The organism is Enterovibrio sp. QJM3NY_24 (assembly GCF_057786035.1).
This window is the reverse complement of sequence record NZ_CM173519.1, coordinates 2,593,901-2,824,586: the sequence shown is the minus strand read 5'-3', so window position 1 is coordinate 2,824,586 and position 230,686 is coordinate 2,593,901. Positions and strand designations below refer to the sequence as shown.

The following is a 230,686-nucleotide window of genomic DNA, read 5'->3' as shown; positions in this document are numbered from 1 at the left end:
CAAGCCATATTTCTTGTGTGAGTAACGATTTTGGCTACGAATTTGTTTTTTCACGCTACCTAGAAGCTGTTGGTTCGAAGGGTGATGTGCTGTTTGGTCTATCGACGTCTGGTAATTCAGGTAACATCCTGAAAGCGATTGAAGCTGCAAAAACCAAAGGCATGAAAACCATTATGCTAACGGGTAAAGACGGCGGCAAAATGGCGGGTTTGGCGGACATTGAAATCCGCGTCCCTCACTTTGGTTATGCTGATCGTATCCAAGAAGTACATATCAAGATTATTCATATCTTGATCCAGTTAGTTGAAAAAGAAATGGAAAAATAATCCAAGGAAAGCGTGACGGAATATGTGTGAACTTCTTGGTATGAGTGCCAATGTACCTACCGATATATGTTTTAGTTTTACGGGTCTAATTCAGCGAGGGGGCAATACTGGCCCTCATCGTGATGGCTGGGGTATCGTCTTTTATGAAGGCAAAGGCTTTCGTACGTTTAAAGATCCCAACCCAAGCTGTAATTCGAAGATTGCTGAGTTGGTGCAGAGTTATCCGATCAAAAGCTGTGCGGTGATTAGTCATATTCGTCAAGCTAACCGTGGTGATGTGAATTTGGTGAACACTCACCCATTTACTCGCGAAATCTGGGGTAGTTATTGGACCTACGCGCACAATGGGCAGCTGACAGGATATGAAGATTTACCGACAGGCCATTTCAAACCTGTTGGTGAAACGGACAGTGAAAAGGCATTTTGTTGGCTGCTGTGTGAGATCGAAAAGCACTATTCGGACAAGCCTGAAGACATGACGGAAGTGTTTCGCTTTATCGCGAGCCGTTGTGACACACTCCGTGAACTGGGGGTATTCAACATGCTGTTCAGTGATGGTGATTATGTCATGGCGTATTGCACCAATAATCTGCACTCGATAACGCGCCGCGCTCCATTTGGCAAAGCCAGTTTAATTGACGAAGAAGTGACGGTGGATTTTCAGCAAGAAACCACGCCGAATGATGTCGTCACAGTGATCGCCACTCAACCACTGACCAACAATGAAACCTGGCATAAAATGCAGCCGGGTGAATATTGTGTGTTTCATTTGGGTGAGGTGATTACCTGTAATCAGGCAGAAATCGCGCAGAAGATGAGTGCAGTACAAAACGCTTAGGGAACTTTGATAGAAAACCTGAGATATAAAAAAACGCGCCACTGAATGGGCGCGTTTTTTGTTCGCTAATTTTCGCTGAGCACGGCGTTATTGAATAATAAAATAGCTTCAGTTACTCAAACGCATAGCCATGCAGGCCGAGCGTTGCACTGTCTAACACGGCATTACCTTCGGTCATTTCAAGCCTACCTTGGCAGAACCATTCAATGACAAGAGGGTAGATGCGATGCTCTTGCTCTTGAATACGAGCAAAGACATTGTCTGCATTGTCGTCTTCAAAGATAGGTACACGCGCCTGAAGAATAACAGGGCCACCATCTAGTTCTTCGGTAACAAAGTGTACTGACGTGCCATGTTCGGTATCGCCTGCATCAATCGCGCGCTGGTGGGTATTTAACCCCGGGTATTTGGGTAACAGTGAAGGGTGGATGTTTAACATCTTGCCTTCATAGTGACGAACAAACGCCGGTGTCAAAATACGCATAAAGCCCGCAAGTACGATTAAATCAGGCGCGTACTCATCAATGGTCGCCATTAACTGGTTGTCGTATTGACTGCGATCAGTCATGCCTTTACTGGCAACCACGACTGCATCAATACCCGCATCCGTTGCGCGTGTTAGCCCATAGACCTCTTCTTTGTTCGCAATCACCGCCGCGATATGCATGTCATTTCTGTCATGACAGCGATCGATAATTGCTTGAAGGTTAGAACCATTCCCTGAAACCAGAACAACCAGCTTTTTCATGGTTACCCCTTGATCTCTACCTGTTCTTCACCAGCGGCAGCGTTTTCAATGTTGCCTAACAACCACGCGTTTTCGCCTTCTTGATTCAGAATATCGATCGCTTGTTGAGCTTGTTCTGCCGGTAGAGCAACAATCAGGCCTACACCACAGTTGAAGGTGCGGTACATTTCATGATCCGTTACGTTGCCGTTTTCTTGTAGCCACGTGAAGATCGCTGGCCATTCCCAGCTGTTGCCGTCGATAACTGCTTTAGTGCCTTGCGGCAATACGCGAGGGATATTTTCCCAGAAACCACCACCGGTGATGTGAGAAATCGCATGCGCATCGCAGGTTTCCAACATCTTCAAAACAGGCTTCACATAAATGCGGGTAGGCTCTAGCAGATGCTCACCTAGCGTTTTACCGTCCAGTTCTGCATTGACATCGGCGTTAGACACTTCGATGATTTTGCGAACCAAGCTGTAACCGTTTGAGTGAGGGCCTGATGAAGCGATAGCAATGATGGCATCGCCAGCGCTGACTTTCGTCCCATCAATAATGTCTTCTTTTTCCACAACGCCGACGCAGAAACCTGCCACGTCGTAATCTTCACCTTCGTACATACCTGGCATTTCAGCGGTTTCACCACCGATCAGTGCACAGCCTGATTGCAAGCAACCTTCACCAATACCCGTAACAACACTTGCTGCGGTATCAATATCCAGCTTACCTGTTGCGTAATAATCAAGGAAAAATAGCGGTTCTGCACCTTGAACAATCAGGTCGTTGACACACATCGCGACCAGATCAATACCAATAGTGTCGTGTTTTTTCAGATCCATCGCTAGGCGAAGTTTGGTGCCTACACCGTCAGTACCTGATACCAGTACCGGATGTTTGTATTTCGTAGGCAGTTCACAAAGTGCGCCGAAGCCACCGATACCACCCATCACTTCAGGACGACGAGTGCGCTTAACTACGCCTTTGATTCTGTCGACCAGGGCGTTGCCTGCATCGATATCTACACCTGCATCTTTGTAGCTTAGAGAAGACTTATTATCGCTCACTGGGGATCCTTACCGAGTTGTGGACTTAAAAGCCGCGCCATTTTAACAGCGACATTCTAAAAAGGAAAACGTTTGCGTAAGGCAAATTGCAGCAAAAAACCGCAACTGGTTGTATGTAACTATTCCACCCATTTTTCTTGTGTATAATGCGGGGAATTTGTTTTTTTCAGGAGTCTGTCATGAAAGTCGTTGAGGTTAAGCACCCACTGGTTAAGCATAAAATCGGTTTGATGCGTGAAGGTGATATCAGCACCAAGCGTTTCCGTGAATTAGCGACCGAAGTTGGCAGCCTGCTAACGTACGAAGCAACATCAGATTTCGAAACGGAAAAAGTCACTATTGAAGGCTGGAACGGCCCGGTTGAAGTTGACCAGATCAAAGGTAAGAAAGTGACGGTTGTGCCAATCCTGCGTGCAGGTCTGGGCATGATGGACGGCGTATTGGAGCACATTCCAAGTGCACGCATCAGTGTTGTTGGTATTTACCGCGATGAAGAAACGCTAGAGCCTGTGCCTTACTTCCACAAGCTCGCAAGCAACATTGAAGAGCGTATGGCGCTGGTGGTTGACCCAATGTTAGCAACCGGTGGTTCAATGATCGCGACGATCGATCTGCTGAAAGAAAATGGTTGTGACAACATCAAAGTATTGGTTCTGGTTGCGGCACCTGAAGGTCTTGATGCCTTGGAAAAAGCGCACCCAGACGTTGAACTGTACACCGCTGCAATCGATGAAAAGCTGAATGACAAAGGCTACATCGTTCCTGGCTTGGGTGATGCAGGCGACAAGATTTTCGGTACTAAGTAATCGTGCGGTAATCGTGCGAATGTAATCGAAAGCGGAAACGCGATATGTGAAAAAGGCTTCCCGAGGGAAGCCTTTTTTTGTGCTTAGTGAAATGCGCTCAGAGGCTTAGTCTTCCATCTGTGCATTATCAACAACGTGGGTTTCACCCATGTCATGCGGCAGAATAAGGTTCAGCAAGATAGCGACGATACCGCAAAGGCTGATGCCTTGTAGGCTGAATTCACCAATACCAAATGCCATGCCACCGATACCAAATACCAGCGTGACCGCCACAATGGTCAGATTACGGGCTTTGTGCAAATCGACCTGATTTTTGATCAAGGTGTTAAGGCCGACAGTGGCAATTGAGCCAAACAGCAAGATCATGATGCCGCCCATGACAGGAACTGGAATAGTTTGCAGCACTGCGCCCAATTTACCGACAAATGCCAAGATAATGGCGGTAACTGCTGCCCACGTCATGATGGCTGGGTTGAATGCACGTGTCAGCATGACCGCGCCAGTCACTTCACTGTAGGTAGTATTTGGTGGAGCGCCAAACATGGATGCGGCTATAGTTGCCACACCATCGCCCGCCATGGTGCGGTGCAGGCCTGGTTTTTTCAGGTAGTCTTTACCGGTGACATTCGATATTGCCAGCATGTCACCCACATGTTCAACGGCAGGGGCAATGGCAACAGGGATCATGAACAGAATCGCGTTAATGTTAAATGCAGGCGCGGTAAAGGCAGGCATGGCGAGCCAAGCGGCGTTCAGTACCGGTGAAAAGTCGACCACGCCAAAGAATAATGCTGTCACATAGCCTGAAATAATACCGGCCAAAATAGGCACTAGCCTGAAGAAGCCTTTGGCGAATACAGACATCGCGATGGTCGTTGCCAGTGAAATACCTGAAATCCAAAGCGCGACTGACCCATCAACTAACTGAAATGCGCCGTCACCTGATTTCCCCAGTGCCATATTGACGGCTGCTGGGGCTAAACCAAGGCCAATGACCATGATCACGGGGCCAACCACTACAGGTGGAAGTAGTTTGTGGATAAAGCCAACACCTCTGACTTTAATGATGCCACCCATGATGACATAAACCACCCCAGCTACCATTAGGCCGCCCATGGTGGCAGGAATACCCCAAGTTTGAACGCCAAACATGATAGGTGCGATGAAAGCAAAAGAGGACGCGAGGAAAATGGGGACGGAGCGTTTTGTCACGAGTTGGAAAAGCAGAGTGCCGACACCAGCACCAAACAACGCGACGTTAGGGTCTAGTCCGGTGAGTAGCGGAACCAGTACTAACGCGCCGAAGGCTACAAATAACATTTGTGCTCCGAGTAAGAATTGCATCATGACGCTCCTTCCTGAAATAAAAAAATCGGCGGATACTATCATGAAGAGTAAGGGCACTGCAGCATCACTCGTCATCTTGTCGACGAGTTGCACCTCTTGTTGCTAACTTTTTGCTCAGTATGCGGTCAATGAATATGTGCGAGGTATTGAGCCCATCGTCGGTGGTTTGGGTATATCACTCAAATTCGGTGTTTTGCCATTGCTGACAGTGTGGCTTCAATTTATGATCAACGTTTAAAAATCGAGTTATCTGGCAAATATATGTTACGGATCTTCTTTTTCGTTTTAGCGTTAGCGTTTGGGCAAACCAGCGCAATGGCCGCGTCTCTATTCAGTACAGAAGTGGTGCTGGATGATAGCGACAGAGCAACGGAGCAAGCTGCAAAACAAAAAGCGTTTGTTGATGTGCTGGTACGCACGTCGGGCGAATCTGCGTTAGGTGACAATGCTGTTATTCAAAAAGCGCTGTCGTCTGTGAATCAATACATTACTCAGTTGGGTTATGGCGAGTCAGAGGGATTGCGCACATTGGTGCTGGCATTTGATGATGCCAAAATTCGTACCTTACTGACACAGGCGCAGGCTCCTTACTGGGGCTTACCGCGTCCAGAAGTCTTGTTCTGGTTGGTGGAAGACAATGCGTCGCAGCGTAACGTGGTGTGGGAACAGTCGGGCTCTGCGCTTATTGATACCCTAAAAGCGGAAGGTGAGCGCCGTGGTTTACCTGTGCTTATGCCTGTGGGTGACTTTGATGATGTGGTCGCGGTGTCTATTCCAGATCTGTGGGGTGGCTTTGCGGCGCCTATTTCACAAGCCAGTGCGCGTTATAACCCAACTGGCGTAGCTGTGGTGAAAGTGCGCGATAATCGCCTGAGCTGGCAGCTGTTCCCAAATGCTGCAAGCATTGGCAATGATGCGCCGATAGAAGGTCAGGCTGCGGGTGCACCTGCACAGGCTTTTGCAAAAATGATCGACGATATCTCGGATTATTATGCTGATCGTTTGGCGATTAACTTGGGTGTGGCAGATAGCAGTGCCAAAGCGCTGCGAATCTCAGGCTTAAATGATGCTGAAGATTTCTTCGTGGTTGAACGTACCCTCAAAGGGCTTAACTCTGTTGCAGCGCTCCGTTTGGAGTCAATCGAGGAAGGGACGGCAACGTTCCGTATCAGCTTGTTGGCGAATGAAGAGATCTTTCATAATGAGATGATGACAGATCGTCGCTTACGTCGTGTTGAGGTTTTGCCTGAACCGTCAGTGATTCCTGCACCTACACAGCCTGCAAGTATCGAGTCGGGTGAGATGATCGATGGCGTAGTTGTTCCGTCACTGGTTGTTCCTGATGCTGTTGTGCCAGTAACGCCAGCAATCACTTATCAGTGGATTGGCTAGCGGAGTCGTTAAACTAAGCGAAAAAAAAGCAGATGATTAGTCATCTGCTTTTTTTATGTCTATTTGATTGCTAAGCACAATTACTTCTCAAATCGCGCCTTTTCCTCGCGTTCAACTTGAGACAGCTTTTTCAGACCCAATCCTAATTCTTGTCCTTTGCGTTTGGCGAAATAAATGTTGCTGACAAATGAAATAGACGTCAGAAGCAACTCCACCAATGCTAGCCAGCGCTCACCTTGATCGACCCAAAGAATCGTTAATGCGTGGATGAAGTAAAACATCAAAATGAAGTTTGCCCACGCATGGGTGTAGGGTTTACCCGTGAGAATACCTTTCAATGGCAAAAGCAAAGGCAATAGCCACGCAATGGTTACACCATAGGGGTTCACGTGCACATGCGGCGATAACACGCCGTGCCAAAGGGCAACCCAGGCAAACAAACCGAGATAGGAAGAAAGTGCAGTCGCCCTGAGGCGAGAGGTAGAAGAGAACAACGGATAACTCCTTTTATCAATGTTGCAGCTTGGTGGCGATATCGGCTAATCGCTTACCTGCTGCCATGGCGAGTGCTTTTTCATCACTGTCGGGTTGACGACGACCTTCGCCCGTCACGTGAGATGGGCCGTAGGGTGAACCACCGCCTGATGTCGTGTGCAAGGCAGGTTCTGAATGCGGGAGACCCACAATGATCATGCCGTGATGCAGCAATGGCAACATCATTGATTGAAGTGTGGTTTCTTGTCCACCGTGAAGCATTGAACCTGAACTGAACACGATGGCAGGTTTGCCAATCAAGGTGCCTGCTAGCCATGCTTTGCTGGTGCTGTCGATAAAGTACTTCAGTGGCGCAGCCATATTGCCAAAACGCACGGGGCTCCCCAGTGCCAACCCATCACAAGCCGTCAGATCATCAAGGGTGACAAATGGGTCTTCAGGTTCAGTCCGTATCGGATTTTCACCCGCAATAGCTAGCTCTGGCACGGTGCGTAGTCTCGCGACAGCGCCCGTTGACTCGATGCCTCGGGCAATGAGACGCGCAAGCTTTTTTGTTCCGCCATGGCGGCTGTAGTAGAGCACCAATATGTCAGTCATTAGAGGATATCAAGCACGCTTTCAGGTGGACGTCCCATTGCGGCTTTGCCATTAGCAACCACGATTGGGCGCTCAATCAGTTTCGGGTTAGCTGCCATCGCAACGATTAACTGCTCGTCGGTCACGGAAGCATCGCCTAAATGGAGTTCTTTATAGATATCGTCCTTGGTGCGCATCATTTGGCGCGGAGAGTCAAAACCTAGCTGAGACAGCAGAGTTTTGATGGTTTCAATTGAAGGTGGTGTATCCAAATACGCCACAATCTCAGGTTCAATGCCTCGCTCGGTAAGAAGCGCAAGTGTTTGACGGCTCTTTGAGCAGCGAGAGTTGTGATAAATGGTGACTGACATGAAAGCTCCTTTTTACTGCGTTCGTCGTCGCAATGTTTATTGTTATTATCTTAATGTTAGCGCTGAAGTGCAGCATATCGGGCTTCTTCAACCCTAAGCTGGTCAATACGTGCATCGTAGCGAGCTTGATCAAGACTGCCAAGATCGACGAGCTGGCTAGCTTGTGTGTAATTGTTAATGGCTTTGTGCCAGCGTCCTTGTAACGCGTATAACTCGCCTTGCGCAGCTAGAGCGCCATGACGTATTCCTTGATTGTCATACGCTTCTTGAAGCAGCGACCAGCCATTGATGTCATTGGGGTAGCGATGGGTATATTGCATGAGCCCAGACGTGGCTTGTTTATATTTTTCCGCTTTCACCAACACGTAATCCCGATTCAATAACAAAACAGGATTATTGGGTTGGCTTTCCAATGCGGTGTTAAGGCGTTTCAATGCTTGGTCAAAATGTTTCTGGCTAACATCAAGGTCGGTCATTGCATCGAGGAAAAAGCGGTTGTTTGGCTGCGCTTTATAAAGTGGCGTCAGCAGCGCCCCTGCTTTGTCAAATTGGCGGCTATCGATATAGACCAGCGCCTTGCCGTAATTTAATGATTGCGCTTGTGCGGGTGAGGCTTTTTTCAAATCACGATTAAAACCATCTAACGCGGCGCTTGCATCGATACCGGCATACCTTGCAATAACACGCGATCGTGCCAGTTGATATTCCGGCGAATAAGGGACCGTTTTTTGCGGATACTGTTGTGCCCGTTCACGAGAATCCGTGATACGCGCATCTGGCATTGGGTGCGTGAGCAGAAACTGAGGTGGTTTTGACGCAAAGCGATATTGATCAGACAAACGTGTGAAGAATCGCGGCATGGCATTTACGTCGAACCCAGATCGAGAAAGGGTTTCGATACCGACGCGGTCCGCTTCTTTTTCATTGCTTCGCGTGTAATTGATTCGGCTTTGAATGGATGCTGCTGTCGTGGCTTGTGCTGCCGCGATACCCGCTTGCGGTGCCGCGATCGCGAGCATGAGTGATCCAACGAGGGCTGCCATGGTGAGCGGTGTTTGTCTTGCTTGCTCTTCCATCGCGCGAGCAAGGTGGCGTTGGGTTAAGTGTGCGATTTCGTGAGCGACAACCGAGGCTAATTCACTTTCGCTTTGAGCGTGAAGAAACAGACCCGTATGCAAAGCAACATGACCACCAAAGAATGCGAATGCATTAATGTCACGATTGCGAATTAGAATGAATTCAAACGGTGTTTTCACATCATTCGCATTTGCAACTAATGTCGCACCGAGCGATGAAATATACTCCGAAAGAAGAGGGTCGGTAACGATCGGTTGGCTACCACGCAACATGCGCATGTAGGCATTACCGTATTCTATCTCTTTCTCGACCGATAAAGTGCCTGCCGCTACGGTGCCAATATCCGGCAGTTCGCTGTAGCTTGTTGCCATAACAGGTGAAGACAGCGAGAGAGATGCGACAAGCAGGCTAGTCGTCATTTTTTTGAACAGCTGCATAACTGACGTGAGTGCCTCCAGCACGCGGAAAGGTAAGAATGCGATATCTTAGAAGTAGACACCAAACCTATTGAGAGGTTCTGTATTGTTTACCCAAATTACCCCAATATCACTATTACCCAAACTACTTCTCCGCGCCGTTTGAGTATACAATGCGGTCGATAATAGCGATCAGTGAGAAAGAATGGAAATTCAATCCCTTGATTTGCGTGAGCAACGTTGTCCTATGGCGTTGCTTATGGCCAAAAGAGCCTGTGCAACGTTGGGGCAGGGAGAGCAAATAGCGCTATATGTATCGGACAGCGGTGCATTGAAAGACATTCCTCGCTACTTGAACAGTAATGGGTTTGATTTCGAACAGCAGATTGTTCATGGAGTGACGGTGTTTTGCGTCACCAAACTTTAAACGGGAATTTACATGCTAGAAATGCTTAACCGCTGGTACCAAAGACGATTTTCTGACCCCCATGCGGTCAGCCTGATCGCTTTGCTTGTTGTGGGCTTTGTTGTCATTTACTTCTTTGGCAATTTGTTAGCGCCGCTGCTGGTGGCTATTGTATTGGCGTATTTATTGGAATGGCCTGTGTCAAAGATGGTGTCATTTGGCTTGCCTCGTGTTGCCTCTGTCATTCTGGTACTAACAATTTTTGTTGGCTTGATGCTATTGGCCTGTTTCGGTCTGGTGCCTACCATTTGGACGCAGGTGATCAATCTGATTGCCGATATTCCTACCATGTTCAACGATTTACAGAATTACATTTCCCACTTGCCGGAAGCCTACCCAGACGTTATCCAGCCACAGATGGTCAAAGCTTTCATTGATACGTTGCAAAGTCGCGTGCTTGGCTTAGGGGAAACGGCAGTGAAAGGCTCATTGGCATCACTAGTGAGTTTAGCAACGTTGGCGGTATATCTGATTCTGGTGCCATTATTGCTGTTTTTCTTGCTCAAAGACCGAGATCAAATGCTGGCGTCATTCAGCACGGTGCTGCCGCGAAATCGTCGCCTGACCAATCGTGTTGGGACAGAGATGAACGAGCAGATTTCCAATTATATTCGTGGCAAGGTGACAGAAATAATCATTGTTGGCATCGCCAGCTACATTACCTTTTCGCTATTAGATTTGCGTTACGCCGCGTTGCTGAGCGTGGCAACAGGATTGTCAGTGTTGATCCCCTATATCGGTGCTGCAGCGGTTACGCTACCGATTTTCATGGTGGCCTTGTTCCAATGGGGGATCAGCCCCGAACTCGGGTATTTGATGCTTGCCTACGGCATTATTCAAGCCCTTGATGGCAATGTGCTGGTGCCGGTTTTGTTTTCTGAAGCGGTAAACCTGCATCCTGTCGCCATTATTGTGGCTGTTTTGGTGTTCGGTGGTCTTTGGGGGTTCTGGGGGGTGTTTTTTGCGATCCCTCTGGCCACATTGGTTAAGGCTGTATGGAATGCATTGCCATCGAATGATCTTGAAGATGATGCAGTGGAAGAATCTTCCAACTAAAATGATCCATAATGGTTAGAGCAAGGTAACAAGTAGAGACCTTTAAGGGTCTCTTCTTGTTTACGCAGTTAAACATTAATAACAATTAAAATGAGAGTTTCGATCTTGATGGGTAATGAGCGTTCAGGGTTGGCGACGACAAAAGCGCCGTTTAAAGTCGGTATTGTCGGAGGCGGCGTTGCAGGTGCGACTGCGGCACTAAAAATGGCAGGGTTGGGCATTGAAACGCTTTTGATTGAAGCGGGAAAGAGCTTGGTCAGTGGTCCGCCGATTTGCCATTTACATGCCGGCGGTAATCTATATCGTGAGATTTCCGAAGCGCAGTGTATCGCCTTATTGGAGCAATCTATTGCGACAGTACGGGCGTATCCTCACTCTGTGAATCGTCGCCCTACCGTTATTGCTATCCCAACGACAGATGCAGGAGAGCCAGATGCCATTTTGAGCCGTCTTGCACTGCTTACTGAACATTACCGTACGCTTATTGAAAGTGACCCAAACAACGCTGTTTTGGGGAAGCCTGACCAATATTTCACGCTCTACGAGAAAGAGGATCTGGTACGTTTGGCGCAGCGCCCATTGCCAGAAACCCCTCAAACGCCAGATGACTGGTTGATCCCCGTGGCGAAGTTTATGCCACATGACAAATTCAAGTTTCCTTTGGTTGTAGTGCAAGAATATGGACTCAGTGTGTTTCGTATGGCTGCGACTGCTGATCTTGGTTTAGCGCAATCGCCCAATTGCCAAGTACACCTTAACCAAAAAGTGACAGGTCTTGATAAGTCGCAAGACAGTTGGACGATTCGAACGCAGGATGCCGATGGCAATGCATTGGCTCATCAGGTCGATTTTGTGATCAATGCTTGTGGCTTTCGTACTGGTGTATTGGACGACCTAGTATCGCTTCCGCGCCAGCGCTGGGTGGAATACAAAGCTGCCTATGTGGCGCACTGGCCATCGCAGCCGGGTATGTGGCCAGAGGTCATCGTGCACGGCGAACGTGGCACACCGCAGGGTATGGCGCAACTGACACCCTACGCACAAGGGTTTATTCAATTGCACGGCATGAGCCAAGACATCACGTTGTTTGAAGGTGGTTTGGTGTCGAGCACTGCTGAGTCAGCACAGCCCAATTTGCCAGAGCATATGGTGGTGAAAGCCGATGGTGGCTGGGAGTGGGGCGAAATTCGTCAACGAACAGAACGCGCTATTTCCCATTTCAGTCAATGGCTGCCTGATTTTGAACATGCAGAAGTGGGTGGCAAACCGCTTTGTGGCGCTCAGCAGATACCGGGTAACGACCCTAGTTTGCGCGCCGCAGATGCAACATTTGAGGGTGAGCGTTACGCGCGGGTCGAGCTAGTCAAAGCCTCGTCGGCGCTTCAGGCTGCAGACCGTATTCTTGCTCATTGTGAAGCTAAGGGCTGGGTTTCATTGCCCGTCGGTTGGCAAACGCCGTCTTTGATACTCACAGCCTCGCTGCAACAAGATGCGATTGTAGAGAAAGCTAAATTGATTGCGCGAAATCGCGAGTTTCCTGATGCGCTAGCGCTTCCTTTTCCTGCTGAGCAATCAATTTTTCAGCGGTCATGAGAGAGTAAGCGACAAGCTATGATAGAAAAGAGAAAGCCGACGATTGTCGGCTTTCTCTTTTCTATCAGTTGGTAACACAGCGTTTGGTGTTATTCGCCTTTGAGATAACCAATGACGACGTCGTGGTGATCTTTAGTTTTGAATTTGTTGAACACGTGCTCAACGTTACCGTCTTCACCAATCAAGAAACTCAGGCGATGGATGCCATCATATTCACGACCCATGAATTTTTTCGGTCCCCAAACACCAAAGGCATCGGCCACCGCGTGGTCTTCGTCACTGAGTAGCGTAAAGTTAAGCGCTTTCTTATCTTCAAACCCTTTCAGTTTTTTAACGGGATCTGGACTGATTCCCAACACCACCGTGTTGAGTGCCTCTAACTCGCTTTTGCTGTCACGCAGTGAACAGGCCTGAGTAATGCAACCTGGCGTCATCGCTTTTGGGTAGAAATACACCAGTACCTTATTTTTACCTTTGAACTGGCTTAGCGATACGGTGTTTCCATTTTGGTCTTGCAGCGAAAAATCCGGTGCAGCTACACCCGCGGTTAACGTTTGCATGTGTCTTCCTTTTTCATGTTTATCATTCGTGGCTCATTGATCGACAATGCCAGTCAATGCCTGATCGTTACGATGCATATTGGCATGGAAACGCGATGTTTTTTTGCCCCAATCTCTCATGGTGCAGCAATAGCATTGAAGCAAGAAAGTCGTGTTTTCTGCTTCAACTGCACCGAAAATGCGACTATAAGAAAAAACGCATTTAGTCATTTAGAGAAAAGGTATACGTTTCAACGAACAATATCGTTCATTTTCACGGTGATCAACCGCGCAAACACAAGGAATAGGCCTACTCTATACGCTTGTTTTTGCCCTGCGCCAAAAGTACCATGGTCGAAAACGCATTTTTGGAGAAGGAAATGTTTTCAGGAAGTATCGTGGCACTTGCCACGCCGATGGATAGCTCTGGTGAGATTGATTACGCCAGTTTAAAAAATCTCGTTGATTTTCACGTTGATGCTGGAACTGACGCCATTGTTTCTGTGGGAACAACGGGTGAGTCTGCAACTGTCACCGTAGAAGAGCACATCAAGATTGTTCTGAAAACACTGGAGTTTGCAGATGGCCGTATTCCTGTCATTGCAGGAACAGGTGCAAATGCAACGCATGAAGCCATTACTTTTAGCAAAATGTTCGCAGGCTCAGGCATTGCGGGTTGCTTGAGCGTGGTGCCTTATTACAACAAACCTTCACAAGAAGGTTTGTATCAGCATTTTAAAGCCATCTCTGAGTCTAGCGAACTGCCACAGATTCTTTATAACGTGCCAGGTCGTACCGTAGCAGACATGCTGCCTGAAACCGTGGGTCGTCTTTCTGAGTTCAAGAACATCATTGGCATCAAAGATGCGACTGGTGATCTCGATCGTGTGCGTCAACACCGTGAACTTTGTCGTGAAGATTTTCTCTTATTAAGTGGTGATGACTTTACTGGCCTTGATTTCGTCGCAGCGGGCGGCCATGGCGTGATTTCTGTTACGAATAATATTGCTGCCGCGCAAATGGCGAAAATGATGAAGCTAGCGCTGGCAGGTGAAATGGATGAAGCCCGTTCAATCAATGAAAAGCTGATGCCGCTACACAAAGATCTTTTCGTAGAAGCGAACCCAATCCCTGTAAAATGGGCATTGCATGAAATGGGCTTGATTGCTGATGGTACGCTGCGTTTGCCTCTCACTGTTTTGAATGCTGACTTACAGCCTCGAGTGAAACAGGCATTGCTTGATGCAGGCATACTGTAACGCTTCTTTGGAGATTTAATGAAACCTGTTTTTAAACTCGGCTTGAGTGTAGTACTGGTCGCCTCATTGGCGGCTTGTTCAAGTGCCGATAAACGACGCCAAGCGTCGGATGATTTCGAGTATCTCGATACATCTGCATTGTCTCAGTGGGAAACATTGCCAGATCAGCAACCAGAGTTTTCTGGCGCTTATCGTATTCCAGAGCGTGAATTCGATGGCCCAATTGGGCGTGATATTGATATTCGACCACCTCAGCAAATTCTAGAGTTGATCCCTGGCGCACGTTACGAGCAAGATGCTGAAGGTGTCACCGTTTGGATGCCGCGCGCCGAGCAAGCACAGCGCTTGTGGCAAACGATTGAAGAAATGGCTTCGTTAACCCAAATTCCGGTTCGCTCTGCATCTGCGGACAGCATCGAAACCGATTGGATTGTGTGGACCATTGAAGATGATGAGGAAGTGATCGAAAGTCGCTATATCCTCACGCCAATTGAAGAGCGTGCTCGTTACGGTTTCCGCATCGAAATGGTGGAATGGAAACGGAACGGCGAAGCGGAGAATCTGCGTTTGGCTTCCCGCGAGCGTTACAACGTTCAAATGACTAACTTGATCACTGCGCGTTATGACAACGACTTGCGTGAAGAAGCCCGTTTGAAAGCACAGGAGCTGGTGAAGAATATTCCGATCAGCTTAGGTAAAGACCGCAGTGGTCTGCCTGTTATCATCGCACGTGCTCCATACGATGTATTCTGGGAGCGTTTGCCGAATATTCTCAATGAACTTGGCTTTACCATTGAAGATCGTAACCGATCTCAGGGTACCTTGAATGTGGCGCTTAAAGATCAGGATGATGAGTTCTGGCAAGATTTGGGTGTTCAACCGCTTCAGTTAGAGCGTAAGAATTACAGTATTCTGCTCGGTGATTTGGGCAACCGTACGTCAATTAATGTGACAGACAGTGCAGGTAAACCTGTGCCAGAAGAGCAACTGGCAAGCCTTAGCCCTGCACTGGTTGCAGCTGTTGAGCGTTTGAATCGTAACTAGTTTGCTTACTGATTACTGATATGAAAAGAGGACGCCTTGGCGTCCTCTCTTTTTTTGTTATGTCACTCGGCGTAAGTTCAATCAACCAAACCGTAATCCGCTTTCAAGATAGCAACAATTTCTTGCTTAGGATTTTCACTTAAATGGATCGGATGACCGACGATTTTCTCAGCAATACCCATATAGGTGCGAGAAATATCCATCAAGGCTTCTTCAGGCAAGATGTTGTCGCGAGCTAATGCTTCACGCTCAGGCATACGGTTTTTATTCAACAGAATGTCTGGGTCAGGGAAGTACTTGAGCAAGAACTGTCGAAACCCTTCTTTTGAGTTTTCAACAATCTTACCCGCGTTGTATTCCGCCGTGTCCCAGATGCGTGATGAATCAGGCGTGCCTACTTCATCCATATAGATCAGCTTCTCCTGACCTGCAGCATCGGTGACGTAACCAAATTCAAACTTGGTATCGACAAATGTTTGCCCCACTTCTTCCAGCGCCTTGCTGATCACGCCAAAGCCTTCTTTGAGCAACGTCTCATAGCGGGCTATATCATTCACGGACGAGAAATTAAACGCGGCGATATTGTCTTCAATGTTATTGCGGGTGATATTCACGTCATCGGCATCTGGCACGCCCGGAATCCCTTTTAGAATTCCTTTGGTCGATGGCGTGATCAAAAGCTCAGGCAGTTTCTTGTCTCTTGCCAAGCCTTCTGGCAATGCGATACCGCAAAATTCACGTTCGCCTTTTTCATACGCACGCCACATAGAGCCCGTGATGTACTGACGGCAAATGGCTTCCACTTTAATGGGTTTGGCTTTTTGCACGATCCAGACAAAAGGATGGGGAATATCGAGAATATGGCTGTCTGCTAAACCATTTTCTTTAAACAGCTTGAACCAATGATTGGAAATCGCATTGAGTGCTGCGCCTTTGCCTGGCACGCCTTTTAAACCACCTTCACCTTGCCAAATGCAATCGAATGCTGAGATACGGTCGCTGATCACCATGATCGCGAGCGGCGCATCAGGGGCGACATCGTAGCCTTTCTCTTTGATAAGGCGCTGACTGTCTTCTTCAGTCAGCCAGTAAACAGAACGTACTTTTCCGCTGTGAACAGGCTGGTGGGTACGAATGGGAAGATCGTCGTTAACGGCGAGAACTTGATCCGCAAGGCTCATTGAGACATTCCTATCTAGGGTTATACGGCAAAACACAAAGTGATGAGAGAGCTCACATCACCCATTTGTTGGCATCATACCAGAACTCTTTTGTGCTGTTAGTGAAAAAGCAAACGTTTGCCTAAAAAATCCATGTGCGGAATGTACGTAGAGTGGGGATGAAAAAATGAAAGTAAAAAGGCGACCTTAGGTCGCCTCATTGAACGTGATCATCAGGATGAAGACTTGTTATCACGATCATGGTTATCGTCGTCAGTTGGTGCGCTTTTCTTTTGTTGTTCTTTGCCAACCATGACGTCTTTTATCTTGTCTTTCTGTCGCATACCAAATTTGGATTTTGCGGTGTACTTCAACGCCATGATATTGCTGACCACCACCGCGACCACGATAAAAATGATGAAGTAGGGGTTAGTGAGAATGTCCATGTTAGGCCTCGCACACATTGGCAATGTACTTTGAATATATCCCTTTGAGTGACAAAAGGATAGCGTCACGCCCACCGACATCAGACGTTGCGATAATGTCCCGTAAAACCTCTTCCGTTAACGAATCGAGCAATCCAGAGGTGACGACCTGATGGCTGATATGCCATGGCTCAAAGGCAACACCGCCTCTGTCTTCACGATAGGGAAAGAAAAAGCCAAAGCTGGCTAGGTTTGCTTCCAGCCATGCAAAAAAAGGAGCCTGATGACCGGATAGATACTCCCAAGGTTCAAGCTGAATGCTCACGCCTTCTGGTAGCAAGTTTGCCGCATAGATATCCATGTCTGTGCCCCAATGATGACGGCTAGCACCGGGTAGCGCAGACCAGCGTAAAATGGCCTGCACTTTTTCATCATCGGTCAGCGTGCTTGGTTCAAGAGTATTACCGTTATCATCCAAGATCGGGCGTTCGCCTGAAAACTTGCTGTTCCAAATCAGTTTCTGACGGTCAAAATCGCGAAAGCTGCTGGCAATGACAAGTTCAAAGCCGGCGGCTTTTGCGCTTTCTTGTAGGCGAACAAAATCATCCACAATGTCGCGGTGCAGCAAGCGATCATCTAGCTCTACCAGATGATCGCGTGTTTGGCCTGTCAGAGACGAAATGGTCCAACTCATTTGGCGAAAAGTTTCTCCAGCACTTTTTGGTACATATCGGTCAGCTTCTCAAGATCTGCCACTTTTACGCACTCGTTCACTTTGTGAATGGTGGCATTGACGGGGCCAAGTTCAATCACTTGTGTGCCCATTTGTGCAATAAATCGACCATCAGATGTACCGCCAGTGGTCAAAAGCTGTGGTTTTTGATGGTTAACTTCATCAACCGCATCGACAACTGCAACAAGCAAAGAGCCCGTGTCTGTCAAAAAGGGATGACCGCTAAAGGTCCAAGCTAGATCGTAGTCTAAGCCGTGCGCATCCAACACGGAATGAACACGCGCTTTGATATCATCAGCGGTTAATTCTGTGCTGAACCTCAGGTTAAACTGCACCTTGAAGTCACCTGGGATCACATTGCTTGCGCCAGTACCTGATGACAGGTTTGGGATCTGAAAACTGGTGGGCGGAAAGTATTCATTGCCTTCGTCCCACTGAATAGCCGCAAGCTCTGTGAGTGCAGGTAGTGCCTGATGGATAGGGTTTCGTGCCAGCTGCGGGTAAGCAACGTGGCCCTGAATCCCTTTAATGGTGACATCGCCTGTAATAGAGCCACGACGGCCATTTTTTACCACATCACCAACGGCGTGTGTGCTTGATGGCTCACCCACTATGCACATGTCGATAATTTCATTGCGCGCCATTAATGTATCAACCACGCGGGTGGTGCCGTTGATAAACGGGCCTTCTTCATCTGACGTGATCAGAAAAGCAATCGAGCCAGTGTGATCGGGGTTATCAGCAATAAAACGCTCCACAGCAACGACCATGGCGGCCAGTGAGCCTTTCATGTCCGCTGCGCCGCGACCATGCAGGTAGCCATCAATCAAAGTCGGTTCAAAAGGAGGCGTGTGCCATTGCTCCAAAGGACCCGCGGGTACGACATCTGTGTGGCCTGCAAACGCAAACAGCGGCGATGCGGTGCCACGGCGTGCCCATAGGTTGGTGGTGTCTTCAAACACGAGGCGTTCAATGGTGAAACCGAGTGCTTCAAGACGCTGAATCATCAGCTCCTGACAACCTTCATCGATGGGGGTAACGGAGGGGCGGCCGATTAAATCCTTGGCCAAAGACAATACAGCGCTGTCTGTCATGAGTAGAAGTGTCCTTACTTTCGATTATTCGCTAAAAATGGTGGTGTATTCGTCGGGCTTAAAGCCAAGGTAGTAATTGCCATTGTGCGCCAGAAGTGGGCGTTTGATCATCGCAGGATGCACCAACATCAGTGCAACGGCATTGGTCTCGTCGAGGTTGCTTTTCTGCTCTTCAGACAAGGCACGGAAAGTGGTGCCACGTTTGTTCAACATCGCTTCCCAACCTAGCACTTCGACAAACTGTTTCAGCATGTCTTGGTCGATGCCATCTTTACGGTAGTCGTGAAAGGTGAAAGCTTTATCTTCCGCCTCGAGCCACTTCAACGCTTTCTTGATGGTGTCACAATTTTTTATCCCGTAAACCATGGTGGTCATTGACGGCTTCCTCTTACTTGTCGTCTTTTGCCGTAGATTGACATTCCAACGTTTTGAAAGCAAGGCACTCTCAGTTATCGATTCAGAAACAATCCTTTCGTTAAAACAGCAATATCCAAAGTACTACATTAGGTTTGACTAATATAATTAACTTTAGTTAAATCTAATGTAGTGACGTTTTGAGTGAGAAAGAAAATATGGCGCAAGAATTTTTAGATGAAGCAACGGAAGCGGCAAAAGTGCTGCGTATTTTATCGCATCCTGAACGGCTGATGGTGCTTTGCCAATTGCGCGAAGGGGAGCGTAATGTTTCCCACTTATTGCAAAACAGTGCATTGAGCCAGTCAGCATTCTCTCAGCACCTAACCGTGTTACGCCAAGCGGGACTCGTGGCGACGCGTAAATCTTCTCAATCAGTTTTCTACCGCATTGATGACCCAAGAGTAGAGAACTTGATCAATGCCATTCAAGGCGCTTGGTGCGGAGAGCAGGGAGCGGTCACTCAAGGTGGTATGAGCACTCAGGGAGTACAAACAATAGCGGTGTAATTTTGTGAGTCGATAACTATTGGTGCTTGCCCCTTTGCGGGTGGCAGTTTCTGTTTTCTGTTGAGCGGAACGAAGGAGAACGGGTCGGAGTTCTCTAAGTGACGAGTGTGTCCCCGTGAATGCGCATTCATATTGATCAAGCGCAATACGTCAAATGCTATTCATTGAATAATGGGGAAAGTCATATTAGGAGGTCTCAATGGAACTGAATCCGGTTTTTGCAAGAAGACTGTATCTCGCTTTCTTGGTAGAAGAAATGGAACGTCCGAACGTTCCGCGTTTGATAGAAGCGACCGGTTGGCCGCGTCGTACCATTCAAGACGTGATTAAGTCGTTAGCTGGTTTAGGTATCGAGTTGGCATTTATTCAAGACGGACGTCGTCATAACGATGGCTACTATCGTCTGACTGATTGGGGTCCCTTCAAGCGCGAATGGGTAGAAAACCGTAAAAGAGATATTGTTGGCACCCTCGCAGGCTAAAAGAGAAACGCAGTGAACAGACTGCGTTTTTTATGTTTTTAACCGTGATGGCTGTCGTTTTGCCGTAACGCCTTTTGAACGTATTTTGGTAATTTATCAACCACCAAATGCCACGATCGGGTAATGATACTCTCTATCTCCGCATTGGGCAGAGTGCACTCAAGGCCAAACTCAATCCACCCGACTCTCGCTAAATGCGGTGCTGGACGACATCCCGGAATTTCGGCCATCATCAAAAATAAGTCGTCAGGGACTTTGCAGGCCATTTTGTTGCCATCATAAAAGATGCATACCATTTTGGTTTGATGCACGCTGTAAACATCGACGCCGCCCCATTTCACGTCATGGCGGATTCCGACCAACACCTCACAATGGCGACGCAGCGCGATCACGTTCATTTATTGGATGAATCCTTTTTCTTGCAACAAGGTACGAAGCGCTTCCACGCGTTTGCGGTTAACGCCAAAATCGGAATAACCCACACGAGATTCTGAGCGAACGATCAGGTTTTCACCGTCAATTCTTAATTCAACATCATCGACGAATCGCATGATACTGCTGACAAATTCAATACGCGCATAACCCGGTTCTTGGGTACCGACTCGTGCGCCAGGCAAAGTCAGAACTGCGTCGACCAGGCGTGGCATTGAGACCTCATCTGAGACCAGAGCAAACGGCGCGACAGCATATTCTTCACGGGGATCGATACTTGATACGCAATTTGGCTTGTCGCCACATGGCGTTCTTGATTTGTCATTCACTGTTCCATCTCCTTGTGCGCACCCTTGCATGAGCAGCAACGCAGCGCCACTTAATAATGCGATAAGTGATTTGTTCATTGTTTACTCCCAGTTTTTCTATTGCACCATCAATAGGTAGGCAGCAAATCCCACCCAACTTAACACCAGTAACACCCATGGTAGACTATTACGGCCTGACGTAGACTCAGGCGTTGATGACTCTGTCACATCGAGGTCACCCTGGCTTGTATGATGTTCTTTGTGTCGCAGTTGTTTTTTCCTGTCTTTGTCGCGTTCACGGGCTTTTACTTTTTGCTGCTTCTTATAAAGCGCGATACCTTTCTCGATGCCTTGTGCAACCCGCTTAGTTTGTTCTTTTGTTTGATTCGATTTCTGGGTGGCTTTGGCGATTTGCATCGCTTCGTTTTGGGTTTCAGGCGAAGGTGTTGGGTTTGTCATGGTTTATCATTCTTTCGCGATCAGGGCGTTTGGTGCAATTATACCGTTGATAAGGAATTGTCACGAAACCTAAAAGCGGTAAATGTGTCCAAGTTCCAGTAATCCAAATAGGGAGAATAGAAAATGATCTTAACCACGACACCGACAGTACAAGGACGAGACATTACCCACTATCATGGCGTTGTTGTTGGTGAGGCAATACTCGGCGCGAACATCTTCAAGGATATATTCGCCAGTATCCGCGACATCGTTGGTGGCCGTTCTGCCGCGTATGAGCGCGAGTTAGCAAAGCGCGGGAAATTGCGTTTGAAGAATGACGGGAGCAAGCAGTGAAAGCTGGCGGGAATGCCGTTGTCGGTATCGATCTCGATTATGAAGTAGTAGGGCCAAACGGTGGCATGTTCATGGTAAGCGTGAGCGGAACGGCGGTAACATTGGGGTAGCGCATGGTGAGGATAAGTGTGAACTCACTAGAATCTCGTCGCGAAATTTACTGAGCTACTCCGCAATTATTCGTGCTTGGGCTTTGCGCCAGCATCGAATACTGAGACATTTCGGCTATGGGTTGTGAACAATGTTTTATTACTCTCAGCCCCTGACAATGATAGATATAGATGAATACGCACTTGTACCAATCACCTGATTATTTCGATAAGCACGGCAATGCAAAGCCAAACCTCCTTTTCTGGCTGAGCTGCGTCTTTTTAGCAAGAGCTTGGCTGGTGTTTGTGATTGCAGGTGTAAGCAGAGAGCAGGGACAAGATCTCCTTGCCTTGTTCTACCCAAGCCACGATGCCCTTTATATAGGCTTAGGTGTTGGATTTCCCGCAGTGGTGCTGATGCTGCTAGCTGGCAACCTTCACCGCTATCCGGCGTTTTTTGATCGGATATGGTTTTGGGGTAAAGCCTTTTTAATCACGGCGTTTTTTGCTGACTTGATACTGCAAATCAAGCACTTGATGATGTTGCATTGGCGTTTCCATTGGAGCAGTGCCGTGACCTTACTGATTGCGCTTTGGCTGGTTATTTACCTTTTTAAAAGTCGCCGCACTCAGTTTTTATTCAAAGCGCCAATCTTAAGAGAAGAAAAATGAACGAGTGGAAGAAAGGACTTGTCCTGTTTAGCGCCATGCTGAGTCCATTGGCGATGGCGGATTGGCAAGTTGATGTGAATTTTGAAATGGATCGCGCAGGCAAACAGCACCGCGCCCAGACCTCGGTGTCACTCATTCCCGGTGAAGAGACAGTTATATTTGATAACGACACCTCGGGCCGATCTCTTGTCGGCACCGCTCAATTGTTAGAGGTAACGGCAGATGAAGTGAAGATATCATTGGTCGTTCAAGAGCAATGTCCAGATGGCGAATGGCGAACCATTATGGCGCCGACCATATGTGCAGGGCTAAATACACCGGCATCGGTCAATTTAATTAACGAATTTTTGGACGAATCTGCATCACTTCAGGTGGAAGTTACGTCGGTTTAATCATCTCTTGGATATCTTTACAGATCTGAGACAAAGTCTGAGTACAATGTTGGCAGTATGCTTAGACTTTTCTTTCTATCAGACATAACAAGCTGATCGATCTGTATTTATCTGGAGGTAACAATGGCGGTTTCACAGCCAGCAATCGTGGCCGATGCTGGGCCGTTTGCAATTTACACTGTGTTGAAAGTCACAGGCTCAACATCAGCGGTACTGAACAAATGTCGCGTAATCCACTCGCTGGTTGACGAGATTAACGCGAACCAACCCGGTGCTAACCTGAAAGCGGCACTGTCGTTTTCAGCGGCTTTTTGCCAAGAAAATGGCATTGTTACTCCTGAAGACTTCGTTGATTTTCGCGCTCTAGGTCAGGGTGATACTCAAGCGCCTGCTACCGATTGCGATATCCTGCTGCACGCGCACTCTACCCGTCACGATTTGAATTTCTTCCTACTGCGTAAGTTTCTTTCTGACATCTCGTCTGACGTGAGCGTTGTGGACGAAACCTACGGCTATCGTTACCTCGATTCGCGCGATATGACTGGGTTCATAGATGGCACTGAAAACCCTGACGGTGATGACGCACGTCGTGATGTAGCAATCATTGCTGATGGCGACTGTGCTGGTGGCAGTGTGGTGATGATGCAACGTTATGTGCATGATTTGAATGCATGGGAGCCAATGTCTGTTGCTAAGCAAGAGAAAATCATTGGCCGCACCAAACCTGATTCGATTGAGCTGGAAGATGTGCCTGCAACATCACACGTTGGCCGTGTTGATATTAAAGAAGATGGCAAAGGCTTAAAAATGGTGCGACACAGCCTGCCTTATGGCTCAGTTTCGGGCGATCATGGTTTGCTCTTTTTGGCGTACTGCCATACTCAGCATGTCCACAAGACGATGCTAGAAAGCATGTTCGGTGAGCGCGATGGAAAAACAGACATGATGCTGCGTTTCACCACTGCAGTGACAGGGGCTTACTTCTATGCGCCTTCAATGGCTGCGATGGATAATATCATTTAGTTCAATGATTTAATCAGCACTCGTCACATATGTGAATTGTAAAGCACCGCAAGTCGGTGCTTTTTAGTTTGTCAGAATGTGATGAGAGTAATGCTCTGTAATGACTAATTTTTGACCCAGATTTCGGTTTTGAAATTTGGCTTTCTTCTTCTATCCAAACTCGCTCGACGGCACGGTTTTTCTGTGTTTTTCTCTCCGACAGATGATACAAATTGACGGAGTCGCTGAATGCGCGTGTTATCCAATAACGCTAGCAATACCAATCAAAAAGAACCCTACGCACTCTCTATTTTTGCAATAGGAGAGATGCCATGTCGCAAATAACACTCGATGGTGAATGGACGCTTTCATCGCTGTCAGACCTTTCCATTTCAGTGCCTATTAAGATGCCGGGCGATGTACATAGCGCCTTATTAGAGGCAGGCGTGATCCCCGATCCTTATCTCGGTTGCAATGAGACCGACATACAATGGGTTGGCGAGCACGACTGGCTGCTTGAAAAGCAGTTTGAGGTCGAAAGTACACTGCTCGAATCAAAAGAAGTCGATTTAATCCTCAGCATGGTCGATACCGTGGCAACCATCACCCTCAACGATGAAGTGGTGATGCTTTGTAGCAATATGTTCCGAAACTATCGCTGCAATGTACGCCCATTTTTGAATGCTGGTATCAACACACTTCGCATTACGCTAAAACGCGCCGACCTAGAAGCCAAAGCCAGAGCCGAGCGCTTGCCGTTTCCAGTACCATGGGCTGAAGGCAACAACCAAATCCCGCACATGAATACGCTGCGAAAAACGCAATGCCACAGCGGATGGGATTGGGGAATTTGCCTCATGGCAAGCGGGGTGTATGAGAGCATTCGCTTACAGCCCATCTCTAATGTGCGCTTAAACAGCGTGAGAACCTCACAGCAATGGCACAGTGACGGAAGCTGCGAAGTGATTGTTACGCTCGCCTCAGAGCGATTGACGCCTGATTCTGATGCTATCGCTGAGTGTGTGTTGGAAACACCGAACGGTGAGCGGATCAGTCACGCGATCGCACTTGATAGCAACAAGCTTGAATGCCGCTTTACGATTTCTCAACCTGATCGCTGGTGTCCGCAGGTTACGGTGAGCAGCCGCTGTATTCACTCACAGTAATCGTCGACGGACAGCGTGTTGAAAAGCGACTTGGTTTGAGGGAGTTACACCTCGATACGCAAGAAGATAATGCCGGCTCAGCGATGACATTTGTTGTTAATGGCAAACCTATTATGGCAAAGGGCGCAAACTGGATACCGCTTGATGCTATGCCCGGCAAACAAACACCGGAGCGCTACCGCCAATTACTGGAAGATGCGAAAGCCGCGAACATGAACATGATCCGTGTCTGGGGCGGTGGTATGTATGAACGTGGTGTGTTCTATCGCCTCTGTGATGAACTCGGTTTACTGGTATGGCAAGATTTGATGTTTGCTTGCGCGCTATATCCGTCAACGCCAGCGTTTCTAAAAGACGTTTCACAGGAAGTACAAGAGCAAGTCAGGCGTCTCAGCGATCACCCCTCGTTGGCATTATGGTGTGGTGACAATGAAGTTATCGGTGCGATTGGCTGGTATCCCGAATCTCGTGAGAATCGAGAAAAATACGTGGTGAATTATGATCGTTTAAACCGCGTATTGCAGGAAGTGGTAGAGCGAGAAGATCCAACGCGTCGTTTTTGGGCGAGTTCACCGTGTAATGGTGAACTCGACTTTGGCGACGCATGGCATGACGATAACAAAGGCGACATGCATTTTTGGGATGTTTGGCATTCCGGTAAGTCGTTTGATGCTTACCAAAAAGTGAAACCGCGTTTTTGCAGTGAGTTTGGTTACCAGTCATGGCCGTCATTACCTACGGTAAAGACCTTTGCGGCGGAAGAAGAGTGGAACGTCACCTCCCCAACCTTTGAACAACATCAAAAAAATGGGCGAGGAAACAGCATCATCACCGAGATGTTTACCCGCTATTTCCGATTCCCGAAAGACTTCGCGCAAATGCTGTATCTCAGTCAAGTTCAACAGGCACTGGCAATCAAAACTGCCAGTGAATATTGGCGTGCAAATAAACCTTTGTGCCGCGGCATATTGTACTGGCAACTCAACGATTGTTGGCCGGTGAGCTCATGGTCGAGTATTGAATACAATGGTCGATGGAAGCAACTTCACTACCATGCGAAACGCTTTTTTGCACCGCAGCTTGCAGTGTTTGTTGAAGAAGAGAATACGTTAAGTTTACGTTTCATCAATGATGAACACCGACGTGTAGCGGCTACAGGGCAAGTTACATGGTATGACTGGCATGGCGAAGTGATTGATACTTGGCCATTTGAGACCAAACTGTCAGAAGATGATAACCAGCTGGTTTGGCATTGTGATCTGGATATTATCAATGAGCGCAAACATCAGGGTTTTTTCCACGTTGTGATGGATTGTGAGGGGAAAACCGCAACCAATGTTTGGTTTGATGATGCGTACAAACGTCTACCATTGCGCAAGTCAGATATCTGTACAGAAGTGAAAACGCATGCCGATGGGCGAATTGTCGTTACCTTATCGAGCAGTGTACCAGCATTCTTTGTGCATCCAGAGTTTAGTGGGGAAGGGCGGTTTAGCGATGCCAGTTTCACCTTAATGCCTTGTTCTCCGGTCACTGTCGAGTACATTGGCAATGCCACAGCTGATCAGCTAGAAGCGGGATTGACGGTATATCAATTGGCGGGAACCTATTGATAGATAAAGATAGAATGTGACAGAAATAAAAAAGCGCAGCCCAAGGGCTGCGCTTTTTCGACACATCAAAGAGAATTACTTCTTAATGCGCAGTACTGGAGTTTGACCAACAACAACAGAACCAGAAAGCTTGTTCAGCTCCTTGATTTCGTCCATGTTAGAAATAACAACAGGTGTCAGAGTCGACTTCGCTTTTTCTTCTAGCATAGCCAGATCGAATTCGATGATCGTGTCACCCGCTTTAACTTCTTGGCCTTCTTCAGCGATACGCTTGAAGCCTTCACCTTTCAGCTCAACAGTGTCGATACCGAAGTGAACGAACATCTCGATGCCGTCTTCAGATTCGATAGAGAAAGCGTGGTTGGTTTCGAAAATCTTACCAATGGTACCGTTAACTGGTGCAACCATTTTGTCGCCAGTTGGTTTGATTGCGATACCGTCACCAACGATTTTCTCAGCGAAAACAACATCTGGCACATCTTCGATGTTTACGATTTCACCAGAAAGTGGTGCGATGATTTCAATGACACCAGCATCGCTGCTGTCGTCAGAAACCAGCTTCTTCAGTTTGTCAAACAGACCCATAGTGTATGCTCCTAAGCGTTATCAATACTTTGCTGCCGTATTCTAGCAGACAGTTTTCTCAGCAATGAATTTATCTACATGCGCAGTGATTTCATCTGCGGTAGGCATCGCCAGTGCTTCTTCTGCCATCGCTTTAACATCAGCAAAGTTAGCATTGCGGATAATTTTCTTGATGCGTGGAATGGAAATACCACTCATGCTGAATTCATCCAGACCCATACCCATCAGCAGCAGAGTTGCACGCTCGTCACCTGCAAGCTCACCACACATGCCAGTCCATTTGCCTTCTTTGTGAGAAGCGTCAATAACTTGCTTGATAACGGTCAGCACTGCTGGAGACAGTGGGTTGTATAGGTGCGAGATCATCTCATTACCACGGTCAACCGCAAGAGTATACTGGGTTAAGTCGTTTGTACCAATGCTAAAGAATTCGACTTCTTTTGCTAGGTGGTGAGCAATCGCGGCAGCCGCTGGCGTTTCAACCATTACACCGATTTCGATGCTCTCGTCAAACGCTAGGCCTTCAGCACGTAGTTCTGTTTTGTATTCCTCGATGGCTTTTTTCAGCTCACGGATTTCTTCTACTGAGATGATCATTGGGAACATCACACGAAGTTTACCGTGGGCAGAAGCACGCAAAATTGCACGCAGTTGATCGCGTAGAATGTCACGACGATCAAGACTGATGCGAATTGCACGCCAACCCAGGAATGGGTTCATTTCTTTTGGCAGATCCATGTATGGCAGATCTTTGTCACCACCAATATCCATAGTACGGATAATGATTGGGTGACCTTGCATTGCCAATGCAACGTCTTTGTACGCTTTGTACTGCTCTTCTTCAGTAGGCAGTGCGTCACGATCCATGAACAGGAATTCAGTACGGTATAGACCAACACCTTCACCGCCGTTACGGTTGATGCCGTCACAGTCTTTAACAGTACCGATGTTGCCGCAAACTTCTACCTGATGACCATCAAGAGTAATTGCTGGCAAGTCTTTCAGTTTTGCCAGTTCTTCTTTCTCAGCAATAAATTCATCACGGATCGCTTTGAATTTGTTCAGCTCGTCTTCGCTAGGGTTGATGACAACCTTGTTGTTGATTGCATCAAGTACCAGCATATCGCCATTGTTCACACGCTTAGTGATGTCGTTGGTGCCAACGATCGCAGGCAGTTCCAAAGAACGCGCCATGATAGAGGTGTGTGAAGTACGGCCGCCGATGTCGGTAATGAAACCTAGAACGAAGTCGAGATTGATTTGCGCAGTTTCAGAAGGAGTTAGGTCGTTAGCAACCAGAATCACTTCTTCATTGATAGCGCTCAAAGACACGATGTTGATACCTAGTGCGTTCTTGATGAAACGTGAACCAATGTCACGGACGTCAGTAGCACGTTCTTTTAGGTATTCGTCATCCAGAGATTCAAGCGTTGTTGCTTGTTCTTCGATGACGCTGTAAATCGCGTATTCAACAGATGCTTTGTTGTCTTTAATGAAAGCTATGATTTCTTCTTCTAGCTCTTCATCTTCAAGCAGCATGATGTGACCTTCAAAGATCGCTTCTTTCTCTTCACCGAAAGTTACGCGAGCTTTTTCTTTAATCACTTCGAGTTGCTGTTTGGTTTTTTCGCGCGCTTCGAATAGGCGCTCGACTTGCGCGTCTAGCTGGTTAGCTGGAAGCGGATTTTTGTTGATGACGATGTCATCTTCTTGAAGTAGCAGCGCTTTGCCAAAAGCAATACCAGGAGATGCCAGGATACCTGAAATCATAGCCTTACCCTACATTTGATCAATGGAAATAACTAATGGATAGAAAAAGAGCCGGATTATTCCAGCTCGTCCATCAGCTTAACTAGGTGATCAACTGCTTCTTGAGCTTGTGCACCTTCAGCTTTGATAGTAACCACAGTACCCTTGGTCAGACCCAGAGTTTGCAGTTTGAACAGGCTAGTCGCACTAGCTTCTTTACCACTAGATTCCACAGTGATTTTTGCTTCAAAGCTTTTTGCTTCTTTAACAAACTGAGCAGCAGGACGAGTGTGCAGACCGTTTTCAGCAGTGATTTCTACTTGCTTTTGATACATGTTTTACCCCGATACATTATTTATTTAGGTTTATGTATTAAATCTGTGGATAGCTTAAACTGAATGACCAGTTTTGGCTATCGATGGACGTTAAACTAACCAAGATTTGAGTGCCCTAGCTTAATCCAAGTCAATTTTTTGTGACATTTTCCTCCAAATCGACATATGGCTCATCATCGAGGCGGGGATTAATTTCGAGCTGGAAAATAAAGGGCGGGGAATTTTTACTAGAGCAGGCTGGAAAAATCAAATAAAAAAGCCCAAACAGGGCTTTTTTGTTGTCAATCATGCGATTGTATCTGAGCTGAGAAAGCCTGTTATTGCTGGTTTTCTAGCTCAGTGAAGATACCTGCAAACAGTGCAGTACTTAGATAACGCTCACCAGAACTTGGCAGAATAGTAACGATGGTTTTGTCGGCAAATTCAGGCAATGCGGCAATTTTGTTAGCAGCCACAACAGCAGCACCTGATGAAATACCAGCCAGAATGCCTTCTTCTTCCATCAAGCGACGCGCCATTTCAATCGATTCTTCAGAAGTCACCAGTACGGTTTTGTCTACCAGCGACAAATCCAAGTTGCCTGGCACGAAACCCGCGCCGATACCTTGAATCTTGTGCGGGGCAGGTTGCACATCGTCACCGTTAACGGTTTGAGTAATGACGGGTGATTCTGCTGGCTCGACGGCAACGGTAGTAATCGCTTTGCCTTTGGTGTTTTTGATGTAACGGCTAACACCGGTCAGTGTTCCACCCGTACCTACACCTGCAACAAACACATCGATTTCGCCATCAGTATCTTCCCAGATTTCTGGACCTGTGGTTTTCTCGTGGATTTCTGGGTTTGCTGGGTTGTTGAACTGTTGTAGCAACAGATATTTACCTGGGTCTGATGCAACGATTTCTTCTGCTTTTGCAATTGCGCCCTTCATGCCTTTTGCAGCTTCGGTCAAAACAAGGTTTGCACCCAGTGCTTTAAGAAGCTTACGACGCTCAAGGCTCATTGACTCAGGCATGGTTAAGGTTAGCTTGTAACCGCGAGCTGCAGCAACGTATGCCAGCGCGATACCTGTGTTACCACTGGTTGGTTCAACCAATTCAACGCCAGGTTTTAGTTTGCCGGTTTTTTCTGCATCCCAAATCATGTTGGCACCGATACGGCATTTCACGCTGAAGCTAGGGTTACGCGCTTCAATTTTCACCAACACTTTTCCATTCGATACGCGGTTTAGGCGCACAAGAGGGGTGTTGCCAATGGTGGTTGTATTGTCTTCGTAAATCTTACCCATCTTCTTTCGTTCCTTCGGTTTGTAAGGGAGTACGACTAAGAGAATAACTTTCTTTCGAAAATTGCAAAGGAATCGTTAGTTATATCTTATTGTTATCGATTTGGTTTCAGATGAAGTTCTCAAATTTAGCGTGAGCAATAGCGAAAGCTTCTGTTGCCGTCATGCATTCCGCTATCCGGCAACAGCGCTTGTAAAGCAAAGGGTTAGTAGCGGGCGAGATTATTGCGGTACTTATCCACCCACATGGCGGTTGCACCACACACTGCGGCGGGCATGACGAACAAATTCAGAATGGGCGTCATGGTAAAGACCATCACTAATGCGCCAAAGCTCATTGTTGCGCCTTTTTGTTCGCGTAATGTGGCCTTCATGTTGTGGAAAGAAACACGGTGATTATCGAACGGGTAGTCACAATACTGTATGCCCATCATCCATGCGCTAAACAAAAACCACAGCACAGGACCCAATGTTTGACCGATGACAGGGATCCACATCAGCAAAAGTAAACCGAGTGCTTTTGGTAGGTAGTACCAAAGCTTCTGCCATTCGCGTTTAAATACGCGAGGAAGATCTTTAATAATGTCGGCAATACCGTCATCGGGTGGACGTTTTCCGGTGAGTTTTGCTTCTAAATGCTCCGCGAGTAACCCATTAAATGGCGCAGCAATCCAGTTGGCGACCGTGCTAAAAAAGTAGGAGCAGATGACAAGGATGGCGATGGCAAGTAGCGGCCATAGTACATAAGACAGCCAGCTCAACATGTCAGGTAGGAATGCCAGCCAGCCATTGATCCAGTCGCTCAGTTGTGACAATACAACGCCAATCAGTGCACCCATTAGTAGCAGATTTACTATCAACGGAATAACAACGAAGCGACGGATACCTGGCGTAAATGCCAGCGAAAATCCGCGCAGAAAATAACTCGCGCCAGAAGCGGGTTGTTTAGCTAATTGGTTAGGTGTCATAGTCTCTCCTCGATTTTGCTCGCTCAATGTTAACGGTTTCACGATGAGATTGGCAATTTACGAATGAGATGAATTTTTGGGTGAGCTGAGTGTCAAAAGCTCGAAAGAACAGTGACTTTTTTAGTGTTCTCACGGTATGGACGTTAACTTTCATACGCTTTTTGGTACAGTAGTCAGCAAAATGTATGTGCGACATTGCCAAAGGTTGTACCAAGGTGTTAGATAGGTACGCCATTCGTCGTTAATTGGATAGATGCTGAGATTAAATGATGCAGGAATTGCGCCTTGTTTTAATCATTTTGGGAGCTGTAGCTATTGCAGCATTGTTGTTGCATGGACTATGGACCAGTAGAAAAGAAAAACCTGCTAAGTTCGGTGAGAAGCCTATTGGCAAGTTGACCGATCCTGCTGATGCTGGATTTGATCAGGATGGTATTGGTTCCGTTCGCGTTATTAAAGCTGGCAATGAAGAGAAACCAAAAGCTGATCGTAAAGAGCCTGGTTTGAGTTTTGGTGATAAACCTGATGTTGATCCTCTGTTCGCTACTCATTCTGATGTGGGCTCTAATGTTGAGAAAGAACACGAGATCGACTTGCCGACGTTTTCAGCGTCGGACACCGATGAGGCTGACTCTTCGACAGCAGAAATGACTGAACCTGTGAAAAAGTCGTCGCCCGTGGACTTTTATCAATCTGATGCAGATGATGAAGACGATGCCAATATCAACCATAGTGTTGAAGCGCCAAAGGTTGAGTCAAAAGCAGAAGAAAGACCGCCGTCTGATGACGTGATTGAAGCCGTGGATGAAGAGTCTGCTGCTGCGCCAATTGATGAATCGCCAAAAGCGCCCCAACAGCAGGTGCTAATACTTAATGTTCAGGCGGGTACTAACCAAGAGTTTAATGGTGAAGAACTGATCAATTGCCTTGAGCAACATGGGATGATTTTTGGTGAGATGGAGATTTACCATCGCCATGCGGATCTTGCAGGAACGGGCCAAGTGCTGTTCAGTGCTGCCAATATGTTTAACCCGGGTAGTTTCCCGTTGGCAACGATTCACCAGTTTACGACGCCAGGTATTACGTTGTTTATGACGCTACCGTGTTATGGCGAAGCGGAGCAAAACTTCAAGCTGATGCTGCAAACGGCTCAACAAGTGGCTGATCAGCTTGGGGGGCTAGTGACCGATGATAAGCGCTCGATGATGACGCCTCAGCGTTTAGACAGTTACCGCGAGAAAATTAAGCAGTTTCATGCCCACGCTTAAACCTGACACCTAGGTGTAAACACAAAAACGCCCCAACACATCTGGGGCGTTTTGCTATCTACAGTTTGATTTGTCTGACTTAGATTAGTTTACTTCTGCCCAAGGGCCGCCATTGGATGGTAAGTCCCCTTTCGTCCACCACTTGGCTTTATAGCTTTTACCGTTAAACGTCACGATATCACCGCCCGAATAAGCGAGGCTTTTACTCCAGTTTAGGCTTGCACCGCTTTCTGCTATCCAGGCTGATGATGCGCCTGGTTCTTCGCCTTTGTTCCACCATTGTGCTGTGTAGGTGATACCTAGGTGTAAGACACTGTCTCCTGCCACATAGACCTTGGCTAACTCCCAATCACTATCCCCGATAGGGCTTGAGCCTTTTACGTTTATGGTGATAACAGCTTGTGAGGTGGTTGTTCCATCTGAAGCGATCACTGTGATTTGATCCATGATATCAGTGGTGGTTTTTGGCGCTAGATAAGAAATGGTGGCTATATTTCCATTACTTGTGAGCGTACCAGTGCTAGTTGTGAATGAGATCGCGTCATTTTCAGCATCAGTGGCAGATACCGAAACGCTGACTCGCTGTTCGCTATCAACATTGACTGCGCTTGGCGCATTGAGGGTCGGCGCGGTATTGGTGGCTGGTTTCTTCACTTCTAATTGGAAGCTAGCATCTTTGCTTTTCACAAAGACCAAATTGCCATAAAGATCGGCGTTGTCCCACGTGACTGTGCCGTCTTGGTTTTGTTTACCAATTTGCGCAGAGGCTGATGCCGCGTTAACAGCTTCGGCAATTTGCGCGTCCATACTGACTCAGCCGCGTTGCTTGTATCAATCGACAGTTTTTCAAATACCGTTTCTGAGCCATTTCCGTTAAACACTCGGAACCAAACGGTATCTCCTGCTAAGGCGTCGTCCGTGGATTTAATGAAGCTGCCAATGCTGGACCACGTCGGTGCAATGACGTCACCGCCAAAGCTGATGTCGCTGCAGTTGTAGAAACCTTCACCTGCTGCATCATCGCGTTGCCAACGTGAATAAAGAACGGCGTTACCGGCGCGGTCGGTCGGAAGCGTGACTTGCATTTGGTAGTACTTTGTATCGTTTATAACAACGACGGGAACATTGTCGAACTCTGCAATGAGTTCTAAATCTGTCCATGCTAGTGCATCTGCGGCTGGACTATAGCCAGGGTTTGACAGGTAGATTTTCCAAAAACTCGGATTGTGTGGTGTGGAAGCGCGGTAGAGTAGGGTGAGTTTACCGTTAGCTGCTGGATCAATGGGGGTGGTTTGCCATTCCGCTGAGGGAATGTCGATACCGGCTTTTTTAGCGTCAGCTGCTGCACACAATGTACCATCAGGAATAGCGGCTTCGACTGCGCCTTGGCTGTTGAAATTGGATACGAGCTTGGCAAATTCAGGCTTTTGAACAAACGGATACCAGCCAGATTCCTGAAACGCAGTGCGACACGCGGCATTGGGAATCGTGGAGCCGCTTGTTGAATCCCAATAGCCACCATCACGGGCACACACTTCTTGGCGTGCCGGTGGGTAATCCATGTATCCATGCGCAGATACTATCTGTGGAACCATCACTGATGACACCGCGGATGCAACGGCGACATAGGGTAAAAGTCGAGTTCGTGACATCTTATTTCCTCTTGTTGTTGGTTGTTTTTAGTATTTTTATGTTTGTGCACTAGAGGTTTTGTCATTTTTTTGGCGCTGTTCCATTGGTGTATTGCACAAATGGATGGTCACTCGAAAAAGAAAATGCAGATTTTCAAAGGCGTGAAAAAATGTGAAGCGACAAGGAAGCCAAATCACTAAATGTGGAAGGCGGATAAATCAGAGGAATACGCGAAGGTGCTTGAGCAGAAGAGAGATTTTTAACAAAGAAAGGGAAGCATGGCTTCCCTTTCTTTCGATTGTTTTTAGCGCGTGGATGTCAAGGTAACCAAAGGCGCGCTAACAAACCTGGTGGTGTGGTAATCCCCGTCGTGATGGATGTGATTTCCCCATCTTTCACAATGACAATCGTAGGCGTCGATCGGATCCCCCATGCTTGGCCTAAGCGACCTTGCTCATCGTTGACCGTTTCAAAAGAGATATCATGACTGCGTAGGTAGCCAGCAACACGCTCACGGCTGCCTGATGTCATTGCAACGGAGACGACCTTATAAGAATCAGACAGCCAATCTACTGTGGGTGTGACAAACTTGCACGCAGGGCACCACGTCGCCCAGAAATACAACACCACAGGTTCATCTTTGCTGGCAGTGGCAAGATCAAAGGTGTCACCGGATAAGGTTGTCAAAATGGTATGTGGGACATTGCCGTTTGGCATATCTCGGCTTTGCCACCAATCCAACGCAAATGTGATCACGATAAATAGCACGATGATTGTTGCGATTTCTTTTAGCCACCAGACGGGATTACGCCACTTACTTTTGGTCTTGCTGATTTGTAATTCTGTTTTTGGATCTTCTGGCAACGGCGATTGAGAGGGATCACTCATTCGTCTTTCCTTTCGCTAATTCAATCGCGTTTAAAACCACGTCGCTAGATAAAATGACGGGTAGTGGTATTCCTTGCGGTACGCCGGGGCCATAAACAATGTTAAACGGTACGCCAAATCGGCCATATTTTTGTAAATACTGAGTGACAGATGGGCTGGCCACTGTCCAATTGCCTTGCATCGCGATCATGCCATCGCTGTTCAAGGTACTATAGACAGGGTCTTGCAGTAGAACACCGATTTTGTTGGCTTGACAGGTAATACACCAATCCGCAGTGACATCGATAAAAACCGTTTTTCCTTGTGCCACTTCTTTGGCGATTCGAGGTTCAGATAACCTTTCCCATGCGATATCAGCAGGCAATGGCGTTGCCCAGCGTGAAGCGGTTAAACTAGCTGCAATTAACGCCGTCGCCGAGAATAGGATGCCGATAGCGACCATGACGACGGCGATTTTTTTACCGTAGACAGACGACGTTCGCCGTAGCAACAACATGGCGCCTAACAAGACAAGCGAGACAACCCATCCTGACGATAAATGGTTTGCTAGTAGCGATAACAGCCATGCGGCAGTTGCTAGCATCATGAAACCAAAGGCTATTTTTACCACTTTCATCCAGTGGCCGGGTTTGGGTAACCGCTTGGCAACAGAAGGGAATAGGGCAACAAGTAGCCAAGGTAGTGCCATCCCAATAGCCAATGCAGTGAAAATCACAAAAAGCATGAGGGTGTTGGTGGTTAGTGCAAATGCAACGGCAGTACCGAGAAATGGCGCGGAGCATGGTGTTGCTAGAAGTGTGGCGAACATCCCTTGAATGAAATGACCTGCATAGGAATTGTTGCCTTTGCTTGCCATCCATGTGTTTACATTTGGCGGCAAGCGGATTTCAAACAGGCCCAACATGTTGGCAGCAAACAACGCAGTGATAGTGACCATCAAGCCAATAAAGATAGGACTTTGGAATTGAATACCCCAACCGAAGGCATGCCCAGTTAATTTCAGTACGCTAAGAAACGCTGCGATCAGCCAAAAGGAAAACAAAATACCTAATGCCGACGCGATAAATTGGCGTCTAATTTTCGTTTTTTCTAACCCTTGCGCGGTAACAACACCGCTGAGCTTTATGCCTAATACAGGCAACACACAAGGCATGATGTTAAGGATTAACCCGCCGAGCAGCGCGAAAAGAATCGCGGAGGACAATGACAAGGTTGTTGACGCAGTCACTATGCCACTTTTGGGGGCAATACTCTGTTCTGCAAGGAAATTTTTATCAATAAAGGTCACATTGAGAGCGGTATGACTAAGGTTCGGTTTGCCCATCCAACTGCTGGCATCAAACGTTCCCTGAAGCGTATTGCCATTGACGACGATTTGAGGAACCGAGAAAAAAACATCCGCAACAGCCTGTGACTCACCATCAATCAACACGTCTGGCGATGTCCATCCCATCTTTTTTTGCGCAATGACTTCTAACCGCTGTGCGCCTTCATCCCATGTGGTTGATAGGTGCTCAATCAAAGGAGATGGCTGTGGTACTTGGCTCATGCCTTGAGCATAGCGATGTAGGGCTTCAGGATTGATTTCCAGCTCGGAAGGCGTGAAGGTCAAATTTGCTGGGTAGTCGGTCAGTACGCATATCGTTGTGCAAGATGAAAGGGTAAACGTACCGTTGAAAAGCGTGGTTTGGTTGAAATCATCAAGGGTAAAAGTGAGTGGGATCACCACATTATGTTTGTAGCCCAGCGTATCAATGCCTAATAAATCAAAACGTTCCGGCGCAGGCCAATGCCATTCAATGTTTTTGATGTTTTTTGACGCTTGCCAATTGAGACTCGGGGCGACACCGCCTTCACCGGGCGTTCGCCAATATGTTTTCCAATCACCCTCAAGCTGAATCTCTAAAAACCCATTTACCGTGCTGGAAGTGGGATCGGCAGCGCCTGTTATCACAACACGCGATGTCAATGGGGGATGATTAGCGTCAGTTAGCCAGCCCGTTGATGGGCTTTCTGATCTGGCTGGCGTAGCAATGAGCAGTGCGAGACAAAGGCTGCTAACTAGCATGAGTGAAAGTCGGTTAATGATTTTTGTTGGGTGCATCAATGATTCCTTGAGAATAAAACTAATCATCAACACGGTAGGCTAAATAACGCTGTTTGATGTGTTTACGATAGAGACACTTGGTACGACTCAATAGGCAAAGGTGAGCGCTCACTGCGCGTACATTTTATATTCGTCGCTTGTTCAGCTATATGCTGAATGTAACGTACTATGAAGTGAGTTCGAAAGGACAAGTGCAGTTTGGTTCATCTTATTTTTGTAAAAACATCTAAATAGATGAATTCAAAGAGTGATAGAGAGCAGCCGGGTACAAAAATCAGGCCCGAGAGCCGGGCCTGATGAATGAGCAAATTTAGCTAAGTGAAAGGCCTATGGCGCATCAGAGATAACGGCAGGCATATAGTGCTGCGGGTTTAGCTTGGTCATTTCAGGGATGATGGTTGCGATAGTCATGGTTGACCATGTGCCCGCAACGATACCAATGAACATGGTGATTGAGAAACCATACAAAGGCTCACCACCAAGCAGCCACAGAGAGCCGACAGAAATCAAGGTGGTTCCCGAAGTGATTAAGGTGCGAGACAGTGTGGATACGATTGCGCGGTTATTCAGTTCAGCAATGGGCAGAGTCACGTTGGCTTTTAGTAGTTCGCGTATCCTGTCCGAAATAATGATGGAGTCATTGAGCGAATAACCTAAAACTGCCAGCAATGCAGCAAGTACGGTGAGGTTGAACTCCATACCCGTGATGGAGAAGAAGCCTAGTAGCAAAACCACATCGTGGACGAGAGCTAACAGTGCCCCAGATGCCAATCGCCATTCAAAGCGCATGCTCAAGTAACCGAGGATCACGAGCAATGTAATCAGAACGGCCAAGCCACCTTGTTCAGCCAACTCTTGACCAACCTGCGGGCCAACTAAACTCACGTTAATCATTTCAACATGGTTAGAAAAACCCGTGAGTAGGGTTTTGATTTCAGGTTGATCGCTAAGTTTTTCGGGTGCGGCGTAGCGCAGTACCCACTCTCCGGGATCGCCTGCAGCAACCACAGAAACAGGTTGCTTCAGTGCCGCTTCAAGTTTGGATTGAATCTCTGTTGCAGTCAGTGATTGATCGATCTTCACTTCACTTATCATGCCGCCGGTGAAATCTAATCCGAAATTTAGGCCTTTGGTTGAAAGAAAGAAAATGGAAATCAGCATAAATACGCAGGAAAGTAAGCTGCCTGCATGGCGCCATTTGGTCATGTTTTTCATAGTAATCATGGTTAAATCCTCACTCCACGACGAGTATCTTTGCCCCAACATAGGTTAATCACTGCACGAGACGCGAAAATTCCCGTGAACATACTTGTGAGCAAGCCTAAGCCCAGTGTTAATGCAAACCCTTGAATCGGGCCATTACCGATTGCGTACAAAGTGGCGGCTGAAATTAAGGTTGTGATATTGGAGTCGAGAATGGTCCCAAAAGCACTGCTGAAACCTAAATCGATGGATTGAGCCAAGCTTCTTCCTTCGCGCATTTTTTCTTTTATTCGTTCAAAGATAAGCACGTTGGTATCGACGGCCATACCGATGGTGAGCACAAGACCTGCGATACCGGGAAGTGTTAACACTGCCCCTGGTAGTAAGGCGATCAAACCGAGCAACATGACCATATTGATGACCAAAGCAAGGTTTGCAACTAGCCCCAGTTTACGGTACCAAACGGCCATGAATAGCAAAGTTAAACCCATACCGAGTGCGAGTGCCGCAAAGCCGTTTTGGATATTCTCCGCACCTAAAGATGGGCCAATGGTGCGCTCTTCCACGATGGTAACAGGCGCTGTCAGTGAACCTGCACGAAGCAGCAGCGCGAGATCTTGTGCATCCGCCAAAGAGCCAACGCCAGTGATGCGAAAACGATTCCCTAGTTGGGATTGAATGGTCGCTACGCTGATGATAGATGTGGTTTGTTCTGTTTTCCCTTCCGCATTGCGACTGTATTCGCTGTAGGCTGTCGCCATTGGTTCGCCGATAGCATTGGCAGAGAAGTCAGACATTGTTTTACCGCCAGTGGCATCCAACGAAATGTTAACTTCTGGCATGCCCATTTCACCCATGCTACCGCGAGCATCGACTATGTGTTCGCCGGAAAGAACAGGTTTTCGATTGACGTAAACCGATTGCCCGTTGCTGTCTGGGAGTGCTATCGAACCGGGTTTAGCGTCACTCACCACTTCGTAAAATGCGAGGCTTGCGGTTGCACCAATGACATTTTTTGCCGATGCAGGGTCTTGCACACCGGGAAGTTCGATGCGGATACGATGTTCGCCTTGACGCTGTACCGCCGCTTCCGTAATGCCTAGCTCTTCGATTCGACTGCGCATGGTTTGCAGGTTTTGTTGAACCGTTAAGTTAGTCAGTGTTTGCTTCTCAGAGTCTTTTAGGTGCATGACGAGGGCATTATCCCCGCCGCCTTTTACATCCCATTGTGGATACTGTTCTCGAATACATTGACGAATGTCGCCGTCAGCTTTACCTGAAGGTGTGACGATGCGAAGTGAGTCATCTGCCGTGACCTGTACACGAACGCCGCGAATGCGCAGTTCTCGCGCTTCATCTCGCACTGAATCCGCAGCCTGATTGGCGTGAGCATGGAATACTTGATCCATATCCACGTCCAGCAAGAATTGCACCCCACCACGTAAATCCAGTCCAAGTTTTATCGGTTTAAATCCCATATCCAACAACCAGCCTGGGGCGGCTGGTACCATGGCGAGGGCCACTGTGTCGTCAGGGTTTGATGATTTTTCAAGTATGTTTTTGGCCGCATTTTGCTGCGCGACGTTATCCAATACAACCGTGGTTTTATTACCTGCTTGGTCGATGCGTTTAATCTCAATATCTTTGTTTGAGAGCGCCTTTTGGATGACAACTGCAGAAGGCGTTGTTCCTTTGTGAGAAATCAGAACGGCAGCATTTTCACCAAACCAAGAAGGTAAGGCGCTGAATAGCATAATAATGAGTGTGGTGATGAGCACCACATACTTCCATGCTGGGTAATGGTTCAGCATGGTCGTTCGAGACGTTTTTGGTTTCATAGTCAAACTCTTGGCCACAACGATATGTGGCAAACTAGCGTCAATAACGGCGTCTTATTGGACCGCATGACGGTCTAAATTAAGACGTGTTTAATGGCTGAGACTTTGCTCAGATATTTGGCGACGCGTCAGGCGGGAGATTGACTGATGAAGCGATAGAGGAGGTTAGATTCTTTCCAGCCAGCAACACGATACGAGGTGCTAGATGGACTTCTTGTCCAGTCACGCCAATGGGTTAGCGAGACTCGATAATGAGGATGAAATGCAGATGGCAGTGCGCTGGTGAGGTCTATCACCAATTCATATTTGGGCTCAACATTGTTGATGCGATCTGGAAGCCAAGACCCAGTACGAAGTAACTGCGCCAAGTTAGGGGCCAGCGATTTGGCAGGTAAGCGATTTTCGCTATACAGGGACGTTGGCGCGTCTTCGGATTGTGGATTTTCAACATCAAGGCTAACAAAGTGATCTGTTTGCACTGACGTGTAAGTATTGTTCGGAATAGAAAATGAGGACGTTGAAAAAACGACAAGCACCAGCGCAAGCAATACGCCCATGATACTGGATTGTTTCAACGTTGGGTTTCGCATAAGACCACTCATTTTAATGCTTGGCTGCATCATAATCCTGAGCTGCGATTGCAACAAGTGCTAATTGTCAGTCTGAAGTCATCTTGAGATATACTACTGCCCATTCTTATCCATCAACCACTCTGTAATGACAGAGTGGTGACGATTGACTAGGCAGCATTGATGACCACGGATATCCAACAAAAACTGCAGGCGCTTAAAGCGCAGCTGAACTACCACGGCCACCTTTATTACGTTGAAGACAAGCCGGAACTCCCTGATGCGGAATATGACCGCATGATGCAAGAGATATTGGCTATTGAAGCAGAGCACCCTGAATGGATGACGTCTGATTCGCCAAGCCAACGTGTCGGCGGTAAACCCTTGAGTGCGTTTGTTCAGGTGAGTCATGAAATTCCCATGCTGTCACTTGATAATGCCTTTGATGATGACGAACTTATCGCGTTTGAAAAGCGCATGAAAGACAGGCTAAACAACGCGGCCGACTTCACCTTTAGCTGTGAACCAAAATTGGATGGCCTTGCTGTTAGTTTGATGTATGAAAACGGTGTGTTGGTTCAAGCTGCAACACGCGGTGACGGAAATACCGGTGAAAACATTACGCACAATGCACGAACCATCCGCAATGTTCCGCTTCAGTTGCAAGGTTCGGGTTGGCCTGCGCGTTTAGAAGTGCGCGGCGAAGTGTTCATGCTCAAAGATGGCTTCGATAAACTGAACGAGAAAAACCTAAAAAAAGGTGAAAAGGCCTTCGCCAATCCGCGAAACGCTGCAGCGGGCAGCCTTCGACAGCTTGACCCTAAAATCACAGCCACACGTCCACTTCGCTTTTATGCCTACTCCGTGGGTGTCATGTCTGAAGCATTTGGTGATTCACACATTGGCCGTTTAGAGCAGCTTCGCCAATGGGGTATTCCGCTAAGTCCTGAAGTGAAGAAAGTGGATGGACTGAATAATGTGATTGCTTACTATCAAGACATTATGACCCGCCGAAATGAACTGCCTTATGAAATCGACGGTGTGGTGATTAAGGTCGACAAGATTGTGACTCAAGAACAACTGGGATTTGTTGCCCGTGCACCGCGTTGGGCGATTGCTTATAAATTCCCGGCTCAAGAAGAAATTACTACCTTGTTAGATGTGGAATTCCAAGTGGGAAGAACGGGCGCGATTACGCCTGTTGCCAAGCTTGAGCCAGTATTTGTTGGTGGTGTAACCGTATCAAACGCGACGCTCCATAACGCGGATGAAATTGCACGTCTTGGTGTGAGAATTGGCGATACTGTGATTATCCGTCGTGCTGGTGATGTTATCCCGCAAATTGTCAGTGTGGTTGAAAGCCGTCGTCCGGAAGGCGCCAAGGCGGTTGTATTCCCCTCTGAATGCCCTGTTTGCCAATCTCATGTAGAGCGCATCGAAGGCGAAGCCGTTGCCCGTTGCTCGGGTGGATTGATTTGCCGAGCCCAGCGTAAAGAAGCGATTAAACATTTCTCATCGCGAAAGGCGATGGATGTCGATGGGCTGGGTGACAAAATTGTCGAGCAGTTGATAGACAAAGAGTTGATTCAAACACCTGCAGATCTCTTCAAATTGACGGCGGGGCAAGCCACCATGCTTGAACGTATGGGGCCCAAATCGGCTCAAAACCTGGTGGATGCATTAGCGGCTTCTAAAGAAACCACCTTGCCACGCTTTATCTATTCTTTGGGGATCCGCGAAGTGGGCGAAGCCACCGCGGCTAACTTAGCGAATCACTTCTTTAACCTTGAAACGATTCGCACTGCGACAGAAGAGCAGTTGATTCAAGTCCAAGACGTGGGTGCGATAGTCGCTAAGCATGTGGTGTCTTTCTTTACCGAACCGCACAACATCGACGTTATTGATGCCTTGTTGCAATGTGGCATTCATTGGCCTGACATTGAACAGCGCGATGAAAGTGCACCACAACCACTAGAAGGTAAGGTCGTTGTTCTTACAGGCACCTTGTCAAAACTGTCACGGAGTGATGCAAAAGCTGCACTTCAGGCGCTTGGCGCCAAAGTGACGGGCAGTGTGTCAACGAAAACAGACTTGTTGATAGCAGGCGAAGCGGCAGGCTCTAAACTCACCAAAGCGCAAGAGTTGGGTATTGAGGTTTTAGATGAAGAGGGGATGCTGAGACTCTTGTCACGCTAACTAACTTTGCGAACCCCATTTAAAACACCCGCCAAGTACGGGTGTTTTTTTATGCCTCGAATTCAGGCCTTTTGCGAGCGACTTCAGATAATTCTCTTGTCGAATTTATGGTGAGAAAATGCTTCTTTAGCGAAACATTAATAGCATTATTGAGTGTGTGATAACGATCTCATTACACTTAATTCCCTCAATTTAGGAGTAATTATCACCCTGTAACATGATGAAAAATATGAATTTATGTTTTTATTTTTAGTGTTTTATATAAATGCGAGATCTGGATCACGAAGATGCAGGGAACTTTGCACCCAGTCATATTTTTTTAATAACAAATAAAGTTCTCATTGATGTTTTTTTATAGGTGAGTAGTCTGGGACACATCGGTTGAGGGAGAGTTCAATCGGTGGTGTAAATATCTAAATCGATGATAAACGTGTCGTTTTAGTCAATCGAATAAACGGCTCATTGCTTTCGGCGGCCAACCTTTAAAGCAATGAACTGGAATTTTGAAACATCCCTTTAGGAGTTATTTTCCATGGAAAAAATGTTTAAACGTTCAATCGTTGCAACTGCAGTAACTGCGGCAGCATTTGCATCAGCAGCCGCTTTCGCAAAACCTGCTACCGAAACTGTAGATCTGTATGGTCAAGTTGCTGTATCTGTATGGCAATATGGCGAAGATGAAATTGCAGACAATGAGCAGCCGCTTAAATTTGAAAATGAATCTCGTTTTGGTCTTCGTGGCAGCGCTGATTTAGAGCGTGCTCCAAAGTTCATTTGGCAGTTGGAAGGCGGTAACGTCGGTGATGATGGTGCTGGCAGCGGTTTAGGTGTTCGTGACACATTTGCAGGTTTTGAATTCGACGATGGCGGCAAAGTACGCGTAGGTCGTATGCTAACTCCTCTTTATCAAATGATTGACTGGCCATACTCTGGTCAGCGTGCTGGTGCTGTTTTCGATTGGGGCGGTGATGTTTTAGGCGGCGGACGTTATGACCGTCAATCAAACATGATTCGTTACGACTCTGCAAAAATGGGTGGCCTGAACTTCTCTGTGGCAGCTGGTCGTGGTGCTGAAGGTGATGACGGCTCTAACTTCTATGGTCTGAGCGCCTCTTACAACGTGGGTGTTATTACTTTCCATGCGGGTTATGAATTAGGTGCTGATCGTTCAGTTTCTGCTCTAGATAACTTCTACAATACCTATTTGAAGCAACAGCCTGGCTTTAGTGCAAACATTGATTCAGTGAAAGAAATCAAAGGCTCGACTAAGTCTGATACCGACGCTGCATTACTTGGTTTTGAAGCGTACTTCGACAATGGTTTTGGTGTCTATGCAGCTTACAAAATGGAATCAGCTGACTATGACGACGCTGAATTCACTGTAAGTGAAAAAGATACTGATGTTACTCAGGATGTTAACCTAGCTGGCGCATCTATTGAACAAAACAGTGTTTCTATCGGTATTGTATATGGCGGTGTTGAAAACTGGCAGTTCAAAGCAAACTATGCCGCGAACTTTGAGGCTGACGTAACTAACGCCGGTTCTAACTTCAACGCAACTGGTACTGAAGACAGCATCATCTCTCTACAAGCTCTGTACTTCCTTGACCCTGCAGCGATTGTGTATGCACGTCCATACGTAATCTCTAAAAATGATTCTGACCATGAGTTTGGTTACGGTCTAGGTCTTGAATACTACTTCTAATCCAAGTGGTTAGATAATATAAAAAATAGCCCGGTTTTGAACTGACCCCCAATAGTTGGACGACCAATTATTGGGGGTCTTTTTATGTCTAAATACAATCGCGAGTTTAAGTGTCTCGTTGCCAAGCAGTGTCTAAATGGGGTGTCATCTGAGGTGCTTGCTAAACAACATTCAATATCTTCCAGACAAATTCGATACTGGACTCAAGTCTTTGCTATCCATGGAAACCGTTCATTTCTACCTGCAACACAAGCTGCCACCGCTCAATCTAAGCTGGCCGCATTGAGATTAATGTGGACGAATAGCTGGTCTGTCACGCACACTAGCGCAGTATTAAACCTCTCATCCAATGGCATACTCATCACTTGGCTCAAACGCTACAATGAGCAAGGAATTAAGGGGCTTGAACCGCAGCCTAAAGGTAGACCTCCAATGAAACAGCAACCTCAAACGACAACGAAGCCAGATAGTGAAATGACGCTCGAAGAGCTGAGAGAAGAGTTGGCTTATTTACGCGCGGAGAATGCTGTTCTAAAAAAGCAGGAGGAGTTGGAGCAAGAGAAAAACCGTCGAACGAAGAAAAAACAGCAACCGCTCTGACTCTAATGTCACCGATCATGCAAAACTGATCCACTAACGATCATCGAAAACTGATCCACTTGGTACTATCCGTATATTTTTTGTACGGGTAATTTATGTTAACCAAGGAGACATTTGTGGATATACATGTTCGCTCTGCACAAGGACAAAGCATTCGTAAAATTGCCCGAGAATTAGGGATTTCCCGTAACACAGTAAGGCATCATTTGCAGTTGCATCAGATGCCAACTTACGCGCAAAGAAACTCGCTACCGACAAAACTGGCTCCATTTAAACCGTATCTCGTCCAACGTATCGAGCAAGCAAAACCAGATTGGATACCCGCCACCGTCTTGTTTGATGAGGTTGCTCAGCAAGGCTATCTAGGGGGAATTGCACAGCTACGTCGTTTTGTTTGTCAGCTTAAACCCTGTAAGACTCCTGAGCCTGTTGTGCGTTTTGAAACGCTCCCAGGACTGCAGATGCAAATCGACTTTACGACGATTCGACGTGGCAAACGGCCACTTAAAGCCTTTGTCGCCACGTTAGGCTACTCTAGAGCGACGTTCGTAAAATTCTTTGATAACGAACGTGCACAATCGTGGCAACAAGGTTTAAAAGAAGCCTTTGACTATTTTGGTGGAGTGCCACAGCAAGTACTGTGTGACAACGCCAAGGCGCTCATCATTGAGCGTGATGCTTATGCCGAAGGTGAGCATAAATTACAGGCCGAAATGCTGCAGATGTCGAAAGATTACGGCTTTAAATTGAGTGCCTGCAAACCTTATCGCGCAAAAACCAAGGGCAAAGTTGAGCGCTTTAACCACTACCTAAAAAATAGCTTTATTGTGCCACTCAATGCCGAGGTTCGTGCGCAAAACCTCGAACTGGATGTTGAGGTGGCGAACGCAAAGGTAGGGCCATGGTTACAGCGGGTCGCGAATCAAAGAACGCATGGCACTACCTCAGAGATACCCGCAGAGCGCTTGGCCGAAGAAGTCAAACACCTGCTCCCTCTGCCAAGAATGGTTCGCTCCTCAGCCTCGCAGATAAATACGCAAGATATCCGCATCGTACCACCGCTAGAGTCAATCGATTTACAACATCCTATGAGGGTGTACGAAGCCCTATTAGGAGGTGGACATGTTATTGCATGAGCAGATTGAGCACCTCTGTGAATCATTAAAGCTCGGCTCTATTGCTTCACATTGGCCATCATTGGCTGAACAGTGTATTTCCAACGAAAAGAGTTATGGTGAGTTCTTACTTACCGTGTTGGAAAGTGAGCAACAACAGCGAGATGAGCGGACGCGTCACCTGTTCGGTCGGATGGCGGGATTCCCTACTCATAAAGAGTTGGACATGTAGTGGTCAACTCATTCCGGACAGTAAATTAGGCTGATTTTCAGCTTTCGCAGGTGGAAGACCACCGTTATAACTATGCGGTCTCTTCCAGTTGTAATAGCTCATCAGGTAATGGCTGATATCTTTGGATGCCTCAGCAAAAGATGCATAGCCTGTTGCTGGTATCCATTCAGATTTTAGACTTCTAAATAGCCTTTCCATTGGAGCGTTGTCCCAGCAGTTGCCACGGCGACTCATGCTTTGTGTCATCCGATACCGCCACAGGTGTTGTCGAAACTGGCGACTGCTGTATTGGGAGCCTTGATCCGAATGGAACATCACGCCACTTGGTTTTCCTCGTTGCTCATACGCCATCGACAACGCTTTTGTCACCAATGCCGCATCAGGACTGTCAGACATGGCCCAACCGACAACCCGTCTGCGATACAGATCAATGACAACGGCAAGATAGCACCAACGATGACCCGCCCATATATAGGTAATATCGCCGCACCATACTTGATTTGGGGCGTCGACAGTGAACTGACGATCAAGCTGATTGGGAATATCAGGCCGTTCAACCGTAGCTTGCTTATAGTTATGTGAACCGGGTTGCTTGCTGATGAGTTGTGCCTCTTTCATCAATCGGCGAACCTTGAATCGTCCAATCTTATGTCCGATTTCACACATCATGCCGACCAGAGTGCGACTACCCGCAGAGCTTCTGCTCAGCGTAAACAGTCGGTTGATCTCGCTACGAAGATGCAAACGTTCAGCATCAATATCATGGCGTCGTTGGCAGTGCTCATAGTAAGTCGACGTGGCGATATCGAACACAGTACAGACCAATTCTACCGGTTCTTGCTCTCTCAATTGGTCTATCAGCGCGTACGTTCGAGTTCGTCCGACATCAAGAGAGCAGTAGCCTTTTTTAGAATAGATTTTTCTCGTTCAAGTCGATGGATCCTTGCCTCTAACTCTTGGATTTTCTGCTGCTCTGGCGTTAAGGCTTTGGAAACTGGCGTACTACCGCCGCGCTCTTGTTCAAGTTGTGTGACCCAGCGTCTGAGTCCCGTTTCACCGACGTTTAATGAGCGGCTAGCCTCAGCAATTGAATACCCTTGGTCAAGTACCAAACAGGCTGCTTCTAGTTTAAATTCAGCGGAGAATGAACGACGTTGTCTTGTCATGGAACACCTCTTTCTTTAGTGGTGACTTTACCACCTTAAATGGTGTCCGGGATCATTAAACCACTACAACACGTTTGATTTTAAGTTCGCCACAGGTGTACCTAAACCACAGATACAAGAGTTAAGCGCGCTCACGTTCATTGAACGTAATGAAAATGTTGTGCTGTTAGGGCCAAGTGGCGTTGGCAAAACCCACTTAGCAATAGGATTAGGACTGAAAGCCGTTCAAGCAAAAAAGAAAACGCGATTTATCACCGCAGCCGATCTGATGTTGCAGCTACCAACAGCGAAACGGCAAAACAAACTGAAACAATACCTCTCTCGCTCAGTCATGGCACCAAGGTTGTTGATCATTGATGAGATCGGATACCTCCCATTCGGACGTGAGGAAGCCAACCTATTTTTCACTGTGATCGCTAAGCGTTATGAGCAAGGCAGTATCATTTTAACGAGCAACTTATCGTTTGGGTAATGGCCAAGTGCTTTTGCCGATGATGCAACACTGACTGCAGCGATGCTGGATCGACTTCTGCATCATTCACATGTGCTGCAATTAAGTGGTGATAGTTATCGATTGAAAGATAAGCGTCGTTCAGGCGCTATACCTGAGTAAAACAGTGGGTCAATTTTGAGTGATCGTCTTTAGCCTAAAAGTGGGTCAGTTTTCGGTGATCGTTGACATCTAAGAGATAAATACCCGCTTAAACACTTACTTCGAGCCCTGAACCTGGCAAGAAGCGTATTTTATTATCAGGCCAAAGCGAGTCAGCTTCCTGATGACTATGAATGTGAAAAGCGGTTAGTTCAGTCTATTTACCATGAGCACAAAGGACGCTACGGGTATCGTCGAATTTACTTGGAACTGAGAAACCGAGGTGTAACGTTAAATCACAAGACAGTGCAAAAGCTGATGATGCAGTTAGGCTTGAAGTCGACAGTAAGACCCAAGAAGTATCGCTCTTACCGTGGCGAGGCTGGGAAAGCAGCAACTAATGTACTCGAAAGAGACTTCGAGGCGAGTATACCGGATGAGAAATGGGTAACTGATGTTACTGAGTTTAAAGTCAAAGGGCAGAAGGTGTACCTGTCTCCAGTGATTGACCTGTTCACGCGAGAAGTGGTGACTTATAAAGTTGGGCAGCGCGCTGATTTACTACTCGTCACTGGTATGCTTGAAGAGGCTATCTCAACGCTAACCCCGGAATCGAAGCCCATTATACACAGCGACCAAGGTTGGCAGTATCGGCACCGAGCCTATCAAAAGCAGCTTAACGACAATGGACTCGCACAAAGTATGTCGAGAAAAGGAAATTGCCTAGACAACGCAGTGGCAGAGAACTTCTTCGCACTACTAAAAATAGAGATGTACCATAATCAACGCTTTGAAGATGCGGATGATTTGATGAATCAAATCAAAGAATATATCGAGTACTACAATACCAAACGTATTAAAGTGAAACTAAAAGGCCTGACTCCGATAGAGTATCGAAATCAGGCCTTGAAAGCCGCTTAACAGAAATGTCCAACTTTACGGGGTCACTTCATTTTTGCCGGGCTTTCTTTTTTGTCGTCGTCAATCATAAAAAGGTAGACTGCTGCTTAGATAGTGGGCACTAAATGACAGTTATGATTTAGAGATGTGAACATAACTACTCCGATTACAAGAAAGAAAAAGCAGCCATTTACGCTGCTTTTTAACGTTTGATAATCCGAGTTTTATTTAACGTTTTGGATGGCCCAGCTTAGGAAGGCTTTTTGAGACTCTGAGTCAGCTTGTGCGAACCAAAACTTTAGCATTTGTTCAGTATCAACACCTGCATCCGCAGATACTGGGGATGATGTTACTTTTGATACATCAGCGTTCGATGTGCTGCTCACTACCGGAATTGTTGCTGCTACTGTTGCAACTGCGGCTGTGGATTGCCAACTGGCAATGTTGTTTGTGCGATTGTATTTTTCAATTTCTTTTACATAGTCCGGCATAAGATCAAAGCCAATCGATAGCTTGTCTTGCTTGATGTCTATTGGTTTGCCATTTTTACTTAGCGTAAAGCTAGGCTTTTTATCAAACATGCGTCCATCATCGAGCGTATCGATACGTGGCAGTTTCAGTGTCAATGTTGCATCAGCAGCAGTGAATGTCGCAACCAATGGTACTGATTTATACTTGGTTTTCTTACTGCCAGACTCGCGTACGATATGAGACAGCCGGAACAAAATTTGACTTTCACCATTTGGCAATACGACGTTATCTTGATTATCAAAGCCAAGGTTTGAATAGTCAGAATCAATACCATTTTCAACCAAGACTTGAACACCCGATGGAATGTCGATAGTGACATCTGCAAAAGCTACAGAACTTGTAGCTAGTACACCAGCTGCGATTACAGTTCTTTTAAACATCATTAACTCCTTTTTGCCGCTGGCTCCCCAGTCGGTCCTAATATCGTCGATTCGATTCTACGTTTGCGACGTGAAATAAGGTAGGTAATGTCAGTTAAAATGAGGGCTACGGCTAAGAAAATTATTTTTTGTTCCTATCCAAGCTACAATTGTGTGCTTAAACAATGGTGGTACAATGTGCCATTCAAAATTGTAGAATTCCTATTCGGAACGTTGAACTAAATAAGGCAGCAAAATGACGGTCAAAACACGTTTTGCACCAAGCCCAACGGGCTTCTTGCACGTAGGTGGTGCTCGCACCGCACTGTACTCTTGGCTTTACGCTAAACACATGGGTGGTGAGTTTGTGCTTCGTATTGAGGACACGGACATCGAGCGATCTACACAAGAGGCTATTGACGCGATCCTCGAGGGGATGGAGTGGCTTGGTTTAGAGTGGAATGAAGGTCCTTATTATCAAACTAAACGTTTCGACCGTTACAATGACGTGGTTGACCAACTGCTTGCCCAAGATAAAGCTTATAAGTGTTATGCACCCAAAGCGCTTCTTGATGAGATACGTGAAGAGCAGATGGCTGCTGGCGACAAGCCTCGCTACGACGCTAATCATCCAAAGGTTGTCGCTGCTAATACTGAAGCAACAGAAAGTTCGCCTTTCTGTATTCGTTTCCGCAACCCTAAAGAAGGGACGGTGGTTTTTGACGACAAAATCCGTGGCCACATTGAAATCGCAAACAGCGAGCTGGATGATTTGATCATTCGTCGCACAGATGGCAGCCCAACCTACAATTTTTGTGTTGTTATTGACGACTGGGATATGGGGATTACGCAGGTTGTTCGTGGAGAAGACCACATCAATAACACGCCTCGTCAAATTAACATATACGAAGCTATTGGTGCTCCCGTTCCTGAATTTGCACACTGCTCAATGATTTTGGGCGATGACGGTGCAAAGCTGTCTAAACGCCATGGCGCAGTCAGCGTGATGCAATATCGTGATGAAGGTTACTTGCCGCAAGCCTTGTTGAACTATTTGATTCGCCTTGGTTGGTCTCACGGCGACCAAGAGATCTTCTCTATGGATGAGATGATTAAGCTGTTCAGCTTGGAATCAATCAGTAAATCAGCATCTGCATTCAATACAGACAAGCTGCTTTGGTTGAATAATCATTATATTAAGACTGCTGAGCCTGAGTACGTTGCCGAGTATCTTCAGTGGCATCTTGATGCTAAATCGATCGATACCAGCAATGGCCCTTCTATTATAGAGGTGATCAAACTCGTTGGTGAGCGTTGTAACACGCTCATCGAACTTGCAGAGCAAAGCCGATACTTCTACCAAGATTTTGAAGAGTTCGAAGCAGGTGCCGCGAAAAAGCATCTTCGTCCTGTTGCCAAAGAAGCCTTGGAGCTTGCATTGTCTAAAGCTGAATCTTTGCAAGATTGGACAACGGAAAACCTGCATCAATTAATTGCTGATACCTGTTCTGATCTAGAACTTGGTATGGGTAAGGTAGGCATGCCGCTTCGAGTTGCGGTAACCGGTCAAGGTCAATCCCCATCTGTCGATGCAGTGATGGCACTGTTGGGTAAAGACAAAGTGGTGACCAGAATTGCGAAAGCGTTGAATTTTATCTCGGCGAGAGAAGCTAACGCATAGTGATTTGACGGACAAATTAAAAAGGCTGCTCAGAAATGGGCAGCCTTTTTTTTGCCCGACGCGATAATCACGTTAGTCGCCGCGCAACATTTCTTGGCTTTGTACACAAACCCAAAAATTATTAGCACCCGCACAGTATTGCATGATGTCTTTTGGAACGACGACTTGCTTGCCTTCAAGAACGTAAGCTGATGCGCCCATACTTACTGAAAACAACAAAGCGGCTAAAGCAGTGTAAATGAATTTCATTATTGACCTCATGATCATCAAGAAAAATTGAAAGTTAGTAAAGACATACAGATATACCTCCACTCTCATAATGTAGATGAGCATCATATTTTTCGTGAATAAATAAGGACGTTGCATTTTTACTTGGAAGAGAAATCACCTCCATTGGCGCTAAATTACCGCCTGTTTGATCACTCCGATTGCTGTTGCGATTGCATGAATCTTGTGACTCTTCAGCCACTCCCATACTTAATGCCTTTACTCTAAAGGCATGTCCCCCATTTCTTATTTGTGTTGCATTAACTTTGCGTAATTGATGCAGCGTATGTGTGTTGGTGTTTTTATTTTGTTAACGATCTTTCTCGTTGTTTTTTGTTTATTATTTTCTTTGTGCGAACCAGGTCAAATAAACTTGATAACTTAAATAAAAAAAATAAAAAAAGGCGAGTTAGTTTTTAATTCCAATGTGATTCTCATCATCAAAATGGCTGAAAATATAAATTTCACATTATATTATTAATTTTTATTTAGTTTAAGTGGTTGATTTTTATTGTTTAATGTTTTTTTTGTCGTTTACTTTGATCATCTTCAAAGTTCAACTCCAACGATGTTTAATTTGGTCAGAAAAAAATTATCCTTCTCGCCGTTGATAAACATAATCAATCACCGTTCATGTATATCGCAGCTTGGCGGCCAACTTTAAGCAGTGATGACACCATTGAACGAAATAATTTCTATTTAGGAGTTTTCCATGAATAAATTCTTTAAACGTTCTGTAATTGGCTCTGCAGTAGCAGCCGCAGTTTTAGCGTCTTCTGCGGCAAGCGCATATGTGATTGCGCAAACTGACGAAAATTCAGTTGAAATGTATGGTGTTGTTTCTATCTCTGCTGTTGACTACGGCACAACTGATAGCACTTTTGTTCTTGAGAATGAATCACGAATTGGTTTCCGTGCATCCCATGTTATGACTGATTCTGTTGAAGCTTTTGTTCAGATGGAATCTGGTTGGATGTTGGATGATGGTGCTAAAATTGGTAACCGCGATACCTTCGTTGGTATGCGTGGCGATGATTGGGGTCAAGTTCGCTTTGGTCGTATGCTGACACCAATGTATGAATTGGTTGACTGGCCATACAGTGCATCAAACATGGGTACGACTTTTGACCGCGGCTGGCGTGCAGGTGAGCGTTTCCATTTTGACCGTAAGAGCCAGCAAATTCGTTTTGACTCAGCGAAAATCGGTGACATGGCTAAATTCTCTGCGTCAGTAGGTAACGGCAGCGAAAATACAGATGATTCTAAGTTCTACGGTGCGAGCTTCTCTATCAATCCGGTACAAATGTTGACGTTGCACGTAGCGATGGAAAATACGACTGATACCAATTTTGATGATGGCTCAGTGTATGAAATTGACAAAGATTCTGGCGTAAACACCCAAGTTGCCAAGTCTGTTGTTGGTGATACAAACAACTGGTTCGCTGGTTTTGAAGTTCGTCCTATCGACAATGTAATGGTTGCAGCTGCATACAAAGCGGGTGAGTTTGAGCGTAACGCTAGTAGCTTCTCTAAAGGTTACAACACCCGTGACATCGATGCATTCTCGCTACAAGCTAACTACTACATGGGTGCAACAAACTTCCGTCTAGGTTACGCGTCTCAAGATGGTGAAACTGACGGAACGAAAGATGAGTTCCTGAAACGTGAAACAATCACTGGTGAAGTAGGTCATAGCTTCAACTCTGTATACACCTTCTTGCGTATTGCTCAGCAGAGTGACGCAAAAGGCAGCAAGTACGGTGACGACACCATGGTACGTATCGGTACTGAATGGTACTTCTAATCTCCAATTAGTTGTCCTTAAATCTAAACGGGTCTTTATGGCCCGTTTTTTTTCGTTTTGTATTATTGAAAGATTGAAATATTGAAATATTGAAAGATTGAAAGGTAAATAAGAAATGGCGCTCCCACAGGGACTCGAACCCCGATCGATCGCTTAGGAGGCGACTGCTCTATCCTGTTGAGCTATGGGAGCGCAAAGCGCCGCGGAGGAATTGAGCGGCGCTAGGTGGTCAGTATACCTAAAAGAATCTTGAGGTTAAGGTTTTCATGACGCTATAACGTGTGTTTGGTTACCATATCACCAATTTGAATGCTTGGTCCGAGCTCAACCGGGGATACGGCGATTTCTGCTGAGTTGTCATAAACACGTGTCACCGTTAATACCATGTCACTTTTCTTGAGTTGCGTGCGGTTAACGCCATATTGGTCGGTAAACGACGCATTGTGCCAGAGTGACAATTCATCACCGTATTTCACACCATGCACACGACCAGCATTGATCTGCCCAGACTGACCATTGATTGATATCACTTCCGGCGTGGTAGCTCGGCATGAAAGGTTGCTTTCCAAATCCAACAAAATATTGCGACTGACTCGCTGTGCCATCTCCCCGTAAGCGGAAGTCCAAAACCGTGCGGTCTTGGTGTCGACTTTACTTTGTCGCTCAAACGGCCAAGCTGCGATGTCTCGATAGATGTTTTGGTAAATAACGTCTCCCGATTTTCCATCCAGAACGTCGATGGACAGTGCCAGTTGTCGATTAGTTTTGTCATCCCTTAGCACTTTTTGGTCGATGGTTGCCGACATGTCGGTGATCGAACCAATCATGACATATTGCGCGCCAGCGTCTTCGGCAATCATTGTTGCTATATCAGGTTGCGTTGGAGAAACGTTATGCGGCGTGATTCCTTGAACAACAAAACTTTGAGCCTGAGTTTCAAATTGACGCTGCAGAAGCACCGTGAAGTCATCACCAAATTGAAATATGCCACCTAGTGCCGCTTGTTGTGGCGAAACAATATCGAACCGACTTAACAGCAGACCTTTTTTGTATTGGTTCTTGTGGCAAGCTTTTGCCGCGGGGTAGATATCAATACGAGCCGTCAATTTCATGACGCCACCACGGTCTTTGGTCTCAAGCACCTGTATGTGGCGGATTTCATTGCCGCTGAATTGGTAGTCACTGCGCGACTCAGCCAAGTAGGGACGAATGTCTGCCAGGCCAGCAATATCGGCACCTGAATACTTGAGCGCTTGATAAACCGCATCTTCTAATGCGCGCTCTCTTGCTTGGTCTTTACTTTCCAGAATGGTACTGGCACCTGTCACTTCATACCATGCAGCGTTTGCTGTGGCGGTTGCTAGCGCCATACAGGCGATCAACGGAGTAATAATTTTTTTGCGCATGACCCTGACTTCCAATAGTAGGTACAATAATTGCTAGACCAGATAACATCGCGGGAAAAGCGGCAATGCGGTTAACAATGACAGCGAAAATATAACCCCATTGATGCAAATAATGTTCCTAAAAGTTGAAACAATGAATTTGTCTTTGTTTCTTCTCGGTTGAGCCCAATGCCAACCCTAAAATGTGTCCGGAGCCAGACAACGATGAAAAACTGGATAGTGATATTACTGAGCCTTGCTACGGCTTCATGTGCATACAACCCGATTTATAACGGCAAAGAACCGTATGCGGGAAGTGAGTTTCTGTTGCAGCAAACACCAAGGCATACCCTGGATTATTTTCTAGACGGCCTTGCAGAAGAGCTATTGGAAACCAACAACTATCTGACTGCAAGAACACCTTTAGCGATCGTGTCCTTTGTTGATATCGAAGAAATGGATCAAACCAATTGGCTTGGTAATTCAGTCACAGAAGGCATGATTTACCAAATGCAGAGACGTGGCTTTACTCTTATCGACTTTAAGAACACGGGGACAATTCGTGTGACTCAAGATGGTGACTTCTCGCTAAGTCGTGATTGGAAAGAGCTCAATCCTGAACAGCAAATCGATTATGTGTTAACGGGCACTATGCTTCGTCAGGGCGGTGGCGTATTAGTGAACGCACGTATTGTGGGAATGCGATCACGTGTGGTTGTGGCATCAGCGCAAGGTTTTCTGCCTGCAGAACGTATTGGCAGGGATATCGATACATTGCGTAAAGTGCGGATTGAAGATGGCGTGATCATTCGCGGCGATCAACGTAAACATTTACCAGACACCATAATTTTGAAGCCTTAATGGTTCACGGAGACAAGATGAAAACTTGGTTATCTCTGGCAATATTGATGCTGCTCACTGCATGTCAGCCAATTACTCAAATGCGTTCAGACGAACTCCTTTCTGCTGTGGGGACTGCATCTGTCAGTGCACAGCGTGGCGATACGTTAGAAGAAAAACAGTTTCGCGCCATGCGAGCATCAAAGCTAGAAGCTTATAAAGAGCTGTCGGAGCAAGTATATGGGGTTCGTGTTAGTGGCTTGACACAAGTTGATGATCAGCAACTTGGCCACGATCGTACGAGTGGCGCTTCCGATGGGATAATCCGTGCTGCCGAAGTGATAGCCAGTTATCAAGTTGGCGACAGCTACGTGACTGAACTTCAACTTAATCTTCGGAAAATGAACAAAATGAAAGAGTATGGGGAATCCCATCATGTTCCTAGAAACGATGCGATTATCTTCTAACGTAAATTCAACTAACGCTCAATAGTTAGATCCAAGATGAACTTGGGTATCAAAAGCTGCTTATGGCAGCTTTTTTTGGTTTTTAGCAGTTGGCGTTACAAAGAGTGAAACCATTACTGTGACAAAGGCATATTGGTTGGTGCGAGCATGGAGTCTTCGAGAGAGGGGGGATATATGCTTCTTTTGGGAAATGAAAACTGAGGCGGGTTTACTTAAGGTTCAGGCTTTGACGTTAGTGCCTAATGTGCGACTACCTGATGCTTTACCGTCACTGTCGTAAGTCATTTCATTCTTACCAGCGGCTTCTTGGAATAGATTGCGAAGCTTATGAATGCTTAGGTGGGCGCGTTGCAAGGCGATGCCGTTGGCTTCATTTAATTGGTGACATTGTTCCAGAATGGCTTTTATATCAGCAATTTTTTGCGTTGCATCGTTAGACGGAGATGTTGACTCAGGGCATTTGGAAATTTGAGCGTCGCATAATTGAATTCGCTGGATCAGCGTCAGTTTCTGCTTGGCCGTTGCCGCAATGTCGGGGGATTGTCTTGCTGCAATCGCCGACGTTTCTTGTTTCATGACATCAAGAAGCGCACTGACATTATCTGTCTGCGTTTCTAGGAATTGCTCGAAATCGGACGCTTTCTCAGACATCAAGAAACACTAAATCCCACGAAAGTCATCTTCATGTTTTAAAATGTTTGCTGCGAGCTGATCGACATCAACTTTGTAAGAGCCATTCGCAATCGCTGTTTTAATGGCGGCCACTTTAGCACTGTCAAAATGGCTTTCACTGGCCATTTGCTGATTCAGCGCACCAATTGCTTTGCTACCGTCACTCATCGAAAATGCATCGGTGCGTTGAGTTTTTACTTCACTCGCGCCAGATTCCACTGAGTTAGTTTGTGACTTGCCTTGATTGGTTCTGTTCGTATTTATGGGTTGACCAGAACGCAAATGATCGATACTTGCCATAATAAAGCCTTATATATGTCCGAACCTTCTGTTGCTCACAGTATCGGCCGTGCTTATATGAACTTTAGCACTTAATTGCAACAAACTAGAATTTTACAATTACTTGCCCAACAGAGGTAATTGTACCATCCACAATTCGATTCGATTTGCTGTTGCGAATTTTAATTTGTTCACCGAGAGCGCCATCACTTAATGCTGTTCCTTTTGCAATAAGATTCAGTCCGTTACCGCTGGCTGTTATCACGACCACGTCGTTTCGACAGATCATACAAATGTCGTTTCCTTGAATCGGCTCACCCATTCCAACCACACGTTTGATTCTTGAGCCAACGATAGTCGATGCATTCGTATACGTCTGACCTCGTTGAAAACGTGAATCTACCAATTGCACAATCAAATCATCGTGATTAATGATCACACCGCGATCCATAGGTCGTTTCGCGACCACAATCGGTGTGAGCAGTCGAATTTGAACGGGAACATAAACTTGCCAATTGTCTTCTTTGCAGCTGACCATGACCGTCACGCTTTTGTTTAAAGACTGACGACCAGGCACGGTAGCTTGAAGTGATGAAGGGCAATCGGACAAACGGAGTCGAGAATCAATATTTCCGGCGCTTACCTCCAATTTGCCATATTCGGGCACCGCGACAAGCGTTTGAACATGCGCCTCTGCAGCTTCTTTCACTGCTTCAAGTTGACTTGTTGGAGCAGCGGCTATAATTGAGCTAAAGCCGCTGAGAAATGTGCCGATAAAGAGCCAGGCTAATCGTTGATAACACATACGTCTCAAATTGGTTAGTATAAAAATTAAATAGCTGCAGTGTACCTTCAAGTTGCGTGCCAACGTGTACCGTCAACGACGTTGCTTGCTGCAATACGATAACAATAACAGGGCAATATGGAGTTTATCTTATGTCAGGGATTCTTGATACGGTCAATCAGCGCACACAACTTGTGGGTCAAAACCGATTAGAGCTATTGACCTTTCGTTTGATGCGTAAGCAGCGTTACGGCATCAACGTGTTTAAAGTAAAAGAAGTACTCCAGTGCCCCAAGCTGACGCTGATGCCAAACCTTCATCCGCTAGTAAAAGGCGTCGCGCACATTCGAGGACAAACCTTATCAGTCATTGATATGAGTTTGGCGACAGGCGGGATGCCGATTCAAGACCCAGAAAATCGCTTCATTATCATTTCTGAATTTAACCGTTCCACGCAAGCTTTCTTAGTGGGCTCAGTAGAGCGCATTGTGAATATGCATTGGGAATCGATTTTGCCGCCACCTGGAGGTACCGGTAAGTCAAACTACTTGACCGCCGTGACTGAAATTGAAGGTGAGTTAGTTGAAATCCTTGATGTGGAAAAAATCCTGAACGAGATTTCACCGGTAAATGAAGTGATCAGTGATGAAGTATTGGCGCAAAAACCCGTGTTTGAAGAAGGAGGCACGGCGCCTAACATTGTTTTGGTGGCTGATGATTCGAGCGTTGCACGTAGGCAAGTCAAGCGTGCGGTAGAAACCATTGGCTATGAAGTGCTTTTGGCGCATGACGGACGTGATGCATTGAATAAACTTCAAGAAATGGCCAAAGAAGGCAGTGTGTATGAAAAATTGGCGTTGGTTATCTCTGATATAGAAATGCCTGAGATGGATGGGTACACGTTAACAACTGAAATCAAAAAGGATGCGAGTCTAAAAGATCTTCATGTAGTATTGCACTCCTCGCTCAGCGGTGTATTCAATGAGGCCATGGTTAAGCGAGTTGGTGCTGATGCATTTATTCCGAAATTTGATCCTGATGAATTGAGTGCTGCAGTAATAAACGCGGTTAAAGGCCAAGAAATATAATCCATGACGAATATAGCGATCACCGAACAAGAATATCGAGACTTCTGCAAATATCTCGAAGGAAAATGTGGCATCGTTCTCGGTGACAGCAAGCAGTATCTAGTTAGGAGCAGACTTAGCCCTTTAATTAGCCGCTATAAATTGGCTTCAATATCGGAGCTTTTTCAGCTTGTTCTAACAAATAGAAACAGAGATCTTGCTGTTGCAGCCATTGACGCAATGACCACAAATGAGACCTTGTGGTTTCGTGACACCTATCCTTTCGAAGTGCTTGCTAACAAACTTCTTCCTGAAGTGGCTGAAAGCAGGCGCCCGATTAAGATATGGTCAGCGGCAAGTTCGTCAGGTCAAGAACCTTACTCGATTGCGATGACAATCCAAGAAGTGCAGGCAAAAAAGCCTGGCTTGCTGAGTAACGTTTCTATTACAGCGACTGACATATCGTCCACCATGTTAGAAAACTGTCGAGCGGGCGTTTATGACAACTTGGCATTGAGCCGAGGGTTGTCACCAGAGCGTAAGCGTCAGTTTTTTGAAGATGCGGGCGAAGGCCGAATGAAGGTTAAAGATTCCGTTAAACGCATGGTGACCTTCAAACCTCAAAACTTAATGGATAGCTACAGCATGCTGGGTAAGTTCGACATCATTTTTTGTCGAAACGTGCTGATTTATTTTTCGCCGGACATGAAATCGCAAGTGCTTAACCAGATGGCGGGTAGCTTGAACCCTGGTGGTTATTTGTTGCTTGGGGCTTCAGAGTCTCTCACTGGTCTCACCGACCGATTTGAGATGATTCGCTGTAATCCAGGCATTATCTATAAGTTGAAGTAACTACACACCTCACTCAATTCACGACATTGAGCGCGGAAATACATTACTTCACTAGAAAAGCGGCACAGAAGTAACTGCTTCTAGGTTTAATGGTCGTTAATAATCAATGACTTATAACTCAATGTATGACGCGATGTAGGAAGGCGTATAGGCTGCTCACTGTGCTGGTATTTCTGGTGTGGTAGGTGGCCTTTCTTTTGCTCGTCAGAAATAGATAAAAATCAGATTGAGCGAAGCGGCGTAAGCCCTTTGTTCTTTTTCTTTTAAGAGTTCTTTTTTATGCGCCCATTTTGCACGTACCTATATTGAGCATTTTGCACATACTCTTTGTTGATATTGAGCATAGGTTGCGGTAAGGTACGCGCAAATAACTCATACCGTTTTATCGAAAGCTGATGTCATTTACAATAGACCAACTACCAAACACCCAATTCGAGCTAACCACGATGCTATTACGTATACGTCCTTCACTGCTGGGTCTACGCAACTCTGAGCGATTGCTTCTGGCTCAGCTATCGGCGCACATGAACCCAGCGAATGACTGGAAGTGTTGGCCTTCGTTTAAGACCTTAGCCGATGAAATGGAAGTCAGCGTGTCGACCGTAACACGCAACATGAAAGGTGTTGTCGATTCAGGTCTGGTGACCGTCCAACGTGGCAAGAAGAAAGACGGTAGTAACGCAAACAACATCTACCAATTCAATCGTGAGCGTTTCGCAGAGCTGACAGGCTTGAACATAACGACACCTGAGCAGCTTCTAGCTAGCCCAGTGTCAGCAGTGCATGACATGACGTTGCGTGAAGTGTATTCCGCATTCCTGACCAACGAGAAGTTAACACAAGCTCAAGCGTTGATGCTGGTGGAAGGTAAACCAGACTTATCAACCATTGAACGCATGCAGCTCGAACGCTTCTTGTAGTTGCATTAAGTAAACCGCCAGCACTGAACATCAGGCCAGCCTAGCGCTGGTCTTTTTGTATCTGTCTGTAGGTAACCAGTCTTTGTAGTTCAACCAACCTTAACAGGTGGATCTGTAAGTCACCCAGAGAGGCGTTAAGTCATGCTGTGGTATGAGCATTAGGCTTTGCGCATAGCGTGGCTTAGAGAGGCGTACAGAGACGCTATCACGTTTGGATGATTAAGTTGTGGAAGCAGAAAACCCCAAGCATGAGCTTGAGGCAAGGACGTTTGGTTGAGGCATTTTGTCGGCATTAAGTTGGCAGGGTAACGTAGCTATACGCGATGTAACATTTGCGTCACTTATAGCTCCATACCCATTTACAATTGTTGCTTGAGAAGGCCAGCACTAGGCTGACCTACAGTTTACTAAAGTCGAAGACCAAGAATAGCCAGCGTGAATACACCGCTCATGCCAGACAGTGAGATTAGATACATCATGTCAAACAAGGTCATAGGCTAGATGGTGAACTCAAGGCCACGTGAAGCAATTGCGACGGTCAGGGCATCAGTTAGGCTTTCGTCTGTGTTATAGCGAAGTTCATGGGCGATCAATGCCTCAGCATCAGCACGTGTAAATGCTTCAAGGCGGCGCATTGAGCGCTCGTCAGCACGACGTAACTTGTAACGTAGACGCTTTTCAATACGGTCAGCTTCAGTAGCGAACTGATTGACCATGATTACCATGACCTTTTGCTGCACCTCTGGGCTGAACTTCTCCATTCCATGAATGTAACCACCATGCTTACGGATAGACGGCAAGACGGTCTTAGTAACCCACTTTCGAAAGTGCTTAGCTTCAGGTTTGCGTGATCGTATCATTCCAGTGTAGAGGCCATCTTCGCTAATGATAACCATCTTTTGGTCACCGCTGGAGGTGCACAGCGTTGTGTATCCCTTCTCGTCGCCATCTAGCGAGCGCGTTAGCTCAGAAGCATCACGATAACCCATTGCCTTTGCTACGTCTGTCGCAACGAACCACGGTTGGTTCTCTCCGTGCTCATCTGGCTGCATCACAGTTCGTACTGGCACATCATAGAACATGAAGGTTGGTTGCATGTTTGCTTTAGGTTTGGTGTTGTTGGTTGTATTCATTTGATTAAGTCCTCTCAGACAACCGCACACACGAAGTCCTACCTGTACTCACTGGTCTACTGAACGAACTATCTTTCAGTGGTACAGCTTCAGGTATGCGGTTGTTTAAACAGTAGTTGGGTTAAAGGTTGATTAGCCGTAGGTTGGCATCTTGTTGCTTGGCACATATGCTTCTGGCATCTTGTCGCCTTGCTTGTGTTGGTCGAGCAGGATGTCGCGCATCCGACGCACAGTCGCTAATTGCTCGTCTTTCGGTTGTAATGAGTTGGGTGAGCACCAGAAGACCAGTATCACGTCATCGACAGAGTCTTCTTCACGTAGCAATTGGTAACCACCCACCATCCGACCGCTCTCTTTGAGTGACTGAAGTTGTTCATAAGCTTCGCAGCCACCATAATCAGTGGTGTACCTAAACGACGACGCTTTGGTTTTCTCATTGATAAACATGAGCACTGACGGTGCATACGCTAGGCCAGCATGACGATGTCCGGTGCTGAGTCTCACAACATCCCATGCCTTCTCGATGTCAGTTGCTTCGATTGCGTCTGTAAGGTTGAACCGTTTGTCGCTGACGCTGTATACGATTGGCTTTCCGTTGGCATCTAGCTTTCTTGGGCGACCGCGTTTCGTTGCTGCTTTTGGTTTTGCTGCTTTTGGTTTTGCTGCTTTTGGTTTTTCTTGAGTTTCATTTGTCTTGATAGTCATTACCTCCATAAAAAGGGAACGATTAGACGGCGCAGTGCAATGCCCTACGTCATGTCTGCCTACCTGCCGCCATCGCCACCACCACGTGTTAATGTTAAGTACAGGGTTACAGAGTTAGACATAGTGCATTGCACAGCGTCGTCTTGAAGATAAAGGCGTTTTCCAGACGCCTCGCCTACATAGCCACGGTGTGAACCGCAACCATTCCTTTTCGTTTCTTCTTAGAAGTCTTGAAGCAGACCAAGAGAGATAGCAGCACCGACGGTCATTTCTAGACCTTGAAGGCAGACCAAGTCGGTATCACGCGCTTCGCTTGGGTCGACGATTGCACCACACTCGCGGTAAACGTAAGGCGTACCATTGGCATTGCCTGAGTGAACGTTGCCGTTGTAGATGTCGTGCGTCGTAGCCATTTGACCACGGTAACTGGTCACCCACGTGTCAGCAGGTTCGTAATGTGGTTGTGCTAGGTCGTCGATGGTGAAGTGTTCGCGGTTGCTGTGATTGATCATTGTCATAGTTGTTTCTCCTTATGAGAGTTAGTGGGTTGGATTGAGTTTGTGTGATTGAGTTTGATTTGTTCATGATGCTTGAAGGTGACTTCGCGCTGTCTCCTGTGCCATGGTCGAGCAAGACCGACAGGTAACGCGGAGTCACTTTCAAGCGTCATACTTTGATTAGGTTTGTTCTGTTTGTCTTAGATGAAGACCACAGGCTCTAGCGCTTTGATTGCTGCGGTTAGTACGGCAAACCATGCATTCACTAAGGCGTCGCTGGCGTCGTCGTCAAGCTGCTTACGGACGCTCTCAGGCGTGACCGCTGGTAATGCATAAAGCATGCTGAAGATACGGAACGGGTCGACACGATTAGCATCAGCGACGGACTCGATAGCTGCGCGGATATCTGGAGACACCTTGTAGTAGTACTCGCTCGGATACTGGATGCCTTGTGAACGTAGAACGACGAGTATGTATCGTGTCTTATGGTGAGCTGTCTCGCTCTCACGCGCTGCGGCGATAAGCTTTGCGCATTCACGCTGGTGATTATGGTTGGTCATAGGTTTGCCTCTTCTTGGTAGTTTGACCATGCCAAATCGAAGGCTGCTAGATAGACTAAGGATTGAACTCGACGCGCTTGAACGCGACGTTTCTGATTGTTAGCTTGCGTTGTCGCATCAGCCCATCGCGTGTTCGTTGGCGTATAGCTACCAAACGGGTTAATACGATCAATTGAGTGCTCAGGTGATGGCTTGTCGCCCATGTCTGAGACAAATGAATCGAAACTATTAAGCCATCTGTTGCATATAGTTACACCTTGTTCACCATAGCTTTTGTAAGCTTTGTGGTTTGGGTTGTAGCAGCGTTGCCGCATGCTTAACCAAGTAGTGAGCATCGGACTAGCTAAGTACTTTGCACGTAAGGTAATCACGTTGCATGTGTTACAGTAAGACTGGAGTTCATCTTTCTTTTGTCTGGCTTTGCCAAAGGCTTCCCTAGGTTTCAACTCGTCGCACTTACGACAATGCTTGTGAGTGTCTGTATCGACATATCCCTTACGGGGTCGTGGTCTGAACTTTGGGTTGTCTTTGTGCTTTGCTGCGCGTCCCTCGCGCTTGGCGGTCGCTTGGCATGGCTTACATCGAGACTGTAGGCTGTCTTTGCTTCGTTTATCCTTACTAAACATAGAAACAGGCTGCATATCGCTGCACCGTGTGCAACGCTTGGTAGTGTTAATGGTAGTGTTGAATGTGAACATGGTTGTTGTTACCTCATTTGGAATGACCTCTCGCCGCCCCACATCCACCCCATACCCACAGATACAGCGCGATTGAATGCGCCGTTAACAACGATGAGATGGTGACAGAAAGAGGTCTTGCAAATGGTGTCTGTAGGTTTGAAAGCCGTGTGAAGGCGTTGAGTTTGGTCGTTGGTGCAGATGGAGGCGCTATGTTTTTCACATGTATCTCCTAAGCGGTGTCCTAATTCATCCCTGCTTCAAATGTACGGTTTCTCAGTGAATCTGACTGTCTGCTCCTATGATGTGTGCTTAGTTGGTTAATCATCAAAAATGGCTTCCCTGCCTGATGTGAAACACAACGCTCTCATCCTCTAGGCTAGGCTACTGCTACCAGCTTCTGGCGCACATCACGGCTTGGCAACTTGTGGAAGGGATATGCGACTTTGTATAGCTGACCGTTCGCCTTGGCTCGTTCGACAAATAGCGCAATGCTTCTCAACACTTCGGCGTACTGGCGGGCTGTTCTTGGCGTAACACTAATGATGAGCGCGATGTCTTCTGTCGTGAAGGTTGGTTCGTTGTGGTAACTCATGAAACGAAATAGCTTTGCTTTGTTAACGTAAGCTTGGTTGTTCTTGTTGGTCTTCTTCTCGTAGAACGAAGCCAGTACGCCGCTAACGATATCATCCAGCCAATCAGGTACTTCACTTGGGTCGAAGGCTGGCACGTCAAGCAGATGTACTGGAGGCCTCTTGTTACCCTTCTTCTTGGCAGGTGCTGCGTTATCGACAACAATGGATGGTGGCGTGATGTTATACATTGCGTTTAGGAAATGAAGCGCTTGGGCGTGGTCGTGGTCGTCATGTGTGTAGTTTGCTTTTATGGTGGTGGTCTCCTGTGCGAATAGCGAAATGGTGTGATTTGATTTGTGTTGTCCTAGGCGGTGTCCTAAATCGGATTTGAACAAACGTCGTGTCGATGCGTAGTAAATCTATGATGTGTACTTAGTCTGAAATGAACGCTTGGAAGGACTGAAGGTGTGGGTTGAAGGTATCTGGTGGTTTCTATACGGCGTCTTTATAGAGAGAGCTAAAGGCAGTGACTGAAAGGTGTGGACTGAAGGTGTCAAGCAGTTTATGTAATTACTTTCTATACGGCGTCTTTATAGAGAGAGCTGAAGGTATGGCTGAAGGTTTGTTCAAAGCGGCGTCTTTATAGAGAGAGCTGAAGGTATGGCTGAAGGTGGTTTCTATACGGCGTCTTTATAGAGAGAGCTGAAGGTATGGCTGAAGGTGGTTTCTATACGGCGTCTTTATAGAGAGAGCTGAAGGTATGGCTGAGAGTATCTGGTGTTAAGATGATGCTATAAACCATTAACAATTAGTTAACACAAATGTTCGAAATGTCCGTCCTATAAAGAACATGGAGTATCTACGCTAAGTTGGCTGAAAGTAGCTGGTGTTATGGTAATCAACAAAGGATAGGTAACTTCAAGGTAACTGTGTGAAGCGTTAGTTTGCTGCCGTGTTGAACGTTGGTACTGAAGGTGGACACGGCGGTTACTGCTAGGTGTATCGACACACATCTCTGCATTCAGACACCTTCCTTATTGGTTTGATAACTAGAAAAGGAGGGAGCTTTCGGTCAGAACTAAAAGTAAGAACTCCAGTCAAACCGATGAAACTGAGCATTCAGTACCCATTCAGATAGCCTTCAGCCTGTGTCGAGTAGACCTACGCCAAGGTTACAGCTCAAACTGTAAGTACCGACCAGTTAAGGTAGTACACCAATACCAATACGCTATCACAGCCAGCCTCCAGACAGCGAAAAGGCATAACCTAGTGTTAGGCTAAAAGTATGCAGCGTTAGTCAAACCGATGGAACTGAGCATTCAGTACCCATTCAGCTAACCTCCAGCCTGTCACGAGCTAACTTGTGTCGAGGTTGCAGCTCAGACTGTAAGTACCAACCAGTTAAGGTATTAAACCAATGCCAATACGCTCTCACAGCAGCCTCCAGACAGCGCAAAGCCTAACACTGGGTTAGGCCATCAGTTCAGGGCGTTGCGTTCAGGCCATCAGTTCAGGGCGCTGCGTTCAATCGTCACTGCATCTGCAATGTAAGCATCAGCCACCATTAGGCCAGACACCATCGCTTGCAACTGCTCATGGCTCAACGCATGTAATGCCAAACGTCCCGCTTGAACCAAAGACGCTAGGTCAATCGCTTCGTTCATTACTGCAATGTCAGCATCCAACATCGCCTTGCTGCTATCTTCCATCGTAACTGTGTCGGTCATTGTGTTAGCCATGAGGTAGTCTCTCTCTGTCAATTGGTTTTACTTGTTCATGTTAATGATGTTGTAAACGTTGGTTCGACTAATGCCTAAGCGCTTGGCTATCTGTGCCTTTGCTACTCCATCATTAAACAACTCCATCACGGCCTTGTGGTTGTCTTCATCCTTACGGCGTCCCAGATGCTTACCTTCAGCCTTAGCTTGCGCTCGTCCTTCGTTGCAGCGTTGCAGTATGCGCTTACGTTCCATCTCAGCGAATGCGCTAATGGTGGTATAGATGACACGCCCAACATCACTATTGATATCGACATCGCCAAGGTCTAGTAACTTCAGGCCAACACCTTTCGCTTTCAACTTGTCGGCTATGTTTAGCGCATCGATAGTGTTTCGAGCCAAACGGTCAGTCTTTGTAGCAATGATGGTGTCACCTTCTCGCGCATACTCCGTGCAATCGTTGAGTCCTTCGCGCTCTGCTGACTTACCGCTTTCCTTGTCGGTGTATACCTTCTCGCATCCTAGCGCTAGGAGCTGTGTCTTTTGAGTCTCAAGGCACTGGTCAGTTGAAGAAACGCGAGCATATCCGATAAGCATGTTTGGTGTTCTCTGTAAGTGTGCATAAAGTCCAATGTGATTAATGTACATGCCCACTAATTAAATGTAAAGACTTAATGTACACTTTTAGGTGTTGAACTGGAGTGCGCAAGAAGGTGTACCTTTGTGGACAGTAGATGGAAAGAGGCTAGAGCTAGGACAAGGAGAGAAGCAGAAGGCCAACGCGACGCATCACCTATCAGAGCATCAGGCCATGACACCAAGTATGGCGATTGGTCAGAACACCGAGCCAAGCCGCAACGCCTTCATCATGTGAGACGCTTGGTTTCCCTGTCGTCATGCAACGGCCTCTCTTGCGCCATCTATATGAAGGAGAGTTGATGTGGTTATCGTTAATGGATTGGTCGAACTGGGGGGTATGGGGGGAAATCCACTCTGTATTATATATATAACCACTCACGGATTTTTTACAAAAAATAGTCTTGGGGTTTACTGGACTCTGGCGGGATGAATTTGATTAGGCAATTAATCGCACTGAGACGAATCAGCCTTTTGATAGTATTATGTTTTTTTAATTCATGAGACCTTAAAATGCAGCTAGATGAATACATCAAAGAAACTCTGGTTCAAATCACGAAAGGAGTCAAAGAAGCTTCTGACGTGGTCAAACACTTAGGTGGAGAGGTGAATCCAGCAACAATAAATTATGGGGGGAAGCTTCCCCCCGGTGTCAGGATAGTTGTCCAGATCTTAGAACGCCCAAAAATCCAGCAATGGAGGGCTAACGAAGGACACTATGCCGAGATATTCCGAAGAAAGAAAAGCTGCCATCTTGAAGAAGCTACTGCCACCGCATAACAAAACCATTCCAGAAGTTGCTGCGGAGGATCACATCAGCGAAGCAACGTTATACAATTGGCGTAATAAACTCCGCTCCGAAGGTAAACCTGTGCCAGGTAATCAAAAAAATTCTGAACATTGGTCAGCTGAAGCCAAGTTCGCCACCGTCATCGAAACCGCCAGTTTGTCAGAAACTGAGCTTAGCCAGTATTGTCGCCAGAAAGGTTTGTACCCTGAACAAGTTAAAGCGTGGAAACTCGCTTGTATCAGCGGTGCGGGTCAAGCAGAGCAATCTAAGAAAGCAGAGCAGACAGAGCGTAGAGCGGATAAAAAGCGTATCCGAAAATTGGAAGCAGAGCTGCATCGTAAAGACAAAGCCCTGGCAGAAACGGCGGCGCTATTGGTGCTGTCAAAAAAGCTCAAGGCCTTGTACGGGAGCGACAGCGAGGAGGACTGACTCCTCTCGATATGCGCGAGACATTGCTGGCGCTTTTTGATGAAGCGGTTGCTAATGGCGCGCCTCAGTACAAGGCTGCAGACCTCATGCAAGTTCCACAGCGAACGTTGCGCCGCTGGCGTACGTCACAGGGTCATGTGTTGCCCGATCTTCGTCCTCTGGCTATCAGACCAGAGCCGAAAAACAAGCTGTCAGAGCAAGAGCGCCAACATATTCTGAATGTCTGCAATGAGGCTGACTATGCCAATTTACCGCCCAGTCAAATCGTGCCGAAACTGGCCGATCAGGGAGAATATATGGCCAGTGAGTCAAGCATATATCGTGTGCTGAAAGCTAACGACCAACTGCACCATCGAGGACGGGCGAAACCGCCACAGCCTACGACGGAGCCCGCTTCTCATGTGGCGACAAAGCCCAATGAGATCTGGACTTGGGATATCAGTTATCTGCCCGCGAAGGTTCGTGGTCTGTACTGGTATCTTTATATGGTCATTGATATCTACAGTCGCAAAATTGTGGGTTGGGAAGTCCATGACTGCGAATGCGGAACCCTTGCTTCTCAGCTGATTGAGCGAGCCACCTTCAGTGAACGCTGCTTCGTGAAGCCTCATTATTTACATTCTGACAACGGGGCCCCAATGAGGTCACTCACCTTGCGTGCAAAGCTTGATGAAATGGGCATCCGAACATCCTTCAATCGTCCGGGCGTTAGTAATGACAATGCCTATTCAGAGTCATTGTTCCGTACAGCCAAGTACCGGCCTAACTATCCGGAGCATGGCTTCGAAACGCTGGCAGAGGCACGTGAATGGATGCTGAATTTTGTAAACTGGTACAACAACGAGCATCACCACAGTGCGATTAAGTTCGTCACTCCAGCAGAAAGACACAGAAACTTAGATACAACAGTGCTGGCGAAGCGGCATGCCGTGTATCAGCAGGCGAAAGCCAAGCATCCTGAACGTTGGGCAAGGGAGACTCGCGACTGGTCACCCGTTGGTTCGGTAACACTCAACCCCAAAAGCACAGACAATAACGAACATGGCGGTCAAAAAAGAGCCGCTTAATTAGAAAATCTGGTCAACTACCTTGAAATCTACCGTGAGCGTTAAATCATCTGACATTGAAAATGGTGAACTCGCCATTTTTGAAAAGAATGCGAGAACTGCAGTGGCAAGGTTCGGTGAAGCGAAGTCTGTTTTTAAACTCCGATTTTTCCGACTACAGACTTCTCTGACTCAGTCAGAGAAGTTAGCTTTTAAACCAGTAAGTAGCGAAGGCTATATTGATACGTTTCTCATCGAGATAATGGATGACGATTTCCAGCATGTGTTTGAAAGGGACACACAAAGAATCGGGTGGGAAATAAGAGACTTTAGCCAAGATATTGGAGTTAATAAAGTGTTTCTCCATTTTAATGAGCTACTCGATAATCTAATACACAATGACATATAAACAGGCGACGCTACGTGAAATCTGAGAGCCAGCGTGATGTCTGACCTTGCCGGATTTTACGTAGCGTCGCCTATTAAGTGACCGGATGGTGGCTATAGCTGTTGCTCAATGTAGCGGCATAACTTCTCTTGAGCTTCCTTAAGCTGAGCCAGCGTATAGCCTTTCGAGTAGTAACCATATGACATCGTATCGCCCTTACGTGAATGCCCAAGCAGATAGGCGGCTTCGTGCTCTGTCACGCCTGCTTGCTGCATGTATGTAGCTGCCATGACACGGAACGAGTGAAAACCCTTCGCTGTGTCTGTGGTGATATGCTCTTGCTTGAATCGACCAAACTCGACAGTGATGCGATAAGCTAAGCGTCCATCCCTGCGAACTGACACAAGCTGACTGAATAGCCACTCTGAACCCTTGTCGATGCTATCTTGTCGTACTGCTTCGAACAACTTCAAGCATTGTTCAGGTACTGGTATCGTTCTGGTTGCGGCATTTGTTTTACCACCTTCACTAGCCAGCGTCACAGTCAACATACCGTCTTCTGCCTTGATGTCGTTCAGCCTGATACCGACAACCTCACTAATCCTAGCGCCCGTATACAGACCAAAGTGGACGAGCAGCTTGAACTGATCGCCTTTACTATTGGCAAGTACTAACAGCCTCTTGAGTTCATCCAATGTAAATGGTTTCTTCTTATCGGTTCTTGCCGTCTTAGCCACCTTTAGCCCGTCAAACGGATTAGACGCAGTCGTCAAGCCTCGGTCAATCGCAAAGCTCCAAAGCATCTTGAGACGCGACTGTTGGCCTTTTACCGTTGCTGGTGCTGCATCACTGCTCATGACCTCAAGAAAACCACGGGCGACTGAGCGCTCAACCTGATTTAACTGAACATCCCGCTTTTCCAGATACTGAAGAAACAATGACACAGTACTTGTGAACCGCTTCAGCGTTGCTGGTGTTGGCGTCTTGGCAATCTCTGCGCTGACTATGAACTGGCGCAATGCTTCCTTAAGTGTTGGTGTGTATTTGTCTGACGTTGTTTTACCGCTCATGGTCAAGCGATAAGCCTCCACATACGCAGCATCATTTGTCTTGCCTACGGTTTCGGGATGCAGTGCATACGACCAACTAGCATCGGCTAACTCTTCTTCGTCGGCAATAGGTTGCCTAACTGCCTGCTGAGCAATGGCGTTAAGCTGGTTCTGGTAGACACGGAATCGGTAGTTATCATCATTGTTATCAGCCTCTTCAAGCTCCATCTCTCGCATCTTCCCTAGCAATACGTCACGCTTGGCACGGGCAATGCGAAGGTCACCAGTGTTTAGGCTTTCCTCGATCATCACCTGTGCTGGATAGAAGCGCTCCAATGCCTTTGGTACTCTGCGTTGGAAGTACCACATGTTGTGACGCTGCTTCAGATACTTGGTGTCGCGGCTCATGGAAAATGGCTCTGTATGACGTAATGTAGGAAGGATTGTAGGCTTGCAGCCCTTGTCCCGCAAGGCGTCTGGGCTGAGCGGCAATTAAACATGGCACAGAAGTTGCCGCTTTTTTGTATCTATTGATCCCTGTTGCTCTCGTGGTTGTTAAGCAGTAAAGGCCTAAGAGACTGAAAAAAATAAATATTATATCGACAGGAAGAGTTTGCGAGAAAGTTGGCATCACTATTGCTTTTATTCAAGTAGGAAAGTTTAGGAGGTTGCCTCATGGCGATATCGTTCGACAAAGCGCTGGGTATACATCAACACACTGTCGGTGTGCGTGGTCAAAGGGCTGAAACCTTGGCAAGTAACCTGGCCAACGCTAATACACCGGGTTATAAAGCGCAGGATGTAGACTTCGAACGCGCCCTGAAAGCTGCAACCTCTGGGGCAAACATTGGCCTAAGTCGAACGGATGGGCGGCATATTACTGCCTCTACGCAAGTGAGCGGCCAGAAAATGTATCGTATTCCAAACCAGCCTGATACGGGTGATGGCAATACAGTTGATTCGCAAGTAGAGCGAAACCTGTTTATGCAAAACGCATTAGAGTATCAAGCGTCGTTGGATTTCCTTGGGTCAAAGTTTAAAAACATGTCCAAGGCATTGAAAGGGGAATAATGGATGAGTCTATTTAATGTGTTTAATGTAACGGGTTCTGCCATGAGTGCAGAGTCTGTGAGACTTAACACCACATCCAGTAATTTGGCGAACGCGAATTCAGTCAGCAGTTCGGCGGCTGAGACGTATAAAGCCCGCCACCCTGTTTTTGCTGCTGAATTGAACCGATTCAATGGTCAACAAGGCGCGAGTGTTCCTGTTAGTGTCGCTGGCATTGTAGAAAGCCAAAAACCACTTCGCGCGGAATATAACCCCGATCACCCGATGGCGAATGCGGAAGGTTATATTTTTAAACCGAACGTCAACGTAATGGAAGAGATGGCCAATATGATTTCGGCATCCCGTTCTTATCAAACCAATGTAGAAGTCGCAGAAGCCAGCAAACAAATGCTGATGCGTACACTACAGATGGGCAAGTAAGGTAGGAGGACGGCACTATGAATCCGATTGATGGCGCAGGTGGAGCAGGTGGCGGAAGCTACATTGACCAACTCAAAGCGCTTCAGGAAAAACAACGTGCGGAACGTGGCGACTCAGGTGAAAAAGTCACCGGTCAGACCGATCTGAAACAAGAAGACTTTCTTTCTCTGTTGACGAAGCAGCTTGCGAACCAAGACCCTTTTAAACCCGTAGATAACGAGCAAATGATCGCCCAGATGGCATCGTTTGCGACGGTAGATGGCATCGGCAAGATGAATGAACAGTTTGGTTCATTGAATGCTGCGATGACATCAAGCCAAGCCCTTCAGGCGTCGTCATTGGTCGGCCAAGATGTATTGGTCCCTGGCAATGATGGCTTTAAAACTGCCGAAGGTGGCATTGCTGCGATGGTGAAACTGCCGCAAGCATTGAACGACGTCATTGTTCGAATTCAGAATGACCGAGGCGAATTGCTAAGAAGCTTTAGTTTGGGTGCAAAATCTCCAGGCGACCATCGCGTTGAATGGGATGGAAAAGATGATACAGGCAACCCATTGCCGGAAGGCAATTACAGCATGAACGTAAGCGGCAACATTGATGGCAAATCACAAGATCTTGAGCTCTCAACGTATGCCAACGTTAACAGTGTCCTACTGGGCAATGGTGACGGCAATGTGATGTTAAACATCGCGGGTTATGCATCTCCGGTCAAACTCACCGAAGTGCTTGAAGTAGGTAAAGCTGGCGTCAGCGGCGCGAGTAAGAGCTAAAAGGACAGAGGAGTTCCAGCAATGGCATTGAACATCGCACTGAGTGGCCTAGCGGCAGCTCAAAAAGACATGAACACCACCAGTAACAACATTGCGAATGCCAACACTTTTGGTTTTAAAGAATCGCGCGCTGAATTTGGTGATGTTTACTCTGCTTCGATTTTCTCGAATGCGAAAACAACGACAGGTAGTGGTGTGCAAACCTCTATCGTGGCGCAACAGTTCCATGAAGGGTCAAGCATCTACACCAATAACCCGCTTGATTTACGTATCAGCGGCAACGGTTACTTCGCCGTGGCGAATGACAACCTCGCGACGCAGAACAATCAGTTGACGCGTAACGGTGCGTTCCACCTCGACAAAAACAACAACATTGTTAACTCTGAAGGCCAGTTTCTTCTGGGCTACAACGTGGACAACGAAACACTGCAAGTGGGATCGTTTGAGCCTAAAGCGTTGAGTGTTCCTGATCAATTTGGACAGCCTCGTGCGTCTGAGAATGTTGATATTGGTCTAAACCTGCCTGCGGGCGGCGCAGAAAAAGATCCTGCTTTGTTTAATCCAGAAGATCCGGATACGTATAACAAAGCAACATCAGCGACTATCTTTGACTCCCTTGGTCAGCCATATAAATTGACCACCTATTACGTTAAAGACAACGTCACGCCGAACAAGTGGGCGGTGTACTACACGGCGACAGATCCAACGGGTGAAAAACCAGTCAGCCTTACTGCCGGTGAATTTACCAATGCTGCAGGACATGTCGGCCATTCGCTCGAATTTAACAGTGATGGTTCGGTAAATAACGTCAATGGCGGTCAACCTATCCAAACTGTTGAGCTTGGTGCTAACGGTGCAGGCCTTGAAATGAACGGTGCTGATGGTGCGCAAGCACTGACCATCAATTTTGAAGACCCGACTCAGTACGCCTCTCCGTTTGAAATGCGTAAGTTTAGTGAAGATGGCGCAACCACGGGTTATCTTGCAAAAGTCGATATCGACCCTAAAGGCACCATTATGGCGACCTACAGTAACGGTGAAAACGTCGCACTTGGTCGTGTAGCCATGGTTCGCGTATCTAACCAGCAAGGTCTTTCTCAAGCGGGCAACACTCAATGGAAGGTAACGCAGCAATCTGGTGAGGCAGTCTGGGGCGAAGCCATGCAAGGTGCCTTTGGTAAAGTGAAAAGCGGTACCATTGAGCAATCAAACATTGATATGACCCAAGAGCTGGTGGACTTAATTACCGCACAGCGAAACTTCCAAGCGAACTCGCGTTCACTCGAAGTGGGCAATTCGATGCAACAAACGATTCTGCAAATTCGATAATTTAGCGTCTTTGTTATTGTTGCTTGATTGCAGTTTTTTTGCCGCTCGACATTCGAGCGGCAATTGTCTTCCTAATATTCTTCTCAATACACCCACCCACCTAGAGCTCCACTGAACACTTCTTACGCTAACCTCTTGTAAAACATTCTAATTACATATTGGCACTCTTCTTGCTTTATACAAGTCATAAGCGACAGGAGAACGTCTAAATGGATCGCGCATTATTCCTTGCCATGAGTGGCGCCAAACAAGATATGCAAGCCTTGCAACTGCGTGCCAATAACTTGGCAAACGTCAGCACCACAGGCTTTCGAGCAGACTTAGAGCAAGCCCGTGCCATGCAAGCTTATGGCGAAGGTTTACCGACGCGTGTGTTCAACATGACGGAGCGCCCTGGGCATAGCTTTGCACAAGGCTCGACCATCACGACTGGTCGTGAACTTGACGTTGCTGTTAAAGGCGACGGTTGGCTGGCGGTACTCGATGGCACTGGTCAAGAAGGCTATACCCGTGTGGGTAACCTGAAAGTTGACCAAACTGGCTTACTTCAGAATGGTCATGGGCACTTGATCCTTGGCGAAGGGGGGGCACCGATTTTCTTGCCACTGCCTGTTTCCAAAATCGAAATTGGCACTGACGGTACTGTCTCTGTTTTACCGCAAGGTGCACCACCAGAAGCAATGGAAGAAGTTGACCGCATTAAGCTCGTTCGCCCAGATAACGCAGACATGTTCAAAGACCGGAATGGTGTGTTTAAGCCTGTAAACCCTGGCACAGTGTATAACGCTGATGCTGGCGTTACGCTACTCACTGGTGCGCTGGAAGGCAGTAACGTGAACGCCGTCAGCGAAATGACAGGGCTTATTGACCTTCAGCGTCACTTTGAAATGCAAGTAAAACTAATGAAGACTGCAGAAGAAATGGATCAAGCATCTAATTCTCTGCTGCGCATGGGTTAATTAAGAGGGAATTATCATGCATCCAGCTTTATGGGTAAGTAAAACCGGCCTAGACGCACAACAGACGAATATTTCGACCATTTCCAACAACTTGGCGAATGCTTCAACCGTGGGTTTCAAAAAATCCCGTGCGGTATTTGAAGATTTGTTTTATCAAAACATCAACCAACCAGGTGGTCAGTCTTCGCAAAATACAGAGCTGCCAAGTGGCTTGATGCTGGGTGCGGGCTCAAAAGTGGTCGCGACACAACGTGTCCACACCAATGGTAACGCTCAAACCACGAATAACGCACTCGATCTAATGATCGAAGGCGACGGTTTTTTCCAAGTGCTACTGCCAGACGGCAACATTGGCTACCAGCGCAATGGTCAATTCACACTGAATGACGAAGGCGTCCTAGTTACAACGGGAGCTGGCTACTCCATTGAGCCAGAAATTGTTGTTCCACCGGATGCGATTCAAGTGACCATCGGCACCGACGGTGAAGTCTCTGCAAGGCTGCGAGGCCAAACGGCGAATGCAGTACTCGGTCAGATCACGACCGTGGATTTCATCAACCCTGGTGGCCTTGAGCCGATTGGTCAAAACCTCTACTTACCGACAGGCGCGAGTGGTGACCCACAAGAAGGTGTACCAGGCATAGATGGCCTAGGCAGCATTCGACAATCCATGCTGGAAACGTCCAACGTGAATGTGACAGAAGAACTGGTCAACATGATCGAAGCGCAGCGTGTTTATGAAATGAACTCGAAAGTGATTTCATCGGTCGACCAAATGCTGAGTTACGTTACCCAGCAGCTATAAGCGATAGCTAAGACAGGAGTAAAGCCCGGATGAAGAAGTTACTGATCATAAGCTTGGTGTTAGCCAGCGTGTCAGGCTGCGGCTTGATAAACGAACAAGCCTTGTTGGCGCAAAGCGACATTGTGCAAGGCACGACAGACACTGATGCGGTTGAAGGTAACACTGAGCCGAGTGGCGATGGTTTGATTGGTTTACTGCGCGATCGTGAAGATGCGATTGCCGGCGACCCAAACTGGGTGCCACTTCATCCGACACGCCAACCGGAGCACTATGCAACGGCGACTGGCTCTTTATTTAGCTCGGTAAAAGCGCAAGATCTTTACGATGACACTAAACCACGTGGCGTCGGCGATATTGTCACTGTTTTGCTGGAAGAAAAAACACAGGCGAAAAAAAGCGCCAGTAGCGATGCGGCAAAATCGAGTGATTTGAGCATGGATCCGTTAGAGATGGGCGGGCAGGAAGTCACTATTGGTGAATCCAATCTGTCTTACGCAGCCAGTCATGACAATTCAACCAGTGGCTCGACAAGTGCCGATCAGAGTAACAGCATTAGCGGCTCTATATCAGTCGAAGTGGTTGATGTGCTGTCGAACGGCAATCTCATCATTCGTGGTGAAAAATGGCTTACCTTGAACACGGGTGATGAATACATTCGCTTGAGTGGCACTATTCGTCCTGATGATATCAGCCAAGAAAACACCATTGCCTCGACCCGTATTTCTAACGCACGTATTCAGTATTCAGGAACGGGTGACAGACAAGATACGCAAGATCAGGGATGGTTGGCACGATTCTTTAATGTCGTTCTTTAACACGTATACGCTGCCGGAGATTTGACGTGAAGTATTGGTTAAAGCTGTTCTTGATTGCCATCTTGGCAAGCCCCGTCGCACAAGCTGCCCGAATTAAAGATGTGTCAGAAGTCGCGGGTGTGCGTAGTAACCAATTAGTGGGTTACGGACTTGTGGTCGGCCTTGCGGGGACGGGCGAGAGCACGCCCTTTACCGATCAAAGCTTTAACGCCATGCTGAAAAACTTCGGCATCCAATTGCCGCCCGGTACTAAACCAAAAACCAAGAATGTCGCAGCCGTAGCGGTAAGTGCCGAGTTACCTCCGTTTTCTAAGCAAGGTCAAAAAATTGACATTACGGTGTCATCTATTGGTTCTGCGAAAAGCCTGCGTGGCGGCACATTGGTCCAAACCTTCCTCAAAGGCCTTGATGGAAAAACGTATGCGGTTGCCCAAGGTAATTTGATTGTGGGTGGATTTAGCGCCGAAGGCGCTGATGGTTCATCGATTGTGGGAAATACCCCTACGGTAGGACGAATTACCAACGGTGCCTCGGTTGAACAAGAAGTGCCGAGCCCATTTGGTCGTGGTGACCATATTACCTTCAACTTGTTTGAATCTGATTTTACGACCGCTCAGCGTATGTCTGATTCCATTAATAGCTTTTTAGGGCCAAACACGGCCTTTGCGATGGATGCGATGTCTGTGCGCGTGCGCGCCCCTCGGGATTTGTCTCAACGTGTTGCTTTTCTCTCTACCGTTGAAAATCTCGAGTTTCAGCCAGCTGATGCGGCAGCAAAAATCATTGTTAACAGTCGCACCGGTACGATTGTGGTGGGCCAAAATGTTCGCTTACGCCCTGCGGCCATTACGCATGGTGGAATGACCGTGACCATCAAGGAAAACCTACAAGTCAGTCAGCCTGGCGCGTTCTCAGGCGGTGAAACGGTGGTAGTGCCGGATTCTGGCCTAGAGGTAACAGAAGAAGATGGACGAATGTTCCACTTCAAGCCAGGTGTGACACTTGACGATCTCGTACGCGCAGTGAACGGTGTGGGCGCAGCCCCTTCCGATCTTATGGCCATCTTGCAGGCATTAAAGCAGGCTGGCGCCATTGACGGTCAACTAATAGTGATTTAAGCCATGAAAACACCATTAGATACGGGATTTATCCACGATATTAGCCGGCTGGACATACTGCGTCAGAAAGCCGCAAGCGGTGAGCAATCAGACGATGCTATGCGTGCAGCGGCAGAACAATTCGAAGCTTTGTTTACGCAAATGCTATTTAAATCGATGCGTCAGGCGAACGAAGCGTTTGAATCTGATCTTGTCGACGACCGCACTTCCAAGTTCTATCAGCAAATGGCAGATGAACAACTTTCCAGTGCCTTGTCGCGAGAAGGCTCGCTTGGTCTGGCTGATTTGATTGTCCAGCAGTTTAAAGGGTCACAAAGTAGTGAACCAATGGAGACGGGTAGCAATACTGCCAGTGATCGCATTCAGCTTGCGCCTATCTCGCCACTTCCTCCAGCATTGGCAGATGAAGAGCAAAAAGCGGCGCAAGAGGGACTGGAAAGGAAAGCTTTCTCATCCCAAGATATGTTTGTGCCAAGTCCACACATGTTGGCGCAAAGAAACACGCTACCTAAAGCAACACAGCCTAAGCCATTTGAAACACCGGATGAATTTGTTTCACGCTTAACGCCTTATGCACAAAAAGCCGCTCGAACTTTGGGCACTGACCCTGCGATTTTGATTGCACAAGCAGCACTTGAAACAGGCTGGGGTAAAAAAGTGATTGCTAATGCGCGAGGCAGTAGCCACAACCTTTTCAATATCAAAGCGGATCCACGTTGGGAAGGGAATAAAGTCGCGACACAAACCCTTGAGTTTCATGATGATATCCCCGTACAGGAAATGGCGTCATTTCGTGCCTATGCTTCCTATGAAGACAGTTTTAATGACTATGTGCGGTTTTTAAATAAAAACCCACGTTATTCGACAGCACTGCAAAGCACAGAAGAGCCTGAAACGTTTATTCGAGGATTGCATCAGGCTGGGTATGCCACTGATCCGCAATATTCGGACAAGGTACTTAGCGTTTTTGATCGCGTGAAAGGATTGATGGATCAATAAATGATCCAGGTAATTGGATTGTAATGTTTAACGACGTATTTCAGACAAGGTATCCCGATGGCGGAACAATCAGGCAAGCAATCCGATACAGAGCACTTAGGTACCGATCTGACCGGCACTGAAAAGATAGAACCAAAACAATCGCTTAATCAGGCTGGCTCTATCCATCGTGACCCTTTCATTCGTGCTTTCCTCGATAAAATCCCCAAAGATGTTGCTTCCACATTCACTGATTCTCAGTTACTGCAACTTAAGATGATGTTTGGTACGCGAGGAAAAGCGAGCCATGCTGTTGATATTCGAACCGTGATGGGGGGATTTGGCTGGAACTATTATTTAGTGTTCCTTTTTGGTCGAAACCGTCGAGATCTTTCACGTACAGAGCAAAAAGTGGCGAATGCATGGCGCGTCGTTTTGTTGCTGGTGGGCAGCTTTGCGCTGTTTTCTATGGTGATTATTTCCTTATATCTGCTTAAATCTTTCGCTGGCATTGATTTGCTCCCTCGATTTTCCTTTGGCTTCTGGACATGGCTTTCCTCCTAACGGCAAGCTCTTGCCTGCTTGTACATCCCCCTTACTTAATGTACTGATAGATTCTGTTATCCCATTGAAATAAAGCAATATAATTTCATGGCATGATTCTTGAATTAAAAGTCTAATACACACTTTTGTAGGCTATGCATTTCCGCATACGGGGGCAGAATGGGGTTTGATCTGCTGACGCTTGGTTCTCAGGGCGTTTTGACAGCACAACGGCAACTGAATACAACGGGTCACAACATCTCGAATGTGAATACTGAAGGCTATAGCCGTCAGTCCGTTGAACAGCATGCCAACGATTCTGCCTATTGGTCTGCAAACCAATGGGGCACAGGGGTTCATGCCGCTGCGGTTAGGCGTAACTATGACAAGTTTGCCGTTAACGAATTTAATATCACCACATCCTCGCTAGCTCACGCGGCCACTCGAAATGGCCAGCTCACCATGCTCGACGACATGATGTCGCACTCAGCCAAGAAAATTCCGGAAAACATGAATGAATTTTACGGCGCGGTAAAAGGCTTAACAGATAGCCCGAGTGACATGGGGGCTCGAAAAGTGGTGTTAGAAAAATCGCGTCTTGTTGCTGCAGGCCTTAATGATATCAACAACGCACTTCAGTCCCAAGAGATGGATACCTCGGTAGAGATTGATGCCACGTTGACGCGTATGAATGACATTGGCCGAGAGATTGTGGATATCCACAAAGCCATAGTGAAAAGCCAGACTGTCGACAACGATTTACTGGACCGTCACCAACGATTGATTAACGAGTTGTCGGAATTCACTCAGGTGAGCGTCAACCAGCGTGACGATGGGTTGTATAACGTTATTATCGGCAGCGGACACACCTTGGTGTCGGGTCTGCATTCCAGTGAACTTCAAACGGTACCAGGCGTGCCGGATCATCAAAAACGTCGTTTGGCCTTGGTGGAAGGTAAGGCGCTGAAGCCGATCGATAACGGCGACATCCGCGGCAAGCTTGGCGCGATGTTCGAGTACCGTGATAAGACACTGGGGCAGGCGCGTGATGAACTTGGACGGCTTGCTGCTGGTTTTGCGATGTCTATTAATGATCTTCAAAGTCAGGGCTATGATCTGAGTGGCGCTGTTGGCGAAAATATCTTTGTTGATTTTAACAGTGACAACATTGCACGTGATCGCGTGATAAAAAGTCCAGAATCGACAGCTGATATGAAAGTGTACATCGATGATTTAACGAAACTGAAAATCGGTGATTATCAGTTGAAGTATGATGGCAGCCAATACACTGTGGTCGATCCCGAAAAGAATATGATGTCTGTTACCCCAACAGGCACGCCGCCATCGATTAGCGTAGATGGCCTGAAAATTCAGCTCGATGTTGGCTTAAGTGCCGGTGAGCGGGTGGTGATCCGCCCAGTACGCCAGGCTGCGGGTCAAATTGGTGTGACAATGGAAGACCCCGCCAAAATTGCCGCGCAGAGCTATGTCAGCTCCAAATCTGTGATCACCGGGCAGGGGGATTTGACGGTACTGCAATCGGGCGCTCAACAAGAATTTCAGGTGGCTATTTCTCCTGATGCGTCCCAGTTTGCGGTGCTGGACATGAAAGGCAATATCTTGCTTGCACCTCAAGCGTATCCGCCAGCGTCTCCGATCAATGTGAATGGCACTGTGTTTGAATTGTCTGAAGGGGCAGCGCCAGAAGATGTGTTCTCGGTAAGTTTGATTGCTGCTGATGGCGAAAACGGCAACCTGATCCGCATGCAAAAATTGCAGACTCAAAAAGTCATGGATGGTGGTCGCTCAAGCTTGATCGACGTCTACGAAGGCCTAAATACCGATCTGGGTGTGCAGAAAGCGTCATTTGCGCGCCTTGAAGATATTAGTCGTGTAGAGCACGACGCAGCGGCAGGACGTGTGGCTGAAATATCAGGGGTTAACCTTGATGAAGAAGCAGCCAACATGATGAAGTTCCAGCACGCATACATGGCGTCGTCCCGAATTATGACGGCGGCAAATGAAACCTTTGAAACCCTGCTAAATGCAACCCGATAAGGATGTGAGTGATGATTAGCCGCATTGCCAGTTTTCACAATTATCAATCAGTGTCGAATGACCTGATGCGCCAGCAGGTAAAATTGCAGGATAACCAAGATCAACTTGCGACTGGCAAACGTGTTCTCACGTCGGGTGATGACCCTGTTGCTTCTATTTATATTCAAAATTTCCGTCAGCAAGACAAGCAGCTTGATCAGTATGTTGATTCCATTACGCTGGCGCGAAATCGTCAAACTCGTGCTGAAATTGCCATTGATGACGCAGAGCAATTGACCGACAGCGCAAAACGAAAAACCATGGAAATGATTAACGGTTCTTTGTCTGACGATGATCGAACCGCACACCGTCAAGATTTGAAAAATGCCTGTACGACAACTTCATGAACTTGGTGAACGCAAAAGATGAGTCCGGCAACTTTTTGTTTGCTGGCACTCAATCTAGTAAACAGCCGTTTTATCGAGATAGCTCAGGTGATGTTCGTTACGCGGGCGATAGTTATCATCGCACCGCACAAGTTGCCCCTGCGGTAGAAGTTCAAACCAGCGATCCGGGTGATCAGGTCTTCATGGAAATTAAAAATCCATTTGGTGATTATCAGCCTGAATATGAATTGGAAAGCGGTTCTTTACTGCTGTTGGCCAGCGCAACGAACACCAATAATGCCGATATTTCTGAGTATGCCGTGAGTTTCAACGTTGACGCTAATGGGCAAACGCAATATGAACTGATGCAAAATGGCAACGTGGTCAGCACGGGTATGTATGATCCTCAAACTGGTGTTGAGTTTGGCACGCTGACCATGCGTTTTGAAGGTGAGATGTTAGATGGCGACACGATAGCGCTAGAACGTCAGGACACGTTCAATGTGTTTGATGCGTTTAAAAAAGGCATCGATTTGTCTCGTGAAAGCATTTTTGATGCGTCTGCGACCGCCGAACTGCATCAGGTCACAGAGCAATTTTCTGCTGCTTTTAAGCATTTGAACAAAGCCCGCTCCGAAGTAGGTACGCGCCTGACGACGCTTGATCGTCAGGAAAGCATGCACCAAGATTTCAAATTGGTACTCAACCGCTCGCTGGGTACGATGGAAGATTTGGATTATTCCACGGCAGTGATCGACATGAATGAAAACCTGCTTGCACTGAAAGCATCGCAGCAAGCGTTTTCCAAAACGAAAGATTTGTCGCTGTTTAACTATATCTAATGTGTTTTGAGTTGAGATAAGCGAGGGTTGTGTCGCGAGAAAATGCTTCTTCCCCCCATCAATCACCTAAATAAGCGCCGAAACTCTGTCGGCGTCATATTTTTTGCCGTTTTGAACTGACGATTGAAATTCGATAAGTTAGAAAACCCCACGCGTTCTGCGACCACAGATACCGATGTATTCGACCGCACTAACCATTCACAGGCCTTACCGAGACGGTAGTTCTTCAGGTGATCCGAAAAGCTTTCCGCAAAGTGTTTTTCAAACATTCGATAGAGCGAACTTTCACTCATATGGAGATGTCTACATATGTCTTCAACAGAAATTTGCGCACTGTAGCGGTCGGCGATAAACTGCTGCGCTTTTTCCAGCTTGTCGATAACGGGCGTTTCTTTTGCGACGTAAAAACACAGCGGACGAGAAGTCACCGCTTGCGCCATTTTATCTTCACTAAGCAGCAGAAGGATTTCGACCACTCGCAAAAATTGTGCGGAGGGTTTGAGCTGCGGCGTGCCATTCATCAAAGGAAATAATGCGTCTGCACAAGCAGCAGACAGTTTTATTCCCTTGTGTGCGCGTACCAATAGATCACTCACGGACGACAGCTCCGGCACCGTTGTTACCAAGGATTGAAGCCAAGCTTGATCAAGCCATAGCACATGGGAGCTACTGGCTCGTTCGGGCGTGGCCGTTGAAGATCGTGTGACCATGTGCGGTAAACCAGGGCCGATAAGGTAGGCGCAACCATGAGTCGCATCGCCCACATAGTCATCCAGAACGGTTTTTCCGGGAGAGACCTTGTGAGGGTCGTGATAAAGCACGAGTTCAATTTCGCTGTGATAGTGCCAACCGCAATGCGTGCCTGTGATCGCATGATCGCACAGGTAATCGACAAAATGCCAAGAAGGGCTCACGGCTTTATTGATACGCTCGATGGTTGGTCGCACTTCGCCTCTCCACTCTCTGTTATTGAAAAGCCACTTGAGTATATCAGCGCTAGTTCTAGCTAACTTGTCAGCTAGTTGGAAGATTATGAATGAATAGTATCAGTGGTTGCTTGATAGCTATCACATGAAGTGCATATTTATCCTTAAACTTGCTCCAATTGCTTCATAAACAAATCAAGAGCCGTAATATTTTATTGCGAGAGACATAAATGAAAAACTATGGTCGTTTTTTAACGCAAAAAGCTCCGCTTAGTTACTTGCTGGTAAGCCTGTTCTCAGGCCTAAGCGGTGGCTTTTTCTATCCGTTATCAGGGATTTATGTCGTAGATGGACTTAACGCGTCGCCATTACAAATGGGGATATTCCTTGCTGTATCAATTTTAAGCGGTGTGTTGGTGTCACAACGCATTGCCAAATTGTCAGATCAGGGCTGGGATCGACGCAAAATCATTATGTGGTCGCAAGTGGCATTCATCATTGTGATGGCGCTGTTTGTGTTTATCCGAAATTACTATTTGGCGCTCTTGGTGATGGTCTTAATTGCTAGCTTTACCGCTGCGGCCATGCCACAAAACTTCACCATGGGGCGCCAATATGCTGATGAGCATCTTGGTGATAATGGCACGTTATTTTTATCATTGATGCGCGCCATGATGTCGCTGTCGTGGGTTATTGGCCCGCCGCTCGCGTTCATCATCAAAGACGCATATGGCTTTAATGGCGCGTTCTTGTTTGCGGGATCAATGATGGTGATATCCGTGCTGATTGTTTGGTTCATGTATCCGACGGTCAAAATTGAAAAACAAGATGCTATCGTTGAGTCGCAGCAGAAGTGGCGCAAAATAGACGGGGTTCCTCTCTATCTAGGTGCCGTGTTTATGCTGTTCTGGGCGAATAATATGTATGTGACCACGATTCCGCTTTATGTGACAAAAGAGCTGGAAATGGCAGGTTCTATTGCGGGTCAGTTGCTTGGTCTTGCCGCGTTTGTCGAAATTCCCGTGATGGTGTTGGCCGGACTTTGGGCGGCAAAGGTTGCGCCACAACGACTGATGGTGTTTGGCGCGGCAGCAGCATGTATTTTCTACACCTTGTTGTTTGGTACACAAGTGTTGTGGCAAATGTATGCTCTTCAGATTCTCAATGGTATCGCAGTGGGTATCAGTGCTGGTCTGGGCATGGTAGTCATTCAGAATAAAATGCCGCGTCAGTTGGGGCTCGCTACCACGCTATTTAACAACGGCATATTATTGGCCAGCCTGATGTCGAGCGTGACTGTGGGTGTTATTGCCGAGTGGCAAGATTATCAATCAGTAATGATTGCGATGATGCTAGCAGGTGTCGCGGCATTAACCTTGCTGTTGTTGTCGGTGCGAGAGAAACGACCATCTTGTCCTGCCAATATTGCATTGGAAGGGCAATAGGCGACGAGTAGTTAACTCATCAACATGACAATCAAAAAGAGGCCAGCATTGCTGGCCTCTTTTGTTGGTCTATATCCAGCACATTGAGGTTGCTAGGGTATAGACACGATGGATTTTTAAACTCGCTTAAAAACGGGCTTTAATATGCGCCGCCATCGCTTCAATGAGCGGATATTTGTTTTCCATCATCGGTGGATAGAAGTAGCCAAATTCATTGTCACAATACAGTGTTTGTGGCGCTGAAAAGTCTGAGTCTTCTTTGCCTGCGAAGAAAACATGACAAGGTGTGCCGACGGCGGTGGTCATTCGATGTACTGCTGTACCTGCGGTGATGACCGTGTCTAACCCTTGGATGACGGCTGCAGTCCCTTCGAAATCGTCGCGTAAGTCCAAACCGTTTAACTGAACAACACGAACGCCCGAGAGCTTTTCAATCTTATTCAGTTCTTTGGTGCAGTCTCCGTATTGAAGGTTGATAAAGAGAGCATCAGGGAATTGTTTAACCAGATGTGCCACTTCATCGGCAATCAGATAATGCATGTTCCGTGTGGCGGCAGCGAGACCGCTTCGCCAGCAAAGCCCGATCAATGGCTTCTTTGGGTTTTCAGTGCGAATAGCATCAAGGCAATTTTGCCAGGTGATTTTTACGTCCGCATTCACACTTACATAACCCGCTTGATAAACATGACGGCCAAATTGTTGGTAACACATCGCCGCCAAACTGCCGCCCGCCACCCAGCTGGTGATGTTATCCATCACCTCTTTGGGTACATCGATATCTTGGTGATCGATACGCTTAATCGGCACGATGAACGCTTCTGGAAAAGCACGACTTAGGATTGGCTCAAGGCGAGGGTCGCATGCCACATAGACTTTTTTGCAGTTATCCAGCACCAGCCTGAGATTGTGAAAGTAGAGAATTTCATCACCCACGCCTTGTTCTGGCATAACTAACACGATGTCATCTTTTGGTCGATCAAGACTCCATTGCGGCAAAGCACCTTGGTAACGTAAACGACGACCGCAGACCAAGCCCAACTCATTGGTGCGGTAATAGTTATCCCACTCTTCTAAGGTGCGATAGACAAAACAGGCGTTAAAGCCCGCTTCAATATCATCAGGGAAGCGGCTCATGTGTGCTTCCAGTAATTGCTTTGATGCTAACGCCTCGCCTTTGTACCAAAAGATTTCCGCAAGATAGAGTGAAAGTCGCTGCTTATTCTCGTCACTGGCAATGGCTGCTGCCTGTTCGATATGTTTTTGGCAATCAAGAATGGCGGTTGCGGTGAAGTTATGGCGCGAACGTAATAAATTGAAGCTCGCTGTGGCTAAACGGTATCGCAAGTCAGCATCTTGTGAATGCAGGCGAATACTCTCAAGCGCAACGCGATTAGCCTCTAGCCAATTGCTTTCTTTTTCGTAGCTTTGAACCAACAAACGGCAAAGCAACGCATTATCTGGCCAGTGTTTGAGACCTTGGCGACAAACATCACGCGCGGCTTTGTATTCCCCCAGTTTTATTTCACTGTGGCTGAGTAAGATGAAAAATTCGGTATCAGACTGTTCCGCATCAAATGCACGGCGTAGGGTTTGCCTTGCCAAGGCGAAATTTTCTTCGCCAAGTTGAAGCTTTGCTAACCCTAGTAGCGCCTTTGGCTGCTCGCCAGCGACGCTGACTACGGCTTGATAAAGTTGTTTGGCTTGTTCTTTATTGCCCGACGCGAGCATTTGCTCGGCAAGGGTTAATGTTTCGCCGACTTCGGCATCGATGGCATTTGCCGTTTGTGACCGCACATTGGCGTGATATTTTGCCGTGCGTCGGCTCTCTCCTACATTGCCGATCGCGGCGGTAAGCTGTTGCCGCATGGCTAGCAGTTCTTGATGCTCGGGGGCAACCGCCAATAAACTGTCGACGATTTCAAGCGCGTCTTTATTCATGCCTTGTTGCGCTAATACCTGTGCTTTATCAAAAAGCAGAGAGCCCTCTTGCGGTTCTATGTCGAGTGCGGCATCGAGTTTTCGCAGTGCTTCTTGCCAACAGCCTTGTTCGACATCAAGCACAGCAAGCACTTGCAGCACAGGAACGGCATTCGGCGCTTTCTGCAAAATCTGCTCAAACACCTCTCTGGCTTCCTCTTTTTTCTGATGTTGGTACAAGTTAACGCCATGCTCAAAAGCTTGTTCAAGCGTTAATGTATTACCTTGAGGTTGGGAGGTGTTTGTCATAATGGATCCATTTAGAGTAGGTGCATTTGGTCGCATCAGGCGATTGCAGGAAATGCAGCAAATACCGTGCCTATTGCCTATAACTATAAGTGTGTTTGTTTCATTTTTGAGCGGTTGATTGTTTTTGATTGATGACACTCATGAGTGAGGCGAGGTCTATTGCTAATCAATCAACAACATGATCGTTGGATGAGATTAAACAGACAGTGTTTTGGAGGCGGCGAATTGCCGTTCTTCAATTGATGAAAGATAAAAATGTTGCCGCCCAAGCAAGGATTTTATCAGTGTATTGATTTAGTTTATTGAAAATAAAGACTTTTTAATATTGGCACAGTATTTGTATTAGGTTGAGCAAGAAAGTATCACATTGGTTGATGCGTCCCTAATAACGAACTGAAGGCTGGTCCCGCTTAGCAATCGGATATATTTGTCGCGGGTAGGCTGTTTCGCAAAATACGCGAAAGTCAAAGGAGAGCAAAATGGGTGTAACAGTTAACACCAACGTGTCTGCGATGACTGCGCAGCGTTACCTGAACAAATCGACAAATGATCTCAATACGTCGATGGAACGCTTGTCGTCTGGTAGTCGAATCAACAGCGCAAAAGATGATGCTGCTGGTCTGCAGATCTCAAACCGACTCATTGCCCAAACCCGTGGCTTAGATGTCGCTATGCGAAACGCTAACGATGGTATATCTATCGCGCAAACGGCGGAAGGCGCAATGCAGGAATCGACCAATATTCTGCAACGTATGCGTGATTTGTCACTGCAATCCGCTAACGGCGCAAACGGTAGTTCAGAACGTGTGGCGATTCAAGAAGAAGTCGCAGCCCTGCAAGACGAACTTAATCGTATTGCTGAAACCACAGCATTTGGTGGCCGTCGCCTTCTTAATGGCTCGTTCGGCGAAGCGTCATTCCAGATTGGTTCAGATTCTGGTGAAGCGATCATCATGGGGCTGTCCAGTATCCGTGCTGATGATTATCGCATGGGTGGCACTGAGTTTGAGGGTACTTCCGGTAAATCAGCGGGTTGGGAAGTTTCTGCTGCTGCGGCAACCCTCACCATGGCCTTTACCACGAAATCGGGTAACACCATTAACCTGTCGATTGATACTAAAGCGGGTGATGACATCGAAGAAGTCGCTACCTTTATTAACGGTCAATCCGATGAAATGGTCACTGCGTCTGTCGATGACGATGGTCAGTTGCAAATCTTTGTTGCGGAAGAGAAGCTGCAAGGCAATGTCACCTTTGGTGGTGCGCTAGCGACATCGTTAGGCCTTCTGACAGGACCTGGCGCTGCTATTACCGCGCAAGACATTGACGTCAGTGATGTCGGTGGCGCTCAGATGTCTGTGGGGATTATCGATTCTGCGATGCAGTATATAGACAGCCAGCGTGCTGATTTGGGTGCGAAGCAGAACCGTTTGAGCCACACCATTAGTAACTTGTCGAATATCCAAGAAAACGTGTCTGCGTCTAACAGCCGTATTCGTGATACCGACTTTGCTAAGGAAACCACTGAGCTCACGAAAGGCCAAATCCTGCAGCAAGCAAGTACATCTATCCTTGCTCAGGCGAAGCAATTGCCGCAAGCGGCACTCAATCTGCTTCAATAGTCGGTTCAAATTTATCGAAAAAGCGGCAATGAATTGCCGCTTTTTTTGTGCGTGTTACTTTATATCTCGCCGTATTCCTTCGTTTTAAATATTCGCAAATATCCTCTGTATCGCTTTGCCTGTCTGCGTTTGTCTGATGTGAGACTTTTGTCATAACGAAAATTTTCAAATCATCACTAAAGTTTTTCTCTGTGAGGGCGAAAACACTCATAGCACTATGATTCAACGGAAAATCCCAAGCAGTACCAAGAAACATAGGGTGTAAAAATATTAGGAAAAAAGATGTAAAGGTTTTTCTTAATGTGCCGTTACATAGGGTGTGAGAGATTTAGAACTGGTTTTCCCTGGATTGCTGGGCGGAAGCCGGACTTAGTACCGAAGGAGAATAGTTATGGCTATTACAGTAAACACTAACGTGCCCGCAATGACCGCTCAGCGCTACTTGAATAATTCAACTGACTCGCTGAATGCTTCAATGGAACGCCTGTCTTCAGGTTTCCGTATCAACAGTGCGAAAGACGATGCAGCAGGTCTGCAAATCTCTAACCGCCTGATTTCACAAAGCCGTGGCCTTGATGTTGCTGTTCGCAACGCCAACGATGGCATTTCAATGTCACAAACTGCTGAAGGTGCGATGGAAGAAACCACCAACATCCTGCAGCGTATGCGTGATCTATCACTGCAATCAGCGAATGGTGCCAACGGCACTGAAGAGCGTAAAGCGATTCAAGAAGAAGTTGTTGCACTGCAAGATGAAATCAACCGTATCGCAGAAACAACCTCTTTTGGTGGTGCGAAACTGTTGAATGGCACATTCGGCACAAAAGCATTCCAAGTGGGTGCAGATGCTGGTGAAGCTGTCATGATGGAGTTCAAAAACACCCGCGCTGATGAAGCGATGATGGGGGGTAGCACCTTCAAAGCAACCGTAGCAGCAAGTGCTGATATGGCGGCTTGGACTGCGACTGGTGGTACAACGCTAAACATGGCTATCACTAATACAGATGGCACAACATCAACGATTAGCGTCTCTGCAAAAGCAGGCGATGATGTAGAAGAGATCGCCACTTACATTAACGGTCAATCAGACAGCAAAATTTCTGCTTCTGTTACCGAAAATGGTGAGTTGCAAGTGGTTGCCGCTTCTGGCGCTGACATTGCCTTTACCGGTGCTCTGGGTGCGTCCTTGGGTATGAACGCAGCAACGAAAGTCGCTGAAACTGTTCAAGATGTTGATGTAAGTAGTGTTGGTGGCGCACAGAAAGCCGTCGGTCTGGTTGATAATGCCATGCAGTATATCGACTCACACCGTGCAGAACTGGGTGCGAAACAGAACCGATTGAGCCACACCATTGCCAACTTGGACAATGTTAACGAAAACGTGAGCGCCTCTAACAGCCGTATCCGTGACGTTGACTTCGCAAAAGAGACGACGCAGTTTACGAAATCTCAGATCCTGCAGCAGTCTGGTACGTCTATACTTGCACAAGCGAAGCAGGCTCCATCAGCTGCTTTGAGCCTGCTAGGATAATAGAGATGTAGCAGAAATGACGGTGAGTGTGCTACTCGCCGTCTATAGCTAACAGGAGGTGAATTAAGATGGACATATCATCCGTTTCGACATCATCCCTGTCTCATGTGACTCCACAGTCCGGCACAAAAGTTGCTAGCAGTAAAGAATCTGTGGGGGGGACTAAACCCGAAATCACAAACCAGCAGCAAATGGCAGAAAGTGCAGAAAAACTGTCCAAGCGTCGTGCAGAACAAATTAACAAATTTGAAAGCACACGTGAGGTACAGCAAGCACAGCTTGAAACGCTGGTTGAGCGACTAGATGAGTTTGTGTCTACCTTTAACAAAGGCTTATCATTCCGACTCGATGACGATTCTGGCAAGAGTATTATCACTGTTTATGAAATGAGTAGTGGTGATATTATTCGACAGATTCCGGAGAAGGAAATGCTAGAGCTAGCACAGCAACTGTCTCTTCATGCGAGGGGACTGGTTGCAGAAAAGGTATAACTGAGGTGAGTAAATAATGGGTTTAAGCGCAACAAACGTTTGGTAGTGGAATGGACATTGGTTCCATGGTCAGCAAAATTGTTGATGCCGAGCGCGCGCCCAAACAAGAGCGTATCGTTAAGAACATGAATGATGTTGAAACTAACATCAGTGCTTACGGTAGGCTCAAAACTTCCCTCGATACGATGAAAGATCTGATGTTTGATTTTCGTCGTGATAATACCTTTGCGGCGCGGAGTACGGTTTCAGATAACGCCGAAACCGTCTCCGCTACCGCTGACCACCAAGCCGTGACTGGCGTCTACTCTATCGACGTACAGCAATTAGCCCAATCACACAAACTGGTATCCGATGGATTGGATCCCAAAGCGGATTTTGGCGCTGGAAAACTGACATTAAATCTCGGTGGTCGCGCGACGACCATCGATATTGCGGAAGACAACAGCTCTCTGTTGGATATCGTTCGAACTATCAATAGTCACCCTTCCAATCCAGGTATTAAAGCCTCAGTCATTAATGATGATAGCGGGGCACGTTTGATTCTTGGTGGAGATAAAGCAGGTGCTGACAATCAACTCGCATTGTCAGTTAATGCACCGATAACCAGCCCACTTCAAGCATTCGCGTTTAATCCTGCCAGTCAAAGCAATGCGATGAATGAGATGCAAGCGGCGAAAGATGCGCGCATTTTAATTGATGGGTTGGCGTCGGTCTCCAGTGACACGAATACCTTTTCTGACGCAATTCGAGGCGTCGACATTGAGGTATCTAAGCTGACAATGCCAGAAGATGGCCCTGTTACCATTACCGTTGATGAAGATCGTGACAAAGTAAAAGCATCATTGGCTGAGTTTGTTGATGCGTATAACGCCTTCTATCAAGTCACGAAAGCTTTATCTAAGTACGACCCTGAAACGCAGCAAGGCGGTCCGCTGGTTGGCGACAGTGTTATTCGCTCTGCGGTCAATCAAATGCGCTCACTTTTTTCAACGCCGATCGAAGGCGCGCCGGATTCTCTTAAAACGTTGAGTGAGTTAGGGATTTCAACCACCATGGACGGCCGACTAGAGGTGAATAACGCTATGTTGGACAAGCAGCTGAATCGGAATTTTTCTGCGCTTGAAGGCTTTTTTGGTGGTAACAATGGCTTTGCTCGAAAAGTGGAAGAGACGGTTCAGTCATTTACTGGCTTCACCGGAACGATACGCAACCGAGAGAGCAGCCTTGGTGATCAAAGGATACGTTTGCAAGATGAGCAAGAAACGTTAGATCGTCGTATGCAAGGTCTAGAAGATCGCACGTTGCGACAATTTTCCACCATGGACAATGCCATGGGTGAGATGCAATCGCAGCTATCGGCCATGATGAATATCATGCCGTCAGGGTAAGAAAAGTGACCATGTCCACGATATTGATGCAATTAGAAACAATAGACGGTTGCCTATTGGCTGCGCTTACAGAAGGGAATGTTGACCCTGATGAAATGGCACGGTTATTGAATGAAAGAAAACAATGTCTGGCAGAGATCACTATATTGCCGGATCCACCAGAAAAAGAAGCTTGGTCGGTAGCGATTTCCCGAACCGAGCATATTTACAGTTTGATAAAAAGACATCGCGACAGTGCTGCAGCCGACGCCAGTCGTTATTTAAAAGGGCGTAAGTCAGTACAACTTTATAAAAAATTCGAGTAGGTGAGGGTTGTTATGAGAGGGTCACTTCAGGCCTATAAAAAGGTGTCCGTGGACAGCCAGTTGAGCGCTGCATCGCCGCACAAGGTGATTCAGATGCTAATGGCCGGTGCGATTGAACGCCTGATCCAAGGCAAAGCGGCCATGTTACAAGGCGATATTGCCGTTAAGGGTGAGCGCTTAGGCAAAGCATTGGATATCGTTATTAGTTTAAGAACGTGCCTATCTATGGATGAAGGTGGGGAAATTGCCTCCAATCTTGATGCGCTCTATGACTTTATGATCCGTCAAATCTCTGAAGCAAACAGGGACAATCACGATGCCCCGATCGACGACGTGATCGATATTTTGCGCGAAATTAAGTCAGCGTGGGATCAAATACCCGCTGAATATCACAATATCACTCAAGCAGACGCATAAAACCGCCTCATTTTCACTACAATCTAATCTGTCTTGGCACAAGAGTCACAGCTTTGTGTGGTCTCTTGTTGCCTTATACCAAGCAATAACTACAATAGCTGGATTATTCTGTCGTGGGCGGTATTATGCCCGTCGACGACATTGATGGTTTTGGGGCAGATATATCTCACACATGCAAGGTTTAACGAAGATTCTTGTAATCGAAGATGATGAAAAGTTTCGTCACGATGTAGGCGTTATCTTGGAGTTTATTGGTGAGCAATACCTGCTATGTTCAACCACTGAACTAAATGATTCGCACTGGAAGCAAGCGGGAGGCGTTTGTTTTCTGGGTAATATTCACTCACCTCAGCGTTTATCCCAGGTGCTAGATAACCTGGTCATTAATAACCACATACCGGTTATTGCGCTTGCTAAACACAAAACAGAATTATCTGGTTTACCGAATTTTGTGGGTGAACTGGAATTGCCATTGAATTATCCGCAATTGGCGGATGCGCTTAGACATTGTCAGGAATTTTCAGGCAAGCACGCATTTAATATCCCGCAACTTAGTCGAAAAAATACACTATTTCGCAGCATGGTTGGGCGCAGTGCGTCTATCAGTGATGTACGCCATTTGATTGAGCAAGTCGCCAGCACTGATGCCAGTGTTTTGATTCTTGGCGAGTCAGGCACGGGCAAAGAAGTGGTTGCGCGTAATATTCACTACCATTCTCCGCGTGGTAAAGGGCCATTTGTCCCTGTGAACTGTGGTGCCATACCGCCAGAGTTGCTTGAGAGCGAACTGTTCGGTCATGAAAAAGGCGCGTTTACTGGTGCTATCTCTGCGCGTAAAGGACGTTTTGAAATGGCAGAAGGTGGGACCCTGTTTCTCGATGAAATCGGTGACATGCCACAGCCTATGCAAGTGAAACTGCTACGTGTTTTGCAAGAGCGTTGTTTCGAACGTGTCGGTGGCAACAAAACCATTCAATCAAATGTGCGTGTAGTCGCGGCGACTCACCGCAATCTCGATGCCATGATTGAAGAAGGCTCATTCCGCGAAGATCTGTTCTATCGCTTGAATGTGTTTCCTATCGAAATGCCTGCGCTGAGAGAGCGAATTGAAGATATTCCTCTTTTGATTCAAGAGTTAATGACGCGACTTGAGGCTGAAGGCGGAAACCAGGTTCATCTAACACCTCGTGCGGTTTCATCATTGGTTGAACATGATTGGCCGGGCAATGTTCGTGAATTGGCGAATCTGATCGAACGCATGGTTATTCTTTATCCTGGCCAGATGGTCGATGTTAATCGTCTACCGAAGAAATATCGTTACAGCGATATTCCAGAGTTTCAGCCCGAGCAATTTGTTCATGTTGAGGACTGTGAAGTGCTGGAACGCGAAGCGCTGCACGCTGTTTTTGCTATGGATGAACATGAAGAAGACATGCCAGGCTTTGCAAGTTCGCCAGTTTCAGGTCTTCCACCTGAAGGTGTTGATTTAAAAGCGATGCTTGCAGATCTTGAAGTCGATATGATTCGACAGGCGTTGGAAGCCCAAATGGGTATCGTTGCACGAGCTGCAGATATGCTAGGCATGCGCCGAACGACCTTAGTTGAGAAAATGCGCAAGTACAGCCTTAACAAAGAAGACATTGCCATCTAAAACAGCCGTTTAGATGCTTTGAAAAAGCGAAGTCAAAAAAATGACTTCGCTTTTTTGTTTCTCATTCAAATAAACTGTTGATTTAAATCATTTAATTATTGGCACATTATCTGCTTAATGCTATTCAGCGTCAGAAATAAAGAGCTGAAAGTATAAGACAATGGAAGCCAAAAACTCACCATTAGGGACCGTCGATCAGCAGGTTCTTCGATACAAACAAGTTTTAGATGTGATGCCTGCTGGCGTTATTTTACTCGATCCCTTTGGTCGTGTAGCGGAGGCTAATCCCGAAGCACATCGCCTGCTAGGCGCGCCACTTGAACAAGAACGTTGGGTTGATGTGATTAATCGCGCCTTTTCGCCGCGAGAAGATGATGGCCATGAAGTCTCGCTCCGAGACGGTCGTCGCGTAAAGTTGGCGATATCTGCTTCGGCATCTGGTCAACTGATACTCATCACTGACATGACAGAAACGCGATTGTTACAGTCTCGTTTTAGTGATCTTCAACGTTTGTCGTCACTGGGTAAAATGGTGGCATCTTTGGCTCACCAAGTCAGAACTCCCTTGTCGAGCGCATTACTTTATGCTGCCAATCTCGGCGCGAATAATCTCAATGAGCCTACTCGAAAACGCTTTCAAATGAAGCTGGTGGACAGGCTTCATGATCTTGAAAAGCAGGTTAACGACATGCTGTTATTCGCCAAAGGTGGTGACAACAAGGTGGTTGACAATTTTTCACTCGAACAGCTGCTCAATGAATTCGAACCCATGGTCGAAGCGCTGGTAAACAACCAGAACGTTGACTTTGAAATCAACTGCGATGACGAATCGCTTCAGTTGCTTGGCAACGTGAATGCGCTGGCAAGTGCTCTCTCAAACCTGGTGGTTAATGCCATTCAAGTGGCAGGAAAGAGCTGCAAGGTTGTTGTCGATGCTCGAGAGATGAACGGGCAAGTATTCCTCTCCGTTGCCGATAACGGCCCCGGTATAGAGAAAGCACTGCAAAGTAAAATACTCGAACCGTTTTTCACCACGCGACAGCAGGGCACAGGTCTTGGTCTCGCCGTTGTACAAATGGTCTGCCATGCCCACAAAGGTAGGCTGACGTTGCAATCTCAACCAGGTCAGGGTGCCTGTTTCACACTCTGTCTGCCCATGGCAGAACACTGCGATATCGAGCAGCAAAAGGTATCAGGAGAAGCACAATGAATCAGAGCAAAGTACTTATCGTAGAAGATGATGAAGGATTGCGTGAAGCCTTGGTCGATACGCTGGCGCTCGCGGGCTACCAGTGGCTGGAAGCGGACAGTGCTGAGCAAGCATTGCTTCTGTTAAAGCATGAATCCGTTGATATCGTGGTGTCTGATGTGCAAATGGCGGGCATGGATGGGTTGGGATTGCTCAGAAACCTCAAGCTGCATCATCCTAAGTTACCTGTTTTACTGATGACGGCATATGCCAATATTCAAGACGCGGTTGCTGCGATGAAAGAGGGTGCTATTGATTACATGGCAAAACCCTTTGCACCTGAAGTGCTCCTCAACATGGTGAGTCGCTATGCGCCAGTGAAAACGGATAATACGGATGCGGTGGTGGCAGACCCAAAAAGTTTGGCGCTCATTGCGTTGGCCGACAAAGTCGCTAAGACAGATGCAAATGTCATGATTTTGGGTCCAAGTGGTTCAGGCAAAGAGGTCATGGCGCGTCATATCCATCGCCAATCATTACGTCCTGATGGTCCTTTTGTTGCTATTAATTGTGCCGCCATTCCAGAGAATATGCTGGAAGCGACGCTGTTTGGTTACGAAAAAGGCGCATTTACGGGTGCAGTTCAAGCTTGTCCTGGGAAATTTGAACAAGCACAAGGCGGGACTATTTTACTTGATGAAATCAGTGAGATGGACTTGTCATTGCAAGCCAAATTACTGCGTGTGCTGCAAGAGCGAGAAGTTGAACGCTTAGGGAGCCGCAAGAGTATCAAGCTTGATGTTCGCGTATTGGCGACAAGTAACCGAGACCTTCGTCAGTACGTCGAAGAAGGGAATTTTCGCGAAGATTTGTACTATCGCCTCAATGTTTTCCCAATTTCATGGCTGCCACTTTGCGAACGCACTGGAGACATTCTGCCACTGGCTAAACACTTACTTCTGCGTCACTGCAGTAAATTGGGTGAGCCAGCACCAAATCTTGAGCCTTGTGCGATTAAAAAACTGGGGGTTTATCGTTGGCCGGGCAATGTTCGCGAGCTAGATAATGTTATGCAACGCGCGTTGATTTTATGTCAGAAAGACAGAATCGAAGCGAATGACATTTTACTTGAAGGCATTGATTGGCAAGATGCCAGCAGTTTCCAATCGCTGGTTTCAGGCAAAGATATTGCGCAACCTAGCATTCAACCTCAAGCGATACCGACCAAAATAGAGGACATTTCGAGCGCGGCGAATGAAGGTCTAGGCGGTGAACTGAGAGAACAAGAGTTCGCGATTATTCTGGAAACCATCCGCGCGTGTGAAGGGCGTCGGAAAGACGTCGCGGAACGTCTAGGGATAAGCCCTCGAACCTTACGTTATAAGTTAGCAAAAATGCGAGATGCGGGGATCGACATTCCTCAGTAAAGCACTGCTTTTTAGTGAGTTAATACGTTATAATTTCTGGCTCGATAGTTGCATAAATATTAGTCAGATTAGCCGTTAACACATATACGGCGCGGATTGCCAAAGTTTTGACAGTGAGGATGGACCATGAAAATCAACCCGATGCAGCACGAAATGCAAACCATGGCATTGGATGCAAAAAACGTGGGTCGTGTCGCCACTGGTCAGCAAGTCTCACAAGACTTTGGCGAGCTTTTATCTACTGCAATCAATCATGTGAACACATTACAAAAATCGTCAGGAGAGCTGGCAACGCGTTTTGACCAAGGTGATCGAAGTGTCAGTTTGGCTGATGTAATGTTAGCGCGAAACAAGTCCAGTGTGGCGTTTGATGCGACGGTTCAAACACGTAATAAACTCGTCGAAGTTTATAAAGAACTGATGAACATGCCTGTTTAAAGTAGGAAGTAACCCGTGGCGGATGATAGTGACAACACGCAACTAGCCGTATCAGGTGGCGCAGCACTGCCAATGGCATCTGATGGTGGCTCGTTAAACGATCCAGATTTAATGGAACGCGATGTTTCGTCGTCCAGTGGTCCACTGGGAGGCATCGACATTGCGCGTCAATTGATCCTGATCGCCTCGGTGGTGATCTGCCTTTCCTTACTTGTGCTTCTGTTTATCTGGGTGCAAGAGCCAGAAATGCGCCCACTAGGTTCATATGAAACTGAAGAGTTGATCCCTATTCTGGATCATCTCGACACTCAAAAAACCGACTACCAACTGGAAGGCAATACCATTCGCGTTCCGGTCAAAGAATATTCCTCTATCAAGCTCAACCTCAGTCGTGCCGGTCTTAACTCCGCCCGTGAAGAGGGTGACGATATTTTGATGCAAGACATGGGCTTTGGTGTTTCTCAACAGCTTGAGCGAGAGCGTCTTAAACTCAGTCGTGAACGTCAACTTGCCGCTGCCATCGAAAAAATTCGGACCGTCAGTAAAGCGCGTGTTTTGTTGGCCATGCCTAAGCAAAGTGTATTTGTTCGTCACAACCAAGATGCGTCTGCGACCGTCTTTTTGACCGTACGCGGAACCACGCAGTTGGGGCAAGAAGAGGTGGATTCGATTGTCGATATGGTGGCGTCTGCGGTTCCAAGCCTCAAACCTACTCGTGTCACGGTGACCGATCAACATGGTCGACTACTGAGTTCGGGCAATGAGAGTTCGATGGCGTCACAGCGCCGTAAAGAATACGAACTTGAGCGTAAACAAGAACAAGCTCTGCGGGGGAAAATTGACTCGATTTTGATCCCTGTGCTTGGGCTGGGTAATTATACGTCTCAGGTCGACGTAACTATGGATTTCAGCGCCGTTGAAGAAACGCGTAAGCGCTTTGACCCTGCTACCTCGTCTACGCGAAGCGAATACACCCGTGAGAATTACAATAACAGTGATTACGTCGCTGGTATCCCCGGGGCTTTGAGTAATCAGCCTCCTGCAGATGCAGCGATCCCTGAAGATGTGAATGATCTGAAAAACGGTGGTGCAGGCGATAAAGGCTCGCTCAGTCGTGAAGCAACGCGTAATTATGAACTGGATACCACCATTAGCCATCGCCGCGCACAAACAGGCACTGTCGCAAGGCAAACCGTGTCCGTTGCGGTGGACTATATCTCAAGCACCAACCCCGAAACCGGTGAAATCACGCGGACTCCGGTGGGCGAACCAGAACTTGAAAAAATTCGCCGCTTATTGATTGGTGGGGTTGGTTACTCAGAATTACGTGGTGATGTGTTAGACGTCATTGCTATGCCGTTTGCAATACCAGAAGTGGAAGCCCTTGGCGAAGTGCCAATCTGGGAGCACCCGAATTTCAACGATTGGGTTCGTTGGTTGGCTGCAGCGTTGGTTGTTATCGTCGTGGTCTTGGTGCTGGTGCGTCCTGCACTGTCGAAGCTTATCAACCCAGCGAGAGACGACGATTCCATGCTCGGGCCTAATGGAGAAATGTTGGGGCCAGATGGCTTGCCATTGAGTCCAGACGACGACATTGGCCTTATTGGTGCAGATTTAGATGGCTCCGGCAGCTTTGCAATGAGTTCATCGAATTTGAATTTACCAGATCTGCATAAAGACGAAGACCTGCTCAAAGCGATTCGAGCATTGGTTGCCAATGAACCAGATCTTGCTGCGCAGGTCGTGAAAAGTTGGGTGAGTGAAGATGCCTCCTAAAGATGATGAAAATGGTTCGGGTAAGGAATTTGATGTTACCCAACTGTCAGGAATAGATAAGGCTGCGATTTTATTGCTGAGTCTCACTGAGCAAGATGCAGCGAGCATTATTCGCCACTTAGAGCCTAAGCAGGTTCAAAAAGTGGGCGGTGCCATGACCCAGATGAAAGATCTGAGTCAGGAAATGGTCGCGGCGGTGCACCGAAACTTCCTTGAAGATATTCAACGTTTTACCTCTATAGGTATGGGCAGTGAAGACTTTGTTCGTAACGCACTGATTGCCGCACTGGGTGAAGACAAAGCCAATAACTTGGTTGATCAAATCCTATTAGGTAGTGGCTCTAAAGGTCTGGATTCGCTCAAGTGGATGGATCCCCGTCAGGTGGCCACCATCATTTTGAACGAGCACCCTCAAATACAAACCATCGTACTTTCGTACCTTGAGCCAGAACAGTCTGCGGAAATCCTTACTCAATTTGCAGAACGTGATGCTCTTGACCTTGTGATGCGTATTGCCAACCTTGAAGAAGTTCAGCCAGCCGCATTGCATGAACTGAATGAAATCATGGAGAAACAGTTTGCTGGTCAAGCGGGTGCGCAAGCAGCCAAAATTGGTGGCTTGAAAGCAGCTGCAGACATCATGAACTACATGGACAATGCGCTCGAATCCGCATTGATGGAGCAAATCGGACAAAACGACGAAGAAATGGCATCGCAGATCCAGGATCTTATGTTTGTGTTCGACAACCTGTCAGACGTCGACGACCGTGGTATCCAAGCCATACTCAAAGACGTTCCTCAAGAAGCGCTTCAAAAAGCGCTCAAAGGTGCAGAAGAAGGGCTACGCGAAAAAATCTTTGCCAATATGTCCAAGCGTGCTGCCGAAATGCTGCAAGACGACTTGGAAGCCATGGGCCCGATTCGTGTTTCCGATGTGGAAGCGGCGCAGAAAGAAATTCTCTCTGTGGCACGTAGACTGTCTGATGCTGGCGAAATCATGCTAAGTGGCGGCGGTGCGGACGAGTTCCTCTAACCATGCAGAAGCAGGTAGAGAAATGGCATACGCAAGTTGAAACACAGATGAAAAGTAAAGGTGTAGCATGAGCTTAGATCGTCGTCGTGGGTACATTCGTGCCACTGAGGAGCAAGATAACGCCTTAGAACGTTGGTCGATTCCTAGCTATGGAAGCGCGGTTGCTGCGCCGAAAGATACTGCGCTTAACTATGATCCAAGTTGGGAGCCACCAGAGCCCGTTGATGAAGATCAAGAGCCTGAGATTGAACTCACCATGCTCACTGCGGATGCGTTGGAAGGTATCCGACAGTCTGCAGTTGATGAAGGCATGGAGGAGGGGCGATCGGCTGGATTTGAAGAAGGCCGAGAAGCTGGCTTCGATGAAGGTAAAACAGCAGGATTCGAGCAAGGCAAAGAAGAAGGTTATCAGCAAGGGCTGACAGAAGGGCAGGTACTGATAGAAGAGCGTTGTCAGCATCTTGACGCCATGCTCGAAAAACTGGCATTTCCTCTGGTACAAATTGACCACCAAGTGCAGCAACAAGTCGTGGATATGGTCATGCACCTTGCAAAAGCCGTTATTCAAACGGAAGTGCTGACCAATCCCCAAATGATTTTAAACACCTTACGTGAAGCGGTGAACGCGTTGCCAATGACTGGACGTCAAATCACCATTTATTTGCATCCAGACGATATGGATGTGGTGACCGCCGCGCACAGCGAAGCGTCTTTGCGCGATCGCGAATGGCGATTGATTGCTGAGCCTGCGTTAAATCGTGGAGATATTCAGGTCGCGTGCGGAGACTCCGTCGTGGATTACCGCATAGAAGATCGTATCAAACAAATTTTGGCGCGTTTTGTTGGCCAAAACCTCTCCCGCGAACCGAATACGCCGGAAGACTATGTTGATGTCATGCTCGGTGCGGATAAAGTTGTGCCACCAGAGTCTGAACAAGCCGTTTCCGCCGAACATGATGACGTGACTGAAACAAGCCATGTTGAGCAGAGCAGTGCTGACCAGCTAGACGTTGATCCAAATAGTGCTGATGATTCAGCGCATGAATCACAAGCCTCAGAAGAACAAGAAACCACGTTAGACCAAACTACCCCAACAGGTGATGCCGGAGAACATGATGGTCAGCCTGTCTGAAAAGCTCGAAGCCTTAACGCTTGATAACCTGTCTATGCGCCCCGTTGCCTCAGGCAAGTTGGTGCGTGTTGTCGGGTTGACGCTTGAAGCTATTGGTTGCCGCGCGCCAGTCGGCAGTTTGTGCAAAGTGGAAACCCTCAATGGCAACATTGAAGCGGAAGTGGTTGGTTTTTCGGGTGATACACTCTACTTGATGCCCAGTGAACAAATCTTTGGGGTGATGCCGGGAGCACGCGTCACGCCGATGTCAGAAGAGCAGGGCATCCCCGTAGGTTTTGAGCTGCTGGGACGTGTCATTGATGGTGTCGGCAACCCGCTTGACAGTCTGGGTGACATTTTTACCGGACAAACTGCATCGTTTACGCCAGCAACGATAAACCCTCTTGCCAGAAAACCTATCGATACACCTCTAGATGTGGGTATTAAAGCCATTAACGGTCTGTTGACCGTGGGTAAAGGTCAGCGTATCGGCTTGTTTGCCGGTTCTGGTGTAGGTAAATCTGTGACGTTGGGCATGATGACCCGAGGCACGACGGCACAAGTTGTCGTGGTTGGCTTGATTGGCGAACGTGGCCGAGAAGTTAAAGAATTTATTGATGAAATCCTTGGCGTTGAAGGGCGTGCACGTTCTGTCGTGATTGCCGCCCCTGCGGATGCATCCCCACTCATGCGTTTAAAGGGCTGCCAAACTGCACTGACTATCGCTGAATATTTCCGTGATCAAGGGTTAGATGTGTTACTGCTAATGGACTCCTTGACCCGTTTTGCGCAGGCGCAGCGTGAGATTGCGCTGTCTGTCGGTGAGCCACCGGCCACCAAAGGTTATCCGCCATCTGTGTTTGCTAAATTGCCCGCGCTGGTAGAACGCGCCGGTAATGGTGATGAAGGGCAAGGCTCTATTACCGCATTTTTTACCGTGCTAACCGAAGGTGATGATTTGCAGGACCCCATCGCCGATGCGGCGCGCGCGATTTTGGATGGTCACATCGTGTTGTCGCGAGAAATGGCGGATGCGGGGCATTATCCGGCAATTGATGTCGAACGTTCTGTCAGCCGTGTTATGCCCAATATTGTTAACGACGAACACATGCTAATGGCTCGTGCCGTGCGGCAAATTCTCTCCGTTTGTCGTAAAAATCAGGATTTGGTTTCTATTGGCGCGTATAAGCCGGGTACTGATCAAGGTATTGATCAGGCCTTCACATTGAAACCAAGGCTTGATGGCTACCTACAACAAGGCATGAAAGAAGTGGTGCCCTATGACATGTGCGTCAACATGTTACGTTCTTCTTTGCAGTAGGTGATATATGTCTTCTAACGCCATGAATTTGTTACTTGAACAGGCCAAAAATACGGAGCATCAAGCGCATTTGATTTTGGTTGCCGCTCAACAAGAATTGCAGGGATATTACGTGCAAGTTGAGCAGATTGAACATTACCGCCTAGAATATTTTCGTCAGATGTCCGATCGTGGTCGGCAAGGGCTAAGTGCTAGCAGTTATGGTCACCTCAACCGCTTTATCGTTCAGCTTGATGAGACATTGGCAAAACAACGCCAGGCGGCAAGTGAGTTTGAAGACAATGTTGAGCGCTGTCGTGAACATTGGCAGCAATGTCGACAGAAAACGCGCTCGATAGAATGGTTGATTGAAAAACGCCTCAAGGAAGAAAAAATGCGGGCTGAACGTCTGGATCAAAAACAGATGGATGAGTTTGCTACCCTCGCTTTTTCCCGTCAAAAAAGCCGTTTCTAGTCACTTGGCCTGATAATTGCTTCAAATCCTGTAACGAATGGTCAGCCTACACAGACTGCCCTTTAACGACAAAGTTTCTGAAGCGGGATCACTATGAGCCAAACCAGTTTCTTACTCTCAGGCGTTTCTAACAATAAAGCAGCCCTAGTCGAAGGCAAGGGCGTTTTGTCTCCCGAAGTCTCTGAAAGTGAAGGTGAAGGATTTTTCGCTCAACTTGCTCAGTTGGTTTCCGGTGACGGCGACGCAACAACTGAACTAGCCAGCGACGCTGCTTTAACTGAAGGTGATGCCGCAAGCGAAGAAGCCATCAGTGATGCCTTGCTAAAATCCATGACGCTTGCCGACGGTGAAGATGCCGAAAACTTGGCGCATAAGGGAGAAAACCTTGACGCTGAAGGCCTATCAGCCAGTGAAGGAAAGCCTTCTCTGACGACGAACAAAGACAGTGAAGATGCCGCATTGGCACTTAAAAGTGATGCCAAAAATGCAGAGGGTGGAAAATCCGCCCCGCAACAGCTAGCCAAGCAAGACGGTGAGGCCTTGTTGCAGCGTCTTAACGAATCCAGTCAAGCGCTACAAAGTGAAGCCATAGTGACCGATGATGGCGTAGCCGTTCCGGTCGATGAGCTCGATAAATTAGCGTCTGGCAAAAAGTTGCCGTCTGAGAGTGATACTGAACTTGCCGTCGATTCTGCGTTGCTGGCAAAGCAAAGCGTAGTGTTGGCAAAAAATGAAAAACTATCTGTTGAAGAAAACCCAGCCTTGTTATCTCAGCAAGCTAGGATGAGCGAGGCAGGACAGCCTGTTTTAACCAACGCTTTGCTGTCAGATGCTGAAAAATCTGCTTTGACTGATAAAACCATCACCGAGAATGATGCCTCAGACGCGCTTCTTGGTGAGCAACAAGCAGCCCTCGTTTCTGGATTGGGTGGCATGAGCGAGTCAGCAGAAACAGTGGCTCCTGCAATATTAGCCGCGGCAAGTGCTGAAACGTTATCGGACGCTGAACGCGCTGCGTTACTTTCAGCAGAAATGGCGCAGGTGCAATCGCCATTAACGCAGACACAGATTAGTGGCACAGCGACACAGGCTGTAGTAGCCGATGCCGAGGGTGAAATCACCCCTGAAATGTTGGCAAAAGCCGGTGTTGCGTTTGAGTCACTGCCTAAAAGTCAGCTAGACGCGATGCTTCGCGCTCAAGCCTTGGCTTCGCAATCTGGACTGGCTTCTCCGCTGGCAGCCGATGGCGAACCCAGTGCTTTGATGAATGAGTTAAACGCCCGAGGCTTGTCCACCCAAGCACAAGCGAACATGACCCAAACTGCGTCAGCGGTGCATGCAGCAGTGAATCCTCCAGCTGCGCAAGCTACTGCAATGTCAGCGTTCGCTGCGATTCCGTGGACACCTGCTGCGGCTAGTGATGGTCAACCGAAATTGAACGCAAGCAGCGCAGCGTTAGAAGCGGCATCGGCAAAAGCGCTGACAGAAACAACCCGACCGGGCACTGATGTAAAAACCGAACAATTGGCCCAGCAGTTAGCATCAAGCTTTGGAAATCAAAGTTCGACCACGGCAGCGCGATTGGACACCACCGTTGCACAGAGCCCATTGCAGATGAGCCAGAATCAAGGTGATGCAGCCAACGCTTTGTCAGAACGTGTCAACGTCATGTTGTCGAAAAACCTGAAACATGTTGATATTCGTTTAGATCCGCCGGAACTTGGCCGGATGCAGATTAAATTATCAATGAATCAAGATCAGGCATCCGTACAGTTTACGGTTGCCAACCAAGCCGCAAGGGAATTGGTAGAGCAATCCATGCCACGTCTTCGTGAAATGATGCAACAGCAAGGTTTGCAACTTTCGCAGTCTTCGGTGCAGCAGCAAGATACAGGCGGGCGTCAGTCCTTTGCTGGAAGCCAATCCCAACAAGGTGATGGCCAAGGTGGGCAGGGTAGACAAAGTGAATCATCGGGTTTTGGTCGCGGCGATGGCGATCATGAACTTGACCGCTCCAGTACCAACCATGAGCTGTACGTCAACTCATCAAAAGACAGCATTGACTATTATGCTTAATGTAGCATTTATGATTTGCATGTATTGAGATTGAAATTCGATTAAACCGAAAAATGAGGTGAGTCATGGCAGACGAAGATATCGAAGCAGGCGGTGGTGGTGGTAAAAAGAAACTGATTATTATTATCGTCGCGGTATTGGTGTTGTTAGGCGGTGGTGCTGGTGCTTTTTTATTCCTCATGGGAGGAGATAATAGCGCGGCACAAGAAGATATCGTGATTGAAGAAGCCGAACCGGTGAATCTTCAGGCAATTTATGTCACCTTGCAGCAGCCGTTTGTGTTCAACGTGACAGGAGACATGCAACAGAGATTGGTGCAAGTGAATGTCCAGCTGATGGTGCGTGGCGATAGAAATGAAACTATGGCGAAACAGAATTTGCCTCTGGTTGAGCACAGTCTCCTGACGACATTTGGGGCTGCAACCGTGGAACAACTTCGTACGCCGCAAGGACAAGTGGAAGTCCGAAAACAAGCAGTCGACACTGTTCAGGCTGCAATGGAAAAAGTCACCGGCAAAACTGTGGTTGAGCGGGTGTTGTTTACTGGCTTTGTAATGCAATAGGTGCAATGTGACCGATCTACTCAGTCAAGACGAAATTGATGCGCTTCTCCATGGTGTGGACGATGTAGAAGACGATGAACCCGAAGCGGGTGGTGGAGGCGATATTGCTTCTGCTTCCAACTTCGACTTCTCATCGCAAGACCGCATTGTCCGTGGGCGAATGCCCACACTGGAGCTGATTAACGAGCGTTTCGCGCGACATATGCGGATCAGCTTGTTCAACATGCTGCGTAAAAGTGCTGAAGTGTCGATTAACGGCGTTCAGATGGTGAAGTTTGGCGAATACCAAAACACCTTGTTTGTCCCCACCAGTTTGAACATGGTGCGCTTCCGTCCGCTTAAAGGCACGTCGTTAGTGACTATGGAAGCGAGACTGGTGTTTATCTTGGTGGAGAATTTCTTCGGCGGTGATGGTCGATTCCACGCCCGTATCGAAGGCCGTGAGTTTACACCCACGGAGCGTCGAGTGATTCAAATGCTATTGAAGCTGGTATTTGAAGATTACAAAGACGCGTGGGCGCCAGTGATGAAAGTCGAGTTTGAGTATCTCGACTCCGAAGTAAACCCGGCAATGGCGAACATTGTGAGCCCAACAGAAGTGATTGTTGTAAGCTCCTTCCACATTGAATTGGATGGTGGCGGTGGTGATTTCCACGTGGTGATGCCGTATTCCATGGTGGAGCCGATACGTGAATTACTTGATGCGGGTATCCAAAGTGACAAGATGGATACGGACCTTCGTTGGTCAAAAGCATTGCAAGATGAAGTGATGGATGTGGAAGTGGAGTTAACAGCGAAGCTGCTGGAAACCCAACTCTCTTTACGTGATTTGATGGAATTGGAAGTCGGGGATGTCATTCCGGTGAAAATGCCTGATGCCTGCACCGTTTTCGTTGAAGATTTGCCGACGTTCCGCGGGAAAATGGGACAAGCTAACGACAATCTTGCCATCAAAATCAGCGAAAAATTGAAACGCCCTGAAGTGGCGAAAAGCGACATCGTGCTGTTGGAAGAAGACATGTCAGATTTTGAGCATGCTGAAAACGGCAGAATTAACCACGATGAATAACACTGACAAACACGATGTGGTAGATAATCATGAGTGATGTAGAAGACGATTGGGCTGCGGCGCTTGCCGAACAGGCAGAAGTCGAAGGTGGGGATGACGTTCAAACGGCACCACTGGATGAATTGGTAGATGAAGCTCCGCCAATTAATGCCGATGAAGCCCGTAAGCTTGACGCTATTCTCGACATACCTGTCACCATTTCTATGGAAGTGGGGCGCACCAATATCAATATTCGTAACTTGCTGCAATTGAACCAAGGTTCGGTGGTGGAGTTGGATCGCCTCGCCGGTGAATCGCTGGATGTATTGGTGAATGGCACCTTGATTGCCCACGGCGAAGTGGTTGTGGTCAATGATAAGTTTGGTATTCGATTAACGGATGTGATCAGCCAGACAGAGCGTATCAAGAAACTGCGCTAACCGTTTTTTATTCGAACGGGTAATCGATCGCGATCGTACTGGCACGACCCCTGAATGCCATAAAAGATGCATAGAAAAAGCACGCCCCTAGTGGCGTGCTTTTTTTTCGGCCTGAATTTTGCTTAAACAAATAAATTGCTCAAAAAACGAATGTGAAGAAGAGAGAAAATGGCACACCTGCGACTGACTATATTGGGTTTACTTTTTACGCCAAGCGCGTTTGCAGCAACCTCAAACGGCCAAAATCTAGCCACAACCTTTGTTGCTCTGCTGGTGGTGATCGGTGTGATTTTTGGTTTGGCATGGGTGCTTAAGCGTATGCAAGTTCCTTCTTTGATGGGTGCTAAGTCAGGGCTCAAGGTCGTTAGCCAAATACCACTTGGACAAAAAGAGCGTGTTGTTGTGCTCGATGTTAACGGTGAACAAGTCTTGGTGGGGGTCACGCCGCATCAAATCACTTTATTGAAAACGTTGGATACGCCCATTGCTGCGCCAGAGCAAGGTCCGTCCTTTTCTTCTCAACTTAATCAAATTCTGAGAAAAAATGATGCGTCTTAAATCTGTCAGTGCCATTTTTCTGGCGCTTTGTTGTTTTATTGTCACACCGTATGCGTTCGCGCAAGAAGAGCCAGCCCCCGCGACTGAAACGGTGACAGAAACCCTGATCAGTGAGGCCGGTGAAGCCTCAATGATGCAAGCCACCAATGGAGGCGGTGGTATTCCAGCGCTGACCATGACGGTCAATCCCGATGGGGGAGAAGACTATTCGGTGACGCTGCAAATTCTGGCGCTCATGACCGCGCTTGGATTCTTACCAGCGATTGTGATTTTGATGACCTCATTTACCCGTATTGTGGTGGTGATGTCGATATTGCGTCAGGCCATGGGCTTGCAACAAACACCGTCGAATCAGGTCATCATTGGCATCGCCATGTTCCTCACCTTTTTTGTGATGTCACCTGTTATCGACCGAATGAATGTCACTGCCGTTCAGCCATACCTCAATGAAGAAATTAGTTCCCGCGAAGCATTTGACCTTGTGCAGATCCCGCTGAGAGAGTTCATGCTCAAGCAAACGCGAGTGAAAGACTTAGAAACCTTTGTGAGTATGTCCGGCTCGGATGCCACAGAGACTGAGCAAGTCCCAATGACAGTGTTGATCCCTGCGTTCATCACGTCAGAGCTGAAAACCGCATTCCAGATCGGGTTTATGTTATTCCTTCCTTTTTTGATCATCGATCTGGTTGTGGCATCTGTGTTGATGGCGATGGGTATGATGATGCTATCACCCATGATTGTGTCCTTGCCGTTTAAGCTCATGCTGTTTGTGCTGGTGGATGGGTGGAACCTCATCTTGTCCACATTAGCCGGCAGTTTTGGGTAGGAGTTCGTTATGGCACCAGAAGCGTTTGTTGAGCTGTTTCAAGATGCGTTGTACCTGATACTTGTCATGGTCTGCGCCATCATTATTCCGGGTCTTATCGTGGGTTTAATCGTGGCTGTGTTCCAAGCCGCCACCTCAATCAATGAGCAAACCTTGAGTTTCCTGCCGCGTCTGATTGCGACGCTGGTTGCTATGATGGTGTTTGGTCACTGGATGACACGAATGCTGATGGAGTATTTCATCCGTTTGGTGGAAGAAATCCCCACGCTGCTGTATTGACTGAGCATTCAGCATGGAATATCCCGCGCACATTATTCTTGAGTGGATGGCCCAGTTCTTTTGGCCGTTGACACGCATCTCCGCCATGATGATGACCATGACGTTCTTTGGTGCGCGTTTTGTTCCGGTGCGCGTACGTTTGTATCTATCACTTGCGATTACTTTTGCTGTGATGCCTGCCATTCCCCGTATTCCAGACACCGTAGAGCTAGTCTCTTTTGGTGGTTTTTTGGTGTTGGCTCAACAACTACTGATTGGCATCGCGATGGGTACGATTACCCAATATGTGATGCAAACCTTTGTGTTGCTTGGTCAGATAATCGGTATGCAGTCGAGCCTTGGCTTCGCTTCAATGGTTGATCCCGCTAACGGCCAAAACACGCCCTTACTGGGGCAGTTTTACCTGTTTATCGCAACCATGCTTTTCCTTTCTACCGATGGGCATTTACAAATGCTGAGTCTGGTGGTGATGAGTTTCAAAAGCTTACCCATTGGCGAAACGTTGCAATCTGCAGATTATCGGGCGCTGACTGATTGGTTTGGCATCATGTTCAGCGTGGCATTGGGCATGGCATTGGCGGGCATTATTGCCCTGCTGACGGTCAACATTTCCTTTGGTGTGATGACCCGTGCCGCGCCTCAGTTAAACATTTTCTCGCTCGGCTTTTCCTTTGCCTTGCTGGTTGGTTTGATGATTTGCATGTATTTGCTCAGCGGGATCTTACCGCATTATCTGAACCACTGGGATACGGGTGTGAATGCCATCTGTGACTTGATTCGTCTCGACTGTAATGTGAGTGGAGGTGCCTAATGGCAGAAAACGAAGGCCAAGAACGCACAGAAGACGCCACGCCCCGAAGGCGTGAGCAGGCGCGAGAAAAAGGTCAAGTACCGCGCTCAAGAGAACTGGCATCAGTCGCCGTATTGGTGATAGGTGCCATCGCACTCATGTGGTTTGGCGAAAGCGTAGGTGAAGCGCTGATGGAAACCATGCGTAAGTTTTTTACGCTGTCGCGAGAGGAAATCTTTGACGTCACCCAGTTAGGGAGGATTATTTACGGTGCGATATTTCACGTCACTTGGCCATTGGCTCAGGTGTTGCTGATGTTGTTCGTTGCCGGTTTAATTGGCGCATCCGCACTGGGTGGGGTGTCGTTCTCTTGGGAAGCCGCAAGGCCTAAACTCTCGAAAATGAGCCCACTTCAGGGGATCAAACGCATGTTTGGCATGCAGAGTATGGTGGAGTTACTCAAATCGATTTTGAAAGTAGCACTGGTAGCAGGTGTGGCGTTTTACCTGATGTGGTCCAGTATTGGTGATTTTTATCAGCTAAACGTTGAAATGTTCCCCACCAATTTGTATCACGCCCTAGATATCTTGCTGAATTTTGTGCTTCTCATTTGCTGTTCTTTACTGGTCGTTGTCGCGATTGATGTGCCGTTCCAGATTTGGCAGCACAACGATCAGCTAAAAATGACGAAACAAGAAATTAAAGATGAATACAAAGATACCGAAGGTAAACCTGAGGTTAAAGGGCGTATTCGTATGCTCCAACGTGAAATGGCACAGCGCCGCATGATGGCGGAAGTCCCGTCTGCTGACGTGGTGATCACCAACCCAGAGCACTATTCGGTCGCTCTTCGCTATGACAGTAAAATAGACCGTGCCCCAGTCGTGGTCGCCAAAGGTTCGGATTTTATGGCGATTAAAATTCGAGAAGTTGCCGCACAGCATGACATTAGCATTGTCCCTGCACCTCCGTTGGCCCGTGCTGTGTATTACAGCACGGAACTGGAAGACCAAATTCCTGACGGTTTGTTCGCGGCGGTGGCACAATTGCTGGCTTACGTGTTCCAGCTAAAGCAGTATCAAAAGGGGCGTGGACGTAAACCGACGTCGTTGGCGGACCAACAACTCCCTATACCGACAGAATTACGTCGCTAGTTGGTTGAAATACGCACAATTTTTAGCAATATGTTGATATTAAAGCCTAAAAAAGATGGTTCGTTTTTTGCTTAGTAGTAAATAGTGATTTAGCCTGAGACAACAAACGACCCATGAAGCTTTCGTTGCCGTACATCAATAAGGTGCAAGAAAAACTCCCGTTCAAGCTTGGCGTCATGCCTGCAGTGGGTGCGCCGATATTGGTGCTCTCAGCGCTGGCGATGGTGATTTTACCCGTACCCGCTTTCTTGCTCGACATGTTCTTCTCTTTCAATATCGCCTTGTCGCTTGTTGTCCTGCTGGTGACCATTTACACCCGTAGACCTCTCGATTTCGCTGCGTTTCCAACCGTACTTCTTATCGCCACATTGCTGCGCTTGGCGCTGAACGTTGCGTCAACGCGAGTGGTCTTGTTGCACGGTCATGAAGGACCGGGTGCTGCGGGTCAGGTTATTGACGCTTTTGGTTCGGTGGTGATTGGTGGTAACTACGCTGTTGGCCTCGTTGTCTTCCTGATTTTGATGATTATCAACTTCATGGTTGTTACCAAAGGTGCTGGCCGTATTTCCGAAGTGAGCGCGCGCTTTACCTTGGACGCATTGCCAGGTAAACAAATGGCGATTGATGCCGACTTGAATGCTGGATTGATCAACCAAGACCAAGCACGTACGCGTCGTTCGGAAGTCACAAAAGAAGCTGACTTCTACGGTTCGATGGACGGTGCGTCGAAATTCGTAAAAGGCGATGCTATCGCAGGTATTTTGATTCTGGCGATCAATATCATCGGCGGCTTGTCGATTGGTATGGTTCAGCATAACGTCAGCTTCTCCGATGCCATTGAAATCTATACGCTGCTTACCATCGGTGATGGTCTCGTCGCACAAATCCCATCGCTTTTGCTCTCTATTGGCGCCGCTATCATGGTGACGCGTCAAAACACAGACGAAGACATGGGACAACAAGTGGTGTTCCAGCTTGTTGAAAACCCTAAAGCACTGATCATCGCGACGGGAATTTTGACCGTGATGGGCGTGGTGCCAGGTATGCCACATTTTCCTTTCCTGTCGTTGGCACTTGTTTGCGGTGGTTTTGCGTATTGGAAAACGCAACAGCGTGACAATGCTAAGAAGGCGGCAGAAGAAACGCCTAAACAAGATTTGGTCAAACCTAAACCGAAAGAGTTGTCGTGGGATGACGTACAACCCGTTGATGTTATTGGCTTAGAAGTAGGCTATCGCTTAATTCCTATGGTTGACCGAGACCAAGGTGGTGAGCTACTCGACCGTGTGAAAGGCGTGCGTAAAAAGCTGTCGCAGGATTTTGGTTTTCTCATCCCCCCTGTACATATTCGCGATAATCTCGAACTGCCACCTAACAGTTACCGCATTACCTTGATGGGCGTGGCTGTCGGTGAAGCCGATATTCGACCTGACAAAGAGTTGGCGATTAACCCAGGGCAAGTGTTTGGCCCGATTGAAGGCGAACCTACTGTTGACCCTGCATTCAACCTTGAAGCGGTTTGGATTGATAAATCTCAGCGTGAGCATGCGCAAGCGCTGGGTTATACCGTGGTTGATTCCGCCACGGTACTCGCGACACACTTAAGTCAGATGCTGACTAACAACGCAGAGCGTTTGTTGGGTCACGAAGAAGCACAAAATCTTATCGACATGCTGGCCAAGCAGGCGCCTCGTTTGGTTGAAGGGTTGATCCCCGACCTTGTGTCGCTGGGTGCGGTCGTGAAAGTGATGCAGAACTTGCTTAATGAAGCCATTCCTATTCGTGACGTTAGAACCATCATTCAGACACTCTCTGAGTACGCGCCGAAGAGTCAAGATCCTGACATTTTGACGGCCGCAGTGCGCATTTCGCTCAAGCGATTAATCGTACAAGAAATCAATGGTATAGAGCCTGAGTTGCCAGTGATTACGTTGGTTCCTGAGTTGGAACAGATATTGCATAAAACTATGCAGGCATCAGGTGGCGAGTCCACAGGTATAGAACCAGGGCTTGCTGAGCGATTGCAGCAAAGCTTGTCAGAGGCAACGCAGCAGCAGGAACTTCAGGGTGAACCCGCAGTATTGCTAACCTCAGGCGTTCTTCGCTCCACCTTAGCCAAGTTTGTTAAGAACACGATTCCGTCATTGCGCGTTCTGTCTTATCAGGAAGTGCCAGACGAAAAACAAATAAGAATTGTAAGAGCGGTTGGCAACTGATGCCGTGCATCAGTAAATCAGGACAACGATTTTGAAAATTAAACGATTTTTTGCCAAAGACATGCGTACAGCATTAGCCGAAGTGAAAGAAGCACTCGGCGCGGATGCGGTCATCATGTCGAACAAGAAAGTGACCGGCGGTGTCGAAATCGTGGCGGCTGTTGATACTGAAACGCCAACTCGTGATGTACGCAAGGAAGCCGCAAAAACACAAATGGCACAGAGTATGGATCGCGCTCAACAGCCTCGTCGCGTTGCTGATGACAAAGTCCATCTCCGACGTGACATCAACAAAGAAGCGGCCAGAAAACCATTAGGTGGTGCTCTTGGTAGCAAGTTTTCAAGCTTGCTGGATCGTTACCAGTCACAATTGCCAGACAATGAGCGTCTTGAAGAGCCTGAACCGGAAGTTGATTCACTCAGTGCTTTGCTTGCTCGTCAGAGTGACGTACGTCGTCGTGAAACAGAAGCAGCTTACGGCGCAGCGCAGCAGTCACTTCGTCGCCCCAATGGTGTTCAAGGCAACAATGCTCAAAAAGGCAATGCTCAAAATGGCAATGCGAAGGGCGGCAATGCAGGTGGTCAAGGCTACAGCTCAACAACGGCTCGAAGCAACCAGCAAGCCAAAGGTCAGGAACTCGATCGCCTATATCGTCAAAAACGTGACGACATGGAGCGCCGTGACCCAAGAACCGGTGCGCGTCAGGAAAATCGTCTTGACGACACTCGCAAAGAATTACGTAAGCCAGCGCCTCGACAACCGGACGAAATGGAATCGATGCGTAAAGAAATGGCAACAATTCGGAGCCTGTTGGAGCACCAATTATCAGGCTTAATGTGGCAAGAAGTTGAGCGTAAAGAGCCGCTTCGCGCCATGTTAATTAAACGACTCGAAAAAATGGGGATTTCACCCGTGCTGGCTGACCAGTTAGCAGGGTATATTCCGGAAGATACCGCACCGAATGAAGCTTGGTCAGAGTTGCTAGAACTTGTGGCAGATCAAGTGATTACTTCAAGCGAAAACCTATTGGAAACCGGTGGCGTCATTGCTCTTTTAGGGCCTACAGGCGTAGGGAAAACCACCACGATCGCGAAACTTGCGGCAAGGGCGGCAATGGACTTGGACCCAGAAGAAATAGCACTGGTGACAACAGATACATTTCGTATCGGCGCACACGAGCAACTTGCGACTTACGGCAGAATTTTAGGCTGTCCTGTAAAAGTTGCTAAAGATGCAGACACACTGGCCGATATTCTGTATCAGTTACGTCATCGTCGACTGATCCTCTTGGATACCGCAGGCATGGGCCAGCGTGATCTGAGGCTCTCAGAACAACTTGATACTCTGATCCAAAGTAGTGGTTCCCATATCCGAAGCTTACTTGTCTTACCCGCCACCTCACAGCGTCGCGTGTTACAAGAGACCATTGACCATTTTCGACGCATTCCCCTATCAGGGTGTGTGCTGACAAAATTGGATGAATCTCTCAGCCTAGGGGAGTTACTGAGCGTGACCATCGAAAATGCGCTTCCAGTGACTTATCTTGCTGACGGGCAACGAGTGCCAGAAGACATTCGTCATGCCAGTGGAAGATACCTGGTCAACAGGGCAAGTGAACTGATGGATCAAGATTCAGAGCAGCAAAACCATTTCTGGAGTCATGATGTACCAGAGTCGAATGCGGCGGACTTTTATGATTGAGACAACCATGCATGATCAAGCAAGCGGCCTCCGCCGTATGACAAACCCGACTCGCACCAAAGTGATCACCGTAACGGGTGGCAAAGGTGGCGTGGGCAAAACCAATATTACCTTGGGTATCGGCATGGCAATGGCGAAGCAAGGTAAAAAAGTCATGGTGTTGGATGCTGACTTGGGTTTGGCGAATATTGACGTGCTCTTGGGAATACGTGTAGGAAAAAACCTAAGCCATGTTATGCAAGGTGTCTGTGACCTTAAAGACATTATTGTAGAAGGGCCTCATGGCTTAAAGATTATTCCTGCGTCATCGGGAATGCGAGGCATGACAGAACTGTCAACGGCGCAACACGCGGGCCTTATTCGTGCGTTTGGTACCTTAGACGAAGAGGTGGATGTACTGCTTGTCGATACGGCAGCGGGTATTTCTGACATGGTGCTTAGCTTTTCACGAGCGGCGCAAGATGTACTGATTGTGGTGTGTGATGAGCCAACATCCATCACTGATGCCTACGCATTAATCAAGCTGCTAAGCCGTGAACATGGCGTTACTCGCTTCAAAATTGTGGCCAATATGGTGCGCAGTTATCGAGAAGGTCGCGATTTATTTACAAAATTAACGCGTGTAACAGAAAGATTTTTAAATGCTAATCTAGAATTAGTAGCATGTGTTCCATTAGATGAACGGGTGCGACAGTCTGTGAAGAAGCAAAAAGTGGTTGTGGATGCGTTTCCTCAATCGCCTGCAGCCCTCGCTTTGAATGCACTTGCGAACAAAGCGCTGACCTGGCCAGTACCTCGAAACCCAGGTGGGCATTTGGAGTTTTTTGTCGAGAGACTTCTTGTACGCGATGAAGCGGCAGGAGACTATCTCGGTGAATAGAGCGCTCACCTACAGCAGGACAGGAGCCTCAACGGAAACAGTGTTTGAGCAATATTCAACGCTAGTAAAGCGTATTGCTCATCATCTGGTTTCTCGTTTGCCCCCTAATGTGCAGGTTGATGATTTGATTCAGGCGGGCATGATTGGCCTGTTAGAAGCGCAACAAAACTATGACGCCTCAAAAGGGGCGAGTTTTGAAACCTATGCCGGGATCCGAATTCGTGGTGCCATGTTAGATGACATCCGAAAAGGTGACTGGGTTCCACGCTCTGTGCACAGAAACAACCGCCAGATCAGCGAAGTCATTTCGCAACTGGAAGGCGAGTTAGGACGAGATCCTAACGACAAAGAAATTGCGAAACGTTTGGGTATGAGCCTTGACCAGTATTATCAGATCCAAAATGATATCAATGCTGGGCGACTAATTGGTATCGAAGATCTAGGCGTTTCAGAAGATGCTTTCGTGACAGAAAAGCATCGCGAAGAGAACCTTCCCTTTGAGGAAGTCGCAGAAGATAGCTTTAAGGCGCACCTAGCTAAAGCCATCAAAGGACTCCCTGAAAGAGAAGCTTTGGTACTCTCTCTCTATTACGACGAGGAACTTAACCTCAAGGAGATTGGTGCCATTATCGGGGTCAGTGAATCCCGAGTTTGCCAGATTCAAAATCAGGCAATGCAGCGGTTACGGACCAAGCTAACTGCTTGGTCAAAGTAAGTTTTTATAATTATAAGGGACCTCACCGGAGGCAACTTTGGATACAAATATGAAAATCCTCATTGTTGATGACTTCTCAACAATGCGACGTATAGTTAAAAACCTCCTTCGTGATCTGGGTTTCAACAACACCGTTGAAGCAGATGACGGCTTAACAGCACTGCCTATTCTCAAGAAAGGTGGTATTGAATTTGTCGTCACTGACTGGAACATGCCGGGAATGCAGGGCATTGATCTGCTCAAAAATATTCGTGCTGATGCTGATCTTAAGCATTTGCCAGTATTGATGATCACAGCAGAAGCCAAGCGTGAACAAATCGTAGAAGCGGCTCAAGCGGGCGTTAATGGCTATATTGTTAAGCCATTCACTGCAGCAACGCTGAAAGAGAAGCTGGACAAGATTTTCGAACGCATGTGATTTGCTTCTTCGCGCAGTGAAGGATTATTAAAATAATGATAACACTCGACCAAGCTAAAGAATTGGTCAGTTTGCTAGAAGAAGGGAATCAGGAAGGCGCGAACGAGTTGTTGGCCAAATTGACCGGCGACCCGCGTAATCCGCTCTTCAATGAGGTTGGGAAACTGACACGGCAACTGCACGATTCGCTCTCTAATTTTCGCTTGGATCCGCGCGTCAATGATCTCGCTACTAGCGAGATTCCTGATGCAAAAGATCGCCTTAACTTTGTTATGGAAAAAACGGAAATCGCTGCAAACCGAACCATGGATGCAGTGGAAGCGACGTTACCTATCGCCGATAACCTTCAAGATTGTCTCTCTCAGGTTAGACCTCAGTGGAACAATCTCATGGGAGGGCGGATTGACCTCTTAAATTTCAAAGAGTTGTGTCATCAAATCGATGGTTTGCTGACACAGGTCGAAGGTGATACCACCAAATTACACAGTCAACTGACTGAGATTTTGATGGCGCAAGATTTCCAAGATATTACGGGGCAAGTTATTCGTCGCGTTATAGATTTGGTTCAAGAAGTCGAAAAACAACTGGTCGAAATCCTGACAGCATTTGGGTTGGATGATGAACAGGAACAATTAGAACCAGAAACAGTACAACAATCTGGCATCGAGGCTGAAGGTCCCGTCGTCACTGAGGAACAGCGTCAAGAGAAAAATGTGATGCAGAGTCAGGATGATGTGGACGATTTACTTTCAAGTCTTGGCTTTTAGGGGGGCGTTATGAGCTTTGAAATGGATGAAGAAATCCTGCAGGACTTTTTGATCGAAGCAGGGGAAATTCTGGAACTATTGTCTGAACAGCTTGTGGATCTGGAAAAAACGCCAGAAGACCGCAATTTGTTGAACGCAATTTTCCGTGGGTTTCACACGGTTAAAGGTGGTGCAGGCTTTTTGTCACTCACTGAGCTGGTAGATACCTGCCACGGTGCCGAAAACATCTTTGATAACCTTCGTAATGGTGGCCGTGAAATAAACGCAGAAGTGATGGATATCATCCTTCAAGCGCTTGATACTGTTAATGAACAGTTTGCTTGTGTTCAACAAAGTGAGCCAGCACCAGCGGCTAATCCAGAATTGTTGGCTGCATTGCACAAATACAGCAGACCAGCTTCTGAAGACGAAGCGACTGAAGCTGTTGCACCCGAGCCCGAACCAGAACCTGAACCTGAACCTGAAATCGTCGAAACGCCATCTGGCGGCGATGCGATTGCGGGCGACTCTGTTGACGAAATAACAGACGATGAGTTTGACCGTTTACTCGATCAACTTCATGGTAAAGGCCAATCGCCAACGGCGGGTGATTCTGAAGCAGCCGCCCCCGCTGGCCCCGCTGCCCCTGCTGCCTCGTCTGGCAGTGGCGACATGACCGACGATGAATTCGATAAATTATTGGATGATTTACACGGTTCAGGTAAAGGCCCAGCCCTTGATGATGACACTGCACAAGCCTCTCCTCCGCCTCAAAATTCAGCGGTAGAAAGTCCAAGCAGTGATGAAATCAGTGATGATGAATTCGAAAAATTATTAGACGACTTACACGGTAAAGGCAAAAGCCCTATCGAAAATGACGTGTCTAATGATAAGCCCGCACCGGCTGCGGCAGCACCAAAAGCGGCACCGGCTCCACCTCCTGCACCAAAAGCAGAAGCGCCAGCGGCGAAGCCGCCAGCACCAGTAGCGAAGCCGCCAGCTAAAGCTGAAGAGAAAAAAACACCGGTTCCACAGCCAGAGCAAACCGTTCGTGTTAACACGTCAACGCTCGACACCATTATGAACATGGTGGGTGAGCTGGTACTGGTGCGAAACCGCTTGGTCAGCCTAGGTGCAAACAGCGAAGATGAACACATGGCGAAAGCTGTGACAAATCTCGACGTTGTGACGGCTGATTTGCAGGGTGCAGTGATGCAAACCCGCATGCAACCGATCAAAAAGGTGTTTGGTCGTTTCCCACGCGTTGTTCGCGATTTAGCTCGTACTCTCAAAAAAGACATCGTGCTGGAAATGCGTGGTGAGGAAACCGACCTTGATAAAAACTTGGTTGAAGCACTGGCTGACCCAATGGTCCACTTGGTGCGTAACTCGGTTGACCATGGTATTGAAATGCCAGATATCCGTGAACAAAACGGCAAGTCTCGCGTTGGTACTATCACGTTAGCGGCATCGCAAGAAGGTGACCATATTTTGCTAACCATCGAAGATGATGGTGGCGGTATGGATGCAGAGAAACTTCGCGGTATCGCTGTGAACCGTGGTGTGATGGATGCTGACGCGGCAGCGCGTTTGACGGACGTCGAAGCGTTCAACCTAATTTTTGCGCCAGGCTTCTCAACCAAAACCGAGATTTCAGATATCTCCGGTCGTGGTGTGGGCATGGACGTGGTGAAAACAGCGATCACCCAACTTAATGGTACGATCTCTATTGATTCGGCCTTAGGTCGCGGGACAGTTATCTCGATCAAAGTGCCATTGACGCTGGCTATCCTGCCTACCTTGATGGTTGGTATTGGCAACAATCCGTTTGCATTCCCACTTTCTAATGTTAATGAAATCATTGGCTTGGATTTGTCGAGAACCAATACGATTGACGGTCAGTTAACCATCATTGTTCGTGAAAAAGCCATTCCATTGTTTTATCTCCAAGATTGGCTATGTAAGACGCGCGCAGAGGTCAGAGACAGCGGTCATGTTGTTGTTGTTCAGATGGGGCATCAGTCGGTTGCATTCGTTGTCGACTCCTTGATTGGACAAGAAGAAGTGGTTATCAAACCGTTGGATGAATTGTTGCAAGGAACGCCAGGAATGGCAGGTGCAACGATTACCAGTGATGGTCACATTGCATTGATTCTTGATGTGCCTAATCTGCTCAAGCGCTACGCTAGCCGATAATAATTTAAAGGAATAACATGGCAGTGAAAGTACTGGTGGTGGATGACTCGAGCTTTTTCCGCCGCCGAGTGAGTGAAATTATTAACGGGGATCCTCGTCTTGAGGTTATTGACTGTGCAGTCAATGGTAAAGAGGCTGTTGAAAAAGCCGCTAAGCTAAAACCCGATGTAATTACGATGGACATCGAAATGCCCGTGATGGACGGGATTACCGCAGTTCGTGAGATCATGCGGACCAATCCAACGCCAATTTTGATGTTCTCGTCACTGACGCATGATGGCGCCAAGGCAACGCTTGATGCACTGGATGCGGGTGCACTCGACTTCCTGCCGAAAAAATTTGAAGACATCGCGCGCAATAGAGATGAAGCGGTGGGTTTGTTGCAGCAACGTGTGAGCGAAATAGCGCGTAAGCGAACGTTCATGCGTCGTCCAGCGGTAACTTCAACCACGGTGACATCTTCGACAAGCACGGCCACTTCGCCCAGCTCAATTGCTAGGCCTGCTTCGGCTAGACCCTTAGCGGGCTCGACGCCTAACACTGCACCCGTTGCGCGCTCAGCGTCAACGGGGGGGCGATTCAAAGCCACTGGTAAGCGGTATCAGCTTACAGCGATTGGCACGTCGACGGGGGGCCCTGTAGCTCTGCAAAAAGTGCTCAGTGCTTTACCCGCGAATTTCCCAATGCCAATTCTTTTGATTCAGCATATGCCATCCACGTTTACTGCGGCCTTTGCGCAGCGTCTAAATGGCCTGTGTGAAATTTCAGTGAAAGAAGCGCAAGATGGCGAGCCGCTTAAAGCCGGTACGGCTTATCTTGCCCCCGGCGGCATGCAGATGATGATTGATGGACGTCCAGGTTCAACGCGTGTCAAAATCATCGATGGTGGCGATCGTATGAATTACAAACCGTGTGTCGATGTGACATTCGGTTCAGCTGCAAACGTGTACGGCGATAAAGTGCTGTCTATGGTACTCACCGGAATGGGTGCTGATGGTCGAGACGGTGCTAGAATGCTGAAACAACAAGGTTCAACCGTTTGGGCACAAGACGAAGACAGCTGTGTTGTCTATGGTATGCCGCAAGCCGTCGCGAAAGCAGGGATTTCAACAGAAGACCTGCCTCTAGATCGCATTGCCGAGCGTATCCTTGTTGAGCTCAATCTGGTTTAAGGAGCGGCTGTGATAGTCTGGAGCATTGCAAACCAGAAGGGTGGCGTAGGAAAAACAACCTCAACCATCACCCTTGCTGGGCTTCTCAGTGAAAGAAACAAACGTGTGTTGTTGATCGACACCGACCCACATGCGTCCCTGACAACGTATCTGAATTACGATTCGGATAAATTGCCACGTACGCTGTTTGATCTATTCCAATTACAGACTATCAATCGAGATACGGTCAAACCGCTCATTCTTAACACCGAATATAAAAACCTAGATCTGTTGCCCTCCCACATGTCTTTGGCGACATTGGACAGAGCAATGGGTAATCGAGGTGGCATGGGGTTGATGCTTAAAAAGACCTTAGCTTGCCTCGAAGAAGATTACGATTACGCACTGATCGATTGCCCGCCTATTTTGGGTGTGATGATGGTTAATGCCTTGGCTGCAAGCAATCGTATTCTAATACCAGTACAGACTGAGTTCTTGGCTATGAAAGGCTTGGAACGCATGATCCGTACCTTGCAGATCATGCAGAAATCTCGAAGCTCAGCCTTCAAAGTGTGCATTGTGCCTACCATGTACGACAAACGTACACGTGCTTCGCTGGAAACGTTGCAAGAGCTTAAAGTGCGTTATCCCGATCAAGTTTGGTCGTCAGCGGTGCCGATTGATACTAAATTCCGTGATGCCAGCTTAAAGCACATGCCGCCATCGTATTATGCGAAAAACTGTCGCGGCGTTTTTGCTTACAAAACGCTGCTCTCTTATTTGGAGCGACTGGAACAGGATGAAAGATAGCCGTGCCTTGTCCAGTGTTCAGGCGCTGGACGATTATTTTGATGCGCTGTTGGAAGACGATGTTCTGCCACAGTCGCAAGACACGGATGCGACCTCTCAGGTCGTTGACGCCGTAGCTTTGGTGCCTCAGCCTGCGGCGGTAGCGCCAACAGACACATTCAGTGGCGCGACACTCACGAAAGAAGAGCGTGATTTGTCGTCAGTGGAAAAACTCCTTAGTCAGCTTCAGCTTGAAGAAGACATGGAAGTTGAAGTCGAATTAGACGCAGACGGAGACGTCGATACACTGCTCGACGTTGATGCTGAAATTAGCACTGATACCGAGGTATTGGCTGACACTGACGTTAAGGCTGCAACTGACAACGATGTCGTTACTGACATAGATGTATTGACTAACGCCGACACAGTGCAAGATGTTGACGTGATGACCGATGTTGATGTCGCTATTGATATCTCAATTGAGGTTGAGAGCGTCGTCGAGGCTGATTTTGACGTAGAGATATCAACAGATGTGGCACTCGACACGGCCACGGTCAGTGTAGAACCCGATGTGGACATTGTCGTTGAAGACATCGTGATGGCACACGTCGAAGAGGTTGTTGCAGACGACATTGCGATTGAAGAGACTGTTGATGTTGAAACCAACGTTGACGTCGAACCGGAAGCGCAAGAAGACGAAGATATTGCGCCGCCTTGGCAAAACATTGCGTCTGAGTCTGCTTTCCAGGTTTTATTCTTTGAATCTTTTGGTGTTACCTATGCTGTGCCATTGGCCGAGCTGGGGGGGATTCATCGACTGGAAGACTGCAATCACCTTATCGGTCGACCTGACTGGTATTTGGGCTTGCAAACAGAGCGAGATCAGCAGCTCGACGTTGTGGATACGGCCATGTGGGTAATGCCGGAAAAAATAACAGATAACAACCATCGCGAAGGCTATAGTTATATTGTGATCTTGGGTGACAGCAAGTGGGGATTAGCTTGCAATACCCTACTAGGTACAGAGTCACTTAAGGGCGAACAAGTGCGATGGCGTGAACAAGCTGGCAAACGGCCTTGGTTGGCCGGGTTAGTCAAACAAAAGATGTGCGCATTGATTCACGTCGAAGCGCTGATTGCCATGCTAAATCAAGGTATAGATGCCAACGCGTTGGCGTAATTGACGCAGCACAGCACGTAAAGAGGAAAATAAATGGGTCAGGTAGCTGAAGTTCAAAAAGATAACGTGAATGACGAGGTCCTACAGTGGGTGACCTTCCAGCTGGAAGACGAAACCTACGGCATTAACGTCATGCAGGTTCGAGAAGTTTTACGCTATACCGAAATCGCGCCGGTACCGGGTGCACCAGACTATGTGCTGGGCATCATCAACCTTCGTGGTAACGTGGTTACGGTTATCGACACGCGTTCTCGCTTTGGTTTGATGCAAGGTGATGTCTCTGACAACACTCGCGTCATCGTGATTGAAGCTGAGTCGCAAGTGATTGGTATCATGGTCGATAGCGTGGCTGAGGTGGTTTACCTCAGAACTTCAGAAATCGATACCACGCCAAGCGTGGGTACCGATGAAAGTGCCAAGTTTATCCAAGGTGTTAGCAACCGCAATGGTAGCTTGCTGATCCTAGTTGACTTGAACAAACTGCTCTCTGACGATGAGTGGTCAGACATGGCCATGCTGTAATGCTTGACGTCGTGTTGCATTGGCTACCGCTCGGTGTGTCCATCACCGTAGCGGTGGTTGCATTCTTGCTACTACGTCGAGAGAAAAAAGCCCGATTGAATCTGGATGCCAAATTCCAGGCAATGGAGCTGCTATATAAAAACTCTCGCCAGCAGCATGAGAGCCTTTCAAAGCAATTCAATGAATTGCGTGCAGGTTCGATTGGCATGAGCCAGAAACTCGCCGAACTGTCCCAACGATTCGATGACTTGGTTGATAAGCAAAACGAGTTGGAAATGCACGATCCGGATGGTCGACTCTACAGTCGAGCAAGCAAGATGGTGGAGCTAGGTGCCGATATCCATGAGTTGATGGAAGAATGTGATCTTCCAAAAGCTGAGGCGGAACTTTTGCTTAGCATCAGAAAGCAACGGATGGTGAGGTAGTGCAGATGTCCTCTCTAGAATAGCAAACTACGGTCACACTGATTTGTTGACGACAGACCCTTCCCATCCGGGCGGGGTTTTTCCGTCTAAATACCACGCAAACGCGATCAGTTCTGCGATCACCAAGTACAATTGCTCTGGTATTTCATCGCCTACTTCCAATGCAGATAGCCAGTTCATCAAGGTTTCGTCGCTGTGCACCAAACCGCCGTTTTTCTCCATTTCCTCGATCAATTTTTCTGCCAACGCTTCATAGCCTTTCGCGCTAATTTGCGGTGCATTAATGCCATCATATCGAAGCGCCACCGCGCTTTTTGGTTTCTTCATACTTGAATGTTAACTCCGGCTTCTAGCGCGACAGGTTCGCAGTATTCGCTCATTTCTATTTTGCATTCAGACATACAAATTTGATGTTTATTCAGTTGTTTCTCTAAAGTCGGCAGGGCATGCTCGAGTTTCTTATGTAACGCTGGGGAATCCGTGGTTAGCGTGAGCGACAACGATTTTTCTTCTAACTCTGCGGTGGCGGTGAGGTGACGGTTTTTTGACAATGTGAGGTTAACTGTCACGCTCCAACGAGATTTTTTCCGTTTACCCAAGGTCTTCTTTTTGGCGGTGATGCGAACCGGTGTTGGTGTTAAATGGCTAAGAGGAAATAACCAGTGGTGCTCATTGGCTTTATTGCCGTCTTGCAAACGTTGCTCGGTTACCAGCATAAGTAGTGCTTTAAGCTTGCCACTGCCTTCGTCGTCCGCTCCCGACGTGATGAGTCGCAATGCATCAAGAAGCGCTTTGTCCGATTGCCGTTCAGCCAACCATTTTGCTGCAAGCTCTGGTGTGCTTGGCATGACGAGTGCTTTTAATAGAGTACTCACAGCGTGCGCTCTTGGCGTATTTCCTGGCAAAGAGGAGGTTGGCGAGGAAAGTAAAAGAGGGAATAAATTGATCAGTCTTAGAACTTGAGCAAGTTGCGAAGATAGTGGTTGAGGGGGGGAACTCATGCCCGTTTTGTCTTGTCCCACCTGCAACAGTTTTCCCTGAAGTTTACTTTGGATATTCTCAAGCGTTAATACGTTGATGTTACTGGCGTTATCTATTTTCATATTTACTCACAATTATTAACGCATGGCGGACAAGAGCGGGATCGCGCCGCTAACGGTATTAAAAACCTCTATGTTATTATCGGGCAAATTTTTGAATACTTTATCGGGAACATTGATTTCTCATGTTGGAAGTACGTCAACTCAACAGTATTCGTGATGAACGAGTATTGTTCGAAGACCTTTGCTTTACAGTGTCGCCTGGCGAACTTGTACAGATAGAAGGCCCAAATGGTGCGGGCAAAACCACCTTACTGCGAATTATTGCAGGGTTGGGATTGGCTGAATCAGGCGATGTGCTTTGGCAAGGAAAATCAGTGACCAAAGCACGTGAAGCGTTTTACAGCAATCTATTGTTTTTGGGGCACAGCACAGGCGTAAAGCGTGAACTGACTGCTTTTGAAAATCTGGCGTTTTATCAAAAGATGCATGGTGAAACCGATGAAGCAGCGCTTTGGGATGCGTTAGCCCGTGTGGGTTTGGCCGGTCGAGAAGATGTCACTGCTGCGCAGCTCTCCGCGGGACAAAACCGAAGAGTTGCATTGGCAAGACTGTGGATTAGCAAATCTCCGTTGTGGATACTGGATGAGCCGCTTACCGCGATCGATAAACAAGGCGTAAAAGTGCTGGAAAGTCTCTTTCAAAAGCATGTAGATGGCGGAGGGATGGTGTTGTTCACCACCCACCAAGATATGTTTGATGGAAATCCGTTACTGCGTCGCATTAAGTTGGGTGCGTAATGGGGGCGGCGATGTACCAAATTATTCGACGTGAACTGCTGATTGCCTATCGACGCCAGTCAGACATGTTAAATCCGTTATGGTTTTTCATCATTGTCATCACGCTTTTTCCATTAGGTATTGGACCTGGGCCAAACCTATTGGCAGAAATCGCGCCCGGCATTATCTGGGTGGCCGCGTTACTTGCTGCTGTGTTGTCACTTGAGCGTTTGTTTCGTGATGACTTTATTGATGGCTCACTAGAGCAAATGTTATTGATGCCAGAACCTTTGTCTGTATTGGCATTTGCTAAAATTGTTGCCCATTGGCTGCTAACAGGCTTGCCTTTGTTGATCATAAGTCCGCTATTGGCAGTATTACTTTCTTTAGATTGGGCGACTTACAAAGCGGTAGTGCTTACATTGTTATTAGGCACACCCACCTTGAGTTTTTTAGGGGCAATTGGTGTCGCGCTAACGGTAGGACTTCGTAAAGGAGGCGTGCTGTTAAGTCTTCTGGTGCTGCCTTTGTTTATACCAGTTTTGATCTTTGCAACGTCAGCGATTGAGATGGCTTCGAATGGATTTCCGATCAACGGTCAGCTTGCGATTCTAGGCGCAATGCTGGTGGGTTCGGCAACACTGATGCCATTTGCTGTGTCTGCAGCATTGCGTGTGAGCGTTCAATAATCCCATTTTTATGATTAATTAAGAGCGATAAAGTAATGTGGAAATGGCTTCATCCTTATGCCAAGCCTGAGGCAACCTACAAATTGTGTAATACGCTTTTTCCGTGGTTTGCAGTGTTGGCATTGTTGTCTTTGATGGCGGGTACTGTTTGGGGTTTGGCATTCGCTCCGGCTGATTATCAGCAAGGCGATAGCTTCCGAATTATTTACATTCATGTGCCTGCGGCCATATGGTCGATGGGTGCCTATATGTCGATGGCCATTGCTGCGTTTATTGGCATGGTGTGGCAAATCAAAACGTCTGATTGGGCTGCGGCGGCTATGGCACCTGTGGGCGCAGTGTTCACCTTTATTGCACTGGTCACAGGCGCAATATGGGGCAAACCGATGTGGGGGGCCTGGTGGGTATGGGATGCACGTCTAACGTCTGAACTCATTCTGTTGTTCTTGTATCTGGGTGTTATCGCGCTCTATAACGCGTTCGATGATGACCGCACCGCTGCTCGTGCCGCGGGTATTTTGGCGATGGTTGGCGTGATTAATCTGCCGATTATTCACTTCTCAGTAGAGTGGTGGAATACCCTGCATCAAGGCGCGACAATCACCAAGTTTGCCAAACCATCGATAGCCTCTGAGATGTTGTGGCCGTTGCTGCTTAACATACTTGGCTTTGCATTGTTCTTTGGTGCAGCGACCTTGATGGCGCTGAAAAACCAAATTTTACAACGAGAATCGCACCGTCCATGGGTCCGTGAATTGGTAGAGAGAGCATGACCATGCATTTTAGTTCCTTCTCCGCATTTTTAGACATGGGTGGCTATGCCGCTTATGTTTGGAGTTCATTCGCGATTACGTTTTTCGCCATGTTTTGGGTGGTGTTTTCGTCCCACCTCACACGACGTAAATTGTATCGTGAAATAAAGAACAAAGTTGCCCGAGAGCAACGCATTGAGAAAGCCCAAAAGATGGAGAACACATTATGAACCCGAGACGTAAAAAACGACTAGGGCTAGCTCTCGCTCTGGTACTGGGTGTTGGCTCAACCGTTGGTTTGATGGTCTATGCACTGAATCAGAACATGGATCTCTTCTACACGCCATCAGAGATCGTGCAAGGCAAACCTGACGGCTCTAAACCCTATGTTGGTCAACGGTTACGCATTGGCGGTATGGTGGTTGAAAACTCAGTGAGTCGTGACCCTGAATCGCTAAAAGTAACATTCAAAGTGGCGGACATTGGCCCTGAAGTCACTGTTGTGTTTGAAGGTATTCTTCCGGATTTATTCCGTGAAGGGCAAGGTATCGTTGCGCAGGGTGAACTCATGGATGCAACGACTGTGTATGCGAGCGAAGTGCTTGCAAAGCATGACGAAGAATATATGCCACCGGAAATTGCGGAAGCAATGAACAAGAGCCATACGCCGCTTGAATATACTGAGCAACAACAAGGTAGCTACTAATGATTGCTGAACTGGGCAATTTTGCCCTAATGATTTCACTGGGTTTTTCGGTGTTGCTGAGCATTTACCCGCTATGGGGTGCGCAGATCGGAAACCAAGCCATGATGCGCTCGGCGCGCCCGTTGGCTATCGGCATGTTCCTCATGCTACTCATGTCATTTTTTGCGCTGAGCTGGGCATTTTATGTTAATGACTTTACGGTTACCTATGTAGCCAGTAATTCCAACAGTGCGTTGCCGTGGTACTACCGTCTAACGGCGGTGTGGGGGGCACATGAAGGCTCATTGCTGCTTTGGGTATTGATCCAAGCGGGATGGACACTCGCTGTAGCCATATTTAGCCGCGGTATGCCGCAAGAATCTGTCGCGCGAGTCTTGGCTGTTATGGGCATGATCGGTGTTGGCTTCTTACTGTTTATTATTGTCACGTCGAATCCGTTTGAACGCACATTGCCTTACTTCCCTGTTGACGGCCGAGATCTCAATCCACTGCTGCAAGATCCGGGTTTGATTATTCACCCGCCAATGCTTTATATGGGTTATGTCGGCTTCTCAGTCGCGTTTGCTTTCGCCATTGCATCATTAATGGCCGGACGCCTTGATACCGCATGGGCGCGTTGGTCTCGCCCTTGGACGACGGCCGCGTGGGTTTTCCTAACCATGGGTATCGCACTGGGTTCATGGTGGGCTTATTACGAGCTTGGCTGGGGTGGTTGGTGGTTCTGGGATCCTGTCGAAAACGCATCATTCATGCCTTGGCTTGCGGGTACGGCATTGATGCACTCGTTGGCGGTCACAGAAAAGCGTGGCACGTTTAAGGCTTGGACAGTACTTCTGGCAATTTCAGCGTTTTCTCTCAGCTTATTAGGAACCTTCTTAGTACGTTCTGGTGTTCTGGTTTCCGTTCATGCTTTTGCTTCTGATCCTGCGCGTGGCTTGTTTATTTTGGCATTCCTTGTTGCAGTTATCGGTGGTTCATTATTGCTCTATGCACTGCGCGCGTCAGAAGTGCGCTCACGAGGCAACTTCGAACTGGTATCGCGTGAGAACGTGCTGCTCGCAAACAATATTTTCCTGATTGCCGCGCTGGTGGTTGTGCTTCTTGGTACGTTGTTGCCGTTGGTACACAAACAGATTGGTTTGGGTTCAGTCTCCATCGGAGAACCTTTCTTTAATCTGCTGTTTACGTGGCTCTCTGTTCCTTTTGTTTTCCTTCTCGGTATTGGACCGCTAATTCGTTGGAAACGTGACAACCTAAAAAACGTGAAAAAGGAAGTCCTTTTCAGCGGTGTGGCATCTGTTGTTATTGGTGTTGGTCTGGTTTGGATTTTTGCTGATACCTTTAAACCATTAGCGGCGCTAGGCGCAGTGATGGGGCTTTGGATTGCTATTCTACTCTCGGTAGAACTGTACCAACGCGCTACGCACCGTCACGATTTGATGACCGGGTTAGGCAAGTTAGGTCGCAGTCACTGGGCGATGGTGTTTGGGCATCTTGGTCTTGCGATTTCAATCTTGGGTATTGCGATGGTGCAAAACTACGACATTGAACGAGATGTAAAGATGGCGCCAGGTGAGCGCGTTCAGATGCAAGGCTATGAATTCCACTTTGCGGGTTTGCGAGACAAAGATGGCCCTAACTACGATGGCTATGTTGCAGATTTCGACATTTACCTTGGTGACAAGCGCATCAATACATTGCATGCGGAAAAGCGTTTCTACACCGTGCAGCGTTCAATGATGACCGAAGCAGACATCGATCGCGGTATTACTCGTGATTTGTATATTGCGATGGGAGAGCGTTTGGATGATGGTGCTTGGGCCATTCGTATCTACTACAAGCCGTTCGTACGCTGGATTTGGTTCGGTGCATTGGTCATGTCCATTGGTGGATTACTGGCCATGTCTGACAAGCGTTACCGTTTCCGTAAGAAATCAGATGAAGCAGTCTCTGTCGAATCTGTGAAGGAGGTTTAAGCGTGAAACGTCCTGTACTCTTTATCCCGCTGGGCTTGTTTTTTGTGGTTGTTGTTTTTCTTCTTGGGCAGCTTTTAAATAATGCACAAGGGGATGACCCCACGAAATTGGAGTCTGTGTTGGTTGGTAAACCTGTGCCAGAGTTTCGTCTCGAAGATCTCACCGAAGCGGGCAAGCTTTATGATCAAGACATCTTCAAAGGCCAGCCGTTATTACTGAATGTTTGGGCAACATGGTGTCCAACCTGTTATGCCGAACATACGTATCTCAATGAGTTGGCGGCAAATGGCGTAAAAATCATTGGCCTTAACTACAAAGACGATCGTGTTAAAGCCATCGGTTGGTTGAATCAATTGGGCAACCCTTACTTGGTGAGCCTGTTTGATGGTAACGGCATGCTAGGTCTCGATCTGGGCGTTTATGGCGCACCAGAAACATTCCTCATAGATGCTAACGGTGTGATTCGTTATCGCCATGTCGGTGACGTTAACGAACGTAACTGGCAGGACAAGCTTGGCCCTATGTATGAGAAAATGCTGGCGGAGGCCAAAGGATGATCAAGCGCTTTTGGCTCGTGCTGCTATTGGCAAGCAGTGCTGTATTTTCGGTGTCTGCCGCGATTGAGGTGTATGAATTCGATACGCCGCAACAAGAAGATGCCTTCCATAAACTCGGCAAAGAGCTTCGTTGCCCTAAGTGCCAGAACAACAATATCGCAGATTCGAATGCAGGGCTGGCTCAAGACCTTCGTTTGAAAGTCTATGAAATGCTCAAACAAGGCAAGAATGAAGATGAGATTGTGGAATACATGGTGGCGCGTTATGGCAACTTTGTTACCTATAGTCCACCGGTAACGGCTTCTACGTTGATTTTGTGGGCGGGACCAGCACTGTTTGTGCTTATCGGATTTACTGTGTTGGTCATGCGTAGCCGCAAACCAAAAGCACAGGCAGAGAAAGCACAACTAGACACTGACGAACAAGCGCGTCTCGCCGCGCTGTTGGGTGGAGACACCGCAAATAACCAATCCGCAAATAAAGATAACAAGGATACAAACGGATGACCGAATTGTGGTTCTGGCTGATCACAGCCTTGATGGTACTTGTCTCTGTTGGACTCTTTGTCGTGCCGGTCTATCTGGGTAAAGATCAAGATGAAGCGGCCAGTCGTGATGAATTGAATAAAGCGTTCTTCCGTGACCGCATGGATGAATTGGAAGAAGAAACAGAAGAAGGTTTAGTAGACAACCAAAGCGAGTTGGCATTGGAGCTTCAACAATCGCTGCTAGATGATATTCCTGAAGGGGATAAAGCAAAGACACAAAATAAAGTGTCAATGCTGATGCTTTTACCGGGCGTACTTATCCTGGTTGGCTTGAGTTATTCCCTGTACTTTCTCGAAGGCAATCAGCAGCAGGTGGTCGCATGGCAGGAAACTGCAGAACGATTACCTGAGTTATCGCGTCGTCTGATGTCTGACAGCGAAGAGCCAATGACCGATCAAGAAATGGCTGATCTCACTTTGTCGCTTCGCACTAAGCTTGCGCAAACGCCAGACGATGCCATGGGCTGGTTGTTGTTAGGTCGTATTGGTTTAGCGAATCGTGATATTCAAACCGCGGAAGGCGCGATGGGTAAAGCGTATCGACTCATGCCAAATGACAACGACGTGAAGCTTGGTTACGCACAGTCGTTGATGTTGAGTGGTGACGAGACAAACATTGAAACAGCGCGAAACTTGCTGCGTCAGGTTATTAAGAAAGATCATGGCAACCTGCAAGCCTTGTCTCTACTTGCATTCGAAGCGTTCGAGCGCAATGCATATGATGAAGCCATAGCAGCATGGTCAACCATGAAGCAGCTTCTGCCTGAAAACGACCCTCGTATCTCAATGCTGGATCGCAGTATTGCACGCGCACAAGCACAAGTTGGCGCAGGTAACGGGCAATCTGTTTCTGTGACTATTTCATTGGGTGAGGAAGTCGGTACTCCTAATGAAGGCGTGCTTATTGTATCCGTTCACTCCGCTGACGGTGCGCCTATGCCAGTGGCAGCTAAGCGATTGCCATTAAGTAGCTTTCCGCTCAATGTGGAACTTACCGATGCAGATAGCATGATTCCAGAGCGTCTCATGTCGTCATTGCCAAACGTGTTGGTGAAAGCACGTATTGATCGCGATGGCAATGTGATGACCAAAGGCGGTGATTGGTTTGGTGAGAGTCAACCCTTTGAACTGGGCGGTTCATCGCAGATAGTGATTAACCAAAAGAATTAAGTGTTTTATACTGTTAAAAAATTGATAAGGCTGGTTAATAGACCAGCCTGTTTTTTAGGATAAATATTAACAATGTGGAAACGTCTGGTATTGGCAGTTGGCGTTATTGTTGGATTGAGTGGTTGTGCGCAGGCGCCTGATGAGAGCGCCGTGGATGCGGAAACAAATACTAAATTTGATGTCTCGCACCCGAATGACCCTTTTGAAGGATTCAACCGCACCATGTGGGCTTTCAACTACGACATTCTGGATCCGTACGTAGCCCGTCCGGTTTCCCTCGCTTATGTCAACTACGTACCTAGCTTTGCCAGAACAGGGGTTTCAAATTTTATTGATAACCTTGGCGAGCCCGCGAGCATGGTGAACAGTATTGTTATGCTGGAAGGCGAGGCGGCGGTCACTCATTTTAATCGTTTTTGGATTAATACCGTTTTTGGACTGGCAGGCTTGATAGATATCGCCTCGGCAGCAAATATTCAAAAACTGGACGACCGTCAGTTTGGTGATGCCATGGGATACTACGATATCGGACAAGGCCCTTACTTTATGGTGCCAATATATGGTCCGATAACTTTGCGTGAAGGTGCAGGTGACATGGTCGACGATCTCTATCCTCCGCTGTCGTTGTTGACGCTACCACAATCAATCATCAAGTGGGCGTTGGACGGAATGGAAAGTCGCGCGGCAGTCGTGCCTCAAGAGCCATTGCTAGAGAATTCTCCTGATCCGTATGCATTTGCCCGCGATGCTTATTTGCAGCACAAAGCATTTAAAGCGCGTGGTGGCAAAGCGATTGAAGAGCCTGAACCGGATGACGAGTACCTTGACGAAGACTTGTTAGACGAAATAGATGATTACTAAAACCAAAAATGGCCACTCAATGAGTGGCCATTTTTTATATCTGCTTACTTAGAAGCGATAGGTCGCTTGAACACCCGCTAACCATACGCTGCCGGTTGTTTGGCCTTCAAACTTACCGCCGAATAGCGCACCTGATGCATCAGAGGCGATACCTGGACGAGGTTCAACCACGTTCGCATCTTTTGCGAAGATGTAGGTAAAGCCTGCATCCAACGTTAAGTCTTTAGACCACGCATAACCTGCACCTAGGCTCAGCCACAAACGGTCTGTTTCTGGAATAGTGATAGTGCGGTTAGCGTCATCCACAGCAGCCATATCGTATGCAACGCCCGAACGCAATTGCGTTTTATCATTGAGTTGGTAAGTCGCACCCACGGCAAAGCGGTAGTTATCTTTCCAGTTCTCTTGCTTCACGATTTGTGAAGGAACAGACAATGAAGGAATGTTCGCTTCTAGCTTCTCAAACGTGCTCCAGTCAGTCCAGTTCACGCTAGCGTGTACCGCGACGTTGTCAGTCAGTTGGTGGAAGCTAGCAAGCTCTGCGGTTGCAGGCAAAGTCAGTGCCATGCTTCCAGCATATTGTTCATTACTCATCCAGTTCATTGGATTAGAGTATTTTTCTTTATTGAACGCAAAACCATTCGCATGACCTTCAAGGTTCAAATCAACTTCTGATCGGTAGTTAAAGCCGATACGGTTTGCATCGTTGATCTGCCAAGCAGCGCCTGCCTGCCAACCCCAAGATGTGTCGTCACCTTCCATGTATTTTAGTGTGGTGCCCGAAGGAACTAGACCGCCCATAAAGTCAGCGGAGCTCTTCGCCCCAATGCTGCCTTCACCCATTACAAAGCGAACGCCACCACCAATGGAGAATTGGTCGTTGATGCGGTAAGCAACGTTAGGGTTAATTTCCATGGTCATCACAGAGGCTTCATTGCCAAACTGCGTGCCTTTGAAGTTGTCGTCTAGCTTGGTGTGCATACCGAAGTTAGAACTTAGAGCAAGACCAAGGAAAACCTGATCGTTCACTTGGTGTGACACATAGAAGTTCGGCACGACGGCAGCATCAGCAAAATCATGTGATGACGTCGCAGTTTCTTTGCCAGTCAGGCTAGTGGTAGTGCCATCTACATCAACGTTTGGGTCAACGTAGATCATACCAGTGGATACTTGTGTACCAGGCAGGTACGTCAGCATCGCTGGGTTACGGAATTGCGCAGAGGCATTGTCAGCCATTGCTGCTTCGCCTGCGTACGCACGACCAAGACCGGTTGCAGAATACTCTGCAAGCTGGAAACCAGCAGCCATTGCTGAGGTGGAAGAAAGAGAGCCAAGTGCTGCGGCAATTGCCAACGGAAGAAGTTTGTTCTTGTTCATTATATATTTCTTGTTTTTGAAGGTCGCTATAGGGTACTGACCAACGCTTTGGATGCAATTTTAATGAACTAGGTTGAATATTTTTAGACGGAAATTTTGTCATGTATTCCATCTTCCGATAGATCGTCTATATGAAGTGGTGTTTGGCACAGGTGTACACTGAAACTCAGCGAACACTTGTATCGATAAATGCGGACTTGAGCGAACTAATGTACGCTGAAAAATACTGCCAATAGAGTGATGTGGCGGGTGCAGAAGGAAATGAGGCAAAGAAAAAGGGAGCGAATGCTCCCCTTGGTGTTCGCTGTTCTTGATTAGAACTGGTAGCTGTACTGAACGCCATACAACCATGCGTTGGCGCGGGTTGTTGCATTGACTTCAGACAGTTGAAGTTCACCGCCACCAGGCAGGTCTGTCACCAACTTGTCATTCACTTCCACATCTTGACCCATTAGGTAAGTCAGACCGAAATCAATGGTCGAGTTTTTGGTTGCCTGATAGGTGAAACCTGCAGATACCCATTGGCGATCTGAATCGGGTACAGAAATTGATTTCTTCTGATCTTGTGCACTGGTGTCATACATGTAACCGGCACGAAGTGTCCAGTCGTTGTTCAGGTAGTAAGTACCACCAATCGAGTAGTGCATGCCATCCTGCCAATTGTACTCATTCAGAACAACGCCATCTGTCGTCGCAAGCTGGTCAAAAGTGCTCCACTCAATCCACTGAACAGAGTAGTGCATAGCAAACTTGTTGGTCAGCAAGTGGTAACCAGAGAACTCAGCGATGTCTGGCAGAGGAAGAACGAGGTCTCCTGTTAGCTGTTCGCCTTTGTAGATCATGGTGTCGCCGTCTGCTTTGATATCTGGACTATGGCGGTAGCTTAGACCAAAGCGGTGCTTCTCATTGACTTCATAAACGGTACCTAGGTTCCAGCCAATGCCAGTACCTTCTGCATCAATGTTAAGCATGTTATCACCAACACTGTCTGCAAACGATGGAATAGCTTGGCCGACGTACTCTAGGCCAGAGCGCTTGAGCTTACCTGTACCTTGGATGAAGTCGATACCAGCACCAAAGCTCAATTGCTCATTAACTCGGAATGAACCACTCAATGCAAAGTTGACGCTTTTAACGTCAGTCAGGCCGCCTAACTCATTGGCTGCATAATCAGTGTCGAATTCAGTTTTTGTGCCGAAGTTTGAGTAAATACCTGCACCAACAGCAAATTTTTCATTGATCGGGTGTACATAGAAGATGTTTGGTACATACGAAATGTCACCAGCTTGTGCATCGTCCAAAGAACGTTCACCAAGCATGATAGGTGAGTAGGTTGTACCTTTCACTACCACATCGGTATCAATTGCAATCAGACCCACAGACAGTTCAGGCGCATCGAACAATGCCATTGCTGCAGGGTTACGTGCCATGACCGATGCATTATCAGCGATAACAGCGTCACCAGCGAAAGCACGGCCTAGGCCGGTAGCAGATTGACCATTTAATTGGAAACCAGCCGCGAGAGCTGATGTAGAACTTGCCGCAACAGCAATTGCCACTGCTGAACGGATAAACAGACGCTTCTTATTCATGGTGTGAATTAATCCAATGAAATTTATAATAGTTTTATAATTTTATGTGCTTTTTAAATAAGCTGGGCGGATTCTATTGTGAAGCTCATTATTAGGAAATCTGACCAGTTACGGGACGCTGTTTTGAAACAGAAGCAGAGAAGGTGCAGGTGACTGTTCTTTAAAGGAAACAAAAAGGGAGCCAAAGGCTCCCTTTTTAAATGTAATAGATTGTGTGTTTACGCTTTTTGGTTCAAATGAAGCTGAAGCTGCTCTGCAATAGGCAATACATCTGAGCCTTCTTTACCGACTACAATCACACTGCTGTTATTGGCCGGGAGCGAAATGGCTTCCATGTTGCCATCACTGAATTTTTCCATGGCTGGAGAATTCTGAGGCACTACAAATACCGTAAAGTCTTCACCATTGTCTGCTTTCAATACCATGTGCACCGCATGCTTTTTATCAAAGCTGCAATGATTGAGGTAAGAAACTTGGCCTGGCAGAGACCCACTGAAGGCTTCGCCAATTGGGGAAAGCTTAGCGTTTACTTGGTGAAGGCTTGCGCCCTCATTAATATCTCGAGTGAAATCTGTCTCATCGTAATAATGCTGAAGCGCAATTTGACCCAAGTTCTGTTGATTGGGTGAAAGCGGAATGGTCTGCCAGTTAAATTGACCCAACATCACACCAAACACAAAAGCGATCGAGGCTGCGATAGCCAAATGAAATTTTGGTTTTCTTTTTTCACGGATCACATGGCTGCTTTGTTTAAACAACACTTTGTCGACCAAATCATCGGGCACATCAACACGCAAAGCTTGATCAATTAATGCATCCAAACTGTCTAGCTCAGAGGCCAATTTTTGATTGGCAGGTGAAGACAACCTTGCGGCTGACAACTCGGGATCGTTATCTTGAGGGTCAGCCAAAAGGCGGCGACGAAATTCAAGCTCGTCCATTCTTCGCTCCTCGTTGAGTTTCGTTTTGACTGTCCATGAACTCTTTCAATTGGTTTCTCGCTCTGAACAAACGCGTCATCACCGTATTCTTGTTGAGATCCATGATTTCAGCGATTTCTTCACCACTGAATCCGGCCATAACTTGCAAAACAAGCGGTTCGCGATATTCCGGTGACAAGCGCATTATCTGCTTGTGAAGCCATTGCTGTTCTACCGAGGCTTCTTCACTAGGCTGCGTATTATCTGCCACCTGATGGTCATCAATGTCTACTAATTCGAGTTGTTTACGCTCAAATCGGCGTGCGTTTTCTCGGCGAAGAATGGTGATCAGCCATGCTTTCGCTGCGTTATCATCTTGAAGGCTATCGAGCGATCGCCAAGCACGAAGACATGTCTCCTGTACAAGATCTTCTGCTACATGCTGGTCTTTCGTCAACCAGTAAGCGTAGCGATAAAGATCTCTGTGCCAAGCTCTCACGAGCGCTTCATATCGTCTTTGTTTTTCCATATCAGTAGAGACCTTGGAAGTTGACGATTTCTTTCCAAATATTTTCAAAACCATGGGCTTTCTTCCTGAAAGTTTTGATTTTACAAGTGGGTAGCATTAAAAATAATTGCCTTGAGGACCATGTTACCTCGGTAAATGCGTCTAATCATAGGCAGAAAAACGATACGCATGCGAGTCGCACTAATAAGACAATTGCTCTTACGATATCATTATGGATTGAGTTGCTTATATTTGTGGGGAATTTCGGTGCAACACTCATGGCGAGAAGTGGTGGGGGATAATCAGGCGAAAAATTGATCTGGTTCAAAAAGTCGCCGTTTTCTATGGGTATAGTAGGCACTGTCATCTGGGAGCGCGCTGCAGGTTTCGCTGGTTTACCGGACCTTGGCTGTGCGTGACTGAGTTGAGCAAGATGACAACTTCCTTTTTTTGAAGGCTGACTTTACTTTCTCCTCAGGTCTTAGACCTGACTTGCAATTGGCTTTACGTTAATTGAATTTGATACACAATTGCTTTCCAAAAATTTTACCACACCTATTGGGTGTGGTTTTTTTTGCTCAAAATTCAGTTATTTTCTTTTTTGCCAATCTCCGACCGTATCTCGTCGCTGACAGCTGAGATAAGGTGGCCGCTACGACGGCTAGCCCGATGTTTATCGCAAATTTGCTGTCCCTGTCTATATTTGACATTCCAATTCAATTAAACGCTCGTTTTAATCTGATAACAAATTGGTTACACTCTTCTGGTCTGACCTCTAATGCTTGCAAGGAGCGGCAATGAACTCTCCCCAGAACCTGACTACGCGTCAGGGAGAACGTATCGCAGTTGTGGCGGGTTTACGTACCCCGTTTGCACGACAATCTACCGCATATGCTGATGTGCCTGCTGTCGATCTCGGCAAAATGGTTGTTAGTGAAATGCTAAACCGTACCGCGATTGACCCTAAGCTGATTGAACAGCTTGTGTTTGGTCAGGTGGTTCAAATGCCAGAAGCGCCAAACATTGCACGTGAGATCGTGCTTGGTACAGGCATGAATATTCATACGGATGCCTACAGTGTCAGCCGAGCGTGTGCCACTAGCTTTCAGTCTGTTGTTAATGTGACAGAAAGTATTATGTCGGGAACCATTGATATTGGTATCGCCGGTGGTGCGGATTCTTCTTCTGTTCTTCCTATCGGTGTATCAAAAAAACTTGCGGCAACCTTGCTTGCCCTGAGCAAAGCCAAAACGTTTAGTAAGCGCATGAGCCTATTAAGCAAGCTCTCTTTGAAAGACCTCGCGCCTGTTCCTCCTGCTGTTGCTGAGTATTCAACGGGCTTGAGCATGGGCCAGACTGCAGAGCAAATGGCCAAGAGTCATCATATTAGCCGAGCAGATCAGGATGCCTTAGCGCACCGTTCTCATTCACTTGCTGCAAAAGCATGGGCTGATGGTCTCGTGCGTGATGAAGTGATGACCGCTTTCCCTGAACCTTATCGCGCGTGGATTGATAAAGACAACAACATTCGCGAAGATTCCAGCGTTGAAAGCTACGCCAAGTTGCGTCCCGCGTTTGATCGAAAACATGGCTCTGTGACTGCCGCTAACAGCACACCTCTGACAGATGGCGCTGCCGCGGTGATGCTGATGCGTGAAGGTCGCGCCAAAGAACTGGGTTTGAAGCCTTTGGGCTACATCCGTTCTTATGCGTTTGCCGCTATTCAAGTTGAGCACGACATGCTGATGGGACCATCATACGCCACGCCGATTGCACTTGATCGTGCGGGCATCACCCTTGCAGATTTAACCTTGATTGATATGCATGAGGCATTTGCAGCTCAAGCATTGTCGAATGTGAAGATGTTTGGCTCTAAGACATTCGCACAGCAAAAACTCGGGCGAAGCCAAGCTATCGGTGAGATCGACATGGACAAATTTAACGTGCTGGGCGGGTCTTTGGCTTACGGTCACCCGTTTGCTGCAACAGGCGCTCGCATGATCACTCAAACATTGAACGAACTACGTCGTCGCGGTGGCGGTTTGGCCTTGAATACCGCGTGTGCTGCGGGTGGCTTAGGTGCTGCAATGATCTTGGAGGCCGAATAATGAATGAACCAATGACCCCAAATGCATTTTCATTGCGTCATGGTGAAGAGGGTATTGCATGGCTGAGCATCGATGTTCCCGGCGAAAGCATGAACACATTGCAAGCGAGCTTTGTTGATGAAATCAGCGGTATCTTAAGCGAGCTTGAAAGTAAAACCGACATCAAAGGCTTGGTACTGTATTCCGCTAAACCGGATAATTTTGTCGCTGGCGCAGACGTTCGTATGTTGGATGCCTGTGAAACAGCAGAAGACGCACAAGCCATTGCAGAACAAGGACAGAAGCTGTTTTCTCGTATTGAGAAACTGCCGTTTCATGTCGTCGCGGCGATTCACGGACCATGCTTGGGTGGCGGTCTTGAATTGGCGCTAGCATGCCACAGCCGTGTTGCTACAGATGATGATAAAACGCGTGTTGGATTGCCAGAAGTGCAGCTCGGTTTGCTGCCAGGTTCGGGCGGTACACAACGTTTGCCACGTTTGATTGGCGTTGCTGGCGCACTGGATATGATCCTGACAGGCAAACAACTGCGCGCCAAAAAAGCAAAAAAAATGGGTGTCGTCGATGATGTCGTTCCGCATTCAGTGCTGCTTCGGGTTGCTGAAGAGTTAGCACTAAAAGGAAAGCCTAAACGTCAGAACAGCTGGCAAAGCTGGGCCATGGGCGGCAATGCACTAGGCCGCTCAGTGGTGTTCGATCAAGCCGCCAAGAAAACCCGCGCAAAAACCCGTGGCAATTATCCCGCCACCGAAGCCATTCTTGACGTGATCAAACATGGCTTGGACAAAGGGGTTGAGAAAGGGCTAGCGCTCGAAGCGAAATGCTTTGGCGAGCTGGTGATGACGAATGAATCCGCATCACTTCGTAGCATTTTCTTCGCCACGACAGCAATGAAAAAAGAAACTGGCGCTGATGCTGAGCCAGATATGGTAACGGGTGTTGCCGTACTGGGCGGCGGATTGATGGGAGCGGGTATTGCGAATGTGTCAGCGACCAAAGCAAACCTTCCTGTGCGGATCAAAGATGTCAGTAATGATGGCTTGTTGAACGCTATGAACTACAGCTACAAGTTACTGGATAAGAAACGCAAACGTCGCATTATCTCCAAGTCGGAATTGCAATCGCAGATGGCTAGGATCAGTGGCGCAACAGACTACAGCGGCATGGATCGTTGTAATGTGGTGATTGAAGCGGTGTTTGAAGATCTTGATTTGAAACACAAGATGATTGCGGAAGTGGAAGAAGCGTTAAATGAAAATACGCTATTCGCGACCAATACCTCTTCGTTGCCTATCCACCAAATTGCAGCAGGGGCAAAGCGGCCTGAAAACATTGTCGGCCTGCATTACTTCAGCCCTGTTGATAAAATGCCGCTGGTGGAAGTGATCCCTCATGCGGGAACGTCTGAGAAGGCGATAGCAACTGTCGTTAAGCTTGCGAAAAAGCAAGGCAAGACCCCGATTGTGGTTGCCGATAAAGCGGGCTTCTACGTTAATCGTATCCTAGCGCCATATATGAATGAAGCGGCGATGACGTTGTTAGAGGGCGAATCTGTCGAGCACATCGACAATGCCTTGTTGGATTTTGGATTCCCTGTTGGCCCAGTCACACTGCTGGATGAAGTGGGTATTGATATTGGCGCGAAGATCAGCCCAATTCTGCTCAATGAGCTCGGCGAGCGTTTCCGTGCACCAGATGTGTTCGATGTCATGCTTAGCGATGGCCGTAAAGGACGCAAGACGGGCAAAGGCTTTTTCGTCTACAACGGCAAGAAGAAAGAAGTCGATAAGCGTGTTTACGGATTGCTAGGTGTAGAACTGAAGAGTCAGCTTTCTGGCCATGAACTGGCGATGCGCTGCGTATTGATGATGCTAAATGAAGCGGCACGTTGTTTGGACGAAGGCGTGGTGAAATCGGCGCGTGATGGCGACATTGGTGCCGTGTTCGGTATTGGCTTTCCACCATTTCTTGGCGGCCCGTTCCGTTACATGGATCATATCGGCATTAAGCGCCTTGTTGAAATGCTTGAACAGCATGAAGCGAAATATGGCGAGCGATTTGCACCGTGTGAAATGCTCAAAGCCATGGCTGCGGAAGAAAAGCGTTTCTTTGATTAATCAAAGCAAACACGCAAAAAAATCCCCGACCTCTGAGTCGGGGATTTTTTTTAATCTCTTTCTAAACGATGCTGACGAAATGCGGCAATAGAGTCAATTTCGTTAGTGTCTTCCGGTATGCACTGATCGGGATGCGCACCGCCGCAGCTATGCATAATTAACCGATCCGCCGTGCGAGGTTTAAGCTGCTCGACAACAAATTTCACCATGTCAGATCGCGCCATGTTTTTGATAGATTTTGCGACATTCTGACGTTGTTCAAATTTCTCATCTTTATTGCCAATACTCACCCAAAGTCGCTGACCGCGCGCACGTAGGTTTGCATCAGGCTCATCTATTTGTGCGATTAAGCCCTCTTTGCTTGCTTGCCACTGTGCTTCATTAAGCTCAAGTAGCACTAAGAAGAAAGCATTCAGAAAGTCATCAATGGCTTCTATCAGTTTCGTTGGGCCTGCTTGGGGCGATTGCACGTAGAAAATCAAACCCGGATGGCGGTTGAGCGGCATATTGCCGGAACCCACCATATATCCCAGTTGTTGCTTTGTGCGCAATTCGTTGAAAAATATGGCAGATATTAAATGTTGGGCGAAAGTGAACAGCGCCACATCTTGCGCCGTTGTGCCATGGCTTTGATAGTAAACCAGTACCGCGGAGTCTTGATTACTGCAATCTAAATGGTATGCCGCGTTGCCGGCACCTTTGAGCATCACCAATGGGCGAATGGATTCCTGATAACGCTGATCATGAACACGAAGGGCATCTTTGACTGATTCAGCCAATGCCAGCGTTTGATGCTTCTGCCAGTTGCCGTAAACGAACATCTCGACGTGTAACTCAGACATGACTCGATTTACAAAATTGGGAAGGGTAGACACGTCTAACGGTTCCAGTGCTTCGATAAGCGCCTCGTATGGCGGGTTGTTTGGCTGCAATATGCCTGTCATGGCATTATACAATCGGCTGATGGGTTTGTTCTGAGTCGCGTTCTTCCAGCTTCTTAACAGTTGTGTTTTGATGATCTCAAAACGCTCTGGGTTAAAGTCACGATTGGCAAATTTATCCAAGACCAAATCAAGCAGTATCGGCAGCTTTTCATTGAACCCACTGAGTTTTAACGTCACGCCGCCTTGGTGAGCGTAGAGGTTATAACTCAAGCCTGCGACCTCGGCGGGGTAAGCCGCTTCGTTGATAGCCTCAAGCAGCATTTCGACACTGACGCGGGTTTTAACGATGTTCTCAACCGATTTCACCGCATAAGGACTATCGATAGCGACATACACAACGCCTTTAGGCACGCGAAAATCGGTGTCTTGCAAATGCCAAAGGCAAAATCCTGGTAACTCTTGGATTTTCTCTGGCAAGGTCGTGTTTGGCGATGCCAATTGCGCGGGATCGAGTTCGTAACTGATAAATGGATTGGGCTCGGGTAAGGCAAGGTCTGGCGAAACATCCGTGATTTGCCATTTTGCACGTTGCGCGTCGGTAAAGGGGATCACACTGTACGGCGTGTCGTACCACTTGGCTTGCTTATCATAGTTGCCGCCTTTGGCAATCAAAGTCAGACGAAGGTGCTCCGGTGTTAAATAACTGAGCATCTGGCGGATCAATTCTTCGTCATATTTCGCCATGATGTAATCACCATAAAGCACATCTTCTTCTTCATAGTGCTGAATATTGAGGACCATATGGCTGACAGTATCAATTGGGCGAGAAGGTTCTTGGTAGCGAAATGCCTTTTCTTGTACCGCGCGTTTTTCTTTGTAACGCCATTCGTTCAAACCTTGCTCACGAATAAGGTGAATCGCTTGAAACAGATAGGCGACAATATCGTCAATGTGGTTCAGGCCAACTTCCGTCAGGCTGACACTGACGGTAAATTCACGAAAGTTCGAGCCGCTGATGCCCCCGCCAGCGGAGAGGTTATTGATGTAGCCTTTGTTTTTTAGCATTGACATAACACTGCCAATGCCTTCATAGCCAAGCAGACTCGCAATGTAAGACAATGGTTTGATGCGATAGTGTTCATCGGTGGCAGGCATTGAGAATGCCAGCGTCAGTTTGCGCACGTCTTTTAATGGCTCGATGCGAATAAACTGTTGCCGCTGAGGGATATCAACAAAAGGCACCTCGGGAATGAAAAGCGGCAAATCGTGGTTTGGGATCAGTTCAAAGGTTTCTTCGGCTAGCTCTTCAAGGGAATCGAGAGTAAATGGCCCAGTAACGGATGCCGCCATCAGATTGGCGCTGTAGTGGCTGCGATAGAAGGCGATCAACTCATCTCGAATCGAACTGTTTTCGCGATCTGCCAAGGTTTCAGCGCTGCCAACGGAAAACTTTGAAAAGGGATGTTCGGGATTGATGGTTTCTTTTTGTACCTGATAGATACGGCGAACATCGTCTTGAATTTTGAGGCGATACTCTGAATCAACCGCGTTGCGCTCTTTGTCTACGGCGTCAGCATTAAACAGTGGCGCAGAAAAAAACTGCCCAAAACGCTCTAACGCTTCTTCAAAGTAATCGTGTTGAATATCAAAGAAATACGTCGTATTTTCGGTGCCGGTCCAGGCGTTGTTGCTGCCGCCGTGACGGCTGGTGAAAGATTGAAATTCGCCGACCTTTGGGTACAGTTCTGTGCCCAGAAATAGCATGTGCTCGAGGAAGTGGGCTAAACCTTCACGATCAGCAGGGTCACAAAAGTGGCCAACATTCACCGTCAGTGCTGCAGCACTGCGCGGCGCTTGTGCGTCTTCGATCAATAAAACACGTAACCCGTTATCGAGTGTAATCTGGCGATAGCCACGGTGATCATTCGGACTGATTTGCACAAAGCACCTTCACTGGTTGAGGCAAGGTCTTAATTATGACCACCTAAGCAAATTGAGGCAAACATCTGTGCGCTTTATCGTTCCAGAAACAACAATTGACTGGTAGCATAATCAGGAATCTAAGAAATCAACAGTAGTGATATGCGAATTTATATTATGCGCCACGGTGAGGCGCAGACATTTGCAGCCAGTGATGAAGAACGACCATTAACTGAACGCGGAGAGCAACAGTCAGTAGAAATGGCTCGTTGGCTTGCAAATGAATTACCAGAAGGGAAGCTAGATTTGGTGCTTGTTAGCCCGTATTTGCGCGCCCAACAAACGTGGAATGCCTGTCAGACCGTGTTGCCAACGGCGCAAAAAGTGCTGACAGAAGATGGTATTACGCCCTATGGTGACAGCGAGCACGTTGCATCGTATCTGCGCGCGTTAGTGGCTGTTGATCATCCAGCAAGCATTTTGCTGGTGTCGCATTTGCCGCTGGTGGGTTATCTCACCGCCGAATTCGCCGTCGACATGCAGGCACCTATGTTTCCAACGTCGTCGATTGCTTGTATTGAGCTTGATGCTGTGAGCGAGAAAAGTGATGTACGGTGGTTGAAAAGCCCTTCTCAGTTGATGGGCTACGCATAGCACTGAATGATCAAGAAACGACTAACGACGAAAACGCCTAGTGGGGCGCTTTTTATTGTCTGTTGTTCTTGGTTATCGTTCTGGGATCTCGATAAGCACCAATAACGCGCCAGCACCGCCAAATTCAAGTGGCGCTTGATGAAATGCCAGAACATCTGGGTGCTGTGCCAGCCACAATGGCGTTTTCTGCTTCAATATATGTTTGCCGATGCCATGCATCACGCAGGCACAGCTAATCCCTTCTTTTATGCACTCGGCAATCAACGCACCCATCTCACGCTTCGCTTCTTGTTGTGTCATGCCATGAAGGTCGAGAAACATATCAGGCACGTAAATGCCGCGTCGTAAACGCTTCACTTCATACTTAGACACACCAGTACGCGCATATTGCGTTGGGCCATCCTCTTTCAGCAAGGGTTCAAACTCGTCTGAAAAATAAAAGGTGTGGTCACGTGCTGTCGAGTCAGAGAACTTTTTTCTCGATTGTTCCACTGTCTGGCGTCTTGGCGGGTTTATGGTATCCTGCTGCAGTTTTTTAACGCCTTTTACCGCATCGCGGAACAATGAAAAGTCATCGTCTGAGATCGGGGTTTTCTTACTCATAAGTCAATTCCAAATGCCGATAGGCGCATTGTACCCAAAATAGAAGCAATGTCTCGCTGTCGAATTTGTAATTGTCCAAATCAATAGAGATGAACGCGGTGCGTTGGGGTGAATCAGGCTAGTGGAGGCCATTTTGGATAAAATTATTGTTGATGAAGTTGTCAACGAGTTGCGTACGCTGCAGGACATGCTACGTTGGACGGTAAGCCGCTTTAATGCAGCAGGTTTGTTTTACGGTCACGGAACGGATAACGCATGGGATGAAGCTGTACAACTGGTGTTGCCAACCTTGTATCTGCCACTTGATGTGCCAGCAGATACTCGTCACTCCCGCCTGACGACCAGTGAGCGCCATCGTATTGTAGAGCGTGTTATTCGCCGCATTAACGATCGCACGCCAGTGTCCTATTTGACCAACAAAGCCTATTTTTGTGGTCTTGAGTTTTTTGTTGATGAACGTGTATTGGTGCCTCGCTCACCAATTGGTGAGTTGATTGAAAACCGTTTCAGCCCAATGTTGCCTGTTGAACCGACTCGAATCATGGATTTGTGCACGGGTAGCGGCTGCATTGGTATTGCGTGTGCTTACGCCTTCCCTGACGCAGAAGTGGATCTGGTGGATATTTCTACCGATGCGCTAGCAGTGGCTGAGATGAACGTGCAAGATCACGGCATGGAGCAACAAGTGTTCCCAATCCGTTCGGATTTGTTCCGCGATCTGCCACAAGACAAATACGACCTGATTGTTTCTAATCCACCGTATGTGGATGAAGAAGACATGAACAGCCTACCCGATGAATTCCGCCACGAGCCTGAACTGGGTCTGGCTGCGGGCTCTGATGGCTTGAAACTGATGCGCCGCATTATCGCCAATGCGCCCAATTATCTAAGCGAGCAGGGTGTTTTGATCTGTGAAGTGGGTAATTCTATGGTGCATGTGGAAGAACAATATCCAGAGCTTCCGCTCACGTGGCTTGAGTTTGAAAACGGCGGTCACGGCGTATTCATGATGACGTATCAAGATCTGGTGAGCGTGGCGGACGAGTTCTCTATCTACAAAGACTAACCATCATCTATAAAGCTTAATCGCGTGAACCGCGGTTAATTCGCTATTAAAAAGGCTGAAAACATCTGTTTCAGCCTTTTTTTGTTTTCACATCCTGCATTTTGTCGTGTTTCTTGAAATGAGCCCCGTTCTACAGCGGGTTGACTGTTTTGCAGGCAAAAAGCTTTTGCTTCTCGTGCGCGGTTATGTTTCATTAACAAGCATGCAGTTATGCCTTAATAAAGGCAGCCAGTTAAAAGACAGAGGAAGTAATGGCAGGCAATTCTATTGGTCAGGTGTTTCGCGTCACCACCTTTGGTGAAAGTCATGGATTGGCATTGGGGTGTATCGTTGATGGTTGCCCGCCGGGACTCGAAATTTCAGAAGCGGATTTACAGATTGATCTGGACCGTCGTCGTCCGGGTACGTCGAAATACACCACGCAACGTCGTGAAGCAGACGAGGTGAAATTCTTGTCTGGGGTGTTTGAAGGCAAAACAACGGGCACGTCTATTGGTCTGTTGATCGAGAACACCGATCAACGTTCACAAGATTATTCCAAAATCTCAGACCGTTTTCGCCCTGGTCATGCCGATTACACGTATCACCAGAAATATGGCATTCGCGATTATCGTGGCGGCGGTCGTTCGTCTGCGCGTGAAACGGCTATGCGTGTTGCGGCAGGTGCGATTGCCAAGAAATTCCTGAAACAGGAATATGGCATTGAAGTGCGTTGCTACATGTCTGAAATGGGCGATGTGACCATCGACAAGGTGGATTGGGATCAGGTTGAGCAAAACCCCTTTTTCTGCCCAGATGAAACCAAACTTGACGCTTTGGACGAATTGATCCGTCAATTGAAAAAAGACGGTGACTCCATCGGCGCTAAACTGACCGTCGTGGCAAACAATGTCCCTGTCGGTCTTGGCGAACCTGTGTTTGACCGTTTAGATGCTGACATTGCGTTTGCACTGATGGGCATCAATGCGGTGAAAGGCGTTGAAATCGGCGACGGTTTTGATGTGGTGAATCAGCGCGGCAGCCAACATCGTGATGAATTAACGCCGACTGGTTTTAAAACCAATCATGCTGGCGGCATTCTTGGTGGGATTTCGTCAGGGCAAGATATCGTTGCACACTTAGCGCTGAAACCGACATCAAGCATTACCGTGCCTGGGGAAACCATTAATGTTGATGGTGAAACGGTTGATGTGATAACACGCGGTCGTCATGACCCTTGTGTGGGTATTCGCGCAGTGCCCATCGCGGAAGCCATGGTGGCTATCGTGCTGATGGATCACTTGCTGCGTCATCGTGCGCAGAATGCGGGTGTCACAACGACGACGCCGAAGATTTAACGTCTGGTCCTAGGTCTTAGGTCTTAGGATCTAGGACCTCGCTCTTAGCCTCCGTTCAACTCACCTTCACTTCTGCGTTATCTTCTGTTTTCTCTTCTTCGGCAAGGCTAAAAACAGGCAAGCGCCAATGAAACTTCACTGCGCACATACGGAATGTGAAGCCCAGAATCAGCGTGGAGAGTGTCGCGTAGTTTTCGTTGACGCCAAATTGTCCGCCATAAGTCATCAGTCCCCAGTACATCCAGCCCGAGAAAAACGCGATCGACGCGTATAACTCTTTGTGTAATACCATGGGTTGGCGACGACACAGTAAATCACGTAGCAAGCCGCCAAACACACCAGTAACCACGGCAGAGACTACTGCGATGAGCGGTGACAAGCCCATATCCATGCCAACGCGACAACCGATAATACTAAAGGCAATCAAGCCGAGAGAATCTAGCCAGATAAACAGTTTATGGTTTCGCGCCACCCATGAGGCCATCCATGTGGTCACGATACCCGCAAGACAGACAATCACCAGATAATGCGGATTGGCGACCCAGCCTAAGGGGTAATGGCCGAGCAAAATGTCTCGAACTGTACCACCACCAATGGCGGTGCAGCTTGCCACCAGCATGACGCCAAACCAATCCATGTTTCTTCGACCGGCGGCGAGCGCGCCTGTCATGGCTTCGGCAGTAATGCCAACAATGTACAAAGTAGACAACAACATTATTATTCAGTCGGTTGCATTTAATCAGAGAAGATGGTCGCGATTGTAAATGTGATGCCAGTCACAAGCCAATGAAAATAGACGACGTCACCCATGAATCAATTTCATGCTTATCGCGGATAAAATCGTCAAAATGGGCAATTATCACGGCGACAATAGGGCATGTGCTAGGTAAAATGCCGCCTGACTGATTTTGGCTGTAACCAGACATTTACATATAACGCATGCATCACGATTACAACGACCTTATTTCTGTATTCAATCAGACATTTATTGAATCATTTAACACTGAGTTATTGCTCGGTGGTGATGAACCTATTTATTTCCCAGCCGATGAAACTCACGCGAAGCATCGTATTATCTTTGCTCGTGGCTTTTTTGCATCCGCGATGCATGAAGTGGCGCACTGGTGTATCGCCGGTCCTGAGCGTCGATTGCTGGAGGATTATGGCTACTGGTATCACCCAGATGGACGCGATGAAAAAACGCAGGCGGAATTTGAGAAAGTGGAGATAAAGCCACAAGCGGTAGAGTGGATTCTTTCTGCCAGCTGTGGTTTTCGCTTTCAAGTGAGCTGTGACAATTTGAGTGGCGTCGAGTCTGATCGCGCGGGCTTTACCGCCAAAGTGCGTGAGCAAGTGCTGATTTATCTCGATGAAGGTATGCCAGCGCGCGCAAAAACCTATTCAGATGCCCTCCGCGCGTTTTATCATCGTCCGACGTTAACGGCCGCAGATTTTACCTATTGATAACCATCCCGAATGCGTTTGGTATGAGAGAGATTATGATCCAAGACTACGAAGAACAGATCCTTGATTTGATAGACGCCATGGTAGAGACCGCGTCAGACGACGAATTGTTTGCCAGTGGGTATTTGCGTGGCCATATCTCATTGGCTGCCGCTGATTGTGAGCAAGATGGGATTGATGATATCGAAGCACTAAAAGTCTTTGTGGACGGTAGCTTGAAAAACAATGCCAACGAGTTAAGCCCTGCAGATCAAGTGCTGGTGGCAAATTTGTGGTCCTCTTTGCAAGCGAAAGCGAGCTAAAAGCCATCGCAATAGACATCAACATCAACAAATACAAAGAAGGCGCTCAATGAAGCGCCTTCTTTATGCTCGGAATATATCAGTTCAGAATGTTCACGTTTAACCGCCTAAAATCACAGCGCTTTGCCTTTCAGTAACTTTCTTACCCACATGCGTCCCGGATGCAATGCATTGAGTACATCCACTGGTAACGGCAAAGGATCACCACACAGCTGCGAAGCCATCAACTCACCCAGCAATGGCGCCGAAGTTAAGCCGCGCGAACCCAGCCCCAGAAGGCTGTAAAGGTTGGGGTAAACCGGCACATCTTGTGCGGTTTCTTGCGTATCACGTAGGTTGCTATAGCTCGCAACCAGCTCGCTGTAATCACAGACATCACCAACAAATGGCAGGTGATCTCTACTGGCACAACGCACGCCGACACGTCCAGCGCCATGATCTGTGCTGACTGCTTGTGACCATTTGGTCGGAATGCATTTCACCAGACGTTGTTTATTATCAACCTGGTCATCCATGCTAAATGCCAACGAACTGTCATTGCGACTGTAGCTCGCCCCGATACAGTGCGTATCATTTTTTGGATTAACTGGGGTCAGATAGCCATCGTAACAAAGCACGGTTTTGAGCTTTTTCAGCGCTGGTGTGGTGTTGATATGAGTCACTTGCCCGCGTACTGAAAAGGCAGGGATCGGCGCGGTTTGTTCAAACTGAGAGAATTCATGGCCATTGGCAACCACGACCGTCTGATGAGTAAACGTCGTGTCGTCGGCTTGAAGCGTCCACTTGCTGTCGTGAAGCGTCAACGATGTTATTTTGGTGTTGTAGAGACAGGTCAATAAACCTGTGGCCTCCGCTTGTGCGATCAAACCTTGTGTCAGTTGCTGAGGGCATAACCAGCCGCCAAGCGGGTAGCTGATACCACTATGTAATGTGTCAATGTCAGTCATGGCTGCCGCTTCGTCAGCAGTGACGGCATGAACCAGTGCCTTGGGATACCCACCCTTGAGTAGTTTCCCTAATTTGTCAGCACTTTTTTCATCCCAGCCTAATTGCGTCACGCCGCACCAGTCATGATCAAAGTTGATGGTTTCAGCCGCTTGCTCAACAAACTGACGGGAGAACAAAAACGCGGGTGCAAAAAAGCGAGAAAGCACATCATCACTGCCATTAAGCAGCGGATACACTGCGCCTTGGCGATTGCCCGATGCGCCAAGTCCCGGCTTGTCATGCTCACAATAGAGTGTCGCGGGTTTTCCGCGACGAACCAAAGACAGCGCGAGTGTGGCACTGGCGACACCGCCGCCAATAATCGCAATGTCATTTGAGGCCTTTGGAGGTAAGCGCTTGTACCAAGGCGCTTGTTGTCGAGGCTGGTTACGTTGATTGATCGTGCCGACAATCATGTCGCGCTTCGTGCCAAAGCCTTGCGTTTTTTTCATGTCAAAGCCAGCGTCGATCAAACCACGGCGAACAAAGCCAGCGGCGGTAAACGTCGCGACGGTGCAGTTTTCTCTCGCCAGACGTGCCATGCCATCGAACAACGATTGGCTCCACATCTCGGGGTTTTTGCTAGGTGCAAAGCCATCAAGGAACCAGCAATCCACAATACCATCATCAGATGTCCACACTTGAGGCATGCAGTCTTTAATGTCACCAAACCACAAATCCAACGTCACCCGGCCATCAGCAAGGATAAGACGATGACAGCCAGATACGGCAGCGGGGTAGTGCTGACGCAGTGCTTTTGCGTAGTCGGCCAGTTCAGGCCAAGACGCATGGGCTTTTTCAAGGTCGATTTGTGTAACGGGGAACTTCTCAAAACTGATAAAATGCAGCTGCTGCGTTTTCGCCTGCGGGTTGTCTGCACGAAACGCATCAAACCACTGCCACGCTGCGAGAAAGTTTAGGCCAGTTCCAAAGCCAGTTTCTGCAATAACAAAGCGATTTCGCTCGAATTGTTGCCAGCGCGCTGGAAGATGATTTTGATGTAGGAACACATAGCGCGTTTCTTCTAAGCCGTTTGCGTTAGAAAAGTACACGTCGTCGAAATTATCAGAAACCGGCGTTCCGGCGTCATTCCAGTGAATTTGGGCATGTTCGATACGGGGTTGGGTCACAAGCCTTGCCTTAATTAAAAGTGTATTTGCACTCAGATCGCGGATTCTAACGTCAATCCAGCGGAATTTACAGATTCTAAGGGGCGTCTGTGCGAGTATGGACAAGAATTTCAGCTTACACGCGTACTCTAGGAAAGCTGACCACTTTAGATGAGCAAAAACGCTATCATCGGTGCGAACTCGAATTGTAGGAACAAAAGATGAAACGAGCCGTAATTACAGGTATGGGAATTGTTTCCAGCATCGGTAACAACGTTAAAGAAGTGCTGGAGTCGTTGAAGACGGGGAAATCCGGGATCAGTTTTTCCCAGCAGTTCGCAGACATGAAACTACGCAGTAATGTTTGGGGTGATTTAAAGCTTATTCCCGCAGAACATATTGATCGTAAGAAATACCGTTTTATGGGCGATGCCGCTGGCTTCGCTTATCTGTCAATGGAACAAGCGATTGAAGATTCAGGTCTGACTGAAGACATGGTATCTAACGACCGTACTGGCCTGGTTGCTGGTTCAGGTGGCGCATCTTCTATTAACCAAGTGCTTGCGACAGACACATTGCGCGAGAAAGGCGTAAAACGTGTTGGACCTTACATGGTGCCTCGTACCATGTCGTCAACCGTTTCAGCGTGCTTGGCTACACCATTTAAAATTCGCGGTGTGAACTACACCATGAGTTCAGCGTGTGCAACATCAGCACACTGCATAGGCCACGCGGTAGAGCTTATCCAATTGGGTAAACAAGACGTGGTATTTGCAGGCGGTGGTGAAGAGCTGGATTGGTCATTGACCATGATGTTTGACGCCATGGGCGCATTGTCGACCAAATATAACGATTCACCAGAAAAAGCCTCACGCACCTATGACGCAGACCGCGACGGTTTCGTTATTTCTGGTGGCGGCGGCATGATGGTGATCGAAGAGCTTGAGCATGCGCTTGCGCGTGGTGCGAAAATCTACGGCGAAGTCGTCGGTTATGGCGCAACGTCGGATGGCTATGACATGGTTGCTCCTTCTGGTGAAGGCGCGATCCGTTGTATGAAGATGGCGATGCAAGATGTCGACAGCATTGATTACATCAACACGCACGGCACTTCAACGCCAGTGGGTGATGTGAAAGAACTGGGCGCGATTCAGGAAGTGTTTGGCCACAACAGCCCAGCCATTTCTGCTACTAAAGCAATGACAGGTCACGCATTGGGCGCTGCAGGTGTACACGAAGCGATTTATTCAACACTGATGTTGGAAAATAACTTTGTTGCGCCGAGTATCAATATCGACAACCTTGATCCTGTTGCTGAAGGCCTTGATATCGTGACTGAAATGCGCGAGCAAACGCTGACAACAGTGATGTCGAATAGCTTCGGTTTTGGCGGTACTAACGCCACACTGGTCATTAAAAAATACGAAGGATAAGCGAAACCGCTGTCTCTCGGTATGACGAGCCTGTCACTGGCTTGTTGTTTAAGATTTTCCGGGAAGTTGGCATTATGCCTACAACAGACGCAGGTATTGACCGTTGAGAGCCGGTCTCTATCTTTCAGATCCTGGATTTTACCCGGCCATTGGTCGGGTTTTTTCGTTTTAAGTCGCAAGGAAAAGCGTCACAATAGCGTCAGTGAGTTTGATTGAAGAGAGCATTGCGTGAATATCCTGATTGATGAAAATATGCCGTACGCCGCAGCACTATTCAGTAAGCTGGGAACGGTGACAGCCAAAGCGGGTCGAACACTGACGGCAGACGACTTGGTTGATGTGGATGCCTTGATGATCCGCTCTGTGACCAAAGTGGATGAAGATTTACTAGCGAAAGCTAATCGCCTTAAGTTTGTTGGAACGGCAACCGCCGGGACTGATCACGTCGATGCAGCGTTGCTGGCTTCGCGTGGCATTCATTTCACTGCCGCGCCGGGTTGTAACAAAGTTGGAGTCGCGGAATATGTCATCAGCGCGCTTCTTGTTCTCAGTCAGCAGCATGGCTTTACGCTGACTGATCGCAAAGTCGGCATCATTGGGGCAGGGCAAGTTGGGAGCTATCTTTCAAAATGTCTCAGCGCACTGAATATTGAACATCTGCTTTGTGACCCAATAAAAAAAGCCGAAGGAGATGAGCGCGCGTTTCATTCGCTACAAACCCTGCTTGCGGAGTGCGATGTGATCACGACGCACACACCCATCACTCGGGCAGGCAAATACCCAACACATCATTTGATTGGGGAAAAAGAATTGGCTGCATTGAAGCCAAACAGTATTTTGATCAATGCCGCTCGTGGACCGGTTGTGGACAATGATGCGCTCAAAGCCGCATTGAAAGCTGAAAAATTGACGGCAGTGTTGGATGTGTTCGAATTCGAGCCCGAAGTGGATCTAGAACTCCTGCCGCTATTGGCCTTTGCAACGCCACATATCGCAGGATATGGCCTAGAAGGCAAAGCCCGTGGCACCACCATGATTTACAACGCCTACTGTGATTTTCTCGGAAATAGCGAAGAGCACGTAGCGGCGAGTTCACTGCTACCCGTCGCGCCAATTCCGCATGTTGCATTAAGCCAACCTTGGAATAGCGCAGATCTTATGGCGCTCTGTCAGCTGATATACGACATTCGCCGAGACGATGCCGAGTTTCGCCGCGAGATGGCCGATGTTGCTCAGCAGCGCATAAGCTTTGACCGCTTACGCAAGAATTACTGGGACAGACGTGAGTACAGTGCGATTACAGTAGCGGGCAAGGCCGAGTTTGGGTTAGAGTCGCTCGCTAAATTAGGTTTTACCGTAGAGGAATAAACATGACACAAGAATTCGATGTGGCTTTTGATATCGCTGTATTAGGTGCAACGGGCGCTGTTGGCCGCACCATTATCGAGGTATTGGAGCAGCGTAAATTCCCTGTGCGCAATCTTTACTTGCTGGCAAGTGAGCGCAGTGCCGGTGAAACCATTCGTTTCAATGGCAAAAGCATTCTGGTAAAAGACGTTGAAGACTTCGATTGGAGCCAAGTGCAACTTGCTCTGTTCTCAGCGGGTGCAGAATTGTCAGACCGTTGGGCGCCGATTGCCGCTGACGAAGGTGTGGTGGTTATCGACAATACCTCGCGCTTCCGCTATGAGCATGATGTTCCATTGGTCGTGCCAGAAGTTAACCCAGAAGCGATTGCTGATTTTCGTAACCGCAACATCATTGCCAACCCAAATTGTTCAACCATCCAAATGCTGGTGGCACTGAAGCCAATTTATGATGTGGCAGGCATTGAGCGCATCAACGTGGCAACGTATCAGTCAGTGTCAGGTTCGGGCAAGAAAGGCGTTGATGAACTGGCAGGGCAAACCGTAAGACTGCTGAACAGCCAAGAGGCTGAGCCGAGCCTGTACAAAACACAGATCGCGTTCAACTGCTTGCCGCATATCGATGAGTTCATGGACAACGGCTACACCAAAGAAGAAATGAAAATGGTGTGGGAAACGCAGAAAATTTTGGGCGATGACACGGTTGCCGTGAACCCAACGTGCGTGCGTGTTCCTGTGTTCTATGGTCACGCAGAAGCCGTGCACATTGAATGCCGTCAACCTATTGACGCTACCGAAGCGATGGATTTGCTTTCTCGCGCTGAAAGCGTTCAAGTTTTCATGGGTGAAGATTATCCAACGCAAGTCAAAGAAGGCACGGGTCAAGACCACGTTATGGTCGGTCGTGTCCGCAATGACATCAGCCATCCAAATGGTTTGAATATGTGGATAGTGGCAGATAATGTCCGCAAAGGGGCGGCAACTAACTCGGTTCAAATCGCAGAAGTCCTCATTCGCGATTACCTGTAATCCCTGAAAACAACCGGCTACGAGTGATCTCGAGCCGGTTGTTTGATCACAAAACACAGTTTTATCTTCTCACACTACAGTTTTCACCCTGGCTTCCGATATAGTTAGGGAAATAACGTAATGCCAACCACAGTAAGTACTTAACCATACGTTGCGACGCAAAATTCATGATTTACTTTGCGCGGATACCGCTATATCGCAGGGCAGATTTCTCATGAGCAGTGATGCTGTTATGCGTTTCCCCGGCAAGGCTGGTTCGATATTTGCAGTGTTTTGGAATAAGCCTATTATTCTGCCATAGGGGAATGCGGGCAGTGTCCGACGCAGATTTATATAACGCCATGAAGCGAACGCTTTCTTTATCAAATGCAAGCCGTCGACTCGGCAAAATTCTTGCAGCCTCAACATTGGTGCTGAGCCTTGCTGCGACCTTTTCTGTGCATTCGGCCATTCGAATTCTTGGGCCTATTGATGAGTCGCCACCACCTAGCGCCGTCACGCCTTTATCCCAAACCACTCAAGCGCCCTCGACCGTTAATCGCCGCCAATCCTTTGGCCCAACGCGAGACAACGATACCCTTTGGTCTATCGCCACACGTTACCAGCCAAGCAATGCGGTGACGGTGTATCAAACCTTAGGTGCGGTTTTCCGCTTAAACCCTAATGCGTTTGAAGACCAAAATATTCACGGGTTAGTGCCGGGTAGTACGCTATTGATGCCGACGCTGACTGAGATCCGTCGTGAGAGCACGGATGATGTCGCCCAGCGTCTGCAAATTGACCAAGCGCGAAAAGACGCTCAGCGCGGCGTGAATCGTCAGCCTCTAAGTCAGCAGGTCGCTGCACCTGTGGCTAAACCAAAACCCACTTCACCGCCTGTTGTTGCGGCTGAAAGCGCACCCGTACCCGTGACTAAGACCTCTGAGTCAGAGATGGCAGAAACTGACACACCATCCAAGCCAGAAATGAAGGCGCAAGAAGGCATGGGTGCGGATATGATTCCGCCTAAGCCAGACATGGGGATGGTGCAAAATCAGATCGACCAATCTGATCTGCAAATGGGCAAGTTGGTTGAAAGTAACCACATACTCAAAATTCGTCTTGCCGAAGTGCAAAACGAGCTAGTCGCGCTGAAAGATCAGATGAATGCCGACGAAGAGCTTACTGAGGAAATCAAATCTTTCTTAGAAGCGCAACGTATGCGACAGGCTCAGATGGAAATGAAAGAGCCATCTTTTGTCGAGTCGCTCATGGCAAGCCCGCTCATGTTGGCGACGGTTGCGATTATTCCTGCACTGTTAGTGATTGGTGTTGCCGCCTTTATTATCATGCGTCGACGTAAAGACGATGATGATGTCGAAGAGCCGGAAGGGCTAGACAGCGCCGACCCAGACATGAATGTCATCATGGTGCCAGACGTCGATGAAGACGACGATGAGCTCGTGCTGGAAGATGATGAACTTGAGGTGACAGACGACACCGATGCTGACGATCTGTTTGGCGACGAAGGCATCTTTGATTCTGAGCTGGACGACATTAATTTGTCTGACACGTTGGAGCTGTCGGATGAGCCTTCGGAGTCAGGGTTAGATATTGATAACGACACGGACTTTGGCGGCGAAACGGATCTGAGTTCATCGATGGACTCAGATTTGGATTCCATGTTGGGTGATGACTTCGACACAGGCTCCGAAATGGGTGTCGAAGCGAGCACAGAAGGTGCCATTGGTTTAGAAGACATGGAGCGCGCCCTTGATGAAATGGCGTCCCAGCCTGAAGAAACCGAGCTTAGTCCAGATGAAGCGCTGGCGGCCATGTGGGAGCAATCACTCAGCGAAGGTAATGACAGCGATGTTGATGACATTGATGCCTTGCTAAACGCAACACAGACGACGGACGAACCAGAAGCTTCAGAATCAGAAGTATTGGCGCCTGAACCAGAGGCTGGCGATCTTAATGATGCGCTTGATGATTTAGGCGATGAGACGACCAATGAAGCACTGTTTGATAAGGTGCTTGATGACGAACCAGAAGTGGACTTGTCGCAAGATATCAACCTTTCTGATGATGATTTAGACGATATTTTCAATCAAACGGCGACTGCGTCAGCCACGGATGAAAACGCTGATTTAGACAGCGATCTGAGCGAAGACAGCACGGCATTGCTCGATGAATTTTTAGGCGATGATATCGATCTTATTAGCGATTCCTCTCTTGAAGAAACTGACGAAGCTGATTTACAGCTCGACAGTACTGATGCGTTGCTTGATGAGCTTTTCGATGAAGAACTGCTGGATGAAGACGGTAACCCGCTGGCACCACAGGACAGCGATGACACGGAATCTCTATCACTGGATAAAGCGTTAGACAACGACGATATTTCTGACAGTGATATTTTACTGGATGAGCTTGTTGATGATGAAGATGTTGATCCGTTAGACGAAAGCGCATTGCTTGATGAAGCCATTGATGACGACGATATGCTGTCAGAATTGATTGGTGAAACAACCGATGATGAAGACCTCGATCTGGGTGACACTGATGTATTGTTGGATGAGTTGGTCAGCGAAGATGATGAACTCGACGGTGACAGTGCGCTATTAGGTGACGACGCCGAAGACGATGATCTGCTTGGTGAAGATCTGATCTCTATTGATGACGATGAGTTCAATCTCGATGACATTGATAATTCAGTAACAGATGATGCTGCATTAGACGATATTCAAGAGGCACAACCCGAGCAAACGAAAGAGCCTGAAAGCTTAGATACTGATAGCGACATTACTGAGCTCGAAGAGTTGGTAGACGAAGTCTCTGATGATCATGATCTTGAACCGGTTGCATCTGATTCTGATCTCGACTTGCTTGATAACTTGCTGGCACAAGACGATGAAACAGAGCAAGAACCAGCGGCAGAGCCAACAACCAATGAAACAGTTGCGTTAGACGCAGAAGAACGTGAAACGCCAGAAGCAACCCAAGACGATATCGACTTGCTTGATAGCCTATTAGGTGAAGAGCACGAAGAAAGCGCTGATACCTCGTCAAGTGACGATGACATTACCGCGTTTGTTGATGAAACGCCTGTCACACAGACGACTGAGCCTGAAGCTAGCGAAGCAGAAAAAAGTGAAGCTGCAGAGGAAGTTGCATCAGCCGGTGATGAAGCCGATCTGGACAATGCATTGGCTGCCATAGAGCCAGCTTCGATGGAAGCAACAGACAGTGTTGAGACGAACACTGCCGATGATGAGCCCCTCGATCTTTCATCATTGCCAGAATATGACGAAGAAGCCGCACTTGCTGATAGCGATTTTGAAGAAGCGGCACCTGAAGAGCCAGTAAAAGCAGAGATTGATGAGGAATCGTTTGATCTCGATAATCTGCCAGAATATACCGAAGAAGATGCCGCGGTTGATTTCGATGCTGCGCCTTTTGACTCACAAAGTACGCCGAGTGACGACGATAACGCAGACGTAGAACGTCCTGTTGAAGAAGACATTGAACCTCAAGAGTTAGAGGAAGAAGTAAAGTCATCTTCTGAAGAAACACCCGCACCGTTTGCGGCAACGGAAAATAACACCCTCGCATTTCCACCCGTCGAGCCAATTAGTTTGGATGATCTGGGGGAGTTTGATGAAGGCGATGCATTGGGCGCGGCGCTCGATGAGCAGCGTGAACTTGATGAAGCGGTGCCTGAAAGTGAGCGCAGCCAATTCTCACAACCTTCTGCACCCGTTTCACAAGCGCCATATCGTGCCGCCGAACTTAATGAAATAGCCGAATTAGATGATGATGAACATCAAGTCGCAGGGCTTAATATGGAAGCGTTGCTTTCAGAACCCCTAGATGATGATCATATGGGTCTTGGCGACTTTGAGATGGAAGCGCTTGATACTCACGGAGGCCTTGAGTGCCCGTGAAGCCTCAGACATTGAGAGTGCGCTGGATTCTGATGACGAGTTTGATGCGCATGACATGTTGGATGCCTCTGATGAGCAAGACATCCCCGAAGATGAAAGTGGCATTTGGAATGCAGAGCAAACGCCTGAACCCGAATTAGAGAGCGAAGATTGGTCACAGCAACCGGAAATTCTAGGCAATGACATCAAATCCATGGATTTGGATGCTGATCTCGAGGGATTGTTGGAAGAAGCCGAAAGTGAACTTATTGAAGCGACGTCGTCGAGTGATGGCTTTATCAGCATCGATGAACTCATGAAAGACGACGGTTTACCACAAGACGATCCTGATGCGGCCAAAATGGATTTAAATGTCGGTCTCGAAGATTTCCCTGATGTGTTGAATGACATTCAGCCTGTTGATGTTGATAGCAGCGGTGAAGCTGCTACCAATATGGATTTGGCAAAAGCCTATCTGGAAATGAACGATGTAGATGGTGCGATTCAGCTTTTAGAGCAAGTCATGCAAGGTGACGATTCAAACCTCAAAGAAGAAGCGCGAATGATGATTGAAAACCTTCATTAAGCGAGAATCATCGAACTCAAAGACATAAAGAGAACGGCAGGGGAAACCCCGCCGTTTTTTTATCCTTGCGCTCATCGCTGCATTTTAGTTTTAGAAGGGTATAATGCGCAGCTTCACAAAATAATGAACCGCTAAGACAGAGAAAAAACAATGAAAATCGCCCTGGGTGTTGAATATGATGGTGCACAGTATTTTGGCTGGCAGAGACAGCGTGAAGTACCCAGTGTGCAGGAACACCTTGAAAAAGCCCTGTCAAAAATCGCCAATCAACCGATTGAAGTGCTATGCGCGGGTCGCACAGATGCGGGCGTTCATGGAACGGGTCAGGTGGTTCATTTTGAGGTGAACGTTTCTAGACCGCTTCGCGCATGGACGATGGGGGTTAATACTCACCTTCCTGATGCTATAGCCGTGCGTTGGGCTAAAGAAGTACCTGATGAGTTTCATGCTCGTTTCTCAGCCACAGCGCGTCGGTATCGCTATATCATTTACAACAATGCGCTACGTCCGGGTATTCTTCGCCATGGTGTGACACACTGCCATGACGAGCTAGACGAAGCGTTAATGCATCAAGCCGGACAACATTTGTTAGGCGAAAATGATTTCACATCATTTCGTGCTGTTCAATGCCAATCGAAAACGCCATGGCGCAACATTCATCATTTAAATGTGACCCGCCAAGGCCGTTTCGTGATCATAGATATCAAAGCGAACGCGTTTGTGCATCACATGGTGCGAAACATTGCAGGTAGTTTGATCGATGTTGGCCGCAAAGCGAAAGAGCCAGAGTGGGTTCAGTGGCTTTTGGCGGCAAAAGACCGCAACTTGGCGGCAGCGACGGCAAAAGCGAATGGTTTGTATCTGGTTGAAGTGGCGTACCCAGCAATGTTTGAATTGCCTGCATCGCCAGTTGGGCCACTCTTTTTACCCGATACCCAGTTAACTACCCAAGCCTCTTGAGACTACTAGGGGATGAGAAATTTTGAACTGCAAGGATAACTAGGCATTCTGGGGTTTGAACGTGCAGTCGTTTTGCAGACAGGTGTGCTAAAGGCTAGGCAAAAAATAGGTAGTACCAGTTTTTTGTCCAAAGTCTTAACAAGTTGTGTTTTAATTCCTTGTTGAATTTGTAAATATCCAGGCCACTTGTCTTCGCTACATAGAGACTGCTCACTAATAACGAGCGGCAAAAGGTCGAAGTGACAGGTGCTCCATTAGAAAAGGTCGTTCATGAGCTGGCTTGAAAAAATACTGACAAAAAGCAATATTGGTTCTTCACGTAAAGTCTCCATTCCAGAAGGCGTATGGACCAAGTGTGGCTCCTGTGAGCAGGTGCTTTATCACGCTGAGCTTGAGCGTAACCTGCATGTGTGTCCAAAGTGTGACCATCACATGCGCATGACGGCGCGTAAGCGCCTAGAAACCTTCTTAGATGAAGGAAAAGGCATTGAGTTGGGTGCGGAGCTAGAGCCAAAAGATCTGCTCAAGTTCCGTGACTCGAAGAAATACAAAGATCGCCTTTCAGCAGCACAAAAAGCCAGTGGCGAGAAAGACGCCATGGTTGTGATGAAAGGTGAAATCCTGGGTATGCCCGTTGTTGCCGCTTCCTTTGAGTTTGCCTTCATGGGCGGTTCAATGGGTGCTGTGGTTGGTGCGCGATTCGTTCGTGCGGTAGAGCAAGCGATGGAAGACAAGTGTGGCTTTGTATGCTTCTCTGCCAGTGGCGGTGCACGTATGCAAGAGGCACTAACGTCACTGATGCAAATGGCGAAAACCAGCGCAGCGCTTGAGCGTCTGTCTGGAAAGGGCTTGCCGTTTATATCGGTACTGACTGACCCAACCTTCGGTGGCGTGACAGCAAGTTTCGCAATGCTGGGTGATATCAATATTGGTGAGCCTAAAGCACTGATTGGCTTTGCGGGTCAACGCGTGATCGAACAAACTGTGCGCGAGAAGCTTCCTGAAGGCTTCCAGCGTAGTGAGTTTCTGTTGGAGCACGGCGCGATTGATATGATTGTTGATCGCCGTGAATTGCGTCAGCGTATCGGTGGTCTGTTGGCGAAAATGACCAACCATGAATCGCCGTTGGTCGTGCCAGTTGATAAACCGCTGGAAGGTGAGGTTATCGAAGCCGAGCCTCTGGACGATACAGAATAAACGTCCCACAAATGAACATCGAAAGAGCGCCTTATGGCGCTCTTTGTCTTTTAACTGATATGATTGAGCTATTGAAAGCTCGAATAGAATACTGATGTCAGAACATATTTCTCCCGGCGCCACTGCGCCATTGTCTGAGTGGTTACGCTATTTAGAATCACTCCACACCAGTGCCATCGATCTGGGACTGGATCGCGTCGCGCTTGTCGGTCAAAAAGGCAAGCTGATCAAACCTGCACCAAAAGTCATTACCGTTGCGGGCACGAATGGTAAAGGTTCGACCTGCGCTATCATCGAAGCGATCTTGCAAAAAGCCGGTTATAAAACCGGGGTATATAGCTCACCACACCTCATTCGCTACAACGAACGCGTTCGCATTAATGGTCAAGAGCTTGATGACGAGCGCCACTCCGAAGCCTTCGCTGCGGTAGAATCACTCCGCGGTGACACCAGCTTAAGTCTGTTTGAATTTGGCACGCTGGCTGCGCTTTGGTTATTTATTGATAACCAGATTGATGTGGCAATCATCGAGGTTGGCCTTGGTGGTCGATTAGACGCGACCAACATTGTTGACCATGATGTTTCCGTGATCACCAGCCTTGCTATCGACCATGTTGATTGGCTTGGTGATGATATCGAAGTGATTGGTTTTGAAAAGGCTGGTATTTTCCGTTCTGGGAAACCTGCCGTTTGCGGGCAACCTGAACCGCCAGCGAGTGTGGCGGCTCACGCCGATGATATCGGTGCAGAGCTTCATCAAGTTGGCTATCAGTTTAACTACCAACAACAAGATGATGTTTGGCACTGGCAGTGCGGTGCGTTTGATTTGCGCGATTTGCCTGTTCCGAATCTTCCTTTGCCAAATGCGGCAACGGCGCTCATGGCGTTGGGGCTGTCAGAGCTTGATGTAACGGATGAGCAAATAGTTGACGGTTTAAGTTCGGTAACTTTGGCGGGTCGCATGCAAAGAGTGTCAGAGTCACCGTTGGTATTGCTCGATGTGGCACATAACCCACACTCTGCGACCTACCTGGCTCAGCAAATAGCCGCGATCAAACAAACATCGGGCGGAAAGGTTCACGCTGTTGTTGCCATGTTGAACGACAAAGATATCACCGCAACACTGGAAGCAATGAAGCCAGTGGTAGATGTGTGGTATCCCGCCTCGCTGACTGGCCCAAGAGCCGCTGACTGGACACAACTCGTTTGTTACCTACCTGACTGCATCGACGGTTATGCATCGCCTACAGACGCATTTAACGCCGCACAAGCCGCGTTGACATGGCATGGCGATACCTTGATCGTCTTTGGTTCTTTCCACACCGTCGGCGAAATCGCTGACCACCTCGTTCAAACGGAGTAATTGTGGCAACTCAGTTCCAGAATCGCTTAGTCGGCACGCTCATTTTGGTTTCGTTGGGGGTGATCTTTTTGCCCGATGTATTCGACGGTGAAAAAGCGCATTATCAGGAAAGTTATCAAGCCATTCCTTTGCGTGAAGATTTTGACGAGACGCTTCTTCAAACGCCGATAGAAGCACCTGAAGACGTGGATACATTTCTTCCGCAAGACGAGCCAGTCTCAGTGACGATTGGGGACGATGTTGATAATGGAAATACAGATGATGTGACAGCAGAGGGGCGTATGCCCGTTGCTGACGATAACGCCTTGCCAAAAACAGGCTACGCAGATTCAGCATGGATCATTCGTTTAGGGACATTTCGAAACATCGACAACGCGAAGAATTTGGTGACAACCTTGCGCAGTAAGGGTTATCCCGCACAGTTGATGCCTCGTAATGTGAAAGAAGGCGAGTTGGCGCGTGTTGAAGTTGGCCCCGATGTGTCTAAGGACAATTTGGCGGCAATGACAGCAGATTTAGAGTCTTTGACCGGATTGAAAGGTCAACTGCTTAGATTTAACCCACTCAACCCATAAGAAAACGTTTGCGTCGTCATTTTTTCTGTTAAAATGCGCGCGAATCGCTCAGATGATTAAAAGATGAATTGGATAGACTACGTCATTATTGGAGTGATCAGCTTTTCAGCATTGATTAGCTTGGTCCGTGGATTTGTAAAAGAAGCGTTATCGCTGGTTATTTGGTTTGGCGCCTTCTTTGTCGCGAGTAATTTCTACCCGCAATTGGCCGCTTACTTCACGAACATCCATGACGAAATGATTCGAAATGGCGCTGCTATTGCGGCGCTGTTTATTGCCACCTTAATTGTTGGCGCTGTGGTGAACTATGTCATCGGGCAATTAGTTCAAAAAACAGGCCTTTCTGGAACTGATAGAGTGCTAGGCGTGGTTTTTGGCGGTATTCGCGGCGTACTGATAGTCGCTGCGTTATTGTTCTTCCTCGATGCGTTCACTAATTTTTCCAGCGCCAGCGAGTGGAAGCAATCACAATTGATCCCTAAGTTTGGGGTAGTGATTGAATGGTTTTTCTCGTATTTGGAGCAGAGCTCCAGCTTTTTGCCCAAGGTGATCTAGCGTCAGCCTGCTTTTAGCAGATAAAGGCAGGAAAACGTAAAACAGTTCCCTGGGCTTACTTTTGCGTTACAAGGAACAGCATACATGTGTGGGATTGTTGGAATCGTGGGTGAAACCCCGGTTAATCAGTCAATTTACGATGCGTTGACAGTACTTCAGCACCGTGGTCAGGATGCCGCCGGCATTGTAACTATTGACAACAACCGCTTTCGCTTAAGAAAAGCGAACGGCTTGGTAAAAGATGTATTCCAACTCAAGCATATGCAACGCTTGCAGGGAACGGTTGGGATAGGGCATGCGCGCTATCCAACAGCCGGCAGTTCTAGTGTGTCTGAGGCACAGCCGTTTTATGTTAACTCACCTTACGGCATTACACTTGCGCACAACGGAAACCTCACTAACGCGAATGAACTGCGTGAGTCGCTTTTCGCTCAAGACCGCCGCCACCTTAACACCACGTCTGATTCTGAAGTTCTTCTCAACGTTCTTGCTCATCAAATCGATGAAGCTGCCGCTTTTCCTCTGACGGAAGAAGATGTGTTTAAAGCTGTTCGCGCAGTGCATAAACAAATTCGCGGTGCTTATGCTGTGGTGGCAATGATCATTGGTCATGGGCTTATCGCATTTCGTGACCCGCATGGTATTCGCCCATTATGTTTGGGCAAACGCACTGTGAACAATCGTGAAGAATACATGGTCGCGTCTGAGTCGGTTGCCCTTGATGCAGTCGGCTTTGATTTCGTGCGTGATGTTGCGCCTGGTGAAGCGGTTTACATTACATTTGATGGACAGTTGTACACACGTCAGTGCTCAGATACTCCGTCACTTTCGCCATGTATCTTTGAGTTTGTCTATTTTGCTCGTCCTGATTCCTTCATTGATAAGATTTCGGTATATGCCGCACGTATCAATATGGGCAAGAAGCTCGGTGCGAAAATTCGTCGTGAATGGGATGACCTCGACATTGACGTGGTGATTCCTATCCCAGAAACGTCTTGCGACATCGCGCTGGAAATCGCTCAAGAGCTGAATAAACCGTATCGCCAAGGGTTTGTGAAAAACCGCTATGTTGGTCGTACCTTTATCATGCCTGGTCAGCAGCAGCGTCGTAAATCTGTTCGTCGCAAGCTCAACGCAATTCGCTCTGAGTTCAAAGGTAAATCAGTGCTGCTGGTTGATGACTCTATCGTGCGCGGCACAACCTCTGAGCAGATCATCGAAATGGCACGAGAAGCCGGCGCGAAACGCGTATATATGGCCTCTGCGGCGCCAGAAGTCCGTTTCCCTAACGTTTACGGCATTGATATGCCAAGTGCTAACGAATTGATTGCACACGGGCGTGAAGTGGATGAAATCGGCAGCATCATTGGTGCTGACGGCTTGATTTTCCAAGACTTAGCTGACTTAGAAGATGCGGTACGAGAGGGTAATCCTGACGTGAAGCAATTTGACAGCTCTGTATTTAGCGGTCAATACGTTACCCAGGACATCAATCAAGAATACCTTGAGTATATTGATAGCTTGCGAAACGATGAAACCAAAGAGCTTCGCGAGCAACAGCAAGAGCTAGCAAACCTCGAGATTTATAACGAGAGCTAAGAAAAACAGAGACAAATAAAAAGCGCGGTCACTGCAATAGCGACCGCGCTTTTTTTTATCTCGTGTTTTCAGTTGTGAGCTTTGCCAATGACTCATTAGCTTTCAACGGAGAGCATACTCGGTTAGTTCACGAACATGGGGCCAAAGCCGACATTCCACATGATCACAGTACTTGCCAAAATTGCGACAAGTAGAACCAACCCACAGGTGACCACTGAACTGGCATAAATAAATCCACGTTCTTCAGGAATGTGCATGATGATCGGCACACCAGTGTAAAGGAGGTAAATCGAATAGGCGATACCTGCCAACCCGACCAGCATGACGAACCAGACCACAGGAAAGAGCGCGGCTAAACCCACCATAAAGACAGGAGTGGCCGTGTAGGCAGAAAGCTCAAGCGCTTGCGTGTAAGTTGGATCGGAACCAAAAGTACGACTCATCCAAAGAGTCAGGTAGGCGAGAGCCATCACACCCGTGATTAGGGCAAAATACATGGCGCCAGCAATAATTAGTGCGCTTTGCTCCGTCAGAAAAATTGGGTCGCCGACACCAATACTCCACCCAATGTGCGCACTCGAGTAATAGGCACAAATTGGTGGTATAAGCGCCATGATGGCAGCGTGACCCAAACTGCTTGATGCGCCTTCATGGCGGTCATCAATATTTTGCCATTCCTCTTTCGGATGGGTATACAAACCTAGCAAGTGTCCCAAAATCATAATCGCTCCTTCCGTTTGCAGAAACCATCGTTAACGTTTGTGCAGAGAAAGATATCGCTGCTTTATGGTTTTACATCCCTATAACATTTAGCGGTCACAGGGCGGCTTAGCAAGTTTTCATTGGCAAAAGTGTGTTGATTTTTTAAGCACTTATCGCTTTTGGGACATTCAGTGAACTAGGTCACGTTTGAGTGTTGTCTGTATGAAAATAGCCAAATGCAAAATCAATAAATGCGCGTAGCTTGGCAGGCAAGTTAGTTTTGCCATGGTACATCAGGAAGATATCGCGGGGGCAGGTTGTCCACTCGGGAAGTACTTGGACGAGTTCATTGGATTCGACGTCTTTTTGTACCAGCACATCAGGTATTAATGCGATACCCAATCCATCTTTAGCGGCTGCGCGCACTAAGCGAAGTTCTGATGCTTCAAAACGGCCTTGTTGCGTAATACATAGCTGCTGGCCTTGTTGATTTGTTAGTCGCCAGCGCATCAGAGGCCACCCCTTTAACAAATGATGCTTAGTGAGATCCGCTGCATCGCTTAACGGAGAATGATTTGAGGTGTACTCAGGGCTAGCAACGAGAATATCTTTTACCGTGTGCAGTTTTCGTGCAATCAGAGATGAATCGCGCTGTGGGCCAATGCGAATAAAAGCATGACGATCATCAGAATGCTGCGCGGTTGAATCATTTGACAGCTCAAGGTCGAGCTTGATATCAGGATATTTAGTCAAGAATGCACTAAACATAGGCTGCAGCAGTTTCATCGCTATATTGGACGGCGCACTGATTTTAAGCGTTCCAGACTCCCCTTTACAACATTCGGAGAGGCTCTCAGTCGCCTCCATCAATTGTTCGAGCAAAGGGGAGCACTTTTCGTAAAAACCTTGGCCGGCTTCGGTCAACGATAGCTTTCTCGCATCACGATGAAGAAGCTTAATCTTTATGTCTTCCTCAAGCGCTTGTATACGGCGAGTCAATGTAGCGACAGGTATACCTGTTTTCTTTGAAGCTAAGGTGTAGCTGCCGTTTTCGACGATAAGACGAAAGAGATTTAGGTCATCAAGTTTCATGTGTATTCACGATAATGCGATTGCCTTCAATAAAAAGGCAAGGAGTTAGCCATTTGAAATTAACAAGGCGGACTTTTCGTTGTCTCATATCAATAAGCAGCGTCGTAGTTCGCGTAATGTTCATGCGATAGCTAACTTATTGGGCGAGTTTTTTCTTTTCTGTATACATCAGGTTATGTGTACTGGTACGGAGAATTACGTGTATGTTGCAACGTCGTAGCGGTTTTCAAACTATCCTAAAGAGATTCGGCGACGTTCGTCAAGCGTAAATTAGCCCCCAATCAGGAGAACAAGGCAGTGTTAGAAGGTAAAGAGGTTCTGATTGTTGAAGATGATCCCGTGTTCATTCGGATCATCGGTGGCTTTCTGCGCAAAGAAGGGTGCATTGTTAGAGAGGCGGGGAATGGTCTTGATGGGCTCAAAGCGCTCAGAGATGGCATTCCCGATCTGCTGCTCAGTGATTTGTCTATGCCTGTTATGACAGGTTTGGAATTCGTAGAGGAAGTTAGCCTCGAATATCCCATGCTCCCTGTGATCGTCATCTCTGGCACGGGCGGCATGTCCGATGTCGCACAAGCGCTGCGATTTGGCGTCAAAGATTTTCTGATTAAACCCATTGACGACATCATGGTGGTGAAATCGGCCATCATTTCTGTATTAGAAGATGCCGACGGTGGTGCAAGTAGCGATGCCGATTTTAGCCAGCAGTGGTTTAAGCTGGCACAAGGCGGCGATCAGCCATTGACCGAAGAATTGAAGTGGCATCTCGATGACTTGCTCGATAATCCTGGCAATGCAAGAGATTTACTGATGGGGCTCATGCCAGACCAAGACTCACGCCAAGGGGATTGGAGACTGTCATACCATTCACTGCAATCAGCAGACTCCAGCCCAGTGGTGCTTGATTATACGTGGATGATGGATGGTCAAATGGCCTTCTACATGGTGGATAGCGGTTCTGCTGGAAAAAATGGCACCGCAACCACGCTGATGATTCGTGCGTTTTTCAACGAATACCTGCGATCTCAAGACGCAGACGAACGTGGCTTTGTGCATTTGGTGCATCAGATCGAACATGCCATAAAAAAATCCACCTACGCCAGCCCCATCAGAGCCATGTTTGGCATACTCAATGCCGCCGATAACGAACTTAGTGTGTTGTCCGCAGGGCTAAACGCCGTGGTTGATGGGACAGGAAACGCTATCATCGTCAAAAACGACCATGTGCTAGGTGTCGATGCTGCTAGTGAGCATTTTCAAACGATTGATCTGGCAAGCGGAAATGTGCGCGTTTCACTCAGCGAAGTCGGACTCACCAGCTTTAGCTTAGATATTCAACGTTTGAGTGCTTAGTGATCTAAAGTACAACCCTCTTAAAATCCCCCATCTTAAAGGCCACATATCAAATGCGGCCTTTTGTTTTTCTGAAAAATGCCACATACAACAATTCAAACTATGAACTAGTGCAGACAAATTGAGCAGTCGGCTGCACAGCCCTTGCTGCACGGTGACCAGCCTAATATACTCTTGAGTCGCGTCGCAGAGACGTTGCAAAATTGGCTAGCTAGGACATCGGCGAGAAATATAATGAATTCATGGTATCTGCTCTATTGTAAACGCAGCGAGCAACAACGCGCAGAGCAGCACCTCAAGCGACAAGGCGTCGACTGTTACTATCCGCAAGTGACGGTTGAAAAAATTCGCCGCGGTAAAAGAACCCCGCAGCTTGAACCTCTCTTTCCAAACTATGTGTTTGCTTCCTTTGACCCCGAAAAAATTGCGTACACCACTGTTCGTTCTACACGTGGTGTTGTGGATTTTGTTAGGCATGGTGCAGTGCCTTGTACCGTTCCGTTTGATTTAATTTTGAGCTTAATGGCACATGAAGATTCGGATGATCAGCGCGAGCAGTTAAGTGACATGTTGAAGTCAGGTGACCAAGTCGAAGTGTTGGTTGGTCAATTTGAAGGCTCTGATGCAATTTACAAAGAAGCGGATGGAGAAATGCGATCAATTTTGCTGATAAACCTACTCAATCGTCAGGTGGAAGTATCTACTGAAAACAGTGTGCTGAGAAGAAAATAGTACCAACGTTCGACAACACATTCTGGCTATCGCGGGCTTTAGGGACGACACCTAAGGGCGGTAGCGTTTGAAAATAGACACTAATTTTGATTATTAGCATTATATAAAGAAGATATTTATGTTTATTCCTGTGATTATGGCTGGAGGTTCGGGGACTCGACTTTGGCCTCTTTCCCGTTCAGCATTTCCTAAGCAATTTCTATCCCTAGATACAGCGACAGACTTGACGATGCTTCAATCGACAATTGATCGCTTAAGCGGGCTTGAGTCGGCAGAACCGATAGTGATTTCCAACGAAAATCATCGCTTTATCGTGGCAGAACAGATTCGAAGGCTAGACAAAAAATCACGTATCATTTTAGAGCCTGCTGGTCGAAATACCGCACCAGCGATAGCGCTTGCTGCAATGCTGGCGGTCTCTAAGGGAGAAGATCCTATTCTTCTGGTTCTCGCAGCTGATCACTTTGTAAAAAATAGGACTGCGTTCCAAGAAGCAATTATGCATGCACAGGTTCAAGCGGAAAATGGAAAGTTGGCAACATTTGGGATTGTGCCCACTGCGCCAGAAACTGGTTATGGGTATATTCATCGTGGTGTTGCTGTTAATGGTTCCGCTTATGAAGTTGAGGCCTTTGTTGAAAAGCCTAAACAAGAAATTGCGGAGCAATACCTGCGATGTGGGGAATATTACTGGAACAGTGGGTGTTTTATGTTCAAGGCATCCACCTATCTGAAAGAACTTAAAGAGCACGCTCCGAATATATTTCTGCAATGTGAAAAGGCTCTTGAAGGAATGAGTTTTGACCATGACTTCATTCGGGTTAATGAAGAGCAGTTTTTGAAATGTCCTGATGACTCTATCGACTATGCCGTAATGGAACATACTAATCATGCTGTGGTTGTTCCAATGGATGCTGGCTGGAGCGATGTTGGCTCTTGGTCCGCACTTTGGGAAGTATCAGACAAAGATGAACAAGGGAATGTTCACCATGGAGATGCAATTCTTGTAGATACCGAGAATTGCTATATATACGCACCAAACAAACTTGTTGCTGCTGTCGGTTTAAAAGACATTGTTGTCATCGAAACAAAAGATGCAGTGCTGGTTGCAGATAAATCCAAAGTACAGGAAGTTAAGCGTATTGTGGAATGTCTTAAAGCGGAAAGCCGCTCTGAATACAAAGAGCACAGGGAAAGATATCGCCCTTGGGGCAAATCAGATGCTATCGACAATGGTGAGCGCTACAACGTCAACCGAATTACTGTTGAACCTGGAAAGAAGCAAAGCATGCAACTGCATTATCACCGTGCGGAGCATTGGGTAGTTGTTTCGGGAACTGCGAAGGTAACGTTTGACGATACAGTGAAAATAATTACCGAGAATCAATCCTTGTATATTCCAGTAGGAATGAATCATATGGTTGAAAACCCGGGCAAAGTTCCGCTTGAGTTAATTGAAGTTCAGTCAGGCCAATACCTAAAAGAAGACGATGTCGTTCGTTTCGAGGAAAAATAAAAATGCAGAAGCTAACTTGCTTTAAAGCCTATGATATACGCGGTCAATTGGGTGAAGAGCTAAACGAAGACATTGCTTATCGCATTGGCAGAGCAACTGGCCAATTTTTGATAGCAAATGGCGATGTAAAACGAACAGTCGTAGTTGGTGGTGATGTTCGCTTAACAAGCGAAGCCCTGAAGCTTTCTCTGGCACATGGTCTTATGGACTCAGGTATCAATGTTATCGATATTGGCATGACGGGTACAGAGGAAATCTATTTCGCAACTTTCCATCTGGGTGTTGATGGCGGAATTGAAGTGACAGCAAGCCACAACCCAATGGATTACAACGGAATGAAATTGGTACGTGAAGGTGCAAGACCAATTAGTGGTGATACTGGCCTAAGAGAAATACAGCGATTGGCTGAAGAAAATACTTTTAAGCCTGTTGTGACAAAAGGAAATTATGAACAACGATCTATTCTAAATGAATACGTCGATCACCTTATGGGCTACATACAACCAGAAAACATCAAACCAATGAAATTGGTGATTAATTCCGGTAATGGCGCGGCAGGTCACGTGATTGATGCTCTTGAAGCACGCTTTAAAGCACTAAATATTCCACTAGAGCTAATTAAAGTTCATCATGAAGAAGATGGTAATTTCCCTAATGGTATCCCAAACCCGCTATTGCCCGAATGTCGTGCTGATACTGCAAATGCTGTAAGAGAGCACAAGGCAGATATGGGTATTGCCTTCGATGGTGACTTTGACCGCTGCTTCCTATTTGATGAAAATGGCTACTTCATTGAAGGTTATTACATAGTAGGCTTGTTGGCAGAAGCGTTCTTACAGAAAGAACAAGGTGCCAAAATCATTCATGACCCACGCTTAAGCTGGAACACTATTGATGTGGTGACTAAGGCGGGTGGTGTCCCAGTAAAGTCTAAAACAGGACATGCATTCATTAAAGAACGTATGCGTAATGAAGATGCAATTTATGGTGGCGAAATGAGCGCACACCATTACTTTCGTGATTTTGCCTACTGTGATTCAGGTATGATCCCTTGGCTGTTAGTAACCGAGTTACTTTCAGTAAAAAATATGAAGCTTTCTGAAACGGTAAAAGAGCGCATTGCTGCATATCCCTCGTCTGGAGAGATAAACTCAAAGCTAGATAACCCGCAAGAATCAATTAATCGAGTTTTAGGTGCTTACAAATCAGATGCGTTGATTTTTGATGAAACTGATGGTATTAGCTTAGAATTTACTGAGTGGCGTTTTAACCTGCGCTCTTCAAATACAGAGCCAGTGGTTCGCCTAAATGTAGAAAGTAAGTCAAATGTCAATCTTATGATTGAAAAAACAAATGAGATTATGGAATTATTAAGCAAAAAATGAAAAAAATTTATTTTTTCTCTGCCTCGTTGACGCCATTGAATGACTACTGGATTTTAAAAGAATTACTAGAGGAAAAAATCGATGTGATTATAGTCGATATTTATGATTTGGTAAATGATAGAGAAATAGATTTTTGCACCTTTACAAGTAATGTTACACCTACTGTAATATGCAAAAATCAGGATGAAGTAGAAGTGTTGTTGGGGAGGATCAACCCGAAAGATATTGCGTTTTGTCCAACTGGAGATGGACTACCAAAATTTATCCGAGAACGGTTAGCTACAAAAAATGTTGATGTAGTATGCGATACAACTTTTGGGCTCCCAATAGTTTGTCAAGAAATAGATGCGATAGGTAACATACATCAAAAAAGTGTTGTTGGAAAAATAGCTAGAATAATAAAAATAAGGGGATTTCTTGGTTTTTACAATCATTGTATTGAATATGCAAAATGCAAGTCTCCAATCGAAATAAAATTAAAAAAACGAAATGCGAAAAACGACATAGATACTAATAAAGTTTGTGAAAATACACATATTATTGTTAGTGGAAGGAAGAATCATTTATCTTATAAGTTCGTAAAAAACGCACATAATCAAATAAAAACTGGACATTATTGCGTTGTATATCGTGAACGAGAAATAGAAAAAATTATAAATGAATCTTATGTGGTTTTCATTGATCAGGCACTTCCTTTTCATAGGGATTCTAAAAGATTAGGCCTCGATTATACAAAACACCAACAGGATTATTATAGTTCATTAAAAAGCTTCTTCAAAATTGTTGAAGAGTGCACTGGACTAAAAGTTGTTGTTGCTCTACATCCAAGAACTTCTGATAATTACGATGAATACTTTGATGGTTTTATAACATTTAAAGGGAAAACAGAAGAACTGATTGAGTACAGCGAGGCGATAATTACACACTTCTCGACATGTATATATTCTGCAGTATATATGAAAAAACCCATAGCGATCGTAAAGAATGAATTGATGAATTTACATCATGATTTCCGGAGAGTTGAAAATTTTTCCAGGCTTCTAAATAAAGCAGTGGTCGATTTAGATAATTTGGAAAATTTTGATAAATCCATGCTGTTTAATATAGATGATAATGCATACGAAGAGTTTAAAGAGAATTATATTTATCAGAGCGATACGAAAAAAGAACGAGCAATCGATATAATTTGTGCGAAGTTTGGAATATCAAAAGGTCAGTGATGAAAGATAAAGTAGTAGCAGTAATTCCCGCTCGAGGTGGATCAAAAGGTGTACCTAAGAAAAATATTAAGAATTTACTTGGAAAACCGTTGATTGCTTATAGCATTGAACAAGCAATTTCGACGAGCAAGATAGATTTAGTCGTTGTCAGTACCGATTGTGACGAAATTGCGCGTGTTTCCAAACGGTATGGTGCTTTGGTGGTGAAGCGCCCGAGTGAGATTAGCGGTGACTTTGCCTCATCAGAAGATGCCTTAATACATTGCCTTAAATCATTAAAGCAAGAGCATGGTGAAGTTGTTTCACATGTCGTATTTCTTCAATGTACCAGTCCTATACGAGAAGACTCTGACATCTCCGAATGTTTAGATTTAGTGTTGTCAAAGAGATATGACAGTGCGCTAAGTGTGGTAGAGAATCACAAATTTCTTTGGAAAACTGATACAAACGGTGATGCAACGCCTGTAAATTATGACCCTCACAATAGAAAAATGCGACAAGAAATTAGTGAATATCAAGAGAATGGCTCAATATATGTTATGAGCTCAGATGATCTATTTACGACAAGATGTCGCCTAAATGGGAGAATAGGTGTTCATCTGATGAAAGAAGAGACTGGATATGAGATTGATACGCCTGTTGACTTCAAAATAATCGAACAATTAATGAGTGAAAAATAATGTATATTAATCGAGATACAGAGAGCTTCAAGATTTCTCACGCTTCAACCATATTTCAAGCACTGAAAAAACTATCAGATAGAAAAACAAAAATTTTATTTGTGGTTGATCACAATGAAGCGATTATTGGTTCGTTAGCTGATGGTGATATTCGTCGTTATCTTGTCGAAAAAAGCCAAGACTTAAATAATCCCGTAATAGAAGCCGCAAACAGAGATTTTCAATATATTTATAGCGATCAATCTATATCAAATGGTTACAACCTACTCTCTTCAAAAGTAAAGAATGTTCCAATTCTTGATAGATCTGATCTGTTGGTAGGTATAATTGGTGACGATGAACCTATTATAGAAATAGCTGGAAAAAAAATTGGTGACCGAGAGCCAACGTTTATTATAGCTGAAATAGGGAATAACCATAATGGCTCCCTCGAGTTAGCAAAAGAACTTGTTGATCTTGCGGCAGATGCAGGTGCGGATTGCGTGAAATTCCAGATGCGTGATATGGCTACAATGTATAATAATGAAGGAGATCATGATGATGCATCACAAGATCTAGGCGCTCAGTATGTACTCGACCTTCTAAAACGTTTCCAATTGAGTGATGAAGAGTTCAAAGAGATTTTTGAATATTGCAAGAAAAAAAATATTCTTGCGCTTTGTACTCCTTTTGATGAATCTAGTGCTGACAAGCTTGAAGAAATTGGTATTGCTGGATTCAAAGTCGCATCTGCGGATCTTACCAACCATCGCTTACTGAAACATTTAGCGGCAAAAAAGTTACCACTGATCTTGTCTACTGGCATGAGTATTGAACAAGAAATAATAGCTGCAGTAGATTTATTGGAGAATGAATCGGCATCTTTTGCTCTACTTCACTGTAATTCTACGTACCCAACGCCATTCAAAGATGTAAACCTTTCGTACCTAGAACGCTTAAAATCATTAGGTCGTACTGTAGTTGGTTATTCTGGTCACGAGAGAGGCTATGCAATTCCGATCGCAAGTGTCCCGTTAGGAGCCAAAATTGTCGAAAAACACTTTACTATTGATAAATCAATGGAAGGTAATGACCATAAAGTGAGCTTGTTACCCGACGAATTTAAAGACATGGTGAGAGCGATTCGCGCAGTTGAAGAATCATTGGGTAGCCCGGATATATCAAAAACGATCACTCAAGGTGAAATGATGAATCGTGAAACACTAGCAAAAAGTGTCGTTGCTAGTGTAAGTATCAAAAAAGGCGATGTGATCACTGAAGACATGTTGGTAGTGAAATCCCCTGGTAAAGGCCTTGCACCATACAAACTTTCCGAGCTAATTAATCGAGTGTCTGTCAGAGATATTAAAAAGAATGATTTCTTTTATCAAAGTGATATTGATGGAGAGGTCGTCCAAGCGAAGAAATACAAGCTGCCACTGAAATATGGCATCCCAGTACGCTACCACGATTTTGCTACGATTTGTGATGGCGGTGAGTTGGAAATGATTGAGTTTCATCTGAGTTATAAAGACTTGAATGTAGACATAGCAGAGTATCTGTCTGGAACATATGATATGGATGTAGCAATTCACGCGCCAGAATTATTTGAAAGTGATCATGTTTTAGATCTTTGTTCAAGTGATGAAGAGTATCGCCAACTATCAATCAGTCATATGCAACGCGTTATTAATATGGCTCGCGACGTTAAACAGTACTTCCGAAATAAAAATGACAAAGTATGTATTGTGGTGAATTGCGGTGGATTTACGTCTGAAGGATTTGTTTCCGCAGAGGAACGTGTACCACTTTATGAAAAAATTGCAGATGCATTTTCGCAACTCGAGACAGAAGGAGTAGAGCTTATTCCTCAAACTATGCCACCATTCCCATGGCACTTTGGGGGGCAACAATATCATAATCTCTTTGTCGAACAAGATGAGATAGTTAATTTCTGTGATGCTTACAATTATCGAATTTGTTACGACCTATCACATACAGCTCTAGCTTGTAATTACTACAAGTGGGATCTTTATGAGTTTACTGATTGTGTGGCTAAATATTCTGCCCACCACCATATTTCTGACGCCAAAGGAGATGATGGTGAAGGGTTACAAATCGGAGAAGGAGAGATCGATTTTGTACGTATTTTTGATACATTAGAAAAAGATGCGCCGAATACAACATGGATCCCTGAAATTTGGCAGGGACACAAGAACAATGGTGAAGGTTTTTGGAAGAGCTTGAAGGCATTGGAGAAAATCATAACCTAGTTGTTTTATCTTGACCATGAACTAGGCTATATTATTCTAAATCCGGCCACTTACTAATTAATGAAATTTTACTTATTAAAGATCTATTCAATTATATTTTTCTGTATATGAGATTATTATGACACCTAAAATATTGATGCTTTCTCATTATCCTTTAGAGCATCACCAGTCTCCATGTTCTTCGTTATACACAACATTTATTGGTGAAAATAGAGTTTGGGATTTATCTGCTCACGTAAATACAACATTAACGAATGAAGTTTTTACTCGTGACTTTGACCATAAAAACGCTATCTGTGATGTGTTATTGTTTAATAGTTTTACATCACTATTAAGTGAAAATTCCATATATGCTTTACATAATGCGCTTATTGACAAAAAACGTGTATACATATACTGGCATGAGACTGCTTGGAATTTAAGAGCGTTCATGGAACGAAATTCTACAATTTTTAAATCTATTTTAGGTTTATTCAAGCGTTTAGATATCGTACACTTAGTGCCAACTAGACAATCGAAGCAATTAATAGCGTATGTATTTGGTGGTAATATAGACAATATCAAAGTTGTTTATGAAGTGGTTGATCTGAACAGGTTTAAGCCTATCGAAAATAAAAATGATATGAATGTTTTTATGGGGGCTGGTCTACCTGATTACCGAAAAGGTTGTGATATATATATAGACCTAGCAAAAGATCTTAAAGAAAAAGGACAGTTTAGATGGTATACGCCGCGCTCTACAGACGATGTCATGTCTAGTTTGGGAATTGGCGATATTAACGAAATTAGACATATTGAGTGGATGGGGCACGAGCCAGAATTTGAAAAGGCTATTAACAACTGTGATATTTTCCTATTAACTAGTAGAGATGATCCCTCTCCATTAGTTGCCTTTGAAAGCCTTGCTTGCGACAAACCAGTTTTTTGCTTTGGCTCAACCGGGATTTCTGAGATCGTTCCACAGGAATTTGTGGCAGATAGTTATGAAGAGTTTAAAGGGAATATAACTTCATATTTAAGAAACAAAAACAAATATCCAAGGGGCTACTTTAGAAAGATTGCAGAACAATATGGGCCGCTTGACTTTATAAGTAAAGCTTTTTCTGACATTGAAAGTGTAAATCTGAATCTACCTAAACTGAGTTATCGTTTGGAAGAGTCATTCCAAAATGACGAAATAATTTTACGTCTCTATGATTCTATCAATGATACTCGCCGGAAAAATGCATTTGAAACTTCTAAGCGTATAGAGAAAGAACGTATTTTCAGAAGGAAATATGATGAAAAAGTTGTTTTTAAAAGACCTAGAAGCAATCCATTAAAGAAAAAACGGGTTTTGGTGATAGGGAACTCCCCAGTAGTGATGAATGCTGAATTGGGTGACACAATAGATAAGTTCGATTTGGTTGTAAGAATTAACAACTTTAAAATTAAAGGCTATGAAAATTTTGTTGGAACAAAAACGAACAAGGTGTTCTTGTCGATTGCGAGTAAAGAGAATGAAAACTTTAGGCTTGTAGGAGATGAGAATAAATATTTGTTTCTTGCTAATAAATTTAGCCTAAAAAATGAAGGATTTGTTAGAGGGCGCTTAAAGGAAAACGGAGCTAGTAATCAAGATTTTGATTCGATAAATAAACTTGATACCACAATTTACTACACAAACTTGAAGTCAAAGTTGGGTCTTTTCTCGGGTAAGCAATGGCCTACAACAGGTATGGTCTCTATTGAGTGGTGCTTGCATAATCTTTTGAAAGAATATGACATTTCGGTATATGGTTTTTCTTTCTACGAAGAGTCGAACGGTTCTGAGTTAACGCATTACTCCGGAGCACAATCAAAGCGAGATTCTCATCATGATTTCAGTAAGGAAAGAGACTATTTTAACTATTTAATTGAAAAGAGCTTGATTTCAGTACTAAAGTGATGATTATATTGTCGTTTATTAAAAGTAAGACTAAATGCTAACAAGTATGGCAGAGTGAATTTATAATTTGGGAGGATTGGGCTGTGTACAAAGAACTATTTAAGAGGCTTCGTGGTGACAAACTAGCAACCGACAATCGGGACTTTGTGTTGAATCGGATCAAAGCGTCAAGTACAGCAGTTAAGGGGGCAATTGAAAGGTCGAGCATAGATTTAAGGAGTGTTCGGGAAGAAATAAACGATTTAAAAAGTATTAAGAAAGAAATAAAGGATTTAAAGGTAGATAATGCAAGAATCCTTAAAAAAATTGAGGGGTTGACTCTTGCTTACAATAGGCAGAATCCTGTTATTAAGCATAGTTATGAGGAGTGGAAGAATGTTGCCCAAAAAGGGGAGTTAGAGTTTCATCAGAAGAAGAATTTTCGAACTGACGACGTACTGTTTAATGGCGCAAATGAAAGGTTTTGGTTGGGTCTGGGATATACACAAGAACAGTTTTCGGGAAAAAAAATTCTAGATTTAGGTGCTGGCAGTAGATTGAGAACTAAGTTTTTTATTGATTCCTTGATACATGTTGTAGAACCACTTGCAGATGAATTCAGAGAAACAGTACCATGGTGTGACTTGAACGATGCTGAAGAAGTGTTTAGTATGCCTGCTGAGGAATTTATTGATAGCATGAGAGGCGAGATTGATTATGTGGTAAGTATTAATGTAATCGATCATTGTTTTGAATTTGAGACCATTGTCGATAACTTGTATAATTACCTTAATGAGCAGGGTAAAGCATTTTTAGCTTTTGATGCTCATTCTAAAATTGACGCTCTACATCCTTTAATTCTTAATGAAGATATATGCCGCTCTATATTTGAAAAATCTGGTTTCAAGGTTGAAGAATTTAGAGAGCTTCCTACTTTCCATAAAGGCATTAGTACGTACGCTCTCGGTTTTTGGCTAACTAAATGATTTTCTTTATAGTGGCTGTTTAACTCGAAACCAACAGCCTTTTAAACATCGTCACGGTTCGATGATCAAATGTTAGGGGCCTTGTTGATCAAATCGTTAAGTTAACGAATTGATCCTGTATGGTTTTAACGCCCAAACCAGTTGATTTTCGAACAGGCATACCGAGTCTTATGACTTTGTTCATGGCCTTGACGTTTGCTAACGCTTCTCCGACTTGTGCGTTGTAATCTCTTATCGTCAGTTTTGGACTGAGTAACTGCTTTTAGCGCTCTTACTGCGGTGTTTCGAGGATGCCCTTCCTCCCAAAAACCTGCGTTACTTCCGGGAGGAAAAGTGGGGGTTATCCCCTTATTTTTCAAAATACGATGGCACGCTTTGGTATCATAAGCACAGTCAGCGCTCACTTGTTTAATCTTTCGACGAAGCGGGTTTAATAACGTTGGTAAGACTTCATTATCACCGACACAATCCAAGATCACTTCAGCAGCAATGGTCTCGTGCGTAGCGGCATCAATAGCGAGGTGCAACTTACGCCATACTCGGCGTTTTTCTTTACCATGCTTACGCATTTTCCATTCACCTTCCCCATACACTTTTAAGCCAGTGGCATCGATGATGACATGAGCGATAGGCCCGCGGCTTGGAGAACGATAGTGGACGTCGACGGTCTTTGCTCGCTTGCTATACAGCTATAAGAAGGCGACGTCAGCGGCACATCCATGAGCACAAACAGCGAGTTAATGAATCCTTCGAGTGCGCGCAAAGGTGGCTTGAAAACTCCTTTGATCATCAATGCCGTCTCGATCGATGCATCACTGAATTGAAAACCCCGACCGCGCTTCCCATGGTGTTTATTGCAGCGCCAAGATTTGATGGCAGCAGCATCAATCCAAAAGGTGACCGAGCCACGATTTTTCAGGGCTTGGTTGTATTCTTTCCAGTTGCTGATCTTGTGCTTGGATTTGCCCATCATCGTCTACCTGTTTGAGGTCCTGATGATCTGATCGCGGCTATTGGGATTAGTTCAATGATTTAGGAAACAACGCCGTGACACTCCATAGCGATCAAGGCAGATTTTATGAGTCGCCATTACCTTCAATTGTTTTAGCGTAACCAGATAAAAAATTCTAACTAGGCGTCAAATTTCTGGGACAATATTCTATGGAGTGTTTGTTTCACGGCTCCAAGACAGAATGACTACCAGAAATGAGCTGTCAGAGGTTTGTTCACGTGATGTTTAAGATAATCAAATATATCTTGGCATATTGCAGTCAACTCAGGCCACATCTATATAAAAGCGCCCTGATACCAAATGAGTCACATAGGCTCTATTGGTAAGAAAAAAAACCGTGCCCTATTTAGCTTGACCACTACAGAATTCATTTTATATATGTCATCTTTTGTCGGTGAAACAGTTCATTGCAAAAAAATGGTCGACTCGCTTGATGGCATGTTCATCGGTTGCTGTGGTGTTAGGGAGCGGCCATTTTTTTGAGATTAAGGTCTGCCCTCTAGTGTGAGGATCGGGCCGCAAGCATCAGAGAGTGAATGTATTTCTACGACTAGTGGGAAATAATATAGTAGGGTATCTTGAAGTATTTGAATGTAGCTTAGATTAAGTTCATTAGATAAATAGGTAGCTACGTATCCTTATTATTATATGGAAAATAGATTGTGAGTACTAGCTGAAAAAGGATGAAGGTCAGAAGGATGGTAACGGAGTGAATTTTAACATAGGGGCTGTTAATGGGTGGAAAAAGAACGGCTGGGAAACTCTAGGTAAAGATGCCTATTGCGATATCGAATTTGAATTTAAGGACAAAGAAAGGATTCCAGTTGATGACTTTTGTGTGGAAAAGGTTTTCTGTGCTGACACTATAGAAGTTATTACCGATATAAGTGCGCAGAATCTTTTTTGTGAGATATATCGTTTGTTGAAGTTCGGCGGCGTGTTAAGAATTTCATTTCTTGATATAGAGAAGATCATCGGTTCTTACATAAGTGGCGAAATCGGAAATTTTCAGTGTGATATTGACAAGCTTGAAGAAGCTACTTTTGAAAGTCTTCTTTTGGGGCGAGTGTGTTCTGAGTATGGAAGAATAGAAAACTATAGTTGTCGGCAACTAGATGATTTGATTAAGTGGGCAGGTGAACTTTATTCGAGTCAAGGCTGTAAAAAAATAGCTATGAATGGGTGGTACTTTAACAAGGTCAAAAAGTTCTTAAAGCAGTCTGGATTTGAGGTTATTAAGTTGAGTGACTATAAAGAATCATTTGATGATGAAATGTCAAAGATGATAATAGATGATTCGCCTATAAAAAACACATTTGTAGAAGCAATCAAGTTACCATGTGAGTTAACCTGTCGAATTTGTGGGAGTGACGAAAGCTCTAAATTTATTAAATCAAATAAGGAGTTTGGATTGCCAACATTTGAGTGTGGTAAATGTGGATTTAGACAAACTTCACCAGTGGAAGCCCGATATCTGCAACTTTATTATAACTATGACTTTAGAAATGAGCGTAAACTACTGTCATCATCTCAGATATTATTTTTTCAGAAAAGAGCAGCCTCTCAGTGGGATTTTATAAAGAGAAACTATCAGGAAATACATCTAGAAGATGCTATGTGCTCAGTTTTAGATATTGGTTCGGGTGTGGGATTTTTACCCAAGTTGTTATCGGCGAATTTTGAAGAAGTATTTGCAGTTGAACCCGACCCGAAGGTTGCTCATTATTATGATAATACAAGCATTAAGTTGGCGGATAATATTGATTCCATTTCTAAATCTTTGGTCGGCGGTTTGGATTTAATAACGTGTTCACATGTTTTGGAGCATATTCTTGAACCAATTGATTTCTTAGATTCTATTGCGGATCTGTTGAAAGTTGATGGCCTTCTTTTTATTGAAGTACCTCTGGAGGATAATTCAATTCTACTCTGTGATAGATATGACAATTTAAGCGGTCACTTTAATCACTTTGATAAGAAATTCTTACTGGAATTATTCGAAAACATGCAGAGCTTCAAGTTGATAGATGCGGCATCTAGTGGTCCATCTGTTTCGGGTTACATCAGTAATTCAGAATTGATTGGGAATAATCTGCACAACAAAAATATTGATGATGATTGTATACACTTGAGGATACTGTTGAAGAAGACAGCAAGCACTAATACATTAAAACAACCTAAATTGAACTATTCTGCTTTTTCATCATTGGCTTTTTCAAACACTAAGGAATTAAGTTTTCTAAATGAAGAAATACGTAACCTGCATGTTTTTAATACTAACCTGAGTGATAAGCTAGAAGTGACTGAAGTAAATAATGACGGTCTTAAGAAGGAGAATGCAAAGTTAAAAGAAGAAATAGAATCAGTAAAGTGTATGTACCACGATATAGAAAATTCAACAATATGGAAATACACACGACCAATAAGGATGTTGCTAGAGTATGCAAGAAAATAAAATTCAAACATCCACTTAATTATTTGTTATTTTATCTGGTAGGTCTATCAGATATTCACCTATTAAATGTTGTGATGACCCATAGAAGAATTGGATATTGCCCACTTCCTCTTTAGCGAGACAATGCATAGCTAGAGGTCTCCAATTTCCTCCGGTAATCGGCCGGAGGGATGCGGTAGATTTCAAGGTAGTTGACCAGATTTTCTAATTAAGCGGCTCTTTTTTGACCGCCATGTTCGTTATTGTCTGTGCTTTTGGGGTTGAGTGTTACCGAACCAACGGGTGACCAGTCGCGAGTCTCCCTTGCCCAACGTTCAGGATGCTTGGCTTTCGCCTGCTGATACACGGCATGCCGCTTCGCCAGCACTGTTGTATCTAAGTTTCTGTGTCTTTCTGCTGGAGTGACGAACTTAATCGCACTGTGGTGATGCTCGTTGTTGTACCAGTTTACAAAATTCAGCATCCATTCACGTGCCTCTGCCAGCGTTTCGAAGCCATGCTCCGGATAGTTAGGCCGGTACTTGGCTGTACGGAACAATGACTCTGAATAGGCATTGTCATTACTAACGCCCGGACGATTGAAGGATGTTCGGATGCCCATTTCATCAAGCTTTGCACGCAAGGTGAGTGACCTCATTGGGGCCCCGTTGTCAGAATGTAAATAATGAGGCTTCACGAAGCAGCGTTCACTGAAGGTGGCTCGCTCAATCAGCTGAGAAGCAAGGGTTCCGCATTCGCAGTCATGGACTTCCCAACCCACAATTTTGCGACTGTAGATATCAATGACCATATAAAGATACCAGTACAGACCACGAACCTTCGCGGGCAGATAACTGATATCCCAAGTCCAGATCTCATTGGGCTTTGTCGCCACATGAGAAGCGGGCTCCGTCGTAGGCTGTGGCGGTTTCGCCCGTCCTCGATGGTGCAGTTGGTCGTTAGCTTTCAGCACACGATATATGCTTGACTCACTGGCCATATATTCTCCCTGATCGGCCAGTTTCGGCACGATTTGACTGGGCGGTAAATTGGCATAGTCAGCCTCATTGCAGACATTCAGAATATGTTGGCGCTCTTGCTCTGACAGCTTGTTTTTCGGCTCTGGTCTGATAGCCAGAGGACGAAGATCGGGCAACACATGACCCTGTGACGTACGCCAGCGGCGCAACGTTCGCTGTGGAACTTGCATGAGGTCTGCAGCCTTGTACTGAGGCGCGCCATTAGCAACCGCTTCATCAAAAAGCGCCAGCAATGTCTCGCGCATATCGAGAGGAGTCAGTCCTCCTCGCTGTCGCTCCCGTACAAGGCCTTGAGCTTTTTTGACAGCACCAATAGCGCCGCCGTTTCTGCCAGGGCTTTGTCTTTACGATGCAGCTCTGCTTCCAATTTTCGGATACGCTTTTTATCCGCTCTACGCTCTGTCTGCTCTGCTTTCTTAGATTGCTCTGCTTGACCCGCACCGCTGATACAAGCGAGTTTCCACGCTTTAACTTGTTCAGGGTACAAACCTTTCTGGCGACAATACTGGCTAAGCTCAGTTTCTGACAAACTGGCGGTTTCGATGACGGTGGCGAACTTGGCTTCAGCTGACCAATGTTCAGAATTTTTTTGATTACCTGGCACAGGTTTACCTTCGGAGCGGAGTTTATTACGCCAATTGTATAACGTTGCTTCGCTGATGTGATCCTCCGCAGCAACTTCTGGAATGGTTTTGTTATGCGGTGGCAGTAGCTTCTTCAAGATGGCAGCTTTTCTTTCTTCGGAATATCTCGGCATAGTGTCCTTCGTTAGCCCTCCATTGCTGGATTTTTGGGCGTTCTAAGATCTGGACAACTATCCTGACACCGGGGGTTTACCTTCGGAGCGGAGTTTATTACGCCAATTGTATAACGTTGCTTCGTAAGCGGCTAATGAACCGGTGAAGTCCTACTCGATGCCACTGAGATCAACATTCCACGGCATCAGATCCGTCATATCATCGGTAAGCGAACGCGTCGGCAACGCTGTAAACAGATGCCGGAAGTAATAATACGGATTGATGTCATTGGCTCGACACGTCATCACCAGACTGTACAGATTGGCACTGGCTTTCGCTCCACCGACTGAGGTTGAGAACATCCAGTTTTTTCGGCCTGTCGTGAATGGTCGGATATCCCGCTCCGTCACATTATTGTCAATGCTGATGTGGCCATCATCAAGGAAGGTCAGCAGCTTGGACCACTGATTTTGGGCGTAGCTTATCGCTTTACCCAATGCACCTTTGGGCAACACATGCTGACTATCTAGCCACGCTTTAAAATCATTCAGAATGGGCAGACTTTCTTGCACTCTAAGCTGTTGGCGGGCTTCAGCAGACAGTCCTTTCGCTCGCTTTTCAATACCGTAAAGTTTGCCGATGAAGGTCAGGGCTTTCTCCGGTTTCCCTGCTTTCGTTGACGGTGACGCTTTTTGCGCGTCGGTAAATTTACGGCGGACATGCGCCATGCAGGCGGCTTGTGTCACGTCTTTCAGTGTGTCGTAAGCACTATAACCATCTGATAGCAGATAGCCGGTGTAATCACCGAGGAACTCACGCACACAGGTGCCCGCTCGACTCGGATGATAGTCGTAAATCACCACTGGATTGGAGGTAAACTCTCCACTGCGATAGACCCACATGTAGGATTTGGATTGTGCTTGTTTGTCTTCCTCTCTGAGCACTTGCACCGTGGTTTCATCCGCGCAGATGAGTATTTCTTGTAAGAGCTGCGCTTTCATCGTGTCGATGATGACCTGCACTTTGCTGCCAAGCTGCACACACCAGTTGGCCAAGGTGGCGCGGCTGATATCGATGCCGGAGCGGTTGAGGATATCAACCTGACGGTAAAGCGGCAGTGCATCTACGTATTTGGCGGTGACCACGGCAGCGAAGGCCTCCGCACTGCCGAGGCTTTTGGGGATCATGCTCGCTGGCTTCGGTGCGGTGATGACCTTGCTGGTCTCTGCCGTCTGCTCGCACTGACGGCAGGCATATTTGGTGCGCTCATGGCGGATCACACTGACTCGCTGTGGCAGGATTTTCAACGTTTCACTGACTTCTTTGCCGCATTCATGCAAGGGCGCATCACAACAGTCGCAATATGGGGCATTGAGGGTGTGGCTTTGCACCTCACGTTCAAGGTCGGCGGGCAACGGTTTTCGACCCGTCTTACCGCGTTCGGTGGAAGGCTTGGGCAACGCATTCTGTTGCTCGGCTTCGTTGAACGTCCCTTTGGCGACTTTTTCGCTTTGGGAGGCGAAGCGCTTGGATTTACTGAGATTGAGTTGCTCAACCAGTAATTGCACTTGGGTTTTCAGGGCAGCGACTTCCTCCTCTTTGGCCTGCAACAAGGCATCTTTGGCAAGAAGCATGGCTTTAAGTTGTTCAATATCATCGGGAAAGTCGGTCATTGGGCATCATTTTACAGCACTGAATGATGCCCAGTGTGACGTCTAAAACGGATCGTTCAAGCGCAATATGACGATCAGTATCAAGCGTCACACTTCTAGCCCACTGAGGGGGCGATGGGCTTTGTTGTTCTCCAGTGATAACCCAGATAGCAGCCAATAAAGCTGGGGCTTGCTGATGGTAATAACGCCAAGAGGATTGGGATGTGGCCACTTGAAGGTTCCTTTTTCCAATCGACGATAGTAAAGCCAAAAACCGTTGGTATCCCAAAAGAGGATTTTGAGTTTATCTCGTCCCCGATTACAGAAGATAAACCAGGCTTCGCTGAACGGATCCATTTCAAGCTGCTCGGCGACAATCAGCGACAGGCCATCGATAGACTTTCGCATGTCGGTGACACCGGAGACCAGAAAGACCTTGCCAGAGGGGGTCATTGCAAGGCATCCACCCAGTGTTTGATCTGAGCGGCACTCAGTGTTGTTGGTAACTCAGCGCGAATACCATTGGCAAAGGTAATGATCACCGACTCAGCTTGCGTATCTTCATGTTCATTGAAAATGATAGGCTGAAGTGTCTGCGTCGCGTCAGGAGAACGCAATCGCTTAGACCAATAGTAGAAGGTTTGATAACTGATGCCGCTGTCTGCACAGAATTGCTTGATGGATAGCGGGCTTTGTTTTTGTTGCTCAACAACTGCTGCCCAATGGGCGCGTTTTTGCTCTTGGTTCATAGTGCCTCCGATAAAAAAGGCACTATGTCAAAGCACGTGTATTATTGGTATGTGGGGTTTATTAACCGCTTACCTAGCACGAGGGTGTCGCGTGGCAGGTCTTTTGGCAGTGGCTGGCGTTTACCGCGTTTTTTCGTGGTGGTCGTTGTCGTGACGACCTCCTCGTCTTCTTTCGCCGCTTCGCATTCCGCCTCATTAAATAGGTCGCCCTGTGCGTCATGGTAAGGCTTCAATGCTTCTGAGCGTTTCGCGAACTGGTGGTCAAGGGCTAGTTTAAATTGCTCAATCAGGGATTGGCGCTCTTGCTGCCATTGAGCTTCTTTCTGCTTTTGCTCCGACATCAACGCTTTCACCATCGGGAAGCCGGCGAGCATGACCCCTAAAAGCCTAGGCAGTGCGGAGGCCTTCGCCGCTGTGGTCACCGCCAAATATGTGGATGCACTGCCACTTTACCGTCAGGTTGATATCCTCAATCGCTCCGGCATCGATATCAGTCGCGCCACCTTGGCCAACTGGTGTGTGCAACTCGGCAGCAAAGTTCAAGTCATCATCGATGCGATGAAAGCACAACTTATCAAAGAGCCTCTCATCTGCGCCGATGAGTACAGGCAGGCGTTAAAGGGTTGAGCAAAATTTGAACATACGTAATCTCGCCCTAACCTACTGGCCTTCATACATTATCTTTAGTATATCTTATGCTTTCACTGAATCTATAAATTGACGTAGAATCATAAGTTACAACAGTTTTGAAGTATAAACCTTTTAGAATAGGGATTTCTATTGGACAATCTTGAAAATCAAGTTCTTTCCATTCCAAAAAGCTGTAATCCGTATTGTCTCTTGGATGTTTTTTAAACCAAACTTCACCTTTAGGGTTTACTTTCTCAATTGCCCTTAAATAAAAATCAATTTTTTCCTTTTCCGAGATAATTCCATCCTGATTCAGTGGTTGAGTCAGAATGAGTAAATCTTCATTGATACTTTTACCTTTATTAAACGAGAAGTCGCTATCTTCTAATGTAAAGAGCGATGTCACATATTCCCTATATATGCTGTCTAAAGAAAGCCATTTTTCTGTCAAATCAATGATTTCAACTTTTTTCAGTATGTCTTTTGGTGTCTCTTTTATGCCTGTAAGATAAATTTTAATAACGTTATCATTTCTTCCAAATTTTTTGTAAGGAAAGCCAAGTAAAGAAAGAAAATGGTGTTTCAAGCTCTTTTTAAACATTGGTTGATAGTTTGCTGCACCGTCCTCGATTAGGGTGAGTGGCCGACCATTTGAAATAAAAGAAAACCAAGTATGATCTTGTCCATAGTATTGTATGTCTTTTTTACTTCTTAACCTTATAATCAATGGAGAAGCTCTTAGTATGGAATTCCTAATTACTTCTCTCATTTTTCTCATTTTGTTGAATTTTTCGTCTGGTAAGTAGACACAATTATCTAGCTTGCATCTAACATATGCGGAAACCCCATCAGATACAATAAATAAAGTTTTATCTGATGGTGTTTCCATGACTAATAAGTAAAGGAAAAGAGTATAATTCGAATCAATTATCGCGACATTTTGTATAGAGTCTGTATTTATTTTCAATAGCACTGTTAACCCACACCAAAAGAGATTCTACTTAGTTATATATTTCTCGTACATTGTTACAACCTGGTTGGGGTCGCCCGAGATCCTTACTGTGCCATCCTCTATCCAAACAGCCTTGTTACATAATTCTTTTATTGTGGGAGCATTGTGGGAAACAAGAACAACTGTATCTCCCGATAGAATTTTTCTTTTCATTACTTCGGTGGACTTTTTCTTAAATCGAGCGTCGCCTACACCAAGTATCTCATCGATAAGAAGTACATCGGTATCAATTTTTGTTGCAACTGAGAACCCCAAGCGTTGTTTCATACCGGTAGAATAATTTTTTACTGGTTGATAGATAAAGTCTCCGAGTTCGGAGAATTCTACTATCTCAGGGATAAGTTCTAGCATTTCAAGTTTAGTTCTTCCTAGAAGCATGCCGCTCATTATAGCATTGTCAAAACCACTTACATTATTGTCATATCCCACACTCAGTGAAAGTAAAGCTGTTCTGTATCCATGGTTAACTATTATTCCGCTGTCTGGTTTTATAATACCATTCAGAAGATTTAGAAGTGTGCTTTTACCTACGCCGTTACGACCAATGATCCCTAGAGAATCACCTTCATTGATTTCGAAAGAGATGTTTTTCAGTGCGCGATGTATGTTGGTTTGACCGAACAAAGGAATGCCACTTTTATAAGTCACTTCGACATTTTTTAGTGTAATAACGGGAGTTTTCATTTTTGCAACAACACTCGTGGATAAATTGGGTCAAGTTTTCTAATAATCCAATGGCTGAAAATCACACCAAAAAAGCAGAATAGTGTATAGAGTAGTATTTTTGATAGTTCAAAGTTACCAGAATGCATTAATACGTCTCTATATGCTTGTATTATCTGTGCCATAGGGTTGAACTCAAAGTATATTTGAACATGCTCAGGTAGGTCTTTAACTGCATAAAGAATTCCAGACATATAAAATGCGACTCTAAGAATGTTAGAAATTATGATTCTAAGATCAGGAGCAAATGGAACAATTGCGGCGACCAAATTGCCGATCATTGTATTAAATAAATGTTGGCACAAAAATATGAGTGGCAGGTATACGTACTCGAGTGTAGGAGGGAATCCATATATCCATAAGAAAACCAGTAAGATAAGAAATACAACCAAAAATTTTGCAGTGTCCATAACAATGTTTACACTGGGTAAAATCACTTTTGGGAAGCTGATGCTTGTTATTAATGCGATATTTCCATTGATGGAATTGGTACAGTGACTGACGATGTTACTAAACCACTGCCATGTTACAAGGCCAATAAGGAGAAATGGAATGAAATCTTCGGTACCTCGTTGAAAAATGACGCCAAATATTAAATAGTAAATGCCTAGAGAAATTATGGGTTCAAAAATCCACCAAAGATAGCTCAAATATGTATTTGATGCTTCAGACTTTAGATGAACTTTAGCCTTATAGAATATAATATCTCTATGATTTTTGCTTACAAGGAACAACTTATAACCTCATTCTTTATTTGTATTGAATGCTTCGACATGCATTTCTGCGATTTTCGACCAATTGTTACCCACAGAGGCAAGTTGATGCGGTGAGGAGTCCAGTGCATTGCTCAATGTCTCTGCTATCGATTTGCTGTCCAGATCAGATATGAATATGTTATCGCCTTCAATATCTGCTATGGCATTGTAACGGCTAACGACGACCTTTTTACCTAACGATAGTGCTTCAAGCGCTGGTAAACCGAACCCTTCATATAACGATGGCATTGCTAATATATCACAAAATTTATAAAGCGACAAAAGTGTGTCATCACTAACGTAACCGGTTATTAGAACATCTGTGTCTAATCCCATTTCTTGAATTTCACTTGATATACTAACATCTCCCCAACCATCTTTCCCTGCAATAATCAATGTTAGTGATTGATTTCTAATTCTTATTTCTTTAAACGCAATGAGAAGGTTTTTTAGGTTTTTTCTAGGTTCTAATGTGCCTACAAAAAGAATGTAATTTTTTTTTGTGTATCTAGTATTTATTTCTGTCATTCTCTCTTTGGAAATAAAACTTTCCAATCTAATTGTTTTGGTTTTGCCTTCAAGGCTAGGGCTTAAACTTAGAAGTTCTTTTTTTGTGAAATCTGAGACTGTTATAATAGTGTCAGCGATTCTTGTTGAAGGATTGAAAAGTAATCGTTCAATAATAAGCCCGAATCTTGACATGGTTTCTGGGTGTTTTTTCCATACAATGTCATGTACCGTTACTACTTTTTTTACTCTTTCGCTAAAATGAAGCAGCAGAGGTAAGTGATGACGAGGTGACCAATATACATCTAAGTTATCTTTATTAACCCAGTATGGAAAGATCAACTGTGACCATATTGTACTTTTTAGGCTAATGGATGATTTTCCCGTCCTCACGACTACATTTTTTTCTTTGAAATCTACTAATAGTGGTCGGTCAGAATACAGATACCAAGTAATATTTTTATTATCACAAATCAGTTTCTTGATAACATTCAGAGTATAGCGTCCAATTCCTGTTATCTCATGACTTAATGGTCTTGAATCAATTCCAATTTTCATTTTTGATATCAACTTTTTGAAATGATCGATTTATATAGCTTTGCATACTCTTTTGCCTGAATATCTATAGTGAATAACTTTAATGTCCGCTTTTTGCCAGCCATTCCTAGATCAATGCATTTTTCGTCATCGTTAGATAGTGTTTTCATTGCTTCGGATAAACTATTTTTACAGGCTGCTTTGCATACCAAGCCCGTTTGATCATGAATGTTGACGTAACTCGTTCCTGTATTTATATTACATGTAATCAGTGGTTTGGCCATGATCTGAGCTTCAAGAAGAGATACTCCAAATGCCTCTGATCTTAGATATGAAGGGAAAACAAATGCTTTACAGTGTGAAATCAGTTCCAATTTTTCTTTTTCACTAATATAGCCAGTAAAGTGTACATTATTCAATTGTAGTTGTTTGGCTCTTTTTCTAAGGAATGATTCTTGTGGCCCACTACCTGCGATGACAACAGGCAGGCCATTTATACTAGCTGCGTCAAGTAAGAACTCTAGTCCTTTGTAATACCGCAACACACCAATGAATAAAAAATAGTCACACGGAAGGTGATGAAATCGAGTTTCCTTCAGTGAGTTTACATCTAAACAATTATATTCAGATGGGTCGATAGCAAGTGGTATGATGTGTGTTTTTGTTTTGTAGTGTTGTAAGTTATGGCTTGTTTCTGCATATTGTGGAGACGTTGCAACAATAGCATCAACCCTGTTAAGGAAAAATCGTTCTAGCGGTCGATATAACCATTTTAGTATTTTTTGTTTTATTATATCTGAGTGATAAGTGATCACTGCCGGCTTTCTTTTTGTATCACATAGTGTTACCAGATCGCCAGATGGCCAAGGGTAGTGGTAATTTATTATATCGGCCCACTCATATAGGTCTCTATATTCTTTCTTGAAATTGAACGAAAAGGTATTTGAAGATACCTCAATGTGCTTCGGGCAAAGAATAATTTCAGTCCCCTCAAAAAAATATCTTTTATTTTCAGAATTACTGGCTATTGAAAGCACTTTACTTTCAATATTAAGTTTGCCAAGCCCTAGGCAAATATAACGTATAACCTGCTCTACCCCTCCTTTAGTTTCCGGATAACAAGTTCTGTATATATGTAATACTTTCATCTGTATCTCTATTTTTCTTTGTTTGGGAAATACACTGTTTCTATCTCTTCTAGTAGGATCTTTAAGCTAACAGTGTTGAAATCATGACAATAGGTGTTGATTTTTGATAGTAGCTCTAAGATTTCTTTCAGTGATTTCTTGTGTTCATGAGCAGTCATTATTTTGGCGTGACTTGTGCCTTCAACATTTTCGCCTATTAGCAGTTCTTCATAGAGTTTCTCTCCAGGTCTTAGGCCTGTAAAGCGTATCTGGATGTCTCCTTCATCGTTGTCATAGAATTCTTTCATTCCCATCAAGTTTATCATTCGTTTCGCTAGATCTGCGATTTTCACAGGTTCTCCCATATCTAATACAAAGACTTGCCCATTATGACCCATCGCACTGGCTTGAATTACTAACTGTGCAGCTTCAGGGATTAGCATGAAATATCTTGTTATATCTGGATGGGTAACAGTAACCGGCCCACCTTTTCGTATCTGCTTCTTGAATAAAGGTACGACGGATCCAGATGAACCAAGTACATTGCCGAAACGTACCATAGTGAAGTTTGTCAGTGTATTGCTATCAGCGAGTGCCTGTAAAATTAATTCAGCCATGCGTTTGCTTGCGCCCATAACATTGGTTGGGCGGACGGCTTTATCGGTAGATATCAGCGTGAAATTCTTAACGCCTGTTGCAATTGCTGCATTGGCGCATGCTAGTGTGCCAAACACGTTGTTTCGAATGCCTTCAATCACGTTATCTTCCACAAGGGGGACGTGCTTGTAAGCTGCAGAATGATAAACAGACTCTACATTGTTGGCTGCCATTAGCTTTGTTAATCGGTTCTCTTTCTGTACTGATCCTAATGCGGCGACCAAGGTAGTATTCAAGCCTAGGTTGTTTCTTGCCGTTTCGAGTTCTTGATGAATGGCATAAAGGTTGTATTCGTTTAGCTCAAACAGAACTAACGTTTTTGGGTGTTGTGCGAGAATTTGGCGGCAGAGTTCAGAGCCGATAGACCCACCTGCGCCAGTAACCAAAACGCTTTTATCAGTTATGTTTTTCCGAAGTAGCGCTATATCTGGAGACACTGGTTCTCTTCCAAGTAGGTCTGCTATGTCTAGATCTTTAATGTCCGTAACACTTGCTTTACCCGCGGCGATGTCCTCAACAGAAGGGACTGATTGAACTTCAATGGGCCAGTGTGATAACTCGTCTACAAGCCTTAGTCGATCGCCCTTGCTGACGTTATTGATGGCAAGGAGTAGCTTTATTGGTTGATACAGAGATAGAAGGGAGCCAAATTCTGAAGCATGATAGATTCTCACTCCTGTAAGAATCTGCCCTGTTTTCTTGGGGTCATCATCCAGAAAAGCGACAGGATGATACTCACCGCCTTGTATAAGCGCATAGGCGAGATCACGACCTGTAGAACCGGCACCATAGATAAATACATTGGGTTTTTTTCTACGATAGTAGTGATAGTAAACAGTACGAATGAATATTCTTGGTGCGCCGAGAGTGAGTATTGCCAGCCCTGCATAGATGAAAGGGACGCTTCTTGGCACAAATGCTTGAAAGAAAAAACCGCTTATCGCAAGGGTGACGGCCGATATAATCACGGCGATAAAGATGTTACCAATCGCGGGCATCATCATGTAGCGCAAGATGGCGCGATACATTCCAAGCTTAACAAAGCTAAAAATGGTTACAGCGCAGGTGACTAAAAGGCATAGGACTTCTTCAATGCCGATTGAAAAAATCAGCGTATCTAAGCGCAGTGCTATGGCGAAATAGAGCGAGAGTGTCACAGCAAGAATATCGTAGATGACACTGATAACTCGCTTGTTTTTACGTTGCGCGCTGAGAAGTAACTGGATCGGAGTAAACATTAGGATTTGGGTAGCTCTCGTAGACGTTAGCCGCAAAGGTCGGTGTGCTAAAACATATATTTATTCGTTGTGGTTCTATTGTATGTACCTTTAGTGCGACTAGCCAGTGTTGAATGGTAGAATCTTGGTACTAACACTACTAAATACAGGAATTAGGTTGAAGTTACTCATTACAGGCGCAAGTGGTTTTGTTGGGTATCGCGTATCAAGCGTCGCTGAGCATAGAAATTGGATAGTAAAGAAACAAGTCAGAAATGAAGCATTGAGCGCTGACGATACCATTGTCAGCGATATTCAAGCCAATACCGATTGGTCCGCTCATTTGCAAGATGTTGACTGCATCGTTCATTGTGCTGCTCGCGTCCATCAAATGACAGATGCGAAAAGTGGTGCCGACGTTCTTCAAGCTTATCGAGAAACCAATACATTAGGTACTCTCAATCTTGCCCGTCAGGCGGCAGACGCCGGCGTTAAACGTTTTGTTTTTATCAGCTCCGTTAAAGTGAATGGCGAACAGACATCTCCAGAACAAGCGTTCGCACCTGACGTTTCTCAACCGCCAAGTGATCCATACGGCTTAAGTAAGTACGAAGCAGAAATAGGCCTGAAAGAGATTGCAGAGCAAACGGGACTGGAAGTCGTTATCATTCGTCCGCCGCTAGTATATGGCGAAGGGGTAAAAGCCAATTTTCAATCCATGATGAATATCGTGCGAAAAGGAATCCCATTGCCACTTGGTGCTATCAACAACCGACGAAGCCTAGTATATATTGATAACCTAGTGTCATTGGTGCTGACCTGCTGCACGCATCCAAATGCTGCAGGCAAGACCTTTCTTGTTTCGGACAATGATGATGTTTCTACCACAAGGCTTTTAAAGCAGATTGCCAAAAGCATGAAAAAGCCAAATCGACTTCTACCAATGCCTCAACGGATTATTGAATCAGTCGCGCGCGCAATGGGAAAATCGGATATTGCCAATCGCTTGTGTGGTAACCTGCAGGTTGATATTTCAGATACGATTGAGTCGCTAGATTGGACACCTCCGGTTAGTTTTGAACAGGGGATAGCCAATACCGTCGATGCGTATTTGAAAGTATCCAACACCCCTTGAGTTCAAGCGTCAGAGAGAACACCATAGTGACTAAACTCCTCGATTTTCTTTTTGCCTTCTTCGGCCTTTTGTTTCTGTGGCCAGTATTGTTATTGGTAACGGTGCTTGGGTATTTCGACACGAAATCCCCCATTTTTTACCAAACGCGCGTGGGCAAGAATCAAAAGCCGTTCACGCTGATTAAGTTTCGCACCATGGCACCCGATACGGCATCAGTGGCGACGCACCTAGCCAGTGCTTCATCAGTGACCAAATTGGGTGCATTTTTACGTAAAACCAAACTGGATGAATTGCCGCAGTTGATTAATGTTGTGAAGGGGGAAATGAGCTTAGTGGGACCTCGACCTTGTTTGTTTAATCAAGAGGAATTGATACAGGCGCGACAAGAAAAAGGCGTGTTTGATGTACTGCCGGGCGTGACAGGTCTTGCTCAGGTCAATGAAATTGACATGTCGACACCGCAAAAACTGGCTGAATGGGATCAACGTATGATCAAAACCATGACAGTAAAGAACTACTTCACCTACATTATCCAAACCGTCACGGGCAGTGGTTCAGGCGACCGCATCAAAAGCTAAGAACCTATGCTGCAACGTTTGGCTAATCAATCTGTTGGCGATGCCCATCGTTAACTTTGTCGCACCTTCTTTGAAACCGATTCAAGAAGGTGTGCTTAAAACTTGGTTTTACTCCCTTCTCACAAATATTCGTTAACACGGTCACTCGGTGCTGAGCGACAATATTTCCAGCCTCATCGTCTGGGAATCAATATTATGCCTACCTCCAACCCAAATACCTTCCAAATCACCCATCATGGCGCAAAAACGGGCGTCACTGGCTCATGCCACCAACTCGACACCCATCACGGTAAACTGCTTATTGATTGTGGGCTATTTCAGGGCGATGAAACCAAACCGCTTAATATCGATTTTCCCGTTAAAGATATCGATGCGTTACTTGTCACCCACACCCATATCGACCACATTGGCAGAATACCTTGGCTACTAGCGGCAGGTTTTCGCGCACCTATATATTGTACTGAAGCCACAGCCAAACTCATGCCGATGATGCTTGATGATGGGCTTCGCTTGCAGTTAGGAATGAAGGCGAGGCAGCGAAAGCGTATTTTGAACCTGATCCGTTCCCTCACACAGCCAATAGAATATGGCACTTGGACGAGCGTTGTTAACGCGTTCGGGACAATCGCTGAAATCCGCTTTCAACCTGCGGGGCATATTCTTGGTTCATCCTACATTGAAGTGAAATTACCAGATGAACAGGTTTTGGTGTTCTCCGGCGACCTAGGGCCAAGCAACACCCCGTTACTGCCCGATCCCAAATCACCAGAGCGCGCCGATGTATTGGTCATCGAAAGTACTTACGGAGACAAAACGCACGAATCGATTGCTTCGCGAGCCGAACGCTTAAAAACGCTAATCAATCGGTCACTGCTCGACGGCGGTGTGGTTATTATTCCGGCTTTTAGCGTTGGGCGAACACAAGAGCTGCTATTTGATATAGAAAACCTGATTGCTAAATCGCTTAACGAAGATGAAAAGCGTGCTTGGTCAACCATCCCCGTGATTCTCGATTCTCCCGTGGCAGCGAAAGTGACAGCACAATACCGTGCCTTCAAAAAATTGTGGAGCCAAGAAGCCAAAACCACGTGGGAATCAGGCCGACACCCACTCGCGTTCGATCAATGCATTACCATCAACACTCATAGTGATCATATTGGCTTGGTCAACCGCCTAAAACAAACGGGAGAACCTGCAATAGTGATTGCCGCCAGCGGCATGTGCAACGGCGGACGCGTACTCAACTACCTCAAAGCTTTGCTATCCGATAAACGCACTGATGTGATTATTGCCGGCTACCAAGCTCGGGGAACCCTCGGGCGTAATATTCAGCGCGGCGACAAACACGTCAACATTGATGGAGAAAACATCGACATCAACGCGCACATCCACACCATGTCGGGTTACTCTGCCCATGCTGATCAGAAAGATTTATTGGCATTTATTGCGGGTATCGAGTCGAGGCCGAATGAAATTCGGCTTGTACATGGCGATCTTCACGCGCAGCAAGCGTTAGCTAAGAAAATAGAGGCCAGTGGCTTCGCCGAGAAAGTCACTATCGCCGCAGACCAATAGAAAATGGCGCTCAATCGAGCGCCATTTTTATTTTCGGGTCAGTGCGGTTATTTACGCTTGTTACTTGTTCGTAAATTCAGCCGCTGGGTATCTCGCGTCAGTCATGCTATATAGGCTGTACTTACGACTCAGCATCTGACCGCCATCGCGAGACAAAGGCGTCCAGCCGATCAATGCACGGTTGGCACTTGGTTTCACGGTGAAAATGTCAAACGGGATCGAAATATAGAAGCCCTTGTTAAAGCTTCCTTCCCCGAACTGCTCCGCCGACAAGTTGGTTTTCGCCATGTAAGCGCCAGCAATCACGCCACTGTCGAATTGCTTCGACACATCCAACGTCACGCCTTTGTCTTCAGCCAAATACTGCCCCACACTCGCCTTGATCAGCAAATCATCAAACCAGCTCCATTCAGGGCGATAATACGTTGTGAAATGGCCAGTTGGCGTACCGGTTTGAACATTGTAGTAACGGCCTGTTGTCGGGTCGTAATGGCGCTCTTCCGTGAAAATTCCAAACTCGGAATTCGGGTCGCGCTGCGCCACATAGTTCAAATCCATCCCGAATGCCCAGTTGCTCTTAAGTGGATGCCCCGTCCTTGAATAAATTGACATTTAGGCGGCGTTCTTATCAGTAGTAACCATGACAGCGAGCTACAATCAAAGGCAGTGCAAGCACGCTTGCGTTTATCTGAATAGTAAGATGCGTATAATGCTCATTAGAATCAAAGCCCAAAGTGTGATTTAAGAAAAACGACGGGCATAGAATTAATCATCATTTAGGAACAAGAATGAACGTACTCGTTACTGGCGGCATTGGCTACATCGGAAGTCACACCTGCGTACAAATGATTGAAGCTGGGTTGAACCCTATCCTTGTGGATAATCTTCATAACAGTAAGTTTGCTGTGCTTGAACGTATAGAAAAACTTACCGGTAAGCGTCCAACGTTTTACCAAGGTGATGTTCGCGACAAGGCTTTTCTTGCTTCTGTTTTTGAAAAAGAAAACAACATCAAAGCAGTTATTCACTTTGCGGGCTTGAAAGCGGTGGGTGAGTCGGTTGAAAAGCCGCTGGAATATTACGACAACAATGTAAACGGCACACTGGTGCTGGTGGATGCCATGCGTGATGCGGGTGTAAAATCAATCATCTTTAGTTCGTCGGCCACTGTATACGGCGACCCAGCCTCTGTGCCTATTCGTGAAGATTTCCCAACTTCTGCGACTAACCCGTATGGCCGAAGCAAGTTAATGGTCGAAGAGTGTTTAACGGATTTCCATCACGCCAATCCAGATTGGAGCATTACGCTGCTGCGTTACTTCAACCCTGTTGGCTCACACAAATCCGGTGAAATGGGGGAAGACCCACAAGGCATTCCAAATAACTTGATGCCGTTTATTTCACAAGTGGCTGTCGGTCGTCGCGAGTTTTTGTCGGTATTTGGTGATGATTACCCAACGCCAGATGGCAGTGGTGTGCGTGATTATATTCACGTTGTTGATTTGGCAAATGGCCATTTGGCAGCGCTGGATAAAGTCGGTCAGAAAGCAGGCTTGCACATTTATAACCTCGGCACAGGCGACGGTAAGAGCGTATTGGAAATGGTTGCGGCCTTTAGCCAAGCCAGCGGCAAAGAGATTGCCTATCAAGTGGCGCCACGTCGCGCGGGCGATATCGCTGAGTGCTGGGCTGACCCAATCAAAGCGCAAACTGAACTGGATTGGAAAGCCACCCATACGCTTGATGACATGGTAACGGATACTTGGCGTTGGCAGTCAAACAACCCGAATGGTTATCCTGATAAGTAAGAGCAAGGTCCTAGGAAAAGAAGGTCCTAGGACCTGCTCTTCCCTAGGATCTAGAACCTGCTCAGTTTTTCCGCTTCGTTTCCTCCTTTCCTCGCTACGACAACATCATCAAACCTCAAAATAAACGTCAGAAAAGCGTCATGTTCTATATTTAAGATTGATGGTGTGATGGATATGCAAATGAGCTCGTCTAGGTGCGTTCATTTTGTCGTTTCTGCACTTTTCTTTGCAGAGCATGGAGCGTTGAATGAAGATAGCGGTAGCAGGAACGGGCTATGTTGGTCTTTCTAATGCCATGCTCCTCGCGCAGCATAATCATGTGGTTGCCGTTGATATTGTGAAAGAGAAAGTCGATATGCTGAACAATGGTGTGTCGCCGATTATTGATAAAGACATCGAGCATTTTTTAACGAAAAAAGAGTTACGCTTTTACGCCACGTTAGATGACCACGAAGCCTATGCGTGGGCTGACATTGTGATTGTGGCAACACCGACAGACTACGATCCTGTCACCAATTTTTTTAATACGTCTTCCGTTGAGGCGGTCATTCAAGAAGTGGTGTGTTGCAATCCTCATGCACTCATTGTGGTGAAATCGACAGTACCAGTGGGGTTTACGGAAACCGCAAAAACCCACTATCAGACAGAAAACCTGCTTTTTTCACCGGAGTTTTTGCGCGAGGGGCGAGCGCTGTATGACAACCTGCATCCTTCTCGTATCATTATCGGTGGGCAAACAGAGTTTGCGGAGTTGTTTGCAAACCTGTTGTTAGAAGGTGCAGAAGACGAGAATATCCCTGTTCTGTTTACCCATTCCAGCGAAGCCGAAGCCGTTAAGCTTTTTTCAAATACCTACCTTGCCATGCGTGTTGCTTACTTCAATGAGCTTGATTCTTATGCTGAAGCTTTGGGGTTGGATTCTCGAGAGATCATTGAAGGGGTGTGTTTAGACCCCCGAATTGGAAGCCATTACAACAATCCGTCGTTTGGTTACGGTGGATATTGCTTGCCGAAAGATACCAAGCAGTTGTTGTCGAATTACAATTCGGTACCCAATAACATTATTGGGGCGATTGTTGAGGCGAACCGCACGCGTAAAGACTTCATCGCGGAATCCATATTAAAAAGAAAGCCGAAAGTGGTGGGTATTTATCGTTTGATCATGAAAACAGGCTCGGACAATTTTCGTGCGTCTTCCATTTTAGGCGTGATGAAACGTATCAAAGCAAAGGGCATTGAGATTGTGATTTATGAGCCTGTGTACACGGGGAGAACATTGTTCAACTCAGAAGTGCTCACCGATCTTGATGCTTTTAAACAGTGCACCGATGTGATTGTGTCGAACCGTATGGATGACGCCTTGCTGGATGTTGAAGACAAGGTGTACACAAGAGATTTGTTTGGCGCAGATTAAATACAAAAAGAAGCGAGCAGGAATGCTCGCTTTTGTTTGATCTTGGCGAAGCCGTTTCAGGGCTTACGAATGAAACTGCTCACACGCCAGTAGCGTATTTTCAATCAATGTGGCCACTGTCATTGGGCCAACGCCGCCAGGTACAGGAGTAATGTGGCTGGCTTTCGTTTTGGCGACATCGTATTCCACGTCACCCACCAGTTTGCCATCTTCCATTCGGTTAATGCCCACATCAATCACGACTGCGCCGGGTTTGATCCAATCACCAGGAATAAAATTAGGTTTACCAACAGCTACGACCACGAGATCGGCTTGGCGAATATGCCCTTCGAGATCTTTGGTGAAGCGGTGACATGTGGTGGTGGTGCAACCTGCGAGCAGAAGCTCCATGGTCATCGGACGACCCACAATGTTTGATGCGCCAACCACGACTGCGTGCATACCACGAAGCGGGATGTTGTAGCGATCAAGCAGCGTAATAATGCCTTTCGGTGTGCATGAGCGAAGCTTAGGAATACGCTGACACAGGCGACCAACGTTGTAAGGGTGGAAGCCATCCACGTCTTTCTCTGGGTGAATACGCTCAAGTACGTTAGTTGCATCCATTTGCGCCGGAAGAGGCAATTGAACCAGAATGCCGTCGATTTCGTCGTCTGCATTTAGCGTATCAATCAATGCCAGCAAATCGGCTTCGGGCGTGCTTGATGGGAGATCGTAAGACTTAGAGATAAAACCCACTTCTTCACAAACGCGACGCTTGCTGCCGACATAGACCTGTGACGCGGCATCATCACCGACGAGAACAACAGCCAATCCTGGCGCTCGCAGGCCCGCAGCCTTTCTTGCTTCGACGCGCGCGGCAACTTCTTGTCGAACAGTTTGAGAAATGATTTTTCCATCAATAATTTGAGCGGCCATGATTTTCCTTTGGCAAAGATACAGACGGGAAAGAGGCCGTATTTTGACAAAAAAAATGTGACATGGCTATAGCGCAAACGTTTGCGCTACGCTCACTTTATTTTTCCTGTCCCAGAAGCGTCAATAAGTGGTTCAGATGCGGGTGAGGTTAAGTTCGCGGTGAGCATATCCATGGCGAAGCGGCTTTTTGTTTGTGTTATTTGCGGGGTGCTGTGATTAATCGAAGCATTTCAAGTGTGAAATTATACTTTTTGTCGATAACGCATGTTATGTGATTTAAAACGAAGACGTTAGGCAGAAACTTGAGAGGTTTTTGGTCGTAATGACCCAGTAAATGCCAGAATAAGCCGCCAGTCACTCGGTATAACCTGGGTTATATGTGTCTATGCGTTTGAAGGTAAAAACAGCATAAAAAAGCAGGTCTATAAATACAGACCTGCTTTTTATTTGATTTGCCAAGCATCAGCCAAATCCTGACGACCCTAGAACCCTAGAACCCAATTACAAATCTACCGGCATCACGTCATCGACACCATTCGCACCACGACGGCGGTTGCGCTTGGTGGATACCAGCATGTAAATGAGAGTAGCAGCGAAACAAATAGCGAAATAGAACATCAAACCGCTTTCTGTGTTCATTGCTTTGCCTGCCAATACGGGGCCAATCACGGAGCCTACGCTGTAGCTGAGTAGCATCAACTCTGCTGCTGCCACAATTTTCGACTCACTCACTTTTCGGCATGCAAGGGTAATGGCGACCGGGTAGAGTGCAAATGCTGCTGCGCCGAGTAGAAATAATCCCGCCATTAAGCCAGCATCCACGGTCGCGATTTCAATCATCGCGATAGCCAGGAGGCCAGCAAAGCAAAACATGGCCATTAACAGTGCTTTTTCTACGCGTGAATTTAGCCAGCTCACAAGTGGCTGTACTGCCATGCCACCCAAGATCACGATAGCCATCAACATGCCCACCTGGTTGTGGCTGTAGTGTTGCTCTAGATCGAGCGGCAATAACCCGTAGATAGAACCCAACACCAAGCCTGACACAATGCAGCCAATGTAGGCAGCTGAGGGTAAATCTCGCATTTCACGTAGCTTGATGCTCGAATGTTCAACGATTTTTGGCTGACCTTTTTTGAAAATCAGCGGTGGCAGCATGGCAGCAGAGAACAGGGTGGCAACGACCATTAATGGCATCGCGCCTTCGGTGCCAAAGAAACCAATGCCCAGTTGACCTAACGCCGAACCGCCATACAGAGACGCCATATAAAGACCTAGGCGCTTTGCACGTGCTTTTTCAGTATCAGCCATCAATAGCCATGATTCGATCACCACGAAAACGCCGGCAACGGCAATGCCTGCGAGAAATCGTGAGACGAGCCAAACAGCAGGTGAGGCAATAGTGGCCATCATGCCGACTGTCGCCACGATAGCAATTAAGAATGCAACTAGCGCATTGCGGTGACCAAACTTACCCACGATACGTGCACTAATGAGTGCGCCGCCCAACAGGCCAGCGTAAAACACACTTGCAAGCCAAGAGGCGAGATCGACCGACATCCCTCTTGCACTCAGCGCAAGCGGGATCAGGCTCATCAGGAAACCTGAAGCGACGGCAAATAGGCTCAGGCTAATAACAGGCACGAGTGGGCTGTTACCTTCAGTCCGTATTTCGAGGGTCTGTTGCAATGCGTTTTCTCTATCGTAATGACTTAAAATGAAAAAAACCTGCTCAAAGTGAGCAGGTTTTCTATGTTTGTTGGCGTGATTATTATTTCGCCAGTCTAAAACGTAAAGTGAGATAAACTGTTCGTGTTAATCGATTTTATTTATCGTCATGACTATTCAAAATTCTGCATACGATTGGGCCTGCGAGTCAGGTATTTCCGGTTTCCTGCTCGCGTTTTCCCATTTTTATGCACGCGTTGGCATGCAACTGACAATGTAGATTCCACGTTATTTATCCCAACTAAAACAAAGAGGACGGATCCGCACAATGAAGAGCGCTTGTTGGGCATCGTCTAAAGCGATGATCGCGTTTGATTCTGTCGTTAGCTAAACGATGAATGCTGACGGGAGCTGGAGCGAATGTGACGCCTTGGATTTTTCTGTCTTGAGGCATTGTGGACATGATTGGGTCGTGTAATGGTGTGGTTTGAATAGAATTAGCAGTGACTATGCTTGTTTATTAGGCATTTGATATCAAAGCGTGAGGAAAAGCGTTGACGCAGTGTCTATGACCCTTATAATCCGGCTTGCATTTGCACACTAGTGTGAATCAAGTGCGCCCTTAGCTCAGTTGGATAGAGCAACGGCCTTCTAAGCCGTGGGTCACAGGTTCGAATCCTGTAGGGCGTACCAATTTCCTTCCCCGAGTTCCTTTGTTCGTGTCACTCTCCTAAATAGTCAGACTCCTTGTTCCCGAATAGATTTCTGGGAAGAGCAGGTCCTAGATCCTAGAAAAAGCCAAAAGCCGTATTCCAGTATTCCAGTTTGGCTCCAGATTCCGCTTAGTATCATTCCTTAGGACCTAGGACCTAGGACCTTTGCCCTTTGCCCTTTGCCCTTTGATTTTTTGCGCTTTCCCCCTTGAATTCCATTTTCACGCCCCAATCTCACAGAAACACGACGATGGACCCAGCCTGTCTCGACTCGGCAGGGCAGTGTCGCTATAATGGCGCGTCTAAAAAACCACACCTCGTATTTTGAGGTTATTTGATACAAGCGTTTTATCGCTTTGTACGCAAATTCACAGGCGCTATGGCGATTGAATCGCTGTAGCACGAAAGGATGCTACCGGCTGGAGCCGGGCAACATCACTCAGCTAATCTGAGTAAGTTTTGAGGTTAAATATACAATGCAAGTTACCGTTGAAACCACAGAAGGCCTGCAGCGCCACCTGAATATTACTGTTCCAGCAGCAAACATCGAAGATGCAGTGACTGCTGAACTACGCAACATTGCTAAAAATCGTCGTTTCGATGGTTTCCGCAAAGGCAAAGTGCCTTTGAAAATGGTTTCTCGTATGTACGGCTCAGCAGTACGTAACGACGTGATGGGTGAAGTGATGCAGCGTCATTTCATCGAAGCTATCATCAAAGAAAAAATCACCCCAGCAGGCGCACCGACTTTCACTCCAGTTGATGTTGAAGAAGGTAAAGATCTGGTATTCAAAGCGTCTTTTGAAGTTTACCCAGAAATCGCACTGAAAGATCTGGACAAAGTTGAAGTGGTTAAGCCACAAGCTGACGTTAACGAAGACGACGTTGCTGAAATGATCGAGACCCTGCGTAAGCAACAAGCGGGTTGGGCAGACGTTGAAGCACCAGCTCAAGCTGATAGCCGCGTCACTATCGACTTCATCGGTTCTATTGATGGCGAAGAGTTCGAAGGCGGTAAAGCAGAAGGCTTCGCGCTGGCTATGGGTCAAAACCGTATGATTCCAGGTTTCGAAGACGGCGTTGTTGGTAAGAAAGCAGGCGAAGAATTCACGATTGAAGTGAGCTTCCCTGAAGATTACCACGCTGAAAACCTGAAAGGTAAAGCAGCGAAGTTCGACATCACACTGCACAAAGTTGAAGCACAAGAACTGCCAGAATTGACGGCAGAGTTTGTTGCGCGTTTCGGCGTTGAAGACGGTAGCGTTGACGGCCTGAAAGCAGAAGTGCGTAAAAACATGGAACGCGAACTGAAGCAAGCTGTGAAAAACCGCATCAAAGAGCAAGTGATCGACGGTCTGGTTGAGAAAAACGACATCGACGTGCCTTCTGCTCTGATCGACCAAGAAGTGAATGTTCTGCGTCAACAAGCGGTTCAGCGTTTCGGTGGCAACATGGAAAACGCACCTGAACTTCCACGTGAGCTGTTCGAAGAACAAGCGAAACGTCGCGTTGTTGTTGGTCTGCTACTTGGTGAAGTGATTAAAGCTGAAGAGCTGAAAGCTGATGAAGATCGTGTGAAAGCACTGATTGAAGAAATGGCTTCTGCTTACGAAGATCCATCAGAAGTGGTTTCTTACTACGCGAAGGATCAGCGTCTAATGGAGAACATGCGTAATGTTGCTCTTGAAGAACAAGCTATCGACGCTCTGTTAGCTAAAGCACAAGTTTCTGAAAAAGCACAAAGCTTCTCTGAGCTGATGAACCCAGTTCAAGCATAAGTGCTAGAATTGTAGAGTGGACATTTGACTTAGAATTCACTCTTCTGATAACAATGGTCCGAATGAAGTATATTCATCCGGGCCATTTATTTTAGGGAAATAACACTATGAGCTTTCAAGAAAAAAACGGAATGCCTTCTATTATTGATGCGCTAGTGCCAATGGTGGTTGAGCAAACCTCCCGCGGTGAACGTTCTTACGACATCTACTCACGTCTGCTGAAAGAGCGCGTGATCTTTTTGACCGGTCAGGTTGAAGATCACATGGCGAATCTCGTTGTTGCGCAGTTGCTGTTTCTCGAATCAGAAAACCCAGAAAAAGATATCTTCCTTTACATCAACTCTCCAGGTGGTTCAGTTACCGCGGGTATGTCTATTTATGACACGATGCAGTACATTAAACCTAACGTGAGCACAGTATGTATGGGCCAAGCGTGTTCGATGGGCGCATTTCTACTGGCTGGTGGTGCGAAAGGTAAGCGTTACTGTCTGCCAAACTCACGTGTGATGATCCACCAACCGCTGGGCGGCTTCCAAGGCCAAGCGTCGGACATCCAAATCCATGCGCAAGAAATTCTGACCATCAAGAACAAGCTAAATAGCTTGCTTGCTGAGCACACTGGTCAGCCGCTGGAAGTGATTGAGCGTGATACCGATCGTGACAACTTCATGGCTTCGCAAGATGCGGTAGACTATGGCATAGTTGATTCGATATTAAATAAGCGCGATTAATTTTTTAGTTCTGAGATAGTTAGGGGTTTATCCCCCATTTATTTTGGAATTGGGTCTTGCGGCTGTCGGAAATTTCCGCCGAGTTGATATAGACTCAGATCATGGCAAACATGGGCGAAAGCCTAAAGAGGTTAGCGAATGACAGACAAGCGAAAAGACGGTGGCAGCGGCAAACTGCTTTACTGCTCTTTCTGCGGCAAAAGCCAGCATGAAGTACGCAAGTTAATTGCTGGACCTTCTGTTTATATCTGCGATGAGTGTGTTGACCTGTGTAACGACATCATTCGTGAAGAAATAAAAGAGGTCATGCCTAAGCGCGACAGCAACGAACTTCCGACACCACAGGATATTCGTTCACACCTTGATGACTATGTCATCGGTCAGGACAGAGCGAAGAAAGTGCTCTCTGTAGCGGTTTATAACCACTACAAGCGTCTGAGAAATGGTGATACGACGGCGGAAGGTGTTGAGCTAGGTAAGAGTAACATCTTGCTGATTGGTCCAACCGGTAGCGGTAAGACTTTGCTTGCTGAAACGCTGGCGCGTTTTCTGGATGTTCCGTTCACAATGGCTGATGCAACCACACTGACCGAAGCGGGTTATGTGGGTGAAGATGTCGAGAACATTATCCAGAAACTGCTTCAGAAATGTGACTATGACGTAGCCAAAGCAGAGCGTGGAATTGTCTATATCGATGAAATCGATAAGATCTCACGCAAGTCTGACAACCCTTCAATTACACGTGACGTGTCGGGTGAAGGTGTACAACAGGCGCTGTTGAAACTGGTTGAAGGCACCATCGCTTCTGTTCCACCGCAAGGTGGCCGTAAGCATCCACAACAAGAGTTCTTGCAGGTTGATACCTCTAAGATTCTGTTTATCTGTGGCGGTGCATTTGCGGGTCTCGACAAAGTGGTTGATCAACGCATCGCAAAAGGCAGCAGTATTGGTTTTGGTGCGGAAGTTCGCTCTAAAGACCAAGAAGCAACCCTGAGTGATTTGTTCAGCAAGGTTGAACCGGAAGATTTGGTGAAATATGGCCTGATCCCTGAGTTCATCGGTCGTCTGCCTGTGACGGCGACGCTGACCGAGTTGGACGAAGATGCGCTAGTACAAATTCTGCGCGAGCCTAAGAACGCACTGACGAAACAGTATGCTGCGTTGTTGGAGCTTGATGGCGTTGAACTAGAGTTCCGTGATGACGCGTTAACGGCGATTGCTAAGAAAGCAATGGATCGTAAAACGGGTGCTCGTGGCCTGCGTTCAATCGTTGAAGCTGTGTTGCTGGACACCATGTACGATTTGCCTTCGAGCAAAGACGTCTCCAAAGTGGTGATCGACGAATCTGTGATTAAAGGCGAATCTGAGCCTTTGCTTATTTATGAAGCAGCAGAGAGTCAAGCAGCGGGTGCGGAATAAGTCCTACTATGCGTGCGGTTAAATAGCTTATTTAACCAACAAATTATAAAAAAAAAGGGAGCGCTCGCTCCCTTTTTTACATTCTGCTTGGTATGCCGTTGAATCCTGACAAACTATCCCCATATACTCATTAGTATCTAAAACGGAAGAGAGAAAAATATGAACTTGGAGCGTTCCGAGCGCATTGAGATTCCGGTCCTGCCTTTGCGTGACGTGGTTGTTTATCCTCATATGGTTATTCCACTATTTGTGGGAAGGGATAAATCTATCCGTTGCCTTGAAGCAGCGATGGACAATGATAAGCAGATTCTATTGGTTGCGCAGAAAGACGCGGCAACTGATGACCCATCCATTGCTGATCTGTATGAAGTCGGTACTGTGGCCTCAATCCTGCAGTTGCTAAAATTGCCTGATGGCACGGTCAAAGTGCTTGTTGAAGGTTTGCAGCGTGCAGAAATTAAAAAATTCCGCGAGGATGATTTCTTCATTGCTGATGCTCAGTACACCGAAACGCCAGAAATGGATGAGCGTGAGCAAGAAGTGTTGGTGCGTACAGCCATCAGCCAGTTCGAAGGCTTTATTAAGCTGAACAAGAAGATCCCGCCGGAAGTCCTCACTTCGCTAAATGGTATTGAAGAAGCCGCGCGTTTGGCGGATACCATTGCTGCGCACATGCCATTGAAGTTGCATGACAAACAGCAAGTGCTCGAAATTGTGGACATCGCTGAGCGCCTTGAATTTTTGATGACCATGATGGAATCAGAAATCGATCTGCTACAAGTTGAGAAGCGCATTCGTAGTCGCGTGAAAAAGCAGATGGAAAAGAGCCAGCGCGAGTATTACCTCAATGAGCAAATGAAAGCTATCCAGAAAGAACTGGGTGAGCTGGATGATGCACCAGATGAATTCGAAAGCCTGAAGCTGAAGATTGAAGAATCGAAAATGCCTCAGGAAGCCAAAGAGAAGACAGAGCAAGAGCTGCAAAAGCTCAAGATGATGTCTCCTATGTCGGCGGAAGCGACCGTTGTGCGTAGTTATATCGATTGGATGGTCAGCGTGCCATGGTCGAAGCGCTCGAAAGTGAAAAAGGATTTGGCGAAAGCTGAAGAGATCCTTAACTCTGATCACTATGGTCTGGAGCGCGTCAAAGAACGCATCCTTGAGTATCTCGCGGTACAAAACCGTATCAACAAGCTGAAAGGTCCAATCCTTTGCTTGGTAGGCCCTCCTGGTGTGGGTAAAACCTCTCTGGGTCAGTCGATCGCCAAAGCAACGGGCCGTAAATACACCCGTATGGCATTGGGCGGCGTGCGTGACGAAGCGGAAATTCGTGGTCACCGTCGTACTTACATTGGCTCATTGCCGGGCAAGCTTATTCAGAAAATGGCTAAAGTGGGCGTGAAAAACCCATTATTCTTGTTGGATGAAATCGACAAGATGTCTTCAGACATGCGCGGCGACCCATCGTCTGCTTTGTTAGAAGTGCTTGATCCTGAACAAAACAATGCGTTCAATGACCATTACCTGGAAGTCGATTACGATCTGTCAGATGTGATGTTTGTGGCGACGTCGAACTCCATGAATATTCCCGGTCCTTTGCTTGACCGTATGGAAGTGATTCGTCTGTCGGGTTACACCGAAGATGAAAAACTGAATATTGCTAAGCAGCACCTACTTGATAAGCAAGTGCAGCGTAACGGCCTTAAGCCAAGCGAAATCACGATTGAAGATTCCGCCATTGTTGGCATCATTCGTTATTACACGCGTGAAGCGGGTGTGCGTAGCCTTGAGCGTGAGATTTCTAAACTGTGTCGTAAGGCAGTGAAAGAAATTCTGTTAAACAAAGAGCTGAAATCGATCACCATTAATCAGGAAAACCTGAAGAAGTATCTTGGTGTACAGCGTTTCGACTTCGGAAAAGCAGACGAGAGCAACCGTGTGGGTCAGGTAACGGGCCTAGCGTGGACATCAGTGGGCGGCGATCTGCTGACCATCGAGACTGAATCAATGCCGGGTAAAGGCAAGCTCTCACAAACCGGTTCGCTGGGCGATGTGATGCAAGAGTCGATTCAGGCTGCGATGACCGTGGTGCGTACTCGTGCTGAGAAACTGGGCATCAACAACGACTTCTACGAAAAACGTGATATTCACGTACACGTACCAGAAGGCGCAACACCGAAAGATGGGCCAAGTGCGGGTATCGCAATGTGTACTGCGTTGGTTTCTAGCTTGACGGGTAACCCTGTACGCTCTGATGTTGCCATGACAGGTGAGATCACGCTTCGTGGTGAAGTGTTGCCGATTGGTGGTTTGAAAGAAAAACTGCTTGCTGCACACCGTGGTGGTATTAAAACGGTCATCATTCCAAAAGAAAACGAACGCGATCTGGAAGAAATCCCAGATAACGTGAAAGCGGACCTAGATATCCATGCTGTGCGTTGGATCGACGATGTTCTGACCCTTGCATTGCAGAACAACCCGCTCGGAATCGAGCTTGTCACCGCTAAAAAGAGTGACGCGTAGCAAAAATAAGCAACGCAAAGGGCTGACAGTCAGTAAAAGGCTTGTCAGTCTTTTTTTTGAGGGCTAAGTTAAGAGAAACGTTGCAAGCCCTTAATTCATAACAGCTACAGCGTTTTACAGCCTTGTTTTGATAACAAAGGCGATGACTAATTATTCGCCACCGCAAAAAATGGGATTTGTGGTTCGTTTGTAAAGGGGATGAAAAAGTGAACAAGTCGCAGTTAATTGATAAAATCGCAGAAAATGCAGATCTGTCTAAAGCTTCAGCAGGTCGCGCACTAGACGCACTGATCGATGCAGTATCAGGTAGCCTAAAAGATGGCGATCAAGTTGCTCTAGTTGGTTTTGGTACCTTCTCTGTTCGTGAGCGTTCAGCACGTACTGGTCGTAACCCACAAACCGGCGCAGAAATTGATATTCCAGCCGCTAAAGTCCCTGGCTTTAAAGCTGGTAAAGCTCTGAAAGACGCGGTTAACTAATCTTAAATATACCGTTTGCTCTTTGTCGCAGAGAGCCGAGTTTAAGGCTGTAATGTCTGTGACATCAGCGTATAATCAGGCTCAACAGAGTGTAAAGGCGCATCTCGGGATGCGCTTTTTTAGTTTTTAATACTTAAGTTTTAATCTTTAATACTTAGTTTTAATTTTTAAGACGAACGTTTCAATTTAGCAGGAGTAGCGGCACGTTATGATGGAGCGACTACGTGAAGGCGTAAATAGCATCGCGGTTAAGATCATCTTAAGCCTTATTATCTTTTCCTTTGCCTTTGCAGGTGTCGGTGGCTACCTCGCTGGTGGTACTGAGATTCCGGCGGCGAAAGTAGGTGATCTAGAAATTAGCCGTAGCCAATTTGAGCAAGCTTATCAAAATGAGCGCGCGCAGATGCAATCACAGGCTGGAGATTTCTTCTCAACGATGTTGAGCGATCCCAATTATCTGGCTCAATTCCGTCGCAATGTTCTAGACCGTATGGTGAATCAGTCTCTTCTTGACCAAGAAGCTGATCGACTGGGTCTGCGAGTAAGTGATGTTCAGGTTAAACAATCAATCCGAGAAATGCCTGCTTTTTCAAACAATGGCATTTTCAATAATGATTTGTACCTTGCGGCACTACGTCGTAACGGTTTAAGTCCGGATCAATTTGCTGAATACGTTCGCCAAGACATGGTTCGTGAGCAGTTGGTTAACGCGCTGGTAAGCAGCGAGTTTGCCCTAGAAGACGAATTAGAGTCGCTGTATAAGCTTGAAGGACAAACGCGCATGGTGCGTACCTTGACGCTGCCATTGTCTGATTTCTCTGATAAAGCGGAAATCACTGACGAGCAGAAGAAAGCGTACTATGAGCAAAATCCGAGTCAATTTGTTCGCCCTGAGCAATTTAAGCTGTCTTATGTTGAGCTTACGGGTTCAGGCGTTGCTGACGTTGCGGATGTGACCGAAGAAGAAGCTGAAGCTTACTACGACGCGAACATAGCCGCTTACGGCACGTCAGAGCAGCGTAAAGTTAGCCACATTATGATCCAAGGTGATGATGATGCAGCCAACGAAAAAGCACAGGCTGTATTTGCTGAGCTTAACGCAGGTGCGGATTTTGCAGAGCTCGCAAAAACGCGTTCAGATGATACCTTTAGCGCAGAACAAGGCGGTCAACTGGATTGGTTTGACAAAGGCGTGATGGATCCAGCGTTTGAAGATGCTTCTTTTGCACTGGTTAACACGGGCGATGTCACTGATGTTGTTCAGTCTGATTTTGGTTTCCACATCATCAAACTTGATGAGATTAAACCGTCTGATGCGAAGCCTTTTGCTGATGTTCGCGATGAAATTATCGCTCAGTTGAAGCTACAACACGCCGCTGAAAAATTCTACGCACTGTCAAACGAACTGGCTGAGAAAGCCTTTGAAATGCCAGACAACCTTGATGATGCCGCTGAAGCAGTGAATGCGACGGTGAATAAAACGGATTTCATTGCCTTGAACGAACTGTCCGGTGCGCTCGCAAACCCTGCGGTTGTGCAAGCGTTACAAACACCAGAAGTGCGTGAAGATGGCTTGAACTCCGACATCATCGAAATTGCACCAGAACACGTGTTGGTTCTGCGAGTTGATGATGTTCGACCTGAAGCCGTGCGACCATATGAAGACGTGGAAGCGCAGGTGACGGCGATGCTTAAGCGTCAAGATGGCGAAAAAGCAGCGGATGCATTGGCGAATACCTTGCTCGCTGAACTCAACGCTGACAATGATGCAGGCGTTAACGCATCAGGTTACGCATTTGGTGCAGAAAGCGAAGTTAGCCGTGTGTCACCAGAGCGTGAAGTGGTTGAATTGGTGTTTACCATGCCTACACCTGCTGCTGATGCGAGTGAGTATGGTCTGACGCGTGCTGTTAACGGTGATGTTCTGATCGTTGCGCTTGATAGCGTGAAAGAACCGGCAACCGAAGAGATTAGCTTACAAAGCCAGATGGCAGAACGTGTGGCACGTACCACCGCCAATGCTGATCTGAATGCTTTGATTGCACAGCTAAAACAAAAAACAGAGGTCACTTATTCTTTAGACACGGCGGAGCAATAATTACTAATATTTTGAAGTGATTGCATCGCAGTTGTAATTGATAAGTCACATCGACGGGGCGCTTTTAGCGCCCCGTCGTTTTTTTGTACATTGTAATGGAGCCGGGGGAAAGGATTTGTATGCTGGTGAGGACAGTCATTCATACAACCTAAGGAACAGGAAATGATAAAAACTTTCTTTTCAGCATTGGTACTGGCGGCAACGCTAATCATCAGCCCTTTTGCGACAGCGCAAGATGGGGCTCAGGGCGCACCAATTGAAGTGAACATCAACACGGCGGAAGCCGATGAGCTTGATAAGTATCTGGATGGGATCGGTAAATCAAAAGCGCAGGCTATTGTCGACTTTCGCAACGAATACGGTGCTTTCGAATCTGTAGAAGCACTATCAGGTGTCAAAGGGATTGGTAACGCCATCGTAGAGAAAAATCGCGATCGCATTACGCTGTAATCCCCGCTAGGCTGTGTGTCGGGGAGCACCCTCTCCCCAGTCTCATTTAATTTGCCCCCTGCGTTTTGTACTCTTCCCATGCCTTCTGTTATTTGAACCTAACCTTCTGATGCGTGACACTTGAGTGGTTACCGCCTTTATGGGCTGATTTTTCATGTGAAAAGCTTGAGAAAAGATCACTGTGACAACAGAATGGTATCAGTACCCACGTCTCAACTAAGTCAAGGAAGCCATGAGCCAGAAACACAGCCATTTCTTTGCCCATCTCGCGAGAATGAAACTTATCTATCGCTGGCCGTTAATGCGAAATGTGTTCAACGAGAATATCTCTGAACATAGCCTTCAAGTCGCATTTGTTGCCCATGCGCTCGCACTGATTGAAAACAGAAAATTTGGCGGCAATTATTCGCCAGAACGCGTTGCCTTGTTGGCCATGTTTCACGATTGCAGTGAAGTGCTGACGGGGGATTTACCTACGCCAATCAAGTACTTTAATCCGGCTATTGCCGACGAATATAAAAAAATTGAGCGTATTGCGGAAGACAAACTGGTGGCCATGTTACCGGAAGAGTTTCGTGATGATTACCGCCCGTTAATCGACAGCGCGGCGATAGATGCCGAAGACTATCAGTTAGTGAAACAAGCTGATTCTATCTGTGCCTATTTAAAGTGTTTAGAAGAGCTGTCGGCGGGCAACCACGAATTCGAGCAGGCTAAGCGTCGTCTTGAAACCACCATGGAAGACCGTGGCAGTGAGGCGACGGCGTATTTTATGTCAACGTTTGGCGCGAGCTTTGGGCTAACGCTCGATGAGATCAGTGATGAATAAGTTTTTGGTGTCATCGACATGGGAAGCACGGCTGGCAGAAGAGAATAAGAAGCGTCGTAACGATAAGCGCACGGTGTTTCAGCGAGACCGCGCCCGTATCCTTCATTCGGCTGCCTTTAGGCGCCTACAAGCGAAGACTCAAGTGCTTGGGGCTGAGCACAGCGATTTTTATCGAACCCGCCTGACGCATTCGCTAGAAGTGTCACAGATTGGCACGGGCATCGTTGCCCAGCTCAAAGAGAAACAACCAGATTTTAAACCCTTGTTGCCTTCAACCAGCTTAATGGAAAGCTTGTGTTTAGCGCACGATATTGGTCATCCCCCTTATGGGCATGGCGGTGAGATTGCGCTGAACTATATGATGCGCAACGACGATGGTTTTGAAGGTAATGCGCAAACCTTTCGTATCGTGTCATTGCTCGAACCTTATACCGAGCAAGATGGCATGAATTTGGCTCGCCGCACCTTATTGGGACTGCTGAAATATCCGACGTTGTTGAAGCACACTAGACGGCTTCAATTGCCGGAGGATGTGAAAGAGTTTCGCCATCTCAAAGCAGCGTTATGGCATCCCGCCAAGGGCATTTATCAGGATGATACCGATCGCTTTGATTGGGTGTTAGACGGGTTGTCTGACAAAGACGCGAACTTGTTTACGTCTTTAAGACGTGCGCCTGATGATGATCACCATGGCCGATCAAAATATAAATCGCTCGATTGTTCCATCATGGAATTGGCCGATGACATTGCTTATGGCGTGCATGATTTAGAAGATGCCATCGCGATGGGGATTGTTCAGCGAGACCAATGGCAAGAAGCTGTCGCCAGTAAACTGGCCGAATGCGGCGATCCTTGGCTTGAAACCAATATCGGCCATTTGAGTGAGCAGATGTTTGGTCCTCATCATGAGCGCAAAGATGCCATTGGCGCGCTGGTGAATACTTTGCTGACGTCGATTGCCATTGAGCCTGCGGTGCAAGACGGTGTCAGCCGATTCGACGATCCGCTTTTGCAGTGGAATGCCAAACTGACTGACGTGATGCACACCGTACTAGGTGTACTCAAAGCCTTTGTTAGCGAATACGTTGTGCAAAAGCCCGAACTTCAGGTGATTGAATACAAAGGTCAGCAATTAGTGATGGAGTTGTTCGATGCGTTTGATGCCGACCCAAAACGTCTGTTGCCTGTCGCCACGCGTGACCAATGGTTAAAAGATGTGGCTGATGGAAAAACAGGTCGACGCGTGATTGCTGACTACATTTCTGCGATGACAGATGGTTACGCTCAGCGCCTATACGCCACTATGTTTACGGCAGTAAATCAGGAACCCTTGCATCAGATAAGGTAGGAATGGGGGAGTGCAGGTCTTAGGTAAAGAGCAGGTCCTAGGTCCTAGGACCTAGGAAAAGCAGTGCCGTTGAATAATTTACTCGTGCCTGCTTTATTCAACCTCAGAGAATCTCCGCCGAAAGAACTGATGGACAATTCCTTCTAGGACCCTAGGACCCTAGGACCCTAGGACCTTAAGCTTTTTTCATTCGCTTTTCTTCCCATAATGCCGCTCATACACCCCGGGCGGCATTTGGCTTATCTGAAACGCGATCATTCCATCAAACGCATCCAGCAGTGGCTGAAAACGCCTATCATTGCCGCTCATTGCCGATAGCGCGTGATACCCCGCTTCAACCGTTGATAGTCCACCTTCTTTTGGGGACTTACGAATACGGTAATTCCCCTCACTTATTGCATCCAATGTCACCGCAGGTAGCGCGTGAAGGTTGGCAGACAGCTGATACATCTTAAAGGCTTTGCGCCATGTACCATCTAGCAAGATGATGCCGCGAGTTGTATTGGGCTTTCCCTGCCAGAGAGACACAGGGATGGCGTTCTCGGCAGGATAAAGTAACGCAAAGTCGATATTGTCTTGAGCCAGTAGGGTATTGAGCTGCGCATGATCGGAAAAGTCTTCACCCACGAACAACACACAATGGGGCAGTGACAAGGACAAAATACGCGCCGTGCCTATGGGTTGGTCGACTTCAGAAGGGTGTTGAAGCACGATGACAGGCACATCGCTGTCAATACGGGAGATGAAGTGGCAGATACAGGCCTTTTTGGCTTTCCCGCAATGTTCACAATATCGGCTGGCTTTCTTATTCATTACCACGGTACGCTATAACTAAATGAAATCTGGAGAGTTGGAGACACGATTGTCAGTTTCTCGAATATTGGTTGCTTTGGTGGCTCTCACCCTGATTGCCCAAGTTCCCACTGTCCATGAGGCGCTGGTTTGGGATCGCCTTGATATACAAGCGGGTCAGTGGTGGCGAATCGTAACAGGAAACCTTACCCATACCAACGCTATCCACATGGCCATGAACTTAGCAGCCTTGCTGGTATTGGCTTTACTGCATCGCAGATACTATGCGCCTCGTTCGCTGTTAGCCATGCTATGGACCATGATGGTGGCAATTGGTGCAGTGATGTTTATCAGCCCATTCGATTGGTATGCGGGGCTGTCAGGCGTACTTCATGGGTTATTTGTGTTTGGTGTCGTCCGAGACATTCAGAACAAAGTCCCACTGGGATGGGTCATGCTGGTAGGCGTCGCGCTCAAATTGGTTCATGAAGCCTTTACGGGCGGTGATTCGATGACGGCGGAATTAATTGAAGCTGGTGTCGCGTATCAAGCGCACTGGGCAGGGGCTGCTGTAGGCTTAATTTTCGCGTTAGTATGGAAAGAGAGTGCTGGTAAGGATGCTGAGTTCCTAGGACCTAGGACCTAGGACCGCTTTCCAGCGATCCCAAGTCTTTTTGAGCTGTCGTTATTACTGACTATACGTCGACAGGAAGCGTTCAAAGCGACCAATCGCCAGCTCTAAATCATCGACACGAGGCAAGGTCACGATACGGAAGTGGTCTGGTTTCGGCCAGTTAAAGCCTGTGCCGTGAACCATCAATACTTTTTCCTGCATTAGGAAATCCAGCATCATTTTTTCATCGTCATATATCTTGTAGCGCTTAGTATCAATTTTCGGGAACAGATACAGTGCGCCTTTCGGCTTCACACAGCTGATGCCAGGAATTTGATTGAGCAGTTCATGGGCTTTGTCACGCTGTTCAAGCAGACGACCACCGGGCAAGATCAGCTCGTTAATGCTTTGATATCCGCCTAACGCCGTCTGAATGGCGTGCTGCATCGGTACGTTGGCACACAAGCGCATTGAAGACAGCATTTCCAGTCCCGCAATGTAGCTTGTCGCTTTGTGGAGTGACCCAGACAGGATCATCCAGCCAGAGCGAAAACCACATACGCGATAGGATTTAGACAGGCCACTAAAGGTGACACAGAAGACATCCGGTGCCAGTGGTGCAATCGAGTGATGCTGAGCGCCGTCGTACAAGATCTTGTCGTAGATCTCGTCAGAGAAAATAATCAAGTTGTGCTGACGTGCGATCTCAGCGATTTCTAACAAGAAATCTCTGCTATATACGGCACCCGTCGGATTGTTCGGGTTGATCAACACAATCCCTTTGGTTTTTGGTGTGATCTTGGCTTTGATATCGGCCAGATCGGGATACCAATCCGATTCTTCATCACACATATAGTGCACTGGATTGCCGCCAGACAGCGACACTGCCGCCGTCCACAGTGGGTAGTCAGGTGATGGAACCAGCAATTCGTCACCACTATTGAGCAGTGCCTGCATTGACATCACGATCAACTCGGACACGCCGTTACCCAAGTAAACGTCTTCAACGTCTAAATCGAGCATGCCGCGTTTTTGGTAATGCTGAACCACGGCTTTGCGGGCGGAATAAATGCCTTTGGAATCACAATAGCCCTGAGAAGTTGGCAGGTTGCGGATCACATCGACCAGAATTTCATCTGGTGCATCAAAGCCAAATGGGGCAGGGTTGCCGATATTCAGTTTTAGAATTTTGTGGCCTTCTTCTTCAAGGCGCTTTGCCTGCTTCATCACTGGCCCGCGAATGTCGTAACAGACATTATCCAGCTTGGTCGACATCCCGATATCTTGCATCATGATTCCTGAGCTTAAATTTTGGTGTTTGCAGTAAATTACACTAACGAAAAGGCTTATATAAGTAGCTAATAGTAATAAATAACGAAAAAGAGAGAAATCAGTGATTTAATGCCAGTAAACCCATACGTTATGCTAGAACATTCGGTTTTCATCACAATCAATAAGGTTGTAGAATGCGTTTCCAACAGGAAATATTATCGAGTTTGTCGCGAAATGACGTCTGTTGGTGCAAAAAAAGCCACTTTGGTGATATTTTGCCCATAAATCATACTGCATGTTTGGAACATGGTGTGAGCAGAGGTTGAACCGGGGTCTTTTACCCGTGAGTTTCAGCAAACAGCAATACCCAAGGAATCGGGCACTTTGTGAGTATTCAGTGAGGTTAGTTTGACCGATTTAAGCCAAGCGATAGCCCAGCTTGTTGATTCCTTGTCGACACTGTCCCCGATCCCCCATCAGCTTTCGGTGTGTTTTTCATGGCCTGAAGAGGTCGACCCGATTGAATGGCTGGATGCCCAACCTATTTATCCCAAATTCTACTGGCAAACTCGCGACGGTCGCGAAGAAGTGATGGCGCTCGGTCAAGTGAAAACCTTTACCGATCCCGCTGCTGCGGAAAAAGTGTTATCGACTAATCAACGTATTTGGGGTGGCCGTTCATTTGACGGTAGAACCGCGCGCAATCAGCGTTGTTTGCAGTCTTTCTTTTTCTTGCCGCAGATTGAAGTAGCTCGTCAAGACGACACGTGGACACTGACGGTTAATTTGGGTGATGACTTGCTGAAGACACAGGCTGCATTGTCAAAAGTGACCATGGCGCACCCCACATTGTCTCCGCCAGAGTGCCATATTCTGTCTACTGAGCATTCGCCGTCGTTCCCTGATTGGTCTGCCATGATTGATCGTGCTCTGACCCACATCGAACAAACCGATCTGCAAAAAGTGGTCTTGGCGAGAAAAACCTCATTATCGCTCGATCGCCCCGTGTCTGCCGCCCAACTGCTTAAAGCCAGCCGCGACCAGAACCGCGCAAATTTCCATTTCATGTTAGCGCTGGACGAGAAGCACTGCTTTGTGGGATCAACGCCAGAGCGTCTGTTCAACCGCCATGGGCAAGATCTCTCGACGGAAGCCTTAGCGGGAACGATTGGTCGTGGCAAAAGCGCAGAAGACGACCTTGCGCTGGCCAAATGGCTGCTTAATGACAGCAAAAATGTGTATGAAAACCGTTTGGTGGTGGATGACATTTCATCGCGTCTGGCCTCGCATTGCCAGACGTTAACCATTGAAAAAACGCCTCATCTGGTGCGCTTGCGCAAAGTGCAGCACCTAAAGCGCGCGATTGATGCGGCGCTCAATAAAGGTGTGTCGAGCGCAACCTTGCTCGATACGTTGCAGCCGACCGCTGCAATCGCAGGATTGCCGAGAGAAGACGCGGTGGCGTTTATTGTGGAGAACGAACCGTTTGCTCGTGGTTGGTATAGCGGGTCTGTGGGGTATTTGAGTGCAGAATGCAGCGAATTTTGCGTCGCCATTCGAAGCGCTTTGATGATGGGGGATTCTTTGCAGCTTTTCGCAGGCGCGGGCATTGTTCCAGGCTCTGTGGCTGAGAGCGAGTGGAAAGAATTGGACCGCAAAATTTCGACACTTTTAAGCCTGCTCACACCTATCCCTGATTCCACCTTGGAGAAACGAGCAGGATGAATTCAGCTTCTGCAAACATGGCCTCTGAAAACACGGCTTCTTCGAACACAACGGCGTTAAATCAGGTCACGTTAAACCGGATCTGGTCTCGTCTTATTCTGACAGCCCTGCATCGCGCTGGCGTCGTTGATATTTGCATTGCACCGGGCTCTCGCTCGACGCCACTGACCCTTGAAGCTGAACAATTACGCCAAGGTGGCAAGAGCGTTACCTTACATACGCATTTTGATGAACGAGGCTTGGGCTTTCTCGCCCTCGGCCTTGCTAAAGCATCGAACCGTCCTGTTGCGGTGATTGTCACCTCAGGCACCGCCGTGGCTAACTTGTTACCCGCCGTGGCCGAAAGTCGTCTTACTCGCGAAAAACTCATTTTATTGACAGCAGATCGCCCCACAGAACTGATCCAGTGCGGGGCGAATCAAGCTATCAGCCAGAAAGCGATCTTCGGTGAACATGCCGATGGCTTTGCTGATTTGCCCAGCCCCACTGAAAGCATCGCGCCGGGCTGGCTGCTTTCGCTGGTAAGTGAACAATTACATCATCAGGCCGTGAATGGCGGCAGTGTGCATATCAACTGTCCGTTTCCTGAGCCGCTTTATGGCAATGTCGATGATGCAGGTCGTTATCTTGCGCCGATACAAACCTGGCTAACGGGTGATAAGCCTTATCTGACGTTTTCTAAGGCATCCACCTCGCTTGATACCGCACTAACGCAATGGCAAACCTTACAACACAAAAAAGGCGTGATGATTGCCGGTCGGATGACACAAGCCGATCGTCAAGCCGTAGAAGTGTTAGCCGAACGCTTAGGCTGGCCGCTATTGTGCGATCCCCAAGCGGGCAAAGGCTCGGAATTTGCGGGCTTTGACGTTTGGCTGCAAAACCCTGACTGCGTATCTGTGCTCAAGCAGGCGGATTGCGTGTTGCAGTTTGGCGCTCGCTTGGTATCGAAACGCCTTGGCCAATTCATCTCATCTTTTGCTGGGGAATATTGGCTGGTGGATCAGCACCCCGGCAGGCTCGACGCCTCGCACAAACCGGCATATCGTATTGTCGCTAGCCCCTTGCAAGTTGCTGATGCGCTCGCACAAGATCTGGCCGCTTTAGATGGCAATGTGGCGGAAAAAAACTGGGCGAAATCACTGGCCGTCGCGAGCAATAAATACCTCGCACTGCTTCGCCAGCAATGTGAAGCGTCTAATACGCTTTCTGAAAAAACGTTTGCTACCGATTTTGCTCATTGGTTGACGTCAGAGACCGATCTTTTTGTCGGTAACAGCATGGCAATCCGTCTTCTGGATATGTGCTGCTGCTTGCCGGATGTCGCTGTGTTTGCCAATCGTGGCGCATCAGGCATTGATGGTTTGATTGCTACGGCAGCGGGAGTTCAGCGAGCGCGTCAACGTCCGATGCTGTGTGTGCTTGGTGATACGTCCGCGTTATACGATCTGAACAGCTTGGCCTTGTTGGCGCGCAATCCTCTGCCGCTGGTGATAGTGGTTATTAACAACAACGGCGGCGGGATTTTCGACATGCTGCCCGTGCCGGATGCTAAAAAAGATGCCTATTATCGTATGCCCCATGGCGTCGAATTTTCTCATGCTGCAGCCATGTTTAGTCTTAACTACCTCCGTCCGACTTCGTTGCTTGAAGCGCGTTATGCGTGCCTTGAAGTTTTAACTCAAAACGGCACCACGGTCATGGAATTAACCGTGCCCGAAGGTGAGTGCGGACGTGATGTGAAAGCCCTTTTTGATGTCATTGCGCATGCCCATCTTTTCTGAGGATTCGTCTTTACCTTCAATCGGAGCACAACCCGTTTCTGCGTCTGTATTGTCTGCTCGCTTGTTGTCTTCACCGTCAGGCAATGCGAAAGACAAACCTGCGTTAGTGTTTCTCCATGGTCTGCTGGGTAACGGGAAAGATTGGCAAGACGTGATCGACGCGCTCGGCAATGATTTCACCTGCCTAACCATTGACCTCCCCGGCCATGGTGAGAGCCAGCACATTGATGTTGCCGGCTTTGACGATACCTGCGCTTTGATTGCGACAACCATTCAATATCATCTTCATCAACCGTTTTGGTTGATTGGCTATTCTCTTGGCGCGCGCCTTGCCATGTATTTGTCTGCTATCCAACGAGAGAGCGTTGGTGAAGGTGATGCGAGGTTGGCGGGACTCATCATTGAAAGCGGCCATATAGGGTTGCCCCTTCAAGAGCGGGCAGCAAGAAAAGACCATGATGCGCGATGGGCCGCGCGATTTGAGCAGGAGCCCATTGTTGATGTGCTTCAAGATTGGTATCAACAAGCTGTCTTTTCCTCACTAAATCATGAGCAAAAACAAAGTTTGGTGGCTATTCGCAGTGATAACCTCGGAGTCAAAGTGGCCAGTATGTTGCGTGCTACATCTTTAGCTAAGCAGCCGATATTATCGCAAGCACTGAAAAACAGCGGGTTGCCGCTTTATTATTTGTGTGGCGAGAACGACCACAAGTTTGCTGCACTGGCAAAGTATTCGGGATTCGCATTTTTTACCATCCCAAACGCTGGACACAATGTTCATACTGAACAGCCAGCGCTGTTTAGCCAGCACGTAAAAAGGCTGATTTGACATTTAATTGATGAATTAATGGAAGCATTATGGCGATAACAACAGGTTTAACCGAACAAGAACTCTATGCATCGGTAGAGTGGAATGACTGCTCTGAAGGCTATGAAGATATTCTGTTTCATAAGTCTGTTGACGGTATTGCGCGCATTACCATCAACCGTCCGGAAGTGCGTAATGCGTTTCGTCCTCAAACTGTCAACGAAATGATCAAAGCGTTAGCGGATGCGCGTTATGACGAGAAAGTGGGCGTCATTGTGCTGACAGGCCAAGGTGAGCATGCGTTTTGTTCAGGCGGCGATCAGAAAATTCGTGGCGACTACGGCGGCTACCGTGATGACCAAGGCACCCACCACTTAAACGTGTTGGATTTCCAACGTCAAGTCCGCACCTGCCCGAAACCGGTTATCGCCGCTGTCGCCGGTTATGCGGTTGGCGGCGGTCATGTGCTTCACATGATGTGTGACCTGACTATAGCGGCAGACAACGCGCAGTTTGGCCAAACTGGCCCGAAAGTGGGGTCGTTTGACGGTGGTTGGGGGGCGTCTTACATGGCTCGCATTGTGGGCCAGAAAAAAGCGCGTGAAATTTGGTTCCTGTGCCGCTTCTATGATGCGCAAGAAGCGTTGGATATGGGGCTGGTTAACCATGTCGTGCCTTATGCAGAGCTTGAGCGTGAAACCGTTCGCTGGTGTCGTGAAGTGTTGCAACACAGCCCAATGGCACTGCGCTGCTTGAAAGCCGCGCTGAATGCGGACTGTGATGGCCAAGCCGGTCTACAAGAATTGGCGGGCAATGCGACCATGATGTTCTATATGACTGAAGAAGGTCAGGAAGGACGCAACGCGTTTAACGAAAAGCGTCGCCCTGATTTCGATAAATTCCCGCGCAACCCATAATGGTAGCGGCAATGAAACACGCGAAAATATATCGCTATTCGCTACCGATGGACAGTGGTGTGATTTTACGTCACACCCGTCTGGCAACGCGTGAGGGGTTAATCCTTGAGCTGAGTGATAATGGGCGACTAGGGCGCGGTGAAATCGCGCCTTTGCCAGAGTTCAGTCAAGAAACCGTGGACGATGCCGCGAAGCAAATTGAGCAGGTGTTGTCTGATTGGCTTGCCAACAAACCGATTGATTGGGACGCGTTATATCCGTCTGTCGCCTTTGGCTTCTCGGTTGCGTTGGCGGAGCTTGAGGGTGAGCTTCCTGAGCAGGGCAACTTTCTAACAGCCCCTTTGTGCAGCGGCGATCCGGATGAGTTGGTACAAAAGCTCGCCGACATGCCGGGGCAGAAAGTGGCGAAAATCAAAGTGGGTATGTATGAGGCGATTCGTGATGGCATGGTGGTTAACATGTTCCTTGAAGCGATCCCCGATCTCATGCTGCGCCTTGATGCTAACCGTCAGTGGACGCCCACCAAGGCTCAGCAATTTGCTCAGTATGTGAGTCCTGTTTTTCGTTCTCGCATCGCTTTTTTGGAAGAGCCTTGTCAGACACCTGAAGAGAGCTTGGCGTTTGCGCAAGACACGGGGATTGCGCTGGCATGGGATGAAACCGTGCGTGATGACGGCTTTGCGCTGGCAGCAGCAGAGGGGCTTCGCGCCGTTGTCATCAAACCGACATTGGTTGGCAGCCTAGACACAGTTAAAAGTCTTGTCTCGCAAGCTCACGCATTGGGCATGGATGCGGTGATAAGTTCAAGTCTTGAATCAAGCTTTGGTTTGAATCAACTGGCACGCATTACGCATTGGCTGACACCGGACATGCTTCCCGGTTTAGATACGGTGGATTTGTTTGGTGCACAACTCGATACCCCTTGGCCGGGCTGCGCGTTGCCTCTCACTTCCCTGACCGATTGCAGCTTGGTATGGCAGCAAACAGCCTGATCCGTTTCGAGCAGTGGCCGTGGCAGCATTGGATGACAACGTATCCTGATGCGACGGCCATTGTGCGCGATGATGTTGAAATAAGCTGGCGGCAGCTTTGCGCCGACATTGCGAGCGTTCACTTCGACGTCTCGTTGCAAGCTGGCGCGTCTATCGCCATCCCTAGCGATAATCACTACAATACCCTCGTACTGATGCTTGCCGCATGGCAGCGCGGTTTGACGACGCTTATGCTCAATCCTGCCTTTCCAGAACGTGAGCGCAACGAGCTGCTAATTCATATTGGTATTGATTCCTTGGTAACGACACCAAGTGGAATGATGCTGAACACCTCGGTTAACACGCCAGTGTTTGACTATGACGCGCAGCGTTGTCTGACGTTAACCCTGACTTCCGGCTCCAGTGGCAGACCCAAAGCGGTTGCTCATACAGCAGAAAATCACCTTGCTAGTGCAACAGGCCTGTTTTCGCTCATGCCGTTTGAATCTGCTGACTGCTGGTTACTGTCGCTTCCACTTTGTCATATCTCAGGCCTTGCCATTGTCTGGCGCTGGCTAGCGCAAGGCGCAACGCTAAAAATTGCTGATACCCGCGGTGAAAAGCTTATGACGGCGTTAAATGGTGCGACCCACGCATCGCTAGTGCCGACACAACTTGAACGCCTTGTCATGGCTGGCAAGCCTGCAAGCTTGCATTCTGTCTTGCTTGGCGGCGCAGTGATCCCTCAACACTGGGTTGATCTGGCCGAGAAACAAGGCATTCGCTGTTGGTGTGGCTACGGCATGACAGAAATGGCATCGACGATCACGGCAAAGCGCGCCGATGGGCATTTCTCTGTCGGGTCGCCGCTGCCATACCGTGCGTTGAGTGTGTCACCAAACGGCGAAGTGTGCGTAAAAGGGGAAACATTGTCACCGGGCTACATGATTCATGGCGAATTGGTGCCGTTAACCGAGGATTGGTTTCAGACCAAAGACAAAGCTAGTTGGCGTGTTGAAGGGCGCAGGCGACCAGATCTTCAAATCATAGGCCGCTTAGACAATATGTTTATATGCGGTGGCGAGAATGTACAGCCTGAAACGGTAGAACGAATACTCAGTGCTTTTAATGGGGTGACTCAGCTCTTCATCCTACCGATTGCACACAAAGCGTGGGGGCAAGTGCCCGTGGCGCTGATAGAAGGGGAGTGCGACGCGCAGGATTTTTTGACATGGGCGAAAACGCAGGTCCCGCCGTATCAGTGCCCGCAACGTGTTTTTGTGCTGCCAACACATCTCTTGGCGTCGGGCATTAAAGTGTCTCGTAAAGCACTGTCAGATTGGCTGAACCAACAGTTGGTGAATTAAGCTTGCTTAGGCAAGTTAGCCTTAACAGATATCTCCTCGCAACGCTTTCACGTCATTGAACAACCGCTCTGATGACGCCTCTGAAGGTGAAACAGGCGAGCCCGCCACAACCTCCACTTTAGATCGACAAAGTCTTGGAAACTTCAATAAAGCGCGTCCACCTTCACGGCTGAAATAGCTTCCCCAAAGGCCTTTTAGGGCTATCGGGATCACTGGGACGGGCGTTTGTTTGAGGATCAAATCAATCCCTCGTTTAAAAGGCTGCATGTCACCGTCAGAGGTGAGTTGCCCTTCAGGGAAAATGCACACAAGTTCACCGGCTTCCAATTGCTGTTTGACTTGATTAAGCGCACAGCGAATAGAGCCGCTGGTGAGTTTGATAGGGATCACGCGCGTGGTGCGAAAGAAATAGTGCAACACAGGGAGGTGGTAATAATCTTCATCCATCACAAAGCGGATAGGGCGAGGACAGGCTCCGGCGAGTAGCAGTGCATCGACATAACTGACGTGATTACTGACCAGCAATGCGCCTCCTTGTTCGGGAATATGCTGCAAGTTTTTGTGTTGGACACGGTAAACGCTGTGGCTGAGTACCCAAATGATAAAGCGAAGTGCAAATACGGGGACTTGTTTACCAACGTACAACGCCACTGCAAGGTTCATCATGGCTAACGTGAAGAAGAACGCGGGAATACTGAGTTCAATCACACCCAATAACACTATGGCGAGAATCGCACTCACCACCATGAACAGTGAATTGTAGATATTATTGGCAGCAATGACTTGTGAGCGCTCCGTTTCTTCGGCGCGACTTTGCATCATGGCGTACAGCGGAACAATGAAAATCCCACCAAAAACACCAATAAACAATAAATCTATAAACACCCACCACAAAGACGGCTCTGAGATGAAACCGAGAAAAGTGTCAGTGTGCGGCGCAACATCCGGTGTCGAAAACATCAGGTGCGCACCAAAAACAGTCAGCCCTAGTGCACCAATTGGCACGATACCCGGTTCGATTCGGTGCCCTGATAATTTGTCGCAAAGCAATGAGCCGAGTGCAATACCAATGGAAAACAAGGTCAGTAAGAAGGAGACGGATGCTTCATTGCCACCGAGATACAGCTTGGCGTAGTTAGGAAACTGGGTGAGGTAGCTGGCGCCTAAGAACCAAAACCAGCTGATCCCTAAAATGGATTGCAGCACCACTTTGTCTTTGTGCGCGATACTCATGGTGGTTTTCATTTGGCGCACAGGGGCAAAGCGAATCTCGAGTGATGGGTTGCCAGCACTGGCCTTAGGAATATAACGCGCACTGAGATACCCAAGTGCAGCAAACAGTATTACCGAGAATGCGGCAAGGTATTTGGCATCGGATTGGTTGGCGATGACCCCCGCGACAATCGTGCCAAGCAAAATGGCCAGAAAGGTGCCGGTTTCGACCAAGGCGTTACCCGAGACGAGTTCATTGGATTTGAGCGTTTGAGGCAGCAAAGCATATTTCACGGGCCCGAAGAAAGCTGATTGTGTGCCCATCAAAAAGAGAAGAAAAAGCAAGAGCATGTAGCTTTCGAAGATAAAAGCGACCGCTGCCAAGCTCATGATGGCGATTTCAACCAACTTAACAATGCGGATAAATTGCGATTTTTCGTATTTGTCAGCCAGCTCTCCTGCAAACGCGGAAAAAAGGAAAAAAGGCAGAATAAACAAGCCAGCAGCGAGATTAATGAATAGATTGGTGCTTACACCAAGTGCGCCTGGTGCAGCAAAGGCGACCAATATCAGCAGTACATTCTTGTACACATTATCATTAAATGCGCCAAACGCTTGGGTGACGAAATACGGAAGAAAGCGTCGCTGTGTTAACAGTGCTGATTGCTTCGACATTGCCCTTTTCCTTGCAGTTAGCTTGCTACCCAGCTGGATAAATACCCTGTGAGCAGGTTATCAATCAACTTACCGCCGTCAACGGGGGCATCAGTAAACAATTTGTCATCAACACTCAACAAGGTAATACCATGAACACCAGACCACAGGACACGACTGGCTTGTACAATGTCATCGTCGCTTTTGTTTGGTGAAAGCTGTCGGAGCAGCGTTTCGAGCATTCCTGTCATATTTTGGATTCGGTCACTGTGCCATTCAGGCATTTTGTCGCCTTGCATGGTGTGTTCGAACACTAATCGCCAGCGATAAGGATTGGCCGCTGCAAAATCTAAATAAAGGTGCGCAAGTGCAAAGAGGGCGGCATTTGGGGTATCGGTATCGGCGAGTCTATTTTTTGCCTGATACTGAAGATCGTCCAAGGTGCGGGTAACAACGTGGAGAAGCAAAATATTATAGCTGCCAAAAACATTGACCAAGGTGCTGGGGACGTAGCCGATCATGGCGGCGATTTTGCGGAGGCTTAGCGATTGATAGGGTTCTGACTTCAAAAAATCTTCAACGCAATTTAGCGTCATTTCTACCAATTCTTCGCGGCTATGGTCGTTTCTGCGTGCCATTACATCAATGCTACAAAATAGTGAACAATGTTCGATATTCTAGGAGTG

Annotated in this window: 209 protein-coding genes, 2 tRNA genes and 11 pseudogenes (1 of these 222 only partly in view); 144 read left to right on the top strand and 78 right to left on the bottom strand. The window is 46.9% G+C overall.

Features of this window, described 5'->3' with window-relative positions; all coding sequences use genetic code 11:
- Together lpcA and AC3CIC_RS12490 are read left to right on the top strand one after the other, a co-directional pair.
- Positions 1 to 326, top strand: the 3' portion of a protein-coding gene (gene lpcA, locus AC3CIC_RS12495) for a D-sedoheptulose 7-phosphate isomerase (RefSeq protein WP_488514772.1). It extends 253 nt beyond the left edge of the window; only the last 326 of its 579 coding nucleotides appear in the window; the start codon falls outside the window, past its left edge; it ends in the stop codon at positions 324 to 326.
- A gap of 22 nt (positions 327 to 348) precedes the next feature.
- Positions 349 to 1,164, top strand: coding sequence for a class II glutamine amidotransferase (locus AC3CIC_RS12490; protein ID WP_488514771.1), 816 nt, complete (start codon positions 349 to 351; stop codon positions 1,162 to 1,164).
- A 112-nt stretch (positions 1,165 to 1,276) separates the two neighbouring features.
- On the opposite strand, the gene purN is transcribed toward AC3CIC_RS12490, so the two are convergent.
- Entirely contained in the window at positions 1,277 to 1,912 is a 636-nt protein-coding gene (gene purN / locus AC3CIC_RS12485) for a phosphoribosylglycinamide formyltransferase (protein WP_488514770.1), read from the bottom strand.
- Between the two features lie 2 nt (positions 1,913 to 1,914).
- Positions 1,915 to 2,958: a phosphoribosylformylglycinamidine cyclo-ligase gene (gene purM, locus AC3CIC_RS12480; RefSeq protein ID WP_016960048.1), complete on the bottom strand. Its 1,044-nt coding sequence runs from the start codon at positions 2,956 to 2,958 to the stop codon at positions 1,915 to 1,917.
- Positions 2,959 to 3,137: 179 nt separating this feature from the next.
- On the opposite strand from purM, the gene upp reads away from it, so the two are divergent.
- Complete coding sequence (upp, locus tag AC3CIC_RS12475; protein WP_016960049.1) at positions 3,138 to 3,764, top strand: uracil phosphoribosyltransferase; 627 nt, start codon at positions 3,138 to 3,140, stop codon at positions 3,762 to 3,764.
- A gap of 105 nt (positions 3,765 to 3,869) precedes the next feature.
- Here upp and AC3CIC_RS12470 read toward each other — a convergent pair whose 3' ends face one another.
- On the bottom strand, positions 3,870 to 5,111 hold the full coding sequence (locus AC3CIC_RS12470; RefSeq protein WP_026023989.1) for a uracil-xanthine permease family protein: 1,242 nt from the start codon (positions 5,109 to 5,111) through the stop codon (positions 3,870 to 3,872).
- Between the two features lie 210 nt (positions 5,112 to 5,321).
- On the opposite strand from AC3CIC_RS12470, the gene AC3CIC_RS12465 reads away from it, so the two are divergent.
- Positions 5,322 to 6,503, top strand: a complete 1,182-nt coding sequence (locus AC3CIC_RS12465; protein WP_488514769.1) for a DUF2066 domain-containing protein — start codon at positions 5,322 to 5,324, stop codon at positions 6,501 to 6,503.
- Positions 6,504 to 6,583: 80 nt separating this feature from the next.
- On the opposite strand, the gene AC3CIC_RS12460 is transcribed toward AC3CIC_RS12465, so the two are convergent.
- Genes AC3CIC_RS12460 through bepA form a run of 4 tightly spaced genes read right to left on the bottom strand, consistent with a single transcriptional unit; the run spans position 6,584 to position 9,459 of the window.
- Positions 6,584 to 6,997, bottom strand: a complete 414-nt coding sequence (locus AC3CIC_RS12460; protein ID WP_488514768.1) for a DUF2069 domain-containing protein — start codon at positions 6,995 to 6,997, stop codon at positions 6,584 to 6,586.
- Between the two features lie 16 nt (positions 6,998 to 7,013).
- Positions 7,014 to 7,595, bottom strand: coding sequence for an NAD(P)H:quinone oxidoreductase (wrbA, locus tag AC3CIC_RS12455; protein WP_488514767.1), 582 nt, complete (start codon positions 7,593 to 7,595; stop codon positions 7,014 to 7,016).
- Entirely contained in the window at positions 7,595 to 7,945 is a 351-nt protein-coding gene (gene arsC, locus AC3CIC_RS12450) for an arsenate reductase (glutaredoxin) (RefSeq protein ID WP_394210814.1), read from the bottom strand. Before arsC ends, wrbA begins: the two co-directional genes overlap by 1 nt.
- Before the next feature lie 56 nt (positions 7,946 to 8,001).
- Positions 8,002 to 9,459: a beta-barrel assembly-enhancing protease gene (gene bepA, locus AC3CIC_RS12445; protein WP_488514766.1), complete on the bottom strand. Its 1,458-nt coding sequence runs from the start codon at positions 9,457 to 9,459 to the stop codon at positions 8,002 to 8,004.
- A gap of 184 nt (positions 9,460 to 9,643) precedes the next feature.
- On the opposite strand from bepA, the gene AC3CIC_RS12440 reads away from it, so the two are divergent.
- The 3 genes from AC3CIC_RS12440 to AC3CIC_RS12430 all read left to right on the top strand — a co-directional run bounded on the left by AC3CIC_RS12440 (position 9,644) and on the right by AC3CIC_RS12430 (position 12,553).
- A complete protein-coding gene (locus tag AC3CIC_RS12440; RefSeq protein ID WP_016960056.1) occupies positions 9,644 to 9,865 on the top strand; it encodes a sulfurtransferase TusA family protein in 222 nt (73 codons plus the stop codon).
- Positions 9,866 to 9,877: 12 nt separating this feature from the next.
- Positions 9,878 to 10,960, top strand: a complete 1,083-nt coding sequence (locus AC3CIC_RS12435; RefSeq protein WP_016960057.1) for an AI-2E family transporter — start codon at positions 9,878 to 9,880, stop codon at positions 10,958 to 10,960.
- Between the two features lie 108 nt (positions 10,961 to 11,068).
- Entirely contained in the window at positions 11,069 to 12,553 is a 1,485-nt protein-coding gene (locus tag AC3CIC_RS12430) for an FAD-dependent oxidoreductase (protein WP_488515911.1), read from the top strand.
- Between the two features lie 89 nt (positions 12,554 to 12,642).
- Here AC3CIC_RS12430 and bcp read toward each other — a convergent pair whose 3' ends face one another.
- Complete coding sequence (gene bcp, locus AC3CIC_RS12425) at positions 12,643 to 13,113, bottom strand: thioredoxin-dependent thiol peroxidase (protein WP_488514765.1); 471 nt, start codon at positions 13,111 to 13,113, stop codon at positions 12,643 to 12,645.
- 359 nt (positions 13,114 to 13,472) lie between these two features.
- Here bcp and dapA point away from each other — a divergent pair, with 359 nt between their 5' ends.
- Together dapA and bamC are read left to right on the top strand one after the other, a co-directional pair.
- Complete coding sequence (dapA, locus tag AC3CIC_RS12420) at positions 13,473 to 14,351, top strand: 4-hydroxy-tetrahydrodipicolinate synthase (RefSeq protein ID WP_488514764.1); 879 nt, start codon at positions 13,473 to 13,475, stop codon at positions 14,349 to 14,351.
- Positions 14,352 to 14,369: 18 nt separating this feature from the next.
- On the top strand, positions 14,370 to 15,395 hold the full coding sequence (bamC, locus tag AC3CIC_RS12415) for an outer membrane protein assembly factor BamC (protein ID WP_017004444.1): 1,026 nt from the start codon (positions 14,370 to 14,372) through the stop codon (positions 15,393 to 15,395).
- Positions 15,396 to 15,472: 77 nt separating this feature from the next.
- Here the strand turns inward: bamC and AC3CIC_RS12410 are convergent, their stop codons facing one another.
- The 5 genes from AC3CIC_RS12410 to AC3CIC_RS12390 form a co-directional block, all read right to left on the bottom strand.
- Complete coding sequence (locus tag AC3CIC_RS12410) at positions 15,473 to 16,576, bottom strand: phosphoribosylaminoimidazolesuccinocarboxamide synthase (RefSeq protein ID WP_488514763.1); 1,104 nt, start codon at positions 16,574 to 16,576, stop codon at positions 15,473 to 15,475.
- A gap of 212 nt (positions 16,577 to 16,788) precedes the next feature.
- Positions 16,789 to 17,001: a DUF2897 family protein gene (locus AC3CIC_RS12405; protein WP_488514762.1), complete on the bottom strand. Its 213-nt coding sequence runs from the start codon at positions 16,999 to 17,001 to the stop codon at positions 16,789 to 16,791.
- Position 17,002: 1 nt separating this feature from the next.
- Complete coding sequence (locus AC3CIC_RS12400; RefSeq protein WP_488514761.1) at positions 17,003 to 17,674, bottom strand: M15 family metallopeptidase; 672 nt, start codon at positions 17,672 to 17,674, stop codon at positions 17,003 to 17,005.
- Entirely contained in the window at positions 17,671 to 18,807 is a 1,137-nt protein-coding gene (dapE, locus tag AC3CIC_RS12395; RefSeq protein ID WP_016960065.1) for a succinyl-diaminopimelate desuccinylase, read from the bottom strand. Before dapE ends, AC3CIC_RS12400 begins: the two co-directional genes overlap by 4 nt.
- 24 nt (positions 18,808 to 18,831) lie before the next feature.
- On the bottom strand, positions 18,832 to 19,182 hold the full coding sequence (locus tag AC3CIC_RS12390) for an ArsC family reductase (protein WP_016960066.1): 351 nt from the start codon (positions 19,180 to 19,182) through the stop codon (positions 18,832 to 18,834).
- Positions 19,183 to 19,379: 197 nt separating this feature from the next.
- Here AC3CIC_RS12390 and AC3CIC_RS12385 point away from each other — a divergent pair, with 197 nt between their 5' ends.
- On the top strand, positions 19,380 to 19,730 hold the full coding sequence (locus tag AC3CIC_RS12385; protein WP_488514760.1) for an ArsR/SmtB family transcription factor: 351 nt from the start codon (positions 19,380 to 19,382) through the stop codon (positions 19,728 to 19,730).
- Between the two features lie 199 nt (positions 19,731 to 19,929).
- The gene (locus AC3CIC_RS12380; RefSeq protein ID WP_016960068.1) at positions 19,930 to 20,211 is read left to right on the top strand and encodes a winged helix-turn-helix domain-containing protein; all 282 of its coding nucleotides are present in this window, start codon (positions 19,930 to 19,932) and stop codon (positions 20,209 to 20,211) included.
- Positions 20,212 to 20,249: 38 nt separating this feature from the next.
- Here the strand turns inward: AC3CIC_RS12380 and AC3CIC_RS12375 are convergent, their stop codons facing one another.
- Genes AC3CIC_RS12375 through AC3CIC_RS12365 form a run of 3 tightly spaced genes read right to left on the bottom strand, consistent with a single transcriptional unit; the run spans position 20,250 to position 21,410 of the window.
- Complete coding sequence (locus tag AC3CIC_RS12375; RefSeq protein ID WP_488514759.1) at positions 20,250 to 20,609, bottom strand: MmcQ/YjbR family DNA-binding protein; 360 nt, start codon at positions 20,607 to 20,609, stop codon at positions 20,250 to 20,252.
- On the bottom strand, positions 20,610 to 21,050 hold the full coding sequence (locus tag AC3CIC_RS12370) for a DUF1499 domain-containing protein (protein WP_488514758.1): 441 nt from the start codon (positions 21,048 to 21,050) through the stop codon (positions 20,610 to 20,612).
- A gap of 18 nt (positions 21,051 to 21,068) precedes the next feature.
- Positions 21,069 to 21,410: a DUF2956 domain-containing protein gene (locus AC3CIC_RS12365; protein WP_016960071.1), complete on the bottom strand. Its 342-nt coding sequence runs from the start codon at positions 21,408 to 21,410 to the stop codon at positions 21,069 to 21,071.
- A 123-nt stretch (positions 21,411 to 21,533) separates the two neighbouring features.
- Here AC3CIC_RS12365 and AC3CIC_RS12360 point away from each other — a divergent pair.
- From AC3CIC_RS12360 to AC3CIC_RS12340, 5 genes and pseudogenes are all read left to right on the top strand, one after another.
- Positions 21,534 to 21,853, top strand: a pseudogene (locus tag AC3CIC_RS12360) (heavy metal-binding domain-containing protein).
- Between the two features lie 171 nt (positions 21,854 to 22,024).
- Positions 22,025 to 22,504 carry a DUF2919 domain-containing protein gene (locus tag AC3CIC_RS12355; protein WP_017004436.1) on the top strand — a complete coding sequence of 160 codons (480 nt, stop codon included), beginning with the start codon at positions 22,025 to 22,027 and terminating at the stop codon, positions 22,502 to 22,504.
- Positions 22,501 to 22,896 carry a hypothetical protein gene (locus tag AC3CIC_RS12350; RefSeq protein WP_488514757.1) on the top strand — a complete coding sequence of 132 codons (396 nt, stop codon included), beginning with the start codon at positions 22,501 to 22,503 and terminating at the stop codon, positions 22,894 to 22,896. Before AC3CIC_RS12355 ends, AC3CIC_RS12350 begins: the two co-directional genes overlap by 4 nt.
- A 123-nt stretch (positions 22,897 to 23,019) precedes the next feature.
- Positions 23,020 to 23,919 (top strand): Dyp-type peroxidase, encoded by a 900-nt coding sequence (locus tag AC3CIC_RS12345; protein ID WP_394210789.1) that lies wholly within the window; start codon positions 23,020 to 23,022, stop codon positions 23,917 to 23,919.
- 311 nt (positions 23,920 to 24,230) lie between these two features.
- Positions 24,231 to 26,677 (top strand): annotated as a pseudogene (locus tag AC3CIC_RS12340) (beta-mannosidase).
- Between the two features lie 75 nt (positions 26,678 to 26,752).
- On the opposite strand, the gene crr reads toward AC3CIC_RS12340, so the two are convergent.
- The 5 genes from crr to cysZ form a co-directional block, all read right to left on the bottom strand.
- Positions 26,753 to 27,262 carry a PTS glucose transporter subunit IIA gene (crr, locus tag AC3CIC_RS12335; RefSeq protein ID WP_016960077.1) on the bottom strand — a complete coding sequence of 170 codons (510 nt, stop codon included), beginning with the start codon at positions 27,260 to 27,262 and terminating at the stop codon, positions 26,753 to 26,755.
- Between the two features lie 42 nt (positions 27,263 to 27,304).
- A complete protein-coding gene (gene ptsI / locus AC3CIC_RS12330; protein ID WP_488514756.1) occupies positions 27,305 to 29,032 on the bottom strand; it encodes a phosphoenolpyruvate-protein phosphotransferase PtsI in 1,728 nt (575 codons plus the stop codon).
- 56 nt (positions 29,033 to 29,088) lie between these two features.
- Positions 29,089 to 29,346 carry an HPr family phosphocarrier protein gene (locus AC3CIC_RS12325; RefSeq protein ID WP_016960079.1) on the bottom strand — a complete coding sequence of 86 codons (258 nt, stop codon included), beginning with the start codon at positions 29,344 to 29,346 and terminating at the stop codon, positions 29,089 to 29,091.
- Positions 29,347 to 29,663: 317 nt separating this feature from the next.
- Positions 29,664 to 30,632 (bottom strand): cysteine synthase A, encoded by a 969-nt coding sequence (cysK, locus tag AC3CIC_RS12320; RefSeq protein ID WP_488514755.1) that lies wholly within the window; start codon positions 30,630 to 30,632, stop codon positions 29,664 to 29,666.
- Positions 30,633 to 30,835: 203 nt separating this feature from the next.
- Entirely contained in the window at positions 30,836 to 31,597 is a 762-nt protein-coding gene (gene cysZ / locus AC3CIC_RS12315) for a sulfate transporter CysZ (RefSeq protein ID WP_488514754.1), read from the bottom strand.
- Positions 31,598 to 31,863: 266 nt separating this feature from the next.
- Here cysZ and zipA point away from each other — a divergent pair, with 266 nt between their 5' ends.
- Positions 31,864 to 32,865: a cell division protein ZipA gene (gene zipA, locus AC3CIC_RS12310; RefSeq protein WP_488514753.1), complete on the top strand. Its 1,002-nt coding sequence runs from the start codon at positions 31,864 to 31,866 to the stop codon at positions 32,863 to 32,865.
- A gap of 84 nt (positions 32,866 to 32,949) precedes the next feature.
- Here the strand turns inward: zipA and AC3CIC_RS12305 are convergent, their stop codons facing one another.
- The 7 genes and pseudogenes from AC3CIC_RS12305 to AC3CIC_RS12275 form a co-directional block, all read right to left on the bottom strand.
- Positions 32,950 to 33,552 (bottom strand): carbohydrate-binding protein, encoded by a 603-nt coding sequence (locus AC3CIC_RS12305; RefSeq protein WP_488515910.1) that lies wholly within the window; start codon positions 33,550 to 33,552, stop codon positions 32,950 to 32,952.
- Between the two features lie 21 nt (positions 33,553 to 33,573).
- Positions 33,574 to 34,427: pseudogene (locus AC3CIC_RS12300) on the bottom strand (lytic polysaccharide monooxygenase); the annotation flags it as partial.
- Between the two features lie 388 nt (positions 34,428 to 34,815).
- On the bottom strand, positions 34,816 to 35,385 hold the full coding sequence (locus AC3CIC_RS12295; RefSeq protein WP_017004428.1) for a protein disulfide oxidoreductase: 570 nt from the start codon (positions 35,383 to 35,385) through the stop codon (positions 34,816 to 34,818).
- Positions 35,378 to 37,489 carry a protein-disulfide reductase DsbD family protein gene (locus AC3CIC_RS12290; RefSeq protein WP_488514752.1) on the bottom strand — a complete coding sequence of 704 codons (2,112 nt, stop codon included), beginning with the start codon at positions 37,487 to 37,489 and terminating at the stop codon, positions 35,378 to 35,380. The genes AC3CIC_RS12295 and AC3CIC_RS12290 overlap by 8 nt, the downstream gene beginning before the upstream one ends.
- Before the next feature lie 330 nt (positions 37,490 to 37,819).
- The gene (secF, locus tag AC3CIC_RS12285; protein WP_488514751.1) at positions 37,820 to 38,716 is read right to left on the bottom strand and encodes a protein translocase subunit SecF; all 897 of its coding nucleotides are present in this window, start codon (positions 38,714 to 38,716) and stop codon (positions 37,820 to 37,822) included.
- A gap of 2 nt (positions 38,717 to 38,718) precedes the next feature.
- Entirely contained in the window at positions 38,719 to 40,539 is a 1,821-nt protein-coding gene (secD, locus tag AC3CIC_RS12280) for a protein translocase subunit SecD (RefSeq protein WP_488514750.1), read from the bottom strand.
- Between the two features lie 122 nt (positions 40,540 to 40,661).
- A complete protein-coding gene (locus AC3CIC_RS12275) occupies positions 40,662 to 41,123 on the bottom strand; it encodes a hypothetical protein (protein ID WP_488514749.1) in 462 nt (153 codons plus the stop codon).
- Positions 41,124 to 41,285: 162 nt separating this feature from the next.
- Here AC3CIC_RS12275 and ligA point away from each other — a divergent pair, with 162 nt between their 5' ends.
- From ligA to AC3CIC_RS12250, 5 genes are all read left to right on the top strand, one after another.
- On the top strand, positions 41,286 to 43,298 hold the full coding sequence (gene ligA / locus AC3CIC_RS12270) for an NAD-dependent DNA ligase LigA (protein WP_488514748.1): 2,013 nt from the start codon (positions 41,286 to 41,288) through the stop codon (positions 43,296 to 43,298).
- 532 nt (positions 43,299 to 43,830) lie between these two features.
- Positions 43,831 to 45,003 (top strand): porin, encoded by a 1,173-nt coding sequence (locus AC3CIC_RS12265; RefSeq protein WP_488514747.1) that lies wholly within the window; start codon positions 43,831 to 43,833, stop codon positions 45,001 to 45,003.
- Between the two features lie 84 nt (positions 45,004 to 45,087).
- Positions 45,088 to 45,603, top strand: coding sequence for a helix-turn-helix domain-containing protein (locus AC3CIC_RS12260; protein ID WP_488514746.1), 516 nt, complete (start codon positions 45,088 to 45,090; stop codon positions 45,601 to 45,603).
- A 95-nt stretch (positions 45,604 to 45,698) separates the two neighbouring features.
- Positions 45,699 to 46,739, top strand: coding sequence for an IS21 family transposase (istA, locus tag AC3CIC_RS12255; RefSeq protein WP_488514745.1), 1,041 nt, complete (start codon positions 45,699 to 45,701; stop codon positions 46,737 to 46,739).
- A complete protein-coding gene (locus AC3CIC_RS12250) occupies positions 46,726 to 46,950 on the top strand; it encodes an ATP-binding protein (protein WP_488514744.1) in 225 nt (74 codons plus the stop codon). Before istA ends, AC3CIC_RS12250 begins: the two co-directional genes overlap by 14 nt.
- 3 nt (positions 46,951 to 46,953) lie before the next feature.
- Here the strand turns inward: AC3CIC_RS12250 and AC3CIC_RS12245 are convergent.
- Positions 46,954 to 48,116 (bottom strand): IS3 family transposase gene (locus AC3CIC_RS12245; protein WP_488514316.1). Its coding sequence is split into 2 segments (ribosomal slippage): positions 46,954 to 47,861 and positions 47,861 to 48,116, totalling 1,164 coding nucleotides; the frame shifts between segments, so codons are not numbered across the junction.
- Positions 48,117 to 48,189: 73 nt separating this feature from the next.
- Here AC3CIC_RS12245 and istB point away from each other — a divergent pair.
- Positions 48,190 to 48,729: pseudogene (gene istB / locus AC3CIC_RS12240) on the top strand (IS21-like element helper ATPase IstB); the annotation flags it as partial.
- 81 nt (positions 48,730 to 48,810) lie between these two features.
- Positions 48,811 to 49,629: pseudogene (locus AC3CIC_RS12235) on the top strand (IS3 family transposase); the annotation flags it as partial.
- 203 nt (positions 49,630 to 49,832) lie between these two features.
- Here the strand turns inward: AC3CIC_RS12235 and AC3CIC_RS12230 are convergent.
- Positions 49,833 to 50,522, bottom strand: a complete 690-nt coding sequence (locus tag AC3CIC_RS12230) for a YccT family protein (protein WP_488514743.1) — start codon at positions 50,520 to 50,522, stop codon at positions 49,833 to 49,835.
- A gap of 232 nt (positions 50,523 to 50,754) precedes the next feature.
- Here AC3CIC_RS12230 and gltX point away from each other — a divergent pair, with 232 nt between their 5' ends.
- A complete protein-coding gene (gene gltX / locus AC3CIC_RS12225) occupies positions 50,755 to 52,179 on the top strand; it encodes a glutamate--tRNA ligase (RefSeq protein ID WP_488514742.1) in 1,425 nt (474 codons plus the stop codon).
- Positions 52,180 to 52,251: 72 nt separating this feature from the next.
- Here the strand turns inward: gltX and AC3CIC_RS12220 are convergent, their stop codons facing one another.
- The gene (locus AC3CIC_RS12220) at positions 52,252 to 52,428 is read right to left on the bottom strand and encodes a hypothetical protein (protein ID WP_488514741.1); all 177 of its coding nucleotides are present in this window, start codon (positions 52,426 to 52,428) and stop codon (positions 52,252 to 52,254) included.
- Between the two features lie 730 nt (positions 52,429 to 53,158).
- Here AC3CIC_RS12220 and AC3CIC_RS12215 point away from each other — a divergent pair.
- Complete coding sequence (locus tag AC3CIC_RS12215; protein ID WP_488514740.1) at positions 53,159 to 54,250, top strand: porin; 1,092 nt, start codon at positions 53,159 to 53,161, stop codon at positions 54,248 to 54,250.
- Between the two features lie 116 nt (positions 54,251 to 54,366).
- Here the strand turns inward: AC3CIC_RS12215 and AC3CIC_RS12210 are convergent.
- Positions 54,367 to 54,442: transfer RNA gene (locus AC3CIC_RS12210), tRNA-Arg, on the bottom strand.
- Between the two features lie 80 nt (positions 54,443 to 54,522).
- Entirely contained in the window at positions 54,523 to 55,656 is a 1,134-nt protein-coding gene (locus AC3CIC_RS12205; protein ID WP_394210761.1) for a flagella assembly protein FlgT, read from the bottom strand.
- 204 nt (positions 55,657 to 55,860) lie between these two features.
- Here AC3CIC_RS12205 and AC3CIC_RS12200 point away from each other — a divergent pair, with 204 nt between their 5' ends.
- Together AC3CIC_RS12200 and AC3CIC_RS12195 are read left to right on the top strand one after the other, a co-directional pair.
- Positions 55,861 to 56,496: a FlgO family outer membrane protein gene (locus AC3CIC_RS12200; protein WP_016960096.1), complete on the top strand. Its 636-nt coding sequence runs from the start codon at positions 55,861 to 55,863 to the stop codon at positions 56,494 to 56,496.
- A 17-nt stretch (positions 56,497 to 56,513) separates the two neighbouring features.
- The gene (locus tag AC3CIC_RS12195) at positions 56,514 to 56,942 is read left to right on the top strand and encodes an LPP20 family lipoprotein (RefSeq protein WP_016960097.1); all 429 of its coding nucleotides are present in this window, start codon (positions 56,514 to 56,516) and stop codon (positions 56,940 to 56,942) included.
- A gap of 219 nt (positions 56,943 to 57,161) precedes the next feature.
- Here the strand turns inward: AC3CIC_RS12195 and AC3CIC_RS12190 are convergent, their stop codons facing one another.
- The 3 genes from AC3CIC_RS12190 to flgA form a co-directional block, all read right to left on the bottom strand.
- On the bottom strand, positions 57,162 to 57,593 hold the full coding sequence (locus tag AC3CIC_RS12190) for a flagella synthesis protein FlgN (protein ID WP_016960098.1): 432 nt from the start codon (positions 57,591 to 57,593) through the stop codon (positions 57,162 to 57,164).
- Positions 57,594 to 57,602: 9 nt separating this feature from the next.
- Positions 57,603 to 57,914: a flagellar biosynthesis anti-sigma factor FlgM gene (gene flgM, locus AC3CIC_RS12185; protein ID WP_488514739.1), complete on the bottom strand. Its 312-nt coding sequence runs from the start codon at positions 57,912 to 57,914 to the stop codon at positions 57,603 to 57,605.
- 85 nt (positions 57,915 to 57,999) lie between these two features.
- Complete coding sequence (flgA, locus tag AC3CIC_RS12180) at positions 58,000 to 58,761, bottom strand: flagellar basal body P-ring formation chaperone FlgA (RefSeq protein ID WP_488514738.1); 762 nt, start codon at positions 58,759 to 58,761, stop codon at positions 58,000 to 58,002.
- Between the two features lie 68 nt (positions 58,762 to 58,829).
- Between flgA and AC3CIC_RS12175 the strand changes: the two genes are divergently transcribed.
- From AC3CIC_RS12175 to AC3CIC_RS12165, 3 genes are all read left to right on the top strand, one after another.
- Positions 58,830 to 59,765 carry a chemotaxis protein CheV gene (locus tag AC3CIC_RS12175; protein ID WP_488514737.1) on the top strand — a complete coding sequence of 312 codons (936 nt, stop codon included), beginning with the start codon at positions 58,830 to 58,832 and terminating at the stop codon, positions 59,763 to 59,765.
- 3 nt (positions 59,766 to 59,768) lie between these two features.
- The gene (locus tag AC3CIC_RS12170) at positions 59,769 to 60,596 is read left to right on the top strand and encodes a CheR family methyltransferase (protein ID WP_488514736.1); all 828 of its coding nucleotides are present in this window, start codon (positions 59,769 to 59,771) and stop codon (positions 60,594 to 60,596) included.
- A 395-nt stretch (positions 60,597 to 60,991) separates the two neighbouring features.
- On the top strand, positions 60,992 to 61,516 hold the full coding sequence (locus AC3CIC_RS12165) for a helix-turn-helix domain-containing protein (protein WP_488514735.1): 525 nt from the start codon (positions 60,992 to 60,994) through the stop codon (positions 61,514 to 61,516).
- Between the two features lie 497 nt (positions 61,517 to 62,013).
- On the opposite strand, the gene AC3CIC_RS12160 is transcribed toward AC3CIC_RS12165, so the two are convergent.
- The 8 genes from AC3CIC_RS12160 to AC3CIC_RS12125 form a co-directional block, all read right to left on the bottom strand.
- Complete coding sequence (locus AC3CIC_RS12160) at positions 62,014 to 62,649, bottom strand: BRO-N domain-containing protein (RefSeq protein WP_488514734.1); 636 nt, start codon at positions 62,647 to 62,649, stop codon at positions 62,014 to 62,016.
- 132 nt (positions 62,650 to 62,781) lie between these two features.
- Complete coding sequence (locus AC3CIC_RS12155) at positions 62,782 to 63,354, bottom strand: hypothetical protein (RefSeq protein ID WP_488514733.1); 573 nt, start codon at positions 63,352 to 63,354, stop codon at positions 62,782 to 62,784.
- 221 nt (positions 63,355 to 63,575) lie between these two features.
- Positions 63,576 to 63,872: a hypothetical protein gene (locus AC3CIC_RS12150; RefSeq protein WP_488514732.1), complete on the bottom strand. Its 297-nt coding sequence runs from the start codon at positions 63,870 to 63,872 to the stop codon at positions 63,576 to 63,578.
- 179 nt (positions 63,873 to 64,051) lie between these two features.
- Entirely contained in the window at positions 64,052 to 64,411 is a 360-nt protein-coding gene (locus tag AC3CIC_RS12145) for a hypothetical protein (protein ID WP_488514731.1), read from the bottom strand.
- Complete coding sequence (locus AC3CIC_RS12140; protein WP_488514730.1) at positions 64,408 to 64,614, bottom strand: hypothetical protein; 207 nt, start codon at positions 64,612 to 64,614, stop codon at positions 64,408 to 64,410. The genes AC3CIC_RS12145 and AC3CIC_RS12140 overlap by 4 nt, the downstream gene beginning before the upstream one ends.
- A gap of 853 nt (positions 64,615 to 65,467) precedes the next feature.
- Entirely contained in the window at positions 65,468 to 66,058 is a 591-nt protein-coding gene (locus AC3CIC_RS12135) for a hypothetical protein (RefSeq protein WP_488514729.1), read from the bottom strand.
- Between the two features lie 1,110 nt (positions 66,059 to 67,168).
- A complete protein-coding gene (locus tag AC3CIC_RS12130; RefSeq protein WP_488514728.1) occupies positions 67,169 to 67,390 on the bottom strand; it encodes a hypothetical protein in 222 nt (73 codons plus the stop codon).
- 39 nt (positions 67,391 to 67,429) lie between these two features.
- Positions 67,430 to 67,978, bottom strand: coding sequence for a recombinase family protein (locus AC3CIC_RS12125; RefSeq protein WP_488514727.1), 549 nt, complete (start codon positions 67,976 to 67,978; stop codon positions 67,430 to 67,432).
- 91 nt (positions 67,979 to 68,069) lie between these two features.
- Between AC3CIC_RS12125 and AC3CIC_RS12120 the strand changes: the two genes are divergently transcribed.
- The 3 genes from AC3CIC_RS12120 (at position 68,070) to AC3CIC_RS12110 (ending at position 70,691) form a co-directional block, all read left to right on the top strand.
- Positions 68,070 to 68,255, top strand: coding sequence for a hypothetical protein (locus AC3CIC_RS12120; RefSeq protein ID WP_488514726.1), 186 nt, complete (start codon positions 68,070 to 68,072; stop codon positions 68,253 to 68,255).
- 480 nt (positions 68,256 to 68,735) lie between these two features.
- Positions 68,736 to 70,303, top strand: a protein-coding gene (locus AC3CIC_RS12115) for an IS3 family transposase (protein WP_488514672.1) whose coding sequence is annotated in 2 segments (ribosomal slippage) — positions 68,736 to 69,189 and positions 69,189 to 70,303 — 1,569 coding nt in all. Because the reading frame shifts where the segments join, the coding sequence is not laid out codon by codon here.
- 34 nt (positions 70,304 to 70,337) lie between these two features.
- Positions 70,338 to 70,691 carry a hypothetical protein gene (locus tag AC3CIC_RS12110; protein ID WP_488514725.1) on the top strand — a complete coding sequence of 118 codons (354 nt, stop codon included), beginning with the start codon at positions 70,338 to 70,340 and terminating at the stop codon, positions 70,689 to 70,691.
- Between the two features lie 92 nt (positions 70,692 to 70,783).
- On the opposite strand, the gene AC3CIC_RS12105 is transcribed toward AC3CIC_RS12110, so the two are convergent.
- Entirely contained in the window at positions 70,784 to 72,127 is a 1,344-nt protein-coding gene (locus AC3CIC_RS12105) for a site-specific integrase (protein ID WP_488514724.1), read from the bottom strand.
- 267 nt (positions 72,128 to 72,394) lie between these two features.
- Here AC3CIC_RS12105 and flgB point away from each other — a divergent pair, with 267 nt between their 5' ends.
- From flgB to flgL, 12 genes and pseudogenes are all read left to right on the top strand, one after another.
- Positions 72,395 to 72,790, top strand: a complete 396-nt coding sequence (gene flgB / locus AC3CIC_RS12100; protein ID WP_016960103.1) for a flagellar basal body rod protein FlgB — start codon at positions 72,395 to 72,397, stop codon at positions 72,788 to 72,790.
- A gap of 3 nt (positions 72,791 to 72,793) precedes the next feature.
- Positions 72,794 to 73,210, top strand: coding sequence for a flagellar basal body rod protein FlgC (gene flgC, locus AC3CIC_RS12095; protein ID WP_016960104.1), 417 nt, complete (start codon positions 72,794 to 72,796; stop codon positions 73,208 to 73,210).
- Positions 73,211 to 73,227: 17 nt separating this feature from the next.
- A complete protein-coding gene (locus tag AC3CIC_RS12090) occupies positions 73,228 to 73,980 on the top strand; it encodes a flagellar hook assembly protein FlgD (RefSeq protein ID WP_016960105.1) in 753 nt (250 codons plus the stop codon).
- Between the two features lie 21 nt (positions 73,981 to 74,001).
- Positions 74,002 to 75,309, top strand: a complete 1,308-nt coding sequence (flgE, locus tag AC3CIC_RS12085; protein WP_016960106.1) for a flagellar hook protein FlgE — start codon at positions 74,002 to 74,004, stop codon at positions 75,307 to 75,309.
- 209 nt (positions 75,310 to 75,518) lie between these two features.
- Positions 75,519 to 76,268, top strand: coding sequence for a flagellar basal body rod protein FlgF (locus AC3CIC_RS12080; RefSeq protein ID WP_016960107.1), 750 nt, complete (start codon positions 75,519 to 75,521; stop codon positions 76,266 to 76,268).
- A 16-nt stretch (positions 76,269 to 76,284) separates the two neighbouring features.
- A complete protein-coding gene (gene flgG / locus AC3CIC_RS12075) occupies positions 76,285 to 77,073 on the top strand; it encodes a flagellar basal-body rod protein FlgG (protein ID WP_016960108.1) in 789 nt (262 codons plus the stop codon).
- 29 nt (positions 77,074 to 77,102) lie between these two features.
- Complete coding sequence (gene flgH / locus AC3CIC_RS12070) at positions 77,103 to 77,888, top strand: flagellar basal body L-ring protein FlgH (protein ID WP_488514723.1); 786 nt, start codon at positions 77,103 to 77,105, stop codon at positions 77,886 to 77,888.
- 26 nt (positions 77,889 to 77,914) lie between these two features.
- Positions 77,915 to 79,006 (top strand): flagellar basal body P-ring protein FlgI, encoded by a 1,092-nt coding sequence (locus tag AC3CIC_RS12065; protein WP_016960110.1) that lies wholly within the window; start codon positions 77,915 to 77,917, stop codon positions 79,004 to 79,006.
- 3 nt (positions 79,007 to 79,009) lie between these two features.
- Positions 79,010 to 80,005 carry a flagellar assembly peptidoglycan hydrolase FlgJ gene (gene flgJ / locus AC3CIC_RS12060; RefSeq protein WP_488514722.1) on the top strand — a complete coding sequence of 332 codons (996 nt, stop codon included), beginning with the start codon at positions 79,010 to 79,012 and terminating at the stop codon, positions 80,003 to 80,005.
- 57 nt (positions 80,006 to 80,062) lie between these two features.
- Entirely contained in the window at positions 80,063 to 80,548 is a 486-nt protein-coding gene (locus AC3CIC_RS12055; protein WP_488514721.1) for a hypothetical protein, read from the top strand.
- Positions 80,549 to 80,707: 159 nt separating this feature from the next.
- Positions 80,708 to 82,585 (top strand): flagellar hook-associated protein FlgK, encoded by a 1,878-nt coding sequence (gene flgK / locus AC3CIC_RS12050; protein WP_488514720.1) that lies wholly within the window; start codon positions 80,708 to 80,710, stop codon positions 82,583 to 82,585.
- An 11-nt stretch (positions 82,586 to 82,596) separates the two neighbouring features.
- A pseudogene (flgL, locus tag AC3CIC_RS12045) lies at positions 82,597 to 83,792 on the top strand (flagellar hook-associated protein FlgL).
- 62 nt (positions 83,793 to 83,854) lie between these two features.
- Here flgL and AC3CIC_RS12040 read toward each other — a convergent pair.
- Positions 83,855 to 84,739: an AraC family transcriptional regulator gene (locus AC3CIC_RS12040; RefSeq protein ID WP_488514719.1), complete on the bottom strand. Its 885-nt coding sequence runs from the start codon at positions 84,737 to 84,739 to the stop codon at positions 83,855 to 83,857.
- A 209-nt stretch (positions 84,740 to 84,948) separates the two neighbouring features.
- On the opposite strand from AC3CIC_RS12040, the gene AC3CIC_RS12035 reads away from it, so the two are divergent.
- A complete protein-coding gene (locus AC3CIC_RS12035; protein WP_488514718.1) occupies positions 84,949 to 86,163 on the top strand; it encodes a sugar efflux transporter in 1,215 nt (404 codons plus the stop codon).
- A 126-nt stretch (positions 86,164 to 86,289) separates the two neighbouring features.
- Here AC3CIC_RS12035 and AC3CIC_RS12030 read toward each other — a convergent pair whose 3' ends face one another.
- Positions 86,290 to 88,389: a tetratricopeptide repeat protein gene (locus tag AC3CIC_RS12030; RefSeq protein WP_488514717.1), complete on the bottom strand. Its 2,100-nt coding sequence runs from the start codon at positions 88,387 to 88,389 to the stop codon at positions 86,290 to 86,292.
- Between the two features lie 479 nt (positions 88,390 to 88,868).
- On the opposite strand from AC3CIC_RS12030, the gene AC3CIC_RS12025 reads away from it, so the two are divergent.
- The 36 genes and pseudogenes from AC3CIC_RS12025 (at position 88,869) to AC3CIC_RS11850 (ending at position 125,217) form a co-directional block, all read left to right on the top strand.
- Positions 88,869 to 90,011: a flagellin gene (locus tag AC3CIC_RS12025; RefSeq protein ID WP_488514716.1), complete on the top strand. Its 1,143-nt coding sequence runs from the start codon at positions 88,869 to 88,871 to the stop codon at positions 90,009 to 90,011.
- A 391-nt stretch (positions 90,012 to 90,402) separates the two neighbouring features.
- Positions 90,403 to 91,542 (top strand): flagellin, encoded by a 1,140-nt coding sequence (locus AC3CIC_RS12020; protein ID WP_488514715.1) that lies wholly within the window; start codon positions 90,403 to 90,405, stop codon positions 91,540 to 91,542.
- Between the two features lie 68 nt (positions 91,543 to 91,610).
- A complete protein-coding gene (locus AC3CIC_RS12015; protein ID WP_016960121.1) occupies positions 91,611 to 92,033 on the top strand; it encodes a flagellar protein FlaG in 423 nt (140 codons plus the stop codon).
- A 16-nt stretch (positions 92,034 to 92,049) separates the two neighbouring features.
- Positions 92,050 to 93,421, top strand: a pseudogene (fliD, locus tag AC3CIC_RS12010) (flagellar filament capping protein FliD).
- Between the two features lie 11 nt (positions 93,422 to 93,432).
- On the top strand, positions 93,433 to 93,726 hold the full coding sequence (locus tag AC3CIC_RS12005) for a hypothetical protein (RefSeq protein WP_488514714.1): 294 nt from the start codon (positions 93,433 to 93,435) through the stop codon (positions 93,724 to 93,726).
- A gap of 12 nt (positions 93,727 to 93,738) precedes the next feature.
- On the top strand, positions 93,739 to 94,143 hold the full coding sequence (gene fliS, locus AC3CIC_RS12000) for a flagellar export chaperone FliS (protein WP_016960124.1): 405 nt from the start codon (positions 93,739 to 93,741) through the stop codon (positions 94,141 to 94,143).
- Positions 94,144 to 94,315: 172 nt separating this feature from the next.
- Positions 94,316 to 95,794, top strand: coding sequence for a sigma-54 dependent transcriptional regulator (locus AC3CIC_RS11995; protein WP_488514713.1), 1,479 nt, complete (start codon positions 94,316 to 94,318; stop codon positions 95,792 to 95,794).
- 160 nt (positions 95,795 to 95,954) lie between these two features.
- Positions 95,955 to 97,004, top strand: coding sequence for a sensor histidine kinase (locus AC3CIC_RS11990; RefSeq protein WP_488514712.1), 1,050 nt, complete (start codon positions 95,955 to 95,957; stop codon positions 97,002 to 97,004).
- Entirely contained in the window at positions 97,001 to 98,410 is a 1,410-nt protein-coding gene (locus tag AC3CIC_RS11985) for a sigma-54-dependent transcriptional regulator (protein ID WP_488514711.1), read from the top strand. The genes AC3CIC_RS11990 and AC3CIC_RS11985 overlap by 4 nt, the downstream gene beginning before the upstream one ends.
- 126 nt (positions 98,411 to 98,536) lie before the next feature.
- On the top strand, positions 98,537 to 98,848 hold the full coding sequence (fliE, locus tag AC3CIC_RS11980) for a flagellar hook-basal body complex protein FliE (RefSeq protein ID WP_016960128.1): 312 nt from the start codon (positions 98,537 to 98,539) through the stop codon (positions 98,846 to 98,848).
- A 15-nt stretch (positions 98,849 to 98,863) separates the two neighbouring features.
- On the top strand, positions 98,864 to 100,624 hold the full coding sequence (fliF, locus tag AC3CIC_RS11975; protein WP_394210721.1) for a flagellar basal-body MS-ring/collar protein FliF: 1,761 nt from the start codon (positions 98,864 to 98,866) through the stop codon (positions 100,622 to 100,624).
- The gene (fliG, locus tag AC3CIC_RS11970; RefSeq protein WP_394210719.1) at positions 100,614 to 101,657 is read left to right on the top strand and encodes a flagellar motor switch protein FliG; all 1,044 of its coding nucleotides are present in this window, start codon (positions 100,614 to 100,616) and stop codon (positions 101,655 to 101,657) included. The genes fliF and fliG overlap by 11 nt, the downstream gene beginning before the upstream one ends.
- Positions 101,658 to 101,724: 67 nt before the next feature.
- Positions 101,725 to 102,789 carry a flagellar assembly protein FliH gene (gene fliH / locus AC3CIC_RS11965; RefSeq protein WP_488514710.1) on the top strand — a complete coding sequence of 355 codons (1,065 nt, stop codon included), beginning with the start codon at positions 101,725 to 101,727 and terminating at the stop codon, positions 102,787 to 102,789.
- Positions 102,773 to 104,089: a flagellar protein export ATPase FliI gene (gene fliI, locus AC3CIC_RS11960; RefSeq protein WP_016960132.1), complete on the top strand. Its 1,317-nt coding sequence runs from the start codon at positions 102,773 to 102,775 to the stop codon at positions 104,087 to 104,089. Before fliH ends, fliI begins: the two co-directional genes overlap by 17 nt.
- 7 nt (positions 104,090 to 104,096) lie before the next feature.
- Positions 104,097 to 104,543, top strand: a complete 447-nt coding sequence (gene fliJ, locus AC3CIC_RS11955; RefSeq protein WP_016960133.1) for a flagellar export protein FliJ — start codon at positions 104,097 to 104,099, stop codon at positions 104,541 to 104,543.
- Between the two features lie 93 nt (positions 104,544 to 104,636).
- The gene (locus AC3CIC_RS11950; protein WP_488514709.1) at positions 104,637 to 106,619 is read left to right on the top strand and encodes a flagellar hook-length control protein FliK; all 1,983 of its coding nucleotides are present in this window, start codon (positions 104,637 to 104,639) and stop codon (positions 106,617 to 106,619) included.
- A 65-nt stretch (positions 106,620 to 106,684) separates the two neighbouring features.
- Entirely contained in the window at positions 106,685 to 107,182 is a 498-nt protein-coding gene (gene fliL / locus AC3CIC_RS11945; RefSeq protein ID WP_488514708.1) for a flagellar basal body-associated protein FliL, read from the top strand.
- Positions 107,183 to 107,189: 7 nt separating this feature from the next.
- Complete coding sequence (gene fliM / locus AC3CIC_RS11940) at positions 107,190 to 108,251, top strand: flagellar motor switch protein FliM (protein WP_488514707.1); 1,062 nt, start codon at positions 107,190 to 107,192, stop codon at positions 108,249 to 108,251.
- Between the two features lie 29 nt (positions 108,252 to 108,280).
- The gene (fliN, locus tag AC3CIC_RS11935) at positions 108,281 to 108,670 is read left to right on the top strand and encodes a flagellar motor switch protein FliN (RefSeq protein WP_016960137.1); all 390 of its coding nucleotides are present in this window, start codon (positions 108,281 to 108,283) and stop codon (positions 108,668 to 108,670) included.
- 168 nt (positions 108,671 to 108,838) lie between these two features.
- Positions 108,839 to 109,228, top strand: coding sequence for a flagellar biosynthetic protein FliO (fliO, locus tag AC3CIC_RS11930; RefSeq protein ID WP_016960138.1), 390 nt, complete (start codon positions 108,839 to 108,841; stop codon positions 109,226 to 109,228).
- Positions 109,218 to 110,054, top strand: coding sequence for a flagellar type III secretion system pore protein FliP (gene fliP, locus AC3CIC_RS11925; protein ID WP_017006211.1), 837 nt, complete (start codon positions 109,218 to 109,220; stop codon positions 110,052 to 110,054). The genes fliO and fliP overlap by 11 nt, the downstream gene beginning before the upstream one ends.
- A gap of 9 nt (positions 110,055 to 110,063) precedes the next feature.
- A complete protein-coding gene (gene fliQ / locus AC3CIC_RS11920) occupies positions 110,064 to 110,333 on the top strand; it encodes a flagellar biosynthesis protein FliQ (protein ID WP_016960140.1) in 270 nt (89 codons plus the stop codon).
- 13 nt (positions 110,334 to 110,346) lie between these two features.
- Positions 110,347 to 111,144 (top strand): flagellar biosynthetic protein FliR, encoded by a 798-nt coding sequence (gene fliR, locus AC3CIC_RS11915; protein WP_016960141.1) that lies wholly within the window; start codon positions 110,347 to 110,349, stop codon positions 111,142 to 111,144.
- Entirely contained in the window at positions 111,144 to 112,277 is a 1,134-nt protein-coding gene (flhB, locus tag AC3CIC_RS11910) for a flagellar biosynthesis protein FlhB (RefSeq protein WP_488514706.1), read from the top strand. Before fliR ends, flhB begins: the two co-directional genes overlap by 1 nt.
- 113 nt (positions 112,278 to 112,390) lie before the next feature.
- Positions 112,391 to 114,493, top strand: coding sequence for a flagellar biosynthesis protein FlhA (flhA, locus tag AC3CIC_RS11905; RefSeq protein WP_017004402.1), 2,103 nt, complete (start codon positions 112,391 to 112,393; stop codon positions 114,491 to 114,493).
- A 31-nt stretch (positions 114,494 to 114,524) separates the two neighbouring features.
- Positions 114,525 to 116,195, top strand: coding sequence for a flagellar biosynthesis GTPase FlhF (gene flhF, locus AC3CIC_RS11900; protein WP_488514705.1), 1,671 nt, complete (start codon positions 114,525 to 114,527; stop codon positions 116,193 to 116,195).
- The gene (locus AC3CIC_RS11895) at positions 116,188 to 117,075 is read left to right on the top strand and encodes a MinD/ParA family protein (RefSeq protein WP_016960145.1); all 888 of its coding nucleotides are present in this window, start codon (positions 116,188 to 116,190) and stop codon (positions 117,073 to 117,075) included. The genes flhF and AC3CIC_RS11895 overlap by 8 nt, the downstream gene beginning before the upstream one ends.
- Positions 117,068 to 117,790 carry an RNA polymerase sigma factor FliA gene (locus AC3CIC_RS11890; protein WP_026023987.1) on the top strand — a complete coding sequence of 241 codons (723 nt, stop codon included), beginning with the start codon at positions 117,068 to 117,070 and terminating at the stop codon, positions 117,788 to 117,790. The genes AC3CIC_RS11895 and AC3CIC_RS11890 overlap by 8 nt, the downstream gene beginning before the upstream one ends.
- Before the next feature lie 49 nt (positions 117,791 to 117,839).
- Positions 117,840 to 118,208 carry a chemotaxis response regulator CheY gene (gene cheY, locus AC3CIC_RS11885; RefSeq protein WP_016960147.1) on the top strand — a complete coding sequence of 123 codons (369 nt, stop codon included), beginning with the start codon at positions 117,840 to 117,842 and terminating at the stop codon, positions 118,206 to 118,208.
- A 35-nt stretch (positions 118,209 to 118,243) separates the two neighbouring features.
- A complete protein-coding gene (locus AC3CIC_RS11880; protein WP_371733513.1) occupies positions 118,244 to 118,975 on the top strand; it encodes a protein phosphatase CheZ in 732 nt (243 codons plus the stop codon).
- A 9-nt stretch (positions 118,976 to 118,984) separates the two neighbouring features.
- Positions 118,985 to 121,150, top strand: a complete 2,166-nt coding sequence (locus tag AC3CIC_RS11875; RefSeq protein WP_488514704.1) for a chemotaxis protein CheA — start codon at positions 118,985 to 118,987, stop codon at positions 121,148 to 121,150.
- Positions 121,151 to 121,167: 17 nt separating this feature from the next.
- Entirely contained in the window at positions 121,168 to 122,322 is a 1,155-nt protein-coding gene (locus tag AC3CIC_RS11870) for a protein-glutamate methylesterase/protein-glutamine glutaminase (RefSeq protein WP_488514703.1), read from the top strand.
- A gap of 9 nt (positions 122,323 to 122,331) precedes the next feature.
- Positions 122,332 to 123,111 (top strand): ParA family protein, encoded by a 780-nt coding sequence (locus AC3CIC_RS11865; RefSeq protein WP_016960151.1) that lies wholly within the window; start codon positions 122,332 to 122,334, stop codon positions 123,109 to 123,111.
- Positions 123,101 to 124,270, top strand: a complete 1,170-nt coding sequence (locus tag AC3CIC_RS11860; protein ID WP_488514702.1) for a chemotaxis protein CheW — start codon at positions 123,101 to 123,103, stop codon at positions 124,268 to 124,270. The genes AC3CIC_RS11865 and AC3CIC_RS11860 overlap by 11 nt, the downstream gene beginning before the upstream one ends.
- Before the next feature lie 33 nt (positions 124,271 to 124,303).
- Complete coding sequence (locus AC3CIC_RS11855) at positions 124,304 to 124,792, top strand: chemotaxis protein CheW (protein ID WP_016960153.1); 489 nt, start codon at positions 124,304 to 124,306, stop codon at positions 124,790 to 124,792.
- On the top strand, positions 124,792 to 125,217 hold the full coding sequence (locus AC3CIC_RS11850) for a DUF2802 domain-containing protein (protein ID WP_016960154.1): 426 nt from the start codon (positions 124,792 to 124,794) through the stop codon (positions 125,215 to 125,217). Before AC3CIC_RS11855 ends, AC3CIC_RS11850 begins: the two co-directional genes overlap by 1 nt.
- Positions 125,218 to 125,250: 33 nt before the next feature.
- Here AC3CIC_RS11850 and AC3CIC_RS11845 read toward each other — a convergent pair whose 3' ends face one another.
- Both AC3CIC_RS11845 and AC3CIC_RS11840 read right to left on the bottom strand, forming a co-directional pair.
- Positions 125,251 to 125,544, bottom strand: a complete 294-nt coding sequence (locus tag AC3CIC_RS11845) for an EscU/YscU/HrcU family type III secretion system export apparatus switch protein (protein WP_488514701.1) — start codon at positions 125,542 to 125,544, stop codon at positions 125,251 to 125,253.
- A complete protein-coding gene (locus AC3CIC_RS11840) occupies positions 125,541 to 126,320 on the bottom strand; it encodes a flagellar hook-length control protein FliK (RefSeq protein WP_488514700.1) in 780 nt (259 codons plus the stop codon). The genes AC3CIC_RS11845 and AC3CIC_RS11840 overlap by 4 nt, the downstream gene beginning before the upstream one ends.
- A gap of 122 nt (positions 126,321 to 126,442) precedes the next feature.
- Between AC3CIC_RS11840 and ccmA the strand changes: the two genes are divergently transcribed.
- The 10 genes from ccmA to AC3CIC_RS11790 all read left to right on the top strand — a co-directional run bounded on the left by ccmA (position 126,443) and on the right by AC3CIC_RS11790 (position 134,294).
- The gene (gene ccmA, locus AC3CIC_RS11835) at positions 126,443 to 127,057 is read left to right on the top strand and encodes a cytochrome c biogenesis heme-transporting ATPase CcmA (RefSeq protein ID WP_488514699.1); all 615 of its coding nucleotides are present in this window, start codon (positions 126,443 to 126,445) and stop codon (positions 127,055 to 127,057) included.
- Positions 127,057 to 127,725, top strand: a complete 669-nt coding sequence (gene ccmB / locus AC3CIC_RS11830; RefSeq protein WP_016960158.1) for a heme exporter protein CcmB — start codon at positions 127,057 to 127,059, stop codon at positions 127,723 to 127,725. The genes ccmA and ccmB overlap by 1 nt, the downstream gene beginning before the upstream one ends.
- Positions 127,726 to 127,760: 35 nt before the next feature.
- Entirely contained in the window at positions 127,761 to 128,498 is a 738-nt protein-coding gene (locus AC3CIC_RS11825) for a heme ABC transporter permease (protein WP_394210693.1), read from the top strand.
- A gap of 2 nt (positions 128,499 to 128,500) precedes the next feature.
- Positions 128,501 to 128,707: a heme exporter protein CcmD gene (gene ccmD, locus AC3CIC_RS11820; RefSeq protein ID WP_016960160.1), complete on the top strand. Its 207-nt coding sequence runs from the start codon at positions 128,501 to 128,503 to the stop codon at positions 128,705 to 128,707.
- Complete coding sequence (gene ccmE, locus AC3CIC_RS11815) at positions 128,704 to 129,183, top strand: cytochrome c maturation protein CcmE (RefSeq protein ID WP_016960161.1); 480 nt, start codon at positions 128,704 to 128,706, stop codon at positions 129,181 to 129,183. The genes ccmD and ccmE overlap by 4 nt, the downstream gene beginning before the upstream one ends.
- Complete coding sequence (locus AC3CIC_RS11810) at positions 129,183 to 131,159, top strand: heme lyase CcmF/NrfE family subunit (protein ID WP_016960162.1); 1,977 nt, start codon at positions 129,183 to 129,185, stop codon at positions 131,157 to 131,159. Before ccmE ends, AC3CIC_RS11810 begins: the two co-directional genes overlap by 1 nt.
- A gap of 2 nt (positions 131,160 to 131,161) precedes the next feature.
- Entirely contained in the window at positions 131,162 to 131,716 is a 555-nt protein-coding gene (locus AC3CIC_RS11805) for a DsbE family thiol:disulfide interchange protein (protein WP_017004398.1), read from the top strand.
- Positions 131,713 to 132,222: a cytochrome c-type biogenesis protein gene (locus AC3CIC_RS11800; protein ID WP_017005625.1), complete on the top strand. Its 510-nt coding sequence runs from the start codon at positions 131,713 to 131,715 to the stop codon at positions 132,220 to 132,222. The genes AC3CIC_RS11805 and AC3CIC_RS11800 overlap by 4 nt, the downstream gene beginning before the upstream one ends.
- Positions 132,219 to 133,433 (top strand): c-type cytochrome biogenesis protein CcmI, encoded by a 1,215-nt coding sequence (gene ccmI, locus AC3CIC_RS11795; protein WP_488514698.1) that lies wholly within the window; start codon positions 132,219 to 132,221, stop codon positions 133,431 to 133,433. The genes AC3CIC_RS11800 and ccmI overlap by 4 nt, the downstream gene beginning before the upstream one ends.
- Before the next feature lie 72 nt (positions 133,434 to 133,505).
- On the top strand, positions 133,506 to 134,294 hold the full coding sequence (locus tag AC3CIC_RS11790) for an MlaA family lipoprotein (RefSeq protein WP_488514697.1): 789 nt from the start codon (positions 133,506 to 133,508) through the stop codon (positions 134,292 to 134,294).
- A gap of 48 nt (positions 134,295 to 134,342) precedes the next feature.
- Here the strand turns inward: AC3CIC_RS11790 and AC3CIC_RS11785 are convergent, their stop codons facing one another.
- The 4 genes from AC3CIC_RS11785 to AC3CIC_RS11770 all read right to left on the bottom strand — a co-directional run bounded on the left by AC3CIC_RS11785 (position 134,343) and on the right by AC3CIC_RS11770 (position 138,766).
- Positions 134,343 to 135,671, bottom strand: coding sequence for a DUF6850 family outer membrane beta-barrel protein (locus AC3CIC_RS11785; RefSeq protein ID WP_488514696.1), 1,329 nt, complete (start codon positions 135,669 to 135,671; stop codon positions 134,343 to 134,345).
- 314 nt (positions 135,672 to 135,985) lie between these two features.
- Positions 135,986 to 137,263 (bottom strand): outer membrane protein transport protein, encoded by a 1,278-nt coding sequence (locus AC3CIC_RS11780; protein ID WP_488514695.1) that lies wholly within the window; start codon positions 137,261 to 137,263, stop codon positions 135,986 to 135,988.
- Positions 137,264 to 137,481: 218 nt separating this feature from the next.
- Positions 137,482 to 138,204 (bottom strand): DUF3379 family protein, encoded by a 723-nt coding sequence (locus AC3CIC_RS11775; RefSeq protein WP_488514694.1) that lies wholly within the window; start codon positions 138,202 to 138,204, stop codon positions 137,482 to 137,484.
- The gene (locus AC3CIC_RS11770) at positions 138,191 to 138,766 is read right to left on the bottom strand and encodes a sigma-70 family RNA polymerase sigma factor (protein WP_016960170.1); all 576 of its coding nucleotides are present in this window, start codon (positions 138,764 to 138,766) and stop codon (positions 138,191 to 138,193) included. Before AC3CIC_RS11770 ends, AC3CIC_RS11775 begins: the two co-directional genes overlap by 14 nt.
- A gap of 722 nt (positions 138,767 to 139,488) precedes the next feature.
- Between AC3CIC_RS11770 and fadI the strand changes: the two genes are divergently transcribed.
- Entirely contained in the window at positions 139,489 to 140,799 is a 1,311-nt protein-coding gene (gene fadI, locus AC3CIC_RS11765) for an acetyl-CoA C-acyltransferase FadI (RefSeq protein WP_488514693.1), read from the top strand.
- On the top strand, positions 140,799 to 142,916 hold the full coding sequence (gene fadJ, locus AC3CIC_RS11760; RefSeq protein WP_488514692.1) for a fatty acid oxidation complex subunit alpha FadJ: 2,118 nt from the start codon (positions 140,799 to 140,801) through the stop codon (positions 142,914 to 142,916). The genes fadI and fadJ overlap by 1 nt, the downstream gene beginning before the upstream one ends.
- Positions 142,917 to 142,966: 50 nt before the next feature.
- Here fadJ and AC3CIC_RS11755 read toward each other — a convergent pair whose 3' ends face one another.
- Positions 142,967 to 145,741 (bottom strand): insulinase family protein, encoded by a 2,775-nt coding sequence (locus AC3CIC_RS11755; protein ID WP_488514691.1) that lies wholly within the window; start codon positions 145,739 to 145,741, stop codon positions 142,967 to 142,969.
- Positions 145,742 to 145,882: 141 nt separating this feature from the next.
- On the opposite strand from AC3CIC_RS11755, the gene sixA reads away from it, so the two are divergent.
- Positions 145,883 to 146,374 carry a phosphohistidine phosphatase SixA gene (sixA, locus tag AC3CIC_RS11750; protein WP_394210673.1) on the top strand — a complete coding sequence of 164 codons (492 nt, stop codon included), beginning with the start codon at positions 145,883 to 145,885 and terminating at the stop codon, positions 146,372 to 146,374.
- A gap of 72 nt (positions 146,375 to 146,446) precedes the next feature.
- Here sixA and smrB read toward each other — a convergent pair whose 3' ends face one another.
- The gene (gene smrB / locus AC3CIC_RS11745; RefSeq protein ID WP_488514690.1) at positions 146,447 to 146,977 is read right to left on the bottom strand and encodes an endonuclease SmrB; all 531 of its coding nucleotides are present in this window, start codon (positions 146,975 to 146,977) and stop codon (positions 146,447 to 146,449) included.
- 133 nt (positions 146,978 to 147,110) lie between these two features.
- Between smrB and prmB the strand changes: the two genes are divergently transcribed.
- Positions 147,111 to 148,043, top strand: coding sequence for a 50S ribosomal protein L3 N(5)-glutamine methyltransferase (gene prmB, locus AC3CIC_RS11740; protein WP_016960177.1), 933 nt, complete (start codon positions 147,111 to 147,113; stop codon positions 148,041 to 148,043).
- 251 nt (positions 148,044 to 148,294) lie between these two features.
- Positions 148,295 to 149,380 carry a chorismate synthase gene (gene aroC / locus AC3CIC_RS11735; RefSeq protein ID WP_394210669.1) on the top strand — a complete coding sequence of 362 codons (1,086 nt, stop codon included), beginning with the start codon at positions 148,295 to 148,297 and terminating at the stop codon, positions 149,378 to 149,380.
- A 55-nt stretch (positions 149,381 to 149,435) separates the two neighbouring features.
- Here the strand turns inward: aroC and AC3CIC_RS11730 are convergent, their stop codons facing one another.
- A complete protein-coding gene (locus tag AC3CIC_RS11730) occupies positions 149,436 to 150,095 on the bottom strand; it encodes a trimeric intracellular cation channel family protein (protein ID WP_016960179.1) in 660 nt (219 codons plus the stop codon).
- 224 nt (positions 150,096 to 150,319) lie between these two features.
- Between AC3CIC_RS11730 and AC3CIC_RS11725 the strand changes: the two genes are divergently transcribed.
- Positions 150,320 to 150,844: an elongation factor P hydroxylase gene (locus tag AC3CIC_RS11725; RefSeq protein WP_017005818.1), complete on the top strand. Its 525-nt coding sequence runs from the start codon at positions 150,320 to 150,322 to the stop codon at positions 150,842 to 150,844.
- Positions 150,845 to 150,879: 35 nt separating this feature from the next.
- Positions 150,880 to 151,146, top strand: coding sequence for a YfcL family protein (locus AC3CIC_RS11720; protein ID WP_016960182.1), 267 nt, complete (start codon positions 150,880 to 150,882; stop codon positions 151,144 to 151,146).
- A gap of 113 nt (positions 151,147 to 151,259) precedes the next feature.
- On the opposite strand, the gene mnmC is transcribed toward AC3CIC_RS11720, so the two are convergent.
- Entirely contained in the window at positions 151,260 to 153,263 is a 2,004-nt protein-coding gene (gene mnmC, locus AC3CIC_RS11715) for a bifunctional tRNA (5-methylaminomethyl-2-thiouridine)(34)-methyltransferase MnmC2/FAD-dependent 5-carboxymethylaminomethyl-2-thiouridine(34) oxidoreductase MnmC1 (protein WP_488514689.1), read from the bottom strand.
- Positions 153,264 to 153,463: 200 nt separating this feature from the next.
- Here mnmC and fabB point away from each other — a divergent pair, with 200 nt between their 5' ends.
- The 11 genes from fabB to purF all read left to right on the top strand — a co-directional run bounded on the left by fabB (position 153,464) and on the right by purF (position 167,808).
- A complete protein-coding gene (fabB, locus tag AC3CIC_RS11710) occupies positions 153,464 to 154,675 on the top strand; it encodes a beta-ketoacyl-ACP synthase I (protein WP_016960184.1) in 1,212 nt (403 codons plus the stop codon).
- Between the two features lie 228 nt (positions 154,676 to 154,903).
- Positions 154,904 to 156,043 carry a 4-phosphoerythronate dehydrogenase gene (locus tag AC3CIC_RS11705; RefSeq protein WP_394210664.1) on the top strand — a complete coding sequence of 380 codons (1,140 nt, stop codon included), beginning with the start codon at positions 154,904 to 154,906 and terminating at the stop codon, positions 156,041 to 156,043.
- 2 nt (positions 156,044 to 156,045) lie between these two features.
- The gene (locus AC3CIC_RS11700) at positions 156,046 to 157,071 is read left to right on the top strand and encodes an aspartate-semialdehyde dehydrogenase (protein WP_016960187.1); all 1,026 of its coding nucleotides are present in this window, start codon (positions 156,046 to 156,048) and stop codon (positions 157,069 to 157,071) included.
- 314 nt (positions 157,072 to 157,385) lie between these two features.
- Entirely contained in the window at positions 157,386 to 160,994 is a 3,609-nt protein-coding gene (locus AC3CIC_RS11695) for a FimV/HubP family polar landmark protein (RefSeq protein WP_488514688.1), read from the top strand.
- Positions 160,981 to 161,559 carry a FimV/HubP family polar landmark protein gene (locus AC3CIC_RS11690; RefSeq protein ID WP_488514687.1) on the top strand — a complete coding sequence of 193 codons (579 nt, stop codon included), beginning with the start codon at positions 160,981 to 160,983 and terminating at the stop codon, positions 161,557 to 161,559. Before AC3CIC_RS11695 ends, AC3CIC_RS11690 begins: the two co-directional genes overlap by 14 nt.
- Before the next feature lie 150 nt (positions 161,560 to 161,709).
- Entirely contained in the window at positions 161,710 to 162,519 is an 810-nt protein-coding gene (gene truA / locus AC3CIC_RS11685; RefSeq protein ID WP_488514686.1) for a tRNA pseudouridine(38-40) synthase TruA, read from the top strand.
- A 270-nt stretch (positions 162,520 to 162,789) separates the two neighbouring features.
- Entirely contained in the window at positions 162,790 to 163,716 is a 927-nt protein-coding gene (gene accD, locus AC3CIC_RS11680; RefSeq protein ID WP_017004382.1) for an acetyl-CoA carboxylase, carboxyltransferase subunit beta, read from the top strand.
- 94 nt (positions 163,717 to 163,810) lie between these two features.
- Entirely contained in the window at positions 163,811 to 165,079 is a 1,269-nt protein-coding gene (gene folC, locus AC3CIC_RS11675) for a bifunctional tetrahydrofolate synthase/dihydrofolate synthase (protein ID WP_488514685.1), read from the top strand.
- Positions 165,080 to 165,081: 2 nt separating this feature from the next.
- Positions 165,082 to 165,654 (top strand): SPOR domain-containing protein, encoded by a 573-nt coding sequence (locus AC3CIC_RS11670; protein WP_488514684.1) that lies wholly within the window; start codon positions 165,082 to 165,084, stop codon positions 165,652 to 165,654.
- A 63-nt stretch (positions 165,655 to 165,717) separates the two neighbouring features.
- Entirely contained in the window at positions 165,718 to 166,209 is a 492-nt protein-coding gene (locus AC3CIC_RS11665) for a CvpA family protein (RefSeq protein ID WP_016960193.1), read from the top strand.
- An 84-nt stretch (positions 166,210 to 166,293) separates the two neighbouring features.
- Positions 166,294 to 167,808 carry an amidophosphoribosyltransferase gene (purF, locus tag AC3CIC_RS11660; protein WP_016960194.1) on the top strand — a complete coding sequence of 505 codons (1,515 nt, stop codon included), beginning with the start codon at positions 166,294 to 166,296 and terminating at the stop codon, positions 167,806 to 167,808.
- 122 nt (positions 167,809 to 167,930) lie between these two features.
- Here purF and AC3CIC_RS11655 read toward each other — a convergent pair whose 3' ends face one another.
- Positions 167,931 to 168,530 (bottom strand): Yip1 family protein, encoded by a 600-nt coding sequence (locus tag AC3CIC_RS11655; RefSeq protein ID WP_016960195.1) that lies wholly within the window; start codon positions 168,528 to 168,530, stop codon positions 167,931 to 167,933.
- Positions 168,531 to 168,711: 181 nt separating this feature from the next.
- Positions 168,712 to 169,602, bottom strand: a complete 891-nt coding sequence (locus AC3CIC_RS11650) for a LysR family transcriptional regulator (RefSeq protein ID WP_488514683.1) — start codon at positions 169,600 to 169,602, stop codon at positions 168,712 to 168,714.
- A 297-nt stretch (positions 169,603 to 169,899) separates the two neighbouring features.
- Between AC3CIC_RS11650 and AC3CIC_RS11645 the strand changes: the two genes are divergently transcribed.
- The 9 genes from AC3CIC_RS11645 (at position 169,900) to AC3CIC_RS11605 (ending at position 181,632) form a co-directional block, all read left to right on the top strand.
- Positions 169,900 to 170,955: a response regulator gene (locus AC3CIC_RS11645; protein WP_488514682.1), complete on the top strand. Its 1,056-nt coding sequence runs from the start codon at positions 169,900 to 169,902 to the stop codon at positions 170,953 to 170,955.
- A 234-nt stretch (positions 170,956 to 171,189) separates the two neighbouring features.
- Positions 171,190 to 171,687 (top strand): transcription/translation regulatory transformer protein RfaH, encoded by a 498-nt coding sequence (gene rfaH / locus AC3CIC_RS11640; RefSeq protein WP_488514681.1) that lies wholly within the window; start codon positions 171,190 to 171,192, stop codon positions 171,685 to 171,687.
- A gap of 118 nt (positions 171,688 to 171,805) precedes the next feature.
- The gene (locus AC3CIC_RS11635; RefSeq protein WP_488514680.1) at positions 171,806 to 173,203 is read left to right on the top strand and encodes a mannose-1-phosphate guanylyltransferase/mannose-6-phosphate isomerase; all 1,398 of its coding nucleotides are present in this window, start codon (positions 171,806 to 171,808) and stop codon (positions 173,201 to 173,203) included.
- 2 nt (positions 173,204 to 173,205) lie between these two features.
- Positions 173,206 to 174,588 (top strand): phosphomannomutase CpsG, encoded by a 1,383-nt coding sequence (gene cpsG, locus AC3CIC_RS11630; RefSeq protein WP_488514679.1) that lies wholly within the window; start codon positions 173,206 to 173,208, stop codon positions 174,586 to 174,588.
- On the top strand, positions 174,585 to 175,808 hold the full coding sequence (locus AC3CIC_RS11625; protein ID WP_488514678.1) for a hypothetical protein: 1,224 nt from the start codon (positions 174,585 to 174,587) through the stop codon (positions 175,806 to 175,808). Before cpsG ends, AC3CIC_RS11625 begins: the two co-directional genes overlap by 4 nt.
- The gene (locus tag AC3CIC_RS11620) at positions 175,808 to 176,488 is read left to right on the top strand and encodes an acylneuraminate cytidylyltransferase family protein (protein ID WP_488514677.1); all 681 of its coding nucleotides are present in this window, start codon (positions 175,808 to 175,810) and stop codon (positions 176,486 to 176,488) included. Before AC3CIC_RS11625 ends, AC3CIC_RS11620 begins: the two co-directional genes overlap by 1 nt.
- Positions 176,488 to 178,740 (top strand): N-acetylneuraminate synthase family protein, encoded by a 2,253-nt coding sequence (locus AC3CIC_RS11615; protein WP_488514676.1) that lies wholly within the window; start codon positions 176,488 to 176,490, stop codon positions 178,738 to 178,740. The genes AC3CIC_RS11620 and AC3CIC_RS11615 overlap by 1 nt, the downstream gene beginning before the upstream one ends.
- A gap of 118 nt (positions 178,741 to 178,858) precedes the next feature.
- A complete protein-coding gene (locus AC3CIC_RS11610; RefSeq protein WP_488514675.1) occupies positions 178,859 to 180,667 on the top strand; it encodes a glycosyltransferase family 29 protein in 1,809 nt (602 codons plus the stop codon).
- A gap of 83 nt (positions 180,668 to 180,750) precedes the next feature.
- Complete coding sequence (locus tag AC3CIC_RS11605) at positions 180,751 to 181,632, top strand: class I SAM-dependent methyltransferase (RefSeq protein ID WP_488514674.1); 882 nt, start codon at positions 180,751 to 180,753, stop codon at positions 181,630 to 181,632.
- Positions 181,633 to 181,720: 88 nt separating this feature from the next.
- On the opposite strand, the pseudogene AC3CIC_RS11600 reads toward AC3CIC_RS11605, so the two are convergent.
- Positions 181,721 to 182,602 (bottom strand): annotated as a pseudogene (locus tag AC3CIC_RS11600) (IS5 family transposase).
- Between the two features lie 751 nt (positions 182,603 to 183,353).
- Here AC3CIC_RS11600 and AC3CIC_RS11595 point away from each other — a divergent pair.
- Positions 183,354 to 185,099: a methyltransferase domain-containing protein gene (locus AC3CIC_RS11595; RefSeq protein ID WP_488514673.1), complete on the top strand. Its 1,746-nt coding sequence runs from the start codon at positions 183,354 to 183,356 to the stop codon at positions 185,097 to 185,099.
- Positions 185,100 to 185,307: 208 nt separating this feature from the next.
- On the opposite strand, the gene AC3CIC_RS11590 is transcribed toward AC3CIC_RS11595, so the two are convergent.
- The 5 genes and pseudogenes from AC3CIC_RS11590 to AC3CIC_RS11570 form a co-directional block, all read right to left on the bottom strand.
- Positions 185,308 to 186,875, bottom strand: a protein-coding gene (locus AC3CIC_RS11590; RefSeq protein WP_488514672.1) for an IS3 family transposase whose coding sequence is annotated in 2 segments (ribosomal slippage) — positions 185,308 to 186,422 and positions 186,422 to 186,875 — 1,569 coding nt in all. Because the reading frame shifts where the segments join, the coding sequence is not laid out codon by codon here.
- 150 nt (positions 186,876 to 187,025) lie between these two features.
- Entirely contained in the window at positions 187,026 to 188,528 is a 1,503-nt protein-coding gene (tnpC, locus tag AC3CIC_RS11585) for an IS66 family transposase (RefSeq protein ID WP_488514319.1), read from the bottom strand.
- Between the two features lie 87 nt (positions 188,529 to 188,615).
- Positions 188,616 to 188,960, bottom strand: coding sequence for an IS66 family insertion sequence element accessory protein TnpB (gene tnpB, locus AC3CIC_RS11580; protein WP_407330989.1), 345 nt, complete (start codon positions 188,958 to 188,960; stop codon positions 188,616 to 188,618).
- Positions 188,957 to 189,256, bottom strand: a complete 300-nt coding sequence (gene tnpA, locus AC3CIC_RS11575; RefSeq protein ID WP_407330990.1) for an IS66 family insertion sequence element accessory protein TnpA — start codon at positions 189,254 to 189,256, stop codon at positions 188,957 to 188,959. Before tnpA ends, tnpB begins: the two co-directional genes overlap by 4 nt.
- 74 nt (positions 189,257 to 189,330) lie before the next feature.
- Positions 189,331 to 189,630 (bottom strand): annotated as a pseudogene (locus tag AC3CIC_RS11570) (transposase domain-containing protein); the annotation flags it as partial.
- On the opposite strand from AC3CIC_RS11570, the pseudogene AC3CIC_RS11565 reads away from it, so the two are divergent.
- Positions 189,617 to 189,859 (top strand): annotated as a pseudogene (locus tag AC3CIC_RS11565) (IS66 family transposase); the annotation flags it as partial. The pseudogenes AC3CIC_RS11570 and AC3CIC_RS11565 overlap by 14 nt on opposite strands.
- Positions 189,860 to 189,926: 67 nt before the next feature.
- Here AC3CIC_RS11565 and AC3CIC_RS11560 read toward each other — a convergent pair.
- From AC3CIC_RS11560 to AC3CIC_RS11535, 6 genes are all read right to left on the bottom strand, one after another.
- Positions 189,927 to 190,775, bottom strand: coding sequence for a glycosyltransferase family 52 (locus tag AC3CIC_RS11560; RefSeq protein WP_488514671.1), 849 nt, complete (start codon positions 190,773 to 190,775; stop codon positions 189,927 to 189,929).
- 108 nt (positions 190,776 to 190,883) lie between these two features.
- Positions 190,884 to 191,582, bottom strand: coding sequence for an ABC transporter ATP-binding protein (locus AC3CIC_RS11555; RefSeq protein ID WP_488514670.1), 699 nt, complete (start codon positions 191,580 to 191,582; stop codon positions 190,884 to 190,886).
- On the bottom strand, positions 191,579 to 192,271 hold the full coding sequence (locus AC3CIC_RS11550) for an ABC transporter permease (protein ID WP_488515909.1): 693 nt from the start codon (positions 192,269 to 192,271) through the stop codon (positions 191,579 to 191,581). The genes AC3CIC_RS11555 and AC3CIC_RS11550 overlap by 4 nt, the downstream gene beginning before the upstream one ends.
- Positions 192,272 to 192,364: 93 nt before the next feature.
- Entirely contained in the window at positions 192,365 to 193,441 is a 1,077-nt protein-coding gene (locus AC3CIC_RS11545) for a glycosyltransferase family 4 protein (protein WP_488514669.1), read from the bottom strand.
- An 8-nt stretch (positions 193,442 to 193,449) separates the two neighbouring features.
- Entirely contained in the window at positions 193,450 to 194,568 is a 1,119-nt protein-coding gene (locus tag AC3CIC_RS11540; RefSeq protein WP_488514668.1) for a glycosyltransferase, read from the bottom strand.
- 8 nt (positions 194,569 to 194,576) lie between these two features.
- Positions 194,577 to 196,442, bottom strand: a complete 1,866-nt coding sequence (locus AC3CIC_RS11535) for a polysaccharide biosynthesis protein (protein ID WP_488514667.1) — start codon at positions 196,440 to 196,442, stop codon at positions 194,577 to 194,579.
- A 157-nt stretch (positions 196,443 to 196,599) separates the two neighbouring features.
- Between AC3CIC_RS11535 and AC3CIC_RS11530 the strand changes: the two genes are divergently transcribed.
- The 3 genes from AC3CIC_RS11530 (at position 196,600) to AC3CIC_RS11520 (ending at position 199,709) form a co-directional block, all read left to right on the top strand.
- Entirely contained in the window at positions 196,600 to 197,556 is a 957-nt protein-coding gene (locus AC3CIC_RS11530) for a UDP-glucose 4-epimerase family protein (protein WP_488514666.1), read from the top strand.
- A 23-nt stretch (positions 197,557 to 197,579) separates the two neighbouring features.
- Positions 197,580 to 198,134, top strand: coding sequence for a sugar transferase (locus tag AC3CIC_RS11525; RefSeq protein ID WP_488515908.1), 555 nt, complete (start codon positions 197,580 to 197,582; stop codon positions 198,132 to 198,134).
- A 195-nt stretch (positions 198,135 to 198,329) separates the two neighbouring features.
- Entirely contained in the window at positions 198,330 to 199,709 is a 1,380-nt protein-coding gene (locus AC3CIC_RS11520) for an MBL fold metallo-hydrolase RNA specificity domain-containing protein (RefSeq protein WP_488514665.1), read from the top strand.
- A 60-nt stretch (positions 199,710 to 199,769) separates the two neighbouring features.
- Here the strand turns inward: AC3CIC_RS11520 and AC3CIC_RS11515 are convergent.
- Positions 199,770 to 200,294 (bottom strand): annotated as a pseudogene (locus AC3CIC_RS11515) (YjbH domain-containing protein); the annotation flags it as partial.
- A gap of 203 nt (positions 200,295 to 200,497) precedes the next feature.
- Between AC3CIC_RS11515 and galE the strand changes: the two are divergent.
- Both galE and AC3CIC_RS11505 read left to right on the top strand, forming a co-directional pair.
- The gene (gene galE, locus AC3CIC_RS11510) at positions 200,498 to 201,517 is read left to right on the top strand and encodes a UDP-glucose 4-epimerase GalE (protein WP_488514664.1); all 1,020 of its coding nucleotides are present in this window, start codon (positions 200,498 to 200,500) and stop codon (positions 201,515 to 201,517) included.
- Positions 201,518 to 201,764: 247 nt separating this feature from the next.
- Complete coding sequence (locus AC3CIC_RS11505) at positions 201,765 to 202,931, top strand: nucleotide sugar dehydrogenase (RefSeq protein ID WP_488514663.1); 1,167 nt, start codon at positions 201,765 to 201,767, stop codon at positions 202,929 to 202,931.
- Between the two features lie 63 nt (positions 202,932 to 202,994).
- Here AC3CIC_RS11505 and folD read toward each other — a convergent pair whose 3' ends face one another.
- A complete protein-coding gene (gene folD / locus AC3CIC_RS11500; protein ID WP_016961004.1) occupies positions 202,995 to 203,849 on the bottom strand; it encodes a bifunctional methylenetetrahydrofolate dehydrogenase/methenyltetrahydrofolate cyclohydrolase FolD in 855 nt (284 codons plus the stop codon).
- 501 nt (positions 203,850 to 204,350) lie between these two features.
- Positions 204,351 to 205,538, bottom strand: coding sequence for an MFS transporter (locus AC3CIC_RS11495; protein WP_488514662.1), 1,188 nt, complete (start codon positions 205,536 to 205,538; stop codon positions 204,351 to 204,353).
- 595 nt (positions 205,539 to 206,133) lie between these two features.
- Between AC3CIC_RS11495 and AC3CIC_RS11490 the strand changes: the two genes are divergently transcribed.
- The 10 genes from AC3CIC_RS11490 (at position 206,134) to AC3CIC_RS11445 (ending at position 217,885) form a co-directional block, all read left to right on the top strand.
- Positions 206,134 to 206,210 (top strand) — tRNA-Arg (locus AC3CIC_RS11490).
- A 496-nt stretch (positions 206,211 to 206,706) separates the two neighbouring features.
- The gene (tig, locus tag AC3CIC_RS11485; protein ID WP_488514661.1) at positions 206,707 to 208,008 is read left to right on the top strand and encodes a trigger factor; all 1,302 of its coding nucleotides are present in this window, start codon (positions 206,707 to 206,709) and stop codon (positions 208,006 to 208,008) included.
- Between the two features lie 107 nt (positions 208,009 to 208,115).
- Entirely contained in the window at positions 208,116 to 208,739 is a 624-nt protein-coding gene (gene clpP / locus AC3CIC_RS11480; RefSeq protein WP_016961008.1) for an ATP-dependent Clp endopeptidase proteolytic subunit ClpP, read from the top strand.
- Between the two features lie 138 nt (positions 208,740 to 208,877).
- A complete protein-coding gene (clpX, locus tag AC3CIC_RS11475) occupies positions 208,878 to 210,158 on the top strand; it encodes an ATP-dependent protease ATP-binding subunit ClpX (protein ID WP_016961009.1) in 1,281 nt (426 codons plus the stop codon).
- Positions 210,159 to 210,317: 159 nt separating this feature from the next.
- Positions 210,318 to 212,681, top strand: a complete 2,364-nt coding sequence (gene lon / locus AC3CIC_RS11470; RefSeq protein ID WP_016961010.1) for an endopeptidase La — start codon at positions 210,318 to 210,320, stop codon at positions 212,679 to 212,681.
- Positions 212,682 to 212,887: 206 nt separating this feature from the next.
- Positions 212,888 to 213,160 (top strand): nucleoid-associated protein HU-beta, encoded by a 273-nt coding sequence (gene hupB, locus AC3CIC_RS11465; RefSeq protein WP_017004308.1) that lies wholly within the window; start codon positions 212,888 to 212,890, stop codon positions 213,158 to 213,160.
- Positions 213,161 to 213,368: 208 nt separating this feature from the next.
- Complete coding sequence (gene ppiD / locus AC3CIC_RS11460) at positions 213,369 to 215,258, top strand: peptidylprolyl isomerase (RefSeq protein WP_488514660.1); 1,890 nt, start codon at positions 213,369 to 213,371, stop codon at positions 215,256 to 215,258.
- A 162-nt stretch (positions 215,259 to 215,420) separates the two neighbouring features.
- Positions 215,421 to 215,708: a ComEA family DNA-binding protein gene (locus AC3CIC_RS11455; RefSeq protein ID WP_488514659.1), complete on the top strand. Its 288-nt coding sequence runs from the start codon at positions 215,421 to 215,423 to the stop codon at positions 215,706 to 215,708.
- A 232-nt stretch (positions 215,709 to 215,940) separates the two neighbouring features.
- Positions 215,941 to 216,537, top strand: a complete 597-nt coding sequence (gene yfbR / locus AC3CIC_RS11450) for a 5'-deoxynucleotidase (RefSeq protein ID WP_016961014.1) — start codon at positions 215,941 to 215,943, stop codon at positions 216,535 to 216,537.
- Entirely contained in the window at positions 216,530 to 217,885 is a 1,356-nt protein-coding gene (locus AC3CIC_RS11445) for an anti-phage deoxyguanosine triphosphatase (protein ID WP_488514658.1), read from the top strand. The genes yfbR and AC3CIC_RS11445 overlap by 8 nt, the downstream gene beginning before the upstream one ends.
- A 186-nt stretch (positions 217,886 to 218,071) precedes the next feature.
- On the opposite strand, the gene AC3CIC_RS11440 is transcribed toward AC3CIC_RS11445, so the two are convergent.
- The gene (locus AC3CIC_RS11440) at positions 218,072 to 218,698 is read right to left on the bottom strand and encodes a tRNA-uridine aminocarboxypropyltransferase (RefSeq protein ID WP_371733645.1); all 627 of its coding nucleotides are present in this window, start codon (positions 218,696 to 218,698) and stop codon (positions 218,072 to 218,074) included.
- A 49-nt stretch (positions 218,699 to 218,747) separates the two neighbouring features.
- Between AC3CIC_RS11440 and rrtA the strand changes: the two genes are divergently transcribed.
- Positions 218,748 to 219,323, top strand: a complete 576-nt coding sequence (gene rrtA / locus AC3CIC_RS11435) for a rhombosortase (protein WP_488514657.1) — start codon at positions 218,748 to 218,750, stop codon at positions 219,321 to 219,323.
- A gap of 42 nt (positions 219,324 to 219,365) precedes the next feature.
- Here rrtA and AC3CIC_RS11430 read toward each other — a convergent pair whose 3' ends face one another.
- On the bottom strand, positions 219,366 to 220,580 hold the full coding sequence (locus tag AC3CIC_RS11430; RefSeq protein WP_488515907.1) for a pyridoxal phosphate-dependent aminotransferase: 1,215 nt from the start codon (positions 220,578 to 220,580) through the stop codon (positions 219,366 to 219,368).
- Between the two features lie 390 nt (positions 220,581 to 220,970).
- Between AC3CIC_RS11430 and AC3CIC_RS11425 the strand changes: the two genes are divergently transcribed.
- The 6 genes from AC3CIC_RS11425 to AC3CIC_RS11400 are packed head-to-tail and all read left to right on the top strand — an operon-like array spanning position 220,971 to position 228,134.
- Positions 220,971 to 222,287, top strand: a complete 1,317-nt coding sequence (locus tag AC3CIC_RS11425) for an isochorismate synthase (RefSeq protein WP_371733647.1) — start codon at positions 220,971 to 220,973, stop codon at positions 222,285 to 222,287.
- Entirely contained in the window at positions 222,284 to 224,071 is a 1,788-nt protein-coding gene (gene menD, locus AC3CIC_RS11420) for a 2-succinyl-5-enolpyruvyl-6-hydroxy-3-cyclohexene-1-carboxylic-acid synthase (protein ID WP_488514656.1), read from the top strand. The genes AC3CIC_RS11425 and menD overlap by 4 nt, the downstream gene beginning before the upstream one ends.
- Positions 224,043 to 224,900, top strand: coding sequence for a 2-succinyl-6-hydroxy-2,4-cyclohexadiene-1-carboxylate synthase (gene menH, locus AC3CIC_RS11415; protein ID WP_488514655.1), 858 nt, complete (start codon positions 224,043 to 224,045; stop codon positions 224,898 to 224,900). Before menD ends, menH begins: the two co-directional genes overlap by 29 nt.
- A gap of 29 nt (positions 224,901 to 224,929) precedes the next feature.
- Complete coding sequence (gene menB / locus AC3CIC_RS11410) at positions 224,930 to 225,796, top strand: 1,4-dihydroxy-2-naphthoyl-CoA synthase (protein WP_488514654.1); 867 nt, start codon at positions 224,930 to 224,932, stop codon at positions 225,794 to 225,796.
- 11 nt (positions 225,797 to 225,807) lie between these two features.
- Positions 225,808 to 226,788 (top strand): o-succinylbenzoate synthase, encoded by a 981-nt coding sequence (gene menC / locus AC3CIC_RS11405; RefSeq protein ID WP_488514653.1) that lies wholly within the window; start codon positions 225,808 to 225,810, stop codon positions 226,786 to 226,788.
- Entirely contained in the window at positions 226,770 to 228,134 is a 1,365-nt protein-coding gene (locus AC3CIC_RS11400) for an AMP-binding protein (RefSeq protein ID WP_488514652.1), read from the top strand. The genes menC and AC3CIC_RS11400 overlap by 19 nt, the downstream gene beginning before the upstream one ends.
- 21 nt (positions 228,135 to 228,155) lie before the next feature.
- Here AC3CIC_RS11400 and AC3CIC_RS11395 read toward each other — a convergent pair whose 3' ends face one another.
- Together AC3CIC_RS11395 and AC3CIC_RS11390 are read right to left on the bottom strand one after the other, a co-directional pair.
- On the bottom strand, positions 228,156 to 230,021 hold the full coding sequence (locus tag AC3CIC_RS11395) for an MFS transporter (protein WP_488514651.1): 1,866 nt from the start codon (positions 230,019 to 230,021) through the stop codon (positions 228,156 to 228,158).
- 17 nt (positions 230,022 to 230,038) lie between these two features.
- On the bottom strand, positions 230,039 to 230,638 hold the full coding sequence (locus tag AC3CIC_RS11390; RefSeq protein ID WP_016961026.1) for a TetR/AcrR family transcriptional regulator: 600 nt from the start codon (positions 230,636 to 230,638) through the stop codon (positions 230,039 to 230,041).
- Between the last annotated feature and the right edge of the window lie 48 nt (positions 230,639 to 230,686).

Excerpts from the sequence above, each read along its gene's own strand:
- AC3CIC_RS12390 (WP_016960066.1), bottom strand. The coding sequence starts at position 19,182 with ATGACCACCATGGTTTACGGGATAAAAAATTGTGACACCATCAAGAAA.
- AC3CIC_RS11855 (WP_016960153.1), top strand. The coding sequence starts at position 124,304 with ATGGGTCAGGTAGCTGAAGTTCAAAAAGATAACGTGAATGACGAGGTC.
- AC3CIC_RS12025 (WP_488514716.1), top strand. The coding sequence starts at position 88,869 with ATGGGTGTAACAGTTAACACCAACGTGTCTGCGATGACTGCGCAGCGT.
- AC3CIC_RS11520 (WP_488514665.1), top strand. The coding sequence starts at position 198,330 with ATGCCTACCTCCAACCCAAATACCTTCCAAATCACCCATCATGGCGCA.
- AC3CIC_RS12200 (WP_016960096.1), top strand. The coding sequence starts at position 55,861 with ATGAAAAACTGGATAGTGATATTACTGAGCCTTGCTACGGCTTCATGT.
- flgM (WP_488514739.1), bottom strand. The coding sequence starts at position 57,914 with ATGGCAAGTATCGATCATTTGCGTTCTGGTCAACCCATAAATACGAAC.
- AC3CIC_RS12470 (WP_026023989.1), bottom strand. The coding sequence starts at position 5,111 with ATGATGCAATTCTTACTCGGAGCACAAATGTTATTTGTAGCCTTCGGC.
- AC3CIC_RS12385 (WP_488514760.1), top strand. The coding sequence starts at position 19,380 with ATGGCGCAAGAATTTTTAGATGAAGCAACGGAAGCGGCAAAAGTGCTG.
- AC3CIC_RS12155 (WP_488514733.1), bottom strand. The coding sequence starts at position 63,354 with ATGACTATCAAGACAAATGAAACTCAAGAAAAACCAAAAGCAGCAAAA.
- AC3CIC_RS12055 (WP_488514721.1), top strand. The coding sequence starts at position 80,063 with ATGGCGGAACAATCAGGCAAGCAATCCGATACAGAGCACTTAGGTACC.
- AC3CIC_RS12105 (WP_488514724.1), bottom strand. The coding sequence starts at position 72,127 with ATGAGCCGCGACACCAAGTATCTGAAGCAGCGTCACAACATGTGGTAC.
- menH (WP_488514655.1), top strand. The coding sequence starts at position 224,043 with ATGTCATTGCGCATGCCCATCTTTTCTGAGGATTCGTCTTTACCTTCA.
- dapA (WP_488514764.1), top strand. The coding sequence starts at position 13,473 with ATGTTTTCAGGAAGTATCGTGGCACTTGCCACGCCGATGGATAGCTCT.
- AC3CIC_RS11400 (WP_488514652.1), top strand. The coding sequence starts at position 226,770 with ATGGCAGCAAACAGCCTGATCCGTTTCGAGCAGTGGCCGTGGCAGCAT.
- upp (WP_016960049.1), top strand. The coding sequence starts at position 3,138 with ATGAAAGTCGTTGAGGTTAAGCACCCACTGGTTAAGCATAAAATCGGT.
- fliL (WP_488514708.1), top strand. The coding sequence starts at position 106,685 with ATGGCAGACGAAGATATCGAAGCAGGCGGTGGTGGTGGTAAAAAGAAA.
- ccmA (WP_488514699.1), top strand. The coding sequence starts at position 126,443 with ATGTTGGAAGTACGTCAACTCAACAGTATTCGTGATGAACGAGTATTG.
- AC3CIC_RS12205 (WP_394210761.1), bottom strand. The coding sequence starts at position 55,656 with ATGCGCAAAAAAATTATTACTCCGTTGATCGCCTGTATGGCGCTAGCA.
- istA (WP_488514745.1), top strand. The coding sequence starts at position 45,699 with ATGTTAACCAAGGAGACATTTGTGGATATACATGTTCGCTCTGCACAA.
- ccmE (WP_016960161.1), top strand. The coding sequence starts at position 128,704 with ATGAACCCGAGACGTAAAAAACGACTAGGGCTAGCTCTCGCTCTGGTA.
- AC3CIC_RS12435 (WP_016960057.1), top strand. The coding sequence starts at position 9,878 with ATGCTAGAAATGCTTAACCGCTGGTACCAAAGACGATTTTCTGACCCC.
- gltX (WP_488514742.1), top strand. The coding sequence starts at position 50,755 with ATGACGGTCAAAACACGTTTTGCACCAAGCCCAACGGGCTTCTTGCAC.
- flgG (WP_016960108.1), top strand. The coding sequence starts at position 76,285 with ATGCATCCAGCTTTATGGGTAAGTAAAACCGGCCTAGACGCACAACAG.
- AC3CIC_RS11840 (WP_488514700.1), bottom strand. The coding sequence starts at position 126,320 with ATGAAAATAGATAACGCCAGTAACATCAACGTATTAACGCTTGAGAAT.
- ptsI (WP_488514756.1), bottom strand. The coding sequence starts at position 29,032 with ATGATTTCAGGTATCCTGGCATCTCCTGGTATTGCTTTTGGCAAAGCG.
- AC3CIC_RS12220 (WP_488514741.1), bottom strand. The coding sequence starts at position 52,428 with ATGAAATTCATTTACACTGCTTTAGCCGCTTTGTTGTTTTCAGTAAGT.
- AC3CIC_RS12295 (WP_017004428.1), bottom strand. The coding sequence starts at position 35,385 with ATGAGTGATCCCTCTCAATCGCCGTTGCCAGAAGATCCAAAAACAGAA.
- folC (WP_488514685.1), top strand. The coding sequence starts at position 163,811 with ATGTCAGAACATATTTCTCCCGGCGCCACTGCGCCATTGTCTGAGTGG.
- menC (WP_488514653.1), top strand. The coding sequence starts at position 225,808 with ATGAAACACGCGAAAATATATCGCTATTCGCTACCGATGGACAGTGGT.
- cpsG (WP_488514679.1), top strand. The coding sequence starts at position 173,206 with ATGCAGAAGCTAACTTGCTTTAAAGCCTATGATATACGCGGTCAATTG.
- AC3CIC_RS11875 (WP_488514704.1), top strand. The coding sequence starts at position 118,985 with ATGAGCTTTGAAATGGATGAAGAAATCCTGCAGGACTTTTTGATCGAA.
- AC3CIC_RS11730 (WP_016960179.1), bottom strand. The coding sequence starts at position 150,095 with ATGTTGTTGTCTACTTTGTACATTGTTGGCATTACTGCCGAAGCCATG.
- AC3CIC_RS11845 (WP_488514701.1), bottom strand. The coding sequence starts at position 125,544 with ATGAAGAAACCAAAAAGCGCGGTGGCGCTTCGATATGATGGCATTAAT.
- AC3CIC_RS11615 (WP_488514676.1), top strand. The coding sequence starts at position 176,488 with ATGTATATTAATCGAGATACAGAGAGCTTCAAGATTTCTCACGCTTCA.
- AC3CIC_RS11620 (WP_488514677.1), top strand. The coding sequence starts at position 175,808 with ATGAAAGATAAAGTAGTAGCAGTAATTCCCGCTCGAGGTGGATCAAAA.
- AC3CIC_RS12350 (WP_488514757.1), top strand. The coding sequence starts at position 22,501 with ATGAACGAGTGGAAGAAAGGACTTGTCCTGTTTAGCGCCATGCTGAGT.
- AC3CIC_RS11995 (WP_488514713.1), top strand. The coding sequence starts at position 94,316 with ATGCAAGGTTTAACGAAGATTCTTGTAATCGAAGATGATGAAAAGTTT.
- fliN (WP_016960137.1), top strand. The coding sequence starts at position 108,281 with ATGAGTGATGTAGAAGACGATTGGGCTGCGGCGCTTGCCGAACAGGCA.
- AC3CIC_RS11800 (WP_017005625.1), top strand. The coding sequence starts at position 131,713 with ATGATCAAGCGCTTTTGGCTCGTGCTGCTATTGGCAAGCAGTGCTGTA.
- AC3CIC_RS12345 (WP_394210789.1), top strand. The coding sequence starts at position 23,020 with ATGGCGGTTTCACAGCCAGCAATCGTGGCCGATGCTGGGCCGTTTGCA.
- AC3CIC_RS11430 (WP_488515907.1), bottom strand. The coding sequence starts at position 220,580 with ATGCAAGATATCGGGATGTCGACCAAGCTGGATAATGTCTGTTACGAC.
- AC3CIC_RS11445 (WP_488514658.1), top strand. The coding sequence starts at position 216,530 with ATGAATAAGTTTTTGGTGTCATCGACATGGGAAGCACGGCTGGCAGAA.
- AC3CIC_RS11790 (WP_488514697.1), top strand. The coding sequence starts at position 133,506 with ATGTGGAAACGTCTGGTATTGGCAGTTGGCGTTATTGTTGGATTGAGT.
- AC3CIC_RS12325 (WP_016960079.1), bottom strand. The coding sequence starts at position 29,346 with ATGTATCAAAAGCAAGTAGAAATCACTGCTGAAAACGGTCTGCACACT.
- AC3CIC_RS11775 (WP_488514694.1), bottom strand. The coding sequence starts at position 138,204 with ATGGACGAGCTTGAATTTCGTCGCCGCCTTTTGGCTGACCCTCAAGAT.
- AC3CIC_RS12170 (WP_488514736.1), top strand. The coding sequence starts at position 59,769 with ATGACGAATATAGCGATCACCGAACAAGAATATCGAGACTTCTGCAAA.
- AC3CIC_RS12400 (WP_488514761.1), bottom strand. The coding sequence starts at position 17,674 with ATGAGTTGGACCATTTCGTCTCTGACAGGCCAAACACGCGATCATCTG.
- bepA (WP_488514766.1), bottom strand. The coding sequence starts at position 9,459 with ATGCAGCTGTTCAAAAAAATGACGACTAGCCTGCTTGTCGCATCTCTC.
- fadJ (WP_488514692.1), top strand. The coding sequence starts at position 140,799 with ATGAATGAACCAATGACCCCAAATGCATTTTCATTGCGTCATGGTGAA.
- tig (WP_488514661.1), top strand. The coding sequence starts at position 206,707 with ATGCAAGTTACCGTTGAAACCACAGAAGGCCTGCAGCGCCACCTGAAT.
- AC3CIC_RS11555 (WP_488514670.1), bottom strand. The coding sequence starts at position 191,582 with ATGAAAACTCCCGTTATTACACTAAAAAATGTCGAAGTGACTTATAAA.
- tnpA (WP_407330990.1), bottom strand. The coding sequence starts at position 189,256 with ATGAACCAAGAGCAAAAACGCGCCCATTGGGCAGCAGTTGTTGAGCAA.
- fliH (WP_488514710.1), top strand. The coding sequence starts at position 101,725 with ATGAGCTTAGATCGTCGTCGTGGGTACATTCGTGCCACTGAGGAGCAA.
- fabB (WP_016960184.1), top strand. The coding sequence starts at position 153,464 with ATGAAACGAGCCGTAATTACAGGTATGGGAATTGTTTCCAGCATCGGT.
- cysK (WP_488514755.1), bottom strand. The coding sequence starts at position 30,632 with ATGGGTAAGATTTACGAAGACAATACAACCACCATTGGCAACACCCCT.
- clpP (WP_016961008.1), top strand. The coding sequence starts at position 208,116 with ATGAGCTTTCAAGAAAAAAACGGAATGCCTTCTATTATTGATGCGCTA.
- AC3CIC_RS11880 (WP_371733513.1), top strand. The coding sequence starts at position 118,244 with ATGATAACACTCGACCAAGCTAAAGAATTGGTCAGTTTGCTAGAAGAA.
- AC3CIC_RS11535 (WP_488514667.1), bottom strand. The coding sequence starts at position 196,442 with ATGTTTACTCCGATCCAGTTACTTCTCAGCGCGCAACGTAAAAACAAG.
- AC3CIC_RS11635 (WP_488514680.1), top strand. The coding sequence starts at position 171,806 with ATGTTTATTCCTGTGATTATGGCTGGAGGTTCGGGGACTCGACTTTGG.
- AC3CIC_RS11785 (WP_488514696.1), bottom strand. The coding sequence starts at position 135,671 with ATGAACAAGAACAAACTTCTTCCGTTGGCAATTGCCGCAGCACTTGGC.
- aroC (WP_394210669.1), top strand. The coding sequence starts at position 148,295 with ATGGCAGGCAATTCTATTGGTCAGGTGTTTCGCGTCACCACCTTTGGT.
- yfbR (WP_016961014.1), top strand. The coding sequence starts at position 215,941 with ATGAGCCAGAAACACAGCCATTTCTTTGCCCATCTCGCGAGAATGAAA.
- AC3CIC_RS11950 (WP_488514709.1), top strand. The coding sequence starts at position 104,637 with ATGAGCCAAACCAGTTTCTTACTCTCAGGCGTTTCTAACAATAAAGCA.
- AC3CIC_RS11850 (WP_016960154.1), top strand. The coding sequence starts at position 124,792 with ATGCTTGACGTCGTGTTGCATTGGCTACCGCTCGGTGTGTCCATCACC.
- truA (WP_488514686.1), top strand. The coding sequence starts at position 161,710 with ATGAAAATCGCCCTGGGTGTTGAATATGATGGTGCACAGTATTTTGGC.
- rfaH (WP_488514681.1), top strand. The coding sequence starts at position 171,190 with ATGAATTCATGGTATCTGCTCTATTGTAAACGCAGCGAGCAACAACGC.
- flhA (WP_017004402.1), top strand. The coding sequence starts at position 112,391 with ATGAAGCTTTCGTTGCCGTACATCAATAAGGTGCAAGAAAAACTCCCG.
- sixA (WP_394210673.1), top strand. The coding sequence starts at position 145,883 with ATGCGAATTTATATTATGCGCCACGGTGAGGCGCAGACATTTGCAGCC.
- bamC (WP_017004444.1), top strand. The coding sequence starts at position 14,370 with ATGAAACCTGTTTTTAAACTCGGCTTGAGTGTAGTACTGGTCGCCTCA.
- AC3CIC_RS11545 (WP_488514669.1), bottom strand. The coding sequence starts at position 193,441 with ATGAAAATTGGAATTGATTCAAGACCATTAAGTCATGAGATAACAGGA.
- AC3CIC_RS12030 (WP_488514717.1), bottom strand. The coding sequence starts at position 88,389 with ATGACAAACACCTCCCAACCTCAAGGTAATACATTAACGCTTGAACAA.
- flgH (WP_488514723.1), top strand. The coding sequence starts at position 77,103 with ATGAAGAAGTTACTGATCATAAGCTTGGTGTTAGCCAGCGTGTCAGGC.
- AC3CIC_RS12365 (WP_016960071.1), bottom strand. The coding sequence starts at position 21,410 with ATGACAAACCCAACACCTTCGCCTGAAACCCAAAACGAAGCGATGCAA.
- purF (WP_016960194.1), top strand. The coding sequence starts at position 166,294 with ATGTGTGGGATTGTTGGAATCGTGGGTGAAACCCCGGTTAATCAGTCA.
- wrbA (WP_488514767.1), bottom strand. The coding sequence starts at position 7,595 with ATGACTGACATATTGGTGCTCTACTACAGCCGCCATGGCGGAACAAAA.
- fliI (WP_016960132.1), top strand. The coding sequence starts at position 102,773 with ATGGTCAGCCTGTCTGAAAAGCTCGAAGCCTTAACGCTTGATAACCTG.
- AC3CIC_RS12265 (WP_488514747.1), top strand. The coding sequence starts at position 43,831 with ATGGAAAAAATGTTTAAACGTTCAATCGTTGCAACTGCAGTAACTGCG.
- lon (WP_016961010.1), top strand. The coding sequence starts at position 210,318 with ATGAACTTGGAGCGTTCCGAGCGCATTGAGATTCCGGTCCTGCCTTTG.
- AC3CIC_RS11650 (WP_488514683.1), bottom strand. The coding sequence starts at position 169,602 with ATGAAACTTGATGACCTAAATCTCTTTCGTCTTATCGTCGAAAACGGC.
- zipA (WP_488514753.1), top strand. The coding sequence starts at position 31,864 with ATGATGCAGGAATTGCGCCTTGTTTTAATCATTTTGGGAGCTGTAGCT.
- AC3CIC_RS12440 (WP_016960056.1), top strand. The coding sequence starts at position 9,644 with ATGGAAATTCAATCCCTTGATTTGCGTGAGCAACGTTGTCCTATGGCG.
- menD (WP_488514656.1), top strand. The coding sequence starts at position 222,284 with ATGAATTCAGCTTCTGCAAACATGGCCTCTGAAAACACGGCTTCTTCG.
- AC3CIC_RS12355 (WP_017004436.1), top strand. The coding sequence starts at position 22,025 with ATGAATACGCACTTGTACCAATCACCTGATTATTTCGATAAGCACGGC.
- AC3CIC_RS11895 (WP_016960145.1), top strand. The coding sequence starts at position 116,188 with ATGATTGAGACAACCATGCATGATCAAGCAAGCGGCCTCCGCCGTATG.
- fliJ (WP_016960133.1), top strand. The coding sequence starts at position 104,097 with ATGTCTTCTAACGCCATGAATTTGTTACTTGAACAGGCCAAAAATACG.
- ppiD (WP_488514660.1), top strand. The coding sequence starts at position 213,369 with ATGATGGAGCGACTACGTGAAGGCGTAAATAGCATCGCGGTTAAGATC.
- fliE (WP_016960128.1), top strand. The coding sequence starts at position 98,537 with ATGAAAATCAACCCGATGCAGCACGAAATGCAAACCATGGCATTGGAT.
- smrB (WP_488514690.1), bottom strand. The coding sequence starts at position 146,977 with ATGAGTAAGAAAACCCCGATCTCAGACGATGACTTTTCATTGTTCCGC.
- AC3CIC_RS12370 (WP_488514758.1), bottom strand. The coding sequence starts at position 21,050 with ATGAACAAATCACTTATCGCATTATTAAGTGGCGCTGCGTTGCTGCTC.
- cheY (WP_016960147.1), top strand. The coding sequence starts at position 117,840 with ATGAAAATCCTCATTGTTGATGACTTCTCAACAATGCGACGTATAGTT.
- secF (WP_488514751.1), bottom strand. The coding sequence starts at position 38,716 with ATGATTACTATGAAAAACATGACCAAATGGCGCCATGCAGGCAGCTTA.
- menB (WP_488514654.1), top strand. The coding sequence starts at position 224,930 with ATGGCGATAACAACAGGTTTAACCGAACAAGAACTCTATGCATCGGTA.
- AC3CIC_RS11700 (WP_016960187.1), top strand. The coding sequence starts at position 156,046 with ATGACACAAGAATTCGATGTGGCTTTTGATATCGCTGTATTAGGTGCA.
- AC3CIC_RS12175 (WP_488514737.1), top strand. The coding sequence starts at position 58,830 with ATGTCAGGGATTCTTGATACGGTCAATCAGCGCACACAACTTGTGGGT.
- AC3CIC_RS12130 (WP_488514728.1), bottom strand. The coding sequence starts at position 67,390 with ATGACCGACACAGTTACGATGGAAGATAGCAGCAAGGCGATGTTGGAT.
- AC3CIC_RS12230 (WP_488514743.1), bottom strand. The coding sequence starts at position 50,522 with ATGATGTTTAAAAGAACTGTAATCGCAGCTGGTGTACTAGCTACAAGT.
- AC3CIC_RS11720 (WP_016960182.1), top strand. The coding sequence starts at position 150,880 with ATGATCCAAGACTACGAAGAACAGATCCTTGATTTGATAGACGCCATG.
- fliS (WP_016960124.1), top strand. The coding sequence starts at position 93,739 with ATGAGAGGGTCACTTCAGGCCTATAAAAAGGTGTCCGTGGACAGCCAG.
- AC3CIC_RS12380 (WP_016960068.1), top strand. The coding sequence starts at position 19,930 with ATGGAACTGAATCCGGTTTTTGCAAGAAGACTGTATCTCGCTTTCTTG.
- fliG (WP_394210719.1), top strand. The coding sequence starts at position 100,614 with ATGCCTCCTAAAGATGATGAAAATGGTTCGGGTAAGGAATTTGATGTT.
- AC3CIC_RS12015 (WP_016960121.1), top strand. The coding sequence starts at position 91,611 with ATGGACATATCATCCGTTTCGACATCATCCCTGTCTCATGTGACTCCA.
- fliO (WP_016960138.1), top strand. The coding sequence starts at position 108,839 with ATGGCACACCTGCGACTGACTATATTGGGTTTACTTTTTACGCCAAGC.
- AC3CIC_RS11610 (WP_488514675.1), top strand. The coding sequence starts at position 178,859 with ATGACACCTAAAATATTGATGCTTTCTCATTATCCTTTAGAGCATCAC.
- AC3CIC_RS11655 (WP_016960195.1), bottom strand. The coding sequence starts at position 168,530 with ATGATTTTGGGACACTTGCTAGGTTTGTATACCCATCCGAAAGAGGAA.
- fliQ (WP_016960140.1), top strand. The coding sequence starts at position 110,064 with ATGGCACCAGAAGCGTTTGTTGAGCTGTTTCAAGATGCGTTGTACCTG.
- AC3CIC_RS12405 (WP_488514762.1), bottom strand. The coding sequence starts at position 17,001 with ATGGACATTCTCACTAACCCCTACTTCATCATTTTTATCGTGGTCGCG.
- AC3CIC_RS12290 (WP_488514752.1), bottom strand. The coding sequence starts at position 37,489 with ATGCACCCAACAAAAATCATTAACCGACTTTCACTCATGCTAGTTAGC.
- AC3CIC_RS12430 (WP_488515911.1), top strand. The coding sequence starts at position 11,069 with ATGGGTAATGAGCGTTCAGGGTTGGCGACGACAAAAGCGCCGTTTAAA.
- AC3CIC_RS12150 (WP_488514732.1), bottom strand. The coding sequence starts at position 63,872 with ATGACAATGATCAATCACAGCAACCGCGAACACTTCACCATCGACGAC.
- AC3CIC_RS11625 (WP_488514678.1), top strand. The coding sequence starts at position 174,585 with ATGAAAAAAATTTATTTTTTCTCTGCCTCGTTGACGCCATTGAATGAC.
- ccmB (WP_016960158.1), top strand. The coding sequence starts at position 127,057 with ATGGGGGCGGCGATGTACCAAATTATTCGACGTGAACTGCTGATTGCC.
- fadI (WP_488514693.1), top strand. The coding sequence starts at position 139,489 with ATGAACTCTCCCCAGAACCTGACTACGCGTCAGGGAGAACGTATCGCA.
- AC3CIC_RS11540 (WP_488514668.1), bottom strand. The coding sequence starts at position 194,568 with ATGAAAGTATTACATATATACAGAACTTGTTATCCGGAAACTAAAGGA.
- AC3CIC_RS11395 (WP_488514651.1), bottom strand. The coding sequence starts at position 230,021 with ATGTCGAAGCAATCAGCACTGTTAACACAGCGACGCTTTCTTCCGTAT.
- folD (WP_016961004.1), bottom strand. The coding sequence starts at position 203,849 with ATGGCCGCTCAAATTATTGATGGAAAAATCATTTCTCAAACTGTTCGA.
- AC3CIC_RS12165 (WP_488514735.1), top strand. The coding sequence starts at position 60,992 with ATGTCATTTACAATAGACCAACTACCAAACACCCAATTCGAGCTAACC.
- AC3CIC_RS12260 (WP_488514746.1), top strand. The coding sequence starts at position 45,088 with ATGTCTAAATACAATCGCGAGTTTAAGTGTCTCGTTGCCAAGCAGTGT.
- AC3CIC_RS12080 (WP_016960107.1), top strand. The coding sequence starts at position 75,519 with ATGGATCGCGCATTATTCCTTGCCATGAGTGGCGCCAAACAAGATATG.
- AC3CIC_RS11560 (WP_488514671.1), bottom strand. The coding sequence starts at position 190,775 with ATGGAAACACCATCAGATAAAACTTTATTTATTGTATCTGATGGGGTT.
- fliP (WP_017006211.1), top strand. The coding sequence starts at position 109,218 with ATGCGTCTTAAATCTGTCAGTGCCATTTTTCTGGCGCTTTGTTGTTTT.
- AC3CIC_RS12090 (WP_016960105.1), top strand. The coding sequence starts at position 73,228 with ATGAATCCGATTGATGGCGCAGGTGGAGCAGGTGGCGGAAGCTACATT.
- AC3CIC_RS12140 (WP_488514730.1), bottom strand. The coding sequence starts at position 64,614 with ATGGGCGACAAGCCATCACCTGAGCACTCAATTGATCGTATTAACCCG.
- dapE (WP_016960065.1), bottom strand. The coding sequence starts at position 18,807 with ATGACAGACAGCGCTGTATTGTCTTTGGCCAAGGATTTAATCGGCCGC.
- tnpC (WP_488514319.1), bottom strand. The coding sequence starts at position 188,528 with ATGACCGACTTTCCCGATGATATTGAACAACTTAAAGCCATGCTTCTT.
- AC3CIC_RS12275 (WP_488514749.1), bottom strand. The coding sequence starts at position 41,123 with ATGCGAAACCCAACGTTGAAACAATCCAGTATCATGGGCGTATTGCTT.
- galE (WP_488514664.1), top strand. The coding sequence starts at position 200,498 with ATGAACGTACTCGTTACTGGCGGCATTGGCTACATCGGAAGTCACACC.
- AC3CIC_RS11505 (WP_488514663.1), top strand. The coding sequence starts at position 201,765 with ATGAAGATAGCGGTAGCAGGAACGGGCTATGTTGGTCTTTCTAATGCC.
- arsC (WP_394210814.1), bottom strand. The coding sequence starts at position 7,945 with ATGTCAGTCACCATTTATCACAACTCTCGCTGCTCAAAGAGCCGTCAA.
- ccmD (WP_016960160.1), top strand. The coding sequence starts at position 128,501 with ATGCATTTTAGTTCCTTCTCCGCATTTTTAGACATGGGTGGCTATGCC.
- AC3CIC_RS11770 (WP_016960170.1), bottom strand. The coding sequence starts at position 138,766 with ATGGTTTTGAAAATATTTGGAAAGAAATCGTCAACTTCCAAGGTCTCT.
- purN (WP_488514770.1), bottom strand. The coding sequence starts at position 1,912 with ATGAAAAAGCTGGTTGTTCTGGTTTCAGGGAATGGTTCTAACCTTCAA.
- AC3CIC_RS11725 (WP_017005818.1), top strand. The coding sequence starts at position 150,320 with ATGCATCACGATTACAACGACCTTATTTCTGTATTCAATCAGACATTT.
- AC3CIC_RS11860 (WP_488514702.1), top strand. The coding sequence starts at position 123,101 with ATGAAAGATAGCCGTGCCTTGTCCAGTGTTCAGGCGCTGGACGATTAT.
- flgE (WP_016960106.1), top strand. The coding sequence starts at position 74,002 with ATGGCATTGAACATCGCACTGAGTGGCCTAGCGGCAGCTCAAAAAGAC.
- AC3CIC_RS12215 (WP_488514740.1), top strand. The coding sequence starts at position 53,159 with ATGAATAAATTCTTTAAACGTTCTGTAATTGGCTCTGCAGTAGCAGCC.
- AC3CIC_RS12035 (WP_488514718.1), top strand. The coding sequence starts at position 84,949 with ATGAAAAACTATGGTCGTTTTTTAACGCAAAAAGCTCCGCTTAGTTAC.
- fliR (WP_016960141.1), top strand. The coding sequence starts at position 110,347 with ATGGAATATCCCGCGCACATTATTCTTGAGTGGATGGCCCAGTTCTTT.
- AC3CIC_RS11810 (WP_016960162.1), top strand. The coding sequence starts at position 129,183 with ATGATTGCTGAACTGGGCAATTTTGCCCTAATGATTTCACTGGGTTTT.
- clpX (WP_016961009.1), top strand. The coding sequence starts at position 208,878 with ATGACAGACAAGCGAAAAGACGGTGGCAGCGGCAAACTGCTTTACTGC.
- AC3CIC_RS11455 (WP_488514659.1), top strand. The coding sequence starts at position 215,421 with ATGATAAAAACTTTCTTTTCAGCATTGGTACTGGCGGCAACGCTAATC.
- AC3CIC_RS12020 (WP_488514715.1), top strand. The coding sequence starts at position 90,403 with ATGGCTATTACAGTAAACACTAACGTGCCCGCAATGACCGCTCAGCGC.
- ccmI (WP_488514698.1), top strand. The coding sequence starts at position 132,219 with ATGACCGAATTGTGGTTCTGGCTGATCACAGCCTTGATGGTACTTGTC.
- AC3CIC_RS12195 (WP_016960097.1), top strand. The coding sequence starts at position 56,514 with ATGAAAACTTGGTTATCTCTGGCAATATTGATGCTGCTCACTGCATGT.
- AC3CIC_RS11665 (WP_016960193.1), top strand. The coding sequence starts at position 165,718 with ATGAATTGGATAGACTACGTCATTATTGGAGTGATCAGCTTTTCAGCA.
- AC3CIC_RS12410 (WP_488514763.1), bottom strand. The coding sequence starts at position 16,576 with ATGAGCCTTGCGGATCAAGTTCTCGCCGTTAACGACGATCTTCCCATT.
- AC3CIC_RS12375 (WP_488514759.1), bottom strand. The coding sequence starts at position 20,609 with ATGAACGTGATCGCGCTGCGTCGCCATTGTGAGGTGTTGGTCGGAATC.
- accD (WP_017004382.1), top strand. The coding sequence starts at position 162,790 with ATGAGCTGGCTTGAAAAAATACTGACAAAAAGCAATATTGGTTCTTCA.
- flgK (WP_488514720.1), top strand. The coding sequence starts at position 80,708 with ATGGGGTTTGATCTGCTGACGCTTGGTTCTCAGGGCGTTTTGACAGCA.
- AC3CIC_RS12160 (WP_488514734.1), bottom strand. The coding sequence starts at position 62,649 with ATGAATACAACCAACAACACCAAACCTAAAGCAAACATGCAACCAACC.
- AC3CIC_RS11985 (WP_488514711.1), top strand. The coding sequence starts at position 97,001 with ATGAATCAGAGCAAAGTACTTATCGTAGAAGATGATGAAGGATTGCGT.
- crr (WP_016960077.1), bottom strand. The coding sequence starts at position 27,262 with ATGGGTCTGTTTGACAAACTGAAGAAGCTGGTTTCTGACGACAGCAGC.
- AC3CIC_RS11825 (WP_394210693.1), top strand. The coding sequence starts at position 127,761 with ATGTGGAAATGGCTTCATCCTTATGCCAAGCCTGAGGCAACCTACAAA.
- AC3CIC_RS12250 (WP_488514744.1), top strand. The coding sequence starts at position 46,726 with ATGTTATTGCATGAGCAGATTGAGCACCTCTGTGAATCATTAAAGCTC.
- AC3CIC_RS12005 (WP_488514714.1), top strand. The coding sequence starts at position 93,433 with ATGTCCACGATATTGATGCAATTAGAAACAATAGACGGTTGCCTATTG.
- flgJ (WP_488514722.1), top strand. The coding sequence starts at position 79,010 with ATGAAAACACCATTAGATACGGGATTTATCCACGATATTAGCCGGCTG.
- flhB (WP_488514706.1), top strand. The coding sequence starts at position 111,144 with ATGGCAGAAAACGAAGGCCAAGAACGCACAGAAGACGCCACGCCCCGA.
- ligA (WP_488514748.1), top strand. The coding sequence starts at position 41,286 with ATGACCACGGATATCCAACAAAAACTGCAGGCGCTTAAAGCGCAGCTG.
- flgB (WP_016960103.1), top strand. The coding sequence starts at position 72,395 with ATGGCGATATCGTTCGACAAAGCGCTGGGTATACATCAACACACTGTC.
- tnpB (WP_407330989.1), bottom strand. The coding sequence starts at position 188,960 with ATGACCCCCTCTGGCAAGGTCTTTCTGGTCTCCGGTGTCACCGACATG.
- AC3CIC_RS11990 (WP_488514712.1), top strand. The coding sequence starts at position 95,955 with ATGGAAGCCAAAAACTCACCATTAGGGACCGTCGATCAGCAGGTTCTT.
- AC3CIC_RS11780 (WP_488514695.1), bottom strand. The coding sequence starts at position 137,263 with ATGAATAAGAAGCGTCTGTTTATCCGTTCAGCAGTGGCAATTGCTGTT.
- cysZ (WP_488514754.1), bottom strand. The coding sequence starts at position 31,597 with ATGACACCTAACCAATTAGCTAAACAACCCGCTTCTGGCGCGAGTTAT.
- AC3CIC_RS12125 (WP_488514727.1), bottom strand. The coding sequence starts at position 67,978 with ATGCTTATCGGATATGCTCGCGTTTCTTCAACTGACCAGTGCCTTGAG.
- flgC (WP_016960104.1), top strand. The coding sequence starts at position 72,794 with ATGAGTCTATTTAATGTGTTTAATGTAACGGGTTCTGCCATGAGTGCA.
- AC3CIC_RS11870 (WP_488514703.1), top strand. The coding sequence starts at position 121,168 with ATGGCAGTGAAAGTACTGGTGGTGGATGACTCGAGCTTTTTCCGCCGC.
- AC3CIC_RS11390 (WP_016961026.1), bottom strand. The coding sequence starts at position 230,638 with ATGGCACGCAGAAACGACCATAGCCGCGAAGAATTGGTAGAAATGACG.
- AC3CIC_RS11440 (WP_371733645.1), bottom strand. The coding sequence starts at position 218,698 with ATGAATAAGAAAGCCAGCCGATATTGTGAACATTGCGGGAAAGCCAAA.
- AC3CIC_RS12145 (WP_488514731.1), bottom strand. The coding sequence starts at position 64,411 with ATGACCAACCATAATCACCAGCGTGAATGCGCAAAGCTTATCGCCGCA.
- AC3CIC_RS12490 (WP_488514771.1), top strand. The coding sequence starts at position 349 with ATGTGTGAACTTCTTGGTATGAGTGCCAATGTACCTACCGATATATGT.
- AC3CIC_RS12190 (WP_016960098.1), bottom strand. The coding sequence starts at position 57,593 with ATGTCTGAGAAAGCGTCCGATTTCGAGCAATTCCTAGAAACGCAGACA.
- bcp (WP_488514765.1), bottom strand. The coding sequence starts at position 13,113 with ATGCAAACGTTAACCGCGGGTGTAGCTGCACCGGATTTTTCGCTGCAA.